Origin of the sequence: Flavobacterium araucananum (genome assembly GCF_002222055.1) — a bacterium.
Taxonomy (GTDB): domain Bacteria; phylum Bacteroidota; class Bacteroidia; order Flavobacteriales; family Flavobacteriaceae; genus Flavobacterium; species Flavobacterium araucananum.
On record NZ_MUGS01000004.1, the window covers coordinates 1 to 230,686 of the forward strand.

Genomic DNA, 230,686 nt, shown 5'->3' on the forward strand with positions numbered 1-230,686 from the left:
TCTCTACGTAATTGAATTCAAAACCTTAAATCAAGGAGTTGGAGCTAATACCTATAATGTTATTTTTTCTAAAAACAGAAAAAGAATTTTGTTTAAACAATGGAATTCTTCAGGTAATGGAATTTCAAATGCTTTTGGACTTTCAAATAATAATTTATTTGTATTAAATCAGATAAGAGATTCAATAAATTACTATGAATTTAGAAATGAAAAAATCAAATATAAACCTAATTATTCTTCAATGATTAAGATCGATTCCTTAGGGCAACTTTGTGTACGACAAGGTTATAAGTTTTAAAAATAAATTTATACTCTATTGTTTTTCATATTCCACAACAGGGAGTGGATCTATCTATCTGTGTTAAAAAGTAAGTTCAAAAGGAAACTTAATCGATAATAAAATCTTAGAGGAATATGAAGTGTTTTTATATTACACCTACCTCAATGGCGTCTTATCTTTCTGGACAGATAAAAAATTTAGTAGACTTGGGTATTATCAAGACTAAATTTATTAGAGAAGCTGTAAGAAACGGATGGATATTTTTAAGGCAAGGCAAGGGAAGCCATGAAATTTATGAAAAGGAAGGAAAGCAAATTGTAATACCCAATAATGGAGCAAAAGAGATTGGAAAAGGATTAGAACAAAAATTAAGAAAAGAAATGGGACTTTAGTTTCTTTAAAAAGAAGAGAAAATATGAGAACAATCAAAATTATTATCGAAAGAAACGAAGATGGCTTTTGGGGATATGCAGAAAATGAAAAAGCAATTGTTGGCGGAGGTAATACTGTTCAGGAATGTAAACAAGATATATTAGATTGTATTGAAACTCTAAAAGATTTGAATCGAGAAAATAAGCCTGCTTTTCTTGAAAAAGAATTTGAATTGGTTTATAAATTTGATACTGCAAGTCTATTAAATTATTACAAAGGAATATTTACAAATTCTGCGTTAGAACGCATTACAGGTATAAACCAAAAAAAAATACAACATTATGCTTCAGGACATAGAAATCCAAGAGCAGAACAACGTTTAAAAATTGAAAATGCGCTACATACTTTAGGCAAAGAACTTTTATCGGTTGAATTGTAGATTTTTATCTCTGGAATTTGTAACAATTGCTTTGCGAAGTCTCCCGACTTCGTGCCCGCTCCAATAAGCAAAATAAAGGGATATAAACAAAGAGTTTGATAATTGAAATGTTCCCTAGCAATGCGAACGAATTCAGGAGACTTCGCACAGCGCATCACTTTTAAGTATATTTTAGTTTTCTAGAGACTTCGAAGAGCAGGTTTCATAAGGAGTTTTATTTTTTTATAATTTCTTTCATATCCTTTTCGGAATAATCGAAACTATGAATTTTACCATTTCTATGAACTATTTTTATAATGATTTTGTTATAATTAAAAGGTGTATTTATTCTAATTAAAAATTTATAATAAATGCTAACTATTTCTCTTGAATGTATTTTTATATTTTGTAAATCAGTATCTAATAAGTCGCTATTTGTTAATGTATATCGATAGTTGTTCTTTCCAGTTTTGGTTTTAATTTCTTCCTGTTGCATTATTTCAGGTCTATATAAACGACCAATTTCCTGAATTTCATCATCAATTTTTTCAGAACGATGTAAATGCGAGTGATTCGTCTCTTCTATTTTAAAAGAATCAATAATTTTATTCATTCGTTCTGTATATTTCTGTTCTTGCAATGTATTAGTCCAAGACATTATTTGATAATATCTTTTATTACTTTCAATAACTGCGTATCGATAAAAAGCTGGATAACCATCATTAATTCCTGACATAGAAAATACAATTGCATTTGAATGGTTAATTTTCTTCTTTTCGATATTGTATACCTTGAAGTATTTTGATGTTATTTCCTTAAAATGATTTACAACAACCTTGTAATAGCCATCAAGATCTGCAGTTGTATCGTATACTTTGTTATCAACAGCTTTAGTAAAAGCATCTTTTGATTCATCTAATACCATGATATAAAAATCTTGGCTTGTATTTTCGAATTGTATTGATGCAATACTATTTAATTTATTTGTTTGCCCAAGACTTTCGGGAATTAGTAGAGAAAACTTATTTTCAACTGATTTCTTTTCGTATTTTTCATTTTGATTATTTTCATTACAAGAAGAAAGTAATATTAGAAATAGTAAAGAAATTTTTTTTTTCATGAGATGTTTTTTAACATTTTAATGTGGTGTAATATTAGGTTAAAATACAATAAAGACCAATTCTTATTTTGAGTTTTTAGAAAGTAAAATGGTTAATTTCTTAAGGTAGATATTCTAAAATTGTCTAATTCTTTGAAGCTCCGCTTTGCGAACTCTCCTAACTTCGTACCTGTTTCAATAAGTAAATAAAGTAATATAAAGTGAAGCTTTGATAAATTGGAAATGATTATAGCAATGTGTACGAAGTTAGGAGACTTCGCACAGCGCATGATATTTAATAATATTTTCGTTTCGGGATGACATCGAAGAGCGAGGCAGGAAATAGCTCCTAAAAAAATCTAAGAGTTTTCATTTAAGTAAAAGTTTAAAAGAATATAATCACAAAGTTTGTCATTTCGAGCGAAGGGAGAAATCTTCGCAAGTAACTCCGAAACGAGAATCCAATCTTTGTCGAGCTTCTCACGGAGATTTCTCTTTTCGATCGAAATGACATAAAAATGCTTAATCGTTACTAAAAAAACTTTGTGTCTTAGTGTCTTCGTGGCAAAAACAAAAACAAAAAAAGGACGATACTATATCAAGTATCGTCCTTTGAGGTAAATTGTAATTTGCATTCTAAAATTAGATTTCAAAATGCCGCATTAAGCGTACAGCTTTTGGTAATCACTAAAAATGAAGACTAAACACAGGTTATTCGTTTATGATATCGCCTTCTTTAGTTTCTTCGCTGGCAATTTTTACCAGTTTATCTTTCAGGTTTAAGTCACCGAAAATTTCAATTTTGTCATCGATTTCTCTTCCTTTTTTCACGTTTACCCGTGTTGCTTTGTGATTTACAACTTTGATCACAAACATTCCTTCAGCCGAACTTACCAAAGCCGATTTAGGAATTACAAACGTACTGTCTTTTGCATTAAGTGGCAGCAGTACTTCGGCAACCATTCCGGGTAATAAATCACCTTTTGTGTTATGAACGTCCATTTCGACTCTTTCAGAACGAAGTTTTAAATCTAAAGCTCCGGACATTCTTGTAATTGTTGCTTTGAAGGTTTCTGGTAATGATTTTACATTAAAACTCATTTCGTCGCCATTGTGCAAATATCCGGTGTATAATTCCGGAACAGAAACTGCCAAACGCAATTTATCTTGTTGCTGAATCGTCAATAAAGGCAAGTCTGAACCTTTTCCTGCCGGACCAACAAATGTTCCTAAATTTACATTTCTTGCTGCTACAACACCATCAAAAGGAGCACGGATTTCAAGGTAACCTCTCATAATCGACACTTCTTTATGGGCTGCAACTGCTGCCTGATATTGAGCGTAATCTGAGTTTTTCTTTCCGTTTGCCATTTCTAAGTCATTTTTAGAAATCGTTCCTTCGACTTTGCTTGTTTCATACAAGCGGTTGTAGGTGCTTTTGGTAGTCGCATAAATAGCTTCCATAGATTTTAGTCTTGATTCGGCAGCAGCTAGCTGAGAACTGATTTCCGGTGCTTCAAGAACGATCAAAAGTTGACCTTTTTTTACTTTTGTACCAATATCTACTTTTAGCAATTTTACAAAACTACTTACTTTAGCATATAAATCTACTTGTTGAAAACCAGTTAATTCAGCTGGTAAACGCAGTTCTGTACTTAGTTTTTCTTTCTCTAAAGAGATAGTTTCTGTTTTAGGTTCAATTTCTACAGCAGGCGTTTCTTCTTTTTTAGAATTACAGCTGGTTAGAAAAAATACGGCTACAAAAAATAATGCGGTCGATTGTATAATTTTATTTTTCATAAATGTGAAAGTTATTTTATAAAGGTCATTTATGGTATCACCTTTTAATTTATTGGTATTTGTTTTCAACAAATTAGTTTTTAGTGGTGATTTCATTTTTAGGATTTAATGATGAGATATAATGGATGCTTTCTTCGTCTTCAGGATCTAAAGAAACAGATTGTGTTGTTGTTTTTTCTTGTGCCCATGCAAAGATAAGTGGCAGGATTAGCAATACCGCAAATGTCGAAAATAATAATCCACCAATTACAGCTCTTCCTAACGGAGAAACCTGATCACCACCTTCGCCATGACCAATTGCCATTGGCAACATTCCCGCAATCATCGCAACAGAGGTCATGATAATAGGACGAAGACGCAACGCAGCAGCTTCACGGGCAGATTCTAAGGCATTACCATTTCGTTTTCTTAATTGTTCAGCATTTGTGACCAGTAAAACGGCATTTGCAATCGAAACCCCAACCGACATAATAATACCCATATACGATTGTAAGTTAAGCGTCGAACCTGTAATTGTAAGCATCAATAAGGCACCTAAAACTACCGCAGGAACTGTTGTTAAAATCACCAGTGAAACTTTGAACGACTGGAAATTAGCGGCCAACATTAAGAAGATCACAAATATGGCAACCAATAATCCTACTTGCAAACTGCTTAATGTTTCTACCAATACTTTACTCATACCAATTGGGGTAATAAACAAACCACGTGGTAATTCTCCCAATGAATTAATGGTTGCATCTACATCTTTTACTGCCGTTCCTAAATCGGTTTGGCTAATGTTTGCTGTAACGGTAATGTATGGCATTGCCCCTAAATTGTCATTTTCACCACTTACAAATCCCGGTGTAATTTTGGCAACGTCACTTAAAACAGGACGAAGCGAATTTTTTAATACCGGAATTTCTCCAATATCTGTTTTGCTTTTCATTTGGTTTAGCGGTACCTGAACCTGAACCGCGTATGATAATCCGGCTCTTTCATCGACCCAGGTATTTTTCTCGGTATATCTTGACGATGAGGTCGAAGCCACAAGCGAGCGTGATATATCATTCATATCAACACCCAATTCGGCAGCACGAGTTCTGTCAATATCGATATTCATTGCTGGATAATGAATAGGCTGACCAATTTGTACGTCTCTGAAATACGCAATCTTTTTCAGTTTTTCTACAATTTGATTCGCATATAGCTCATTTCGTTTTTTGTCTTTTCCGGCAATACGAACTTCGATTGGGGTAGGAGATCCCTGGCTCAATACTTTATCGGTAAGTTCGATAGGCTCAAAAGATATTTTTACGTCCGGCAATACTTTTTTAAGACGTGCTCTAAAATCGTCTTTAAAGTCATCCATATCTACGTGATACTCTTTTAAACTCACCTGAAATACGGCTTCATGAGAACCTGCCATGAACAAATAAATAGGGTTAATCGAGAATAACGACGGGTGTTGTCCCACATAAACAGAAGAGATTCCGATATGCTCTTTGCCCACCATTTTTTGTAATTCTTTCAGAACTATTATCGCTTTTTCTTCGGTACGTTCTAAACGTGTTCCGTCCGGAGCGCGCATTCTTAACTGGAACTGACTTGAATTTACTTTTGGGAAAACATCTTTTCCAATGAAATTAAGGAACGTGACAGCCAGAAGTGTAATTACAATCAAATAGAGTATAGCAGCTGCTTTTTTATAAGGGAATAAACGATCTAACGTTCTCATAAAACGGACTCTGAAACGCTCAAAAGCGCCAATTTTTCCGTTGTTATTAGTATCTGTTTTCTCTACATACCCTTTTTTCTGCGTGATCAGATCTCTTTCAGATTCCGGAGTGATTCCGCTATCATTAAATTCTGCTTCATCATCACTAATGCCAGGTGCATGATCGTGTTTTTCATGTCCTTTCATCAACCAGTTTGCCATTACAGGCACAAAAGTCTGAGAAAGTAAAAATGAAATAACCATCGAGAATCCAATTGCTAAAGCCAATGGCAAGAACAAAGCTCCCGGAATACCAACCATGGTAAATGCCGGTGCAAAAACCGCCAAAATACAAAGTAAGATCAATAATTTAGGCAAAGCAATTTCCTGACAGGCATCCCAAATCGCGAGCGCCTTGGGTTTTCCCATGTCAAGATGCTGGTGTATATTTTCGATTGTTACGGTACTTTCATCCACCAGGATTCCAATCGCCAATGCCAGTCCGCTTAAAGACATTAAGTTGATCGTTTGTCCAAATAATTTTAGGAATAGAACACCTGAGATAATCGAAATAGGAATCGTTAAAATTACGATCAGAGCCGCACGTTTGTCGCCAAGGAAAAGTAAAACCATTAATCCGGTTAGTACAGCTCCGATAATCCCTTCGGTAATCAAACTTTTTACGGAGTTGATAACATAAACGGACTGGTCAAACTCATACGATAATTTTACGTCTTCGGGTAAAGTACTTTGAATTTTAGGCAATTCGGCTTTTAATTTCTGAACCACATCCCAGGTCGAAGCATCTCCCGCTTTTGCAATACTGATATAAACCGAACGTTTACCGTTTACTAAAGCATAACCAGCCGTAATATCGGCACCATCTTTTACAGTGGCAACGTCTCCAAGAGTTAAGTTTTGAACGCTTCCTTTGAATAACGGAATCTTCTCAAAATCTTTTACTTCTTTAATCGTATTATTGGTTGGTGTAATATAATTTTTATCACCCATTCTCACGTTTCCGGATGGAGCCGTTTGATTGTTTACACGAATCGCTTCAACAATTTGATCCGGTGTCATATTGTGCGAACGCAATAAATCAGGATCTACGTTTACCTCGATAGTTCTTGGGCTTCCGCCAAAAGGTGCCGGAGATAATAAACCCGGAATCGATGTAAACGAGGCACGAACATACACGTTGGCTAAATCCTGCAATTCATTATTAGATCTGATTTTACTACTCAAAACCAATTGACCAATGGGCAGGGAAGAAGCATCAAAACGAATGATAAACGGCGGTTGTGTTCCCGGAGGAAAAGCAGCCTGAATCCTGTTCGAAAGGGAACTTAATTCGGCAGCAGCCTGAGCCATATTCGTGTTTTCGTAATAGGTTAATTTCATGATCATTAACCCCTGAATATTCTTGGTCTCAACTGATTTTACACCATTTGCAAAAGGTAAAATGTTGACATAATTTTTAGCAAAATAAGCTTCCATCTGGTCTGGAGTATAACCTCCAAAAGGATGTGCAATATAGATAACCGGCAGGTTCATTTTAGGCAGGATATCTACCTTAATGTCCTGTATGGCACCAATTCCGAAGAAAAATAGACCCGCAACCAATACTAATATGGAGATGGGTTTGCGGAGTGCAAAACGTATTAAATTCATGATCTATAATTAAAATTCATTTATAAATAAGTCAAAATTGCCGGTAGCAGCTACTTTTAGCAAAAACGATTGCCACACATTATTGTTGACGATATCACGATCGATTTCGGCACGATTTAAAGTGTATAAAGTTTGAGTAATATCTGTCAAATCGGTTAAGCCGTTTTTGTATAAAGTCGATTTTTGCAAATACGCTTTTTTTGCTGCATCGACCTGAATTGGCGCTTCGGCAAAGTTGTCCAGTGTGATTTGTATTTTATCGTCGGCTAGTTTTAATTGCGATTTTAGCTCTCTGTCGGCTTGGTTGTATTCTTCTTGTAAACCTTGCGAAACAAATTTTTGAGCACTTACTTGTTTACTTGTTCTAAACGGAGTAGTCAGGTTCCAGCTTATTCCAATTCCGACCAAATAGTTGGTACGATCCGGATTTACACCATCCCAATAATTTCGGCTAAATGAATTTTGATTCGTAACATAATCGCTATTAAATCCTGAAGCACGCGTTTGCAAAACACCAAAGGCACTCATGGTTGGATAATAAAAACGTTTGTATAATTTTACCTGTTGATTGCTGTAGTCAATCTTCGTTTTATAATATTGAAGTAAAGGATGCAAACTGTCTGAAGCAGCAGTTCCTCTAAGGACTTCTTTCGGGATATCGTTTACAAACAAAGTATCTGTAACAAAATCCTGAGGTGCAACGCCCATCAAATCAACTAGTTTGTTGTTTTGTTCCTTGACGAAGTTTTTGGCGAGATTCAAAGAGATTTTAGCTTTCGAAACTTCGGCTGTTGCCAATGTAGAATCGACTCCGGCCAATAATCCGTTTTTAACTCGTGCAACGGCAGTTTTCTTGAAAACTTCGGCACGGCTTAAATTCTTTTGTTGCGAAATCAATAATCTTTGGCTTGCCAATAAATTTAGATAAGCAGCAGAAATCTTGATTTCCTGTTGAAATTCTTCCTGCTTTAAATCCTTTTCTTTTGCCTGAACATCTACTTTAGCCAAATTGATTTTTTCCTGCGTTTTTCCAAAAGTGAAAAAATCCCAGTTCATATTGACTAAATACAAGGCTCCAAAAGCAGAGTTCCAGTTTTGATCCGGTAATGTTGGTCCGGAAGAAGCAGTTCCTAAACCATTAAAACCATACAAAGCACCGTTTTGCCCGTTGATGGTTCCGTAATCCTGTTGTGCCGATACATTAAGATTTGGCAAATAATCGCGCTTTGATTGTTTAAGACTCTCGCGTGAGGCATTGGTGTAATTGCTTTTTGCTTTGATGGAACCGTAGTTTTCTAAACCTGTTTTTATGGCTTCTTTTAAAGTCAGGTTTTGAGAATAACTACCACAAGCAAAAATCAAGAAAACTAACAAAGTAATTTTTCTGAAGTACATAAAATTAGTGGTATGAAATTATCTAACAAAATTATTTGTCTTTGACTGATATTTGTCATGATAAATGATGTACTGCGATAATAAATGACCAATTGAATTTGTCATTTATTGGAAATAAAAGATAAAAATTTGTGGTTAATTTGTAAACTATTTAAATTTTAAAAATGAATAAAAAATTTGATAACATATTGGATAACAAATGGTGGCAGGAAATTGCCGTTGTTGCCTTTTCATTTACAATCTATACGTTAAAAAATGACTGGATGTTATTTAGTTCTTTCGCTTCTATAGTAATGGGAGTATTTTTCTATTTTATTCTCTACATGCATGCCCAGTTTAACCGTTTCTTTCTTTTACCTATATTATTCAAAACAGAACGTCCTTTAACCTATATATTTTTAACCCTTTTTGGAGTTTTTGTCTTTTCGGTCATTTTATATGAAATTACTAAGTTGGATATGTTTAGCAATTGTCGTTTGTATCAAAACTCGCATCAACGAAGTTATACGTACCAAATGGCAAGTGTTTTAGGAACTTTGGTTTGTATTTTGAGCCCAATTATTGTATTTAAATTTTATAGGATTCACAGAAAAAAAACAGATGAAACGTTGTTGTTTAATGAAATGCAACTGAATTCTTTGAAAGGACAATTGAATCCGCATTTTTTGTTTAATACTTTTAATACGCTTTACGGAATTAGTTTAGAATTTCCGGACAGAACACCTGATCTGATCATGAAAGTGTCGCAATTAATGCGGTATCAGTTAGAGAGTAACAGCAAAAAATGTGTCTCTCTCGAGGACGAGCTGGAGTTTATAAACAGTTATGTACAACTCGAAAAAGAAAGGGTAGGATACCGTTGCGAAATAACATACGATTCGAAAATTGATAACGAAAACGCTTATAAAGTTTCCCCAATGTTGTTGATTGCTTTTATAGAAAATGCTTTTAAACACGGAACCTGTGCAATCGAAAAATGTTTTGTTCGAATTATTATTACGGTCGAAAACGGTTTGTTGCATTTGCATGCAGTAAATTCAATTCCAACGAAAAAAACCGATGTTGTTTCGACCAAAATAGGTCTAAAAAATACAATAGAGCGCTTGAATTTAATTTACGGAAAAGACTACAAATTAAACATTCAGGAGGATAAAAATACTTATATTGTAGATTTAAAATTACAATTGAAAAAGTTTTTAGAATGAGAGAACCCAAAAAATGTATAATTGTAGATGATGAGCCGGCAGCACATTATGTTCTGGCAAACTACATCAAGCAAAATCCGCAATTAGAGTTGGTTTTTCAAGGTTACAATGGTATTGAGGCAATGGATTATCTGCGAGAGAATCCTGTCGATTTGATGTTTTTGGATATTAATATGCCAGAGATTTCAGGAATGGAATTGCTAAAGATTATACCCACACATCCTAAAACAATCCTGACAACGGCTTATTCTGAATATGCGCTGGAAAGTTATGATTATGGAGTAATAGATTATCTTTTAAAGCCAATCTATTTTCCGAGATTCTTAAAAGCAGTCGATCGTTTTTTTGCGACCGAAAGCATAAAGGCAAAAACAGAAGAACCGGTTGTAAATTCTATTAGCATAAAAGTCGATGGTTATTTTATGGATATCGAATTAGACCAACTTTTATTTGCCCAGAGTTTTGGCAATTACGTCAAGTTGCATACAGTAAAAAGAACATATCTGGCGTCGATTACAACGAGTGAATTAGAGAAATGTTTGCCTGAGAAAAATTTTATGCGCATTCATAAATCATACATCGTAGCGCTGGATAAAATAGATACAACAGACAAGGATTTTGTTGTCATAAAAAATGAAAAACTACCGGTAGGAATTACTTATAAAAGAGAATTGTCTGACCGATTAAAAAAATAAATACCCGAAATAAGATTGCTTACTAATTCAATTATTTCAAACGAAAAGCCTGCAAAGATTAATTTCTCGCAGGCTTTTTTAATTACAGTAAGCAAATTTTTTTAACACATAGAAACATAGCTTTTGTTTACTCAAAAAAAGACGTTTCACTTGTTTAAAATACACATAGCTATGTATTAAATATTTTTCACGCATTACAGGAGATAGGCTTTGGTTGTAATTATGCCGGAATTTTTTGTTTCCAGACCGGAAGGTTTACGCCCTTAAAAACAAGCCATAAACTAAGTGATAATTCGGCAATTAAACACGGCATTAACAACGCAATACTCGAAAGTTGCGGGACAAGGATCAAGGCAAAACTATTCGACAAATAACAAATTCCTGCAATTGCCATTAATACGCCAATTGTCTTTGGGAAATAACCTGATTTAAAGATTAGATAACCTTCAAGAAGACACACAAAACCAAAGAAAATTAATCCAATCCCAAAACCAAAATCGTGTAGTTTGATAGACAAATACGATAGAGTATGCAATTGATCCGGAGTAAAAGATTTTAAATATTCAGCATCTCCCAGAAAGAATAATGCAGCCAGAAGATTTAGTTTGTTCGCCACCAGAACGGCAGTCTGTATCAAATTAAACGATAAATTAAGTAGAGCCAATTTCTTGTTTACCGGTTTTAAAAGGTAATAAAGAACGATCATTACGGGCAAATCACAAATTTGCATAATAAGATCAGCTGTGATTCCTATTTTCCATAAAAATGGTGAGTGGGTAATATTGTTTGCTGTGGCAGTTGCATCTCCGGAAACAAATAGTTTATTTCGAACAAAAGTCTCCGCAAAGAATCCGGCAATGATAATAACGAGGTATAATATTCCGGCTATTCGCGCATAAAGTTGTGGTGAATTTTCAAAATTATTGAATTTAAATTTCATCTTTTTGGTTTTTGGTTAAAGGTAAGACGCTCGCTGTGGGGTATTGTTACGCTATTTTTTAACTTTTTTTTAAGATGTGAATAATTTTTTTAAAATTCATCTTTTCTTCATTTTAAAGTAGTAATTTTAATACGTTATTTTAAGAGGATTAATTTAAAAATCAGGATTATGAAAAATGTTCTTTTTGTTATTGCCTTTTTATACAGTGGTTTTTTAATAGGACAAAATGGAGTTTCTCCGGATAAAGTAGTAACACCTCCGGAAAAAGTATTATTTACTTTTCAAAAAGAATATCCCGGCAAAGTGCCTGTCTGGACAGCGAAATATGTTGGTGATGACGATGATGAAATTCGTTATGAAGCCAAATATATCACCGATAAAAAAGCAAAAGCCTTGGCTGTTTATGACAATTTGGGTGTGCTTAAAGCCTACGAATTGCAGATTCCGTTAAGCCAGTTACCACAAAAGGCACAAGCATACCTGAAAAAAAATTATCCTGCAAACGCTGTTAAAGAAATTGCTATTGTGGTAGACGATGCAAACAAAACAACCTATGAAGTGGGAATACAAAAAGATACAAAATTTTATGATGTTGTATTTGATAAAAACGGAGGTTTTGATGTGATCGTCGAAAAAGATTAAAAAATAGAATACTTACTAAATTTAATATATTAAAAATGACAAACCCGACAGATGAAAATCTGCCGGGTTTTGTTTTATATCAATAACCAAACCTAACAGGTTTTAAAAATCGGTTAGGTTTAATTTTTAATGCAGGTTACAACATCATTCCGCCGGAAACCTCAATACGTTGAGCATTTATCCATCTTGCTTCTTCGGTACATAAAAAAGCAACCACACCACCAATATCATCCGGTAAACCAACTCTTCCTAAAGCAGTTGCCGATGCTATTTGTTGATTCATTTGCTCATTATCACGAACAACTCCACCACCAAAATCAGTTTCGATAGCTCCCGGAGCCACAACATTTACTTTGATTTTTCTTTGTCCTAATTCTTTTGCCTGATATTTTGTAAGCGTTTCAATTGCTCCTTTCATAGCGGCATAAGCAGCATAACCCGGAAATGAAAAACGTGCCAAACCAGTTGAAATATTTACGATTCCGCCACCGTCATTGATATTATTCAAAGCTTTCTGAGTTAAGAAAAACGGTCCTTTAAACTGAATATTTGTCAATTGATCAAATTCAGCTTCCGTTGTTCCGGCAAATGAATTGTGAATTCCGATTCCGGCATTATTGACCAAAAAATCGAATTTATCTGTTTGAAAAGTGTTTTTTAAAGCTGCGGTAACAGTAGCAAAAAAAGCATCAAAAGTGCCTGAATCAGCCACATTCAATTGTAATGCAGTTGCATTTTGTCCTAAACTTTCGATTTCTTTTACAACAGCATCAGCTTCGTCTTTTTTGCTGTTGTAAGTAATGATAACGTCAATTCCTTTTTTTGCAATCGCAATTGCCATATTTTTTCCTAAACCTCTGCTACCACCTGTAACAAGAGCTATTTTTGTATTTACTGCCATTTTTTTTAATTGTTAATTGTTGATTGTGAATTGTTGTAACTCCTAATTATTATGTATATAAAAGGATTAAACAGATTAAAAAAATCTGTTCGATCTGCTCCATCTGCGAGAAAAATTAAACACATAGAAACATAGATTTTATAGTTTTAAAAAGAAAACAAAAAAGAAATACGTTTCTTTCGCAAAGTCACTATGTGTATTTTGAATAAATCAAATGCCTTTTTTAGCGTTTACAAAAGCTATGTTTCTATGTGTTAAAATTTTTATATGCTTTACTATAATTATAAATTAGAATGTAATGCGTTAAAAGAAGCTTTTAATTCCGGTACACTTGCATCTATTCTTGTTGCACTGGTTCCAAAAGTAAGTTCGTCTTTTCCGTCTTTTAATTGTTCAAAAATAGATTCGATAAAATCGCTTACGCTTGGATGTGCATCATGCAAACCAACACCGCCAAGATCTGTGTTTAAGGCTGGTGGAATAATTTCGATTACTTCAATATTTTTTGCTTTCAGGATATGACGAAGAGAAATGGTAAATGAGCGAAAAAATGCTTTAGTAGCAGAGTAAACCGGAACTTTTGCAAAAGGCGAAAATGCCAATCCAGACGTTACATTCAGTACAGTTGTAAGCGATTTTAACCCAATAAAAAGGGAAGTTAAATGTAGAGGAGCTTCGATATTTGTAGCAAGTTCTGTTTTGGCACTTTCGAAGAAATTAGCATCTGTAACCGAAACCCAATTTTGAATTCCTGCATTGTTTATCAATACATTTAAATCACTATGATTTTCTGCGACCCATTCGTAAAGTGCTGCACGATCAGCTTCGATAGCCAGGTCACATACTTTTGTAATTACGGCTGGGAACTTTGCTTTAACTTCATTTAAAACAGATTCACGTCTTCCGCAAATAATTACGGTATTGTTTTCCTGAATAAATCTTTCTGTTAGTCCAAGCCCAATACCGCTTGCACCACCTGTTATTAGAATTTTGTTGTTTGATAAGTTCATCTTTTTCGATCTTTTAAATTGATGAGACAAAGGTAGGAGCGAAGTAAGGTTGGGAAATTGTAAATATCAAACCGATGTTTGCAAAATTCAAATCAGAGAGGAAATTAAATTCCAAATTACAATTCTCATTTTATGTCTTCCTGAGCGAAGTCGAAGGATAAGTACTGTAAAACGTTCTATACAGATTTAACATGAGATCCTTCGACTTCGCTCAGGAGGACAAGCCTTGAGGTTACTGTTCTGCAACAATCTACAATCAAAAATCTACAATCAACAATCTAAAATCTACAATCTAAAATCTACAATCTAAAAGCCAAAGGAGTAAAAGAAGTTTGTTTTTTAAAGAAATTAGAAAAATGCGCCAGTTCTTCAAAACCTAGAGAAAAAGCAATTTCAGAGATATTCCAATCGGTTTGTTTAAGCAAAATCTTAGCTTCGTTTGTCAATCTGCTGCTGATTAATTCAGTAGTTGTTTTTCCGGTATTCTCTTTTAAAACTTTATTGAGATGATTGACGTGAATAGATAATCTCTCGGCAAAATCTTTGGCAGTTCTTAATTCTAAGCGTTGATTTGGTGATTCGATTGGGAATTGTCTTTCCAGCAATTCGGCAAATAAAGAAGAAACTCTTGTAGCAGAATTATGCTTGGAATATAAAGCCGTTATAGGTTGTAATTTTTGGCCAAAATGAATTAATTCTGCGACATAATTACGGATTAAATCATATTTGTAAGTGTAGTCAGAGTTTATCTCTTTTTGTATTTTATTGAAAATCAATTCAACTTCTGCAACTTCTTCATCAGTAAGTTGAAAAATGGGATATCCATCCGAAGCAAAAATAGGAAGTTCGTCTAAATCAATTCCACTTTTATTTTTCGATAAAAACTCACTCGTGAAAACGCAAAATTGTCCGGACTGATTGGTGTCTTGCGGCAGGTAATTATAAGGTATTTTTGGGGTAGCAAATAGAAGTCCCTGTTTTTCGATTTCGATAATTTTATCAGCGTACTCAGCTCGGTTGTTACCCTTTATCAGGCTAATTTTATAGTAAGCACGGCGATCATAAGGCATACTGGGTTTTTCTTTTAGCCTTTCGTAAAGCTCTTTAATATCAAAAACATTAAAGTGCCCAATCTCTTTTTTGATATCGTTGGGTAATAAAGAATTTGGTTCAACTGTTGTACCTTCGGTAATATCCTGATAAAATGAATCCAGTGATTTCATACTTGCTTTGAATTGTAAAATTCAAATATACGAAAATTAATAAAATGTTATTTTATTTTACAGTTTCAGATATTTAGTTTTTTCCTTTTAGATACAATCGATGCTCAATTTCTGATTTCAATAATCCGCTGCCGCCACCAAAATGTTCAATTACTTCGACTTCCGGTTGGTGTTTTAGGCAAAAAGAGGTAAAATCTTTCTCGATATGATCTTCGATTCCGGAACTCAAAAGCACGATATCGATCTTGTTGTTTAAAAAATATTCCTGAGCTAATTTTTCGTCGTTAAAACTTATGGCGTTCCAATTTTCATAGGCATTTACCAATCGAAGTAAAATGGCAAGAATTGGTTCGTTTTTCCCGAGTAATAAGAATTCGTATGTTTTCATAATCTGTATTTTTTTGAAAAAAAACGATCTAAATGTTTAGTGGCTAAGATACTAATTTGCATCGTTTTATTAAGGTATGGACAACCAGTGTACTTTACGCAACAAAGATATTCGTTATTACAGTACTACAACTTAATCTAGGTTAAGAATAAAGAAGTACCTTACTCAGAAGTTAAGTCTGGTAGAATCCTGGATACGTAGTGTCTTATTAATTTTATAAAAAGATACAAACTAAAAAAATATCAGAACCTCAGATACTAAGCATCTTAGTACCTTAAAAAAAACCTTTCGAAAAAATATCTTGATTGAATGAGGAAAGACGTAATGTTTTCTCTAAAGTAGCACGTAGCTTTGTGCTATAGAAATCGATGTAGATGCTGTTTTTGCCTTTTTAAACAGCATTTTGATTTCATTGGTTAACTGTTTTTGGAGAAACATTTTTTAAAATGAAAATTTGACCTGTTCACTTAATAGTGAATATCTTTGTATAAATTTGCAAGCATACAAAAAGTCTCATTTTTATCGGGTTTTTAGATTCGTTTACTTCGGTAATAAAATCTAAAAACCCTTTTTTATTTAGCTGAAAAATAAAATTCCAGTAATCCAGAAGTGGATAAAATCCCAATTGATTTTGAATTTTTGAGGAGAGAATCCGTAGAAATTTTTAAAAGCAGCCGAAAAATGGGATACATCTTTATACCCGCATTTGTAGGCTACATCGCTCACAGTCGAAGCTTTGCTCTGGAAAAGTTCTTTTGCATGTTCCATTCTAAGCTTAATGATATAACTTTTTACAGTCGTTCCAAAACAAGCCTTAAAACCTTTTTTTAGTTTAAATTCATTTAAAGATACCAGCCTTGAAAGCTCTGCTAATGTTGGTGCATGAACATAATCTTTGTCTAGTATATCCTTTGCTTGCTGCAATTTATTATAATCATCTTCGTCAATTTGGTCTTTTTGTATGGGTATCGTAATGATGGTTTCGAGTTGATGAATGAGTAGTTCTTTAATTTTGGTTTCGACATACATTTTCTTTAAAGCGCCTTGTCGATTGCAATTTTTAATTTCGTGAATTACCCATTGTATTGCTGGCGTAAAAGGAAGATATTTGGACGTTATGTAACTCGACTTTTTATGCAAAATATTGTTTGAGAACTTTTTATGAAGCTCCCAGTCTTCATTTATAATTTGATAATAAAAGTCTGGCGATAAAATAATAGACAAATAATTTACGGGCTCGAAAGCCGGTATTTTATAAGTTGCTTTGTATTTTGTAGCATAAAATATGTTGTGCGTGTTTTTTTTCGAATAGGTATCAGATTCTAACTGATCAATATGGGTTTCGACATTATTACAACAAATAAAATTCATAACCACACATTCTTCATCAATCTCAAATACAAGAGTTTGCGGACTCGAAAAACACATTTGAGTATCTAATAAAACCATTCCTTCGGTAATTAAATGATGACTTTTAATTTCTTCTGAATCATTATTTTTTATGTTGACATTTTCTTCTGTCAAATGGTTTTTAGGACAACATGTATCGCCAATTTCAATTTGTACAATTGAAGTTTCGTTCGTTAAAATTTTAGATCTGATTTTCAAAATATAATCCGTTTTTACAAAATAATAATCCGTTTTTCCCTATCTTTTTTGAAGTTGTTGATGGTACTTTTGCGGCAAAGTTATTTATAATTAGTCTAATTAAAGATATGACAACTCACAAATTTTTATTTTTTAGTATATTTTTTCTCTTTTCATTGGTCTCATTTTCCCAGCAAAATCAAGGGGTTTCTGTTATTGGACAGGTTATCGAAAATTCAGGACAAACAATTCCTTATGCATCAATTGTAATAGAAAAAACTGACTTAAGCAGTATTGCAGATGAAAACGGCAAGTTTATTTTTAAAAATATTACACCGGGAAAACATGTTCTGAAAATTACTGCAATTGGGTTTTCAACTCAAAAAAAACACATCGAAGTTTCCGGTGATAAAGACATCAATTTTTCGATTCAGCTAGAAAGCGAATTGAATGAATTAGAATCTGTAACAGTTTTGGGACGTTCTCAAACTGATAAAGTCAATAAGCAATCTTACAGCGTAACGGCTATTGATGCCAAAAAGCTGCACAATTCGACTCTTGATTTATCGCATGCGCTGGACAGGGTTTCTGGTGTTCGTGTTCGGGAAGCGGGCGGAGTAGGTTCAAGATCAGAACTTTCGATCAATGGTTTTCAGGGAAATCAGGTAAAAGTTTTTATTGATGGTGTACCTATGGATAATTTTGGGTCATCGTTTCAAATGAATAATATTCCAATTAATCTGGCTGATCGTGTAGAGGTTTACAAAGGTGTTGTGCCCATTTGGCTGGGTGGTGATGCCTTGGGAGGTGCAGTAAATATTGTAACAAACAGTAAACCCAGAACATATCTTGATGCATCGTACTCTTTTGGCTCTTTTAATACACATCGAAGCAGTTTAAATGCAGGTTATACCTCTAAAAGTGGTTTTACAGCAGAAATTAATGCTTTTCAGAATTATTCAGATAATAATTATTGGGTAAATGTAGATGTAGCCGATTTAAATACGGGAGCCTATTTTCCTGATCAGCGCGTTCGACGATTTCATGATAAATACCGTAACGAAACAGTGATTTTGAACGTAGGTCTAACGGGAAAAAAATATGCCGATAAGTTATTATTTGGCTTTACTGCCGGAGAAAATAAGGCAGATATTCAAACCGGGGCCAGAATGGTAAGCGTATTTGGACAGGTATATCGAAAAGGAAATATTTTAATGCCTACTCTAAAATATCAGGTAAAAGATTTATTTACCAAAGGACTGAATTTTAATCTAACCGGAAATTACAACTTTGGAGAAGAACAAAATGTAGATACCGTTTTTAGACGATACAACTGGTTTGGTGATTATAAAGAATATGCCGGTTTAGGCGGAGAAAGAAGCAGGACCCTGCGTAAGTTCAGGAATAATAATGGTGTTGCAACTGCAAATGCTACGTATGCTTTGGGCGAGAGACATTCGTTTATGCTTAATACTACTTTTACAACTTTTGATCGTAAAGAAAGTGACGAATTAGTTCCCGAATCTTTAGTTTATCAACAACCCAAAAAAACGCAAAAGAACGTTTTAGGATTGGGCTATAAGTTTGATTTTAATCAAAAATGGAGTACTTCAATATTCTTAAAAGACTATTCCCTGAAAACAACTTACTCCAGAAGTTATAATCCGTCCGGAAACACAGGAGATGTTGCCTATCAACAATATGTCGATCATACTGCTGTAACAGGTTATGGCGCGGCGACGAGTTACTATTTAAGACATAATTTGCAACTAAAAGCATCTTTCGAAAAAAGTTACAGATTGCCTACTCCCGAAGAAATTTTTGGAAATGTAAACGATAATCTGGAAGGAAACCTTGGCTTAAAGCCGGAAACAAGTAACAATTTTAATATTGGTGCGAGTTATCAAACCAACTTTAATAAAGTAAATGCTTTATCGTTTGATGTGAATCTTTTGCATAGAAACGCCACAGACTTTATTCGTCCAACACTCAATAACAACCAAACCATGACTACAAATGTCAATCAGGGCAAGGTTACTAATTATGGTATCGATGGAGAGATTCGATATTCGTATCGTAGTCGCTTTACGGCAGGAGTAAATACAACGTATCAAAATATTCGAAACAAGACCGAATATGAACCGAATCAAAATTATGTATCTCCTTTTTATAAAGACAGAATTCCTAACATGCCTTTTCTTTTTGGAAATGCTGATGCGACTGTATTTTTTAATGATCTTATCAAAAAAGGGAATAATCTATCTGTGGGGTACAACCTGCTTTATGTACAGACCTATTATTTATCATGGCCAAGTATGGGAAGCAAGGATAGCAAATTAGAAATTCCGCAACAATATAGTCATGATCTAAATGCTGTTTATACAATTGCAAACGGAAAATACAATATCGCTTTAGAATGCAAAAATCTATTGGACAATAAACTTTATGATAATTTTTCGTTGCAAAAACCAAGTAGGGCTTTTTATATAAAATTCAGGTATTTTTTTACCAAATCAAGCAAATAATTAATAATTCAAACCATAATAAAAAATGAAAAAGAGTAACACATTGGCTTTATTAGCTGTTTTAGCTTTTACTACATTCTCATGTAGCAGTGATTCTGATAAGTCAGGAAGCGAAACCGGAGGAGGCGATACCGGAAAAACTAAATATATTATTACTGCTACAACGGGAGCAGCAGGAATTGCAGATTATTTATTAACTGCTGATGATATTTCGACAGGATCAATTACTACAACGGGCAACGGACTGGAACAGGACGGAACGTATCGTTACTATATTACAGCTCAAAACAACTTTTTTAGTTTATTGTACGGACAAGGAAATCCGGGTGCTGTAACGACTTATAATTTGAATACAGAAGGGAAATTGGTTAAAAAATCTAATTTTCAGGCAGAAACAGTACACGTTTTTGCAGCAGTAAACAAAGATATTCTAACGATAAAAGTTCCCAGAAGTGGTGCCTCTATTGCTTCTATGTATAAAATTGATGCCGAAAAATCGCTTATTACCGGCGAAGCACAACAAGATACTAAAAAATTAGCAGGAAACGGAGAAAGAGCATTTTACAGCTGGGCAACTCAGGTGGGCGATAAAGTTTATATGCCGTATATGAGCATCAAAGGTGACGGGGTTGACAATTTTGGGACAGTAAACCCGGACAGTACCTGGGTTGCGGTTTATAACTACCCTGAGCTTAAACTGGAAAGAGTAATCAAAGACAACCGCACGAGTTATTTAGGAGCTTATTTTACAAACGGATTATTTCAGGACGAAAATGGCGATGCTTATGGTTTCTCTGGTGCCATTGCAACCAGCAATTCGGTTATGACCTCTACAAAACCATCAGCAATTGTAAAAATCAAAAAAGGAACTACAGAGTTTGATAAAACGTATTTTTTTAATGTACAGGAAAAATCAGGAGGTTACAAAATCTCTGCAACGAGCTATATCTCAAAAGGTAAATTTTTATTGTTGATGTACGGAAATGTTGGTAAAAATACCGGAGCTGCTAAGTTGGCTATTGCCGATGTTTATGCGCAAACTTTTACCTGGGTTACAAATGTTCCTGCAACCTTAACTTCGGCTACAAGCCGCTATAATATTACTACAGAAGACGGAAATTCGGCTGTTATTGGTATTAATACACCTGAAGGAAACTGGATTTATACCATTAACGGTACAACTGCTGTTGCGACCAGAGGGATGAAGGTCGAAGGTGGACAAATTACTGCAATTGCAAAATTAAAATATTAAAATTGGTTTCTTTTGAGCCGTAAGCCTTTCGGGGCTTGCGGTTTTTTTATTTATCTTTTATACGCTACTAAATATGTTCTCTTTTTCAAAATCAAATCCAAACAAGAAAAAAAGTAAAAAATCGCTGTTTAAGCGCGTTATGGCCTGGCTGCATTTATGGCTTGGTTTAGCATCCGGAATTATTGTTGTCATTGTAAGTCTTACGGGCTGTATTTATGTTTTTGAAAATGAAATTAAAGATTTTATCGAAGACTGGCGTTTTGTACAACCTCAGGAAAAAGCGTTTATGTTGCCCTCGCAATTGGTTACAATTGCAGATAAAACCATGAAAGGCAAACACGGTACAAGCGTAACTTTTGGAGAAAAAAATGAAGCTGCTATTGTGGGGTATTTTACCAAAAAAAAGGACGATAAGGATCAACAGGAAAAAAGAAATAATAAAAGAGCAGAAAGTAAAGGGAAACAAAAAAACGAAAAATCTAAAAAAAGAAGATCAGGTGTTTTTACCAGCGTTTATATGAATCCTTATACAGGTGAGATTCTAAATGTTAAATCATTTTCGAGAGGCGACTCTCCGGATTTTTTCCGGTTTATACTCAACGGTCACCGTGCATTATGGTTGCCTTATGATATTGGCAGACCAATTGTTGGGGTTGCCGTTTTAATTTTTGTATTTCTCTTACTGTCCGGTTTAGTTTTATGGTGGCCAACAAAATGGATTAAATCAATTCGCGATAAAAGTTTTAAGATCAAATGGTCGGCAACCTTTAAACGCGTCAATTATGACATGCATAATGTATTGGGTTTTTATAGCATGATTTTTCTTTTATTCATTTCGATTACAGGTTTGGTCTGGAGTTTTGATTGGTGGAGTAAGTCTTTGTATTGGGTTACATCCGGAGGAAAACCATTGACAGAAAGTCGCGAATCTCCAAAATCTGATACTACTCACGTCAAAACTTTTGAGCTGGCTACTGTTGACAAAGTTTTACTGAATATGGCAAAACAAAATCCTCAGGCAGCCGGAATTATGATAAGTATACCAGAGAAACCTGCAGATGCTATTGGCGCCTTTGTTTACAAACAAAAAAACACGTACTATAATATGGACCGTTATAGTTTTGATCAGCAAACGCTTAAAGAAATCTCTATAAAAACACCTTTTTCGGGAAAATACATCGAAGCCAATTTGCCGGATAAAATTCGCAGAATGAACTATGATATTCACGTAGGAAGCGTTTTGGGATTAACCGGAAAGTTTATTGCCTTTTTTGCCAGTTTGATTTCTGCAAGTTTGCCAATTACAGGGTTTTTAATCTGGTGGGGCAAACAAAAATTTGGTAAAAAACCTGCTGCAAAACCAAAAATTGCCACAAAAGCAGTTCCAATTGCTAAAGCAAAACAAATACCGGAAAAAGAACTTTCTGCTTAAAACATAAAATAGAATATTTTTGAATTTTTGTTAGTAGTTAAAAAGGCGAAACTTATCTAAGTTTCGCCTTTTTTATGGATTTAATTTTAGTTACTGTATCCGTTTACTTTAAGCCATTCCTGGCAATCTCTTGTCCAGAATTTACTTGTATCCTGTACACCAAGACCAAAACCGTGTCCGCCTTTTTCATAAATATGTAACTCGGCAGAAACACCATTATTTTTTAATGCTAAGTAGTAATTGATACTGTTTTCAGGCAAAACAACCGTATCGTCTGTGGCATGTACCAAAAAAGCAGGAGGCGTTTGCGGGGTTACTCTTTTTTCGTTCGAAAAGTAATCCAAAAGCTCCTGAGACGCATGGTCGCCTAATAAACTCGTTTGAGAACCTTTGTGTGTAACATTTTCAACCATTGTTATTACAGGATAAATCAAAAGCGAAAAATCCGGTCGGGCGCTTATTTTAGAACTTGTTTCATATACTTTATCGTCATAATGAGTTGCCAGGGTCGAAGCCAGATGTCCTCCCGCAGAAAATCCCATGATTCCTATTTTGGCAGGATCAACATTAAATTTTGCAGCATTTAGGCGCACATAACGCACCGCTTCCTGAGCATCCTGCAAAGGTCCCAGGGTTTTATTTTTCATTATTTTATGACTTGGCAATCGGTACTTTACCACAAAAGCAGCGATTCCTAAACTATTAAGCCATTCGGCAACTTTAGTTCCTTCTTTATCAATCGCTAAATGCTGATAACCTCCTCCCGGAAAAATTAAAACCGCAGTCTGATTAGGCGTATTTCCCTTTGGCAAAAAAACACTTAATGTAGGAATCGAGACCAAACTTGTGCTTTGTACTTTTCCGTCTTTAATACTTTCATTTTCGATATAATCCGGTGCTTTAATTTCGTCCGGAATTTTATTCCATAAAGGGATTATTTGATTTTGAGCCTGTATTTGGCTGGTAGTTCCTGTTACAAAAACAAAAAATATAAAGGCTTTTGTCCAGTTTTGTTTTTTTAAAGTTTTCAAAGTTATCATGTATTAGTTGAATTTTTATGAATTGGAGAGCTCTTCAAAAATAAGGATTTTTTCCAGAATTGGTGGTTTCATGCCAGCATAAAATAGATTCCGGGAATTAAATAATGAAGATTATTGCAAACGGATTTGAAACTGCTGATTTTAGTACAATTTTGACACATAAAAAGGACAAATTTACCATATTGCTATTTAACAAATATATTATTTAATATGTAATTTTGAGTTAGTTTTTTTACTCTATATGTTTATTTGTAAGGATAAAATAATTTTTTATACAATTTATTTGGAATATAAAGATTTAAAACTATATTTGTGCAATCGATTACATTATTTCATTTTGTTGGATTTAACAGGTTTATTTTAATGTTTTTGTATTGCCTTTAATTGCTGAATTAAGTTACCCCAAAAAAAATATCAATTTTTTAACAGACTATTACTATGAATCAACCATCAGATGCAGTTATTATGAGTGAAACCAAAAAAGTTACAGGAACTTATCGCTGGAGTATTTGTGCCTTATTATTTTTTGCAACAACAATTAATTACCTTGACAGGCAAGTACTTTCATTGACATGGAGCGATTTTATTGCGCCAGAGTTTCACTGGACCAACAATGACTACGGGAATATTACAGCATTGTTTTCTATTTTTTATGCCGTTTCATTATTATTTGCAGGACGATTTGTAGATTGGTTAGATACTAAAAAAGGATTTCTTTGGGCAATTGGTATCTGGTCAGTTGGAGCTTGTTTGCATGCGTTCTGTGGTATTGCAACAGCCGGAATTATTACCGGAAACTGGTTCGTAGGTTTTGAAGGTGCCAAAGAAGCCATTCATCTCGTAAAAGATACCGGATTGGTAATTAATGTAAGTGTTACATTGTTCATTTTTGCCCGTTTTGTACTGGCAGTAGGAGAAGCAGGAAATTTTCCGGCGGCGATTAAAACAACTGCCGAATATTTTCCTAAAAAAGACAGGGCATTTTCGACCAGTATTTTTAATGCAGGTGCAACAGTTGGTGCATTGGCAGCCCCAATATCAATTCCGTTTATTGCAAAATCCTTTGGTTGGGAAATGGCATTTATCATCATTGGAGCTTTAGGTTTTGTCTGGATGGGATTTTGGGTTTTTATGTACGATAAACCCGAAAGACACAAAAGAGTAAGTGCTCAGGAATTAGAATATATTCGTCAGGATGATATTGCTGATAGTAAATTGGTAGGTTATATTCCTGAAACAACTACAAAAGTATCTTTTGTAGACTGTTTCAAATACAAACAAACCTGGGCTTTTGCCTTTGGTAAATTCATGACAGATGGTGTTTGGTGGTTCTTTTTGTTCTGGACACCTGCTTATTTAAGTTCCGTTTACGGAATGGACTCTACGCAAGCTGCTTTGCCATTGTTTGTTTTGTACATGATTACCTTACTTTCTATCATTGGGGGTTGGTTGCCCACTTATTTTGTAGAGAAAAAAGGAATGAACCCATACGAAGGAAGAATGAGAGCCATGCTAATCTTTGCATTCTTTCCCTTACTAGCCTTAATCGCACAACCATTAGGATATATAAGTTATTGGATACCGGTCATTATTATTGGTATCGCAGGTGCAGCGCACCAATCATGGTCGGCCAATATTTTTACTACAGTAGGAGATATGTTTCCTAAAAAAGCAATTGCAACCATTACCGGAATTGGTGGTTTGGCAGGAGGAGTGGGCTCTACAATAATCAACAAAGGATCCGGATTGTTGTTTGATCATGCCAAAGAAACCAATATGTCATTTATGGGTTTTCACGGTATTGAAGCCGGTTATTTTATCATTTTCTCTATCTGTGCCGTTTGTTACTTAACCGGTTGGATAGTTATGAAAACATTAGTTCCTAAATACCGACCGATAACAGGATTATAATATTTAGAAAATTTTAATAGACCAAAAAATGTATTTCTTAAAATAAAAATCTAATTTTGTGCAATCGATTACATTAAAATAAAAATTATGACAAAATATAGCTCAAGATACGCGTCAAGCCCAGAAGCAGTAAAAAAATACGATACTCAGGAACTCAGAAATGAATTTTTAATCGATGATTTAATGCAACCAGATGAGATCATTTTAACCTACTCTCATTATGATCGATATATTGCCGGTTCTGCAGTTCCGGTAAAAGGAGCTTTAACCTTAGAAAGTATTGATCCGCTTAAAGCAGCTTATTTTCTTGAAAGAAGAGAAATAGGAATTATTAATGTAGGAGGAAGTGGATCTGTTCTGGTCGAAGGAAAATCGTATGAACTGGGATTCAAAGATGCTCTGTATATCGGTAGTGGGAACAAAGAAGTAATTTTTAAGAGTGACGACAGCAGCAATCCGGCTAAATATTATATCAACTCTGCACCGGCTCACGTAAATTACCCAACGGTAAAAGTAAGTCTTGCCGAAGCAAACAAATTAGAATTAGGAACGGTAGAAACGGCAAATCACCGTACCGTAAATCAAATGATTATTGGTAGTGTTGTTACCACTTGCCAATTGCAAATGGGAATGACAGAACTAAAACAGGGAAGTGTCTGGAATACCATGCCGGCACACGTTCACGATCGCAGAATGGAGGTTTATTTTTATCTGGATATTCCGGAAAATCAGGCTGTATGCCATTTTATGGGACAACCTCAGGAAACAAGACACATCTGGATGAACAATCATCAGGCAGTTATTTCTCCGCCGTGGTCTATTCACTCTGGTTCAGGAACCAGCAATTATACTTTTATCTGGGGTATGGCGGGCGAGAATTTAGATTATGGAGATATGGATGTTTGCAAAATAACTGAATTAAGATAAGAACCATGACAAACTTATTTGATATAAAAGGAAAAATTGCCTTAATCACAGGAAGTACACACGGATTGGGATTGGCAATGGCAAAAGGATTAGGCGAGGCGGGAGCCACAATTGTAGTAAACGGAAACTCCTCGCAACAAAAAATTGACGACGCGGTGGCAGCGCTTCAAAGCGAAGGAATAAATGCAGTTGGTTATAAATTTAATGTAACCGATGAAAAGGAAGTTATTGCGGCTATCAAAAAAATTGAAACCGAAGTGGGACCAATCGCCATCCTGATTAATAATGCGGGAATCATCAAACGAATTCCGTTAATCGAAATGGAAGTTGCTGATTTTAAAGAAGTAATAGATATTGATTTGGTAAGTCCTTTTATTGTTTCTAAGCACGTGGCAAGAGGAATGATCGAAAGACGACAAGGCAAGATTATCAACATTTGTTCAATGATGAGCGAGTTGGGTCGTAATACGGTTGGTGCTTATGCTGCTGCAAAAGGCGGATTGAAAATGCTGACCAAAAATATGGCGACAGAATGGGCCAAATACAACGTACAAATCAACGGAATTGGTCCGGGGTATTTTGCAACAGAACAAACTAAACCTATCCGGGTTGACGGACATCCTTTTAACGATTTTATTATCAGCCGTACGCCGGCAGCAAAATGGGGAGATCCGGGCGATTTAGCCGGAGCTGCGATATTTTTATCATCAAAAGCAAGTGATTTTGTCAACGGGCATATTTTGTATGTAGATGGCGGGATTCTGGCGACTATTGGTAAACCATCAAACGAAGATTAATTCTCAATTACATTAAAAAACATGAGTACAAATCAGACCTTTATAAACGATAATTTTTTACTTGAAAATAAATTTGCTGAAGAGTTGTATCACAATTACTCTAAACATCAGCCAATAATAGATTACCACAATCATTTGAATCCGCAGTTTATTGCCGAAGATAAAATTTTCGACAACATTACCCAGGTTTGGATCAACGGCGATCACTACAAATGGCGTGCAATGCGTACGTTAGGAATCAACGAACAGTTTGTAACCGGAAATGGTTCAGACAAAGATAAGTTCATCAACTGGGCAAAAACGGTTCCGTATACCATGCGTAATCCTTTGTACCATTGGACACATTTAGAATTAGCCCGTTATTTTGATATTTATGATTTGCTGAATGAAAAATCTGCAGAGAAAATCTATATCGAAACTACAGAAAAAATTAATTCTCAGGCATACAGTACACAAAACCTGCTTAAAAAAGTAAATGCCCAATTGGTTTGTACGACCGAAGATCCTATTGACAGCCTGGAGTTTCACCAGAAATTGTCAAAAAATCCTATTGGGACAAAAATGAGTACGGCTTTCAGACCTGACAAAGCGATCTTAATTTCGAATGACGGTTATAATGCGTATCTGGACACCTTAGGCGATGTTTCCGGAATTGCAATTAATACATATACTGATTTATGCAGTGCATTGAAAAACCGAATTGAGTTTTTTAATCAAAACGGTTGTCAATTAAGTGATCACGGTTTAGATCAGATTTATTTTGAAGAATTTACTGAAAATGAAGTAAATACAATCTTCAAAAAGAAAAGAGAAAACAGCATTATTACTCCTGAGGAAGCTTTAAAGTTTCAAAGTGCCATATTGTTGTTCTTATCAGAAACGTACCATCAGTTTGGTTGGGTGCAACAATTTCACTTAGGGGCCTTGCGCAATAATAATGCGCGTATGCACAGGATTTTAGGTCCGGATACGGGTTGGGATTCTATAGGCGACTATCCGCAGGCTCAAAAACTATCAGGCTTTTTGAACGCTTTGGACAGTAAAGATAAATTGACAAAAACGATTATCTATAACCTGAATCCTGCTGATAATGAGGTAATGGCAACCATGATTGGAAACTTTAATGACGGTAGTGTTCGTGGTAAAGTTCAGTTTGGTTCCGGATGGTGGTTTTTAGACCAGAAAGACGGAATGACCAAACAATTGAACGCCTTGTCGAACATGGGATTAATTAGTTGTTTCGTAGGGATGCTAACAGATTCAAGAAGCTTTTTGTCTTTCCCGAGACACGAATATTTCAGACGCATTTTATGTAATCTTTTAGGAGACGAAATCAAACGCGGAGAATTGCCAAACGATATGGAATGGATTGGTAAACTGGTTTCGGATATTTCTTATAACAATGCGAAAGAATATTTCAAGTTTTAGAGGAGAGGAAAGAATAAAGAGGAAAGAGAATAGAATAAAGAGGATAGAGTAAAGAGGATAGAGTAAAGAGGAAAGAGTTTTAGGTTTGAGATTTACAATCTTTTTAATCATTAAAATCTGTGGCCAATAAAACCATCAGGCTTAATTTTTTTAATTTCTTAAGGGTAAATAATAAACCTTTTTACTGGTAAAACAATATAACAATATGAGTAAAGTAGTTGCATTCGGAGAAATTATGTTGCGTCTTTCGACCGAGAGGCATTTACGTTTTTCGCAGGCGAAAGAGTTTGGCGCTTCTTACGGAGGTGGCGAGTTTAATGTTTGTGTGTCTTTGGCAAATTATGGCGTAAATGCAGAATTTGTAACAAGATTACCGGAGAACGAAATTGGTTTTTCGGCATTAAAAGAAATGCGAAAAATGAACGTAGAGTCCCATAACATTGTTTACGGAGGTGAACGTTTAGGGATTTATTTTCTTGAAACAGGTGCAGGAACACGTGGCAGCAATGTTGTTTATGATCGTGCGCACAGTTCGATGGCAACAATCGAAAAAGGAATCATTGACTGGGAGAAAGTCCTCGAAGGTGCAACCTGGTTTCATTGGAGCGGTATTACACCTGCAATTTCGCAAAGCGCTGCCCAAGCCTGTTTAGAAGCCATTAAAGTAGCATATAAACTGGGAATCACTATTTCATGCGATTTAAATTACAGGTCAAAATTATGGCAATATGGCAAAACACCAAGTGAGGTAATGCCTGAGTTATTACAGTATAGCAATGTTATTCTAGGAGATATTGATACGGCTTATTTTATGCTGGGAATCCCAAAAGTGAATCCTAATTATCAGGATGAGAAATCGCTTCCGGTTTTGTATAGCAAGTTGTTTGATTTGATTCCGAATTTAAAAACCGTAGCCACAACATTACGGTATTCTGTAAGTGCTTCGCATCAAAGAATTGGCGGTGTTTTGTTCGACGGTAAAGCAATTTATCAGGCTGCCGTAAAAGAGGTAACCCCAGTGGTAGATCGAGTAGGTAGTGGCGATGCTTTTATGGGCGGATTAATTTACGGATTGCAACATTATCAAAATAATAACCAGAGAGCTCTTGATTTTGCTGTGGCGGCTTGTTGTTTAAAACATACCATTGCGGGAGATTATAATCTGGTTACACTAAAAGAAGTTGAAAATATGATAGATGGTGATTCAGCCGGATTAGTATCTAGATAATTAAAAAAATATGGCAAAATATTCAAGAATCGAAGTGGCTTTACAAATGAAAGAAAACGGAATGGTTCCGTTATTTTTTCATTCAGATATAGAAATCAGTAAAAAAGTATTAAAAGCCTGTTATGATGGTGGTGCAAGATTGATGGAGTTTACGAGCAGAGGCGATTTTGCTCCTGAAGTTTTTGGAGCTTTAAACAAATATGCATTGGCAGAATTACCCGGAATGATACTGGGTGTGGGTTCTGTTACAGATGCTGCTGCTGCTTCATTATACATGAGTTTAGGAGCAAATTTTATTGTAACTCCGGTTTTTCGAGAAGATATAGCCATAGCCTGTAACCGCCGTAAAGTATTGTGGTCGCCAGGATGCGGGACACTTACAGAGATTGCCAGAGCCGAAGAATTAGGCTGCGAAATCGTAAAATTATTCCCGGGAGATATCTACGGACCGGAATTTATAAAAGCTATAAAAGGACCTTGTCCCTGGACCAGTATTATGCCAACAGGTGGTGTTTTGCCAACCATAGAAAGTCTGACTTCGTGGTTTAGCGCAGGTGCAACTTGTGTAGGTATCGGATCGCAATTAATAGCTAAAGATATAATAGACAATAAAGATTTCGACGGATTAAAAACGAAAGTTAGTGACGTTCTCGACATCATAAAAAAGATAAGAAAATAAATAAGGAGTAATCATGCCAATCCCTTATTTACATGCGTTTTTTTTAGATTTTAGAAATTGTAATTGAACATTACGCTTGATAAAATAAATCTTGTCATTCCTCACAGCAAGATTTGTTTACCTCACACAAGTGTAATGTTTCTTTTACAGTGTGTGAGAGGATTTTTAAAAAGAAAATAAGGTATTTAATGTGATTATTTATAACACTTTAAAGAAAAAAACAGAATGGAAAAAATAAACAGATCAAACTCAGGGTTGTCAGAGAAACTTCCTGTAAAAATAGTGCAATTTGGCGAAGGTAATTTTTTAAGAGCCTTTATAGAATATGCATTTCAAAAGTTAAATCAGGAAGCTGATTTTAATGCCGGAATTGCTGTTGTACAGCCTATCGATAAAGGTTTGGTAAACATGATCAATGCACAGGACGGGTTGTATACCTTGTTTATGAAAGGGGTGAAAAAAGGAGAAGAAATTCAGGAAAAAGAACTCATTACCAATATTGTAAAAGCTATTGATCCTTATGCTTCTTTTCAGGATTATATAGCCTTGGCGACAGAAGAAGAATTGGCTTTTATCATTTCGAATACAACAGAAGCCGGTATCGAATATATCGAATCTGACCGGTTAACAATGCAACCGCCTGTTTCTTTTCCGGCAAAATTAACGGTACTTTTATACGAGAGATTCAGATTTTTTAAAGGTGCTGCTGAAAAAGGATTAACAATTATTCCGTGTGAATTAATTAATTACAATTCAGATACCTTAAAAGAAATCGTTCTAAAATATTGTGCAGACTGGAAATTAGAACAGGAATTTGTTTCCTGGCTTTTAGAGAGTTGTACCTTTCACAATACACTTGTAGACAGAATTGTACCGGGATATCCAAGAGATCAGATCGAAGAGTACAACAGTCAGTTAGCCTATAAAGACGATTTGATTGTAAGTGCCGAAAGTTTCTTTTTGTGGGTTATTGAAGGAGATGATCGACTAAAAGCAAAACTTCCGTTTGAAAAAACAGGATTAGATGTAAAAATCGTAGCCGATATGCAGCCTTACCGCACCCGAAAAGTAAGAATCTTAAATGGTGCACATACGGCAATGGTTCCGTTTTCATTGCTTTACGGCAACGAAACAGTAAAGGAAACAGTCGATAATGCTTTTACGGGAGATTTTGTAAACAAAGCTGTTTTTGAGGAAATCAACGAAACGTTGAACATGGATAAAGCAGAACTGGCAAGTTTCTCTGAAGAGATTCTGGACCGTTTTAGAAATCCGTTTATCAAGCATTTATTGTCTTCAATAGCCTTGAATTCAATTTCAAAATTCAAAGTACGTGTATTGCCAAGTTTAACCGGATATGTAGATATTCATCATAAACTTCCGGTTCATTTGACCTTTGCATTTGCAGCTTTGATTCGTTTTTATAAAGGAACCTGGAAAGGCGAAAGTTTGCCAATCAATGATAGCGAAGATATTGTTTCTTTTTTTGATGGACTTTGGAAATCCGATGATTACGAGAAAATAGCAAGGCTTACTTTGCAAAATAAAAACTTCTGGGACGAAGATTTAACGCTGATTCCGGGTTTGACAAAAGCAATTGCAACAGCATTAGAACAAATTGACGCAAACGGAGTAGAAACTGGTTTTGCTAATTTTCAAAAACAATTACATACTACAACTCAGAACGCTTAATCATGGCAACTCAAAAAAAATTAATAAAAGTCAACCCGGCAGATAACGTAATTGTCGCTTTAACCGATTTGGTACAAAACGAACAAATTATGTTTGAAGGAACTACCGTCTCACCAACAACTGATGTTAAAGCAAAACATAAAATCGCAGAGAAAGATTTTACAATTGGTAATGATATTATAATGTATGGTGTTTTGGTTGGAAAAGCTGCTAAACCTATAAAAAAAGGAGAAGTAATTACCACTGAAAATGTAAAACATCAAAGTGAAAAAGTTTTTGGTAAAAACGGAAATTTAGGTTGGACTCCACCAAATGTAGATCGTTGGAAAGACAAAACTTTCAACGGATACCACCGTACTGATGGACAAGTTGGAACCAAAAACGTTTGGTTGTTTTTTCCATTGGTTTTTTGCGAAAACAAAAATATCGAAAAACTGAAGGATATTTTTGAAAACGAATTAATGCCCAAAAAAGAAGTTTCTTATAAAAATTTGTTGCGCTCTTTAATTGAAGAAAAAAGCGTAGAAGAAGTTTCGGATAAAAACTTAAATGAAAATCTTTTAGATAATGTTGAAGTAAAATTTATCAATCATCAAGGTGGTTGTGGAGGGATTCGACAAGATTCAGAATTGTTGGCAAAACTGCTTGCGGGATATGTGAACAACCCAAATGTTGCAGGTGCAACTGTTTTAAGTTTAGGTTGCCAAAATTTGCAAGTTGATATTTTTAAAAAGGCATTGAAAGAAATGAGTCCGAATAGTGATAAAGAAATTTTGATCTATGAGCAACAACAAATTGGAACTACTGATCAAATGTTTCAAATGGTGATTAAAGATTCTTATGAAGCCATTAAAAGAGCCAACAAAATTGAACGTAAACCTGCTCCTCTTTCAAAACTAAGTATTGGTTTAGAATGTGGAGGGTCTGACGGATTTTCAGGAATTTCTGCTAATCCGGCATTAGGAATTGTTTCAGATATTTTTGCAGCTTTGGGAGGGAAAACAATTTTGGCAGAGTTTCCGGAATTATGTGGCGTTGAGCAAGAATTGATGAACCGATGTGTGGACGAAGAAAAAGCAGATAAGTTTTTAACTTTAATGAAAGCTTTTGAAAAATCAGTTGTAGATGCAGGTTCAGGGTTTGATATGAATCCATCTCCGGGAAACATCAAAGACGGATTAATTACAGATGCAATGAAATCTGCTGGCGCAGCTAAAAAAGGTGGAACTTCGCCTGTTGTAGATGTTTTAGATTACGGAGAATATATTTCAAAACCAGGATTAAATCTTTTAAATACGCCAGGAAATGACGCAGAATGTACCACAGGATTGGTTGGATCGGGCGCAACAGTTGTTTTATTTACTACAGGTTTAGGAAATCCGATGGGAAATCCAATTGCACCCGTTGTAAAGATTTCTTCGAACACGGCATTAATTAATAGAATGTCTGATATTATCGATGTAAATGCCGGAACGGTGATTACTGGTGAAAAAACCATTACAGAGGTTGGAGCAGAAATAGTAGATTACATTATAGAATTGGCGAGCGGAAACGTGGAAACAAAAGCAGACCAGTTGAAACAAGATGTATTTATTCCTTGGAAAAGAGGAGTATCTTTGTAAAAAAAGTTTCACTATATAAGGTACAGACGCACAGCAGTGCGTCTTTTTTTATGTTTTTTTTTGCCAAGAATTACACTAATTTTCGCTAATTATTGAATCGAAAATTAATCTTAACCCGTTGGGTATAACTACTTCGTCTGTTTGCTTCGCTTGGGTCAAAAAAAAAATATTTAACACATAGAAACATAGATTTTTTTTGCTAAAAAAAGAATACAAAAAGAAATACATTTCTTTCACATAGCCAGACTATGTGCATTTTAAATAAGTGAAACGCCTTTTTTAAAGGTCCAAAAGCTATGTTTCTATGTGGTAAAATTAATTACACCCAACGGGTTACTCTTAATAAGGATTCGTGTAAAAAACAGGAATAATAAAATTCGTGAAAATTTGCGGCTAACTTTTTTAAATAATGCATGAAGTAGCGATGGCTAATACGACCTTATCATTAGGGTATATCGTATGTTTACTTATATCACTTACAGGGTTCAAAAAAAACTAAGAGCTAGTTCTTGATGATGATTTACGAATGTGTAATTCAGGAGCGAGAACTACCTTTTTTTCGATTTTAATCGTGTCGGTTTTATCTACTTGTTCCAGGAAAACACGCGCAGACATTTTGCCCATTTCAAGTGGCGACTGATCTACAGATGTAATCGATAACTCCATGAATTTAGTAAAAGGTTCGTTACTGAAACCTGCTACACAAAAATCTTTAGGAATACTGATGTTTCGGGCTCTTAATTCCTGAATAGCACCTAAAGCTGCAAAATCACTCGACGAAAATATAGCATCCGGCGGTGTTTCGAGCTGTAACAAAATATCGATTGCCTCTTTTCCGGCATCAACGAAACTCTTTACCGGGATAACATATTCTTCCTTAAACAACATTCCGTTATCGAGCAACGCCTGTTTATATCCCAAAAACCTGTTTTTGAAAATCTCAAGGGACTGGTCTCCGGATAAATGAGCAATATATTTGCAACCTTCGTCTATTAAGTGTTGTGTAGTAAGATATCCGCCCTTAAAATCATTGATCGTTACAGAGCTCACACCATCAATATGTTTGCTTCGGTCAAAAAAGATAAGCGGAACATTTTTTTGCAATACATTATGAAAAGCACCATCGTTTTCGCCGGTAACATCGGTAACCGACATTAAAATACCGTCGACTTGTGCATCTATTAAAGTATATAGGTTTTCATTTTCTCTTTTTGGATTTTCGTGCGTCTGGCATATAATTACCTGATAACCATGTGGGTGTAACTCTTCTTCGATACCTCTGATTACAGATGCAAAAAAGTTACTGTCGATACGAGGCACAATTACACCAATATTATTACTGCGCCCGCTTTTTAAGGCAAGCGCCAGTTTGTTTTGCTTATAGTTCATAGAAGCAGCGGTCTTAATAACCAACTCGCGCGTGCTTTCTTTTATCTTCGGATTATTGTTTAAAGCCCTTGAAACAGTAGCGGCAGTGATATTCAGTTTTTCAGCAATATCGTAAATGGTTATTTTTTCGCTCATTAAAAAAGGTTTTTCAAATTAATTTATAGACAAAAATACATATTTTTTCATAACGTTACACAAATTGTTATCGATTACCAGTATTTATAATTAAAACGTTTTCGATTCTACAATGATAATAAATTGTGTCTTTTTTTACATTAAGTGTAATTATAATTCCTAATAAAAATTAAATATATAATTTATTTCTAAATAAATTTGGTGCATTCGAACTTATTTTATATTTTCGTGTAATCGATTACATAATTACATTGTTTTGAATATCAAACAATAAATACTACACTAATGATTGCAAATAAGTTTATAGCATTTAAAACAAGTTTAATAAGCAGCCTGGTTGTTGTACTAGGTTTGTCGTGTGGAGCGCAAACTTTGAAAGTTTCAGATTCTGATCCTTGGAAAAAAATGGAACTTATTATAAAGAGCATTCCTGAAACGCATTTTCCGGATAAAACTTTTAATATTAATGACTTTGGTGCTGTAGCTGACGGAAAAACGTCGAACACGGCAGCTTTTGAAAAAGCAATTAAAGCCTGTGTGCAAAATGGCGGAGGAAAAGTACTGGTTCCGGACGGAAAATACCTCACAGGACCCATACATTTAGAGAGCAATGTCAATTTGCATTTGGATGATAACGCAGAGATTCTTTTTAGCATTAATCCAAAAGAGTATCCTATCGTTCATACCTCATTTGAAGGAACAGAATTAATGAACTATTCTCCTCTTATTTATGCTAAAAATAAAACCAATGTTGCCATAACCGGAAAAGGAACGCTAAACGGTCAGGCTAACAGTACCAATTGGTGGATTTGGTCCGGAGGAAAAGATTATGGTTGGAAAAAAGGAATGGCTTCGCAAAATGATCCTCAAAATAGAGAAGTTTTAGTCGATATGGCAGAGAAAAATGTTCCGGTTGCTAATAGAATTTTTGGAGAAGGACGTTACCTGAGACCTAATTTTATTGAGTTTTTTGAATGTAATACAGTTTTGGTAAAAGACATAACGGTTATTAATGCCCCTTTTTGGATTTTGCATCCCATAAAAACAAACAACATTATTATTGATGGAGTTACCGTAAACAGTCACGGACCAAATAACGATGGCTGTGATCCTGAATATTCGCAAAATGTACTCATAAAAAACTGCACATTTAATACCGGCGACGATTGTATTGCTATCAAATCAGGACGTGATGCAGATGGCAGAAGAGTTGCTATACCCAGTAAAAACATAATTGTTCAGAATTGTAAAATGATCGATGGTCATGGCGGAGTAGTAATGGGAAGCGAAATATCTGCCGGAGTAAACAATGTTTTTGTTGAGAATTGCATTATGGACAGTCCTAATCTTGATCGTGCCATCAGGATCAAAACAAACTCAAAACGAGGAGGAGTTGTAGAGGATATTTTTGTTCGAAATCTTGAAGTAGGAACCGTAAAAGAATGTGTTTTGCTCGTAACCATGTTTTATAATGTATACGGTTCGCAAACCGGAAATTATATACCAACAATAAGAAATATCAATCTTGAAAATATCACCGTAAAAAATGGAGGTAAATACGGTGTTTGGGCAGAAGGATATGAACAGTCTCCCATAGAAAATATTACCCTGAAAAACGTAGTAATAAAAAAGGTAGCCGAAACCTATTCTTTAAAAAATGTAAAGAATATCAATTTTATAAATACGTATGTGAATGATAAAAAAGTAGCAACGACTAAAAATTAAAAAAGATCAATTAACCAAACTATTTAACCACACTATGAACTTTAAACAATTACCAAAGAAAAAAATAAAATACAATCTTGTATTTTTATTTTTCCTTAATTTCCTGTTGAGCAGCACAATTTATGCGCAATCTACAGCTATAGAAGGAAAAATTACAGATGCGGCGGGATTATCACTACCAGGTGTAAATGTCCAGGAAAAAGGAACTAAAAATGGTACCTCTACAGATTTTGAGGGAAGTTTTAAAATTAATGTAACCAGCAATAAAGCAGTCTTAATAATTAGCTATTTAGGTTTTCAGACACAGGAAGTGAGTGTTGCCGGAAAAGCAAAAGTAAATGTGAGCCTTGCAGAACAATCGAACTCACTTAATGAAGTTGTGGTTGTAGGGTACGGATCTGTAAAAAAAACAGATCTTACCGGATCAATAAGTACAATTAGTGCTGCAACAATTACAGAAAGAAACACAATAAGTCCGCTTGAAGCCATTCAGGGTAGTACTCCCGGAGTTCAGATTACCTCAAGTACAGGACGTGCCAGCGATGGTTTTAATGTGGTCATAAGAGGAAACAATTCGCTAATTGCAGGTTCGACCCCATTGTACGTTGTAGATGGTGTACCAACTGACGGAATCGACTTTTTGAACCCGCAGGATATCGCCAGAATGGATGTCTTAAAAGATGCTTCTTCTGCCGCTATTTATGGTTCAAGAGGAGCCTCTGGGGTTATTATTGTAACGACCAAAAGTGGTTTAAGCGCCAAGTCTGGGATCAGCGTTACTTTTGATAGTTCTTACGGTACAAAAACGGCTGCCAGATTGCCACAAATGATGACAGGCGCAGAGTGGTGGAAATTTCACCAAACAGCCTATATGAGTGCCACTCCTGCAACACAAACACCGGCACAACTTGCTGCATTGGCAGGAAATCAAAGCCCATTGTTGGTATCAAGAGCCAATAGCGGTTATAATTTTGACTGGTACGATGCAGTACTAAAATCAGGAATGACAGAAAACAATTATGTAAACATTTCAGGACGATCAGATTCCGGATTAAGCTATAATTTAGGTTTTGGTTTACAGGGAGACAGAGGACTTATCGACAATGATTCAATGGATAAATACTCTTTTAAATTAGGATTGAATCATAAAATTAATGACAAATTTTCTACAGGAGCTAATATTACAATTGCCAATGTAGACTCACAATTAGGGAGTGATCTTGCCATGCAGGAAGCGTTTCGATTAAGCCCGCTTATGTCGCCTTGGGCTATTGATGCTGCCGGAAACGAAAAAGTAGGCGAGTTGTTTTTCCTGCCTGGAAAATTAACATATCCTGATGGTTCCTGGGCAATTAATAAAACAAGTTCTGTAAACCCGTTGGTAGAAATTGCCAATTCTTCGCAAACAGAAAAAACATGGCAAACCGTTGGTAACCTTTATTTTCAATACCAGCCTATAAAATGGCTTTCGTTCAAGACCACATTTTCTGCCGGAATTGTAAACAGCAAAAACGGTAAATCGTATGGAGCTCAATCAAATGCAGGTGTAATGTTAAACAACAAAAATTCATCATCTCTCGAAAATTTAAACAACTTCAATTATACCTGGGACAACCAGATCGATTTGAAACATACTTTTAATGAGGTTCATGATTTTAGTGTTTTATTATTACAAAGTTTGTACTCAAACAAAGACGAGAGTTCTTACCTGTATTCTAATACACAACCATTTGATACGGGAGTAGACAATATAGGTTCAGGAGTTCAGTCAAGTTATGTGGTAAAATCATCTTACGCAAAAAACACTTTAAATTCGTATGCCGTACGTCTTAATTATACTTTTAGAGACAAATATCTATTAACAGCTTCAAACAGATGGGATGGTTCATCTGTGCTGGCAGAAGGAGTAAAATGGGAAAGTTTCCCATCATTAGCTTTAGGATGGAAAATTAGTAAAGAAGCGTTTTTAGCAAACAACGAGACACTTTCAGATTTAAAATTAAGAGCTAGTGTTGGATATACCGGAAATGATAATGTGGCTCCCTATACCTCACAAGCATTATTAAACCAGCAAACCTTTTATGCAAACGGTTCTGTAGTAGTTCCGGGATGGCAAACAGAAAATCTGGCAAACCAAAAATTAACCTGGGAAAAAACAAGAGAATTTAACTTAGGAGTAGATTTTGGTTTCTTAAAAAACAGAATTACAGGTAGTGTAGATGTGTATGACAGATTATCAGATGATTTGATCTACAAACAACAATTACCACCGGAATCAGGTTATAGCAATACTTTTTCTAATGTGGGATCAGTAAGTAACAAAGGTATTGAGGTTTTATTAACGACCAAAAATATCAAATCAAAAAGTGTTACCTGGGAAACGACATTTACATTTACCAAAAACGTAAACAAATTAGAATCCATTTACAATCAGGATAAAGTAAGTGATATAGGTAATAAACTGATCCTTGGATCACCACTTCCTAATCCTGCTTTCAACTCCTACAACTATGTTTATGATGGGGTTTGGCAAGAAAGCGAAGCAGCACTTGCAGCTTCTTACGGGCAGGCTCCGGGACAAGCCAGACCAAAAGATTTAAACGGAGATGGTAAATTTAATCAGGATGACAGAACGGTTATTGGCAACCCAAACCCGGAATGGCAAGGAAGTTTGTATTCTAAATTAACGGTAGGGCAGTTCGATTTTAACTTTTCGGTTATTACAAGCCAGGGACAAACCGTGTTGAGTAGTTTTCATCAAAATTTTGCTGATGTAAGCGACAGAGGACGTCAAAAAATTGCAATGGATTATTTTATTCCAACAAATGGTACCGGTATTCCGGCAAATGCAAATAACGATAATCCAAGACCGGGACCTGTAGCTACAGGAGCTGGTGCCTATTGGTCATCAGGTTTTGCTTACTACAGAGATGCTTCTTATACCAAAATAAAAAATATCTCTTTGGGATATACATTCGAACCTGATTTGCTTAAAAAATTGAAAATGAGCAATTTTAGAATTTATGTAAATGTTTTAGATCCATTTGTTTTTACAAAGTTCGACGGATACGATCCGGAATGGGCAGGCTCAGCTTTTGGAGTAAACCGTCCGGCATCTGTGACAACGCAATTGGGTTTAAGTGTTAAATTTTAATAAGATATAAAATGAAAAAGATAATATTAGTTTTAGGAATAATCGCAACTACTTTTGCTTCATGCAGTAGTTATATCGAAGAGGAGGCACTCTCGAATGTATCAGCAGATGAGACTTATAAAACAGCATCCGGATTTCAGTTATTAGTAAATTCAGATTATGCCAGACTTAAAGGAATTTATGGAGGCGATCCATGGTTGTTTGAAGCAGGAACTGATATGTATGCCGAAGGAAGAACAGCAGAGCCTGCTGGTTTAAGTCAGTATACCTTGTTGATTCCTTCTTCGACCGGAGTAGAGCAATTGTATAACTCCTGTTATCTGGCGATACAATCGGTTAATAAAACCGTGTATTATTCGACTTTAACAGAACAAAATGCAAATGTAAGTGTTCTCGTAGGCGAGGCAAAATTTATTAGAGCTCAAGCCTATTTTTTATTGGTTCAAACCTATGGAGGAGTAGCAATTGTAGACGAAAATATTACGTCTCCTGTGTTGTCCTTTTCAAGAAACACTGCCGAAGAAGTATACACCCATATTATAGCAGATCTGGATAGTGCTCTTGCAACAGTAGGCACAGGTGCTTATGCGGCTTCAGGAAAAGTAAACAAAAGAGCCGTAAATGATTTATTGGCAAAAGTATACCTAACAAGAGGTTACGAGACTTATGGTAAACCGGATGATTTTGCAAAAGCAGCTGCTTATGCGGATGCAGCCATTGCAGGACAAGCGTTAAATGTACCCTTTGCAGATTTATTTAAACCTGCAAATGATCTAAACGTAGAAACTATTTTCTCTGTACAATACGATAAAAATTCCACCAGTACAGATCCTACAAAATTAGGAAACAACCAGTTTTATTATTTTAGTTCTTATCTGGGCGGAAGCGAAACAAAAGGGGGTGCACCATTAAGAAGCTATAATTTGCTTCCAACAGGATATGCTTTAAGTTTGTATACGAAAGAGGATAAACGATGGGCAGCTACATTCATGAATGAAGTATATGAAAATTATTATGACTTTTTTAGAGTGGCAGATAAAACTACCTTAAAAGTAAAACATTTCTACGCACCACAATGGTTTACTCCTGCAGATAAAGCAGCTTATTTAGCAACAGCCAAACTCGCAACAGGATTCGTTTACCATCCCTGGGGCGAATATGCTGCAGAATATACTTTGACAAAAAATATCGATTACCAAACTATTCCGGTAAAGAAATTTGATGATCCGGAGTTAACAACACCTGCAAGCACAGGTCCGGTAAGTACAAGGGATATTATCGTAGCACGACTTGGCGAAACGTATTTGGTAGCAGCCGAAGCGTATTTTAAAGCAGGTAATCCTGCAACAGGTTTAGACCGTTTGAACGAAGTAAGAAGAAGAGCCGGTGTTGCAAATGCCACTGCTGCCGAATTTAATATCGAGTATATTCTGGATGAAAGAGGTAGAGAATTAGTAGGCGAATACAAACGTTGGTTCGATCTAAAACGTACCGGAACTCTTGTAGCCAGAGCTTCTGCACATAATTACAGAATCAAAGCAGCGAATTTTGTTGGTGTAGGAGGTCAGCTTAAAATTTTAAGACCAATACCACAAACCGCATTAGATTTAAACCAAAATAAGGATTTTCCTCAGAATCCTGGATATTAATAATTTTAAATTTTTTTGAGGTTAAGTTTTTTTGAAGAAGTTAAAAAGGAGTTCGGTTCTCAATCGGACTCCTTTCTTAACTAAAAATTAGTTCGCTTAAAATGAAAAGAATCTTGTTTGTCTTATTGCTTCTTTCGAAAGTGGGGACCGCACAAAACCACTACAGTATCGACACGTCATATACCGTAAGAAGTACGTATGCCAAGCTTATTAAACAATATCCGTTTATAAAAATAGCTCTGGCAGATAAAAATACAAGCACCACCAAAATTGAGAATGTAGTCTATTATCAGAATAAAAACAGAGCATTACATTTGGATGCTTTTATAAATAAAAAAGAGAAAAAGAATCCGGGTATCATCATGATTCATGGCGGCGGCTGGAGATCAGGGAATAAAGAACAAATGCAGGTTTTGGCACAGCAAATTGCAACAAGAGGATATGCTTGTTTTGCAATTGAATACAGATTATCGCTCGAAGCAAAATATCCGCAGGCGATTTATGATGTCAAAAATGCTATTAAATTTATAAAAGATAATGCGAAAAAATTTCAGGTAGATCCAGATAAAATTGCCGTTTTAGGATGCTCTTCAGGAGGTCAAATGGCAGCTTTAATTGGCACAACAAACGAAGATTTAGCTTTTGAAGATGCTAAGAATACCAGTAAAGCATCTTCAATAGTGCAGGCAATTATAGATATAGATGGAATATTGGCTTTTAAACATCCTGAATCAAAAGAAGGAGAAATGGCAGCTTTCTGGTTAAACGGAACCTATGACGAAAGTCCTGAAACCTGGCAAAAAGCATCGGCTTTAAATCACGCCAGTAAAAATACACCGCCCATACTGTTTATAAACAGTAGTTTTGACAGATTTCACGCGGGACGAGACGATATGATCACAATTTTAGATCAGAATAAGATTTACAGCGAAGTACAAACCATTCAGGATTCACCACATTCCTTTTGGTTTTTTCAGCCCTGGCTGGACGAAACAACAGGATACACAATAAAATTTTTAGACAGAATATTTAAATAATTTACCATAAAAAATGAAAACAAAAATCACATTAGCGACCTTATTTTTACTTGGTGTTACAGCAGTAAATGCTCAGAAATATGATATAAAAACAGCCAAAACCTATGCTGAAATCTCTGCAAAAACAGACGGAAAATGGGAAGGACGTAAATACATTGGCGGAACGGTTTTTAAAAACACAGACAAGCTAAAATTAGCGCCCGAGCATACAGACCATTCCTTTGATATTCGTTATGAGGGTCCGGGCTGGGAGAGTAATAGAATTGGATATCGTTTGTACCTGGACTGGAGAAATGCGATTGACATTTTTGGAAAAAAAACGGCAGACATTATTTTGCCAAAAGTAGGACAGGACAATTTTGACTCGTATCACGAAATGAGCGATTGGGGCGCAGATATCCTTAAAGCCGGAAAAGGAATTGGTATTGGGTCGATTGATCGTTATTTGAACAATGAAAAATTACACTTTCGTGAAGTCGATTCTACGATTGCAACTGTCGTAAACAAAACCAATGAATCAGGGGTAAAAGTCAATTATTACGGATGGAAAACAGCCTCTGATAAAATCAATTTTACATCAGAGTTAACCATCAAACCAAACGAGCTTTATACACAACATACCATTCAGGCATCAAAAGAAATAAAAGGAATTTGTACCGGAATTGTAAAACAAAAAAAGGCAGAATTGCTTAAAAAAGAAAGCAAGAATAAAAAATGGGCTTATCTGGCAACTTATGGCGAACAATCCTTGGTTCCGGACAAATTAGGAATGGCAATTTTTTATCAAACCAACACAATCGAAAATGTAGCCGATACAGATTTAGATTATCTTTTGGTCTTTAAACCAACCACAAAAGCAACTTCTTTTTACTTTTTAGGCGCCTGGGAACAAGAACCAAATGGCATTAAATCAAAAGAAGAATTTGTAAAATATTTAGACCAGAAATTAGAAGTACTGAATAAAAAAGGGAAGATATAAGAGATTGAAAAGAGTAGAGAGTAAAGAGTAGAGAGTAAAGAAAATAGAGTAAAGATTGAAAAAATCTGCTCGATCTGCTTAATCTGCGAGAGAAAAAATAGCCACAGATTAAAAGAATTAAAAAGATTATACTAAAGATGTCACGCGCCGCAACGTGTTCTTGAAATATGAATATTAAAATTTCTATAAACATAACATTCCGTTGGAACTTATTTATAGTAACTTAAAAAAGAGTTAGATAGAATTAAAGAATTAAAAAGATTGAAAAAATCTGCTCGATCTGCAAAATCTGCGAGAGAAAAAAACTTTTTAATCTGTGGCAAAAAATAAAATGTATGCTTAAATCGACTTTTATAAAGATCAATCTTGTTGTTTTTTTATTGATTATCAGTAGTAAAACAATAGCGCAAAAGGATAATAATGCCGTTCTCGCTGACAACTTAAAATGGTCAGAAAGAACAGCGCTAACCATTTTAAATACCTATCCTAAAGCTTCGCAGATTGACGGTACCAAAGAACCAAAATGGGATTATAAAATGGGATTGGTTTTGGCTGCTTTCGAAAAATTATATCAAAAAACAAACGACAAAAAATACTTCAATTACATCAAAGAATATGCAGATGAACTGATCGACGCAGATGCGAAAATCAAAAAATACGATATAAAAGAGTACAATATCGATTGTGCAAATCCCGGAAAATTGCTTTTTAATTTATACAATGAAACCAAAGACAATCGCTATCTAAAAGTGTTACAGATGCTAAGAAACCAGCTGGAGACCCAACCCAGAACGGCAAGCGGAGGATTCTGGCACAAACAAATTTATCCCAACCAAATGTGGGTTGATGGTTTGTACATGGCAGAACCATTTTATACCCAATACACCGTTAAGTACGAAAACGGTAAAGCGCTGGATGATATCGCCAGGCAATTTGAGCTGGTACAAAATCATCTTGTCGACAAAAAAACAGGTCTGGTTTATCAGGCGTGGGATGAGAGCAAAGAGATTGCATGGGCAAATCCGGATACAGGAACTTCTCCAACCATTTGGGGGCGAGGTATTGGATGGTATATGATGTCTTTGGTCGAAGTGCTGGATTATTACCCAAAAACAAATCCAAAATACAAAACGTTGACAGGCTATTTAAACCAGATTGCCAAAAGCACAGTCGAACATAAAAGTGCCTCAGGTTTATGGTATCAGATTGCCGATAAGCCAAATTTAAAAGACAATTTTTTAGAATCTTCAGCATCGGCAATGATCATTTATAGTTTGGCAAAAGGTGCAGACAAAGGCTATCTGGCTTCAAAGTATAAAAAAGTGGCACAAAATTCATTCGACGCATTTGTAAAAGAGTTCGTCAAAAAAGACCAAAAAGGGGAGGTGATTATTTCGAATGTTTCTTCGAATGTAGGCTTGGGAGGAAAACCTTTTCGGGATGGTACAAACGATTATTACCTTAATAGTAAAGCAAAAGAAAATAGTTCGCCAGCTTTAGCAGCATTTTTGTTAAGTGCAATCGAATTAAACAAATAAGTATTTTGGATATGATAACAAATAGAACAAAAGTTTATTCCGTTACGATGATGTTAGTGGGCTTAATATTTTTTTTGGTTGGCAAAATAAATGCTCAGGAAGTTACAACCAAAGAAATTGTAATTTCGAAAGAGCTAAAATGGTCCGAACGAATGGCACTTTCTATCGTTAAACGTGCTCCAAAAGCCTGGCAAGTAGATGGTAACGAAAAACCAAAATGGGATTACAAATTAGGTTTGGTAACGTTGGCTTTTCAGGAACTTTACAAAAAGACCAATAATCCGGTTTATGGCAATTATGTAAAAGAGTACGCCGAAACAGTTATCAATGGTTCAGGAGAAATTATGAACTATAAACTCGAAGATTACAATATTGATTATATCAACGCCGGAAAAATACTTTTTGATCTTTATAAAACCACAAATGACAAGCGATACTTAACTGCATTGCAAACATTAAGAAAACAATTGGCAACACATCCAAGAACAAATTCAGGAGGTTTTTGGCATAAAAAAATCTATCCGTACCAGATGTGGCTTGACGGTTTGTATATGGGAGCACCTTTTTATGCCCAATATACAGCTCAATTTGATCAAGGAAAAGATTTAGATGATGTAGCCAAACAATTTGAGTAAATACATTTGCATACAATCGACAAAAAAACAGGTTTGCTTTTTCATGCCTGGGACGAAAGCAAGCAAATGCCCTGGGCAGATAAAGAAACCGGAACTTCGCCCAATTTCTGGTCCCGATCTATAGGATGGTACATGATGGCTTTGGTCGATGTGTTAGATTATATGCCAAAAGAACATCCAAAACATAAAGAGTTAATTCAATATTTAAACGAAATCTCAGCAGCAGTTGCAAAATATCAGGATCCTTCCGGATTATGGTATCAGGTAACAGATTCCGGAAATAAAGAAGGAAATTATCTCGAAGCATCCGGATCTGAAATGTTTATTTATGCTTTTGCAAAAGGAGTAAAAAAAGGATATTTACCATCAGATTACAAAAAACGGGCAGAAAAAGGTTTTGACGGACTAATAAATAAATTGGTTACCGTTGATCCGGATGGAGAAATTCATATCACGCAGGTCTGTGCCAGCGCAGGATTAGGAGGAAAACCGTATCGTGATGGTTCCTATGAATATTATATAAAAGAAAAAATAAAAACAGACAACTCACATGGTTTAGGACCGTTTATTCTGGCGGCACTTGAGTTAGAAAAATAGAAAAATTTAAATATATTTTAAAATGAAAAATAATAAAAGACAAGGTTACTTTACTTCCGTTGCTTTGGTTTGCCTGTTGGCTTTTGTAAGTTGCAAAGTGATCTCGCAAGAACCGGCAAAAAAGGAGATCGTGATTACCAAAGATTTAAAATGGTCGGATAAAATGGCATTGACCCTAATGAAACGTCATCCTGAAGCCTATATGATCGACGATTCTAAGACTCCAAAATGGGATTATGTACACGGATTAGTTTTGCATGCTATCGAAGAATTGTACAAGAAAAATCCGGATTCCAGATATCCCGAGTATATAAAAGGGTATATCGATGCACTGGTTCAAAATGACGGAACGATCAAAACCTACGAATTAGACAAATACAACATCGATATGATAGTATCCGGTCGTTTATTGTTTAATATTTACAAAACCACCAAAGAAGAGAAATACTTAAAAGCAATGCAATTGTTGCGCAAACAATTGGCAGAGCAGCCAAGAACCACAAGCGGCGGCTTTTGGCACAAAACGATCTACCCAAACCAGATGTGGTTGGACGGTTTGTATATGGGAGAACCATTTTATGCCCAATACACCGTGACGTTCGAAGAAGGAAAAAGTCTTGATGACGTAGCAAAACAATTCGAACAAATTCAGTTGCATGCAACAGATCCCAAAACCGGATTGTTATACCACGCCTGGGACGAAAGCAAAAAAATGCCATGGGCAAATAAAGAAACCGGAAATTCGCCTAATTTTTGGTCAAGAGCTTTAGGTTGGTACACTATGGCACTTGTAGATGCTTTAGATTATTTCCCGAAAGAACATCCAAAACAAAAAGAATTAGTAAAATATCTCAACAATGTTTCCGCAGCTTTGGCCAAAGTTCAGGACAAATCAGGATTATGGTACCAGGTAACAGACAAAGGGGGCAAAGAAGGAAACTATCTTGAAGCCTCAGGATCATCTATGTTTGCGTATGCCTTTGCAAAAGGAGCAAACAAAGGATATCTCCCTGCAAAATATAAAAAACTGGCAGAGAAAGCCTTCGATGGTCTAACAAAACAATTGATAAAAGTAGATGCAGATGGTACGATTACACTAACGCAAGCATGTCAGGTTGCCGGTTTAGGCGGTACACCTTATCGAGACGGTACCTACGAGTATTATGTAAACGAAAAAAAAAAAGACAATGATCCTAAAGCCACAGGACCTTTTATTTTAGCCGCCTTAGAACTAAACAGATAAGCTTAAAAACAAAGTTTGTTATCCTGAGCGAAAGCAAAGGATCACACAAGAAGCTCCGCAAACAAAAGCCGTTTGCTATAAATCATATACAGAGAAACCTAACAAGTTTTAAGAACCTGTTAAGTTTCATTAAAAAATCTCACTATGTTAGAGAAATATATTTCTTTTCTGTATTCTTTTTTAAGAACAAAAAACTATGTTTCTATGTGTTAAACAATTTTTCAAATAATTCTCAATACAAACCTAACAGGTTTTCAAAACCTGTTAGGTTTAATTAGAAAGTAAGTATCACCAAAAATGAAAAATATAAAAATCCTCTTTCTCTTAGTATCACTATTCCCGATACAAAATAATTTTGCTCAGGTTTGGGTTCCTGATAATGGAGACGGAACCTACACAAATCCTATAATTCATGCCGATTATTCAGATCCGGATGTAGTTCGGGTAGGAGATGATTTTTATATGACCGCATCGTCCTTTAATTGCATTCCGGGATTACCCATTTTGCATTCTAAAGACCTTGTAAACTGGAAAATTATTGGATATGCACTTGCAAAGCAGCCACCATTTGAAACCTTTAATAAAGTACAACACGGTAATGGTGTTTGGGCACCAAGCATTAATTATCATAACAATGAATTTTATATTTATTATCCCGATCCTGATTTTGGAATCTATCTCATAAAAGCCAAAAAAGCCGAAGGACCATGGTCAGAACCATTGTTGATAAAAGAAGGAAAAGGACTTATAGATCCCAGTCCGTTATGGGATGATGATGGCAAAGTATATCTCGTTCATGCTTTTGCCGGAAGTCGCGCCCAAATAAAAAGTTTACTAGTCGTTTGCAGCATGAATGCCGAAGGAACAGTTGCGAATCCGGATGAGGTTATGGTAATTGACGGACATGAAAGCGAAGGAACTATCGAAGGACCAAAATTCTATAAGCGAAACAATTACTATTACATTTTTGCTCCTGCCGGCGGAGTTGCTACTGGCTGGCAAACCGTTTTAAGATCTAAAAATGTATACGGTCCGTATGAAAAGAAAAAAGTTCTCGAACAAGGAAAAACTACTATAAATGGCCCGCATCAAGGTGCCTGGGTACAAACGCAAACCGGAGAAGACTGGTTTATCCATTTTCAGGACAAAGGCGCTTATGGCAGAATCGTTCATCTCCAGCCAATGAAATGGGAAAATGATTGGCCGGTGATGGGACAGGATTTCGATAAAAACGGAATAGGAGAGCCCGTTACCACTTTCAAAAAACCAAATACAGGCAAGAAATATCCAATAGAAACTCCCGCAGAATCAGACGAGTTTAACGAACCAAAACTAGGTCTGCAATGGCAATGGCAGGCAAATTCGCAAATCAACTGGGGATTCCCGACTAGTTTAGGATATCTTAATTTATTTTGTCAAACCACTATAAAAGACGATCAGAAAATTTTTGACGCACCCAATTTATTATTACAAAAATTCCCTGCCGAAGAGTTTACAGCCACAACCAAACTCACGTTTAATACAAGACTCAATGGCGAATCGACAGGACTTTTGATAATGGGATTAGACTATAGCTATCTGAACCTTAAAAATGAGAACGGTAAATTATATCTGAATCAGAAAACAGGAACTTTTGATAAAAAAGTGTCAGAAACAGAAACAACACCGGTTTTAATTGCAAACAATACAATTTATCTGAGAGTAAAAGTTAAAAAAGGAGGTATTTGCAGTTTCTTTTATAGTTTAGAGGATAAAAAATACCAGCCAATAGGAGCTGATTTTGTTTCGAAAGAAGGAAAATGGATTGGCGCCAAAATAGGTCTTTTTGCCTTAAGCCAAAAAGGAACTAATGATTCCGGAAACGTTGCTGTAGATTGGTTTAGAATAACGAAGTAGCTAGGGGGACTAAGGTTCAAAGGTTGAAAGGAACAAAGGTTCAAAGGAACAAAGTAAGAAAGAGCAAGGTTAGAAAAAGTGCAGATAAAAAAATCTGCTTTATTTGCTTAATCTGCAAGAAAAAATATTTAGCACATAGAAACATAGCTTAACAAATGGAATAAGGTGTTTCACTTCAAATAAAACACATGACAATGTGTTTTTAAAAAAAGTTCAACGAAAAAAATAGAAGTAATGCAACTTAAAAAATATATAATATTCGTTTTATTCGGTATTTGTTTTACCGTTAATGCTCAAAACACGTATAAAAACTGGTCAGACATCATTCGTAAAAATGATGCCGGTTGGTTTGGTACAGATGAAGCTAAAAAGATAGCCGAAAATGTTTTACTTTACCAAAGAGACATTGGCGGCTGGCCTAAGAATATCCAGATGCAGGATGAATTATCAGCTGCACAAAAAAAGGATTTATTGGTTCTTAAAAAAACAGCCGTAGAAACCACTACAGACAATGGCGCAACGAGTCAGGAAATGCTTTTTATGTCTAAGATGTATGCACAGGTAAAAGACGAGCGATACAAAGAATCGTTTTTAAAAGGGCTTAATTATTTGCTCGAAGCACAATACAATAATGGAGGCTGGCCACAGTTTTTTCCGTTAAAAAAAGGATATTATACCCATATTACTTACAATGATGATTCGATGGTCAATATCCTGAACATCATGAAACAAATGAGCGAAGAAACAGACTTTTATAGTATAAAAGCCTCCAAAGAAATTGTCGAAAAAACAAAAAAAGCATTCGATAAAGGAATTGATTGTATTTTGAAAACCCAATACAAACAAAACGGAATTCTAACGGCTTGGTGCGCGCAACATGACGAAATTACTTTGGCCCCCGCAAATGCAAGAGCTTTTGAACTGGCATCGCTTAGTGGTTATGAATCGGCTAAGATTGTCTTGCTTTTAATGTCGATCGAAAAACCGTCACCGGAAATAATAACAGCCATTAAAAGTGCTCAGGCTTGGTTCGAGAAAACAAAAATAACCAATCTTGAAGAAAAACGTGTTTTAAACGATGCCGGAAAAATCGTAGACAAAAAAATGATTGTTACCCAGAATGCAGCCCCAATTTGGGCAAGATTTATGGATTTAAATACAAATGAACCATTCTTTTGTGATCGCGACGGTATCAGGAAAAAAGCGCTCGATGAAATTGGCTCAGAAAGACGAAACGGCTACTCGTGGTATTCTGATGCGCCAAAAGAAGTACTCAAAAAATACCCCGTCTGGGCAATCAAAAACGGTATAAAAATTTCGGCAGCAGAAGCTTCAGACAAAAAAAAAGCTAACTTTTTTACCGTAGCACCAGATGGTTCAGGAGATTTTACAAAAATTCAGGATGCTATAAATGCCAGTCCGTCTTTTCCGTATGAAAAAGTAACCATATTTGTAAAAAATGGAATCTACAATGAGAAAGTTCGAATTCCGGAATGGAACACCCGTTTGGCTTTAATAGGAGAAAGTAAAGAAAATACCATTATTACCTTTGATGATAATTTTTCGAAAATCAATTCAGGCCGAAACAGCACTTTTTATACCTATACCGTTTTGGTAGAAGGAGATGATTTTTCGGCATCAAATTTAACCATTAAAAACGCTTCCGGCGATAACGGTCAGGCAATCGCATTATCAGTAGTGTCAAATCGGGTGCTGGTTTCAAACTGTAATATCCTGGGTAATCAGGACACCTTGTACCTGTCAGGAAAAGAAGCAAAACAATATTTTAAAGACTGTTATATTGAGGGCACAACAGATTTTATTTTTGGAAGCGCCACCACTTTATTTGAAAATTGCGAAATTCACAGTATCAAAAATTCCTACATCACAGCCGCTTCAACCCCTCAGGATACAGCTTTTGGTTTTGTTTTTAAAAATTGTAAACTTACCGCAGAACCTACTGCAACAGCAGTTTATTTAGGAAGACCCTGGCGTATTTATGCAAAAACAGTTTACATCAATTGCGATATGGGAAAACATATCAAACCCGAAGGTTGGGAAAACTGGTCGAAACCCGAAGCCGAAAAAAATGCTTTTTATGGTGAGTATAATGGTAAAGGCGAAGGATTTCAGCCCGCAAAAAGAGTTGTATGGTCACATCAGCTTCAAAAGAAAGAAGCCGAAAAATATACCATAGAAAATATCTTAAAAGACTCAATCCCAAATTGGTATTCTAAGTAAATAATTTGCCCACGGATGACACAGATTAAACGGATTTGCACTGATTTTTTTACTTCAAACATTTAAAATGAACCTGCGTAAATCCGTCTAATCCGTTAAAATCCGCGGGCTAAAAATTCGCGAACAGATTAGATAAAATAAAAATAAAAAATTATGAATTTTAAGTGTTTCCTTTTTCTATTTATTTCATGGACATCTTTTGCTCAGCATAACGAGTTTCCAGCAGCCAAAGCAGACTCAATTGTCAGGAGAATTCAGCTTCCGGTCATTCCTTCGTATCAAATCAATGTTTTAAAATTAGGAGCCAAAGGAGATTCAGTTACCAATAACAAAGCCGCATTTGACAAAGCCATGGCATTGTGCAAAAAGAACAATGGCGGAACTATCCTAGTCCCAAAAGGTATTTATAAAATCAACGGACCAATTCATTTTGTAAGCAACGTAAACCTTAAAATAGAAAAAGGAGCAAAAATTAAGTTCAGCGATAACCCGAAGGATTATTTACCCATGGTTTTAACCAGTTGGGAAGGCACTATGTTGTACAATTACAGCCCCTTAATTTATGCCTACCAATGCACTAACATTGCCATAACCGGCGAAGGAACAATCGATGGAGAAGGAGGTAAGACCTGGAAAAGCTTTAAGGCAAAAGAAGCAAAAGGCAAAGAATTGAGTCGCGACATGAACCATAATAGTATCCCGCTACAAGACAGAAAGTTTGGCGAGGACTATTTTTTACGCCCGCAAATGATCCAGTTTTTTAATTGTGTGAATATTTTGGTCGAAAATATCCGAATCGAAAATTCACCATTTTGGTGTTTACATTTACTAAAATCACAAAGTATTACCATTCGTGGAATCAGTTACAAATCGTTAAATTACAATAATGACGGCATCGATCCTGAATATGCAAAAGATGTATTGATCGAAAATGTAACATTTGATAATGGTGATGATAATATCGCGATCAAAGCAGGAAGGGACCATGAGGGAAGGGCAAATTGGGCAACCCCAAGTGAAAATATTGTCATTAGAAATTGCAATTTCAAAGGACTTCATGGCGTTGTAATAGGCAGCGAAATGTCTGCAGGAGTTCAGAATGTATATGTAGAGAATTGCAAAACCGTTGGCTACTTAAAAAGAGGCATATATTTAAAAACCAATGCTGGCAGAGGAGGTTTTATCAGGAATATTTTTGTTCGAAATATCAAATTTGACGAAGTAGAAGATTGTTTGTATATCACGGCAAATTACCACGGAGAAGGAAGCGGTTTTCAGTCTGAAATAGCAAATATTTCCTTTTCTGATATCAGCTGTAACAAAGCCACCGCATCTGGAATTGTAATTCAGGGATTTCCGGATAAAAAAATTCGCAATATCTCTTTAAATAACATCGATATCAAATGGGCAAAAAATGCAATTTCGACAACAAATGCCCAGAATGTAATAGTAAATGAAGTCTCTATAGGAGAAAAAGCCACAGTTCCAACAGCTGTTTTTTAAGTTTCTAACGAGAAAAGGTACAGAGGTTTATCAAAGGAACAAAGGTACAGAGGTTCAAAGGCACAAAGGTTTTCTGTAGCGGCGCACAGCAGTGCGTCTTTTAAGCCAAAAATAATCCTTAATTTTAAAAAAAATGAAACACTATATATTGATTATTCTATTTATTTCAACCTCTTGTTTTGCACAAAAAACAACAATTTATGCCATTGGCGATTCTACCATGGCCAACAAAAAAGATTCCGATCGCAATCCGGAACACGGTTGGGCACAAGTACTGCAACCCTTTTTTACAGCTAATATTATTGTCGAAAATAAAGCTGTAAACGGCAGAAGCACCAAAAGTTTTATCAATGAAAACCGTTGGGATTCTATTTATAAAAAGCTAAAAAAAGGCGATTATGTTTTGATTGAATTTGGTCATAACGATGAAAAAGTAGAAGATTCGACCCGATATACAAATCCACACACCAGTTATAGATATAATTTAATCCGTTTTGTAAAAGAAACCAGAGACAAAGGAGCAACGCCCATATTGCTTACTTCTATTGCAAGACGCAATTTTAATGAAAAAGGAGTACTAGTACCAACCCACGGCGATTATCCGCTAGAAACCCGTTTGGTAGCACAAGAATATAAAGTTCCTTTTATTGATTTAGAATATTACACAGAACTACTAGAACAAGCATACGGACCTGAAAAATCAAAACAATTGCATTTGCATTTCAAAGCAGGAGAAAATGCCTATTACGATAAAGATAAAAACGATGATACACATTTGTCCTTAAAAGGAGCAACAGAAATTGCGCAAATTGTAATCAACCAAATCAAAAGCTTACAAGATCCGTCAATAGAAAAACTCAAAAAAGGAATTAAGTAAAGGTCAAAGCTATAAAGGAACTCCAAAGCATAACCCCAACCTTTACCATTCTGAGAAACGAATGAATGCAAATCTTTACCCTAACTTATTACACTAAAAACTTCTACCAGCAAAATCAATTCCAAATTAAGCTAACCTTTGCGCCATACGTTTGTATGAGTTATTTGTTTTTGGACTTCTGAATATTCTGAAAAGATATTTTGAAAAAATTTAAGAGAGAGGACGAAAGTTCTCTCTCTTTTCTATTATATCGTATTCCTGCAAAAGACATTCATAAAATAATACTCTGCTACATTAAAGAACTTGAACTCTACTTTTTAAATTCAATTTTTATTACTTCATAAGTTGTAAGATAATCAGGTACTCCCACAATTTTATTAAAATAAACCTTTTACCGGATAATAATAAATTCGTAGGAATATTTTATCCTTTTTTGTGAATTGATTTCTCAGATTTCCTCGTAAAACACCTCTTATTTAATACACTGTTATTTTATAGGTTAATTGTATGTTGTTGTTTTTTAGTGACTTATTGTATTTTTTGAATTTAAAAATCAGGAAAGAGGTGCTTTTGTAGTCAAAAGCACATTATGTCTTAATCTGTAAGTATAAAAACTTTTACAGGCAAAAGGCGATTGGCTTTCGATAGACCTTTGCACTTTCAAACGATACTGTTTGAATCTCAATTGCGAAAAAATATAATATTAATAATCAATTTAAAGATTAAATCTTATGAAGAATAGATTACTCCCTTTAGTTTTTGTTTTAGGTTTGGGTTCTTATTCGGCTTATTCTCAGGTAGGTATTGGAACAAATAATCCGTATGCTGGTGCTCAGTTAGAAATTAAGTCTGATACAAAAGGTGTTTTAATACCAAGAGTAGCTTTAAGAGGTCTAACTAATAGTTATCCAATAAGTGCAGCAAATTTAACAGCTGAGGCTAACAGTATGTTAGTTTTCAATACTGCTATTGCTCCTGATCTTACTCCTGGATACTACTCCTGGACTACAGCTACAAACAGCTGGAACAGAATTGCAAGTGCTGCTGATATAGCTGCGGCAAGCGGTGTTATTGGTGCAGATGGATTGGCTGGTGTAGCCGGAGCTCCGGGTACTAGATGATAAAGGGATTTTTTTGAAAATGTTTAAAAGAAATTTTAAAAATCAATTTGATTTTTTTGAAAACTCATTTTTGTATAAAAATGATGATGAAGCTACAGAGTTTGATCGTTCCGTATTTGTTATTTACGATAAGTCTGAATTGATAGAATTTCTAAAATTAGATAAAAAAGGAATGAATGTTTTAGTTTGTTTATTCAACAAACAACTCTACGATAGTTTATCATTTTTAGAAGAAATAAAAAGTTTAATTCTCTTTGATAATTCCAAAACAAGAGTTGAAATTATCAAAGAATTAAAACAACATTTTAAAAATAAGCAAAGTTTTGTTTCACAAATTTCAGAAACCAAATTTCAAGGTTCCAATCTTATTTCGACACAGTTTAATAATTTTTACAAAGGGTTATTTTTGTTGATGTAAAATTTATTCAGGGTTTTTATAATTCAATTTCATAATTTTAAAAGATTTTTTAGGAAAAAAAGACTATACAGTTGCTCGTATAGTCTTTTTTGTTTTTAAGAGACATGAATAGTGCGAGTAAATCTATTTTTTTAGAGAACAGCCCAACGTTCTTTTACTTAATCTTACTTTTCAAAATTTAAACATAGAATCTGTTAAAACCAATATTGATAAAAGCTTCATAAATGGAGTCAATTTCAAGAATGTCTGCGTCGATAAGCGATTAGTTGAGTAGTTTTTCCTCTAATTCTCAGATTACATTTTGCATTTTTAGGGCTAAAAGTTAAAATTATACACTGTTTCTGATGTTTTTTAAAATAAAATTTAAATTTTTAAAACAGTTTCCAACTTGATATAGATGCAGCTTGTTTTTTTTTGGCATAAATAAGTAACTGATTAGTAGTTGATTGATGGCTCTGGGTTGAGAGAAAAAAAGTGAGGTAAATTTAATGTTAATTATAAGCCCAATAAACAGTGATAATTTTAACGAGAAATATGTTGGAACTATCAATCAAACTTTTATTTTTGCGGCTTAATTTAATAATTATAAGCATGAAAGATCTATTAGTAAAAATCAACTCCGAAATTGACACATTTAAAGCAGAAGCTGAATCTTTAACAGAAAAAGGTGTTAAAGCTGCTGGAGCAAGAGCTCGTAAAGCTACTTTAGAAATTGAAAAACTTTTAAAAGAGTTTAGAAAAGTTTCTATTGAAGAATCAAAAAAATAATATTTCTATTTGAATAGTCCTAAAAAAGCTTGACTGGATTAGGAAATAAAAATAGTTAACCGAAATAGAATTCGTTCTGTTTCGGTTTTTTTTTGCCTTTTAGTTAGATTCTGTAAACCTATTCAATCAGGATCGTAATAGGAAGTAATGCGTATTAGTATCTTGTTTTTTATAATTTTTTTTAGTTTTAGAAATACAGGCGAACCAGAGGACAAATTGCTTTAGTATAGATTAAGCAGCCCATTTTTTATAGGTCAGCAGCAAATAAAAGTTTAATTTTATAGTTAGAACTTATAGCGAATATTAAATAAGCTTAGAATGAATAACAAAAAAAAACTAAAAGCTGTAGCCTACGGAGAAGTACTTTGGGATGTTTTTGATCATGAGAAAAAGATTGGTGGTGCGCCCTTAAATGTCGCTTTGCGCATGAAAACACTAGGCTGCGATGTAGCAATGATTAGTTGCGTAGGAAATGACAACGATGGTGATGCTATTATCGATCATATCAAAAAGGTTGGACTTGAAACAACTACCATCATAAAATCTGAAGATTTTGCAACAGGACTAGTCGATGTAACATTAAACGAAACCGGATCTGCCAGTTATATCATTCATTATCCCTCGGCTTGGGACAAAATTGTATTAAATGATGTAGCCCGAAATACAGTTGACAATGCAGATGTTTTAATATATGGGAGCTTGGTTTGCAGAGACGAAGTATCCAGAAAATCTCTCCAAGAATTATTAGAAACTGATGTATATAAAGTTTTTGATGTCAATTTAAGAAAACCTCATTATACCTATGAAATCCTTGACGAATTGATGCAGTCGGCTGATTTTATAAAATTTAATGACGAAGAACTACTGGAGATTTCTACTGCTCTACAATCGCCTTTTACAACTTTAGAAGATAATATTAATTTTATAGTGCAACATACAAAAGCAAGCGGAATTTGTGTAACCAAAGGCAAAGACGGAGCGTTGTTATTGTGGGAAGGAAAACTTTATGAAAATGCCGGATATCCTATAATAGTAGCAGATACAGTAGGAGCAGGAGACTCTTTTCTGGCAGCATTAACAACCTCGTTACTTACCGGAAAAGCACCTCAGGACTCTATTGACTTTGCTTGTGCAGTTGGCGCATTAGTTGCAGAAGCCCAGGGAGCAAATCCTGTGATTTCAGAATCTAAAATCGAAGCATTAATTTCAAACACTAAATAGCGTTATAATACTATAATTGTGATTTTATTTTTACAAATAAATACGGTTATATTGCTCCGCTGAAACTTTATTTCACAAACTTGTGCCAATAGCTATACATATATTGCTCTTTTGGAGTTTAAAAACACAGGTATTATTTGAAACTCAGGTTTGCTTGTCAAATTTATTTATTAAGGGTTGTTTCTTTTAAGAGAGACACCCCTTATTTTTTATATTATTCCTGAAAACAACAGTATTGAATAAAAAGGGGGCATCAGTAAAATCTTCTTGAAAATGTACTGTATGATAGGTAAAAATTGACATTTTAGAATTAATTATAACTTTTAGTTATATTGTATAAGAGGGTTTGTAAGAAAAAAAATAGGATAATGCGTAATATTGCGGGGCACGCATTGTTTTATATTAACCCCCTAATTATTATGTTCTTTACCCTTACTCAAGACCAAGTCCAGTTTCAGTATGGATCAAAACGATGGCAATACAGTTTTAATGAGATTGTAGAACTTGGTTTACTCAAAAAAAAGAAGACCTACCTTCTTGAAAATAGCGCATTTGTTCTGGTTACAGCATTGTCCTATTACTGTATGGTTTTTTCAAATTTAATGGAGTTGTATTATATAGCACCAACCTTACTGGTGTATACAATTCTTATAATTTTGAGATTTTACAATGATATCGAATTCGAATATTATGTCATTGTAAGAGACATTTATAAAAAAGAAACCAAAGTAAAAATCAGAATCATGGACCGACCCGCAATAGGAAAACAAATTGATCTTTTTCTAAACCTCAATTTTGACCGACTTTTGCAGAAAACAAAAAAGAACCTATAAAATTAAGTAATGTTATTATTCGGAATTTCCCTTTATGATTTAGTTTTAATGGCAATTGCTATTTTGTATGGTTTTATTATAACTACTAAAAAAAAATGAACAAGTACTACCTCATTAACCTACCATTGAAGTAGTATGATATTACACACTAAAAAAGTATAGCTGTAATACTAAAAGTTTACTACCGGTCAGTTTTAGCTATACAAAATCCCCCAATAAAATTATGACCACTTCAATCAAAAATAAAATAAAAAGCATCAGAGAATTGAAAAATTATACTCAGGAATATATGGCAGATCAACTAGGAGTTACGCAGGCAGGTTATAGCAAAATCGAAAAAGGAAATACAATTCTTTCTTATGTAAAATTGGTCGAAATTGCCCGAATTTTAGAAGTTAGCGTAGAAGATGTTATTAGTTTTGACAGCCAGAGATACTTTAATAGTTTTAATAAAGTAAGAGGAAATAATAACGGGAGCATCCAAATAAACTCAGACAACAGCGCAACGCTCAAAGTTCTTTATGAAGATAAAATAAGGCTCTTAGAAAAACTTTTGATTAAAACCGAAGAAGAGTTGTGTCGTTACAAAGAAAAATATGGGCAAATTTGAGCAACATTCGGCAACTTAAAAACAAAAAATGGGGCTTTAATGCGCCCCATTTTCTATCTTCTAAAAATATATTTATACCGTTTGGTCATCTGTAGTTGCTTCAGGAGCATTTTTTTTAACAGATTCAATTCCGTTTTCTCTCGCAGAAACACTTTCATACATTTCGCTTGAGCCAATAATCTGACCGTTGCTGGCTTTTAAGTTAAAATACGGTTTTCCGTTACTGGATTCCTTTCTGTCAAAACGACCGTCATCCTGTGAGTTCGTTTTTACAGATTCAATTCCGTTTGTACAAGCCGCTTTTGTAGTGTAGCCTTCACTCGTCAAAATAGTCTGACCATTTCCTGCTTTCAAATTAAATTGGAATTCACCATTGGTTCTTTTAGTAATTACAAATTTTCCCATGTAGTTTTATTTAAGTTAATTATAATTTATTTTGCTACAGATAAAAATACAAAACTTCATCATATAAAATCTAATTCATAAGAAAATCCTGTGATTTTTTTTTAACCCTAAATTATATATAAATCAGAGATTTAAAAAATATTTAAAATTCAAAATATATAAGAATATTCTGTATATTAGCCTCAAAAAAATGAAGAAATTAATACTAGTACTAGCAATTGCTTTTTTATCCTGTAATTCAAAAAACAGTGAAAAATTGGCACAATCAGATTTAGAAAAAGAGGATGCAGACATTGAAACTAATGTAGAAAAAGCAACTATTTATGAGGGTTTGTTACCCTGTGCTGATTGTGAAGGGATCGAAACCACCTTAAAAATTTATCAGGGCGATGGCACAACAGAAAGCCATGTATTTGAATTAACCACCGTTTACAAAGGAAAAAAAGCTGTAAAACCCTTTATAGAAGATGGAAATTTTAATACCGAAAGAGGACTTGAAGATGATCAGGACGGAACAGTTTATGTATTGAATTGGGACAAACCACAATCTGAACAAATACTGTACGGATGCAACAGCGATAATCCCGAAAAGATGTATTTGCTAAATACCAAACGCGAAAAAATAAAATCGCAATTAGATTATTTCTTGCAATTAAAAAAATAAGAAAAACCAAAGCATTTACATACCCTTGTAACATGCAAATCATAAAAAAGCTGTCCATCAAGACAGCTTTTTCTATAGCATCAACAGTCCAACAATCGAATAATCCAAAATCTCATTTTCTATTAAAAGCCGGCAAAATATATTTCTGGATCAATTCGTCACTAGGTGATTGCGAATTAAAGTTCCCGCCCGTAATAACAGTAATCATATTTTGATTTTCCCAGATGTAAATTTTCTGACCACCATTTCCCTGAGCTGCCTTTCCGTTATAGCGAGTACCATTAACTTCAAGGTATTTAAGCCACCACAAATAGCCATAATTTACGCCCTGAACTACAGAATGTTTTGTTAGCGATTCCTGAACCCACTCTTTAGAAACCACCTGTATACCGTTCCAGAGTCCTTTATTAAGATATAATAAACCAAATTTTGCCATATCCCGGGAAGTCAAGTACACCTGACAAAAAGTTTCGGCACTCGAAGCATCAGGTTTAAAATTCCATTTAAAATTTTTGATACCAATATCTTTAAAAAGTGTTTGCCTGGCAAAGTCAGGCAAAGGCATTTTTGTTGCTTTTTCGACAATTCGCCCTAAAGTAATCGGGTTTCCGGAGCAATACATTCCGTTTCCTCCCGGAACATCAATCATTGGTAAATCCAGCGTAAATTGAATCCAGTCGTTAGAATAATTCATCGTTGACTCATTTCCTTCGGATTTTGGGTTACTTACATCACAATCAAGCCCACTTTGATTGGTAAGCAAGTTCTCGATCGTAATTTGTTTTTTATCCTCCGTAAGATTCTTAAAAGTGTATTCCGGAAAATAAGACAATACGGTTTCACTTTTACCTTTAATGTATCCTTTATCAATCGCAATTCCGGTAAGTGCCGAAACAATACTCTTAGTAGCAGATCGCATTTCGTGCAGCTTGGTTTTGTTGTACTCATAAAAGTACTCTTCAAAAACTAACTTTCCGTCCTTAATAATCAATACACTGTGAACATTAGGATACGTTCCGGCAACAATTTTTTGTACCATTTCGCTCAATAAAGCCCTATCCAATCCGGTATTGTCAAGAGTTCCAGTTACTAAACCATCCGTATCTTTTTTGGGTTGTTGATATACATATTGGTAATCTTTGGTCGCACCCAGTCTGGGATACCACATTTCTTTTGGAAAACTTACCTTTTTATTGATCAGATTATACGTCTTTCCATCAGCAGCATAACCCGTAATAGCAGCAGTATTGTTTCTTAAAAAAGCCACTTTTTCCTGAGACATGTTTAGAAATATATCTTTTTCAGAAGGCTTTAAAACATATTTGCTTTCGTTGATAATCGCATACAGAAGAGTATCTTTTGGCGAAGCAGCGATTTGCAGCGTGCTATTATTTTCGTATTCATAAAGACCTTCGTACTCTTTTAATTGTTCGTAGGTAACTTTAAACTTTTGTTGTGCATATCCGGAATAAATGGGTAATAAAAAAAGCAGTAGTAAATATGGTTTTTTCATTGTTTTGGTTTTAGGTTAGTTATAGTATAATTGACCATTGTAACAAAACAAAAAAGAGACACTAACTGTAGTAAGTGTCTCTTTTATATTTTGTTTTACCGGTATCCAAATTATTTTATTGTAATGGGTACTTCAACAGTAGTTTTGTCCCAGCCAATTACCAGATTTGCTACAGATCCCTGAGTTGTAAAAGCAATTGATAAAGCTTCAACCACATTTGATATTGGTTTAACAGGAACACTTACTCTGGCAACATCTTTAGTCTCATCATAAGCATAAGCTCCCCACATATCAACCTCTTTGTTGATAATGATTGTCCATTTGTCTTTTTCAGGAATAGCAAACAAGCTATACGTACCAGCCGGAATATTTTTGCCATCAATTGTTACCGGTTTATAGAATTTGATCTCTGTATTTTCGTTTGCACCAACTCTCCAAACCTCTCCAAACTTAATTAAATCTCCAAAAATAGTACGTCCTTTTACTGCAGGTCTTGAATAAATAACCTTAATTGCCGGCGAAGGATTATCAGTTTTTTTGAATTTAACCGATTTGCTTGGGAAATACGAAATGTCGACCGGACTTGCGTCTAACGGAGCAAATTTTACCGCATCTTGTGCTTGAACTGTAAAGGCAGCAAACAAAGTAACTGCCATTAAACTTAATTTTTTCATAGGATTACAATTTTTAGAATAACTACAAAGTAAGTTAATAATGAAGAAAAATCATATAATTACAGTTTGTTTTTTGTTAATGAATTGATAACAGTTTTTAGATTTTATTTAGAATGCCATAGAAAGCGTATATTTTTTTTTCTAATTTGTCATTTTATAGAGCAATAATCTTTAGTATTCTTTTTTCTTCTTTGCGTACCAATCCTGCATAATATAAAAAGCTTTCTTTTTATTGCCATCGTTCGAGATCAGTCCTTTACGGTTGTATTCGTCCTGAATTCCCGGCAAAAGGCGTCTTGGAGATCTAAAATCTACCAGAATCCAGGGGCTTAAGCCACTTAGATGAGGTATTTTTTCGATCATCTTTAAATTCTGAATGTATAAATATTCCTGAAATTCCTCTGTCCAGCGTTCGTTTTTTTCTCCGTGTAAACCTTGTTTTGCATCTCCGCCAAACTCAGATACAATAACAGGTTTGTTGTATTTGGTTTTCCAGAAGATTTTTTCGGCATCTTCCAGCTTTCCGCCGTACCACCCTAAATATTGGTTGAACGAAATAATATCCAGATATTGACCAATTTCGTCGTTGATCGTACCAAAACCATCTGCTCCGCTTTGGGTTAACAAAGCTGCGCTAATTAATCTTGTATTGTCCAGAGATTTCGTGTGATCGACCAGATTTTTGATAAAAGCATTTCTGGAATCAGATATTGGCGTTTCGTTTGCCATCGACCAGATAATAATACAAGCCCTGTTTTTGTCTCTTGTAACAGCAGCAGTCAATTGATCCTGGGCATTTTGATACGTAGCTTTGTTTGTAAACTCAACTGTCCAGTAAACCGGAATCTCTTCCCAAACCATCAAACCTAATTTATCTGCCGTCCTGACAATATTTTCGTTATGCGGATAATGTGCCAGACGAACATAATTGCAACCCAGTTCTTTGGCCCAGTTTAGCAATCGCAAAGCATCTTCTTCAGAATTTGCACGTCCTCCTTTTGCATTTTCTTCATGAATAGAAATTCCGCGTAAAAAGATTGGTTTGCCGTTCAGTAAAATTTTATCTTCTTGTGTTTCTATTGTTCTAAAACCAATATTATCTTTCAGTTTCACTCCGTTAAAATCGATAGTTACCTCATATAATTTTGGATTTTCAGGAGACCAGTATGAGATTTTTTTTGCAGGAATTTCGAAGTTTACCAATCCATCGGCACCAATTTTTCCTTTGTAATTAATTTTCAATTCCGGAATTGAGATCGTTACATCATTTTGTGCCGGATTAAAAGTATTGATTTTTACAAAACCCGAAATCAGGGCAGCATTTCCTTTTTTAAGCTGAATGTTATAATCTTCAACAAACGATTCATTTTCTTCGATTAAAGTCACATCGCGCGTAATTCCGCCATAATTCCACCAATCCGTATTAATGGTCGGTACATCTTCCTTATGTCTTGTATTGTCTACTTTAATCACCAAATAATTGTCTTTTGGTTTTACAATCGAAGTTACTTCATAATTAAAAGGAGTAAAACCACCTTCGTGCCTCCCTAGTTTTTTACCGTTCAAATAAACATCTGCCTTATAATTGATCGCTCCCAAATAAAGAAAAAGACGTTTTGTGGCTGCCAGATTATAATCAAAAGATTTCTTGAACCAAACATTTCCTTCATAATATTTAAGTTCCGGCACCTGCGAAGTCCAATCGCCCGGGATATTGATTTTTGGCGATTTATCAAAATCATATTCTACCAGTTCCTGTTTGTTTACCGCATGATAGTTATTAAAATAAGCAGCATTCGAAGGTTTTTCCTGTTTATCGTATTCATCATGATGAAAGCTGTAATAACCCGTTTCGTAGGGATCAACAATATAATTCCAGACACCGTTTAAAGAAGTCGTATTGCGATTGGGAACATTTGAAATTAAGCTTTGTGCCTGCCCAATACATACAGCCATCAATAGTAATAATGTGATTCGTTTTTTCATGGATAAAATTTATTTTTTAATCATTTTAATGCCTTTCGATAAAGTATTTCCTTTTTTGAATTTTACAATATAAAGACCCGGTTTTAAAGACGATACAGTAATATTCTCAGAAATAGAATCATTAGAAAGAACCTCTTTGCCATTGTTGTCGTAAATAATGATACCATTGTATTGGTTTGTAATAACTTCTGAAAGTTGAAGTTTATCTGCAACAGGATTTGGAAATTGTATCGTAGCATCAGCATCTTTCGACTGCTCTTTTGCAGATAAGGTCGTGGTTAATTCTTTAATACTAAAATCAGAAAATCGCATTGCTTCATCTCTCATATTTGCGATATCAGTCAAACTGCGGTAAATTCCCCATTTAGGACGAATAAAAGAGTTTGCAGCATAAACAACACCGGTTGACGAAGTATAAGCCGGACGAATCGTTTGAATATTAGGATTGCTGTAATCCATTAAAACCGTTCCGTCACTAACTTTTTTTATCATTATGGTATACGTTCCCTGCAAACCAACTTTAATAGTTTCTGTCGCTTCGACCCAAATACCTTCAAACAAAGACATATTTGGCGTTTGATATTTTATGGTTGCCGCCGCTGCATCCTTGTCATAAATTAATTCTAATCGGGTTGCTCCGTTAGATAATTTTCTTAAAGTCAACGTAAAAAGAGGATCATCATCGTCGCCATCTACCGCTTTTACCTGATGAATGTGAGTAAAACTGGTAGTAGGTTTAAAACCAACAGGCACTTTAAAACGCCATTTGTATTCTACCGTTTCGCCAATAGTTCCTTTTAAGTTATCAGGAGACGGGGCAAATGATTTTATTTCGACACGTTGCCTGTCTGTTTTTCCGGCGACAGGCTCATTGTCAGGAGGAGTATTGCTGACATGGGCATAAAACTCAAAAACATTTTTATTGAGTTCCGCATCAAAAACCTCCGCAATATGTCGCCCAAAAGTAGGATGAATAGCATCTGGTGCTTCAATCGCACCGTTTGCCGTTCCGGGTGCCAATGCGTTTGTAATTAATTCATAAGTTCCAACTCCGCCTGGACCATCGGCGTTTAAGGTGACTTGGGCATGGCTTGCAAAATTTGTTATTATTAAAGCAATTCCGTAAAATTTTATATTTTTCATAATTTGCTATTTTTATTATTTTTCATAATGCGACGAAGTTTTTTCTCGCAGATTATTAGGATTAAAAGGCTTTTGTTTCACGCAGATTTGAAAAAGATTTAAGCAGATGCACACAGATTTTTTTTTTAATTAAATCTCCAAAATCAGCTCCAATCTGCGGAACCTGCGTGAAACAAAAATTTTGCTCCTTAGCGTCTTTACGCGATTAATTTCATCCAGCATGAAACAAAAAAGCTTTGTGTCATTGTGATATTAGTTTATCAATTCTCAATCTTCAAATATTCGCCTTTAAAACTCTGGTTTAATGCCGTCATTTCTATTGGGGCATTAGAACCATCGGGAACGACTTCGATCGAGGCTTTTCCATTTGCCATTTTTATAGATTCACTTCCGGTTGGCGTTCCCTGGCTTTTCATCGTTTTTCCGCCTTTCAAACATTGAAAATAAACACTTTCTTCATAATCCAGACAACGCAAATTGTTATTGTCAATTGCAATTGCCGTTACCAGATAATTGCCATTTTTTAATTTTTGAGACGACAATTGCAAAGATGTTGCCGTATCATTTTTATTAAAACGGTACGTTACTTTTAGAGTATCCGAAACCTTTTTCCCGTTTTTGGTTTCCCCAACAGCAATTAAAATATTTTCGCCTTTCAAAAAATTCACATCCCAAGTTAAGCCATTTGCAGGATATAGCGAAAGATTTCGTTGTTTTTCTCCAAGTGATTTTCCCTGATGGTATAGAGTAACTTTGTCACAATTACTAAAAACACTCAGCGTTCTGGGCATATTTTCAGGTCCCTGACGTTCTGTCCAGGTATGCGATTCGATGTACGTAAAAGGTTCATCGCTCCAATAACTCTTAAAAACATAATACGCATCCTTTGGATTTCCGCTGCGATCTACAAGCCCTTTTTGATTCATGTAAGGAATGTCATCTTCCGGACGTAAAGGCGTTGCAAAATCCTTAAATGCCCACTGAATATTACCCACAAACGTTGGGTCATTCTCGGATATATGCAAATGCCAGTCAAATAAATCGACGATATAATTCTCGCTCCAATCGCCAATTTGTGCAATATTCGCCACTTTGGTTTGTACAATGGCCTCTTCCCAACCTTCGGCTTTTATAATGTTTTCGCCCGTAACCGGGTTTTCGCTATGACGTCCCACATGACTGTCTCCACCATATTCAGCATGGATAAAATGTTTGTATTCTTTTTTATAAACGTCAATCGCTTTTTGATAGCTTTTATAACTTCCGGAGTACCAGCCCGACCAGATAGAAGGGGAGAAGACATCGACAATTTGCGAGCCTTCATAATATTTTCTAATTGCCGTTTTTCTGGTTGGATCAAGTTTGTGGGCGATATCATTGAGTTCTGTCAGAAATACGTTCGTTCTTTGTGTATTATCTCCATCAGGAAAATCAGGCAACCAATTCATTTCATTCCCCAAAGACCAGATGATAATGCTGGGGTGATTGTAATTTTGGCTGATGATTTCTACCAGCATATTTTTAGTGTTCGTTTGCCAGACTTCATCACCAATTCCGCCACGACACCAGGGCAATTCATCCCAAACCAGTAAACCCAGTTCATCGCAGGCTTTATAAATTTCAGGATCTTGGGGATAATGTGCCAGGCGAACAAAATTTGCTCCCATTTTTTTTATCGATTCCATATCTGCACGATGTTGTGCATTGCTCATGGCAGCGCCAACGCCGGCTTGTTCTTCATGACGGTGTGTACCCCTGATAAGCAATCGTTTTCCGTTTAGATAAAACGGACCGTGATCTTTAAACTCAAACCATCTAAAACCTACTTTTTCGTTTACGCTGTCTCTTATTTGGTTTTTCTCCGATAAAAAAGCCGTAACGCTATATAAATTTGGTTTTTGAGTATCCCATAATTCAGGATTTTTCAGATTCTCGAATTTAATATTGGTTGTATGATTAGAAACTGAAATCGTTTTGCTGGCAATCTTTTTCCCTTTTGGGTTTTTAAGGATCACAGTTAGCGATAAATCTTTTGTATTTTGAGGATTTACGGTAGAAGCCACAATATTTAAAGAAGCTTTCTTAGCCGAAACTTCAGGAGTTGTAATTTTCAAATTCTCGATATGATTTTTGTATTTAGACAATAACCAAACATCACGGGTTATTCCGCCATAAATAAAGAAATCACTTTTTTGAGACGGAATAACTTCGATGTCATAACTGTTATCAACCCGAACAAAAATTTCGTTGTTTCCTTCTTTAATAAAAGTAGTAATATCGATCGTAAATCCAATGTATCCCCCAATATGTCCTCCGGCTTCTTTACCGTTTACATATACTTTTGTGGTTACATTCGATCCTTCAAAATAGAGATAGTAGCGTTTGTTTGGATCAATTTGGGCAATGTTTAGCTTTTTTTGATACCAGCTGGCATCGCGTCTGTAACCCGGATTTAGATCCGTTGCATCTTCGGCATTCCAGGTGTGTGGTAAATTTAAGGAAGTCCAGTTTGTTGCTTTTTGTGCTTCGCTAAGACTAGAAGTATGATTTTCTAAATACAGCCAATTTTCATTGATATTAGTTTTAGTCTGGGCAAAAACAGGATTCAGACAAAAAATAAAAAAAGCAAAGAAAGCTTTGGTAGAAAATGATGTATAATGATAAAGTAGTTTTTTCATAAAATATAAAGCTTTTTTTAGGTTCAAAGGCTTAGAGGTCTGGAGGTTCAGAGGTTCAAAGGTTCAGAGGCTAAAAACCTTTGTCACTTTGTACCTCTGAACCTTTCTTACCTTTCTTACTTTTTTCTTAACAATGCTTCCAGAAAATAATAATCGGCATAGACAATAGGCTCGTCGATTTCGTCGTGTTTTGGCCAGTTTCCGGTGCTGTGATCGAATATAAAAGGTGCGTTTATTTTTGAATCTAAAATGTATCGATCAGATTCTAAGGTCGCTATTACTTTATCGGCATAAGCCAAATAACTCTTATTTTTAGTATAACCATATAATTCGTATAAGGCAGAAGCCATAACGGTTGCGGCAGAAACATCTCGTGCTGAATTTGGAATCCCCGGATCTTTAAAATCCCAATACGGAATCCCGTCTTCGGGCAGGTTTTTATTGTTGATAAAAAATTGTGCTGTAGCTTCGGCTTGTTTCAGGTAGGCGGGATCTTTGGTATATCTGTACGACATGGTAAACCCGTAAACTGCCCATCCTTGTCCGCGCGCCCAGACCGAATCGTCATTGTATCCCTGAAGCGTAGTTTTTTTTCTAACGGCTCCTGTTGCAGGATTATAATCGATTACGTGATAACAGCTATGATCGTCACGAAACTGATTTTTAAGGGTTGTATTGGCGTGTTTGATCGCGATTTCCTGATATTTTTTGTTTCCTGATACTCTGGTTGCTTCAAACAACAATTCGAGGTTCATCATATTGTCGATAATGACCGGATAATCCCAGATTTCCTTATTGAAATCCCAGGATCTGATAGCACCCACTTTTGCATCAAAACGAGTGCATAAAGTTTCGGCTCCTTTGATAATTACGTCCTTGTATTCTTGTTTATTTTCGACTTTTAATGCTTCGCCATAACTGCAATAAACTTTAAAACCCACATCGTGAGAACCTCTGTTTACGCTTTCTTTTTTACTAAAAGGAGTCCATTTTTCGGCTTGTTTTTTATAAGCGTCATTACCTGTAAGACGGTACAATTGCCAAAGATTTCCGGCAAAGAATCCGCTTGTCCAGTCTCTTGACGGTACTTTTTTGATAAGATTTGTTTTGATGGTCATACTTCTGGGCATTGACATCGAATCAACCGGATAATCCAATAACATTTTGTATCGGGTTTTCAGAAGATTTGCTGCTGTTGCGGGAGTATTTTTTTTGGGAGAATTAATCCCGGATTTGCACGCTGTCGCCAGCAATGCAAACCCAAGGATTAAAGTAAAAAAACTAACTCTATTCATAATTTACTAATTTTTTTAGTTTCTAAACTAAATTTTAGACTCGGATTGGACGGATTCGCTAGCACGAAAACGCTGATTTTCGCAGATTTATTTTAATCTATAATTTTAGAAAATAATCTATGTGTTGAATATTTTTTCTCGCAGATTTTTGAGTCTAATAATCCAACAATCTAATAATCTAATAATCTATTTTAATACCCCGGATTATTCGGTTTTAAATTAGGATTGATCGCTAACTCAGTTCCCGGTAGCGGAAACAAATAATCTTTGTTTGGATCAAAATTGGCATGAGGTTCAAAACCATTAGGGCCAAAAACTTCAGGGCCATTTTTCAGCCTTTTGATATCGTACCATCTTATGTATTCAAAAGCCAGTTCTAATCTTCGTTCCTCAATAACCATTTTTTTAAAATCGGCTTTTGATAATCCCGGCGTTACATTGGCAGGAAAAGAAACCTGTTTTCCGGCTTTGTTTCGGGCCCTGGCACGCACTCGGTTTACATAACCATCAGCCTCTGTAGTTCCCGGAGTAATTTCGTTCAGGGCTTCGGCAGCTGTTAGCAATACTTCGGCATAACGCATCGTGATATAGTTGTGTTGAGAAGTTCTTCCGTTGGCACCTGCTTTTCCCGGAAAACGGAAATATTTTGCAATATGCGGACGTGGTGCTTTTTCGTTATCACTGGATGGAAAAATTTGCAAAGCCCCACCCGGACCCGTTTTTTTTCTAATAATCGTATCAAAACTCACCGCTCTTCTATAATCTCTTTTGTCCCAATCGTTAAACACTTTTAAGGAAGGAACAGCAACAGAGAATCCTTGTCCGTAACTGTAACTATCATCTTTTAGAGAGCCTGTAAAAAAGGCGGTATAATCCTGACCGTAATTTCCTGAAACCAGATTGTTAAAGTCAATTGTAAACAATGGTTCTTTTAGCGCAGCTGTTTTTGTAGCATTAAATAAATCCTGAAAATCAGCATCCAGACCTAAACCAAATTTGGCTTCGTTTGTAATGACATATTTAGATTCGTCATACGCTTTTTGATAATTTCCTAAAGTTAGATAAACAGAGGCTAAATAACCTGCCGCTGTACCTTTTCCCGGAACGGCTTTTACTTTTGGTTTATCTTCCAGCCATTGTTTTGCAAATTCAAGATCAGAAATTATTTTTAGATAAATATCTGCTTCTTTGGTTCGGGTTAATTTATCGACCTGAGAAACCTCGTTTACGCCAAAATCAATATACGGAACGTCTCCAAAAGTACGAACCAGATGATAATAGGTAAAAGCTCTTGCAAAATAAGCCTGCGCTACGATTGCATTTATTTTTGCAGGATCTCCCGGCGTTTTTTTAGCGCCTTCGATTGCTTGATTGGCAGCACCAATTATAATATACGACTGTGGCCAGAAGTTGGCTACAAGTGCGTTGGTATCGTTCATGCTCATATCGTTTACATCGATACGGGCTGCCTGAGTAGTTCGGTCGCCAATATCTGCCATATCATCACGCAACATCAGGGCGATTGTAAATTCTCGTCCCCAATAATTATTGTGGGCAATATTGGCAAAAGCGCCATTTACGGCAGCTTGCAAATCATCTGTATTGTTAAAAAAGTTTTCAGGACGAATAGTTCCCACCGGATGTTCCTCTAAATCCGAACATCCAAAAGCGAATATTCCTAAGAAAAGAAAAGCTATATATTTTTTCATAATATTATTTTTTTAGGTATTTGGTGTAATAATTTAAACACATAGAACATAGCTTTTTGGAACGCTAAAAAACGCGTTTCACTTGCATTAATTATCATAGCATTTTGCGTATGGCTATGTGTGAAAACCAGTTTTTTTTAAATTTCTTTTTTTTGACAAAGAAAAATCTATGTTTCTATGTGTTTAAGATCATTTTTAGACTAAAATTTTAAATTAAAACCCATTGTAAACGTTCTCACATTCGGGTAACTTCCATAATCCAAACCTAAATTGGTGTTACTTCTTGAATTCGTATCATTTAAGTAATTTACCTCAGGATCAGAACCCGGATAATTGGTAATAGTCCATAAGTTTTGTGCACTGATATAGAAACGAACTTTGCTCAATCCCATTTTCGAAACCACTTTATCGTCTAAACTATAACCAATAGAAACGTTTTTTAAACGGATATAACTTGCATCATAAACAAATCGTGACGTAACCCTTTTGGTTCTTGCCGCATTTATAGGCACATTTGTATCTGTATGAGTTGGTGTCCAGGCATCCAACACTTCGGTTGTAGCATTGTTGTTTCCGGAAGCCAGTTCCATCAAAGTATAATTTAAAATTTGATTGCCTTCTGAACCCTGAAAGAAGATATTCAGGTCAATATTTTTATAGGTAAAATCATTATTAAGTCCAAAAATAAAATCAGGATTTGGGTTTCCTATAATCGTTTTGTCATTAGAATCCAGTTTTCCGTCGCCATTGACATCTTTAAATTTTTCTCCTCCGGCTATCGTTTCAAAATTTCCGGGAAGAACCGTTTCACCTTGCTGAATTACACCATCATATACAAAACCAAAGAAAGAACCAACCGGTTGACCCACTCTCAAAATCTGAGAATCTGTAGCCAGAAAATGTCCTGGTGTAGAGTTTATTAACAGATCTTTGTTATCTGCCAGTTTCAATATTTTGTTCTTATTCGAAGAAATATTAAAACTTGTAGACCAGGTAAAATCTGCACCAATAAAGTTTTTAGAATTAATACCCAATTCCCAACCTTTGTTTTCCAGTTCTCCCACATTTTGGAGCTGAGAAGCAATTCCGGAAACTCCCGGCAATGGTCTGTTAAACAATAAATCTTTGGTAATTGTTTTATAATAATCGGCTGTAATGCTGATTCTGTTATCGAATAAACCCAGATCAATCCCGTAATCCTGTTGGTAAGATGTTTCCCATTTTAAGTTAGGATTATTTATTGCCGTAAGCTGTACCGCATTTACAATCACGTCACCGCTTACATCATAAACTTCAGAAAATTTCGAAAGAGTAGAGTAGGCATCAATAGACGGATTTCCGGTTGCACCATAACTCGCTCTTAATTTAAGATTAGAAACCGTTTTGTTGTCTTTTAAGAAATTTTCCTTGCTAATATTCCAGCCAACTGCGCCAGAAGGAAAAGTTCCGTATTTGTAGTTTTCACTAAAGCTCGAAGAACCATCACGACGTGCTGTAAACGTAAATAAATATTTATCGTCATAATCAAAATTCAATCGCCCGAAAGCCGATATCAATTCTGTTTCAGACAAGCTTGATTCCGGTTTTAGGTAAACCGTTCCGGCGCCTAAATTATGGTACGAATTGGTATTGGTCAAAAATCCTCTTGAAGCAGCAAAAACACGTTCGTTTTTGTTTTTTTGATACGAATATCCTCCAAGAACTGTCAGGATTCCTTTTTCGATAATCTCACGTTTGTAGGTTAAATAATTTTCTGAAAGGAAAGACGAAAATCTCGTATTAGTTACAGAAGCTTCTCCTTTAATATTTTTTCCTGCAATTAAAGTTGATGGAATATACCTACCGGTTTGCGAATTATTATCGGTTAAACCTAAAGTCGTTTTAAAATTTAAATCTTTAGTCAATTGGTAAGAAGCAAAAAAATTGCTTCTGTTTACAGTTGAAACGGTCTCCAGAATATTTTCCATTGCTGTTGCATACGGATTATCAATATCGTCTCCAATTGGAGCCGTTGACGTAAAAGAGCCATCAGCATTATAAATACCTTTGTCCGGCATAAATCTGTAAGCCGCAGCAATTACACCCGCAGCACCTGTTCCTCCGGCACCCGTCTGGCTAATAATTCCGTCTTTGTTTTGCTTGCTTTGAAATACGTTCAAACCTACTTTAAACTTGTCTGTTAAATCAGCTTCGAGATTGCTTACAATCGTATATTTATCAATTCCTGAATTAATCACCACTCCGTTTTGATTGAAGTAGTTTCCGGAAACGTAATACCTGATTTTATCAGAACCACCTGAAAATGATAATTGCGAATTCGAAATCATTCCTTCGCGATAAATAACATCCTGCCAATCAGTGTTAGCACCACCGGAAGTATGCGTTGTAAAACTTTTTCTATACGCTACAAACTGATCTGCATCCAGTAAATCTAATTTATTGTTTACAGCTTGTATTGATGTTGAATTACTGAATTCGATCACCGGTTTTCCAGGTTTTCCTTTTTTGGTCGTAACCATAATAACCCCGTTTGAACCTCTTGATCCGTAGATGGCTGTAGCCGATGCATCTTTTAAGACCTCAATAGAAGCAATATCCTGAGGAGCGGGCATCGAAACACCTGCAAAACCATCGACAACGATAAGGGCATCGCCACTTGCATTGATCGATGTTCCGCCACGAACCCTGATTTTTACAGGAGCACCCGGTTCACCACCATTGTTCGATTGTACAGAAACCCCTGCTGCACGACCTTGCAAAGCCTGTTCAGCATTAAGTGTTGGGTAAGCCGTTAGCTCTTTTGCCGTAACAGAAGATACTGACCCTGTAATATCACTCTTTTTACGAGTTCCGTAACCTACCACAATTACCTCGTCAAGATTTTTAGTATCCGGTTTCAGGCTTACATTGACTACCGTTTTATTTCCTAACGGAATTTCGATAGTTTGATAACCTACATAATTAAAAACTAAGACAGCATTTTTTTCTGAAACGATGACGCTATAGTTTCCATCCATATCTGCAGATCCTCCAACAGATGATCCTTTGATATAAACATTCGCACCAGGAAGTCCCATTAAGTCCTCGCTCGAAGTAACTTTTCCGGTGACTTTTCTGTCCTGTGCATTCATAACAATATTTACCAGTAAAAAAGTTACCAGCAAACACCATTTAAGCGATTTTAAATTTTGGTTTGTAAACATTCATTTTGGTTTTAGGTTAATGTTAGATAAAATAAAAAAGCAATAAACTCATTCCTATTATTAGCAATACAAATAGAATTTGAAGCAATAAGAATTTTGTTTTTTTGAGTTTCATAAGGGCAAATGTAGCAGGCGCAAACGATATAGAAATACAAAAAAGGGTATCTAAAAATACAGATACCCTTTTTTTAACCGTTTAAAGATGCAGATTTAGGAATTATAACCTAATTCTAAATTAATAAAAGTTCTACTCTTGCAAGGTTTTCAAAACCTTGCAGGAATTTATCAGGAGATTTTTTCGCAAAATTTGTCAGCAAATTGTGTAGGTGTTTCACCATATTTTTTTTGGAAGCATTTACTAAAGTATTTCGGATTGTTGAATCCTACTTTATAACTAATTTCCGAGACGTTTAATTTGTTTTGTTCTAGTAACTGAGCGGCACGTTTTAATCTTATTTCGTGAATAAACTCGTTTGGCGTAAAATTCGTCCAGGCCTTTATTTTTAAAAATAACATGGTACGGCTTACACCCAATTCTGTGCAGAAAAGCGGAATATCAAATTGTTCGTTCGAAATATTTTCTTCTACTATTTTGAATGCTTTTTTCAATAAATCTTCGTCTAAAGAGGAAACGGTTATTTCTGACGGAATAAAATTGTCATCGCTCGAGAATTTGTTTTTTAAACGTTCTGTTGAATTCAGCAGGTTTTTAACACGAAGTTTAAATTCGATCAAATTAAATGGTTTACTAATATAATCATCAGCACCACTTTCCAGACCCTCAAATTTATAGACTAATGATGTTCGCGAAGTCAGTAAAATAACCGGGATATGACTGGTTTTTAAATTTGCCTTGATTTTAGAACAAAGTTCTGTTCCTACCATTTCCGGCATAATGACATCGCTTATAATCAAATTAGGAATGTGTTGCAATGCTTTTTCAAAGGCGATTTTTCCGTTTTCGGCTTCAATAATATTGTAATCTTCCTTGAGTAAATTTTTCATGAACGATCGCAAAACTTTATGATCTTCGACAATCAGGATGGTTTGTTTTTCGTCGTTTACTATAAAATCACCAATATCTTCCGGTTCCGTAATTTCTGCTTTTTCTAATTGTGCCGTATATTGATCGATATCATCACTGATTTTAAAATCGGTAATAATTTCAGCATCCAAAAGATGTGTCCTGCCCAGCGGGAGCGTTACTTTAAAAACAACCCCTTCCGTCTGTTTATTAATTACATCAATAGTTCCTTTATGCAGTTTAACAATGTTTTTTACGATCGAAAGCCCAATTCCGGTTCCTTTATTGTAGTTTTTCTGAACATTATTGTGCATAGGAACTTCAAAAAACAAATCAAAAATTTTATCAATATGTTCCGGGGCAATCCCAACGCCGGAATCTTCTATGGCGATAAAAAGATTCTTGTTGTCGTGCGAAATTTTAAGATGAATGTTGCCGCCTTTTGGGGTATATCTAAAAGCATTCGAAATCAAATTATAAAAAACACGTTCCAGTTTATAGCGATCAAAATACACTAAAATTTCCTCTTCGACCGATTCGAAAGTATAGGTATAACCGCCATCTTTGGCATATTCTATAAAAGATAAAAAGATTTCTTTGGTAAATTTTACAATATTTCCTTCGGCAGATTCCAGCGTAACCTGATGATTTTCGAGTTTTCTAAAATCCATTAAACGATTGATCAATCCCAAAAGATGATTGGCACTTCCTTCAATCACCAATAACTTTTTGTACATTTCGTTCGTCCCGTTATAGTTGGCGAGAATTTGTTGCAAAGGTCCTAAAATCAAGGTTAGCGGTGTTCTGAACTCGTGTGAGATATTAGTAAAAAAATCCAGTTTGGCGAGATTGTTTTCTTCAATACGTTTAGTTTCCAGATACTCTAATTCTAGTTTTTGTTTGAGTCTGGCTTTTGATTTCATGATCCAGATCAAACCGTATAACCCTAAACCTATTACCATCGCATACAATAAAAAAGCCCAGATACTGCGCCACGGAGCAGGTTTTACAATCACAGTTAATGTTGTTGGAGCCTTGTTCCAAACCCCGTCATTATTAGCACCACGAACTTCAAATATGTACGTGCCCGGATTTTGAATGGCAAAAATAGCCTCGGTACTTTTGGTTGTTGTCCAGTTGTTTTCTAACCCAACCAAACGGTAACTGTATTGATTGTTTTTGGATCGAATGTAGTTTGGAATCGCAAAATCTATCGAGAAATTGGCTTTGTCATAATCAAGCGTAATGGTTTTGGTATAACCAATGCTTTTTTCTAAAATGCCAATAGCGTCATTAGGATTAATGGTTTCGTTCTTAATTTTAAGATTGGTAATCAATACTTGTGGCGCATACGGATTTAGGGATATTTTCTTGGCATCAAAATAAGTCGCTCCGGATGGACTGCCAAAATAAAACTGATTCGAATCCAGTTTTAAAGCCGCATTATCATTAAACTCATTACTGGTCAAGCCATCTTTTTGATCGTAAATAACAACTGTTTTTAGTATTGTACTATATTTTATAATCCCCTGATTGGTACTAATCCATAAATTTTTGTCAGCATCTTCTAAGATCGAATGTATCGAAGTAATGACAGTATTGCCAACTCTCAGATTGATTTTATTGAATTTTTTTCCATCAAAATAATGCAATCCTTTTGCTTTTGTTCCCACCCAAATTTTATTTTGACTGTCCTGAAACAAGGTCAGAATATCATCTCCGGATAAAGAAGCCGAATCGAAAAAGTAATGTTTAATGGTATATTTATCCGGAGCAAAATTGAGCGGGATATAATTCAGCCCGTTTTGCGTACCTACCCAAACGCCTTTTTTGGAATCGACTAATATTGCCCGTACAATATTATTGGTAAGATAATTGGGTTGATCGATATCATTTCCTATCACTTCAGAAGTTTTCGAAATGGTATTGTAGCGAATCAGGCCTTTGCCAAAAGTACCAATCCAGAGAATGTCATTTCCTTCGGTTTTAATCGAATACACACCCGATTCCTTTAATAAAGTATTGAGATCGGCAGCAATTCGATTGTCTTCCATCTTTTTGGAAACAATATTATAAGCCGATAATCCTTTTGAATAGGTACCAATCCATAAAATATCTCCCGAAAGACACATCGATTTAATATCGTTTTTAATGTTTTGCCCGCTTTTGCTGTTGATGTAACTTGTGGCTTCACTATTTTTATTATAAATCGTGATTCCGCCACCTTCAGTTCCAAAATAAATATTGTGATTTTTATCCGCAATAATAGAACTCACAACATCAAAACTCATCGGAATCTTTTTAGAATTCTGATTGTAATTAGAGAAATTAACATTCGAAATATCCCAAATATTCACGCCTTTATAGTAACAACCAATCCAGACGGAACCTTTTTTGTCGATATAAACTGATTTTACTTTATCAATTCCGTTGCTGTTGTTGCTGTTATTTATTTTCTGAATGTTTTTGTCTTTTCCTAAAATGTAGATTCCATCATACGCTCCAATCCATAAAGATCCCTGGTTGTCAATAGCCAGAGAACGAATATCAGTATTGATTTCGCGGTACTTTTCATCCGCTAAAAAGGAGGTAAAGGCATTCGATGTTTTATCAAATTTTAATAGCCCTTTATTTTTTGTCCCCACCCATAAATTGCCCGATTCATCTTCTGTAATTGCCTGAACATTTAGTTGATCTGCCGTATTGAGAGGATAATTTTTAAAGAATAATTTTCCGTTTTTTCTGCCTGTAAGTTCGCACAAACCTTTTGTAGTACCAATCCAGATTTCTCCTTTTGTAGTTCTTAAAATCGTTATAATATTATTGCTCGGAACCGTTGTATTGTCAGTGTCTGAGTGAAAAACAGACATGAATTGTTTCGATTTTTTGTTGTAAATCGTCAATCCTTTCGAAGTTCCAAACCACATTTCCTGACCAATTTCTTTGATCGACCAGATTGCATTTCCGCTTATTGTATGATTGGTTTTGGTATGTAGATAACGTTTAAAAGTATTGGTAACAGGATTATAACGGTTTAATCCGTTGTAGGTGCCCACCCATAAATTGCCTTTTTTGTCTTCTTCGACAGATAAAATATCATTGTTGCTGATAGAATTTTTGTTGGTAACATCATTCCTGAAAATCGTAAATTTGCTTCCGTCGTATTTGTTAAGACCATCACGTGTACCAAACCACATTTGCCCAAATTTATCCTGATGAATAGCAATGACAGAACTCTGCGAAAGTCCGTCTGTAGTCGAGATATTTTTAAGGCGGTATTTATTTTGGGAAAATATATTTCCCGAGACAAAAAGTAAAACCAAAAGAGTTATTTTATACTTCATGGCGGTTTTTTTTAGTTTCAAAGTAGCAAAGGTTCAGAGATGCAAAGTGAGAGAGTAAAATTTTAAAAAACCTTTGTTCCTTTGAAACTTTGCATCTTTGTCACTTTAAAAAAATTATTTCTTTAATCGTTTTTGCAATTGATAATCATACAACGAAGGAACTTTATCCAGCGATGTATTTAAGAATTCAATATAAGCATCAGGTTCATATTTTACTTCGAATTTAGTGTTTCCGTTCACACCAATAATTCTGGCGAGAGGTCCATCTTTCATACCGTATAATAAAACAGGTTTAACATCCGGATTTGAAACCTGGACATTAAGATTCCAAAACGTACTGAACGGTCCGTGCGAAGGTTTCCAGTAATCAGCACCACCACCGCCAAATAACAAATAACTATTGTTTTTATCCGCTGTAATATGAACCGTAATATGATCGAATAAGTTTTGATGATTGGCGCCGGAATGCTGATCTAAAAGCGGATCTGCATAAATCTCACAATCCTCATACACGTTTTTGGTCGCAAAGGTGTTAAAGCTTAAAGGATGAACTGTTTTGTTATAGATTTTAAGGTTTTTGACCAATACATTGTGCACGCCGCCCAATGTTACCGTATAATGCGAGATATGAGTTCCATCTGTCACAATATCCTGAACCGTAACATTAGCAATTTCTTCGGCTAGAATTCCGCTGTCGGCATTGGTAATTTTGATATCTTTTACCCAACTATTAAAAAGTCTTGTTAGAAAAATTCCGTTATTTCCCGGTTCAACATGATGTGCCACTCTGGGGATATCAGGAAAAGTAAAACGTAAATGTTCGATTCCTACTTCGTCAAGATGTTTCCATTCGACCAATTGTGCCTGATAACTTGGTTTTATAGCAATCGTTAAAGGTGTTTTTAGTGTAATTTTTGAGTTTGATATTTTGGTTATTTCCACTTGTTGCCTCACAATTGGAAGTTTAGGAAATTTCCAGTGATGAGAACCCGGTTTTACATTCGCACCTTTGTATAAATCTGTAATGATCCCGCCATTTTCACCGTCTTTATTAAAGAGTTGCAATTCGACAATATCGCCAACTTTCAAACCTTTTATATCCGAAACTGAAATCGTGTGTTCGCCCATATTTCCTGAACTTACTTTGGCCAAAGGATTTGGAGTGGGTTCATATTTGTCTAAATAAGATTTTACACGTTCATTTGGGATTTGTGTCCAGATAAATCCGCCGGACCAGGCATATTGCGAGAAAGGCAAATCGATATTATTTTCAGGTTCGCGTTGTCTTTTATCCAGCGTGGTCAGGTATTCCCGAAGTTCCGTCAATGATTCCGGATCTTTGAGATACATCATAGGTCTGGGACAATAAATTTCGGTTCCGTTATCATCAGAACCCGCACCACGAAGTACAAAATGGCTTCTTTCGATATACACAATTTCACTCAGGATAATACGTCCGGCAGGCAATTGCAAAATCACATTTCCTTCGACTGCATTTGCTGCTTTTACCGCTTTTAATAAAGCTTTCGAATCATCAAGACCATCATTTGCTTTTACGCCATAATCTGTTGCATTGATGATTTTTCCCTCGGCTTCCGGCAGTTTTTTTTCGCCAAAATGATACCCTGCATAACTAAAATCCGGCAGGTAATTTGTTTTTGAATCAGTTAGTATTTTAGGTATTTGTTGCGCAACCAGAATACTATTTATAAAAAAGCTGCAACAAACAAGGAGGGTTTTGGTATTCATGATTGTGGTTATTTGGTTAGTTAGTTTTTTGTGCCACGAAGGCACTAAGGCGCAAAGATTTTTTTGCTTCACGCAGATTTTAAAAGATTTTAGCAAATCGCACAGATTTAATTAATAAAAACTGTAAACAATCTCTGCGTAAATCCTTTTAAATCTGCGTGAAAGATTCTCTTAATCTTTTTATAACGATGACTTTAAATAAAAAAGCTTCGTGTCTTAGTGCCTTCGTGGCTAAAAAGTACTTTTGCGGTAAAACTCTTTTAAAGCGACTTCTTAATTCCCATTTCAAGACCTCTCAATTCAGCCAGACCTCTCAAACGCCCAATCGCAGAATATCCCGGATTGGTCTTTTTATTGAGGTCGTCCAGCATTTGGTGTCCGTGATCCGGACGCATTGGCAATTGGCTGTTATTTCTTTTTTCGACTTCGATAATTGCTTTTACAACCTCGTACATATCCACATCGCCCTCCAGATGATTCGCTTCATAAAAGCTTCCTTCGGCATCTCTTTCGGTACTTCTTAAGTGAATAAAATTCATTTTATCGCCGTGTCGTCTTACGATTCCCGGCAAATCATTATCTGCTCTAACACCATAAGAACCCGTGCACATCGTAAATCCGTTCGATTTTGATTCGGCAGCCGCCATCAATTCAATCAAATCTTCCTCCGTACTTACCACTCTTGGCAATCCTAAAATCGGGTAGGGAGGGTCATCAGGATGAATCGCCATTAAAACCCCTTTGCTTTCGGCAACCGGAATAATTTCTTTTAGAAAAAAGAACAGATTCTTCTTTAAAGCCGCCCTGTCAATATGATTGTAACCGCTTAATGTAATCAGAAAATCTTCGACAGAATAGGCCTCTTCCGCTCCCGGAAGACCTGCCAGAATATTTTGCTGTAATTTTACTTTTTCAGCAGCTGTCATAGCCTCAAAATAACTTTTTGCCTTCTCGATTTGAGTAGCCGAATACTCCTTTTCTGCTCCCGGTCTCTTTAGAATATACAATTCAAAAGCAGTAAAAGCAGTAATATCAAAGCGTAAAGCCTTAGATCCATCGGCAGTTTCATATGCCAGATCAGTTCTCGACCAATCTAAAACGGGCATGAAATTGTAGCAAATGTATTTGATCCCACATAACGCCAGATTTCTAATACTTTCTTTATAATTCTCAATGTATTGAAGATAATTTCCGGTTTGTTTTTTAATGTCTTCATGAACCGGAATACTCTCTACGACTGACCATGTTAATCCCGAAGCTCCTTTTTTTGGATCTCCGTTTTCATGTTCGATTTCGACTTTTCGTTTGATAATTTCTTCAATATCCCAAACCTGTCCATTCGGGATATGGTGCAATGCGGTTACAATTCCGGTAGCTCCGGTTTGTTTAATATCTTGCAGAGAAACGGGGTCGTTGGGCCCGAACCATCTTAAAGTTTGTTCCATTTTTGGTTTGTTTTTTGCCTCCAAAGCCTTAAACTTTGAGGATATTATTTTTATAATTTTTAGGAGCTAATCCCGCTATACATTCCAATCTTTTATCCGCCGCGGCGGATAAAAGGATTTCCACTTCTATCGGGGCTAGTACACTTATTTTCATAAGAAGCATTTCGCATTTTTATATCATACTGAGATCTAATTTTCATTATCGTATGTCACCCTGAGCGGAGTCGAAGGGCGCTCCAATTGGAACTTAGGCTTTGACTACGCTCAGCCTGACAATAGAGATGTAATCGTAAAATAAAATCTTTAAATACTTGTTGCAGCAAAACCTCCGTCTACTTTTAAGACCGTTCCCGTAACAAATTTTGACATGTCGCTGCATAAAAATAAGAGCGCACCATCAATATCTTCGGGAGTTCCAAATCTAGCCATTGGCGTATGTTCGATAATTTTTTCGCCTCTTGGTGTCAGTTTTCCTTCCGGAGTCAATAGTAAAGCGCGGTTTTGCTCGCCAATAAAAAATCCAGGTGAAATCGCGTTTACACGAATTCCTTCGCCATATTTTGAAGCCAGTTCGACCGCCATCCATTGGGTAAAATTGTCAATTGCCGCTTTTGAAGCCGAATATCCTACAACTCTCGTCAAAGGTCTTTGTGCAGATGCTGATGATATATTGATGATAATTCCTTGTTTTTGTAGGGCAAAAAGTTCCGAAAATACTTGCGATGGCAACATCGTACCAATAATATTAAGATCGACTACTTTTTGTAACTCATCTACTTTCAAATCAAATATTGCCTGATCCGGGCTAATGGTTGCACCGGGCATATTCCCGCCCGCAGCATTGATTAGAATGTCGAGACGACCATATTTTTCTACAATAAAATCTTTGGCTTTTTCCAATTCTTCTTTGTTTAAAACGTTTGCCTGAACAGCAAAAGCTTTTCCACCATTGCTTTCTATTGTTTCTACCGTTTTATTGGCCTTTTCAATCGATTGAGAAACGATTCCTGTAATAACGCCTTGTTTAGCCAAAACGTTTGCAAAATTACTTCCCAACACGCCTGCACCGCCCGTGATTAATGCAATTTTTCCTTTTAAATTAAATATTGAATCCATATTATATTTTATAATTTGTTGTAATTTTTTGCCACAGATCAAAAGATTAAAAAAGACTTCTTTAAAAAACAATCTATTTTAATCTATAAAATCTGTGGCAAAATTTTTGGTGTGCTAAAAAATAATTTTTACCTAAAAGTTATTATTTTCTTATCGTCTGTATTATTTCGAGCATCTTTCTGGTTTCACTTTCAATTACATCGTAATCTTGTTCTTCCATGCGTTTTTTACTGATTAGTTTACTCCCTAATCCCACGGCAGAAGCTCCGGCATCAAACCAGCCCTGAATACTTGCATGAGTGGTTTCAACACCGCCCGTTGTCATGAAAACCAAATCCGGAAAAATATCTTTTATACTTGTCAAAAAATCAGGACCTAAAATATTTCCGGGAAAAAGTTTTACGAATTTTATTCCGGTATTTTCAGCTGCAATGATTTCTGTTGGGGTCATGCAACCCGGAGTGTACAAAATTGCTTTGCTTTTTAAGAAATCAGCCACTTCAGGAATAAAACCCGGGCTAATAATAAAGTCGGCTCCGGCATTTTGAAAATCTTTTGCCTGTTCTAAGTTTTTAATAGTACCAATGCCCAGTAACATTCCGGGCAGTGTTGCATTTCGAACGGCCACCATTTTTTTAAAGTTTGATAACGCTTCAATTCCTCTGTTGGTATATTCTACCGCTCTGATTCCAGCTTTGTAAAGCGTTTTTAAAATTTCGACACTAATCGTTTCGTCTGTAATAAAATACAGCGGTAGAATGCCTTGTGCCGCAATAACATCAATGTTGTTTTGAATTGTGCTCATAAGTTTTAGATTTTAACCTTAATTACAATTTTTTTAAGTGCTCCGTCGCCAATCATGGCAGCGTGAACATCTGTGGGAAACAAAATCGCAAATTGTTGTTCCTGCAATTCAAAAAACAGATCAGGTTTGTCGTGAAAAAAACGAACATCTCTTTCGAAACTGTAATCCCCATTTGGACTGACACATTTTTCTCTGGGTTTCCAGGCAAAAGTCTCAGGTCCTTTTATCGAAATTTGAATGTCGATGTTTTGGTCGTGACATTCAAAACCTTTTATACTTTCTTCTCTCGTGGCGCCTTTGCCAACAATTACGATTACTTTTAATCCTTCGGCAATTTCAAATGTCCCTTCTTCAAGTTTGCTAATGTCATTTTGATGTACATACTCAAATGCTTCTTTGAACTTAGGATGAAGGCTGAAATATTTTGCAGCGTTTTGTAATGAATCTACAATCATTTTATCGGGTTTTATATTTTGTTTTTCAGGCTAATAATTATTTAAAGCATTACTTTATATACATAATTTTAAAATATTGGTATTTAATTTAGATTAACTACCCTGTCAGTATTTATAAAAAATAATATTTTTAAGGAATCATTATGTTTTTTTCAATCACATGTGTATATTTGCGTGTACGCACACGGGTTTTACAAATGTATATAAAAAGTTAGGTAAAACAATCTGTATTTAATAAAAAAAATAATAATTTAAAGTGTTTTTATAAAATCATTTAACTTAAAACTTGTCAATATCATAACAATAAAAAAAATTGCCGAATTAGCCAATGTTTCCCCCGGAACCGTTGATAGAATTATCCATAAGCGTGGGCAGGTTGCTCAGGAAAATGTAGATAAAGTCAATGCTATTATCGAAGAATATGGCTATAAACGCAATATTCTGGCGAGTAACCTGGCTTTGAATAAAAAGTTTCATTTTGCAGTTTTTTTACCACAATATGAAAATCTGGAATATTGGAAGAGCCAAATAGCAGGAATCGAAAAAGCGGCTATAGAATTTAGTAAGTTCGGAGTTGTACTGGATTATTTCTTCTATGATTTTAATATGGTTTCGTTTAAAGAAGCAATCAAAAAAGTAGTAGAATTTGATTGTGACGGACTATTGTTTGCACCTATTTTTTATGAAGAATCGGTTCGTTTCTTAAAAGAGTACAAAAAGAATAATATTCCGGTAGTTATGATCGATTCAAATATTTCTAGTGATAATCAAGATGCTTATGTTGGTCAGGATGCTTTTCAGAGCGGATATCTTGCCGGAAGACTGATTAGTTTTGCAGTAAAAAATGAAAGACAGGTATTAATTTTTAAAATTACCCGGGAAATAGAAAGTACATCGGTTTATTTGCAACGTATCGATGGCTTTTATTCTTTTTTTAAAGATCATGAGGAACTGACCAACTTTAAGTTTTCTGAAATCACCATTAAAGATTCTGGAATCGATCAATTGAATTTAGAAATGTTCTCTGGAATCAACAGCGTTTTTGTACCCAACTCAAGAGCGTATATTGTAGCCAGATTTTTAGAACAAAACCATATAAAAGGCGTACGGATTATTGGTTACGATTTATTAAAAGAGAATATTGAATATATGAATAAAGGTGTAATTGATTTTTTAATCAACCAAAGACCCGAGGAGCAAGGGTATATGGGCATTAATCATTTATACAGAAAGTTGGTGTTGCAGGAAACAGTTGCCAACACACATTATATTCCGTTAGAAATTATTTTAAAAGAGAACTATTTCCCTGTGAAGAAAGGGTAGAAGTTTGCCCACGGATTTGGCAGATTTATACTGGTTTTCGCGGATTTTTTATTCTCATTTTGAGCAAACCAGACAGGTTTTTGAAATCTGTCTGGTTTGTTTTTCAGGATGAAAAGATTGCGAATAATAAAAAATTAAAACCAGCGTCAATCCGTTTAAATCCGCCAAATCTGTGGGCAAAAAGCTTTATTTCTTTACCTTAACAATCAAAGGAGTATTTACTTTTTTAGCAAACGAACTCAAATAGCTTTCCCAATCTTGTTTGGTTTGAAACGGACTTCCTTTTTTCCATCCAAAACCCACATAATAAATGGCTTTGTTGTTTTTTACTTCGATATTTCCGTATAGATTACTTAAGTCTTTGTCGTTTGTAATATGATTATCAAAACTGGTTAAAGTGTTTTTTGGAGCTACAATTCCGGTTCCAATTTCAGAATCGTCTATAGGTTCCCAATGGCTTAACCAGCCTTCTTTTAGGTTTGTTCCAATAGTTCCTTTTTTATCATGAAGCGTTAATCCGGCTGCTATAGATTTTGCTCCGGTAATATTGATTTCAAAACGAGAAAGGTAACTTCCGTAATCCAGACTTATTAATTTCGATTCGGTTATTTTATTGCCTTTAGCATCCCAATTGGCATAGTTCAGGATAAAACTCGTTCTGATAGGTCCGGTTGTTATGGTTTTCCAGCTTATAAAATTCTTAGAGAAAAAGTATTTATCATCGACTTTAACCGCAATTCCGCCCACGCCACGGCTGTCGCCTACATGAAAATTATCTAAACCTTCGCCCGTATCTTTATGATAAGTTCCCGTTCCGTTAGTCGCTTTTTCGTACCATTTGTTGATAATAGGGTAATCGACTCTTTTGAGCCACGCATCGATTCCGCTGGTCAAAGTTCCTCCCTCAATTTTGTCTTCGACCATTTTTTGTGCCACAGGTCCATACGTTCTAAAGGCGACTTTATTGTTTTCCCAAGCATAATCGTCCGTTCGTTCCGGAACAAATCTCGAATAACAACTAATCGTTTTTGATGAAGACGGATTTTGGGCAACCAAAACCTCAAAATCCTGATGCGATGAAGCACTTATTTTAGGCTGAAACAATAATACATCTACAGTTCCGTCGCCATCATTGTCTACGGCTTGACTTTCTAAAAAGGTATTGGTAGCAACTTCTTTTACGGCATAATTTTCCAGTTTAGCAGAAGTGGGTAATCCAAGAGATTTTTTGGTCAGTTCAATCGTTTCAAACTCCCGATCTACAGGCAAAGAGTTGGTTACCGTAATAATTTTGTTTTGAGAATGACTGGCAAAACTACTTACCAGAATCGCGAGCAATAAAAGAGGCTTTTTCAAGGTGGTTATTTTTTAATTTTTGTAAAGTGAAAGTAACGAGTTATAAATTTACGAATCGATTTTGGATTAAAAATACAGAATTGGGGTAAAAATGTACAGAATCCGCATAATGGGAATAATGTAAAATAGGTAAAATAATTAAACACTATCTTTAGAATTAAATTCAAGATCCCCATGAAACAAAGCGCCGGCATATTACTTTATAAATTCGTCGATAAAACCATATTCTTTTTATTGGTTCATCCTGGTGGTCTATTCTGGAAAAATAAGGATTTGGAAAGCTGGTCGATTCCCAAAGGCGAGTTCACAACTGACGAAGATCCGCTTGATGCCGCAAAAAGGGAGTTTCAGGAAGAAACAGGGTTTCAGGTCGAAGGTGATTTTATAGCCTTAGAATCTGTACTACTAAAATCGGGTAAAACAGTTTTTGCCTGGGCTGTAGAATTTGATCTTGATGTTACGCTGGTAAAAAGTAACGATTTCGAAATGGAATGGCCTCCAAAATCCGGAAAACGACAATCGTTTCCTGAAGTTGACAGAGCCGAATGGTTTCAAACTGAACACGCTCTCAAAAAAATAAATCCTGCACAAGCTGATTTTATCATTCAGATAATTTCGAAAATTTCTTCTTCACTCTAAAATGAGCACGACTTTCAGGAATAATTTCGTAATTTACATTTCCTGTAAAAAGGATTATTAAAAATGTAAATAAAGAATATGGAAGTTAAATGTATTATTTTCGATTGTGATGGAGTTCTGGTAGATACTGAAAAAATTGGTAACGGAATCTTGCTTTCAATGGCGGCAGAGTATGGTTTTGAGATGAAACTGGAAGAGGCGTATCGCGATTTTAACGGCCGTAATCTAAAAGAATGTTTCCTGCATATTGAGCATGCTATTGGAAAAAAGCTTCCTGATACTTTTGAATCGGATTATCGCGAGAAAAGTTTCGAAGCCTTCAAGACACAGGTAAAACCCATGGATGGTGTGGTGTCTTTTATCGAAAAACTAAAAATTCCTTATTGTGTAGCTTCCAGTGGTCCTGTTGATAAAATCAGACTGAATCTTGAAGTAGCCGGTTTACTGGATAAATTCGAAAATAAAATATACAGTTCGTACCAAATAAACAGCTGGAAACCCGATCCCGGAATTTTTTTGCATGCCGCAAAACAAATGGGATTCGAGGTTAAAGATTGTATCGTTATCGAAGACAGCAAAGCCGGAGTAATCTCGGGAATCCAGGGAGGTTTTAGAGTCTACGGTTTTGCAAATGGTTATAATAATGAAGATCTGCAAAAAGAAGGTGCGGAGCTTTTTCACTCTTATGAAGAGTTGAATTTGATACTCTAATTAAATTTGCTGTATCAAAGTTTTCGCATTACCAAATTCCCTCATTATCTAATTGTCAAATTATCTAATTTTCTCATTATCAAATCCTCTAATTTTAATGTAATTTGTTACATTAAAATAAATTTTTATATATTTGGTTGTAGAGATTCATTTTTTTTAGTGCCTGAAATTATCAAATTATAATTTTAGTAGTAGTTATTAGAATGTCTTTTTTGCCTAAAAACGGCTTCTCCCCCCAGTTGTTGTTTTTAGGATTGTAGTGCTCAAATGCTACGAACTAACCTACAGACCGAAACAAAATGACGAAATTTACAACTAGAATTTTAGTTCTATTACTATCCTTTTTGTGTCCAATTGTTAACGCCCAAATAAAAAAAATTGGAGTTCCGTTTATCACCAATTACAATCCGAAAACGTATAAAGCTGCTTCAGAAAATTGGGATGTTTTGCAAGATTCAAAAGGCATGATGTTTTTTGCGAATCATTTTGGCATTATGCAATTTGATGGCGTGCGATGGAATATCGTCGCACAACCCGAGAACAGGAGTATGGTTCGCTCTCTGGCAATCGATAAAAAGGACAAAATGTATGTGGGTGCTCAGGGCGAGTTTGGTTATACGGTTCAATTGCCTAACGGACAATACAAATATACTTCTCTGGTACAATTAATTCCTGCCCCATCCAGAAATTTTGGAGATGTTGTCCAGACTGTTATTCGCCCGGACGAAGTGATTTTTTTCTCGAACGAAGAAATTTTTATTTATAAGAATAACAAAATCAATGTAATACGATCTGAAGCCAAATTTGATGATTTTTTTGAAGTCAACGAAGAAATATATGTTTCCGATAATATAAAAGGATTATTGAAACTTAAAGACAATGCGTTAGTCGAAATCCCTGACAGCAAACAGTTTATAGGAATGAAGATTAGAAAAATCTTTAAAACTGCAGCAGGTTTGATTTTACTTACTCAAAAAAGCGGACTTTTTAGTTATAATAACAATCAGCTAAAACCTTTTGTGACCAAAGTCGATTATTTGCTAAAGCAAAGTCAGATCTCAACGGGTATTTTACTTTCTGATGGATATTTGGGGATTGGAACGCGACAATCCGGGTTGATAGTTATTGATAGTGCAGGAAATTTGATTCAGCATATCAATAAACAAATGGGTTTGCAGAACGAATATGTCACACATCTTAAAGTAGATACCGAAGGCAATTTGTGGGTAACATTAAAAGAAGGTGTTTCGCTCATTCAGATTTCATCACCCTTGTCCAAAATATTGGATGTATCCAATGCCGAAACCAAAATATATTGCAGTCAGATTTACCAAAATAAGCTTTATATCGCAACAGATAATGGTGTTTTCTGGCTCGATTGGGAAGCTTACAAAAAGGGTGAGCACCAAAATGTCAATTTTCAGCATATCTCAGGAATGTCTGAGAATGTATGGAATATTGGTGTTTTTGGAAATTCGCTTTTGGCTTTCGAAAAAAACGGAGTTTTTGAGATAAAAGGAAATTCGGCTCAACTACTAGCCAAAACCGATGGAGCGTGGCAAGGAGTTATTATTCCGGATCATCCGGATGTATTACTCGTGGGCGGTTATAACGGATTGTATGTTCTTAGAAAAATAAATAATTCCTGGACGTATCAGCATAAGATAAAAGGTTTTGATGAAAGTAGCCGGATAATCGAAACAGATAAAGCCGGAAACATCTGGATTGCGCACGGTTACAAGGGAATCTTTAAAATTAGATTTAAGGCAACATTCGATACAATTTCAAGTCTCGAGTTTTACAATCAAAAGAATGGTTTTCCGTCGAGTTTGTTTTTGAATACCTTCAAAATAGACGATCAGATTCTTTTTGGTACCACAAAAGGGGTTTACAAACAAGATGTTACTTCAAAGAAAATGATTCCGGATGTTAGGTTCAAAAAATACCTCAAAACAGACAGTCACATTAGGTTGCTTAAAGAAGATCATCAAAATAATATCTGGTACATTTCTGGCGAAAATACCGGAAAAATGACTCAGAAACCCGGAGGGAGTTTTACGATAGAAGAATTACCTTTTCGAAAACTAAGGTATTTGTATATTCCGGGTTTCGAGAATATCCAAACCACCCTGAACGGTGATGTGTTTTTTGGAACGCAAGATGGTTTGATTCATTACAATACAACCAAAAGCAAAAAATATAAGTCGAAATATAAAGCGGTTATTTCTGAGGTAAAATCTATTTTTCCTAAAGATAGTTTGTTGTTTTCGAGTAGATATGATGTGCTTTCTACAAATACAGAATCTGGAAACCATAAATTTTCAGTTGTTTTATCGTATGCAAATAACGCTTTGCATTTTTCGTTTGCCTCGCTTTGTTACGATGAGGCAGATGCTACAAAATACGAATATTGGCTGGAAGGTTTTGAACCCAAATGGTCTGATTGGAATCTACAGACAGAAAAAGAATATACGAACTTGCCCGAAAATGAATATATTTTTCATGTAAGAGCAAAAAATATTTATGATGTTGTTAGTGAAGAAGCCATTTTTAAATTTGAAGTTTTACCGCCATGGTACAGAACAAGCTGGGCTTATATTTTGTATCTGCTACTTTTTGGCGTTTTGATTTACACGATTATCAAATACCAAAAAAATCTTGCAGAGCGGGATCGCGAACAATTAATACTGAATCAGGAAAAGGAACTGTTGCGAAATCGAGCCGAATTAAACGAGCAAAAACTGGCATTAGAGCAGGAGAATATGACCATTATGCGCGAAAATCTCGAAGCAACCATTAATCTCAAAAATGCCAAAGTAGCCTCGAATACGGTAAATCTTATTCATTTAAATGAAATTTTACTTTCTATAAAAGACCTTATTAGCCAGATTGATAAAAAGAATGATTTTAATACCAACTTTGGTTTATTGACTAAAATTAATCGCATCATCGATCACGAATTGCAGGGAGATCAGCATTGGAACGAGTTCGAAGAAATCTTTAATCAGCTTCATGATAATTTTATGCAAAGGCTAAAAAACAGTTTTCCGGAACTGACTCCGCGAGATATGCGATTGTGCGCTTACCTGCGAATGAATTTTAATACTAAAGAGATTGCGCCACTTTTAGGAATTTCTGTTCGTGGTGTCGAAGATACCAGATATCGCATTCGTAAAAAGTTACAGCTTTCGTCTGAAGCAAATATTACCGAATACATTCTGAATTTTTGATTTTTGTTTCACGCAGATTTTAAAAAGATATACACAGATGTTTTATCTAACGTTTCAACGGATTAAAATCCGTTGCTACAAAATGGATCGTTCCTTCGGAACTTTTGGAAAGAGCCTTCAGCTCGATTTATATTGTAGGGATGGGGATTTTAATCCGTCCTTCGCAATCATGATCGTCAATCTTTGTAGAGCTACTAGCGGAGATTTCTCCTTCGTCGAAATGACAAGATTGTGGTTATCATTGTGAAAAATTGATTAATCAATTATAAAAAAATAATCCCCTCAATCTGCCTAAATCTTCTAAAAATCTGCGTGAAACAAAAATTTACATCTACAAAATAATCACAAAATTCAAGTTTTTTATTATTAAGTAAAATCTCAGGTAGTTTTACGCATTTTGAACGCTAATTATTACATTTTTTTGCAAACACCGTAGTCAAACCGTATTCAAAAATGTAAGTCTTGCCTGATTTATTTGTTAATATTGTCCCATTATTATCAAAATAACAATCTATTTTTTACAAAGTAGATAATTATTGCACTAATAATCTTTACTAACAAATAACCTAAGAAAATGAATCAAAAAGACTCTTTTTTCGGCCGACCACCGAGAAGTAATTACAATGTATTAAAAAGGTGTTTACTGTTATTAATAATAGTAGTATCTCCTGTTTTAAAAATGCATTCACAATGCAACACTTTAATTTGGTCCGATGAGTTTAACGGTACAACGGTAGACGCGACCAAATGGCAAAGTATTTCCGGAAACGGTTGTCCATCACTTTGCGGCTTCGGCAATGCCGAAGCACAACGCTACGATCCTAATCAGGCAACAATTGTTAAAGAAGGAACGAACAGTTACCTGAACATTCAGGCAAAATACGAACCGAATGCTTCGTTTCCGCAACAGCCGTATTCATCGGCAAAACTAACGACAGAGGGTAAGTATGCTATAAAATACGGAAGAATCGAAACCCGTATGAAATTGTCTAACGGAATGGGTGCCTGGCCGGCATTCTGGATGTTACCCGCAGGCACTTCAAATTGGCCTTTTACAGGAGAAATTGATATCATGGAAGCCAAACACAGAAACCCAAAATCTGTAGACGGAACGATTCACTACGATGGTGGCGGTTATCATTATACAGGCAGAAGTTATAGTTCTCCAACAGATTTGTCTTCAGAATTTCACGTTTATGCGGTAGAATGGGGACCAAATATCATAAAATGGTTTATCGACGGCAATTTATTTCACACCGCTACGCCACAAACCACTGTAAATGGCGGATGGCCTTTTAACGATCAGCAGTTTTACATTATTCTAAATCTGGCTGTTGGTAGTTTAGGAACGCCTTATACAAGTGTAAACGGCGCGGGTGTAGAACCAATCCCAGCAGATTTTCCGGCAAAACTACAAGTAGATTATGTTCGTGTTTACAGCGGTAGCTTTACCTACGGTGTATTGGGCGATGCAAAAGTATACAACAACGAAACCGGCAAAACTTATTCTATCAATGCGATTGCAGGCGCGACTTACAATTGGACAGTTCCTGCGGGAGCCTCGATTACTTCAGGACAAGGCACAAATACAATTACGGTAAATTGGGGAACTACGGGAGGAGATGTTGCTGTTGCAACTACAGTTTCAGGATGTACTTCGAATACTTACAAACTGGCTGTAACTACGGAGGTACCTTTGCCGGTAGAAAAAATTTATGAAGATTTTCAATCGAATAGAAATATTGTTTACGGCAACAAAACCGGAGTTTTGACAGAAGCCGTGGCAAATCCGTCGGCTAGCGGGATCAATACCTCGGCTTTGGTGGGTAAATATGTTCGTAATGCATCTGAATTGTATGATGTGCTTAATATCAAAAATGTAACCATCAGCAATGCGAATGATTACGTTTATGGTCGAAAAAAACTATCTTTCGATATCTATACTTCGGCACCTGTAGGGACAAAAATTTCGATGCAACTCGAAAATAGTCTGGTAACCACAGCAACAAACTTTCCGTCAGGAAGACACAGCGGTTACAAAGCCACAACAACGGTCCAGAACAAATGGGAAACGATTGAATTTGAATTCGAAAAAGTAATCGATCCTAACACAAGTGCTTTAACGATCAATAATGTAGTTTTTCTTTTTGAATCAAATTCGAATACAGGAACTACGTATTATTTTGATAATCTACTTACAAAAGCAGCACCCGAGAAACCAATTATTGCGACAGATGTTCTGCAAAATTACGACGGCATTAATAAAATTATCAAAGGAACGACAACCGGAGTATATACTGTTGTAGCAAATCCGGGAGCAAATTCTGTTAATTCATCTGCCAATGTGGCCAAATATGTTCGTAATGTAACAGAGCAATACGATGTACTTTTCTTTAATACACAAAACAATATCGAAGATGCAGGTTTACTCAAAAATCAGACTAAAAAAATCCTGATTGATGTTTATACTACGGCACCAATTGGTACGGTTGTAAGTCTGAATTTAGAAAATAGTGCAACATCGCTTCCGGCAAATTTTCCAACGGGACGAAACAGTAATTATGTAGCAATCACGACCAAACAAAACCAATGGGAAACCCTGACATTCTATTACAATTCAAGTCCTGATGAAGGAACTTCGAATCTGGCGGTAAACCAAATGGTTATTTTGGCCAATTCAGGTTCTTATACAAGCGATACGTATTATTTTGATAATATCAGAATTGGCTCTACCAAATTGCCGGATACTTTTACACCCGGAGTAGTTTATGAAGATTACCAAACCGTTCATAATATCACATTCAGAGATGCGATTGGTACTTATACGCCAAACACGGCAAATCCTGGTGCAAGCGGAATTAACACGTCTTCGAATGTTGCAAAATATGTTAGAAAATCGACAGAGTTGTATGATAACTTTTCGTTTAATACTACTTTGACCAATATTGGAGATTTTAAAAGCGGAACTAAAAAATTTGCTATGGATGTTTATACAGCTGCTCCTGTAGGTTCTGTAATTTCATGGCAGGCAGAAAGCAGTGCTTCGGTTCCGTCAAATTATCCTGTAGGCAGACATAGTATTTATCAAGCTGTTGTAAAACAAACCAACACCTGGCACACCCTTGTCTTTACATACGCAAGTGCACCGGATGCATCAACCTTAGACAGCGAAGTAAATCGTTTTGTTTTCTTGCTGGAACCGGGAACAAGTTCAGGAAACACGTACTATTTTGATAATATCAGAGCTGTAAATTTGGTTGGGACAGAAAATCCGCCAGCGACTTTACCAGCTCCTTGGGCCAGCACAGATTTAGGTGCGGTAACTCCGGCAGGAGAAGCTACTCATGCCAGCGGAACTTTTACGATCAAAGGATCAGGAGTAGATATTTGGGAATCAAGCGATCAGTTTCAATTTGTAAACCAATCGATTACCGGTGATGCCGAAATTATAGCTAAAGTCAATTCGTTGACCAACACCAATACCTATGCAAAAGCCGGAGTAATGTTTCGTGAAACACTTACACCAACTTCTAAGCATGCCATGACAGATATTACTGCGGAAGCGGGAATAGAGTTTCTAACCAGAGAAGCTATATCAGGAATCACAACGGCTCAGGCAGCAGCGGGAACAGCTCCAAAATGGCTTCGTATCACAAGAACAGGAAACGTGTTTACCTCTTATTCATCTGATAATGGTACAACCTGGACGCCATTGGGGACTCCAAAAACAATCGTGATGGCAAATACTATTTATGTGGGAATGGCAGTAACTTCTCATGCAAACGGAACTTTGGCAACAGGGGTTTTTAGCGATGTTATTGTTCGAAATATTACTTCGAATAACAATATCAATCTGGCTTTGGCAAAAACAACAGTAGCTTCTACAGAAGAAAATACTACTTATTCTTCGGCGAAAGCCACAGACGGAGATGCCGGAACAAGATGGGCGAGTAGTTTTGCCAATACCAGCGAATGGATTTATGTTGATTTAGGAAGTAATTACAATATCAACCGTGTGGTACTAAAATGGGAAGCCGCTTTTGCAACACAATACAAAGTACAAATTTCTACTGATGCTGTTTTTACCGAAAACGAAACTGTAAATACCCAAACAGCCAGTGATGGCGGAACAGATGACTTAACAGTAAGCGGAACCGGAAGATACATCAGGATTTTATGTACGACCAAAGCATTGGCGCCATACGGATATTCATTGTTCGAAATCGAAGCTTACGGATCTGCTTCGACAGCCAAAAAAGCGGCGGCTGTTATAGAAGAAACTGAAGCTGTAACGACTGTATTTACCCTGTATCCTAACCCGGCAAATAATTATGTTCAGCTGGCAATACCTGAAAAGTTAGACCACAAGATTGTAACCATTTATGATGAATCAGGCACTTTGCTACTAGAGCAAAAAATTGATTCTGAAGCTACAGATGGTCTTATAGACATTGGTAAACTTAAACGAGGAATCTATATTCTGAACTTTAAATCCGATCAAAAGAGCTGGACAAAAAAATTGATTAAGCAATAAATAAAATAGTTGGGTGTAATGAACCTCAATAGTTACACCCCAACTTTTTTAGAGTACAAATTCTATGATTCTATGTGATTTAAATCAAAGCCACAGATTAAAGGATTATAAAGATTAAAAAATAAAATCTGCTCAATCTGCTTAATCTGCGTGAAAAAATAGCTAACACATAGATTTAATTTGGAAATCAACACAGAATCTATGTGTTAAAATTATACCCAACGGGTTAACCGTATTTTCTCATTCTTACTACTTAATTAAAAACAATTTTATGAACCCAAACAATTTAAACAATGAGAAATTTTAGATTACAAAAAAACATTTTTACCGTATTGCTGCTGGCATTACTGGGCAATTTTATGTATGGGCAAGGACCTGTACCGTTTACGATTAGCAATACTTCGACATTTAATGACAATGAGTTGTATGTTGCCATTGTAGGGATAGATTACAATACCGGAAACCACGTTTGGGTAAATGCCAAAACGAGTCAGGTTTTGCCTATGAGTTCGTCTTATAACACCATTACAGGGCCTACAATTGGTGGTAATACGGGTCCGGGACAAAACTCGAAATATGCCAATTGTTTTACCAAACTAAGCGAGATTCCAAACAAGACCTTTACGTTACCGCAAATTGCAGGTTGCAGGGTTTTTATTGCCAAAGGGCAACAATTGTATTTCTACTTTTTTGGCGCAAGCGGAGCTCCTTCCGGTTACACATCGCCAAACCCGTTGAATGCGACAGACCCAAATCAGGGAATTTTATATGAAATTATCGAATTGACCAACAACCAATATGGTTTTTTTGGAAATCCTTCGCGAGTAGATTCTTATAAATATCCAATGGGATTGGAGTTGTTTGGTGCTAATGGCTATCAGAAAAAAGTGGGCGAATTAAAAAAACACGCTGATATTGTGGCAGCTTTCAAAGCCAATGTACCCTCAGAATTTCAGGGTTGTGTCAATGATGCAACAGGCGAGATTACTGCACCATCAAAAACTCCTGCTTTTGCAGACGGAACCGGAGGAACAAGTGTTGGTGCGCAGGCCAATTATCTAAAATCTTATATTGATGCCATCTGGAATAAATATAAAAATGAAGATTTGATATTTTATGCCGGAGATGCCGGCGTTTTTAAAGGAAGAGTTATAGGTGAACAACTAGAAGTAGTAGGACAATCAGGTGGTTTTGTGGGTAGAACAGGAAGGGTTCAAAACAGGCCTTCGACACAAGAAGCTCTTGAAGGAAAAGGCGTTCTGGACAGACGATTGGTCGACGGAGATTTGGATCTTGTGGTTCAGGCACAATTAACAGCAGCGATAAACCGTCATGTGGTAAACGTGACTACTGCAAATCCGGGACAACAAAACTGGTACGATGCCTCGAAATTTTATCAGGTAAACCCAACCAATCATTATTCTAAATTCTGGCATTTACCGGGAATAAGTGTAGACAATCTGGCTTACGGATTTGCTTATGATGATGTGGCAGATCAGTCGCCATCGCTACATACACCACAACCAACAAAAGTAATTGCAAGTTTTGGAGGATATGCCGGAACTGTACCTTCGGTTCCTGCTACGACAGATGTTATTACGGTTTATAAAGATTGTAATTATACCGGATTTTCCGGCGGACTAACAATTGGAGATTACAACCTGGCACGTTTAAAAACATTAGGAATTGAAGATGATGCCATATCGTCCCTAAAAATTACACAAGGTTTTCAGGCGATTTTATATCAGGATGATAACTTTGGTGGAGCTTCGACGGTAATTAATTCAGATAATACATGCTTGAATACAACCTGGAATGATAAGGTAACTTCGATCAGGATTCTGGCAAACGGAGTAACAACTTTAGGCAATCAAACTTTCTTTTTGCAAAACCGAAACAGTAATTTATACATGGATGTTTGGGGTGCAAGTTTGTCTAATGGCGCAGCGATTAATCAGGGAGCTTTAAATTCCGGAAACAATCAAAAATTTACATTGACACATTTAGGCGATGGTTTGTATAAAATCATAGCCAATCATAGCGGTCAATCTTTGGATGTAAATAATTTCAATAAGGCAAATGGTACTCCTGTACAACAATATCCATACAATGCTACGACCAATCAGCAATTTGTATTGGTTGCTACAGGCGACGGATTTTATAAAATTGTAGCCAGACACAGTGGTAGAATCGTTGAGGTTGCAGGAGCAAGTACAGCCAATGGTGCAATTGTACAACAATGGGACAACAACAACCAGACTTGCGGACAATGGAAATTGATTCCCGCTACAACATCTCAAACAGCTGTATTAATTCAGGCAGAAGATTATTCGTCAATGAGCGGTATTCAGGTCGAAGCAACAACAGATACAGGAGGAGGATCGAATGTAGGATATACAGAAACCGGAGATTGGTTGGCTTACAACAGCATTAATTTTCCAACTACAGGTTCTTACCTAATCGAATACAGAGTAGCAAGTGGCGTAACCGGTGGTAGATTATCATCTGATTTAAACGGGGGAACCATTGTTTTGGGCAATGTCGATATCCCTAACACAGGCGGATGGCAAAACTGGCAAACCGTTTCTCAAACGGTAAATGTAAATGCCGGAACGTACAATTTTGGAATCTACATTCAGAATACCGGAATGAACATCAACTGGATTAAAATTACAAAAGTTGGAGCCGGTTTAACAGCAAAAACGGCCGCTCCGGAAGCAGAAACAGAACAGGTAGCTGCCACAGTTTTAAACCTATATCCTAGTCCGGTCGAAAATACACTTTATATCACCACAGACGTAACCGGTGGTAATGTGAGTATTGTAGATTCTCAGACAGGAGCGGTGGTTTCTGGACAAAAGGTCAATAATAACAGTTTAGATGTTTCGCATTTGCGAAGAGGTGTTTACTTGTTGGTTTTTGAAAAAGACGGTACTAAAACGGTAAAACGTTTTATAAAAAAATAGTTTAAAAAACAATTGTAGATTTTTGATTTTAGAATTCATAAACTATGATTTCTAAGAGGAAGAGTTCGGAATTTGGTATCCCTAATTATCGGCATCAACTTTTAATCTAAAATCAGAAATCTACAATTAAAAATCTCCCCCCAATTATTTACAAATTTATTAATCTATTAAACAATTATTATGAAAAACAATTACAAAACAATGCCACTAAAATGGATGGTCATTTTGGTGTTTGGTGTCTTCAATTTGTCAATGGCCCAGAAAAAAGTAATCGCTTATGTACCAAATTGGGTCGATCTGAATTCATTTTCCACAACGATTCAGTACAGTAAATTAACGCACATTAATATTGCGTTCGAAAATCCTGATGCGAACGGATATCTGTCTTTTAACTCGGGAAATAATGCCATTATTCAGGCAGCACACAATCAAAACGTAAAAGTTTTTGTTTCCCTTGGCGGAGGTTCCATTTCTGAAGGAGGCGCGATTCGTGACAATTACTTTAACCTTATTACAAGTGGCAACAGAACTGCTTTTATCCAGAAGATTTACGATTATGTTGTCGCCCATAATTTTGATGGTGTCGATGTAGATCTTGAAGGTCCGGCTATCAATGGTGACTACGGAGGATTTGTAATTGCGCTTGCGGCAAAATTGCATGCAAACGGTAAGCAAATTACAGCAGCATTATCAGAAGGATATGGCGGGGCCAATGTACCGGCTTCTACATTTGCAGCTTACGACTGGATCAATATCATGGCCTATGACGCAACAGGACCTTGGGCTCCGGGAACTCCGGGACAACATTCTCCTTATAGTATGGCTGTAAATCAGTTTAATTACTGGACCGGAAGAGGATTACCGGCAAGTAAAGCCATTATTGGTCTTCCGTTTTACGGATATGGTTTTGGTGCATCTGCCAATCAGGGAATTTCTTATGCGAATATCGTAGCGCAATATCCGGGAGCAGAAAACCTGGATCAGGTAGGAAACACCATTTATTATAACGGAATTCCAACCATTAAAGCAAAAACAACTTTTGCGGTTCAAAACGCAGGCGGAGTTATGATTTGGGAATTATCTCAGGATGCTACAGGTGCTAAATCATTATTAACAGCCGTAAACCAGGTTATATCAGGAAGTCAGCCACCAGCAGGCGGTACTTTGATACAAGCCGAAAACTATACCTCGATGAGTGGTGTACAAACCGAAGCTACAACAGATACTGGCGGTGGCCTTAACGTAGGTTATGCAGATACTGCTGATTGGATGGCATATTCTAACATTAATTTTCCAACTTCTGGGACTTATGTAATCGAATATAGAGTAGCAAGTGCTGTAAATGGTGCCAGAATATCATCTGATTTAAATGCAGGAACAATCCAGTTAGGTGCGGTAAACATACCTAATACAGGAGGATGGCAAAATTGGCAAACGGTATCGCAAACGGTAAACGTAAATGCGGGAACGTATAATTTTGGAATCTATATTCAGAGTTCCGGTGTGAATATCAACTGGTTCAGAATCACAAAATCTGGAGCAGCATTAGCCGCAAAAACCGCTTCGCCGGAACCAACAGCTGAAGGTATTGCAAGTCTGAACGTGTACCCTAACCCAACAACAGATTTATTGTTGTTTAGTACAGAAGTTTCTGGAGCAAATGTGAGCATTATTAATTCTGAAGGTGGTGCAACTGTTTCTACACAAAAAGTTAATGCTAACAGTGTTGATGTTTCAGGTTTAAAAAACGGAATCTACTTAATATTAGTAGAAAAAGACGGAATCAAAACCGTAAGACGTTTTATTAAAAAATAATCTTTTCTAAAAACACTATTTCTTCTTTTTACCAAAAGAATGAATAGTGTTTTTTATTAATCAGAAATTAAATAATTTTAAAAAAAAAATTCTCACGCAGATTGAGCAGATTTTTTTCTGTTTGCTTGTAGTTTGTCATTTCGACGGAGGAGAAATCTTCGCAAGTAGCTCTACAAAGTTTGGCGATTTTCTAGTGTGCTCCTCCCTTAGTCAGGATGACAGAAATGAGAATATAAATCGAGCCAAAGGCTCTTTACAAAAGTTCCGGAGGAACGATCCATTTTGTTGCAACGGATTTTAATCGCACGAAATAGCTTTATGCATTAAAAATAATAACCACAACATTAAAATCATAACCCCAAATCCCAAATAAAGTATGAAAAATAATTACAGCTTTCGGCTAAGTTTGCTTGCCTTTCTTGCCTGTAGCAGCTTTGCAATTGCACAGACATCATTAGGTTCGAGTAAAACATTTATGAATCATCTCAAGAAAGAATTAGTTGCAGCAACCTCAAAAAGCATAGAAAAAACAGTCTTATTACAGACAGACAATTCAAAAAACTTTAACGGAAAAATTAATTATAAAGAATCAAATACATCAAGCGAGTTTTTGATAGGAGAAATCAAAGACATTCCGGAATCTTCCTTTTATATCAAAGTAAAAGATAAATCGCTGGAAGGACATATTATCTTAAAGAAGACCAGAGAAGCTTACAAATATTATTCGGATGCACAGGGAAATGCCTTTGTTTCGAAGGTTGATATCAACACATTGGTTTGTATCGATTATAGAAATGTTCCTGAAAACACCAATAAAACCACCAGTAAAGCAGCTGCGGCAGCAATTGCTCCGGCATTATTAAACTTACAAAGTTTACCGGGTGCGGCAGGTTGTGTTTTATTGGATTTTGACGGTTATAATATGCCGGCAGGAAATCTCTGGAATAACGGGAATGCTATAAATGCAGCTCCATCCGGAATGAGCGATGCCGATGTACAGCAACATTGGGAAGTAGTCTCTGAGGATTACCGACCTTTTAATCTGAATGTTACAACAAGCGAAGCCGTTTTTAACTCTTATCCAAGAAACAGAAGAATGCGTGTGGTGGTAACTCCAACCAATACTGCAGCCCCGGGGGCGGGAGGTGTAGCATATATTGGTTCCTTCAATTGGGACAATGATGTACCGTGCTGGGTATTTATTACTTCGGGTAAATCTGGTGGAGATGCCTCTGCGCATGAAGTAGGGCATACTTTTGATCTTGGCCATGACGGACGCACCAATCCGGCAGAAGACTATTTTGTGGGTATAAACAATACTTCGTGGGCACCAATTATGGGAGCAGGGTATTACAGACCCGTTGTACAGTGGAGTAAAGGTGAGTACGATTTTGCCAATAACAAGCAAGATGATGTAGCTTCGATTGCCGGCAGTAAATTTGGTGTAGGATATCGTGGCGATGATTATGGCGATAATACAGCTTCGGCAGCCAATTTAGAGTATAATGCCAGCGGAGCGATTAATCAAAAAAACGGGATCATTTCGAGTGAAGCCGATTATGATTTCTTTACGTTTACAACAGGCGGAGGAAATGTTTCGATCAATGCCAATACCGTGGGAAGAGACGGAAATCTACACCTTTTAATCCGTTTGTATAATGCAGCCGGAGCCGAAATGGGAACTTATTGGAACTCTGATCCTTTTGCCTTAAACGCTTCGATGAATGTAAACTTGCCTGCCGGTAAATATTTTATAGGTGTCGATGGTACGGGAGCAGGAAACGCTGGTTATGGCGGATATTCGGCTTATGGTTCTATCGGAAGTTATTCTGTTACAGGAACGATTCCGCCCGGAGGAAATGTTAGTGCTACTACAGATGTAATTACCGTTTATAAAGATTGCAACTATACCGGATTTTCAGGAGGTTTAACCATTGGAGATTATAATATGGCACGTTTAAATTCATTGGGAGTTTTAAACGATGATATTTCGTCTCTTAAAATCACGCAGGGATTTCAGGCAATTTTATATCAGGATGATAACTTTACCGGAGCTTCGACCGTAATTAATTCTGATAATTCTTGTTTGAATACAACCTGGAATGATAAAGTAACTTCTATTAGAATTCTGGCAAACGGAGTGACAACACTGGGAAATCAAACTTTCTTTTTGCAAAACCGAAACAGCGGATTAAACATGGATGTCTGGAACGCCAGTTTAACCAATGGGGCCAGTATTGCACAAGGAACTCCAAATTCAGGAAACAATCAAAAATACACCTTGACACATTTGGGCGATGGATTGTATAAAATCATTGCCAATCATAGCGGGCAATCTCTAGATGTAAACGGTTTTAACAAAGCAAATGGTGTTAGTGTAGAGCAATATCCGTATAACGGAACTACCAATCAGCAGTTTGTATTGGTTGCTACTGGCGACGGATTTTATAAAATTATTGCCAGACACAGCGGTAGAGTTGTTGAGGTTGCCGGAGCAAGTACAGCCAATGGCGCCAATGTACAGCAATGGGACAATAACAACCAGACTTGCGGACAATGGAAATTGATTGCGACAACTACTGCGCAAACATCAACTTTGATCCAGGCAGAAGATTATACTGCTATGAACGGAATCCAAACCGAAACGACAACAGATACTGGCGGAGGTTTGAATGTAGCTTATACAGATACCGGCGATTGGCTGGCGTATAACAATATCAATTTTCCAACAACAGGTTCTTATCTGATCGAATACAGAATAGCAAGTGCTGTTGCCGGAGCCAGAATATCATCTGATTTAAACGGTGGAACTATTATTCTGGGAAATGTAGACATCCCTAATACCGGAGGATGGCAAAATTGGCAAACTGTTACACAAACGGTAAACGTAAATGCCGGAACTTATAGTTTTGGAATTTATATACAAACCAGTGCCGTAAATATTAACTGGATTAGAATTACCAGAATTGGTGCTGCGGCAACACTTCCTGCAACATCAGCAATTGTAGCAGATGAAACTAAGGATAATGTTGTATTAAACGTATATCCAAATCCGGTAGCCGAAACACTTTTTACGACAATAGATTTGGCAGGAGGAAATGTAAGTATTGTCGATTCTCAAACCGGAACGGTCGTTTTAGGACAAAAAATAAATGCTAATAGTGTAGATGTTTCTCAATTAAAAAGAGGTGTTTACCTGATTGTTTTTGACAAAGACGGCAAACAAACCGTGAAACGTTTTATAAAAAAATAACAATTTTAAAATAGCGCTGCAAAAAGTGTCATCTCCTGTTTTACAAGCAGGGATGACACTTTTTTCGTAATAAAAGATTTCTCTATCAGGATTATAAATTAATTTAATTATCAATTATATGAAATAAAAGATATTTCTTTCAAAAAAAATAGAAGTATAATGTCTTTTATAAGTAAAAACTTACTTTGGTATAATAAAAAACCTACATTTGTATGCAGTTATCTTAACGGATTAGATAATAATCCTCTAAAAATTAATAGATATGAAAAAAAATTACAAATTTAGGCTGAGTTTATTCTTAATTATTTGTTTTAGCAGTTTTGCAATCGCACAAACTTCTTTAGGCTCAAATAAAACATTTATGAATCATCTCAAGAAAGAATTAGTTGCGACAACTTCAAAAAGCACAGAAAAAACAATTTTACTTGAGACTGAGAATTCGAAAAGCTTTCATGCAAAAGTAAACTACAAAGAATCAAATACATCAAGCGAATTTTTGATAGGAGAAATCAAGGACATTCCGGAATCTTCTTTTTATATCAAAGTAAAAGATAACGTTCTGGAAGGACATATTATTTTGAAGAAAACAAAAGAAGCTTACAAGTATTATTCAGACACACAGGGAAATGCCTTTGTATCCAAAGTTGATATTAATACTTTGATTTGTATCGATTACAAAAACGTTTCTGAAAACACCAATAAAACGACCAGTAAAGCAACTGCGACAGCAATCGCTCCGGCATTATTAAACCTACAAAGTTTACCAGGCGCAGCAGGCTGTGTTTTATTAGATTATGATGGTTATTATATGCCGGCAGGAAATATATGGAATAACGGTAACCCCATAAATGCAGCACCATCCGGAATGAGCGATGCTGATATACAGCACAATTGGGAAATAGTATCTGAAGATTACCGACCTTTTAATCTGAATGTTACAACAAGCGAAGCCGTTTTTAACACCTATCCAAAAAACAAAAGGATGCGTGCGGTAATAACTCCAACCAATACTGCAGGTCCGGGGGCGGGAGGTGTAGCCTATAATGGTTCCTTTAGCTGGAACGATGATGTACCTTGCTGGATATTTGTGATCTCGGGTAAAATGTGTGCAAATGCCACTGCACATGAAGTAGGGCATACTTTTGACCTTGCTCATGATGGTCGTACCAATCCGGCCGAAGATTATTTTTATGGTCTGCCCAATACGTCATGGGCACCCATTATGGGAGTAGGCTATTATAATCCTGTTGTACAATGGAGTAAAGGAGAATATAATTATGCTAATAATAAGCAGGATGATTTGGCAATTATTTCAAGTTCTAAATTTGGCGTAGGATATCGTGCAGATGATTATGGAAATAATATTGCTACTGCAGAATCTTTAGATTATAGTACCAACGGAGCAATTAACCAAAAAAATGGTGTCATTTCTAGTGAAACTGATTCTGATTTTTTTAGTTTTAAAACTGGTGGAGGAAATGTTTCGATAAATGCTACAACAATGCCAAAGGATGGAATATTGCATCTTATGATTAAATTATATAATTCATCAGGTGTAGAAATGGGAACGTACTGGAATCCTGATCCTTTTGCCTTAAACGCTTCTATGAATGTAAATTTGCCTGAAGGCAACTATTTTATTAGTGTCAGGGGTACAGGAGCAGGAAATGCAACATCTGGAGGATATTCGGCTTATGGTTCTCTCGGAAGTTATTCTATTACAGGAACGATTCCTCCCGGAGGTACAATTTCCCCCTCTACAGATGTAGTGACAGTTTATAAAGATCTTAATTATGGTGGGTTTTCCGGAGGATTAACCATAGGAGACTATACTATTAAACGTTTAAAATCTTTAGGGGTTTTAAACAATGATATTTCGTCGCTTAAAGTTGCTCAGGGATTTCAGGCTATTTTGTATCAGGAAGACAATTTTACAGGCGCTTCGATAGTTATTAATTCTGATACTGCAAATTTAAATGCAACCTGGAATAATCAAGTAAGTTCTATTCGAATTCTTGCCAACGGAGTTACGACTTTAGACAATAAGACCTTCTTTTTGCAAAACAGAAACAGCATACTTAATATGGTCGTACGGAATGCAAGTTTAGAAAGCGGTGCCAATATTGTTCAGGCAAATAGTAATGAAGGAAACAATCAAAAATACACGTTTACACATTTGGGTAATGGATTGTATAAAATTATTGTCAATCATAGCGGACAATCTCTGGATGTAGCCGATTATTCTAAAGACAATGGTACCAATGTAAGACAATATCCTTACAGCGAAGAAGCCAATCAGCAATTTATTGTGGTGGCTACAGGCGATGGATTTTATAAAATTATTGCCAGACACAGCGGAAAAGTTATAGATGTTGCCGGAGCAAGTACAGCCAGTGGTGCCAATGTAGAGCAATGGGAGAATCTCAACCAGACAAACGGACAATGGAAATTAATTCCTACAGCGGTAACACAAACTTCGACTTTAATTCAGGCAGAAGATTACACTGCTATGAGTGGAGGAATTACAACCGAAGTAACAACAGATGTTGGCGGAGGTTTAAACATAACTAATATGGATGTTCGCGACACATTGTCGTATGACAATATTAATTTTCCAACTACTGGTACTTATCTAATAGAATACAGAGTATCGAGTCCTTACGATCTGGCTGTAATCTCTGGTTATTTAAACGATCGTACTGTTTTTTTAGGAAGTGTTTATGCACCTAATAGCGGAGGATGGCAAAATTGGCAAACTGTTAAACAAACTGTAACTGTAAATGCCGGAACCTATAAATTTGAAATCCTCAATCGAAATCAAAGTATGAACATTAACTGGATCAGGATTTCTAAAATCGAACCCAATACTACAGCTTTAATTCAGGCAGAAGATTACTCGGCTATGAGAGGAATTACAACTGAGACAACAACAGATTTTGGTGGAGGATTAAATGTCACAAATAGTAGTTCCTACAATTGGTTGGGCTATAATAAGGTCAATTTTCCAACAACTGGATCTTATCTAATAGAATACAGAGTAGCGAGTGCTGTAGATAGGGCTCAGGTATATGCAGATTTAAACTTTGGAGATTTTTTTGAAGGAGTTGATATACCCAATACCGGAGGATGGCAAAACTGGCAAACGGTATCTCAAACTGTAACTGTAAATGCCGGAACCTATAATCTTACAGTCGACATTCATAATGCAAGGGCAAATATCAACTGGATCAAAATTTCTAAAATTGACGATTCGGCAATTATTCCAGTAGCTTCGGCAATTATTGCACCGCAGGAGAGTAACAATGTTGTATTGACCCTATATCCAAATCCAGTTTCAGAAACACTTTTCTATACAACAGATTTAATTGGAGGAACGGTAAAAATATTTGATTCTCAAACAGGAAGATTGATTAAAAATCAAGCTATTACAAATAATAATGTTAACGTTTCAGATTTAAGTACCGGCGTTTATGTAATTGTTTTTGAGAAAAACGGCATTCAGACAATGAGACGTTTTTTAAAGAAATAAAATTGTTAGTCGATTACGATTAACCCGTTGGGTGTAATTAATTTTAACACATAGAAACATAGCTTTTGGATCTTTAAAAAAGGCGTTTCACTTGTTTAAAATGCACATAGCCTGGCTATGTGAAACAAATGATTAATAATTTATTGCATTGGTTCCTGCTTTAGCCGGAGATCAGATAAAGTTAATATTTCTGGGGCTTTAGTCAAAAATAAGAGTTTGACTAAAGCCTTTTTTTTATACCTTAAAAATATCCTCCGGATAAAGCTGGAGGCAATTCAAATAAACCTTACGTTTAATATTCTGTTTTACAATAAACATTATCATTCCGTAACAATACGATAAAGGTCCTTAAAGTTATAATTCCTAAAATTGCAAATCGTTTTAGAACGTTTCATAAAATCCCCATTTGCAAAAGTTTACCCTATGACTTTAAAAATTACCTCTCCCTATAAATATTCTTTAGCAGTTTTATTTTTTATTTTTTTAAGTAGTACTATCTCAGCACAAAAACAGAATAATCTGGAAGGAACCCAAATTGCTTTTTTATCAGATGTTCATTTGCAGGATTTATTCGGAGCATTTTCAGACAATAGTTATAAAGGAATTTTAAATCCCAAAACCGGAAAATATACCTTGATGAGAACAATGGCTTCTCAGTTGCATTCGACCCGAATCTTCAATGAAAATTACTTTGCTTTTATAGCCGCTCTGGAAGATATCGCCAGACGAAAAATAAAATACGTCGCTCTTCCCGGAGATTATACAGATGATGGACAGCCGATACATGTAAAAGGTTTAGAGAAAATTTTAGATCAATACGGTAAAAAATATAACATCGAATTTTTTATAACCACAGGAAATCATGATCCCGTTGGACCATTTGCACAAGAATCCGGCAAAGAAGATTTTCTGGGAAAAGATGGAAAAAGTCAGCCCATTTATAGCAAAGAAGGCCTGTATAAGCCCAATTTAACGATTGAACAGCCTGTAGTTGTTACTGCCGATATTGCTAAAATGGGTTATTTAGGAATTACAGACGATCTGAAAAACTTTGGATTCTATCCCAATAAAAAATACAAATTCTGGGCAACTCCGTTTTCAACCTATACAAGTCAGGATTATAGTTTCGAAAAAGCTTCGCAAGCTGCTTTATTGTCCAATCGTGTTTATAATGTTACGCCGGGTTACGAAGTTCCGGATGTGAGTTATGTTGTTGAACCTGTTGCCGGACTTTGGCTTATGGCGATCGATGGCAATGTTTATATCCCCAAAAATGGGGCAACAACAGATGTCAAAGATTCTAAAAATTACTCAGAAGCCAGTACAGGTTACAACAATGTGCTTTCGAACAAAAAACATTTGATAAAATGGGTCGAAGAAATTTCGGCGCAGGCCAAACAACAAGGCAAAACCCTGATTGCTTTTAGTCATTTCCCAATGATTGATTTTAATGATGACGCTTCGGCAGAAATAAAAGAATTACTGGGCCCCAATAAATGGCAATTGAACCGCGTTCCGGTCGAAGAAGTAGCGCAGGTTTTTGCAGATGCCGGATTAAAGATTCATTTTGGCGGACACATGCATATTAATGATACCGGAACAAGGACCACGGCAAAAGGAAATACGCTGGTCAACATTCAGACGCCATCATTGGCAGCATATATTCCGGCGTATAAATTATTGACAATCAAAAAAGATAATCTTGTCGATATTCAAACCATTACAATCGATGCCGTTCCGGGATACAATGAACTTTTTGATTTGTATAAAATGGAATATCAATTTTTAGAAAGCCAAAACACAAAGGACATCTGGAATATTGATATTCTGAAAACTAAAAATTATCATGATTTTACCGATTTTCATCTAAAAGAATTAGTTCGTTTGCGTTTTCTGAAAGACGATTGGCCAGAATCTTTCAAAAATTTTATTTTGAATGTTTCCGGAGAAGATTTATTGGTTTTAGCCCATATACAATCTGATAAAGATTTTGATGTGATGCTTAAAAACAAAGAAAACTTCAGGAAAGAATGGTCAGAGGCAGAAGCTAAAGCAACAAAATTTCTAACAGAAAACAAGCTCAAAATACAAGATTTTAATTGGACAGGTTATGATCTTCTGGTTGATTTCTACCGTTTTAGAAGTGCCGATGAATTGGCTTTAGTCGATGTTGGAACAGCAAGGGCGAAACAATATAAAATTTTATCTCAGTTGTTTTTCGAAAATCATAAAGAGGATGCATCAAACGTAAAACCATTGCAAAATCAAATGCGATTGTTCTTGATTATCTTTAACAAATTCATGCACGAAGTTCCGGCAGATCATTTTAGTGTTGATTTGAAAACAGGAGCGATTAAAAGTCTGAATTGAGAAATGGCACACGGATGACGCAGATTCGCTATCGCGAAAACGCGGATTGTCGCGGATTTTTTATTCTCATTTTTTGTCATTTCGAGGAACGAAGCAACCACATTTACTAGATCAAACTTTGCGGATTATTAGTGAGGTTACTTCGTTCCCCGCAATGACAATAGGTGCGTACAAAAACAAAAAAATCTGTGACAATCTATTCAAATCCGTGTCATCCGCGTGCCATAAAAACGCAATAAAAAAGGTTTCAAGTTTCACACAAAGCAAAACTTGAAACCTTTAAATCTGAAAACTGAGACTGAAAACTTATTCCCCTCCATTCACCGGATCAACTCTCACATAAGTACCATCATCATATTTTATCTGATAAGGAGAATTGAATAAAGTACTTGGCAAATAATAATCGGTTGTAATAACTTGAGCGCCTGATTTTTTGGCAGCTTCAAAATGCCTATAATCGTTGGCTCTGGCTTCTTTAGTGTCAGAGTCGGCTCTGGTTCTTATCAGGTATCCTTTTTTTACCAGATTGGCAATTTCAGGATCTTCGGAGTTGTTTCTGAATAATGTTGCGGCTTCCGGCTTGCCAGGTTCTGCGTTGATAAAAACGGCACGTCCTTTTAGGGATGGATGATTCAGGGCATACAAATCTCTTTTGGCTCCGTTATTATCCAAAATAAATAAAAACTTGCCTTTTGCCTTTTTCAGCGTTGGCCAATTGTTGTGTAGAACGGCTTCTTCGAGTGTTTTATATTTTCCTCGCACCATGTCCGGCGTGATCAATTTGTTTCCTAAACCTTTGCGAAGTTCAGCGTCTAATGCGTCGAATAATTCGGGAGTGAATTTCTCCGCTTTTGTACCTAAGAAGCTATCATCATCTTTTGGTTCCAAGGTGATAAAAACCGGAACGTGATCCGGATTGGCATCCGACCATTTTTTTAATTCGGCAAGGCAATTTTGAAGTGTGTAGCAGGATGTTCGGAAATCAATATCGATCATATGGAAAACTTTAAACCCTGGTTTTTGCATTTCTCCTTTTGGGTCATAAGCTTGTTGAGATTTTACGATGTCTAAACCTTTTGGGTGTGCATATTTTCCGCCTTTAGGATCACCCTGAACATCAATTTCCAGATTTCGCAAACCTTTATTCAATTGTTCTGTAAGCGGAATATGCGTGTATTGTAATCCTTTTAAAGAGCGCGAAGTATCTTTTGCCTGAAGCACATTGTATAAATCCGGTTCGATATTCTGGCGGTAGCTGTTATGTGACCCGATAACCTGAATTTGATTGATTTTTAGATTGTCATTTTGTATCTGACTATGGCATTGTATGGTGCCTGCAATAAATAATGTAAACAGAATTTGTTTCATGATTTGAAATTGTAATTTGTATTAATAGATAGGGGATGAGGTAACTGAGTATTACCTTTTTTTGAGTGTACTAAATTAAAATTGGTATTTGAATTTTATGTTAGATAAAGAAAAAGAAATCGCAATGCGAGTATCATCTTTAGTCGAAAAAAGTAGTATTAATAAAACAAACAGATTCATTCCTTAATTTAAAGATAACCTTCAGGAAAAAAACATTGGTATAACATTTTATTATTTTACATCACCAAACCGTCCCCATATTGTTATGAAAAACCCTGAAATTTTTGAAAAAACGTATACCGATTACTGGAAAAAGCTCAATGCGTTTTCGTATACGATGACTCAGGATAAAGACTTGGCACAGAACATCGTTCAGGATGTTTTTATTGATTTGTGGGAACGAAAAGAAGAGCTTACTATAAATGCCATTGAACCTTATTTGTTCCGGGCGGTAAAAAATCAGGTTTTCAAGCATTACCAAAATAACCGGTTTGATAAGACGATTCTCGAAGATAAATTCGAAGATTATATTATTGATAATTTCAGCTCGATCGATCCTGAAGTAATGGACTTACTTTATTCCTTAATAGATAAACTTCCCGAGAAACGAAAAGAGGTTTTATTGATGTACAAATTTCAGGATATGTCAATTGATCAAATTGCAGATGAACTTGGAATCTCTAAACAAACCGTTAAAAATCAAATTTCATCGGCTTTAAAACAATTGCGCGAAGGCTTGAAAGACCTTGCCTGGCTTGCTCCATTTATTATTTTGAACCAAAATTTTTAAGATAACTTTCTGTTAATGGTTTCATAATATTTCTCGATAGTACGATTTTACAATTCTGGTACTTACTTGTAATAATAAGTAGTATGATAAAAAGAATCAAGCATAGTTTAGAACATCTTATCGATAAAAGTTCCCGAAATAAAACCTCTAAGGCCGAAGAAAATTTATTGAATGATTTTGCCTTAAATGAATATCAAAACTCCAATTGGGATGAAACCGCAATGGGAAATTCTGAAGAAGTTTCTCAGGATATATACGACAATATACAGTTAAGAATAGGAAAGAAGAAAACTTTCAATCCTTATTTAAAATATATGGCAGCTGCCAGCATTCTTTTTCTTGCAGGTTTAGGATTTTTCTATAAACCAAACATTACGCCCGAAAAGCAAGTATCATTTAAGACGTCAGATACCCCCAAATCTATCCAATTAAGTGACGGCACGAAAATTTATCTGGCAGCAAATTCATTATTTCAGTATCCTGAAAAATTTATGGGCGACGAGAGAAAGGTTTCTTTATTAAAAGGAAATGCTTTTTTTGAAGTTGCCAAAGACAAAACGCATCCTTTTATCATTACGTCAGGCGCAATTAAAACAAGAGTTGTGGGAACTTCATTTCACATTCAGTTATCAAAATTAAAATGCGAAGTAATTGTCGTAACCGGAAAAGTAAATGTTTCGACAAAAGGGCAAAGCGTAGATTTGGTTCCTAATGACGAAGCGTTGTTTACAGCACAAAAATTAACCAAACAACTGGCAGATAAATCATTTCTGGTCAATTGGTACACTACAGATGTTACACTGGATCAAACTACTTTAAAACAAGTAATTACCATTTTACAATATAAATATGGGGTTTCATTTCAATACAATGACGAGCGTGTATTGGCAACTCCGCTAACGGTATTCATTAAAAAGGATGCTTCGTTAGAAAGTGTTTTGCAACAAATAAATTATATCACAAACCTAAAATTTAAAGTTTATGGCGAAATAGTAAAAGTCAATTAAAAACAAAAAAGCAGTTGCTGAGAACAACTGCGATTAATAATTAAGTATCGTAAAAAAACCAATAACTTAAATCATGTATTTTAAACTTACCTATTTAAATCTAAAGAGAATTGTCTTTTTAGTGCTAGCGTTACTGGCCATTGAGAATGGTTATAGTAAAACTAATTTTTCCGGAGAATCAAAAGTAAAAAATAAAATAGAAAAAGCGACTCTTGTCTCTATTTTTTCAAAATTAACAGCGCAAACAGATTATAAGTTTAGCTACGGTCAGGCTATTATTGCAGATAATACGGTTTATACCGTAAATTATACAAACGAATCTATTGCACTTATATTAAGTGATTTATCAAAAAGAGCAAGTTTTAATTACAGCATCAATGGCAAATTAGTTTTAATTCAGAAAACAATTGAGCCTAAAACAGTTAATAGTAAAGTAGCTGATAAAGTAAAAGTAAAAGGAAAAATTCTGGACGAAAACAAATTACCAATTCCGGGTGCAACAATTATGGAAACGAGTTCGTCAAACTCGGCGGTTTCAAATTTCGATGGAGAATTTGAAATTACTGTTGGCGAAGGCAAAACAATACAGGTTTCGTACATGGGTTATAAAACCAAAACGGTAGCGGTACAAAGTGGTTTTATGACGATTGAATTAGAGCCAAATACGGCAGAGCTAAACGAAGTTTTGGTAGTGGGTTATGGTAAACAATCTAAAAAAGATGTTACAGGATCTGTTACACAACTCGAAGCAGCAAATTTTAAACAGGGTATTACGATTTCGCCTGACAATTTATTGCAGGGAAAAGTTGCCGGTGTTCGTGTTGTAAGTACAAGTGGTGAGCCGGGAGCTGGAGTAAATGTTACCATTCGTGGTGTTGGATCTATCAGGAGCGGTAGTACACCTTTGTTTGTAGTTGATGGTATCCCGTTGGCAAACGATGATGTAAGCCCTTCAGGAAGCAATGTTGGTTTTGGATCTTCATCTGCAAAAAATCCATTAAACTTTTTGAACAGTAGTGATATCGAATCGATTACAGTTCTTAAAGATGCCTCTGCAGCAGCGATTTATGGAGCGAGAGGATCTAACGGGGTTGTTTTGGTTACGACCAAAAAAGGATCTAAAGGCGAAGGAACTTTAACTTTTGATACGTATACAGGACTTTCGACGGTTGCCAATAAACTGGATGTTTTAAGTGCATCTCAATACAGAGGCGCTATCAAGGAACCGGCTTTTGATCATGGGGGAAACACAGATTGGCAGGATGTAATTTACAGAACGGCAGTTACAAAAAATAATTCATTGGCATTTTCTAAACAAACTGAATCCGGAAATTACTATGCCTCTATAGCGCAAATGGACCAGGAGGGTATCATTCGCAATAGTAATTTTAAACGTATGTCGGGTAGAATTAATGCTGCAGAATCGTTTCTGGATAAAAAACGTTTAAAGGTAAAAGTGAATCTTACTGCTAGTGAGACCAAAGATGATGGGGTTCCTACCAGTGATGACGGAGGTTCTAACGGTCAGTTGATTGTACATACTTTGATGGCAAACCCAACAAGATCCGTTTATGATGCAAACGGAAATTACACCAACTTTAACATGAATGCGCACTATAATCCTGCTTATTTATTGAGTATCTATGAGGATCAAACACGTACGTTAAGAGTTTTAGGAAATCTTGAAGCTTCATTACGAATTTTTGACGGATTAGAATATAAACTAAACATTGGTATTGATCGTTCTACTGCCGAAAGAAACACGACAATTTATCCTAACGTTACCGATTTAAATCCAAAAGGAAAATACGTTCAAAACAACTTAGATTCTAAAAACTCTTTGGTAGAGCATTATTTGACTTATAATTTATTGCTGGATAAACATAAACTAGAGGTCTTAGGAGGTTTCTCGTATCAAAAATTTGAAAGATCAGGAACAAGTTTCAGTATTGACGGGATCGCTGCACAGGGAGTTGGTATCAAACCATCGATTAATCCTGGTTTTGCAGGAACACAATCCGGAACTACCGGATATGCTCAGGAAAACGAATTGCAATCTTATTTTGGAAGGGTAAACTATACTTTCAATAACAAATATCTCCTTACAGCTTCGATGAGAGCAGATGGTTCTACTCGTTTTGGAGACAATAACAAATACGGTTATTTTCCCTCATTTGCTTTAGGATGGAATATTTCTAAAGAAAGTTTCTTAGAAAATGTAACGGCTATCAACAACTTAAAATTAAGAACGAGTTGGGGACAAACAGGAAATCAGGAAGTACAAAACAAACTGACTAAGGCAAGTTATTCATTATCCGGCCCTGATGGATATTATTTATACGATGATTTGAATCTGGTAAACGGTGTTTCTGTAACCAGAACAGCAAATCCTGATTTAAAATGGGAAGTTGTTACACAATATAATTTAGGTTTAGATTTTAGTTTATGGAATGATAAATTGTATGGAACTGTTGATTATTTTAACAAAACAACTACAGATGCAATCTTAAATGTTCCTTCAAGTCCGTTAAAACCAACCACTACTGTCTGGACAAATATTGACGGAAAAATCGTTAACAAAGGTTTTGAGTTTATGTTAGGGTCAAAAATAGTAGACACTAAAAACTTTAGCTGGAACATCGATATGAACGGTGCGACATTAAAAAATAAAATCGAAGACTTGCCAGTTTCAGAAATCCTGACAGGTACAATTTCAGGACCTGGACAGTCTGGTGTAAATGCAAACATCTACAAAAGTGGTTATGCAGCAGGTTCGTTTTATTTGTTGGAACATATTGGTTTTGACAGTAAAGGCGGAAATATTTTTAAGGATCAAAACGGAGACGGTAAAATTGATAACAGCGACAGAATTATTATCGAAGGTGCGTTACCTACTTTTTACTATGGTTTTAATAGTGATATGAGATACAAAAACTTTACGTTTTCATTCTCTATCATTGGTCAGACCGGAGGTTATTTGTTGAATAATACAGGATTGAATGCCTTAAATATAAACAACTTGGCATCTGACCGAAATGTAGCTACAGGATATTATGAGTCTGGGGCAAATGCTACAAATGCACCAATTTTATCTACATTATTCTTAGAGAAATCTGATTTTATTAGATTAAATACAGCTCGTATTGGTTACAATTTTGATCTAAAAGGAGTGAATTGGTTAAACGGGTTGACGCTTTATATTACAGGTCAGAACTTAATTACAATTACAAATTATACAGGTTACGATCCATTAATCAACAGCCCGAAATCTAACGGCGGAAACCAATCTATTGGTATAGATTACGCCAGTTACCCAACTTCGAGAACGTTCAGTTTTGGAGCAACTTTAAAATTATAAATCATGAAGACAAAGACATTTTTCAGCCTAAAAATTATAACAATATTCTCTTTTATTTTTCTCTTAAACAGCTGTACAGATCTTAATGAAGTTGTACTGGACGAAAAATTAGGAACAGATGCTACAGATCCTGCGGGTGCACTTGCGGCAGCTTATGACAGACTTGGAGACGGAACTTTTGTTGATCACGGAGCAGTTTTTGCCATGCAGGAATACACTACAGACGAAGCTATTTTACCAACCCGCGGAAGTGACTGGGGAGATGGTGGAAAATGGAGGGACATGCATGAATTTACCTGGAGTTCCAGCAATGCTATTATAGTAGGTAACTGGGATTTACTGACCAACGGTATTACACGTTCTCTAACTTCTATTAAGTCTGCTCAGGAAAGTACTTTTCCGGAAAAAGCATTATTTCTGGCAGAATCAAAAGCACTTTTAGACTATTATACCTATACGACATTAGATCTTTACGGACAAGCTCCATCAAGAGATCCATTGAATGTAGATGCACCTTTGCAGATTTTAAAAGCGGAAACTGAGATTGATAAATTAATCACGGATGTCGAAGCTCTGCTACCAAATTTAGCCGACATTGGTACACAAAGAACACACCACGGAAGATTTACCAAACAAGCTGCTTATGCTTTTTTAAGTACCATGTATTTAAACCGTGCAGTATTCAAAGACCGCTACAATGCTACCTCTGCTTTTAATTTTAATGAGCCGGCAGTTGCAGGAAGCACAGGAACAGATATGGACCGTGTTATTTATTATACATCATTACTAATCGATTCAGGAAAATTTAGTTTGGAAAGTGATTTTTTCAAAAACTTTGCAAGAGATAACGATAATGGTAAAGAACTTATTTTTGCAATTTCTCAAAAGATAGATTACATCCGTAATGGTTCTAATAGTTTTGCTTATGTATGTATGGAGCGTAACCAGAGAACATCTGCGGCAAACAGAGGGACAAATGCTGCTTGTACAACTCCGGAATTCTATGCCTCATGGGCTGGTAATCATGACGATCCAAGATTTGAGCAACATTACCAATATGCAGATGGTACCTGGTTTATGAACGATGGTACAGATGTAAGTGTTCCTGCAACAGACATCGTACCTAAAAGTAGTCCGGCATTGCCTTGGTTTCACTTTAATAGAGGAATCCAGGCCGGGCTTCAATATGGTCCAATATTATTAGCATCAGGATCTCTTGAAATGGTAGGGAACCGCATAAAAGTGTCTCCACTGGTTATGGAAAAAAGTACGACTACCAGAATGAATTTTACGCCATCACTGACATTTGCAGATCCTACCAAATCTGTTTTTGCTCAAAACGAAATCAATCAGGGAGCTCGTGTTTTTAAATATGAATTTGATCCCGAAGGAGGAAACGGTAACAGTAATGTAGATATTCCGTTATTCCGTTTAGGAGGAATCTATGCCATGAGGGCCGAAGCTTATTTTAGAAAAGGAAGCACAGGTCTGGCCCTGATCGATCTTAATAAATTACGCACCAGCAGAAAACGAGAATCGTTGTTTGCAAGTGCTACCGGAAAAGTTCTTACAGCATTAGACTCAGAGCAATTGTACAAAGAATTAGGTTTTGAGTTGTACTGGGAATTACAAAGAAGACCACAAAGTATACGTTTTGGAAAATTTGATTTAGCCGGAACTGCAAAAGCTGCTTCTCAACCTTTTAGAAGAGCATTTCCAATTCCACAAACCGTAATTGACCAAAAGGTATTTCAACAAAATCAAGGATATAATTAAGTTTTTGTGTTAGTTTATTTTTTTTACAAAAAGCCTGTTTCGAAAGAAACGGGCTTTTGTTATTTTTAGATAATTTTTGCACAAAACTTCAATCATTGTCTGCAAAGCAATACATTTCTATGTCCGGAAAGAAACCTTTGTGCCTTTGTACTTCTGTAACTTTGTACCTAAAAAAAACTTAATTTTTTTAACAGCAACCAGTTACGAAGTTAATAAATCTATAAAGTGATTCTATATTTATGTAAGATATTTATTATTTAAGTAAATTTACTACTATAATTTTATAAATAAATTCTTATGAAAGCAGTACGATTTTTTGGGAACAAAGAGGTTAGAGTTGTAAATGATTTAGAAAAACCATCTCCAAAAGGAGATGAAGTATTATTAAAAATTGGAGGTGCCGGCGTATGTCATTCTGATTTGCATGTAATAGACGAAGGATTAGTATCCGGAGTGACTTTTACGCTTGGACACGAAAATGCAGGATGGGTAGAAGAAGTAGGAGAAGATGTAAAAGGGTATAAAAAAGGGGATGCTGTTTTAGTCTACGGACCCTGGGGATGCGGACATTGCAAGCCTTGCCAGAATTCTAATGAAAACTATTGCGATCATCACTCTGAGCTGGCTTTTGGCGGCGGATTAGGACTTAATGGTGGTATGGCAGATTATATGTTAGTACCTTCATCACGTTTATTGGTGCCCATTCATGATCTCGATCCTGTTATTGCAGCACCATTGACAGATGCAGCTTTAACCCCATATTCTGCGATTAAGCGTTCCCTGCACAAATTAATGCCGGACGAATATGTTGTTGTCATAGGTGTTGGAGGATTAGGGCATGTGGCTCTTCAGATTTTATCAGAAATATGCGGATCAACTATCATTGCCTGCGATATCACGGTCGAAAGACTTGAATTTGCGAAGCAGCTTGGTGCAAAATATACCGTAAACTCGACAGATAAAGATGCAGCAGAGCAAATAAAAAAAATTACCGGAATTAAGAAAGCCAAAGTAGTGCTGGATTTTGTTGGTGCTTCGTCTACAATTGCTTTAGGCAGTAAGATAATTGGTTTAGATGGTGATTTAACTATTGTAGGTTTGGGAGGCGGAAAGTATGACTACAAGGTAGGAGAATTACCGGTTGGTGTAAGCATAACAAACCCGTATTGGGGTTCAAGAACTGAATTGATGGAGGTAATTGGGCTCGCACTGCAGAAAAAAATCCATATAGAAATAGAAAAGTACAGTCTGGATCAGGCGCTGGAAGTATATGATAAATTAAGACAAGGAAAAATAAAAGGAAGAGCGGTACTAGTTCCGTAATCCATAACCAGAAGAATAAAAAAAGCCTGCAAAATTTATTTTGCAGGCTTTTTTTGTATAAGATGAATTAAAAAAAATAGCCAGGAATTCATGAATTTTTTCTAGCTGATGATGGAGCATAATTCGTGAATTCGTGGCTAACCAATATTCCTTTTATCTGTTCAGTATAAAACTGAAACAAAAAGACCTGAAACAATTATTTAGTGATTGTATTCTATACCGCTACTATCGTTAATTTCTCTTTTTGCTTTAGATGTTTTTGAGATTTGTTTGTAACATGCCGAAGCCAATAACGGTACAGCAAGGCTGCCTACTATTGCACCTGCTTTATTTTGTCCCACTTTTTTTAAGACAGCGCCAACCAAAAGTGAACTTATTCCCGCACAAACTAAGTGTTTTACAGAAAGATTTGGTATTTTATTCCCTGTTGTATCAGGAGTGATTCCGTGCAATAATGGGTCTATGAAATTTAAATTTTCCATGATTTGTTTAATTTATTTAGTTATACTTTATTAGGATGATAGCTTATCACTATCGGTTTCATTCTCTATTTTTTCGATTTCTACTTTTTCTTTTTTTATAGCCTGTCGTAACAAAGCAAAAAGACTCATATAGACATTTGCTATAAAAACAAGCGAAAATCCTGCCAAAATATAGCCGCGCCAATCATTTAGCAAAAGTTTATAATTACAAAGCACTAAAAAAGCAATTGTGACATAATGGCTAAAACAATATTCGCACGTAAAGAGATAAAATGCCTTTCTGACCAAAAGAGTCCGATCATTTTTTGAATGACGCACGCACCATTCACGAGGTTCTTTAAATATTTCTTCATGCGTTACAGTCCAGCTTATGCACGCTATTGGTATAGCAAGAACAAATAACCAGATAAGTTGAATGGTGATATCCATGATACAATGCATTTTCTAAATGTGTTTTAATTTGTTTAAAACACATATTTTAAAATTACTGCAATTCAAGCCATTAAGATTATATAGTTTTGATTTTTTATTACAAAATTTCGTTTCAGACATCAATTTACAAAAAAAACCGTTAAGTTTAAATCCTTAACGGTTATCTCCTTATAATTTGGCATAATCTTTAGAATCTTTCGGGATTTATACTCGGAAAAGGATCGTGTGATACTTCATCCAGGTCTTCTTCTAAATCCTTTTCTACCTGTTCAGCATCTTCATCTTCATGATCCGGCTCGTTATGATTAAAGTCATTCGTTTGATGATTGACATCATCGATAAATTCTTCCTGATTTTGATTGTTCCTGTTTTCCATAGTGTTATACTTTAGAATTAATTATTTCCCTATAACTTCTTTGATGCCGCAGGCTTCTTAGTGTCTTTTTCAGTAGGTTTAGTTTCTCTTTTTGGAGATGTTTCCTTTTTATCTGTTTTTTTGTCCATCGATTTTGGTCCTGAAGTCGAAGTACTGCTGTTTTTTTGATCTGTAGTTTTCATAATATAGTTTTTTATGTTTGTTATCATACAAATCTACTCCCTAATGCCTTGTAACCTCTTATAGAAAAGTAACTTCTAATTGTATAATTAACAGCAATTTATTTTGTAAGTTTTACCCTCAATGATATAACTTTTAATAAAAGCCATCAATCTATTTTTTATTTTATTTAATCATTTATAGTGTCTGATTATCAAATGTTTAAATGATGTAATTTTTGAATTGAATCCTGTAAGCCTTTATTTTTATTGTAAGCTACATTTGTCAGGCTTGTTACAGCTTTCAAATTCTCAAAACGATTTAATGGGAACTACAAACAGAATTTGAAAGCTGTTTTTTAAACTATTTTAAAAACCCAAACAACTATCAAAAAAAATGAAAAATTCAAAAAAACCAAGTCAGGATCATGCAGATGAAAAGCAAAGAGATTTAGAACTGAAGAAATCAAATGCCAACAATCAGTTCCTGACCACAAATCAGGGATTGAAAATTAATGACAACAACAATTCTTTAAAAGCAGGAGAAAGAGGACCTTCGCTATTAGAAGATTTTATTTTAAGAGAAAAAATTACCCATTTTGACCACGAACGCATTCCGGAAAGAATCGTTCACGCAAGGGGTTCAGCAGCTCATGGTTACTTTGAATTGTATGATTCTCTGGAAAAATATACCAAGGCAGGTTTCCTGAACGATAAAAGCATTAAAACGCCTGTTTTTGTACGTTTCTCTACCGTTGCAGGTTCCAGAGGTTCTACAGATTTAGCACGAGATGTGCGTGGATTCTCGGTTAAATTTTACACACAAGAAGGTAATTATGATCTGGTAGGAAACAATATGCCGGTATTTTTTATTCAGGATGCCATGAAATTTCCGGACTTAATACATGCCGTAAAACCCGAACCACATCACGAAATGCCTCAGGCAGCCTCTGCACACGATACTTTTTGGGATTTTATATCGCTAATGCCAGAATCAATGCACATGATTATGTGGGTAATGAGCGACAGAGCCATCCCAAGAAGTTTAAGAATGATGGAAGGTTTTGGTGTTCATACCTTTAGATTTATCAATAAAAATAACGAATCTCATTTTGTAAAATTTCATTGGAAACCCAAATTAGGAACTCATGCTGTGGCTTGGGACGAAGCACAAAAAATTTCCGGTAAAAATTCTGATTTTCACAGACAGGATTTATGGGAAGCTATCGAGGGCGGAAATTTCCCGGAATGGGAACTGGGTGTACAGATTATAGCGGAAGCCGATGAACATAAATTTGAATTTGATCTTTTGGATCCAACCAAATTAATTCCCGAAGAATTAGTTCCCGTACAGATTATTGGTAAAATGGTCCTGAACAAAAATCCGGATAATTTCTTTGCAGAAACAGAGCAGGTTGCGTTTCATCCCGGACATGTTGTTCCCGGAATTGATTTCTCTAATGATCCCTTATTGCAAGGTCGATTATTCTCGTATACAGATACACAATTGTCAAGATTAGGAAGCCCTAATTTTCATGAAATTCCAATAAATCGTACCGTTGCACCCATGCACAACAATCAGAGAGACGGACACATGCGTCAGGAAATTCCGGTTGGGCGTGTAAGTTATCATCCTAATTCGTTAGGTGGTGGTTGCCCGTTTCAGGCAAAAATTGATGAGGGAGGTTTTAGTAGTTTTAACGAACGGATCGATGCTCAAAAAATCCGTGAAAGAAGCGAAAGTTTCTCGGATCATTTTAGTCAGGCAAAACTTTTCTTTAACAGCCAAACCCCAATAGAACAAAACCATATTGCAGATGCTTTGTCATTTGAATTAGGAAAAGTAGAAACAAAAGCGATTAGAGAACGTATGTTGGGATTATTATCTCAGGTCGATAAAAATCTGGCTGCAAAAGTAGCCAAAGCTTTAGGAATGAATGTGCCAACAACGCTCGAAAAACCCATAAATCATGGCGTAGGAGCAGATGATCAAGGCAAACAAGAACCTAAAGAAGTAAAACAATCGATCAAAAATTCAGACGCATTAAGCATGCTGAAGAACCCAACAATTTCGAATACGATTGCCACCAGACAAGTTGCATTTTTATGTGCCGAAGGCGTGAATGCCGATTCTGTAAAAACGATGAAACTGGCCCTGAAAGATGCCGGAGCAAAAGCCGTGATTATTGCGCCGCATTTGGGTACAATTGTTTCAGAAGAAGGACTGGAAATTCCGGTAGATCAAAGTTATCTTATTGCTGCATCTGTACTATTTGATGCCGTATTTATTCCCGCAGGAAAAGGAATTCCGGTACTTAAAAATAAGAAAGAAGTAGGCGAATTTATAAAAGATGCATACCATCACTGTAAGTTTATTGCTGCCGAAGGTCAGGGTGTTCAGGTATTGCCTCTTAAAGACGATTTGCATAAAGATGCCGGAATTTTAACCAGCGAAAAAATAGGCGACAAGGCACTCGCAACATCTTTTATTAAAGCAATGGGAAGACACCGTTTCTGGGAAAGAGAAGAATTATTAAAAAAAGAATAATCTTTTATTGAAATGTAAATTCTAATAAGCAAAAAATGAAAAAAATTCTATATCATAACGGTTTATCAATTGTGTTTCTGTTACTTTTTATTGGGGCTTTTATTGGTCAGCTATTTTTTGGTGTAGAAGAATATAACAAAGAGCTTATAGAAAACGGTGGTCATGCCGTTACGCTCAGTAATTATCTGACCACCGGACATTTCATCGAAGCCACTTTTGAAAATTGGGAAAGCGAGTTTTTGCAAATGGGCTTATTAGTCTGGCTTACTATTTTTTTAAGACAAAAAGGCTCATCAGAATCCAAAGGTTTTGACGGAGAAGAAGAAGTAGATCGCAACCCTTCTCCCCAACGAAAAGGAGCACCATGGCCTGTCAAAAAAGGTGGTATTTGGTTGTGGGTTTATAAAAACTCTTTAACCCTAAGTTTATTTTTGCTGTTTTTTGCTTCCTTTATACTCCATTTTTATGGCAGCTTAAAAGACGAAAACACCGTTAGTATTTTAAAAGGAAATCCGGAACTTTCTATCACGGATTATTTAGGACAATCCCGTTTTTGGTTTGAATCTTTTCAAAACTGGCAAAGCGAGTTTCTTTCGGTTTTTGCCATAATTGTATTGTCTATTTTTTTACGTCAAAAAGGATCATCACAATCCAAACCCGTAGACGCACCTCACAGTCAAACAGGAGAATAAAGAAAAAATACTGATTCTAAATTTTTAGGTCATTTTAAGGACCTGATAGATTCTATTCGCAATAAAATATTATTTTTGTAAGTAAAGATGTGACCAAAATAAGATTGAAAGTCACATACAATCAAACCATAAAAAGTATGAAAAAGCTATTTTTTATTTTGCTGTTGCTACTACAAATCCCAACTATTGCAGGCAATAGCCAAAGTGAAGACCCTTCATCCAAAAAAATTATTGGAACCTGGTATGCAGATACAAACAGAAATACAAGATGGGTTTTTACTCCGGATGGCAAAGTGTATAATTATGACAAGAATCTTTTTAAAGTAATGTATCGATATACCATTTCACATAGCTGTCAGAATAATTCAGATGATACAATCGAATTTTTGACCTTAATGGACAAAGACGGTGATGAATTTTGTTTTAGAATAAATGGGATAAACGAGAATAAAAATGGCATTTTATCCCTTACTAAAATGGATAATATGGAACGTCTTCAATTTGTTAACAACACAAATATCCCGGCAGGAATGTAATACCTCTAATAAATTATTTTGCATTAAACTTTTATTAACAAAAAGTAAGAGGGCATTAATTTATATTTGTAAGGCAAAATTAATTTTAGCACGCAGCAAATATGAAAATCCACACTTTTAAGATATATACTTTTCTGTTCTTCGCTTTTTCAGTAATGGGATACAGTCAAAATGTAAAGTTATTGAATATCGATCAGCTCAATGAGAGAATCAAAAACGGAAAGGACAGTACGTATGTAGTTAATTTTTGGGCAACATGGTGTGCGCCTTGCATAAAAGAATTGCCTCATTTTGAAAAACTAAATGCCGAATATAAATCAGATAAACTGGTTGTGTTATTAATTAGTGTCGATTTTAAATCAAAACTTACTTCGGCAGTTGTTCCGTTTGTCAAAAGAAAAAACATGAAAAGCCAGGTTTTTTTATTGAACGAAAGCAACCCGCAAGAATATATTGACCGAATCGATAAAACGTGGTCAGGAAGTATTCCTGCTACAATATTCATTAAAGAAGATAAACGAAAATTTATCGAATCGGAACTTACCTACGAACAATTATTAACTGAATATAAAAAACTATAAATTATGCAAAAGTTCATTACCACATTCACGATACTACTCTTTAGTATCTTATTTGCTCAGGCACAAACTGCTACGCTTAAGGCAGGAGAAAACGCTCCGGAATTCAAATTAAAAAATGTCGATGGCAAAGAGGTTTCTTTTGCAAGCTTCCCAAAAGCCAAAGGTTTTATTGTTGTTTTTACCTGTAATACCTGTCCTTATGCAGTAGCTTATGAGCAAAGAATAATTGAGCTCGACAAAAAGTTTAAACCACAAGGTTATCCGGTAATTGCAATAAATCCAAATGATCCTGAAGCTTCAAAAGCTGATGCTTACGACAAAATGCAACAATTGGCAAAAGATAAAAAATACCCTTTTCCGTATTTATTCGATCAGGGACAAGTGGTTACAGATCAATACGGAGCAAAACATACACCGCATCTTTTTATTGTTTCTAAAACTGCAAAAGGTAATGTTGTAGAATATGTAGGAGCAATTGATAATGATCCGGAAGGCACTAAAACAGAGAAAACAAAATATGCCGAAGACGTGATTGCAGCTTTAAAAAGCAATCAAAAACCGGCAATAACAGAAACTAAAGAAATTGGTTGTACTGTAAAAAGAAAAGCAAAAGCATAGTTACAAAATACTTTTAAAGCATAAAAAAAACGCCTCATTGAGGCGTTTTCGTTTTACAAACTTTTTAGCTTTTTCATGAAGATCGGAAACACTTCATTCAATTCTTCAAAAAGTGGATTTTTACGGTTTTTTAGTTTTACCTCACTAAATAATTTCAGTCCAAGTGCAAATTGAGCCGCTTCAGAAGGATCTTTGAAAATGTTTTTTTCCTGAATTTTTTCTATAATACTAAATATTTCATCGTGATTGTCAAATTGTATTCCAAGTTCCTTTGCAGGTTCTGTTGCACCATCTGCATATTTTTTCAGACTTAATGTCAGATAATATTGGTTTGATCTTTTTTCCATGATATTACTTTTTTAATTTTATTTCAACCATTTTTCTACAATGGTCTTGAAGGTTTCTTTATACTGTTCTCCAACAGTTATTTCAGTTTTATTAATGAATATCGAATTTTTGCTTATCGAATTTATTTTTTCAAGCGAAACAATAAAGGAACGATTGATTCGCATAAATTTTGATGCAGGTAATTTTTCTTCCAGTGCTTTAAGCGAGATTAAAGACATTACTGATTTCTGTGTATCTTCGAGATGCACCTTTACATAATCCTTTAAACTTTCTATATACAAAATATCTTTCAGGGAAATTCTAACCCATTGGTATTCTACCTTTAGAAAAATAAATTCATCATCTGCCGTTATCGAATGATATTGATTGGCAGCTTCTTCAGACATTTGAAGAACCTTATTTGCAGCACGCAAAAACTCTTCGTAGCTAAAAGGTTTTAAAAGATAGTCGACCGCATTTACTCTGTAGCCTTCTATTGCATAATGATTATAGGCTGTCGTAAAAATAATTTTGGGTAATGGTCCGGGTTGCTCCTGCAAAAGTCTGGCGAGTTCCATACCCGTTAAGTTGGGCATATTGATGTCCAGAAAAACAATATCCGGTTGCTGTTCCCGAATCAAACTCATTGCCTCAACAGCATTATCGCAACTGCACGCCAATTGCAGGAATGGGGTTTGTTCTATAAAAGTTTCCACTAGTTTTAGGGCCAGTGGTTCATCATCTACTGCTATACATTTTAATACAATCATTGTTCTAAAGTTATTTGCAGATTTACTTTGTATTTCCCATTTTGGTCAATACCGCAGGTCAAAACATGTTTATGCGGATAGATTAAGTGCAATCTGCGTTTTGTATTCGTTAATCCTATGCCGCCCTGATCTGATGGGTTTGTTTTCTCGAAAAAAGTGTTCTCTACCTCAAATTCCAGATTTGCTTCCTTTTGTCTTAGTTTAATATGAATTTCACTTTTATCTGTAGCATGAACACCATGTTTAAAAGCATTTTCGACTAATGGCAATAACAACATGGGAACAATAGGGTAATCTATTATTTTTTCCGGAATATCTGTTGTAATCGTTAGTTTGCTATTGGCACGAAGCTTCATCAAAGCTATAAAATCTTTCATAAATTCTGCTTCTTTCAGTAAAGTAGTTCTTTCGCCCTCCGTACTGTAAAGCAAATAGCGCATCATACGGCTCAAAGTATGAAGTGCATTACGAGAATCTTCGATATTGGTATAGGTAAGCGAATAAATACTATTTAAGGAATTAAAGAAAAAATGCGGATTGATCTGTGCTTTCAGCATTGCCAGTTCTGCCATTGTTTTATCCTGTTCCAGTTTTTGCTTGTGTTGTGCCGCTTTTTGCCAATGATGCAACATCGCCCAACTTGTACTAATTCCTAAAACCAATAAACTTATCGTAAAAACATAATTGTCAAAATAATCATTTCGGTATTTTTTAAAACCTAATATGATGGCCAGTTTATTGTGCAGGTCTGTATTATAATTGTACACATAAGCAATAAGCTGCATGATAAAAATAATGATAAGGGCCCACAATAAAAAAGGACTTATTTTATCCCTGATAATGGTTCTCGGGACTATTATCTGAGCATTAAAGTAAAAAATAACAATCATAAAAAACAACACGATAGATTGCCACAACCAAAAAATTGCCGGCAGAACAATATTCCATGTCAGGGGTATATAAAATAATAAGGTAAATCCCAATAATAACCAGGCAAGAATATGTAATCCTGTGGAAATGTATGGTTTAAAAAAGTTTGGTGACATTATAAGTTTTGATTTTCTGACAATATTACACTATATTTATAAAAGATATAAAACCAATCGCCCAAAATAGAACCAGAATCTTTAAAAACCATTTTAGAGCCGACGAGTCTGTTTTTAAAGCAGCAGATAATACCAAATAATTTTCTATCGGTTCTCATGTTATATCTATCGATTGTTTTTTGCCCTACGTCTATTGAAAATTTTTTGTTTGTAATATTTTAGTTCTTTTGTTTCGATATAAATTGATAATTACACATTTTTCACAATGAATAAGCAATCCTTTTTAAGCGTTATCGCAGCATCTGTTATCATCGCTTCGTGTGGTAATAAAAACGACAAATCGGCTCAGGCCGGAGGTGCACCACAAGTTAAAGAGTATAAAACGCTGACTTTGCAGCCAAAATCAGCAACCTTATATACAGACTTTCCCGCCAGTATTCAGGGACAGCAAAACATAGAAATCCGACCGAGAGTGGAAGGTTATATCGACAAGATTTTTGTCGATGAAGGGGCTGTTGTAAAAGCAGGACAACCTTTGTTTAAAATCAATGCGCCGGAATATGAGCAACAAGTTCGTACCGCAACCGCAAGTATAAAAAGTGCTCAGGCAAGTTTAAGTACAGCAAAACTGGCTGTGAATAAAGTAAAACCTCTGGTCGAAAAAGGAATCATTAGTAAATATGACCTTGAATCTGCACAGTATACTTATGAGTCAGCTTTGGCAACATTGGCACAGGCAAATGCCGCTTTGGTAAATGCTAAAACCAATTTAGGATATACTACAGTAACAAGTCCGGTTAACGGAGTTGTAGGTTCAATCCCGTTTCGTTTAGGAAGTTTGGTGAGTTCTAATACCGCAGACCCGCTAACGACTGTTTCCAGTATTGGCAATGTTTATGCTTATTTTGCTATGAACGAAAAAGCATTACTGACGTTTACCCAAAGTGGTTCAGGAACTTCACTGGCGCAAAAAATTCAACAATTACCTCAGGTTTCTTTAGTACTTTCAGATGGTTCTACTTATGATGAAAAAGGACGTATCGAAACCGTAAACGGATTGATCAATACAGAGACAGGTTCTGTAAACATCAGAGCCCGTTTTTCTAATCCAAAAGGAATTATCAGAAGCGGAAGCAGCACAACAGTAAGAATCCCAAATGAAGTTAAGGATGTCATATTGATTCCTCAAAGTGCCACATTCGAACTTCAGGATAAAATGTTTGCCGTTACAGTAGGAAAAGATAACAAAACTAAAAATGTCAATATTACGAAACTTGAAAACACAGCAGGTAATTATTATGTAGTAACAAGTGGCTTAAAAGCAGGAGATCAAATTGTGTTAGAAGGAGTAGCTGCATTAAAAGACGGAAGTGAGATTAAAGCTCATAATGAAAGTGCGGAAACGGTTTATGCAGACTTAAAATAAGAAAAAAATGTTTAAAATATTCATACAAAGACCTGTACTTTCGACAGTAATATCTGTTATTATTGTCATTCTAGGTGTTTTAGGCCTTATCGAGTTGCCTATTTCCCAATATCCGGATATTGCTCCGCCAACGGTAAATGTTTCGGCAAGTTATACCGGTGCCAATGCCGATGTGGTACTTAAAAGTATTGTAATTCCGCTGGAAGAGCAAATTAATGGTGTAGAGAACATGACCTATATGACCTCTACAGCAACAAATGATGGTAATGCATCTATAAAAATCTTTTTTAAAGTAGGAACAAATCCTGATTTAGCAGCAGTAAACGTTCAGAACAGAGTTTCCAGAGCCACCAGTTTATTACCGGTAGAGGTAACTCAGGCAGGGGTTACAGTAACAAAGAGTCAGAGTAGTAACTTACTGATTTTCTCTTTGTACAGTGATGACAAAGCATACGACCAGACTTTTCTTCAAAATTATGCCAAGATCAACCTGGTTCCACAAATACAACGTGTGGTTGGAGTAGGAGATGTAACTGTTTTTGGTGCAAAAGATTACTCGATGAGAATCTGGCTAAAACCGGACATCATGCAACAATACAAACTGATTCCAAGTGATATTTCGGCTGCATTGGCAGAACAAAATATCGAAGCTGCACCGGGTAAATTTGGTGAGAACGGAAATCAGGCTTTTCAATACGTAATTAAGTACAAAGGACGTTTGACAAGTTCTCAGGAATTTGGTGATATCATCATAAAATCTGTTGGAAACGGACAAATGTTGCGACTAAAAGACGTTGCCAAAGTAGAATTAGGATCTTTAAGTTATTCAGCAACAATTAAAACAAATGGTGTAGAATCTGCTGCGATGGCAATTAGCCAGACTCCGGGATCAAACGCCCGTGATGTAATCAACAATTCTAAAGCACTGATTGAAGAAGCGGCAAAAAACTTCCCAAAAGGAGTAAAATATACGATTCTTGTTGACGTTAACGAAAACCTGGATGCTTCTATAGAAAAAGTAATTCACACGCTGGTCGAAGCCTTTATATTGGTTTTTATTGTAGTATTTATTTTCCTTCAGGATTTCAGGTCAACCTTAATTCCGGCAATTGCAGTTCCGGTTGCGATTATAGGAACGTTTTTCTTCCTGAATTTGTTTGGGTTTACCATCAACTTATTAACCCTTTTTGCAATGGTTCTTGCCATTGGTATTGTGGTCGATGATGCCATTGTCGTCGTCGAGGCGGTGCATGCCAAACTCGATCATGGATATAAATCGTCTAAGAAAGCGACAATTGATGCGATGAACGAAATTTCGGGAGCGATTATTTCGATCACACTTGTTATGGCAGCCGTATTTATTCCGGTTACCTTTATTACAGGATCTACCGGGGTTTTCTACAAACAATTTGGTATTACATTGGCCGTCGCAATTATCCTTTCGGCAATTAATGCCTTGACTTTGAGTCCGGCATTGTGTGCTTTACTTTTAAAACCACACGAAGACGATCACAAACATAAGAGTTTTATTCAGAGATTTTATACCGCATTCAACGTTGCATTCGATAATGTAACCGGCAAATACAAACGTTCTGTAAGTTTTCTTTCTGTCAAAAAATGGATTGTATTGGCGGCGATTCTTATTGCCGGAGCAGCATTATTTTATATGATGAAAACCACACCATCGGCTTTCGTTCCGGCGGAAGATCAGGGAGTTGTTTTTGCTAATATTAGTTTGCCTCCATCATCTTCTATGGAACGTTCTGATGTAATTGCAAAAAAAGTGGACAGTATTGCCCACACGATTCCGGGAGTTAAAAATACACTGCGTATCATTGGACAAAACTTTACAGCAGGAGCAGGAAGTGCTTACAGTATGGTTATTGTAAGACTGGATACATGGGAAAAACGTGATTTAAGCGTTAATGATGTAATTGGTCAGCTTTTTGCCAAAACAAGCGGAATTCGTGAAGCAAATATTTTCTTCATTTCGCCACCTACAATTTCAGGATTTGGACAAAGTGGTGGATTCGAATTTCAATTGCAGGACAAAGGAGGTCATACAACGGCAGAATTTTTTAAAGTAAATACAGAATTTTTAGAAAAATTATCTAAACGTCCGGAAATACAATATGCAACAACACCATTTAATCCGGGTTTCCCTCAGTATATGATGGATATTAATCTGGCAAAGGCTAAGGATGCAGGTGTTCCGGTAAATACAATCCTGTCAACAATGCAGGGTTATTATGGAGGTTTGTATGCTTCGAATTTCAATAAATTTGGAAAACAATATCGTGTAATGATTCAGGCTTCTCCTGAGTTTAGAACCAATACAGAAGGATTAAACAAAATATTTGTTAGAAATACTGCCGGAACAATGGCGCCAATCACGGAGTTTGTAAAAATGACCAGAGTTTTTGGTCCGGAATCTATTTCAAGATTTAACCTTTTCTCTTCTATCGCTATTACAGGAGCTCCAAATCCGGGCTTTAGTTCCGGAGATGCCATTAAAGCAATTCAGGAAGTTGCAGCAGAAGAACTACCAGCAGGTTATGGGTATGAATTCTCAGGATTAACACGTGAAGAGTTAGCATCTGGAAGTGAAACTATTTTCATTTTTATATTATGTCTTGTGTTTGTTTACTTCTTGTTAAGTGCACAATATGAGAGTTATATATTGCCATTTGCAGTATTATTATCCATTCCGTTTGGATTGGCAGGAGCCTATTTATTCTCGATCATATTCAAATTAAACAGTAATATCTACTTGCAGATATCCTTAATTATGTTGATAGGATTGCTGGCCAAGAACGGTATTTTGATTGTCGAATTTGCTTTGGAAAGAAGGCGTAAAGGAATGCCAATCGTCCAAGCTGCTGTCGAAGGATCCGTAGCGCGTTTAAGACCAATTCTAATGACCTCTTTTGCCTTTATTTTAGGACTTGTTCCTTTAATGTTTGCATCAGGAGCAGGAGCTGTAGGAAATAAATCGATTGGTACAGGAGCCGTTGGAGGTATGTTGATAGGTACCATTTTAGGAGTATTTGTTATTCCGGTATTGTTTATCATTTTCCAGGGATTACAGGAAAGAATCAGTGGTCCTGCAAAAGCAAGTTATGATGAAGAGGATGATGAGCAAGTACAAGCGATAGAAGCTCATAAAGAGTAATAATTAAATTAAGACAGAGATGACTCATAGTTCAAATAAATATATTCTACTGGTAATCGCAGCCACACTTTTAAGTGCCTGCGTTACCAAAAAGTACGAACGCCCCACAACTGTTTCTACAGAGAATTTGTATCGCGATCAGGCTTCTGCCGATTCGACTACGATTGCAACCATGCCCTGGCAAACGGTTTTTAAAGATCAGAAATTGAATGCTTTAATTCAAAAAGGATTAGATCAGAACCTGAACTTAAAAAATGCAATCGAAAACATTGTTCAGTCACGTGCGACTTTACGCCAAACCAAATTAGCCTATTATCCAACTTTGGAACTTGATGCTAATGCAACGCGTAATAAGCAATCGAAAGCAGCATTAAATTTTCCGGCAGGAATCAATATCAATACCCTGACAACGACCTATAAATTAGGTTTGAGTACTTCGTGGGAAGCTGATATCTGGGGAAAATTAAGCAGTTCCAAAAGAGCCGCTTTAGCCACTTATCTTTCTACAGATGCGGCAAAACAAGCCGTTCAGACACAATTGATTTCAGACATTGCCAACAATTATTTTTTATTGTTAGCCTATGACAAACAATTGGAGATTACAAAATCGACCCTGGAAAGTCGTATTAAAAATGTCGAAGTTATAAAAGCTCTAAAAGAAGGTGCAATAGTTACCGGTGCATCTGTGGTACAAAGTGAAGCCAACCAGCACGCTGCCGAAGTTTTGATTCCGGATTTGAAAAGAAGCATTAGAGAGACTGAAAATGCCCTTAATATTTTATTAGGACAAGCTTCAGGACCAATAGAAAGAGGAACATTAGGAGATCAGGTAATTCCTGAAAAAATTGCAATAGGTTTACCCGCTCAGCTGTTAGAAAATCGTCCTGATGTTCGTCAGGCAGAGTTTAATTTCAGAACGGCTTTTGAAACAACAAATATGGCTAAAACCTATTTTTATCCTAGTTTGACCCTTACAGCAAGTGGCGGATTCTCGAATTTGCAACTGACGGATTTCTTTACTAATTCGGTTTTTTACTCCTTAATTGGCGGCCTTACACAGCCACTTTTTAATCAGGGACTTAATAAAACGAGACTAACAAATGCGCAATCACGACAAGTTCAGGCTTTAAATAATTTCCAACAAAGTCTTTTGGTGGCAGGTCAGGAAGTTTCGAATGCTTTGTATGCGTATGAAATGGCGGTTGAAAAAGAAGATTCGAGAGAAAAACAAATCGAAGCTCTGGAAAAAGCAGTAGATTTTACCCAACAACTTTTAGAATATAGCTCTGCAACCAATTATACGGATGTACTAACATCAGAACAAAATCTTTTGGCAGCCCAGTTGAGTGGTGTCAATGATAATTTACAGAAATTACAAGCTGTAGTCGATTTGTATCGCGCGCTAGGTGGCGGATGGAGATAAAAAAATGATATAACGGAAACGCCCCAAATTATGGGGCGTTTTTTATTAGAAAAAGAATGTCGATTGAAAAGCAGGATTCGTCGATTGGTAAGGTGTTTCTGTATAATAAATGCGGGAAACTAATATTGTGGCACTACTTTCGCTTTGTTACAAATCAAATACTTAACACTAGAAAAAATGAAAAAATTAGGAATTGCACTAATGCTCTTGATGAGTGTTTTTGCTCAGGGACAAGTTTCAATCAACGTCAATATTGGTACACCTCCAAGTTGGGGACCACAAGGCAATGACGACAGCAGATACTATTATTTACCGGATATTGATGTTTATTATGATGTAAATCAAAGTCAGTTTATTTATGACAATAATGGCAAATGGGTGCACGAAAACAGATTACCTGCACAATACAGACAATATGATCTTTATTCAGGTTACAAAGTAGTTCTAAACAAGAATTATAAAGGAGATGCTCCTTATAATTACCATAAAGAACACAGAACCAATTATCCAAAAGGATATCAGGGACCTCCGCAACAAAACAGAGGCAACAAACAAGACAATAATAACAGACAGAACAATAACAACCAGAACAACAATAATCAGAATAACAACAGACCGAATAACCCACAAAATAATAACCAAAAAAATCAAAACGGAAATTCGAAAAGAGACAATTCAAATAATTCAAAAGGAAATTCTAATAAAGGCCAGAATCAGGGACATGATGATCGCCACTAAGTATAAAACAGAACTAAATTTGGAAAACGCCTCAGGAATGGGGCGTTTTTTTTGTAGGTTATAAAACCAAAAAAGGCTGTCTGTTACGACAACCTTTAATGACTAATAAAATAAAAAAGTATTCTAAAGCATTTACTTACCTGGTTGGCTTTCCGGACTCATAATTACTTCAACACTACTGGCACTATCCAAAACATGCTTGCTTAACTGCTGGATAGTTTTTTGATTAATTTTTGAAATTAAATTTTTATACTCCTCATCCTGCAAAAACGGAATCTGATTTAAGGTGCTGTTATAAAGGGTACTGTTCCAGAAAGAGTTTGTTTTGGTCGATTCTTCTCTGGTTTTTAACAACGCTTTCTTAATGTCTTCAAGATCATTTGCATGAACCGGATTTGTTTTTAAATCATTCAATTCTTTCCAGACAATCTGCATTAATTTTTCTTCTTTTTCAGGATTACAGTCAAAAGTTAGCGACAGATCAAAAGATGGTGACGGAATCACTTCCAGATTTCCAGCCACATTTACGCCATAACTTCCGCCTTCTTCTTCCCGAATCGTTTGCAGGAATCGTTTCGACAACAATTCGCCAATAATATACAGGCCTGTTGCGTTCTCTTTACTGTAAGCTATTTTTCCGGTTAAGCTTAGATAAACAGTTGTTTTTGCCACTTCCATCGGACGTTTAAAATGAACGACAGTTTTTCCTTTTGCAGGTTCGATATTATGATCGACAAAAGTCTCTTTTAATACCGGATTCGATTTAATGTTTCCAATATACTTCTGAATTAAACCTAAAGCCGATTCCGGAATGTTCCCAACGAATATAAAGGTAAAATCAGCCGCATTTTTAATGCGGTCACGGTAGATATTTTCTGCTTTTTTAAGATCAATAGTCGAAAGAAATTTATCATTGAAGATAAAAGTACGCGGGTTGTGATTAGAATTTGCTAGATCAACAGTGTCTTTAAAAGCATTTCCGTTGTCTTTTTTAATATTCTCTAAACGGTTTTTATACTGCTCCTTTAAAATATTAAAAATGTTTGCATCAAAACGGGGCGCCTCAAAAGAAAGGTAAAGCAATTGCAGCATGGTCTCAAGATCTGCCTGATTGGAACTTCCCTGAAACCCCTGTGTATTCTCGCCAATAAAAGGAGAAGATTGTGCTAGTTTTCCAGTCAGTTTTTCTTTTAAACCCATGTTATCAAAATTGCCTAAACCTGAAGATCTTGCAATTGTTGTGGCAATTTCTGCAGAACCTAAATCTGCTGTTTTTACCAAAGATTTTCCTCCTTTAGAAAAAGCCGAGAATATAATCTGATCCTGAGAATAGGTGGTGGGCAGGATAATAATTTTAGCATCATTTTCTAAAATATATCCTTTAGCATCCTTTACTCCGGCTACTTCAAATGTTTTTTTGATCGCAGCGGGTTTTAACTCCTTTTCGATCAATGGGGCGTTATTTTCTTTTTTCGTGTAAGGTTCCAAAGTTGCATTTTCGATCTTTTTCATCAAGTCGACAACAGCTTCTTTTTTAGGAAACTCATTTTGATCTTTATCAGAACCAGTTACCAAAAGCACCTGATTGTTAGGTTTCTGAATGGTTTTAACATAAGCATTGAGCTCTTCGAGAGAAATACTTTTTAGGATACCAACAGTAAGTTTATAATCATCTTGTGGGGCAAGAAAGGGTTTTGCTTTCAAAAAATAATTGGTCAGTTTTCCTGCCCAGCTATCATTGTCGACTTTGTCTTTATTCTTTATAAAATCATCATACGAACTGATAAAATCTTTTTTGGTTCGGTCTAATTCTGATTGAATTGCGCCATAACGTTTTATGCGTTCGGCCTCTGTATAAACGTCCTGAAAGGCTTCTGATACCTGTCCTTTTTTGGCTAAAGCCGAAATATTAAAAGAGGTACTTAATCTTGAAACAGGCTCAAAATAAGCTTTTAAACTTAAGGCCGAGCTTTTGTTTTTTAAGATTAATTCTTTAAAACGATTGTTCAGGATACTGGTATAAAAAGAGTTCATAACATTCCTGCGTGTTACGACAGAATCTTTTACCAATGGTTCGTCTACTACATATTGTAACGTGATCGAAGTCGAATTGGCTTCTTTATCTGTTGCCACACCAAAATACAACTCGTCATGTTTTGGAATATCAAAATACTCGCGAGTTGCTGCTTTTTTTGCCAACGGAATCCCCGAAAAGATTGATTTTACCTTTTGTTCCATGGTTTTTACATCGATATCTCCCACAACAATTACAGCTTGAAGATCCGGACGGTACCATTTTTTGTAATAGTTTCTAAGTTCCGGATATTTAAAATTGTTGATGATGTTCAAATCACCAATTACATCGCGTTTACTGTACTTAGAACCCTTGTATAAAACGGCATCGGTTTGGCTTTTAAGACGGAAACCACTTGTTCTGCGCGTTCTCCATTCTTCTCTTATAACCCCTCTTTCGGCATCAATTTCAGCATCGGTCAAAGAAAGAGAACCCGACCAATCGTGCAAAACCCAAAGAGTAGAATCGATTAGTTTTTGATTGGCAACAGGAACACCGCTAATATTGTAAACAGTTTCATCCTGAGCGGTATAAGCGTTGATGTCTTTACCAAAACTCACTCCGTTTTTTTCTAACATTTTAATAATTCCTTTTCCCTTAAAATGTTGTGTACCATTGAACGCCATGTGCTCCAGAAAATGCGCTAATCCGTTTTGATTGTCTTCTTCGAGGATGGCACCTACATTTTGAACGAAATAAAAACTCGCACGATCTTTAGGTTCTTCGTTGTGCAAAATGTAATAGGTTAAACCGTTTTTAAGTTTGCCCGTTGTTACATTTTTATCCAGCGGAATCGTTGTTTTGAATTGGGAAAATGCCATCTGAAACGATAACATTATAATCCCAATTATGATATTTTTTTGATGTGTATGCATTTGGCTGTTTTTTATCTTCTGTTTCTTCTAATCAATATAAAAGCACCACTTAGTATGATCAATAAAGGAAAGATCCCGATATAGAGAATTTTACTGATAAAAACCTGATTGGAGTTTACAGTTACTTTATTATCTGTATTTACCGGGCGAGTAGTGTCAATTGGAAATTGATAATTGCTAAACCAGGTAAAAAGATCGGTTACAAACTGAAATGTTCCAGAACCACCGCGGCTTAACTCGGCATTGCCCATAAAATCTGCATCTCCGGCAACGATTATTTTTTGATTTTTGCCATTGATATTTCGCGTTAAAGCCACAACAAGCGGAACAGCAGATAAAGAAGGCTGTTTTTTTAAATCTGTCGAAACAGAGCTAATTCCGGTTGGAGATTCCCAGGCAGGCTGATTGTTGGTTTGTAATAAGGGTGTAACTTTAAAACCTGTATTTGAAGTAGTTTTGATTCCGCTGCTTCCTAAAAGCGGAATTGGAAAAGCTCCTTTTTTCAACTTAATTACCGTACTGTCTATTCCTTTCGAAAATTCAGTAACCAGATAATCCGGTGCGTTGATTTCGCTTTCCTGAACCAATGTTTGTTTGGTAAAACTAACACCTAATTTGTTGGTAATTGCTGCCAATGCCGAATTGGTTTCCGGTTCTGCCAAAAGCATCAGGTTTTTTCCCTGTTCGATATATTGATTGATCCTGTCAATTGCACCCTGACTTAGTTCCGTTTTTGGATCGGCAATAATAAAAATATCAGCGTCTTGTGGGATATTCTGTGCGTTGATATCTACAGAAGCCACATTAAACCCCTGATTGACTAAAGAGTTTCTAAAAGTAATTTCGTTAAAACCGGTTTTGTAATTCTTATCACCATTTTTTTCAATGCTGCGTTCCATGTTTCCGGTTGCAAATACAATTTTGGCAGGCGTTGTAACCAAACGTTTTAAAGAAGCCGAAATTTCTTTTTCGAAAGGAACTTTAAACAAATCATCAAACATTCTCAGGAACGTTTTTTTGCCGTTGTATTCTATAGTTCTTACCACTCGGTTTTGTTCTGATTTCAGGTCGATTATTTTGCTGATTTCGGCTGGAGAATATAATTTCTTCAGTTTTAAACTCTGCGTTTCGATCATTTTTTGCGCAAGCTGTTTGTCGTTCAATCCCGGATTTTGTGCATACAAAGCAGCATTTGTCGAAGTATCATAATAATAAACATAATCCATTTTTAGTTGGGGCAAAAAACGGGAGTATTTGTCGAAACTGGCAATATCCTGATTTTGAGAATAAGGCATCGCCATATAATAGTTAATGTCCAGTAAGTTGACATAGGTTGTAATGGTAATTGGGCCATCGATTTTTTTTACGATTTCCTGACTGGCTTTCGTAAGCGTTTGATCTTGGGTACGCGTCATATCTTTGTAGAAAGTGAGCGGTGCTGTCGATGTAATATAACCAAGCCCTAAAACAATAGCAACCAAACCAGTATATTTTAAAACTCTTTTTGAAGTAGTCTGAGCATCTCTTCCAGTCTGTAATTTAAAAATACTTAAACCAATAAAAAGTGCACTAACCAGGATAAAATAAAGCACATCTTTGCTTACAATAAGTCCTTCGATCATAGAGTTGGCACGACCGGAAATCGATAGAAAATAAGTAATATCTTTTACATAATCGACACCCTGCCATAATTTGCCAATAAAATTTAAACCAGCCAGAACAACCAGCGTACTAATTGCAGCAACGACCTGATAGGAGGTAAGACAAGACATAAAAAGTCCGATCGCAGCATACGTGCATACTAGTAAATACAAACCAATTAGTCCTGATAAAATAAAGCTTAGATCTACATTATCGATAGAAAAATAAGCCGCAACACCCAGTAAACCTAGTATTGCGATAAACAATAAACAATAACTGGCAATGGCAAGAAACTTACCCAAAACAATGTCTTTGATGTTTATTGGCGAAGAAAGCAACAGTTTTATAGAGCCGCTGTTGATCTCACGGCTAATAAGTCCCATTGTTAAAAGCGGAACATACAGGTATAAATAATTTTGCATTTCAGTATACAATCCGCTAAAACCGGAAAATACAATTTGAGACAAATTATTCATGCTTTGTCCAATTTTTTGTGCTTTTTCGAAACGTTCAATGGTATCAAAGAATTTCCAGCTTGACTGAATCGAAAATATTACTAAAACAACCCACGCAACAGGCGAGTAAAACATCGTGTTGAGTTCTGTTTTAGCGATTCTATAGATAGTTTTCATTTGTTTATTTTTTTAAGAAGTAGGAGAGTTTTTAGAAGGTGCTTTTTTAGATAATTGTGCAAATATCTCGTCCAGAGATACTTTTTCGAATTGAATTTCGCGCAATTTCCAATGGTTCTGCACGCTTAGTGCTACAATTTTTTCGGCAATTTCCTGTGTACCGGTAAAAGTGACCTGTACTTTTTTTGGTGAAATAAATACAGCATTTGTTACCTCCGGAATAGCGGTTAAGGCATTAAGTTGCATTGGGTTTTCGAAACTCGCTGTCAGCGTATTGGCTTCGATATAATTGTTGAAAGCTTCCAGAGAATCTGCAAAAACCATGTGTCCGTTTTCGATCATTCTTATTTCCTGACAAGTAGCCTGAACCTCAGATAAAATATGAGACGAAAATATTACCGCTTTATCTTTAGAGATTTTCTTAATCAGGTTTCGAACCTCTAGTATCTGGTTGGGATCTAATCCGTTGGTTGGTTCATCAAGTACAACCAGTTTTGGTTCGTGAATAATGGCTTGTGCGATTCCCACACGCTGACGATATCCGCCAGAAAGATTGCGAATTAATCGGTTACTAAAGTGGGAGATCCCGCATTGTTCCTTGGCTCTTTCAACCGCATTTTTAAGATCTCCTTTTTTTACCAATCTAAGTTCGGCACAATGCGTCAAATATTCATTTACGGTCAGATCAAGGTGCAAAGGTGGTGTTTGAGGCAAAAATCCAATTAGTTTTTTAGCCTCAACCGGATTTTCCTTCAGGTTAATACCATCAATATAAATGTTTCCTTTCGTCTGGTTCAAAACGCCGCAAAGAATATTCATTGTGGTCGATTTTCCTGCTCCGTTGGATCCTAATAAGCCTAATATTTTGTTTTCTTTAATTTCAAAACTTATATTTTGTATTGCCCAATCCTTGCTGTATTGATGTGACAAATCCTCAACTCTTACAATTGTTGTTGTTTCCATAGTGTTTTTTAAAATCGCAAGAATGTATTTTTACTTCAAACACATTCTTGCGGTACTTTTAGTATTTAGTATCCTGAATTTTGGGTTAAAAAGGGATTAGAGCGTCTGGCAGTTTCCGGTATTGGATAAAGGCTATCCGTAGAACTCCATATTTTGCCGGCTGTAGTGCCAAGCACCTGATCGATAGTTCCGCTTCTTTTAAGATCAAACCATCTGTGACCAAACTCGGCAAAAAGTTCACGCTCTCTTTCTAATGAAATTAAGGCTAAAAGCTGAGTAGGATCTGTAAGCGTAGTTGCGGGTAGTAAAGCCCTGTTTCTAATGATATTAATGTCTTGTTGGGCTCCCGGAATATCATTTGATTTTACTCTGGCTTCGGCTCTGATCAAATAAAGTTCTGCCAGCCTCAATACTGTCGAACGTTCTACAGGAGTAGCTACATACGAATTTTTGTATTTTCTGGGAGCTAAATAAGTTAGCCCGTCGCTTGCTACAACGCTAATGGTCCAGTTTGTTTTTCTGGCATCACCGGCCTCAAACATCGTATTTCCTTTTCTAAGCATATAGGTTCCGGCAGTCGTAAACAATGCAGCACCTTCGTAAGTATAGGCTGTATTGTAGTAAGGAATTTGCCAGATTGCTTCGGTATTATCTGCAACAAACGGACTGTTTGTAGCGGATAATCCTGCAATCATTTTATAAGTTCCGGATTGGGTAATTACAGCGCTGGCATAGGTTGCAGCATCACTATTATTTCCTAAATAAAGATTTACCCTTGCCAATAAAGCCTCAGCAGCCCATTTTGTAGCTCTGATTCTTAGCGAACTGTAACCGCTATAATTAATGGGAAGATCAGCTTCGGCATCTTTTAAATCCAGAATAATCTGATCATACACCTTAGTCTGGCTCGTTCTTGGTGCCAGGGCAGATACATCAACATTTGTGGTTAAAACCAACGGAACATCTCCCCAAATATTAGTGAGATAAAAATAAGTGTAAGCCCTTAAAAATTTGGCTTCGGCAATCCATTGTTTGCTTTTAGTAACACTTAAGGTTGTGCTTCCGCTTATACCTTCAATAACAGCATTGGCATTGTAGACTGCTTTATAATATTCTGTCCACATGGTGCCATTAGTACCATCCGTTTCCGGAATTTCGTTAGAAGTATACACATTGACAAGTTGTGTTTTTGGGATAAGTTCATCAGCTGTTTCTCCAAGAACATAATGAACAGATCCATAATTAGTAAGGCTTACCAAACTTTGGTAAATCCCGTTTACAGCAGCTTCGGCAGTAGGATCAGAAGCATAAATAGTAGTAGATGATAACTCATTGCTGGGCAAATCTACTTCGACCAGACTATCGCAACTGGCCAGTCCTATTAAAAGTGAAAACGAAACTATATAGCGGTATGTTATAAAATTATTTTTCATGTTTTTTAGATTTAAAATGTAAACTGAGTTCCAAGAGTTATCGTACGCAACGGAGGCAGTGACAAACCTTGCGTTTCAGGATCAAATCCTTTGTAGCTTGTGATCGTCAATAAGTTTTGCCCCTGAAGAGAAAGACGAATATTCTGAATGAATTTTTGTGTTTTTTGATCTAAAGGAATATTATAAGTAGCGCTAACATTTTTTAATTTGATATAAGAAGCATCTACAATTGTAGCCGTAGAACCTGCATAATTAAAGAAACTAGCCTGATAAGCAGCACTTAAAACATTGCCCTGAGCCAGATAAGTATTGTAATCATCTACCTGATAATTTGCCAAACCGTATGGATATCCGGGTTGTACAGCAATCGACGATAACATGCTTCTGCCTTCTTGTTTTACAAATTGGAATAAAAAGTCAAGCGAAAAGGCTTTATAACTGATCGAGTTCGAGATTCCGCCATAATATTTAGGGTAAGACGGTCCATAATATTTTCTGTCACCGGTTCCGGTCTGAGCAAATCCTGTAGAGATTTTTCCATCTCCGTTTACATCTTCAAACTGAGCGATACCACTTGCATTTACACCGGTAAAATTGTATAAATATCGACCGCTTAATGCGTTTCCAACGACATAAGTAGTATAATAAGCAGAGGTTTCTATACCCGGAAAGGATAATAATTTATTAGAGTTCTGAGAGATATTAAACGAAGTTGTCCAGTTTAAATTTTTAGTATGAACGTTGGTTGTTGTTAGCGTAAACTCCCAACCTTTGTTTTCTACTTCGGCACCTAAGTTTGCCTGATAGCTCGTAAATCCGGCTTGTGGGCTTAAAGTAGCATTAACCAGTTGATTTCCGGTAATGTTTCTGTAATATGCAATACTGGTAGAAACACGATCGTTAAAGAATCCCAGATCGATTGCTGCTTCAAACTTTTTGGTTACTTCCCATTGATAATTTGGGTTTGCAATTCTGGATTCTGACATAGCAGCGTTTCCGGTTCCGTAAGTAGCCGTAGAGTAGGTGTTTGCATAGCCATAATCGCCAATAGCGTCGCTACCCACTTCTCCATAACTCGAACGAAGTTTACCAAAACTTAGCCAGGAAACATTTTTCAGGAAATTTTCTTCTGTAAAAATCCATGCTCCACCAACAGATCCAAAATTTCCGTAACGGTTGTTGGCTCCAAAACGAGATGAACCATCTCGTCTAAAATTGATGTTTAGCACATATTTGTTCGCAATATTATAATTTAATCTACTAAACAAAGAAGCATATTTATACTCTGATGAACCATTGTAAGACGTTACGGTTGCAGCCGTTCCTGTAATACCAATCAAGTTATCAGCACTATATCCTGAACTGTTTACATACGATGGCATTTCTGATTTTCGGTTTTGCCACGAACCACCTACCAAGGCAGTAAAATTACCTTTCCATAAAGGAGTAGAATAATTTAATTGCGGATCAATGCTAAAATTGTTCGTATTGTTGATCGAAACAATATAAGATCTTGAAGTATTAAGCGAGATATTATTGGCAGTATAATATACATTATTCATACCGGATGACGGCAAAAATTGTTTCGATGTCATTTCTGCTTTTCCGTAGCCCAGGTCCGTTTTAAAAGAGAAACCTTTTGCAATTTCATATTGAACACTAAAACTTGTAATCAGGTTGTTTCCTTTGTCTTCGGTTCTTCTGTTTAAAGCCGCAATTGGGTTTACATCGCTAAAATATGTCGGTGACCAATAATAAGTTCCATCCGGATTATAGATAGGATGGTTGGGTGCCGTAACAACCGCATAATTGGTAATATCGTAGAACGGTAATTTGTTTTTGTCAGTAGCATAAATTACCGAAGCTCCAATTTTAAGCTTTTTGTCTAATGTACTGTGACTCACGCTAAAGTTTGTAGAGAATTTGTTGTAACCAAAATCTCCCGGCAAAACAGTCGTTTCTTTATGATATGTACTGCTTAATAAAAAATTGGTGTTTTCATTTCCGCCTTTTAAACTTGCCGAGAAATTATTGAAATTAGCAGTTCCTCCAATTAATTTTTTCTGCCAGTTTGTTTGATCCGTCTGGCTAAAATCTGTCAAAGCAATTCCGTTACTAAAAGCACTTGGTGTGGCTTTAGAATTTGTTAGTGCCGTGCGAAGCATATTTAGATAAGTAGGAGTATCCAGAGTATTGACCATATTTGCCACTTCAGAGATTCCTGAATTTGTATTTACAGTAAAAGTAGTTTTGCCTGATTCGCCTTTTTTAGTCGTAATCAATACCACACCATTTGCACCTCTTGAACCGTAGATCGCCGTTGCATCAGCATCTTTAAGGATTTCGATACTTTCGATATCATTTGGGTTTATAATATTTAATGGGCTTGTCGATTTTTGCGCCCCTCTGATTACACGATCAGATTGAACCTGTTCTTTGATATCATCACCAATATACGGCACACCATCAATAACATAAAGAGGTAAGTTATCGCCCGTGATAGAGTTTGTACCACGAATCGCGATATTCATATTACTACCGGCATAACCGGAAGTTTGTGTTACAAAAACACCCGGGGTTCGCCCTTGCAAACTTTGCAGGATGTTGGTTATAGGTTGTTTCTCGATATCACTCGAAGTAATTTTAACGACAGATCCCGTCGAAGTTCTTTTGGTTGTTGTACCATAACCAATAATTACAACTTCGTCCAGTTTGGCTAAATCGGGTTGCATTTTTATAGTTACCGAGGTTTGATTTTCGACCGTAATTTCCTGTGTTTTATAGCCTATATAAGATATTTTAAGCACGTGTTTTCCTTTTGGCAATTCGATAAAAAATTGTCCGTCAAAATCAGAGATTCCTTGTTTGTTGCCGCCCACTAACGAAATAGATACACCGGGTAAAGGCTGACTATTTTCGTCCAGAATTTTCCCCGATAAGTTGTAGGTAATATCTGCAACAACAAATAGTGTTATACTGGCAACTGTTTGTGTTTTTTCTTTTTTAAAAATTACCACATTTTGATCTACTTGTTTGTAGACCAAATTACTGCCCTGAAACACACTATTCAAAATATCGCTTACACTTCTGCGTCCTTTTGGAGTGCTTACTTTTGGAAAATCTTTGATCGCTTGTGGCTGGTAAGCAAATAATAATCCGGTTTTATTCTCGATCGTTTTAAATAAAGTTTTTATATCCTGGTTGTGTAGTTCAATATCTACAGATATAGATTCTAAATTTTGACCGCTCATTTCATTTGCAAAAACCATGTGGGTTCCGCAGGTCAATAAGAAAATGTGGAATAAACTGATTCGCATGATCGTAATAGTTTTTTTTGACAGGCGGAATAAAGACGTAGATTTCTTTTCCCTGTCAAACATGGTTGTTTTACAGCGTAATTTCATAAATTTGCATGTTTTTTAATGGTTACTGGAATTAATTATTAAGAATCGTGGCCATCTGGTGTCGGAGCCGGATGGCTTTTTTTATTTCATTTTTGGTTAGTTTATATACGTTTTTAAAGGTTAATACTCCATTTTGGTGCTATTCGCAACCTTTTCCTTCCAGGACAATTGCGTTGTTTTGATTGTAGTGATAGCTCGTTTCAATAACACTACAGACTACTTTTAAGACATGATCCAAATCTTCTTCATTTAAGAAACTGGCCGTAATCCTGCATTTTTTAATATTCTCATTCGATAATAAAATTTTGACTTTATACTTTTGAGAAATTAGCGCCACAGCTTCTTCCATATTAAGATCATCCAGAATCAGGTAATTGCTTTTCCAGGCAATCGCAGTTTCGATTTTAGTATTGTTTTGTTCGAAGTCAAAAGTGTTTTTATTCACTTTTATTTGCTGGTTAGGCGTAATCACACCATATATTTTTTTAACATCTCCAACTTGTACTTTACCGCGTTCTACCGTAACTTCGATAGTATTAGAGGTATCGTAAGCGTTTATATTAAAGGCAGTTCCTAAAACTCTGGTACTTACTTTTCCGGTATGAACAATAAAAGGTTTTTTGTTATTGTGTTTAATATCAAAATAAGCCTCTCCGGACAAAGTAACTTCTCTTGTTTTGGTATTAAAATCGTTTTGATTGTACGTTATGCTACTTTTTTGGTTTAGGATAATGGTACTTCCATCCGGTAAACGAATAAGTTGCTTGCCGTTGAAAGCTAAAATTGGACTTACTTTTTCTAATTTTTCCTCTTTTATTTTTACAGGATTTGGTGTGTTTTCAGAAACAAAAGCAGTTCTTAAAGCAAACAAAATCACAATTGCTGCGGCTATCGCAACAAGAGACCTCTTTATGTTTACAGATGATTTCTTGTGTTCAGTAATCGAAATAACTTTTGGGGCACTGGATTGAGAAAGGATATAGCTCAGGATATCATCACTTTTTTGCTTTTCTAATGTTTCGATATTCTGATTTTGGTCCATAAGCAACTGAATCTTTTCTTTAATAAAAGCGTCATGTTTGCCCAACTGGATCATCTCCATCAGCTTTTGTTGCTCTACCTCATTTAAATTATTTTGCAGGTAGTTTTCGAATAATTCTTCAAATACTTTTTGTTGCATTTGTGTTTTGATTGTGAGTTAATAATCGTTTTATACTGGTAAACTTGGGGGTTTCTTGTTTTTGTTTTAAATTCAAGGATCTTGTTAAAATAGGTAGTAAACCTGCATTAAGTAATGACCTTTATTATAAAGACGATTAAAAAACAGGGAAGGAGTAGTCGAAAGTTAAAAAAATGTAAAAAAAATGTAAAAAAAAACAAAAAGCCTGATTTTACAGTAAATCAGAAGGGTTTACAATTTAAAAAACAAAAACAAAGTCAGGAACATATTCATGTAAGGAGAAATTTTTACACGTACAAATTTTAATGCCTGCGACATGTGTTTTTTGACCGTTTCTGTCGAGATGCCTAAATCTTCGCCAATTTTTTGGTGACTTAAACCGTCCCATTTGGCCATTTTATAGATTTTTTGCTGTTGCGGAGGAAGTTGCTCCACAATTTGGTTTAAAATAACATTATACTGAGCGTCTTTTATAGCTTCATCAGTATCATTTGCCGATGTATTTTTGTATTTGATATCTGCCACCAAAGAACTATCGCGGGCAATTTTTTTTATCATATCAAAAATATGATTGCGCGAAATGATAAACAGATAATTTTCGATATTGGCAATTTCGGCTAGATTCTCGTGATTTTGCCAGATTTTCAAAAAGACATCCTGAACCACTTCTTCTGCTAAAATTCTCGATTTTGTAATTTTTAAAGCTGTAGAAAAAACAACATTTTTGTATTGATTATACAGTTGCGTAAAAGCCAGTTCGCTCCCTTGCGATAACTCATAAAGGAGTTTGCTTTGGTCTGAATTGGAATTTAAAGACATCTGTATAATAATTAGTTGACGTAGACAATATTATTACTTTTTTGAATATATGATGTATTCCAATGAAAAATATTTAGTCGAAATACGGTTTTAATAATTATTTGATATAGATATTATGTAATTGTTAAAAAAGGATTAAAGATTTTGTAAATATTTGAAACGTACTATTTTGTGTACGAAAACGTGCTAAAGCTAGCATTTACTTGCATTGAGCCGCTTTTTTTATTAAATATACGAAAATAGGGAGTTTATGGTTTTTTGAGATAAAGCCAATGATTATTGCTTAAAAAAGAAGCATTTAAAAAAAAGAAGTGCCCATTTTGGAGTTTATAAAAGCTATGTTTTGACGTGCTAAAGATAAGCAGGACAACATTCAGAATAATAAAAATTACCAGCTTCCTTTTAAGCCTTCTTTTAGTGCACTATTGTATTTTTCTAAATCAAAACTATATAAATCCGGAGCTTTATGTGCACCGCCTTTTCTGGATTCATCCAGTTTGGTAAGGATATCATAACGCAGGATTTTTCGATAAAAATTACCACGATTTAGTTTTTTGCCTAAAATGGCTTCATATAACTTCTGTAATTCCGGCATCGTAAACTTCTCCGTCAAAAGATTATAGCCAATTGGATGGTTGTTTAATTGCTCGCGAAGTGTAAGGAGTGCTTTATCTAAGATCGATCTGTGATCCATCATAAACGAAGGCAGTTTCTCGATCGCCTGCCATTCGACAGTAGTCGAATATTGATCGATAACCAGTTTTACCTGCGAGTGTTCTGCCAGTGCATAATAACCAATCGAAACAAAACGCTGTTTGTTCCAGATACTATCATCATGATCTTCAAATGCACCTTCGGAACGTTTTAGATTTCCAAAAGTATAAAATTGCTGCAAGTAGATATTTTCGGTTCCCGTTCTGTCTTTTAAGATCCGAACCGCCGCATCATCAACGTTTTCTTCCTTTTTTACGTAACCTCCCGGAAGTCCCCACGAGTCCTGATCCTTCATTTTTACAGTCAAAACATACAACGAGTTTTCGTGAAAGCTAAAAATAGCACAATCGATAGAAAGCGTCGGAATATATTTTTTAAACGACTCTTCAGATTGTTTCTCCAGTATATTTTTTAATTCCATAAGGGTGTAATAAGTTTCAAATTTAATCTTTTGAGTAGTATATGTCAAATCCTTTCAATTTTTTCTGACATTTTTTTTCTCAGTAAAGAAAATATTGATTTTAAAAATTCAGCAAATTTCAATCCTCTTTTTGGTTCGTATGCAATTAAGGTCATGCTGACTTTAACCAATGATTTCAATACTTTACGCAAACGTGGTAGCTGTTTTTTTTAGTTTTTAGAACTATGCAATGATCTCTCTTCTTTATTGTTTTTATGAGATTTAAAGGTTGATTATAATGCGATTATGAAAATTATTACTGCATTTATTTGTTGATATGGGAAATTGTAATTAATATTGCTTCATAATGAAGCAATGAAATTTTACACTTACTAAACTAACTTACCACTTATGAAAAAAATGCTAATCTCAGCAATCTGTATGGCAGTCTTTCCCACTTTAGACGCTTACTCCCAAGAGGATAAAAAACAACAAAAAGCAACCGATTCGATAAAAACGGTTACCAAGATTGTAGAAACAGACACCAAAGAAGAAAAAAATAGAAACGTAATGCTTAATGCGGCAAACAACTCAGGGCCGCGTGATGTAAATATTGGCTTACCATCGACTGTGGGCGGCATCACGATTCAGGAAAACGATTTACCCGTTGTATATTATTTCTGGCCGGAACTACCCAACAGAACCTGGAGACAGAGTAAAAGTTTGGGACGCACAGGATTATTAAAAATTGGAGAAGCCGCGATTACAACCGGAGATTTAGGTTTTGCCGTAAACTCCTATACCAAACTAGGAACAGATAAACTGGAAATCAACGGTAATTTCTCCGGATCAAGTTTTGGCTGGATGAAAGGCGACCTTAATGTTTCAGGCCCGTTAAGCAAAGGATGGTCCTATACGATGGGTGCTTATGCGAATTTTGATCCCAATTCTTTCGATTTAAAATTTGCCAAATATTCTGACCGAACGCAAATATACAGAGCCGGACTAACTAAGAAATTTAACAACGGAAAAGGACAAATTAGCTTTTTGTATAAATATGCAAACTCGGCTTCCTTGACCAATTATGCTGTTTTTAAATATAAAGAAGGCGGAAAAGTCGAAGAATACAATGATTTTAAAATTGGTCGTGATTCGTATATCGTCAACGACGGAACGATGAAATTTAAAGATATCCTGACCGGCGAAACCAAATTTGCCGATATGGGCGGGAGCGATGCAGCAACAACCTCGCACACCTTTGATATTTTAGGAAATTATGATTTGGCAAACGATTGGAAATTCAATTTCTCGACACGTTTCAGAACCTCAAAAGCTTCTCAATTGATCGCTATCCCGTTAAGTATTTTTCAGGGAACAGCAGCAGATAATTTTACCTACGAAGCTACAGGTCAGCCGTATGTAGGAAATGTAAATTCGATGTTAGGGTTATATACAGACGGAACGCCAACCACAACTGTTTTATCCCGATTTGAAATTAAAAAGAATCTCGAGAAACACAAATGGAGAATTGGATTGTTAGAGTATTATTATAATGTAGATCAATTTACGTCAAGCCGTTCTTTCTTTAATCAGACTGTAAGTGCAAATCCGGATAAATTGGTTCGTAATACTCCCGGAGGAACTTCGAATACAGATGCTGACGGATTTTACAATTATAATGTTGGTGGAGAATACCACAATGGTTTCGAAAATAAATTATCCGGATATTTCTCTGATAACTGGACTGTTTCTGATCGTTTGACTTTGGCTTATGGTGTAAATTTAAGATACCACAAACTAAAAGGCGATTATTACCAAACGCCAAGAACACCAAATTTAGTTTTTGATCCCAGCCAAAAAAGCTATTTCGATAACAATTGGTTTCATTTAGGAGGTTCTGTCAACGCCGTTTACAAAGTAACTAAAAGTGCGGGAATCCTTGCCGATTTTACTTATACAGAAAAAAACGGACAATTAGAAAGTTATTCAGGATCTGTGGCGCCAAATCTGGCTAAGACCAAAAGTCCTTTAGCTGCTTTTGGATTGTATTACAATCAGGAAAAATTTAGCCTTGTTTCGCAGGCAACTTACCTGACCAGAAATAATTATCAGGCAAGATTAAACCTGGTAAATCCTGCAAATGCAAGTCAGTCAGAGGTTGCAACCGTTTTTTATGACATTCAGACTTTAGGCTGGACGACTGATATTGTGGCAACTCCGTTTAAGGGATTTAGCCTGCATTATCTGATTACTTTTCAGGATCCGGTTTATAAAAATTATGATTTCTCGGCTTTTGGAAACAACTACTCTTATAACGATAAAAACGTGTTAGAAATTTCGAAAGTATTAATGGAAATTGATCCAAGTTATACCTACAAAGACTTTAAGGTTTGGGCAAGTTTCCGTTATTTCAGCAAGCAATATGCCAACCTTACCAATGCCTTATTTTTTGCGCCAAGATGGGAAACTTTTGGAGGTGTAAACTATAAGATCAACGATCATTTTGATATTGGCATCACAGCAGTAAACTTCCTGAACCAAACCGGAGCAAAAGGAACAATCAATGGAGCCGAATTAATTACAGATGCTTCGGCATATTATGACAAGCTTTTGGTAGGATCTTACATTCGTCCGTTTACTTTGGAAGCTTCACTCAATTTCAGATTCTAAATTATGTATTATGAAAAAAATAATTATTACAGCGGGTTTAGCATTTTTGATTAGCGCAACAGGACAAGCGCAACAGGAAAATTTTAAGATTGTAAAAAACAATAAAGGTGCCGATTTGGGATATTCTCCCGAATCCGGCATCAAAATTTTGACGGTAAACGGCAAACAATTTAAAGATTTAAACAAAAACGGAAAGCTGGACAAATACGAAGATTGGCGTCTTCCGGCAGAAGAAAGAGCTAAGGATCTGGCTTCAAAAATGACTGTAGAACAAATTGCAGGTTTGATGTTGTACAGTCGCCATCAGGCTTTGCCGGCGGGAGTTTCAGGTTATAATGCCGGAACCTACAACGGAAAAGTGTTTCCGGAAAGTAATGCCAACCCGTATGATCTGACAGATCAACAAAAAGCGTTTTTAAAAGAGGATAATCTTCGTCATGTATTGATAACAAAAGTACAAAGTCCTGAAGTAGCCGCTTTATGGAACAATAAGATGCAGGCTTTTGTAGAAGGAATTGGTTTGGGAATCCCGAGTAATACCAGTACAGATCCTCGTCATACAGCAAATGTTACGTCTGAGTTTAACGGTGGAGCAGGAGGAGAAATCTCGATGTGGCCGGACGGTTTAGGAATGGCATCGACTTTTGATCCTAAAATTGTAGAACAGTTTGGACAAATTGCAGCCAAAGAATATCGCGCTTTAGGGATTGCAACGGCATTATCGCCACAAATCGATTTAGGCTCTGAGCCCAGATGGTACAGGATTTCAATGACTTTTGGCGAAAGCCCGGCGCTTACCAGAGATATGGCACGTGCTTATATCGATGGTTTTCAAACTTCTTACGGTAAGGACGAAATCAAAGATGGTTGGGGATATAAAAGTGTAAATGCGATGGTAAAGCACTGGCCAAGCGGTGGTGCCGAAGAAGGTGGTCGTGACGGGCATTGGGCATACGGAAAGTTTGCCGTTTATCCCGGAAATAATTTACAGCAACACATTGATCCCTTCGTGAATGGCGCTTTCAAATTAAAAGGAAAAACAAGCAAAGCATCGGCGGTTATGCCTTATTATACGATCACTTTTGATCAGGATAAAAAATACAACGAAAATGTAGCCAACGGTTACAGCAAATATATTATTACCGATTTATTAAGAGATAAATACGGTTACGACGGCGTAGTTTGTACAGATTGGCTGGTGACGGGAGAAGAAGGAAAAACACCTAATGTTTTTGCCGGAAAACCCTGGGGTGTAGAGAATCTTTCGATTGTAGAAAGACATTATAAAGCGATTGTTGCCGGAGTAGATCAATTTGGTGGTAACAATGACAAAAAGCCGGTTCTGGAAGCCTATCAAATGGGTATTAAAGAATTTGGAGAACCCTTTATGAGAGCGCGTTTTGAAAGATCTGCCGTTCGCTTATTGAAGAATATTTTCAGAGTAGGACTTTTTGAAAATCCCTATCTCAATATAGCCGAAACAAAAGCAATTGTTGGAAATCCTGAGTTTATGAAAGCCGGTTACGAAGCACAACTAAAATCTGTAGTATTGCTGAAAAACAAAGCATCGGTTTTACCCTTAAAAGAAAAGAAAACAGTTTTTATTCCGAAGATTTATACCGCTTCAACCAAAGATTGGTGGGGTGTTGCAAGTCAGCCCAAGTTAGAATATCCTGTAAACTTAGAATTGGTTAAGAAATATTATAAGGTAACCGAAGATCCGTCTAAAGCTGATTTTGCGATTGTTTTTGTAACAAGTCCACAAAGTCTGGAAGGCGGTTATGATCTAAACGACAGAACGGGCGGAAGCAATGGTTATGTGTCAATCTCGTTACAATACGGGACGTATACAGCAACTAATGCCAGAACAAAAAGTATTGCCGCAGGAGATCAGGTTATTGACCCAACCATTACAGACAGGACCTATAAAAATAAAACAGTTACCGTTGCCAACACTATGGACTTGAGAACGATTCTGGATACCAAAGACATGATGAACGGAAAACCCGTTATTGTATCGGTTACAGCTTCTAAACCAATGATTTTTAATGAATTTGAGAGAAAAGTTGACGGAATTGTCTTAAATTTCGGAGTCTCTACGCAAGCGGTATTAGATATCATTTCCGGAAAGGCAGAACCATCAGGCTTATTGCCGGTACAGATGCCCGCGAATATGGAAACCGTAGAAAAACAATTTGAAGATGTTCCGTTTGATATGGATTCGCACAAAGACAGCGAAGGAAATGTTTACGATTTTGCTTTTGGGTTAAACTGGAATGGTGTTATAAAAGATGCCAGAACAGAAGCTTATAAGAAGTAATTTTTAGCCATTGAGACACAAAGTTTTATTTAATGTCAAGGATTAAAAAAAGGAAAAAATGTTTCATGCAGAGTTTTTTTGTTTCACGCAGATTTAAAAAAGATTTAAGCTGATAAACGCAGATTATTTATTTTCAAATTAAAATCTGCTCAATCTGCAAAATCTGTGTTAAACAAAAAAACTTTGCGACTTTGCAAGATTAAATTAAACAGTTAATTAAATTAAGTACCACAAATCACATGAAAAACAAAATAATACTCTTAGTCACTTTCTGTATGCTTTTAAGCACGACCGTAAAAGCACAGGAAAGCATAAAACTATACGCCGGTAAAGCACCGGGATCTGAAAACTGGACACAAAAAGAAGCCCAAATGTATTCAGATCTGTTTAAGACAGAAGTTGTTTACAATGTAACCGATCCGTCTTTGTTGGTTTATCAGGTTCCAAAAGGAGTTAAAAATACCGGAACAGCAATTGTAATCGCTCCGGGCGGAGGTTTCCAGAGTTTGTCGATAAACAGAGAAGGAAAAGAATTGGCCGAAATTTTGAGCAAAAAAGGAATCACAGCTTTCGTTTTAAAATACCGTTTGAACAAAACCGAAACCAATGATCCTGCAAGAGAAATGATGGACAAATTGAAAGACAGGGCTGCTTTTGAAAAAAACTCCTTAGCGACTATAAAGTTAGCAGCACAGGACGGAAAAACGGCCTTGAAATATGTTCGTGATAATGCCTCAAAATACGGAATTGATACTAAAAAAACAGGAATCATTGGATTTTCGGCAGGAAGTACAGTCGCGATGGAAACGGTTTTGGAAAATACACCGGATCAATTGCCGGACTTTGTAGCCAATATTTACGGAGGTCCAAGACCGGAACTTCTGACTGTTGCCACGCCTGAAAAAAAGATCCCAATGTTTGTTTGTGCCGCCAGCGATGACCAGTTAAAACTAGCTCCAAGAAGTATTCAGATGTATACCAAATGGCTGGAATCCGGACAAAGTGTCGAATTGCACGTGTACGCAAAAGGCGGACATGGTTTTGGGACCGGAAAACAAAATTTGCCGGTAGATTCATGGGAAACCCGTTTTGAAGAATGGCTCACACAGCAAGGATTTCTAAACTAATAAAGAGACTATTTAAACTATCTATATATGAAAAACAAAATTATAAAAACAGCAAGAGTATCGCTTTTGACCGCATTGGTACTCTCTAATTTATCATGGAATACAGTTCCTGCTGATGAAACAAATCCACCGGTTCTTACCGTAAAAGGATTTAAATTTTTTGATTTAAACAAAAACGGGAAATTAGATCCCTGGGAAGATACCCGTCTTTCTGTCGATCAGAGGATTGATGCCATCATCAAACAAATGACCAATACCGAAAAGGCCGAATTGCTGATTGGTACGGGAATGCCCGGAATTGAAGTTCTTACAGGTCCTGTAGGAGATTCTAAGCAAGGTTTGGTTCCCGGAGCAGCAGGAGGAACCGCTGCTTTTGAGCGATTTGGAATCCCCGCAACTGTTGTTGCAGATGGTCCAGCGGGCTTAAGAATTGCCCCAACGAGAGAAAATGATTCGAAAACTTATTATGCAACCGCTTTTCCGGTAGGAACAGCCTTGGCTTCGACCTGGAATAAAGCACTTTTAGAAGAGGTGGGAAAAGCAATGGGTAATGAAGTAAAAGAATATGGTGTAGACGTTTTGTTGGCTCCCGCTTTAAATATTCATAGAAATCCGCTCAATGGAAGAAACTTCGAATACTACTCTGAAGATCCATTGATTTCAGGAAAAACAGCAGCAGCGATTGTCAACGGAATTCAGTCGCAGGGCGTAGGAACTTCGATCAAACACTTTGCAGTTAATAATGAAGAAACCAACCGTTTGACCATTAATGCACACGTTTCTGAAAGAGCGATCAGAGAAATATATCTGAAAGGTTTCGAAATCACGGTAAAAGAAGCACAACCATGGACGATAATGTCTTCGTACAACAAACTAAATGGCGAATATACTTCTGCCAGAAAAGATTTGCTGACGGAGGTTTTAAGAAATGAATGGGGTTTTAAAGGGATCGTAATGACGGACTGGTTTGGAGGTTTTCCGGGTTTTGAATCGATAAGAGACGGTTCAAACTCTGACGTTGTAAAACAAATGATTGCCGGAAACGATCTTTTGATGCCGGGAATTCCGGTTCAGAAAAAAGCATTGATTGAGGCTTTAGACTCGGGTAAATTATCTCAGGAAGTAGCGAATAAAAATGCGAAAAGAATTTTAGAATATATTTTTCGTACACCAACTTTTACAAAATATAAATACAGCAATAAACCGGACTTAACCAAAAATGCCGAAGTAACAAGAAATGCTGCTGCCGAAGGAATGGTTTTGCTTAAAAATGATAAAAATACCTTGCCTTTTGACAACAAACAAAAAGAGGTTTCCTTATTTGGTGTTACTTCGTATGCCTGGATTACAGGTGGTACAGGGAGCGGAAGTGTAAACAACAAACACACCGTTTCTCTTTTAGAAGGATTAACTGCGGCAGGTTATAAATTAGACAAAGAACTGGTCGATTTGTATAAACCCCACGCCGAAAAAGAAGTTGTAGCCGAAAAAGAAAGAAGAAGAGCAAGAGGAATTTTGGCTTTGCCGGAAAGACTTCCTGAAATGAAAATGGATGATGCTTTTATTGCTAAAAAAGCAGCAAGTTCTGAAATTGCTTTCGTGACCTTAGGAAGAAATTCCGGAGAAGGCGGAGACAGAGTGGTTGATAATGATTTTAATGTAGCAACAGAAGAGATTGAAATGCTGGATAAAATCTCGAAAGCTTTTCATGAAAAAGGAAAAAAGGTAGTTGTAATTTTAAATATTGGCGGTGTTATCGAAACAGCTTCATGGAAAGACAAAGTAGATGCTATTTTACTGGCATGGCAGCCAGGTCAAGAAGGCGGTCATTCTGTGGCGGATGTGGTTTCAGGAAAAATAAATCCATCAGGAAAATTGACGATGACGTTCCCTGTGAAATATTCTGATACACCATCGGCAAAAAACTTTCCCGGAATTCCTGCGGATAATCCAAAAGAGGTAACGTATCAGGAAGGTGTTTATGTTGGATACCGTTATTACAATACTTTTAATGTAAAACCATCTTACGAATTTGGTTTTGGAAGTTCGTATACGACTTTTGATTTTACGGATGTAAAACTAAGCGCACCCACTTTTAATACCACATTGACAGTTTCTGTGACAGTAAAAAATACCGGCAAAGTTGCCGGAAAAGAAGTCGTGCAGGTCTATCTGTCGGCTCCATCAAAATCTATCGATAAGCCTAAAGAAGAATTGAAAGCTTTTGGAAAAACAAAAGAACTTAAACCCGGCGAAAGTGAAACTCTAAAACTGACTTTATCGCCTAAAGATCTGGCTTCGTTTTTAGAAAGTAAAAGCGCTTGGATTGCCGAGGCCGGAACGTATCAGGTTTTGGTTGGAGCTTCTTCATCAGATATTAAAAAAACAGCTGATTTTAAAGTAACAAAAGAAATTACAGTAGAAAAAGTGAAGAAATCTTTCGAATTAGATTCAAAGTTTACAGAGCTTAAACCGTAGCATGTTAGTTAATTATTGTTAGTAAAAAAGCCTTTGAAACATTTGTTTTTAAAGGCTTTTTTTGTCTTATCCTGATTTTGCTAACCGGCTACCCTTTTTTAAATCTTCTACTTTAATATATAGAAAACGAAAAACGAAAAAACCAATTGTTACTAGAAAAAATAATATGATTTTCTTCATTTTTACGATATCAAGTTTTATTTAATTATTCTGATTTATTCATACTTTTAAATTATGTATCAATTTTTCAAGAAACCTTCTCCTTCTGTAAATTCAACACCATCAATTTTATATATTCTTATAAAAGGTGTTCCTACAGTTGTTTCGACACAAACTTCTTCTGTTCCAGTTATGTAATGTGATGCATTTTTCAAATTTAAATATATAGTATCCGTTTTATAGATTGTATCTACTTTAAAAAATTTAAATTTAACTAATGTTCTATTTTTAGAAAGTTTTTGAATGACTTCTAAATGACCTTTATTAATTATACTATCATTGCGTTTTACAAAAAATTGCAGATTTTTAATTTCATTTTCATTTATTCTTTCTATTTGAAGCGAAGTATAGTTATACGATAAAACATACTCTTTACAAGTATATTCTCTCTTGCATCCCATTAAAATAAGAATAAAAAGAAATATAATTTTATTTTTTAAATTTGATGTATACATGATAATTGCTTTAAAATGATTCAATAGAAATACATCTTTTACTTTATAACTTTTCCTAATTTTGTTGGAATTTCAATGCTTAATGGCGCATTTTTATTATCTAATTGATGACCGTTAACAACAAATGATTTTATGTTATTCATTATTATCCATTTTTTTCTACCTCTATCGGCAATTGTATCTATCTCGTCTTGAATGTCTGTTATTTTATATTCAAGACTGTCATTAATGGTTAACTTTATATCATAATTTATTTGTCCTATATAAGAAATATATGGAGTTAATGTCATTTGGTCATTGTAAGGTGAAGTTGGTATTTTTTTATTCAATTTATCATATTTTGGCAAACAGTTAATATTTGTGTCAAAATCAGAATTACTATTAATCAATTTTTTAAAATTGGAGTTTTTTTCATATTTTTCGTAGACAATCTTTTTAGGACATACTACTGAATTCCATTCTCGAAGATTAATTGAAAAAAAGGAATCTTCGTATTTTTTATATTCGTCTCCATAACAACTTGTAAAAAAGCAAATAATTCCAATTAAACTAATATACCTCAATGTACCCATAATAATTACTTTTAAATGATTCAATAGAAATACATCTTTTACTTTTTCTTTATAACTTTTCCTAATTTTGTTGGGATATCTATATTAAGCGCAGCTTTTTTATTATCCAATTTATGTCCATTAATAACAAGTGATTTTATATTATTCATTATAATCCATTTGCGTGGTCCTGAATGTCCTAAAACTGTATCTATCCCATCTTTTATGTCAGTTATTTTATAGACAAGACTATCATCGATTATCAATTTTATATCATAATTTATTTGTCCGGTATAAGAAACATTTGGCTTTAGTATTCTTTGATTAAATTTAGATTCGGTTCTTTCGCAACCTTTAATATCAAAATTAGAATCACTTTCGATCATTTTTTTAAAATTGGAGTTTTTTATATACTTCTCAAATACTATTTTTTTAGGACATATTAATGAATTCCATTCTCTAAGATAAATTCCCTGAAATGATTTATCGCTTTTTTTATATTTATTTTCATGACAACTCGTGAGTATAAAAACAAAAAAACATATGCTAGTAAATTTCAATATATCCATAATAATTGCTTTTAAATGATTCGCAGTTATTTGTATCTATTTAATTCTTTTTCCTAGTGATGCATCTAATGATATATAGGAGGATTGACGTTCTGATTTCAAAGTATCTTTATAATTAATTTCTTTTTCATTTACTGTTGCTTTTAAGTTATATCTAACAATAATTTTGCGTCCAAGAAAACCAGTCGGGTTCGCAAGTTTAAGAGTATCTCGTAGAAAAGATACCTTGGTAAATCGATATTCAAGACTGTCATTTAATAAAAGTATCATGTCATCATTAATCGGCTTATCATTTAAAAATTCCGGAATTATTGTTAAATAATGATATTTTGAATCATTAGTAACCTCAAAAAGAGAATCTACAGCAATTATTTTTTTAAAATTAGTATCTTTTTCATAATGATATAGTTTAACTTTAACACTTCCTTTTGCTTTCCAATTTTCTATATTAATTAATTGGTAAATTTGTTCGTCTTCTATATATGTATTACAAGAAGATGCTAAAAAAAGAAAAAACATAAAGTACTTATTGGATTTCAATGTAGCCATAATAATTTGATTTAAATGATTTTACGTCTATGTTACATGGTTTATATAGAAATTTAAATTTAAGATTAACTTCTTTTTTATTTCCAGATTCAGGTTTATAATCATTAGTAAAATCAAGTCCCCATGTATAAATATAAAAATGAACAAATTTACTTTCTCCGACATCAATAAAACTCAAACCTCCTTCGTAAACAACCCAATGTACGTTTGTTGTCAGATCCTTTGGGTTATAACTTTCTTTATCCTCAATCATACTGCTGTCGATCATCATTAAAATCGTATGTCCTTGTTTGTATTTTCGATCAATGATTTTTAGGTTTAAAATATCTGTATCTCCAACAGCATCCTGAAATTTTCCGGACACTCCCTTTTTATTTGCAATTTGAAGTAAACCTAAATCAAAAGATTCAGCAAAAGTAAATCCGGCAACTTCTTTGCACATTCTGGTAAGCATTGCTGGCCAGTTTACAGTTTTTAGCATGTCCAGATCATCATTTTCGAAGCCATTATAGACAAATTTACTGTTCAGGCTTTCTTTACTTCGGGTTGTTGCAAGTACGATCCAGTCAATTTCTGCCATTTTTAATGCAATATAGTTATCATAACTTGTCTTAACATCATACATACTCAAAGCTTTTTCATGGGGTTTAAGTATATAACTGCCTATTGCATATTCTCCGGTTCTAAACAATTCTTTTGCCAGTTTTTCATACGCCATTGCATCTCGTTTTATCATCGCATAGTATAACGCCGCCATACCACAAAGTGAAGTATTTCCTTGATTTATTTTCCAGGGATCATTGACACGATTGTTTATTTGTTCATTAACTTTCATCCTGTCAAACCATCTAAACCTGTTGTGTTTCCAAACTTTTAGTTCCCCTTCATTTTCGGGATCTTTTATATAAGCACGAATATAGATAAAACGTCCGCACATGTCTTTTTCGTTCAGGGTAAACTTGAGCGTATCACCTGTTACAGATAGATGTCTTTCGATCCATTTATTCTCAGACAAACTATGGTATTTGTAGCTCCATTTTATTACCGTTTTATCGGTTGGAGTTTCCTGGGTAAAAGCTACGACTTTAAATTCGTATGTTTTGCCATACAACATTCCTTGCTGAGTTTCTCCTGTATTATCATTGGCAGAACCTAAATCTAAAGCGGTTTTAAGTTCGATTGTTTTTACCCGGGTCGCTTTTTTCTCCGGCTCAGGAGTATAATAAACCGGTTGGGCCTCGACTCTGGATACCTGCCAATATTTTATGAAATCATCGCCATTGCCATAATTTTGAATCGCTGGCGAAAGTGTTATGGCAGTTTGCATATTATGTGGTCCGTAAGCTTCGAATGTTACACAAATATGTATGATGTAAGCATCGCTAAACTTGTATTTGCGAATTGGGAGATCTTTGTCTCCGTTGCTATAAAAATGAATTTCTCCTTTTTCCATTCGGTCGGTTTCATGTTGAATGGCTTTGGTGGTATTGTGCAGGAAAACCTCGTCTCTTTCCTGCGTTACAAAACCAAAATTAAGCAAACCACCCATAATTTCGCTCGTGGGAGAGCCATCCCAGGCTATATGCCTGAAATAATTGGTATTGATCCATAATAAATCCCATTGTTCTCCAAACATAAATAATGTAGCAGACGTCATAATTCTATTTTTTAGAAAATCACAATCCAATAAATGTAGACCGAAGAATATCTGGAAAAAGGAACTATAAGACATTAAACTATCAGAATAAGACAGGTTTAAAGAGTAAAAATAAAGACATATTTTAGTGCTGAAAGGATAAAAATGAAACCGCAACAGGGTTTGATAAAAGGCAAAAAATAGTGAAGAGGGAAATAGAAGTAATTCTAAAGCATACTTAAAACAAAAAGGCCTGAATCAATAAAACAATTGATTCAGGCCTTTTTTATAGTATTTAATTTCTGTTTAAAATTGCACTGCACCTTTATGAACTGTTTCTCCTATAGTAGCTTTAGTTGCAAAATTTGAATTGGCAGATGAAGTAAATTCGATATTCCGGCAAGCTTCTCCGTTTATAGTAATAGCCTTAGAAGAGGTCGAATTGAACTCTATATTTTTAAGTGACATATTTTTAGAATTGTAAATCTCGAATACTGTAGCTTCGTCGATGTCAAGTTTGGCATTGCTAATTTTGACTCCGTTTGCATCAATGATCGAGAAACCTTTTTTGGCAGTTGCAGTCAGATTAGAAATTTCGATGTTTTCGAGATTCATTTCTGGTAAACCTTGTAGAAATACGGCTTGTTGAGCGCCTCTAATCGTAATGTTTTTTATAGAAATATTTTTAAACTGAGGGGTTTCTTCATTTACAGGAACTATTTTGGTGCTGACTTTATTTCCGCCATCAGCCAATGTTTCGGCAATCGATTTTCCTCCATAATACAAATCAAAAGAGATTGCCTGCGACGGAATATCGGTCATAAAAATGTCTGTAATGTAGATGTTCTCAACAATTCCTCCGCGTCCTCGTGTACTCTTGAAACGCAATCCCACATCGGTGCCCATAAATGTACAATTTGATACGTGCAGGTTTTTTACGCCTCCTGACATTTCACTTCCTACCGTTACACCGCCGTGTCCGTGGTATACAATGTTATTTTTTACAATGATATTTTCGCAGGCAACACCACGATCACGACCGTCTTTATCTTTTCCTGATTTAATGCAAATGGCATCATCGCCTACATCAAAACTGGAGTTTTCTACAATCACGTTTTTGCAGGATTCTACATCAAGTCCGTCTCCGTTTTGAGAATACCAAGGGTTGCGAACGGTAACATTGCGCACAATTAAATCTTCGACCATTAAGGGATGAATATTCCAGGCTGGTGAATTTTGAAATACGGGCCCGTCAAATAATACCCTTTTACTGTTTTGAATGCTGACCATAACGGGGCGTAAAAAATCATGGATTGCTTCAAAGTCTTCTTTGGTTTTTAGATCCAGACGTACATTTTGATCTGCACCTTTGGACGCATTCATAAAATTTTCAGATGGATACCAGGTCGTTTTCTTGTCGTTTAAGACACCGCCGGAAGCTACAATTGTTTTCCATTGGCTGTCTGTAAGTTTGTCTTTTTTGACCTGTCTCCAGCTGTCTCCTGATCCATCCCAAACACCATTTCCGGTAAAAGCAATGTTTTCAAGGTTTTTACCATAAACAGGAGAGAGGCAACGCCAGGTATTTAATCCCTCAAAACTGGTTTCGATAATAGGATACAAACTTTTATCAGGCGAAAATTTGATCAATGCTCCCGTTTCTGCATGCAGTTCAAGATTGCTTTTTAAGATAATTGGACCCGTTAACCAGATTCCGGGTGGGATAATAACTTTTCCACCGCCTTTTTTAGAAACAGCCTCTATTGCATTGGCAAATGCTTTTGTATTGAGAACATAACCGCCATTTACCGCTCCAAAATCTTTTATGTTTACGCTGTTTTTAGGAATCACAGGTTCTTTGACTTTTGCCATTTTAAACTCAATGTCTTTATAAGTATCGTACGACTTCGAATTTTGGGCAATGCTGCTTTGTGTACCACTTAGAATCATGATCGTCAAAGCAATACGTAAAAGGTTAATTGGGTTAGTTTTCATTGGTATTGAATTATGGTTAAATTTTAAGCCTTAACAGAGCGGCTTTATTTGCTTAATCAATTTATTAATGGTTGATTTTTATCAATTCAGAAAAAAATAACCTGGATAAATAAACAAACTTAAATGTAATCGATTACACAAATCTATGCAAAAATTTTTAAAAACTAGTATGAAGTTTAGCCTTTACTACAAAATAAACGTGATTCGTTAAAAAAGTCTCTTTCGGAATTTTGATTGAAGAATGGCAGGAATCTAAAGGATGGCTTATTGTAACACTTTACGATTTATTCTAAACGAAATTTTAAAGTAATACAAAATGTTTTGGTGAAAGCTATTTGTGACAGCGCTGGATTTGGTTAGATTTTAAAAAAAATAATGCTCCAAAAAGAATATCAATTATAATGAATTATCTTACAATAAAAGATATTAAAATCTACATAATTTGTATAAAATATTGTTTTATTGTCACTATTTTAATAAAATTATGAGCAGTGAAATTTGGAATTTGTAGTAAAATAAATATATATTAGCAAAACAAACAGACCTTATAAGCCTTAAATATTTAACGACAAACAGAAATAATAAAAATGATTTGTACTATTTATTCACATCAATCTGGTTTTGATGATATTAAAGAAATAATCACTTCCAATTTCGAGAATGATACTATTTCAGTAAGTAATGCGGACGGATTTGATATCCTTGATTTAGAAATTAAAGGAAGCCTTTTGAGTCCTTCTAAAAGAATACAAATTTCGTATCGCGAACGATTTGAACCGTCTTATCAAATTCCGGAAATTGATGATTCGCCGCTGACCGCAAATCTAAAAGGACTTTATGGCTTTGTAAGTAAATTACCGACTGTAAATGAGAATGTAAAAGATTTGTTTTTGCATAAGATACAAACCTTAAATTCTGAGTTTACCATTGTTCAGGAAAAAGGAGAGGTAAAAGAGTTGAAAACGATAGTAAAAAATATAGCGACAGAGCTTGATGCGATTTTATTTGTTCAGCCTAATACTGTGATTAGCAAATCGAAAGGGCAACACTTTTTAGATCATAATTTAGATCTTATTATTGACACTGAGGGCAATTGTGAAATTGATACGCTGGATGTCAAAATCAACTCGATTTATTTTGATGGGGATCAGAACGAATTAGAAGAAGATCAAATGCAGAGAAAAGAAAACAGCGAAAAAATTCTTGAGGTTCAAAACATCAAAATCAACAGAAACCTGCCTTGCGTAGAGTCTGAAAGCGAAACGACTTTAAGAACACCAAAAGAGATTGCACAAAGAGTAAGTGTTTTGGCAGTCGTAAATTTAGTGGCTTTTAATACTATTTCTCCAGAGGAAGCAACGGAGTATTTGCAGGAGTATGGTCTTTGGGATTTTACGACAGAAAATGAAAAAGAATTTCTGGCTAACCCAACAGATGATAAAAAAGCCAATGAAAGTTGGAAATGCGAAGGAATTTGGGTTTTGATGTGGGCTTTGAATAAAATTGATACACTGGATTTTCCGGATGAGTTTTGCGATTTAGAAAACATCGATCCTGATGATTATCCGGTAGGTCAGGATAAAGATCCGAATATTTTTATTGATGCTGTAGATTCGATACGATCTAAAACAGAAATTTTGGATGCCAATGATTTGTACTACAGGTACAATTGGGCTTGTGTAGATGAACGAATTAATGGCAGACAAATCAAAGAAATTAATCCTGGAATTGTATACGAAAGACAATATGCCCTAAACTGGCTTGTAAATTATATGGAGCAGGATTGGGATTATGTAACTTGCGATACCTAGGAGCCTGAAAGCAAACATTCCGCTCCTTAAAAAGGAAGCGGAATGTTCTAATTAAAAAAAAATCCAAGTAATAGCAATTGTTACCAACAACATTTGTGTTGTTGTCTATTTTTAGAATACCCCAATGTAGTGGTTTCCTGGTTTGTTAAGCAATTTTGCTCCTTTGGTTACAGCTCCGGTTGGGATGTCGATGATGTAAATATTTCCATCTTTACCCACTGGTGTTACGGCGATGTACAATTCGTTTCCGTCAACAACAAAACCCTGGTACTGACCAAAATCTAGTGCAGCGTCGTAAGCAATACCTTCTACTTTTTTAGCCGTTTTTGCGTTAAGATCAATTCTGGCAACAAAACCTTGTCCGCTCGCCCCATCGTGTGTATAAACCGCATAAGCAATTCCGTTTCCGGCATATCTCCAGGCATCGATATAAGATCCCTTTACCCCAAGAGCAGTATCTAAACTAAAAGAATAAGTATTGTCATATTGATTGCTTTGGTTGATTTTTAAGATATACGAACCATTTTTAGTATCTCTTTGTGTGGCTTGGTAAATATTGCCATCTGTAGCAACAAAACTGTTAAAACTTCGGTATCCGCTGGTATCACCAAAACCAACTGTCGAAGTAATCACTTGCGGGTTTTGCATAGACGGATAATCTACCACTATAGATTTAGAACCTAAACGATCAAATGTAGCTTCGTTTTTTCCGGTAAGGGGATCCGTTTTACGCATCCAGGTACCAATTATTAATTTGTTTCCTGCTTTGTTTAAGGTTGGAGCATCCAAACGGAAGATATGATGCCCTTTAATTTCTTCTTCGGCACTTAACGGAATTTCATATTGTTTGAAACCGGAAATAAGAATGTTTTGCAAATCTACTGCCAATACAGTTGCGCTGCCTCTGGTATATTTGTATGCCTTGTTCTCGTCCTGTACAATTACCGGAGTGGTAACATTTACAGCTACACCTGTTTTATCACCATCAAAAAGTTTAACCCATCTTGGCGAAACTCCTGCATAATTTGCAATGCTTACAGTCGTTCCTGATTGTACAAAATTTGCTGCTCCGTTTACTTTATACGTCATAAATTCGCCACCATTGGCTCCTGTATAAGTAATGTTAAAAAGAGTATTTCCGTCTACAGATGATTGCAAACGTGCTGTTCTGCTGGATTGTACCGGTGCACCTTTTTCATAAACATCTATAGAAAATTCAGGGTTTTTAGCATCTGCTTTGCTTACAGCATACACTTTTGTACCTCCGTTTCCGTCTCCGGGATCTGTTTGCATTAAAGCGCCTGCTACTGTAATCCACCGTCCTTCAGTAACCGGATTAACAGGATCTGTATTTTTATCGTCGTTACTGCTGCAACCTGTTGTGATTGCCAATGTGGTTAAAACCAATCCGCAGGCAAGTAATTTAAATGTACTTTTTTTCATATCTATTGCATTAAAAAATTATTAATAAGTCCTAAAATTTGTTGAGTATATAATTGAGCTTCACATAAAATGCTCTTCCGGGTTTTTGAACTGCAAAGTTGTCGTAAACCTGCTCGTCGGTTATATTTTTGGCATCAAAGCTTACAATGAACTTCTTGTTTGGAAACGTATAACTCAATCCTAAATCATGCGGAAACTGAGAGGTTGTTTTATCGATTTCAAGCCATGTAGTATAAAATTCGCCTACATAACCAAAGTTGTAATACAGGTTTAATTCTGAATTTTGCTGCACTACATTTTTAAAATTATACTGCACGTTTCCGTTTATAGTAAAGTAAGGTTCGTTGGGCAATTGCTGGTTGTAATACGTTAGAACATTACCGTTTATATCATATTTGTCTTTGAACAGGGAATTAAACTTCGACATGTTCATCCCAACAAATAACCGGTTGTTATACGAATATTCTAATGAAGCTTCGAACCCTATAGATTGGGCTTTTCCTAAATTTACCGCAGGAGAGGTTTGCAATGCTTCATTTAAGCGCGTGCTGAACTGGCGAACGATTTTGTTTTGGGAATTGCGCCAGAATCCCGAACCGCCAATGGTAACTTTGTGCTCGTTTATTTTATAAGGACCAAAGCGCAATCCTACATTCAGGTTATCACTTTGCTCCGGTTTTAAGGAAGTATTGCTGGTAAGGTTTTCTCCGGGATTACCAAAAATTTCATTTTCAGACGGTAGCCTGATCGCTTTTTCTGCAGATAGGGAAACCATTACTTTTGGAACTACAAAATAAGAAGTTGCAAATCCGTAGCCAAAAAAAGAAGTGGTGTTTTTAGATACTACCTCTACATATTTATTTTGTCCGTTTTCAGTAACAATATTTGGATCTCGCTGTTCTGTTCGTTGTTCATAACGCTTAACAAAAATATTTGTTCTTAAACGAGAATCAAACGCCTGAAGTTCGTATGCCAGTGATAATACATTTTTATACAGGTTTCGGGTAGGCAAAAAGCTGCTTTCGAGTGGAGATAATTCATCAAATTGGTTTCGGCCAAAAGTGTATAACATACTTCCAAAAACAAATTTGTGGTTTTCGTTTAGGGTATAGTTTAAACCTCCTCTGGTACTAAAAATTTTGCTGTCAAGATGCAGGATCGTTCTGGCTCCTTGCTGTGCTCCGGTTGGCGATAAAATAGGATCTCCGTAAAGACCTAAAGCTTTTTTGCCAAACCAGTTATAGTTCCATCGAACGGTGTCGTTTACGATTTCGCTTCTTTGACTAAAAACAGAATTTACCGTAAACTCAAGTCCTTTTACTATAAAATCTTTTTTGGCATAGTTTACACTAATAACCTGTGCATCAGCTTCTGTAAATCTGCCTTTATAGGGTTTTGTCATGGACTGACCGTGCTGGATTTCGTTAAAATCATCAGAGACATTAAAACCTATTAAAAAAGTATCTGCCCAGCTTACCTCTGTAAATCCCGCTTCGACACGCCCGCCATACGATCTGTAAGCATCATTAAATCGTTTTGCACGTACATAATCATAACGTCCGTTAGGTAAAATGTTATAGACAAACTTTCCCCAAACTTCATAATCATTGTCAGAGTAGTTGTAGAAACCGGAGCCTTTTAAGGTAAAACCTGATTTATCGCGATAAGTGGTATTAAAATTAGACTGAACAGTATTAAACGAACCATAAGAAACAGAAGCAGTAAGCGTATTTTTGGCCCCTTTTTTCAAAATTACATTAATCGCTCCGCCCAAAGCATCATCTGCCAAATGTGCGGGAATTACACCTTTGTAAACTTCGATTCGCTCTATTAATGCGGGCGGAATACTGTTTAGATTAAAGGATGAACCATAAGTCGAGATAGGGATTCCGTCAATAAATATCCGGATCGCATTACCCGACATGCCGTTCAGATTGTAATTTACGCTGGAACCTAATCCTCCGTTTTGCCTGATTCGAACCCCCGCAGATTGTCCCAGTAAATCATTTGTCTGAATATTGCGCTTTGCCGCTTCCTGAGTTTCTATGACATTTACAGAGAAACCCTTCTCCATTATCTCTTTTTTTACAGTTGTTTTTCTAACAACAACTTCTTTTAAAATTTTAGGATCATTTGCTTTTTCTACTGCAATATGTATGTCATGTGCAGGACGATTGATATGAATGTTGATCGTTTTTGTTTTGGCTTCTATCGAAGAAATTTCTAAAGTATATTTTCCGTAGGGCAATCCTTTAATTTCAAATTTGCCATCATTGCTGACTACGGCAAACTTTTGCGTTCCTAAAACCAATACAGTTGCTCCAAAAGCAGATTCAGAACTTTCAAAGGTTACTTTTCCAGTAAGGTTTCCGTTTTGGGACCACGCTGGGAAAGCAGCAAACAAAAGAACAAATAATAAAAACCTCATAATTAATTTACTTATCAATAGGAGCGCAAACTTATGTTATAGTTTATATTTAATCTAAATAAAGAGATTAAAAGATCATTAGAATTGCATTACAAATTCTAATGTCGAAAAAGACAGAAAAATAATGTGACCTAAAATGTTTGCTGCGTTTTTATTATAAATTAACCGTTGGGTATAATTACTTCGCCTGTTCGCTTCGCTTGAGTCAAAAAATATATATTTAACACATAGAAACATAGATTTTTTTAGCTAAAAGGAATGCAAAAAGAAATACATTTCTTTTACATAGCCAGGCTATGTGCATTTTAAACAAGTGAAAAGCCTTTTTTAAATGATCCAAAAGCTATGTTTTAGTTAATTACATCCAACGGGTTAAATTATTCTTAAATTGTTTTTAGCTGAAAAATTATTCGGTTAACTTTACGCTATGAGACCACTAGATCCAATAAAAGAAAATGCAATTATTCAGGCTGTGTTTACAATAGCCGGAACCTACGGATTAGCCGGAATTACGACTGCCAGAATTAGTAAGGAAGCCGGTATAGGACTAGGAAGTTTGTATACTTACTTTAAAACGAAAGAGGAACTCATTCAGGAAGCTTATTTTAGGGTAGAACATGTTCTCACACAAAAAATGTATGAAGGTTTTGATAGTACAACACCCATCAAAATATCACTTCGCAGCATTTACTTTAATACTCTTAAATACAGGCTAAAACATTATAATGAGACCATCTTTATCGATCAGTACATTCAGTCAAATTACGTACAACTTAATCTTGAAAAACAATTGCGTGATTTTGAATTTCAGCATAAACCCTTATATAATTTAATTGAGAAAGGACAAAAAGAAGGAATTTTGGTTGGTTTGCCTTCTTTTACCCTCATTAACTTTATTAATGGAGCAATTCAATCAACTACCCATGGCATGGTTCAAAAACTGATTCCCCTAAAGAGAGAAGCCATCGAGGGAGGTTTCAGGATGATGTGGAAGGGAATCAGTTCTTAATAAAAAAAAATATTTTTTAACCGAATAAATATTCAATTAATACTTTAAAATTTTATATCATGAAAATAGAAGCTGCCGTTTTATCACATACCAAAGGACCATTTAGTTTGCAGACCATCGAACTAAATACAGAATTGCATCCGGAAGAAATTTTGGTAAAAATTGTTGCCACGGGATTATGCCATACAGATCTGGCGATTAGAGATGAGCAGATTCCGTTTAACATCCCTGCCATTTTAGGGCATGAAGGCGCCGGAACCGTAGAAAAAATAGGTAGTAGTGTGACTAAAGTCAAAATAGGCGATCATGTTATTCTGGCTCCTGCAAGTTGCGGAAAATGCAGTTATTGCAAGTCAGGACATCCCTCTTATTGTATCGATTTTTTTCCGTTGAATTTAGGAAGCGGAAAACGAGCAGATGGTTCTTGTCCTTATCACGATCATAGCGGGCAGGAGGTAAGTGGTTTCTTTTTTGGACAATCTTCTTTTGCCACTTATTCTCTTGTTGCCGAAAACAATGTAGTCAAAGTTCAAAACGATGTTCCTCTGGAGATATTAGGACCACTAGGTTGTGGTTTGCAAACCGGAGCAGGAAGTGTACTAAATGTATTAAATCCCCAGGCTGGAGAAAGTATTGTGATTTCTGGTGTTGGTCCTGTAGGTTTAGCTGGAATTATGGCAGCAAAAGCGGCAGGTTGTACTACTATTATTGCTGTAGATGTACATGATAACCGATTGGAATTGGCAAAAGAATTAGGCGCAACTCATGCCATTAATAGTAAAAATGTAGTAGTCTCTGAAGAAATAAATACTAAAATTCATCCCGGCGGAGTACATTATGCCTTAGATACCACCGGAAGAAGTGAGGTTATTAATCAGGTTGTAGGATCGTTACGATTTATGGGAAAATGTGTTGTTGTTGCCGTACCACCTACACCAACGATGGAGGTTGATAATGCCATTTTTACAATGGGGCGTTCTATTCAGTATGTGGTTGAGGGCGATAGTGTCCCCGATATTTTTATTCCGCAATTAATCAATCTTTACAAAAAAGGACTGTTTCCTTTTGATAAATTAATCAGGTTTTATGAGTTTGATCAGATCAATCAGGCAATCGAAGATTCTGAAAAAGGAATTACCCTTAAAGCCGTTTTAAGAATGCCTAAATAAGGAGTTTTTAAAGAGAAATGACTTTCAGTTTTCTTAATTATCTGATTCAAAAAATAATTCCTTAATTTTGAATCAGATAATTTACTTACGGTTCCTTGAATACTTTTATCTCTAACTATGCTTTCTTTCAAAACACACCATCAGGAATTTGACTCACCCGAAGCATTACAGGATGCCATTAAATGCTTTTGGTATGATAGAATAGAATACGGAGTTCAACAATCGAGTTTTGAGGTTGTACCAGATGGTTATGCCGAAATTATTTTTTATTTTGGCAGTAATCTCAGCATTTCTCACAACGGAAATTTACAGCATTTGCCTTCACCTTTTATAATGGGATTATTGAATCAGCCTGTTGTTTTGCACGCAGAAAAAGCGATAGAAATTATTGCTGTAAGATGTTTTCCCTGGACTGTTTTTGACTTGTTAGGATTGCCTTCCGGTAAAGATGGGGTGCAGATTTTTGAGCATCCTGTAGCACAACTGCATCCTAAATTGAAGGAGTTGATCCTGGCTAAAAAAACAGAAGAAGCAATTGATACGGTAAAAGAGTATTTTGCAAACGCCAGATCAAAAATCGCTCCCAATAGTTTGTTGTTCAAAGCAGGAGTTGCAATGCGACAAGCCAATGGTGCAATGCCGGTAAGTCAGGTAGCAGCAGCGGCTCATGCTACAGTTCGTACATTAGAAAGAAACTTTAAGCAATCGTCCGGTTATAGTGTAAAAGATGTTTCAGGATTGATACGATTTGAGCAGGTACGCAACCAATTGTGGCACAATCCGGATTGTAATATTGCCGCTTTGGCACAGGAATTAGGTTATACAGATCAATCTCATCTTAGTAGAGAATTTAAACGATATACCGGAACTACTCCGGCCGCATTTGCGCGTAAAGCCAGAAAAGATGCTGTAAAAACTGATTTTGTCGCATTTATACAATCCTAACCTAACGGTATTTTAGAATTTTGTCTTTCAATTTAAAAGACAAAAAATCATGTTATTAAAAAATAAAAAAATAGCCATTATTGGTGCAGGGCCTGTTGGTCTTACTATGGCAAAATTACTGCAACAAAACGGAATCGATGTTACGGTTTACGAAAGAGACAAGGACTCGAAGACAAGAATTTCTGGTGGTACACTTGACTTGCATAAAGGTTCTGGACAGGACGCCCTGAAAAAAGCGGGATTGCTGGAAACGTATTTCGCAAAGGCAAAACCTATGGGAAGAACAATTGCCAATGAACAGGGCGAGGTTTTATTCTCTAAAAAACCTACAGCTCAAAATCAATATGACAACCCTGAGATTAACCGTAACGATTTAAGACAATTATTACTTGATAGCCTGAAAAGCGACACTGTAGTCTGGGATCGAAAATTTACGAACCTTAAAGCCTACAACGGAAAGTGGCTTTTAGAATTTGAAAATGAGCCAAGTGCAACGGCAGATTTTGTCATTGCGGCCAATGGCGGGATGTCTAAGGCCAGAGCTTTTGTTACGGATGCAACTATCGAATACACGGGAACCCTTATCATACAAGGCGAGGTTCCTGACCCAAAAGTGATGTGTCCGGAGTTTTATAAATTGTGTAGCGATAACATCATAATGATTGCCAAAGACGGGAATTTGTTGGTAGCAAACCCTAAAAATGGTAATGTATTGAGTTATAGTGTGATTTTTAAGATGCCTGAAACATTTACCCCAATGCAACGAGATGTTCCCGATACTACGAAAATTGCTGCATACCTTAGCGACAAATTGCAGGATTGGCATGAAAATTACAAGCAATTATTTTGCGCTACAGGATCTTTTGTATTATGGCCTACAAGAAAAATAGCCTTAGATAAGCCTTGGAAAAACACTCGTCCTTTGCCCATAACCCTTATTGGCGATGCAGCGCACATTATGCCGCCTTTTGCAGGTCAGGGCGCCAATAGTGGCTTACTGGATGCCTTAATTTTATCTGATAATCTAACAAATGAAAAATTTGAAACTATAGAAGCTGCTGTCTCAGATTATGAACAAAAAATGATGGTTTATGCAAAAAAAGCACAGCTCGAAACTGCAAAGAATGAATTGGAAATGCAGCATCCTAATTTCTCCTTTCAAAAAATATATCAATAAGAAAGACACTCAGCATCCTTATTTTAAGACAATCTTAGCGGGTTGTCTTTTTTATGGAACGCGTTTCTAAAAAAGAAATTAAAGCCTGGGCTTAAATTTTTTGATTTTAAAGTTTTTAGATTTTACCAGTTTTCCGTTGTCCGTAATCATTACACAACTGTACTCCGGATATTTTTTTAGAAGAAGTAGACCTTGTGTTTGTCCTAAAACCATAAGCGAAGTACTTAAGCCATTTGCCGTTTCTGCGTTTGGACCAAAAACAGATACGCTGCACAATCCTGTAGCGGGATAACCTGTAGCGGGGTTTATAATATGCGAATAGCGTTTGCCATTAAAGATTACAAACTTTTCATAACTGCCAGAGGTTGTTACGGCACCATTGTTTAGCGGCACTACTGCAAACAATGTATCCGGATGAAAAGGATTTGTCATCCCAATGTTCCAGTCTTTGCCATTGGGTTGTTTTCCCCAGGCTGTCATATCGCCGGATCCGTTTACGATTCCGGCTTTTATACCTTTTGCCAGCATCATATTTCGGCATTTATCTGTTGCATATCCTTCGCCCAAAGCACCAAAACCTATTTTCATTCCTTTTAGTTTTAGGAATATGGTTGATTGTACAGTATCTAAAACGATATTTTTATAGCCCACTTTCTCCACTGATTTTTTTATGGCTTCTGCCGAAGGCATCTCTGTCATCGATCCGTCAAATTTCCAGATCCTGTCCATAGCAGCAAAACTTACATCAAAACCACCTTTTGTAGCCTCAGAAAATTGTATCGCCCGTTGCGTTAATTCAAGAACCTCACGATCAACTTTTATGGGTTTAATCCCTGCATTCTGGTTGACTTGAGATACTTGTGAATCCGGTTTCCAGTCTGATATTAGATTTTCGATTCGGGTAATTTCGGCAATTACTTCATCGATGTTTTGCTCTGCGAGTAGAGAATCTTTTGCAACAATAGTAATATCAAAACGACCTCCCATAAGCAACGTCGTTCTTTTGCGCAAAACCTGTGCATTGCCGGAGAAGCTGCACATTATTACAGAAAGAAACAGAAATTTATACAGGATTGATTTATGCATGATATTAAAAAAAAAAATTATAAAAGCTCCAGCGGAGCAAAATATTTATAGACAAATGATGCATTCGTTTTAAAGCTCCAGCGGAGCGATATTTTCATTTTGATAGTAAAGATATGTCACCCCGATGGGACTTGTTGAATCAAAAATCAAAAATCAAAAATCAAAAATCTACAATCAAAAATCTACAATCTACAATTAATAACAATCGGTTAAAACCTGACCATTTTCTTTATATTCTAAAATTGTTTTCATTTTCTTTTCGAGACTTAATTTATCCAGAATTGCTTCTACATCTTTTTGCATTGCAAGTGAGCCGCAAATCAGGATTACGCCGCCTTGTTGCAGCAAATCGATAAAAAAGTTGGCATCGCGTTTTATTAAATCCATTACATAAAAATGTTCTGCTTCGCGCGATAAAGCCAGATGAAAACTATGCAGCTTTTGTTTTGCGATCATTTCTGATGTAAACTTTTTATAGCCCAAAACAGTTTCCGTTTCGATTCTGAATCCGGCATACAAATGCGTTTCCGTTTTTGTTTTGTTTTGTTCGATCATTCCAAGAAAAGGTGCAATACCGGTTCCGTTTGAGATCAGGGCAACTTTAGCAGCTTTTTTAGGAAAATGAAAAGCTTTATTATCAAGGATCCTTGCTTTGATCGTATTTCCCGGTATGAGGCTGTTCAAAAATTCTGAACCCAGACCGTGTGGATGTAATTTGACAACCAATTGTATGTTTCCGGAATGGTTACCAATAGAGTAGAGGCGTTCTCTTGTATCGTTTGCCGGATAGATCGCCAGTAAATCTCCTGAACTGAATCTGGCTCTTAAATTTGCTCTTAGAGTTAGTATAAAAGTTTGTTCGTTTGCAGAAACAAGGGTTTTGTCTAAAACCATTAATTTTTGTAAACCTTTAGGAGCGTGGTTGTATAAGGATGGTGTTGTCGATAATGGAATTCCGGTTTTGGTGCTCCATAATTTTATTGCTTCAACAAATTCTTCTGCAGATTTGTCGTTTACGGTTTGTACGTCTAAGATGCGTTCTGCCCAATTTTGCACTTCTAATTGTTTGTCAATTTCAAAGGCAAAATCGCAAAAATCAGGATATGCCTTCGAACCAAAACCAACTATACTGTACTTGATTTTTTGTTCCTGAGGGTATTTCTTTAAAAGCGATGCAAATTTATTTCCGTTAGAAGGTGCATCTCCCAATCCGTGAGTCGAAGAAAACACGATAATATGTTCTGCTTTTGGGAAAAAAGTAAAACTATTCAGTTCAGCAATAAAAGCTTTTTCTCCGTGCGCAATTAATTGTTTCAGGATTGCGTTGGCAAATCGCAACGTGCTTCCGTTTTCAGAACCCACTAATAAGATAAAAGTACTTTCGTTGGCTTTAAATTTATTTTTTATACGGCTTGATCTTCGTTTTAAGGTTATAGCAAAACCGGAGTAGATAAAAAAGAGAATATTAATACTGGCAAGTGCCAATACAAAAGCCCAGATGGCATTGGTTTTTCCGGTATGAAGATCAAGGCTTAAATCTGATAATTGAACCGTTATTGGTGAATGTTTTTCTGTAACAACAGCTCCCGTGATCTGATTGACTTCGATTTCACGATCGTTTAATTCAATGCTATAATATTCCTCTGGATCATCTGTAAACGGAAATTCTATTTTTTTTACATCGGCCAAAAAGGTAGTTTCAAATATAGAAACTGTTTTGCCTGGTGTCGCTTTTACGATTTCTGTTTTTTCTTTTTGATTTTTCTCTTTACCCATAAAAAAGTTAAACTTTTCTACTGATAAATAGGTTCCGGTAAGGGCGATAATCAAAATTGGGATCAAAGCAAGTCTGCCTAAAACAACATGATAATATTGGGCAAAATATTCTTTGACCACTTTCGAGAAAAAGTTACGAATCCCTCTTTGTCTGTTCAGCACCAGAGCAAAACCTGAAAGGGCAATAAGCAGTAATAAAAAAGAAATAACGCCAACAAAAAAACGTCCTGTTTCATGAAGAAACAACGAACGATGAAAACCTGTAACCCATTGAATAAATTCACTTTTTTTAACCGGTTTGCCTAATTGTTTCCCTGTTTTAGGATTAATATAAGCATGGATGTCGTTGCCATCAGGATCGATAGCCTGCAGGGTTACAAATTGATTGTGGTCGACACTAATTTCTGTAATTTCTGAGTATTGTTTTTTTAATACCGGTAAAATTTCTCCCAGTGTAATTGTATCAAAGTTTTCTACCCGGTACGGAAGTGTTTTTTCCTGCATGGCGTCTACTGCCAGAATGATTCCTGTTGTTGCTGCCAGTATTAAAAACAAAGAAGAAAACAAGGCCAGAGCCAGGTGTGTGTAACGCCAAAAAGAAAGAGTCATGGAGTAATCTATTGAAATGTAATCAAATGTAAAAGTTTTTTTGCGACAGATTAAAAAGATTCGAACTGATTTTTTTCGTACTACAAAAAAAATCTCTTCTTATTTTTTAATTCTAACTAACACTTTGCCAAAGTAACGCAGATTACGCGGATTCGCTAAAGCGAAAACACGGATTAAACGGATTTTATTTTTGATTATTTTTAAATCCGTTTTTTATCCGCGACTTTACTTTTGTAAATCTGTATCATCCGCATCTCTTTATGGACAATTCAAGTTAGCTACTCTTTGTCAAAGTCTCAAAAGAATTTCTTGAAATCTGTGGCAACTTTGTCAAAGTTTGTGTAAAACGATAGTATTAAATCTTGTTTAATCTAACGTATCTGATATAACCTTTTCCTTCTGTTTTATCAGCCAGTCCTTCGGTTGTAAGAGGAATTTCAAGATCGTTTACGTAGTATTTTTGATCTTCAACAGCCGATTCAAATCTTAATTTATATCCTTTATTAATTTTAGAATCATCGATTTCTATGGTTGTTATGCTACGATCGCCACCCGTTACAGATGCTCCTGTTTTTGCACTGATATCAGCCGGTTTAGCGGTTTGAAATTTATTCCATTCCTTCAATGATTTGTACCATTTTTTATCGTCGCCCATTACATAAAGTGTTTTTTCGTACTCGCCGTTAGCGTTAATAAGCGAAACTACGATATAAGCACCTTCTCCCATATAATTTGCCATTTGAAGCATGCATTTGTATTTGCTTGCCTGAGCATTTGCCTGAAAAGAAATAAGACAGATTAGTACCCCTGTTAGCGCTATTTTAAAGATTGATTTCATGTTATAAATTGTGAGTTATGAGTTATGAATTGTAAATTATGAATTATGAAAAAATAGGAATTAAGAGCTTGATTTTAAATGTTTAACTAAGAATTAACCCGTTGTGTGTAATTAATTTTAACACATAGAAACATAGCTTTTGAACCTTTAAAAAAAGCGTTTCACTTATTTAAAATGCACACAGCCTGACTATGTGAATGAAATATATTTCTTTTTGCATTCTTTTTGGCTAAAAAAAATCTATGTTTCTATGTGTTAAATATATTTTTTTTGACCCAAGCAAAGCAAAGAGACGAAGTAATTACACCCAACGGGTAATAACTCCTAATTTATAATTTCTTCAAACTATTTCAGGAATTCGATCGAAACGTTGTTTTTGGTCAGGGATTCATTTTCTTTTGCCAGAGCATAAGCGCTTTCGTCAAACTCTGTGTTGATGTCTTTTTTAGCACCAATTGATACTAAATATTTTAGAATAGAATCGTCCTTGGCAACCATTGCTGCTTTGTGCAACGCGGTCATACCATCTTTGTTTTTTGCATTAATATCGATATTTAAAGCGGTTAATTTTTTTAGCAAAGCCAAATCATTTTTCGCAATTGCAAAATGGTATAAGGTACTTCCGTCTTTTTGAGCAGCAGCGAGATTTAATCCTTTATCCTGAAGTAATTTTGCTTTGGCTTCAAAAGGATTTTGTGTTGCACTGGCTTCACCACGACCTGCTGGTCTGTAAGATTGTACTAAATAAACGCCTAAATTATTACCGTCTTTGTCTTTTACATTAACATCTGCACCTTTGCTCAAAAGGAGCGTTACTGCTTCAGGACTTCCTGATCTTACAGCAAATGTCAAAGCCGATTCTCCTTTTAAATTCTGTAAATTGATGTTTTTAGTTACTGGGATTAATTTTTCTAATGTGGTAATTTCTCTTCCTGCAGCAATAATTAAAGGTGTATTGCCATCAGTATTGACTTTGTTTGCATCAACACCTTTTGATAAGAAATATGTAATTATTTCTGTCTGATTGGGTTTACCTGCCAAAAGATGCAACACATTATCACCGGATTTATTTACAGCAGTTGCTTTTATTTTTACGTCGTCTACTAAATATTTGTAGGTTTCAAGCGGAGTTGTTTCTCTGCGCATTCCTTGCGTAGCAATCAAAAGGGCATTGTCTGTATGTTTTATACCTTTTTCAGTCAGTTTTTTCAGGAGTTCTATATTTCCTGTTCTTGCAGCATAATCAAAAGCAGTATTTCCGTTTTTGTCTGTATCTTTCAGGGACAATCCTTTTGTGATTAAATAATCTGAAAGGGCTAAATTTTTATCAAATGGTACAGCCATAAGCAATAAGTTGGCATCATCAGCATATTTTTTCTTCGGATTTATTCCTGCCTTAAAAAAGGCTTCATATAGTTTAGGATCAACCTGACCGTTTACTGCTGCAAATGCAATAGGAGTCGTACCGTGGCTGTCTTCAAAATTAATATCAGAACCTTTAGAAATTAGGTATTCTACCAGTTCAGTGTTTCCTCTGTACGCTGCCCAGTGCAAATAAATACGATTGTCATGGGTTGATTTGTTTACAGGATTTCCGGGTTGGTCCAGTATGTATTTTATACTTGCCAGAGGAGCATCATTATTAATAGCAATTACGGCAACATCAAAGGCATTTGCATTGGCTTCTGATGGGCTGTTTCCTTTTGCTATTTCTGCTTTAACAGTGGTAACATCCGGAGCTGTTTTCCAAAAAGACTGTTCTAATAAGCTGTTTTTTTGTTGAGCATTAACAAATAAAGTAGCGACTAATGCAAAAGAGATAAAAATATTCTTTTTCATGTTTAGGTATTTATTGTTTTTAAAATTCGTTTAAGGTTGTTTTTAATGTATTAAAAGAGCTTATTGTATCAAAGCTATTTAGAATAATTAAAAATAACGCAAATGTAAAAATTAATATCAGTAAACCAACTTTATTTAGGGAAGAAACTCCAATTTTAATCCATTTTTAAGTTTTAAAATGATTGAATCGAAAATTAGACTATTTTTATTTTATGAAGTAATACCGGGAATTCTGTTTTAAAACTTACCAAACTATTCGATCCTTATTTATCAATCGTTTCAATGATTTTTTTACGATGGTTTAAACCCCAGTTTACCAATGTTTCTGTAACCGGAAGTACAGACTTACCGTATTCTGTAATGGCATAAATTACCGTTGCAGGCTTTGTTTGTTGTGCGGTTCGGGAAACAAGTAAATTAATTTCTAATTCCTTTAATTCTTTACTTAACATCTTGGCAGAAATACCATCGATTTCGCGTTGCATTTTCTTAAAATGAATTACCTGATGCGTTCTGTTGGTCAGGAAACGTAAAATCATTAATTTCCATTTTCCTCCCAAAATATCCAGACTATCACGCATTGCCATCAGTTCTTCTGAACAATTGGCTTCGCGAAGTGTTCCTTTATCATTAATTTTTGCCATAGTAGTTTCTATTCGGTAACCGGTTACCTCGAGTTAACCCATAGCAAAAATAAAGTATTTGCACTATAATTTCGTAGGATAAAAGAAGAAAAATGAAAGCAATCGTTTTACATCAGGATGGCAATTTTAACCTCGAAGAAGTTAGTATACCAAAACCAATAGCACATCAGGTTCAGGTAAAAATTACGGCAGCAGGTTTTAACCCCATAGATTATCAAATGACTCAAAACGCTATGGAGCGCAAATTGTTGCATTCGCCCATATTAGGCAGGGAGTTTTGCGGTGTTGTATCGGCAGTTGGGGAGAAAGTTATTGATTTTAAAATAGGAGATACTGTTTTTTGCGGTTCCGGAAGTATGGGATCGAATGGTACTTATGCTGAATATATTTGTGTTCCCGAAGAAATTCTGGTGCATGCCCCGGACACTATTTCTCCTGAACAGGCAGCTGCCATACCTTCTGTTGGATTAACAGCACTTCAATCTGTTAGCAGGATGAAAGCCAATGCAAAGAATACTATTTTTATAACCGGTGCTGCTGGCGGAGTAGGGAGTATGCTGCTTAAATTGCTGCTGGCAAATGGCAATCATAATCTTATTGTTACAGCCGGAAACGAAACCAGTATTGCTTCATTGCTTGAATTGGGGATAAAACAAGGTCAGATCATCAATTACAAAAAGGAACCCGTTTATGAAACCGCTTTATCCTTAAATAATGAAGAACGTTTTGATTTTGTTGTTGATTTGGTTGGAAATGAAATTGCCGTTACAGCAGCAAAACTTTTAAAAACCAACGGAACTTTTGTTGATGTTACCAATTTTTTGACAGCAGATTCTCGTGAAGTCCTTTTTAGTAATGGAGCAACAATTCTTAATATCTCTAACTATGCCTATGGACTTGAACAGAGATATGATTATTATAAACACGGATTAACACAATTATCGAAACTAGTGCAGGAAAAGTTGATTACACCACCCACTATCGAAATAATAGGTGACTTAGAAGTCGCAACAGTCCTCAAAGCCCACGCTATGCTCCGGGAGAATAAAACCAACGGAAAGAAATTAATCATGCAAATAAACCCACTATGAAAACAGTTTCACGAAGGATAGTTAGAGGTATCATTGGATGCGGGGAAATTAAGTTTTTGAATTTGTAGACAGCTTGGTCAATATTGAAAACTTAAAGCTATCGAAACAGAGTAAAAGATCCGTGTAAATCTGTAAAGCCTGTGTGCCATAAAAAACAATGCTTGTTATAAAAACAAGTGCCCTAGCCCTGATGGGAGCGGTATCCTTTTTGTCTGCCGCGGCGGACAAAAAGATATAGCGTACAGCAGGAAATAGCTCCAAATTATTAAAAAACAGTCTACTATATTGATAGGATAAAAAAAGTTTCGGATTTTTGCATTGAAATTCAAAATTATCTCTTTAAATTTGCCGCAGCAATGAAAAACGATAACCAGAATACCAACTATTATAACAGCAACATGATGTGTTGTGCGACTATGCGATGGTATGAACTGGCTTATATATAAAAATAAAATAATTTATTTCTGAAGCCTTTCATAATCAATTGAAAGGCTTTTTGATTTTAAATTTTACAATTTTAGAAAAGCTAAGTATTTATGTCTGTGGATGTAACAGATTTAACCTGAATTAAAAAAATGATTGAATTAAAAAATGTCACCAAGAATTTTCATCAGAAAAACCGAATTGTTTCGGCCTTATCAGATGTTTCGCTTAAAGTTCCTCCAGGAAAAATATTTGGTGTAATTGGAACTTCGGGAGCTGGAAAAAGTACTTTAATTCGTTGTGTAAACTTGTTAGAAAGACCAACTTCGGGAGAAATTATTGTAGATGGAAAATCACTAATACAATTATCGAATGCGCAGCTGGCGATTGAGAGAAGACAAATAGGAATGATTTTTCAGCATTTTAACCTGCTTTCATCCCGTACTGTTTTCGAGAATGTAGCTTTTCCATTAGAATTAGCAGGAGTTTCAAAAGGAGCGATTCAAACCCGTGTTTTAGAATTGTTGCAATTAGTAGGTTTGGCAGAAAAAGCAAACGACTATCCTGCAAGTCTTTCCGGTGGTCAAAAACAACGTGTTGCTATTGCAAGAACACTTGCCAATAACCCGAAAGTACTTTTGTGCGACGAAGCAACAAGTGCGCTTGATCCGGCAACGACAAGATCGATTTTGAATTTGTTGAAAGATATTAATCGACGCCTAAACATTACGATTTTGTTGATTACGCACCAAATGGAAGTCGTGAAATCGATTTGTGATGAGGTGGCAGTAATCAGCCACGGAAAACTGATCGAGCAGGGAAGCGTAGGAGAAATTTTTGCTGACCCAAAGCATGAATTAACTAAAGAATTTATTGCATCGTCCTTGCATCTTGATATTCCGAGAGTATATCAGGAAAGATTGCAAAAGGAAGATGGCGAAGGTTTAAATCCGTTATTAAGACTTGAAATGACCGGAAAATCAGTAAATGAACCTGTTATTTCTGAAGTTTCGCGCTTGTTTGACACCAATTTCAAAATCGTGAGTGCACAAATGGATCAGGCAGGAGAGGTAAATTTTGGAGTTATGCTGATCGAATTGTCAGGGAAACGCGAAAATTATGAAGCTGCGATCCAATATTTTATTTCTAAACATATTAAAACAGAAGTTATAGGTTATGTCTGATGCTATTATTGACTTATTATTAAAAGGTACCTGGGAAACCATCGTAATGACATTTGTGTCTGGATTTTTTGGTTTTGTATTAGGACTTCCAACCGGTATTTTGCTTTTTCTTACCCGAAAAAATCAAATCCTCGAGCAACCATTTTTAAACAGGACCTTATCGGTTTTGGTAAACGTTTTCCGTTCCATTCCATTCATTATATTAATTGTCTGGATGATTCCGTTTACGCGAGCCTTAGTAGGTACCTCTATCGGGGTAAGTGCAGCGCTGGTTCCTTTAAGTATTGGTGCAGCACCGTTTATTGCCAGACTGGTAGAGAATAGTCTTTTAGGTTTGCCTTCAGGATTAATCGAAGCTGCAAGAGCACTGGGCGCAACACCTTTTCAAATTGTATACAAAGTATTGCTTCCTGAGGCTTTGCCTTCGTTAATAAATGCCGCTTCGATAACACTAATCACACTTGTAGGATATTCTGCAATGGGTGGAGCAGTAGGAGCCGGTGGTTTAGGACAAGTAGGGTATCAATACGGATACATTGGTTATGATGCCGTAACGATGAACTCCGTTTTAGCACTATTGGTGCTTTTGGTATTCATTATTCAGTTTGCCGGTGATGCCTTATCAAAACGATTTGACCACAGATAACGATCCAATTATAAATTATAAATAAAAATACAAGAATGAATACGAAACTAAATTTTTTAAAAACAGTTGGAATTTTAGCCCTGACACTTTCATTGGCGAATTGCGGAAAAAGTAAAAACAACGATCCGCACTACATAAAAGTTGGAGTTGCAACAGGACCGGAATATAAAGTTGCCGAAGCTGCCAAAAAAGTAGCCAAAGACAAATATGGTCTTGAAGTAGAATTAATTTCTTTTAATGATTATGTAATTCCTAACGAAGCTTTAAGTCAGGGAGATATCGATGCAAATGCTTTTCAGCACAAACCATATCTTGACGAACAATCCAAACAACGCGGATATAAATTAGCCATCATTGGGAAAACGTTTATTTACCCAATTGCAGCCTATTCTAAAAAAATCAAAAGCCTTTCTGAATTAAAAAACGAAAGCACGATTATTATCCCAAATGATCCAACAAATGGTGGACGCTCGTTATTGCTTTTAGAAAAAAACGGACTGTTGAAACTTCGTCCAAATGTAGGTTTATTGCCTAAAGTTACTGATATTGTTAGTAATCCTAAAAACCTGAAAATTTTAGAATTAGAAGCTCCTCAATTGCCCAGGGCCCTTGATGATGAAAACGTAACAATTGCCATTATCAATAATACATTTGCTTCTCAGGCAGGACTAATTCCGTCACGTGATGCTTTGTTTGTCGAGGATAAAGATTCTCCTTATGTAAACTTGGTGGTAAGCCGTGAGGACAATAAAAACGAAGAAAAAGTAAAACAGTTTTTACAAGCTTTTCAGTCGGCAGAAGTAGAACAAGCAGCTGTTCGCGAATTTAAAGGCGGAGCAGTAAAAGGCTGGTAATAAAATAATGCAGCATTTCGTTGCAAACAAAAAGCGCTGGATCGGGAGATTTAGCGCTTTTTTTTATTTAAAATCTAAGAGAAATTAATATATTGCCAGTCCATTAGCCCTTACAATGAAACTTGTTCAAAAGATATTGGTACACCTCGTCATCATTTTTGTTGTGGTGCTTCTTCCTGTTCTGGTGTTTACTTTTATGTCAAATCACGGTTATGATGATTTTGCATTTATTGGCGGGATAACCTATTTTATTTATGCTTTTTATCTCGTTTTTAAAATCAAAAACCAAAGAGCAAAAATTATTCTTCTCGGAGTATTGTCTTCTGTAACTATGCTGTCAATTGGGATTTTGCTAATTGATTTTAATGAATTTATCTTTTTGATAGTAGTAGCAATCAACCTTATTTTTCACGCTTTCCTGCTGATTAAAAATCCCAAAACTACCAATGAGGCAGTTTGGAAATCCTATTTAATTAGTTTTGTACTTATTTTAATTCTCTCGCTTTTTAGTCTTTGTTTTTGGTTTCTAATGATGGCGGCAAGCGGAATGCCTTCTAATCATTATTAGTATATTTTCTAAAAAAAGCACTAATTTCTATGTTATTTCTACTTGCAGGATCCGTGTTATTTCTGTTTAGCTTTTATAAAGGCACTTTTTTATAGCTACCCTGTATTTTTGATTAGTAAGAAACATTTTACGAATTGTAAGTTAATTTATTTACAAATCTGACTTTACTCGTTTCCATTTTGAATTTAGCTTTTTTTTAGAGAATAAAAACAGGAATAGTGCCGTTGTAAAACAAAACTATATTATGGGCTTATTTGATTTTATGATAGTGGAAATAGCTATGGATCTGGGAACGGCGAATACTTTAATAATTTATGACGGAAAAATTGTAGTCGATAGTCCGTCGATTGTAGCAAGGGACATTAGAAACGGAAAAATTATCGCCGTAGGTAAAGAGGCGAGTTTAATGCAAGGTAAAACACACGAGAATATCAAGACAATCAGACCGCTTAAAGACGGTGTTATTGCAGATTTTGATGCATCAGAAAAAATGATCAGCTGGTTTATAAATAATATACCGGAAATAAAGAAAAATTTATTCAAACCCGCATTGCGCATGGTTGTATGTATACCCAGTGGTATTACCGAAGTAGAAATGAGAGCCGTAAAAGAATCCTGCGAACGCGTAAACGGGAAAGAAGTATTCCTGATTCATGAACCTATGGCTGCCGCCATTGGGATAGGGTTGGATGTGATGCTGCCCAAAGGAAATATCATAGTAGATATTGGGGGCGGAACTACAGAAATTGCTGTTATCGCCCTTGGAGGGATTATTTGCGATAAATCGATAAAAATTGCCGGAGATGTTTTTACCAGTGATATTTTATTTTATATGCGAACACATCATAATTTATACATTGGTGAAGCCTCCGGAGAGCGCATAAAAATTGAGGTTGGCGCTGCACTCGAAGAACTCGAATATGCGCCTGATGATATCACCGTTCAGGGAAGAGATTTACTTACCGGAAAACCAAAAGAGATCAAGGTCAACTTTAGAGAAATTGCAAGGGCATTAGATAAATCGATACAAAGAATCGAAGATGCTATTATGGTAACCCTGGCATCGACACCTCCGGAACTCGCAGCAGATATTTACAATACAGGATTGTATCTCGCAGGAGGTGGCGCAATGCTACGGGGTCTTGATAAAAGAATTTCACAAAAGACAGATCTGCCGGTCTATATTGCAGATGATCCTTTGAGAGCTGTAGTAAGAGGTACGGGAATCGTCCTGAAAGATATCGCCAGATACAAAAGAGTAGTCATAAAATAACGGTTGTTGTTGTGCTAAAAGCAAAAAGCGCTGAATTGATAAATTCAGCGCTTTTTTAGGTATAATAAGAATTAGTAAGAGACCTTTATTTGTCTTAAAATAAATTATTTTTGAGTAGTTTTCCTGCTTTCAATATTTGGAAGAAAAGAGGTAAAAATACCTATTAAGGGCAAGAAAGCACAAACCTTAAAAACATATTCGATACTGGTTGTATCGGCTAATTTTCCCAGTATGGCAGAACCCAGTCCGCCCATACCAAAGGCCAAACCAAAGAAAAGCCCTGCTATCAAACCTACTTTTCCCGGAACAAGTTCAGTAGCATAAACCAAAATGGCTGAGAAAGCAGACGAGATAATCAAACCAATTAGTACAGATAAAATTCCGGTCCAGAAAAGAGAAGCATAAGGCAATAATAATGTAAAAGGAGCTACACCTAATATAGAAATCCAGATAATATATTTTCTGCCAAAACGATCTCCTAAGACTCCGCCAAATAAAGTTCCCGCCGCTACAGCAGCCAGAAAAACAAAAAGATAAATCTGAGATTCCTGCACAGACAAGTGAAATTTATCAATTAGAAAAAAAGTATAATAATACGTCATACTCGCCATATAAAAGTATTTCGAAAATATAAGTACTAATAAAATACCCAACGAAAAAATGACTTTTTGTTTCGAAAGCGAATGCTGTTTTACTTCAACAATTGCAGTTTTATTTTTAGCTTTAAGATTTAAATGTTCCTGATACCATTTGGAAACAAACGAAAGAATTACGATGCCAATAACAGCAGCAATACAAAACCAGATAATATTTAATTGTCCGTAAGGCACTACAATTATTGCCGCAAGCAAAGGTCCGATAGCACTGCCTGCGTTTCCGCCTAATTGAAAAATAGATTGTGCCAAACCTCTTTTTCCGCCGGATGCCAGGTGTGCAACCCTTGAAGATTCAGGATGAAATATCGAAGATCCGATACCTATTAAACTAACAGCCAGTAAAAGATTTACAAAACTTGAGGCCACTGCTACTGCTGCCAGACCAACCATAGTAAAAACCATTGAAATTGCCAGGGAATATGGGCGGGGCTTTTTATCTGTATAAAAACCAATAAAAGGCTGTAAAATTGAAGCTGTAAGTTGATATGACAAAGTAATTAACCCAATTTGAGTATACGACAAATGAAATTTGTCTTTGATAATAGGATATACAGCAGGAACAACAGCCTGCAACATATCGTTGATAAAGTGTGTAAAGCTAATGGTAAACAAAATAGAAAAAACAGTTTGCTGGACCAATTGCTTCGAGTCAGAACCCGTGCTTGTAAATGTGGTATTTGTTTTCATAGTGTAATAATTAATCAGATCATCTGATGAATTTTGATAAAAAATTAGTAATTAATATGTCCAATAATTTTTGCAACAGTATTCCATGCTTTTTTAGGATCCTGTGCAATAATGTTATCTAAAAGTTGTTCGTGTATGGCATAAGTTTCCTGAAAGATTTTAGTATCAGCATAAAGATGCAAAAAACCGGCTTTTAGATGTATCGAAGCAGATTTGTATAAATCGGCAAGAATTTCATTTTTTGACGCTTCTGCAATAGCGATATGAAATTGTATATCAGCCTCAATGCATTCTTCGATTAAACCTTTGTTTGCCGCTTTTATTCTCTCTGCGAGATGTTGTTTCATTGCAATTATATCTTCTTCGGTTCTGTGAATAGCGGCTTTTTCGGCAATCTTAAGTTCTAATAATTGTCTTACTTCATCTAAATCCTGAACCTTGGCACGCATTAATCTATGATCCATAGGTTCACGCGTACTTCTTACTTCCTGAACAAATGTGCCAACGCCTTGCTGGATTCGTAGTAAGCCTAAATTAGCAAGCAATTTTGTGGCTTCCCTGATAGAAGATCTGCCAACACCAAAACTTTTCATCAGCTCTGCTTCAATTGGCAATTTGTCATTAATCTTATAATGGCCTAAAGAGATTTGCTCCTGTAACTTGGAGGCAACTTCTTCTGCGAGAGATTTTTTATTGATTAATGTCATAATTCTATTATCATATCATCTGATGATTGCAAAAGTATCAAAATATTTTAGGTAATCCCATTTTTTGCCATAAAGTTTTTTAATTACATGGAATCAAAAGATGCAAAATTTACAAAGCTTTATGAGAATTGTAAGTAGTGCTAATTCGTGCAATTTGTGGCTATAAAAACTATCGCAAAGCAAATAAAGTTATCTGTTTTGCGAATCCTGATAAATCTCGGGGTTTTACTCTTTGCGGTTAAAAACAAGTTTTAAAGTAAATTATATAACTTTTCTTATAAATTATATAACTACTTTTATTTTAAATTTAACATTTTTGTTTAGTTCTAAACTTAGAATATTCACAAATTGTAATGAATGTTTAATACATAAAACCCCAAAACTATGAGAAATATTAACCAAATTGCTATTGTTTCGAGTATGCTGATAACCTTATTAAGCTGCTCTAATGATAAAGATGTTGTTACAAATCCCGGTACAGCTACCAATCCGGTAGAGACCAATGCAGCCAATACAGCATATAAACCAGCCTTTGCAGGACAAACCAGAGCTAGTGGCGTACAAACCAATACACCATACGAAGGTGTTGTTCTTGCCACAACCTTAACAAGTCCTTGGGGAATAAAAACTCTTCCGGATGGTAGATTATTGATTACCGAAAAAACAGGAACAATGCGTATTGCCACTACCGCAGGAGTTTTAAGTGCTGCTATAACAGGTATTCCTGCCGTAAATTCTGGCGGGCAAGGAGGTTTATTAGGTTTAACTATTGATCCTGAATTTGCAACTAATCGTATGATTTACTGGGTTTTTGCTGAAGCTTCGACCGGAGGAAACAACACCGCAGTTGCAAAAGGAAAACTAGCCGCTGATGAGAAAACGATCGAAGGTGCAACCGTAATTTACAGAGCAAAACCAGCCAATGCAAGTACGCTTCATTATGGAGGACGTATTCTTTTTGATAAATCTGGTTTTCTGGTAGTAAGTACCGGAGAACGTTCTGTATTAGAGACAAGACCATTGGCACAATCTGTTGCAACAGGTTTGGGAAAAGTCGTTCGAATCACCAAAGACGGGCAACCGGCAACCGGAAATCCAACTTTTACACAAACCGGAGCTTTGCCGGAATTGTATACTATTGGCCACAGAAATCCACAGGGTTTAGCGCTTAATCCTACTACAGGCGAAATATGGCTGGCAGAACATGGACCACGCGGAGGTGACGAAATTAACCGTCTAAAAGCCGGATCTAATTACGGATGGCCTACCATTACGTACGGAATCGAATATAGCGGAGAAAAAATTGGAGCAGGAATCCAGCAACAAGATGGCTTAGAACAACCTGTTTATTATTGGGATCCTGTAGTTTCGCCAAGCGGGATGACGTTCTATACCGGTAATCGTGTTCCGGAATGGCAAAATAATCTTTTTATAGGGGCTTTAAGCGGAATGCATATTGTACGTCTTGCCATAAAAGACAATAAAGTAATTGGAGAAGAAAGACTACTTGCGTCAGAAAATCAACGTTTTAGGGATGTTACCCAAGGAAACGACGGAGCTTTGTACGCTGTTACTGATGGCGGAAGACTTTACAAAATTGACAAAAAATAAAAATCAATTCCTATATATATTCTTTAGATGCTAAAGAATACAAAAAATGGCGCTATACAGTGCCATTTTTTTGTTATCCAAAAAAGTGTTAACTATATTTGATAGCGCTTAAAAAAAACGACAATTGAAAAATAAAATTACAACATACTCGCTCGCACACCACAAGAGTTTGTTTAATGACGTTGATAATAAAAACGATTATTTTTATATTCAGGCGCAAGATCATCCCTATATCAGCGAACCTTACCGGGCAGAAAGTTATGCGATAGAATTTTTAAGAAAAGGCAGTATTGTCATGCAAACCAAACTTAAAAAAGTGGTCATTCATGCTCCGGCAATTCTCACGCTTGGGCCTTCGGTAATTAGAAGTTTTACAAAATACAGCGACGAAATTTTAATTGATATTATCTTTTTCAAACCACAATTTTTTCTACACAATCAAGCCAATGTTTTTTTTCTGTCTCAATATGAATTTTTCGAGAATAGCGAAAAGCATGTATTTAATCTCGAGAAGAAAAATAAAACGAAGTTTGAGCAAATTTTTTCTTTGCTCATACAATCACTCGAGAATAATTCGAACCATCAGCCCGCTATTTTCAGGGCTTATCTCTATATTTTGATATATGAACTTGATTTTATAAAACAAACAATTCCCGACAGTACAACTCAAAATCCATTGTTCGAAAAATTTAAAGAAATTCTTTTTAGAGATTTTTCAAAACAAAGATCCGTGCAATATTATGCAGACAATCTAAATGTTACACGCAAATACCTGTCTGAAGTTATTAAAAATAACAGCGGAAAAACGGCAAGCAACTGGATAGAAGATATCGTAATTCTTGAAGCCAAAGTATTGCTTCAAAATCAAGAACTAACCATCAATCAGATAAGCGATATGCTAAACTTTCAGAATCAATCCGGATTTGGAAGATTCTTTAAAAAATGCGAAGGAATTTCTCCCTTAGAATATCGAAGAAAGAAGGTTTAGTATATTTAAAAGTATACGTAATTATACTTTGGGCGAGTCACCATCCCGATACGAGGGCAAATCTACTATGCGCTTATACGCCCTCTTATCGGAATGCTGTCGGGCTCTCCGCGCTACTTCGGTAGCTTGCTTCTATCCCTCTCGCGAGTGACAATACAATACTATTATGTTTAAACGAATAAAATTGTTAGTATATATATATGCATTTGTAAAGTTGCTACTATTGCGTTTTATTCAAAGTGAAACGCCTTTTTTAAGCGATAAAAAAACTATGTTTCTATGTGTGAAAAAAATCCCCAATCCAACTCCCGACTTTTCGAACAAACTACAAGACATTTAGCTCTTTTCTGATCAATTAAATCCGCTCAACTTTGCATGAAATAAAAAAATAGAAAATATGTCTAAAGTCGCAAAATTCGTAGTAATCATAAATGATAATGTTGTCTGGATGGAAGAGAAAGCCCTGAAATTCTATTCGGATTTATTTGGATCAGAGAAAGAAATAGGAGAGAAGTATGCTCAGGAAAACCTTTCGAGTCAAAAGTTATTCAAAATCCAGAATGATTTTTCGGTCGAGATGTTAATGGCTTACGAAGGCGAAAACCCGTTGTCTTTTATGAAACTGAATTCCTCCCGGTTAGTCAATCAAAATCTTGGCGCAAATAAACCAATCAGTGTAAATCATATTGTTTATTTCGATCCCGAAGATTTAGTGGTACTTTTTAAGCGTGCCGAAGAAGTAGCAATGCAAAGAAAACACGACCTGATTTGGGTAAAAGTTTTTGAAATAGATAGTATTTTAATCCAAACTTTAAACTCTCTCGGATATCAAAAATTCGATTATGAAAATGAATCTGAACAAGAAATTCAGAAACAACTTTATTTTAAAAAATCAGTTTAGTTTTACCATAACAACATCCTGATTGGCAATTGCATACACCACATCATTTTGTTTGGGTTTTATAATATGCTTTCCGGTAAATTCGCCAAAAGCAGCCAGAATCATCTGATCTTCCTTTTGATAAAAACAAGGTAGTTTTAAGGATTGAGCACCAAAACCGCGCAGGATTATTCCGGGATGGATGTGACCTGAAAAATTAAAAAAACCTTTTTTTACAGTAGGATGATGGGTTAGCAAAAAGGAATCTATTTCTATTGATTCTACAACATCGATATTAATTTTAGTGTAATGTTGGGGATTGATAATATCATGATTTCCTGCAACAAGGATAATTTTATTGGTACAACAAGCGACCCATTTTTCGAATAACTCCCACTCAGAATTCATTGAACTATGAAATAAATCACCAAGAAAAATAATTTTTTCAGGATTAAAATGTTCTGTAACAGCAGTCAAACGATTAAAATTTTCCGAAACCACATTGTTGGGAATCGCTACGCCGTGTTTTCTAAAATGCGATACTTTACCTAAATGTACATCAGAAATGAGAAGCAATTTTCTGGTTTCCCAAAACAAAGCCCCGCTTGAATGCAAAACAAACGTTTGATCTTGTATTTTAATTTTCATAAATTTTACTTCATATACGAAGCCGTCATTTTTTTAATTCGTTCTGCCAAGGTCTCGCTCGATAACTTTTCTCTCAATCGGTCTGTAATCAGCGGGAAACTAAAAGGAGTTGGTTTAAGACATTGTTTCCAGATAATTTCCTGATTGTTTATTCGTTCCAGAGCCATAATCAAACGGCCTTCTTCCAATTGATGTTCAAAGGTTTCACGATACGCTTGCAGAAACAATAGATTGTCAGGTTCATAATCCCTAAAAACTTCAAACAACAATTGCGAACCACTTTGCAAATGTTTTGTCTTCACCATTTTTCCGGGAAAACCGGTAAAAACCAAACCTGCAATTACGGCAATATCCCTGAATTTTCGTCGTGCCATTTCTGTAGCATTCAGACTTTTTTGCAAATCGTGATGTACATATTCAGTCGAAAATAGATTATTATCTAAAACATTCTGCATATCAATTTCCTGATCAGAGAGCAATTCGAATCCGTAATCATTATAAGCCAGAGAAAAACTAATAGGCAAAAGTAAACTAATTCTGTACGCCAGTAAACTTGCCAGCGCTTCATGCACAAACCGGCCTTCAAAAGGATAAAAAATAGCATGATAACCTTCTCTAGTTTTAAAAGTTTCAATCAAAAACTGATCGTCTCCGGGAACAATAGATTCTTTTCTTTGTCTGACAAACAAAGGTTGTAATGCTTTTAGTTCCGGCGATAAATCATCTGTATTGGCGCGATACAATTCCTGGCGCAGCAATTCGCTCATTTGTGCAGATAACGCCATTCGACCGCCCATCCAGCTTACTACCTTAGATTTCTTTTTAGCATCAGCCTTTCGTACCAAAACCTGCATATTTCTAATCCTGAACAACTCGAGTTGTTTACCCGCAAAAATAAAAGTATCTCCGGGTTTTAATTTCGATACAAACCATTCCTCAATAGTGCCAATATAGCCGCCGCTCATAAATTTTACATTCAAAACAGCATCACCAACAATAGTTCCAATTTGCATTCTATGATGCATCGCAATCAATCTACTGTTAATTTTATAACGCCCGTCCTCGTCAATTTCAACCTTTTTATATTCATCATACGCCTGTAAACTTTGGCTGCCGTTTGAAATAAAATTCAAAACCCAGTTCCAGTTTTCCTCCGTCATAGCCTGATAACAAAATGTAGTTTTAACCTCTTTAAAAATTTCATCCGGAAGAAATCCGTCCGAAACCGCCAGAGTATTTAAGTATTGCACCAAAACATCCCAACTGTTTAAATACGGAACGCGATCCTCGATTACACTATTTTCGACCGCTTTTTTAAGTGCCGATGCTTCGATTAATTCGATCGCATGTGTTGCCAGAAAATAGATTACACTCTCTTTCCCTGGTTGATGTCCGCTTCGTCCCGCTCTTTGCAAAAAACGTGCAACACCTTTAGGACCACCAACCTGAATAATAGTTTCTACAGGCGCAAAATCGACTCCAAGATCCAGACTCGAAGTACAAACAACCACTTTTAGCTCTTCGTTGCGAATAGCATTTTCGACCCAAAGTCTCGTTTCGCGATCAATACTGCCGTGATGCATCGCCATTTCTCCCGCAAACTCAGGATATTTTTCCAGCAATCGCTGAAACCAGATTTCACAAGCCGAACGAACATTCGTAAAAATCAAAGTCGTTTTGCTCGCTTTTACAATTTTGGCCACTTCATCAATAAGATGCAAACCCATGTGTCCGCGCCACGGATACGTTTCCATTTTATCCGGAATAATCGAAATAACCTTTATTTTTTTATGAATCTGAGCCTTTATCAAAACCGAGTTATGATACGCTTCTGAATCTATCCCCAGTAAAACTTCCTGTGCTTGTTGCAAATTGCCAATTGTTGCCGATATTCCCCAAATTCGCATCTTGGGCGCAATGGTTTTTAATCTCGACAAAGCCAGTTCTGTTTGAACGCCTCGTTTTGTACCCAATAATTCATGCCATTCGTCAATAACAATTGCCGTACAATTGCCAAATATTTTGTCGTAACCTTTGGTTGCCAAAAGCAGTTGCAAACTCTCCGGAGTTGTAATTAATAAATCGGGCATTTTTCCTTTTTGCTTTGCTCTTTCGCTGGCTGATGTATCTCCGGACCTAATTCCAACCGTCATTTTAGTACCTAAATCATTAACTACTCTTTCTGCTGCTTGTTTTATTTCGACCGAAAGAGAACGTAAGGGTGTAATCCAGATTGCTTTAAGTCCGGGATTGTGTTTTGTTTTATAATTTGGATTATTTTTTATGTAGTTTAAAACAATAGGCAACCAGAGCGCATAGGTTTTCCCGCTTCCGGTGGGAGCGTTTAGTAAACCATTTTTTCCTTGCAAAAAAGCAGTCCACGTTTGGGTCTGAAACGGAAATGGTTTCCAGCCCTGATCCTGAAACCAGTTATTTGCTACCGCAAAAAGTTGCTCTTTATTCATTGTTTTTTTTTTATGCCATTACTATATCGCTCCTCTGGAGCTTTTTTTCGGATTTTTTCTTGATTTCTATAAATATTTTGCTCCGCTGGAGCCTTAGATAAAAAAACAAAAATCCGCGCCTATCCGCGTTTTCGCTTGCGAATCCGTGTCATCCGCGTGTCCTTTCTCCGCTATCAAAACCCCAGCGAGATACCTATTTTGCGGATCAATTAGAAATTAATATATCACTCCTCTGGAGCTTTTTTCCGGATTTTTTCTTGATTTCTATAAATATTTTGCTCCGCTGGAGCCTTAGATAAAAAAACAAAAATCCGCGCCCATCCGTGTTTTCGCTTTAGCGAATCCGTGTCATCCGTGTGCCATTTCTCCGCTATCAAAACCCCAGCGAGGCACCTATTTTGCGTATCAATTAGAAATTACTATATCGCTTCTCTGGAGCTTTTTTCCGGATTTCTTCTTGATTTCTATAAATATTTTGCTCCGCTGGAGCCTTAGATAAAAAAATAAAAATCCGCGTCCATCCGTGTTTTCGCTTGCGAATCCGTGTCATCCGCGTGCCATTTCTCTGCTATCAAAACCCCACGCAATGACAAAAAACCCGCATCCATCCGTGTTTTCGCTTGCGAATCCGTTTCATCCGCGTGCCATTTCCCCAACATCATAAAATCATACTTTTCAAATCGTCAATAGAATTGGCTTCCTCTATTTTTTTATCATGACGCCATCTTAAAATCCTCGGAAACCGGGTAGCGATTCCGCTTTTATGTCGTTTGGAAAGTGCAATACCTTCAAAACCAATTTCAAAAACCAATTGAGGCGTTACGCTTCGAACGGGACCAAATCTTTCTAAGGTATTTTTCTTGATCCAATTGTCCACCATCCTGAATTCGGCATCTGTTAAACCTGAATAGGCTTTTGCAAATGTCACCAGTTCACGTTCGTTACTTTCGTTATTCTGCCATAAGGCAAAAGTATAATCCGTAAAAAGATTCGAGCGTCGTCCGTGTCCGCGCATCGCATACGTGAGAACAGCATCGATCACCAAAGGTTCAATTTTCCATTTCCACCAATCGCCTTTTTTTCTTCCTACCAGATAGGGCGAATCTTTTCGTTTGATCATTAAACCTTCGCTTTTCATTTCGCGGGAGCGCAATCTTTCTGTCGTTAATTCTTCCCAGGTCGAAAATTTTATCCTTTCAGAAAGTTGCAGCGGAATGTCGTGATGTTTTATGTTTTCAAATAATTGTTCTAATAAGATACGTCTTTCTTCAAAACGAAGATTTCGAATATCCTGACCTTTCCATTCTAATAAATCGTAGGCTTTTATAATGACAGGCGCTTTTTTGAGGATCGCTGCCGAGACCGTTTTTCGTCCAATTCGGGTTTGGAGATCATTAAAAGTTCCAATTTCGTTTTCGATATAAGGAAGAATTTCTCCATCGATGACGGTTCCATCCGGAATAACACCAATAAAAGAAGCAAATTCAGGATATTTATCGGTAACCAATTCTTCGCCGCGACTCCAGATAAAAATCTCATTATCGCGTATAATGGTTTGCGACCGGATTCCGTCCCATTTGTGTTCTGCGCTCCAATCTTCAGGATTGCCCAAATTCGATGGTTCGCCTTCGATGGGATAAGCGAGATAAAACGGAAAGGGTTTAGATAAATAATCGCTATTTTTTTCGTCCAAAATTAATTCCTGAAACGTGATCGTATTTGGATTCCAATCGCCCATTAATTTGTGTGCCAGAGCATCTTCGTCAATATTTTCGGTTTTAGAAAGTGCTCGTGTCATTAATTTTTGACTTACACCAATCCTAAAACTTCCGGTAATTAGTTTGGTAAAGACAAAACGTTCGTAGTAATTGAGAGCGAGCCAGTTTTCGTGCAGATATTCCTTTTTCTCGATGTCGGTTTTCTTTTTCAGGGCAATAATTTCCTGAAGATATTCCGTTAAACTTTTATCAGAATGTTCTTTAGTAGTAGGGATTATCAGCGCAATTGTTTCGGCAAGATCGCCTACAATATGATAGCTTTCTTCAAACAACCAAAGCGGAATATTAGCGAGTTCATTTGCCCACAGACGCAATAAAGTTGTATTTACAGGTCGGGGAGGACGGCGATGCGAGAGAATAGCAATGGTCCAGACTTTATCTTCGTTACTGGCATTGATAAAATAATGGGTCAAAGCATCTACTTTTACCGAAGTTTTATTAGAACTGTCAAGTGCTTTTATAAGTTCGGCAAAGTTTTTCATCTTCGTGACGTTAAAAGTTATTTATTAGATGTTAAAAGTTTATTCTCATTGAATTTAATATTTAAACACATAGAAACATAGCTTTTGGACTGAAAACTAGGCGTTTCACTTATTCTGAATTCACATAGTTGTTTGTGTATCCGCTATGTGTTTCTTTTAAAGAGAAGCTAGAAAATAGAGTATAAAGAAAACACTATAGAGAATAGAGTATAGATAAAAGAAAAAAAGACAGAACATAAAATCTAAATTCTATTCTCTTTATTCTATTTTCTTGCATCTTTCTCTTTCTTCTAGCTTCTTTCATCTATTCTCTATATTCTATTCTCTATATTCTATTCTCTATATTCTATTCTCTATTTTCTATTCTCTATTTTCTATTCTCTATTTTCTTTCTTCTCTTTCCTCTATTTCTCCTTCATATTGTGTGTTTGCCGTTCTTGCATCGTAACCAATTTCCTGAAGGTATTTTGAGAATATATCCGAGTATCCGTGTGTGCAAATTATCTTTTCGGCTCCGGTTGCTTTTATGCTTTCAAGTAAACCAGTCCAATCGCAATGATCGCTTAAAACAAAACCACGATCTACGGCACGACGGCGTCTGGCACCCCGAAAAGTCATCCAACCGCTGGCAGAACCCGTAACAAAAGGTGTCATTTTGCGGATCCAGGTGCTTCCGTGCGCACTGGGTGGTGCGAGCACAATGCTGCCTGATAAATCTTCTTTTTTAGTTTCAGCAGTTACTCTTGTCGTAGGCGGAAAATCAACCATTGGACGCAAAACTTCGGTCATGTTTTCGATTGCTCCGTGGGTGTAAATTTTTCCGATATCCGTATTAAGGTATTTCAATAAACGTTGGGCTTTTCCTAACGAATACCCAAAGAGAACAGATGTTTTTCCTTCGGCACGATTTTCTGCCCACCAATTATTAATATCAGTCATAACTTCGGCTTGTGGCGTCCATTTAAAAGCGGGTAATCCAAACGTACATTCGGTTATAAAAGCATTACATTTTACGACTTCATAAGGAGTAGAAATTCCATCATCTTCCGTTTTATAATCACCCGTAAAAACCCAGACTTCCCCTTTGTATTCGACTCGTATTTGTGCAGAACCAATGACGTGACCGGCAGGATGTAGCGAAAATTTTACACCGTTTACAGTAAACGTTTCGTTCCAGTTTTTTCCGGTAACATTTATATCGCCAAGACGGTGTTTTATGATAGGTACATTGTCATGGTGTGTTATATAATTTTGGTGTCCCCAACGGGCATGATCAGAGTGTCCGTGAGTGATAATAGCGTTTGTAACCGGACGCCACGGATCAAGATATACATCTGCCTGCTGGCAATATATTCCTTTATCATTAAAGGCTAAGAGGGGCGTAGTCATAACTTTATATTAAGCTATTTGAGCGATTCGGGCACTTTTATACAACGGATAGGTATGCATAAAATCTGATACATGATCTTTCATTTTGTCAAAAGACTGCCCGTAAAAATACAAACCTGTTGTTGTATTTCCTTTCCAGTATCTCTCTGTATATTGTGAAGTATTGGTTCTTTTTGAAATTTCGGACTGAATAAAATCGATATTATACTCGTCTTCGTTTTTTCTGTCTGGATTTTCTTCGTCAAGATAAATAGCAATTCCTTCGTTTTTACCAAACGGAATTTCCTGATGTGTTTTTTCTATGATTATTTTAGAACCTTTGGGCGCACCACAATCTTCTAGATAAGTTATGATATTTTCTAAAACAGCGATAGTGATTTCTTCCTTAAAAAGTTTAATATGAATATCGCAAAAAATAATTTCACCGGGCTCTTCCTTAAGTATTCCGCCACCGGAAATCTCGCCATAATTGTTTTGGGATAAAAAATCGTTTAAGGGCAACAGATAAAGATTTCGCTTATCTGCAGGTGCAACTTTATCATTAATCTGAACCACAATATCGTACTGATTCTGATCCGGTTCATCGCTTTCAAATAATTTCGAGATAAATTGTAGTAGCATAGCAATTAAGGTTTTAGTGGTAAAAAACTTTACTCAAAGTTAGGTATTGAATAAAGTTTATGATTTATACTTTTTTCCTTAAATGTTACATGATTTCTAATTATAATGCCTTAAAGTATGCCATCGAGCGTGCTCACCAATTCCTGAAAATTGTTGGGTTTCGTAAATATTTTTACAGCACTAAATTCGTTGGTTAATTTTTTTAACGTGTCGTGCGAATGCGATGAATAAACCACAACCTGAATAGAACTAAGCTCAGGAATTTGTCGCAATTGCTGTATAAATTCGGCCCCGCTTAAGTAGGGCATCTGCATATCTAGAAATATAAAGTCAGGCAATGCAGTAGCAACTTTCAAATTATTTAAAGCTTCTAATGAATTATTCGAGATTGTAGTGAGAATATTTTTGTTTAAAGAAGCGATTGCTGCGATAAATAATTCGCAGTCATCTTCGTCGTCATCTACCAATAAAATTACTGTATTTTTCATTCCATGAAATTATTTTAAAATTGGGAGTTTTTGGTTATATAATTTTACGGGTATGTTATATAATATAAATGTTTAACTGTCAACGAGGCAAATTTCAAAAGTAGTTTTGCCCTCTTCGTTTTTGTGCGTAATATAACCACCGTGTGCTTCAATAATATTTTTGGATAATGTTAAGCCAATTCCTGCGCCTTCTGGTCTTGTGGTAAAAAAAGGAAGGAATATTTTGTGCTCTATTTCTTTTTCGATTCCGTTTCCAGTATCTGTTATTTTAAGGAAGATTCGGTTTTCTTTGGCTTCCGCCGAAATATAAATTTGTTTTTGCACGGTATCTTTTAGCGCATAAAAACTATTGGTTAAGAGATTAAGGAGCACCTGTTCTATCTGTTGCGAATCGATATTTATGATACGTTTAAAAGTTATTGTATTGACCACTTCAATATTTTTTTCTTTAAACAAAGAATGCATAACCCTGAGACAATTATCGATTAAATGGTGGAGTTCTGTTTTTTCTTTTTTAGGCGAAGGCAACATGGCGAGTTTGCGATATCCTTCGACAAATTTTTGCAAATGATCACTGCGCCTTAACATGGTTTCGACACTATTTTTTACATCTTCTAAATCTTCATCTGATAGAGAATCCTGTTCGACCAAATCCTGCAAATTCTGGCAAATAGAACGAATAGGTGTAATCGAATTCAAAAGTTCATGCGAGATTACCTTCATGAGATTTACCCATGCTTCTTTTTCTTTTTTCTCTACTACGTTCTGAATCGAATCTAAAAGAACTATAAAATAATCCGACTCAAAAATCTCTGCTCTTGAAGCCTGCAATACAAATGTCTGCCTTTGCTGTTCTTTAATACTAATTTCCAGGGCTGTTTTTATTTCCTGAAAATCATCTTGTTCGATAATCTCGCATAATGCCGGTAATTGGTTTTTAAGGTATTTCCATTTAGATACTTTTGGGACATTAAAATGTGTCGAAAAATAATCATTCATTAAAAAGATATTCCAATCATGATCTTGCTTTTGCAGTATTATAATTCCGGTTTCGATGTTGTTCAAGATAGAGCGATAGATGATATCTCTTGAAATCTGTTCGTTTTGTTTGCTCTTTAAACTGTCATATAAATTAAAAAGGTCATTGTAATTTTTGTTTAATTTATGCTTCGAAAAATCAGAACTAAAATCATTTTGCAATATCGAAGCGATTGTTTTATTGTAGATCAAAACAAAATTACGAACGTAAAAATAGAGTTCGCGCAAGAGCAGAAAAACAATAAAAAGCCCAAATATCGCGGTAAACAATAAATCTTTTTTAAAAAAGAAAACAGAAACTTCGATTGCTGCGACAATTATTATTAATCTCAGAAATATAAGTTTGTATGTTTTATAGGATTGAAACATATTTTAAGAATTTAAAATTGAGAATTAGAAATTAAAATTTTTCGAAACCATAATTTTTCTCCTAACGATGTGATTTATTTTAAGTGAAACGCCTTTTCAAACGATGCAAAACGAAGTCTCTATGTGTTACAATAAATTACAAACTATCACTTTTAATATTATATTTTTCCAGACGACGATATAAAGCGCCTCTGGATAAACCCAGTTCTTCGGCTGTTTTGCTAATATTATTATTGTTTTTGAGTAATGCTCTTTCAACTGCTGCTTTCTCTACCGTTGAAAGCTGACTATCATCCGGATTTTCTTCGTATGTTGTTAGGGTTTCCAGATCTAAATCTGCAACTGTAATTTTATTGTTTTCGCAAAGAATAACAGCGCGTTCGATCTTATTTTCCATCTCGCGAATGTTTCCGTTCCAGGCGTGTTTCCCGATTTGTTCCCCTACTTTTTTATCAAAAGTAATAGGACCACGTTCGTATTTTTCGATCATTTTATCCAGTAGATATTCTGCCAGCGGAATTTTATCTTCATTGCGTTCTCTTAAAGCGGGCAAAATAATCTCCATTGTATTAATACGGTAATACAAATCTTCTCTAAAATTTTTGTCTGCAACTTCCCGTTTCAGGTTTAAGTTGGTTGCCGTAATAATCCTAACGTTTAGAGGTCTTGCTTTTGTTTCGCCCAATCTGGTTACCGTTTTGGTCTGGATAACCTGCAACAATTTCGATTGCAAATGCAGCGGAACATTACCAATTTCGTCCAAAAATATCGTTCCGTTCTGCGCCATTTCAAAACGTCCCGGAGTATCTGTTTTAGCATCTGTAAAAGCTCCTTTGACATAACCAAACAATTCGCTTTCGAAAATATTCGAGTTTAAAGAACCTAAATCAACGGTAATGAAAGGATTGTTTTTTCTCTCGGATTGTTTAAAAATATGATGTGCCAGAACAAATTTTCCCGTTCCGTTTTCGCCCAATATCAAAACATTAGCATCGGTTTTAGCGACTTTGTCAGCGAGGGAATAGGCTTTTTTTATAATCTCAGAGGTACCAATAAAAAAGTTGTTTTCAATTTCGACATTTTTTTCCTTCTTCTGTTCTTTACGCGATTTTTCGACAGCCTGTTTTACAGATTCCAGTAGTTTTTTATTTTCCCACGGTTTTAAGATATAATCAAAAGCACCCGATTTTAAACCTTCAACAGCAGTTTCGACTTTACCAAAAGCGGTCATTAAAATCACAACAGTTTTTGGCGAAAGTATTTTTATTTCTTTCAATAGATACAAACCTTCTTTTCCGTCTTCAAAACCTATCCTGTAATTCATGTCGAGCAAAACAACATCAATGCTTTTTTTTGATAATAGTTCGACAATATTTTTTGGATTATTGAGCGTATAAATGTCTTCAAAATACTTTTTCAGGTACACTTTCGACGCAAAAAGGATGTCTTCCTGATCGTCTATGATTAAAATTGAGGCATTTGTCTTTTTCATTTTTGTTCGGTTTTGGACGAAAGCTGTCCATTATTGGACACTTTATAATTCTCTTAGATAATAAAAAATTTAAAATAAGACAGTTACAGATTTTAAATTTTTGGCATAAAAATCACATTACTGTTAGTAAATCATCAAGTATGAGAATCATTATTGCTGGTAAATGTAACAAAAATAGATATTTATAGATTATGTTATCAATTATCTTAATTTAGGAGCTGTTTTTTACTTCGGCAATATGATTCTTAGCAAGAAAAACAAACATCAAAAAGAAATTATTATGATTAAAATTAAAAAGCTTTCTAAAATTTTTAGAACCGAAGAAGTAGAAACAAAAGCTTTAAGCGAAATTTCGTTAACCGTAAACGAAGGTGACTTTATATCGATCATGGGACCATCCGGCAGCGGAAAATCAACTTTATTAAACATCATCGGATTATTAGACAGTGCTTCGGGCGGTAGCTATGAATTGTTGGGACAGGAAATGATTGGGCTTAAAGAGCAACTAAAATCAAAAGCCAGAAAAGAAAACATTGGATTTATTTTTCAGAATTTTAATTTAATCGATGAATTATCGGTTTATGATAATATCGAATTGCCGCTCATTTACAATAATGTTCCGGCATCAGACCGAAAGAAAAAGGTACAGGAAATTGCAACTATATTAGGGATTTCGCATCGTTTGAAACATTATCCGCAGCAACTTTCAGGCGGACAACAACAGCGTGTAGCCGTTGCTAGAGCTTTAATCAACGATCCTAAAATTATTCTTGCCGATGAACCTACGGGAAATCTGGACAGTAAAAATGGCAATGAAGTTATGGAGTTATTGACAGATCTTCATGCTGGTGGCGCCACAATTTTGATGGTTACACACTCTGATTATGATGCTTCGTTTTCGCAAAAAACGATTTTAATGAAAGACGGCATTATCCTTTCAGAGAAAATGAACAATAGAAATGTAGATGTTTTAGTTACTAATTCTAATAACTAAAATTATGCTAAAGAACTGGATCAACATATTTATTTATCACATCAAAAACAATAAGCTTTTTACGGCTTTGAATGTTTTGGGGTTGAGTATTGGAATTGCAGGATTAATTTTTGCCACGTTGTATTGGAACGATGAACATTCGTATGATCAGTGGAACCCAAATAAAGACAAGATTTTTTTGGTAGCCAATAAAATGAATCCCACGACTTACTGGTCTGCAGGTTCAGCAGCAGTAGGATCTGCAATACAAGCTATAAGCCCTGAAGTCGAATCTTTTTGTTATTTAAGCGGAAATTATGATGATGAAATACTTTATTCTAATACTAAAAAAGTGCAATCTGACAGGATTGTTGCAGCACAAAAAAACTTTTTTGATTATTTTCCGTATGAGTTTACAGAGGGAAATCGAAATGGGGCATTACCGGATGTAAGCAGTATTTGCTTGTCGCAAGATCTGGCTTTTAAGCTTTTTGGAAATGAAGCTGCTCTGGGTAAAAAAATAGTGTTGCAAAAACAAGTTTTGATTGTTAGAGGGGTTTATAAACTGGACAAAAAATCAGCCTATAATCCTTCTTGTGTAGTCAATTTTATGGATCAGCAAATAAAGGCTAATATAGAGTATTGGGGAAATTTTAATTTTGTCTTATTGCTGAAATTAAAACATGTCGAAGATCAAAAACGAGTAATTAATAATTTAGAGAAGTTATACCTGGAAAACCTGACACTTCGCCGTGCAAAAGAGCAAGGTGTTAGTCCTCAGGAATTTATTAAAAAATTTGGCTTGGTACATCCTGTTTTAGAATCGTTATCATCACTTCGCTTACATACCAAAACCGGTGGTTTGATAGAGGGAAAAGGTAATCTTCAATTTTTACTTATTATGGTTGGATTATCCGTTTTAATCTTGCTGTTATCCATTGTTAATTATGTCAATTCTGCTACGGCAAATGCTATAAAAAGAGCCAAAGAAGTTGGAGTTCGAAAAATCATAGGAGCCTCAAAATTCTCCATCATTCAACAGTTTATTTTTGAAACCGCTATAATTTCGATGTTTTCAATTTTAATAGCACTTGTTATTGTCGAGATTTCCTTGCCTTATTATAATTCTTTTTTAGAAAAATCGCTTGTTTTACAAAGTAGCCAGTTTTACCTGCAGCTTGTTGTTATATTTTTTATAACAGTAGTATTGGCAGGAATATTTCCGGCTGTATATGTAGCTAATTTTGAGCCGCTAAAAGTTTTAAAAGGAAACTTTGGACGCAGTAAAAGCGGCATTTGGCTTCGAAACGGAATGTTGATATTTCAATTTGGCGTAGCTGCTTTCTTTATCATTGGTTCTTATATTGTTTATCAGCAAATTGAGTACATGAACTCAAGAGATTTAGGTTTTAATGGCAAACAAGTTTTAAACATCTCCTACAAGAATATCTACGGCGAAAAAATTACGGATAAAGACCGATTTGAGAGATATAGTATTATCAAAAATCAATTGCTGCACATAAAAGGGGTTAAAGAAGTTTCCGGTGGTGGTTTTATTTTAGGAAACGGTTCAAAATCTGTTATAAAATATGAATATAAAGATAAAAGCGTTGACGGAAACAATATTCCAATAGACTTTGGACTGCTGGAAATGCTGAAAATAAAAATGGTAAAAGGACGTTATCTGAGCCCAAAATTTGCTCAGGATACCATCAATTCCATTTTGATTAACGAAGCAGCTTTAAAGTTATTAAACGAAAAAGATCCAATAGGTAAAAAAGTAAACTGGAACGGTAAAGAGGCAATTATTGTAGGGATTGTAAAAGATTTTAATCTTCGAAATCCCGGCGAAGAGATTCCGCCAATGTCTTTTCTCCATTTTAAAACTGTGCCGTGGTTTACAGAACTTTTAAATAATATTTACATAACTGCTGATCCCAAAACGATGCCGCAAACGTTGACAGATATCGAAAATCTCTGGACCAAAAAAGTAGATACAGAATATCCGTTTTCGTATGATTTTGTAGATAAAGGATATAAAAGATCGTATAGTAATTATGTGAAGCAAAAAAATCTGTTCTCTTTGTTGAATGTTATTGTTATCATTATTGCTCTCTTCGGGTTATTCGCTCTCGCTTCGTATTCGATTGAACGACGCATGAAAGAAATTGCGATTCGAAAAACATTGGGTGCTGAGACAAATGTTTTATTAAAAGAACTTTGTAAACAATATGTCATCTTTAGTATCGTAGGTTTTCTAATGGCGCTATTTCCGGTGTATTATTTACTGGACAAATGGTTAGAGAATTTTGCTTACAGAATTAGTATTTCTGTTTATCCTTTTATAATCGGGTTTACTGCTTTGTTGGTATTAACGCTATTAGTAGTGCTTACGAGAGCATATCAGGCTACCAAAATCGATGTTTTGAAATACTTAAAATACGAATAGATTATAAAATTTAAAACCTCCAAAACAGAACTTTTGGAGGTTTTAGTTTTAATAAAAGATTTTTTAAATTAACCGTGAGCTGCTACAGAAACATCTGCCCATTCTTCCCAGGTTGCCAGTTTTTGTTCGTAAGTTTGTTTTGCAAATGGTAATGCTACTTTTCCTAAAAATAGACGTAAAGGAGGATTTTCTGCTTCAACCAGTTTGATAATTGCAGGTACAGTAGCGCTTGTTTTTCCAAAAGTGTCAGGATCATGACCTTCTTCAATAGCTTTTTTAAGTCCGTCATAAGCAGCAATACTTTGGCTGTTAAATCCGTTACCCCAGATATCAGTAACATAACCGTTTGGTTCAACCAAAGTAACATTGATTCCAAATTGTTTTACTTCTTGCGCCAGTGTTTCCGTAAGACCTTCTACAGCAAATTTAGAAGCATTGTAAAGCCCTAAATTAGGCAAAGTTGTTATTCCTAAAATAGAAGAAACCTGAATAATATGACCACTTTTTTGATTTCTCATAATTGGTAAAATGGCTTGAGTTAACCAAAGAGTTCCAAAAAAATTAGTTTCAAATTGTGCTCTTGCTTCTTTTTCGCTCGCTTCTTCAACAGCACCGTTCAATGCATAACCTGCATTATTAATCAGGATATCGATTGTACCAAAGTGTTGTTTTACTTTTTCGACTACAGCAAGAGATTCTTCGCGATTGTTTACATCTAGTTTCAAAGGCAAAATAGCGTCTCCGTATTCTGCTTTTAGGTCGGCTAGGGTATCGATATTTCTGGCTGTTGCAGCTACCTTGTATCCTTTGGCTAAAAATGCTTCTGTCCAGGCTCTTCCAAATCCTTTTGATGCTCCTGAAATTAAAATTGTTTTTGACATGATTTTTTAATTTTTAATTGTTAATGGTTGATTGTTGATGGTTAATGGTTGATTGTTAATGGTTGATTGTTAATGGTTGATTGATATTTTTATAATAAAATGACTGATCGGTCATTTTTTTAATAAAAAAAATTAGAGTGTGTTTCCCTCTATAATTTTTTTTAAAGTTTTAATGATGACTTTCATCTTATTATTATTACCGGACATTCTCGAAATTAAGTGACCGCCTTCCATCATGGCAAACATAACGATTGCAAACTCATCCGCATTCCACTCCGGTTTAAACTCTCCGTTGGCAATTCCTTTATTGACACTACCAGCCAACAATTGCTGATTGGCGTTACAACCTTTATTTATTTTTTCTTTTACAACAGGGTTTGTGTCATCAGCCTCTGTACCAAAATTCAATAAAGGGCAACCTCCCTTAAGAGGCGGGTTTACAGCATTACTAAAGAAGTCGATATAAGTAAAAAGTTCTTCTTTTGCTGTTTTGCTTTTACTGATTTCCAACAAAAGTTTATCACCCAATACTTTCATATTGTGATCAACTGCGGCACAGGCAAGAACGTCTTTGTTTTCAAAATGAACATACATACTGCCTTTAGACAACTTGGTAGCCTCCATAATATCACTCATAGCAGTTGCAGCAATGCCTTTTGTATTAAAAATAGGGGCTGCTTTTTCTATAATGAACTGTCTGGTTTCTTCTCCCTTTGTCATGGTAGTTTTCATTTAACGAGTACAAATATATGACCGATTGGTCATAAAAACAAACAAATTAATTTTTTTGTGAAAAGTTTCACATTTGAAGTGTGTTTAGTAGTTGCCACAAAGGCGCTAAGTTTTTGTTTCACGCAGATTTAGCAGATTCTAGCTGATTTCAAAAAGATTTTTAAATTATTAATTAAGGCTAAAAGAAAATTAAAAATAATCTGCAACATCAGCTTAAATTTTTTTTAAATCTGCGTGAAACATAAATCTGCAACTTTGCATGAATATTTTGAACAGTCACATAAAACAAACATTTTTTCATCAAATATTTTTATTTATGTATTTAACTACGTAGTTTTGTATAATAAAATTCCGAAGACATGATACCACAAATTATTCCAATCGAAAATAAATATGCTGATGCTATTGTAGCGCTGATTTTAAACATTCAGCAAAAAGAATTTAATGTTGCCATTACGATAGAAGACCAACCGGATTTACTAAATATAACTAACTTTTATTACGGTGGAGGAGGTCATTTTTGGGGTGCTTTTGTCAATGACGAATTAGTAGGCACAATTGCTTTAGTGAAATTTGATACTACCCAGGCTGCGATTAGAAAAATGTTTGTAAAGAAGGAATATCGTGGAAAAGAGTTTTCGATCGCCCAGAAATTATTGGATACTTTACTGGATTATTGCAGCAAAAATGGAATTGATGATTTATATTTGGGAACAATAACAGTATTAGAAGCTGCTTTGCGTTTTTATGAAAGAAATCATTTTGTACGAATCGAAAAAGAAACGCTTCCGGATACATTTCCTGTTATGAGTGCCGACAATGTATTTTGTCATTTAAAACTAAAAAAGTAACGATGAATATAATTGATGAATCCGGAATTCTGGCCATTTCGACACGATTGCAACGACTAAGCGAGCAATTGCGCAAAGATGGTGCTTTATTTTATAAATCATACGGTATTGACTTTGAACCCAAATGGTTTCCGGTAATTTATACCTTGCACTACAAAGAGGTTTTGAGTGTTGTCGAAATTGCAAACGAAATAGGGTATACGCATCCATCAACCATTAGTTTATTGAAAGAACTTGAAAAACAAAAACTAATTCGTTCAAAAAAAGACAAAGTCGACGAGCGAAAAAGACTGATCTCGCTTACGCCAAAAGGACAGGAATTAATAGTAAAAATGAAACCTGTTTGGGATGTAATGTCAAGCGTTCTTACGGATATAGCCAATAACCAAAACAATTTATTACAGGCGATTAATGAAGCCGAAAACAAACTGAGACATCAGAGTTTTTTGCAAAGAGCTTTGCAGTTAAAAAGCTTAGAATAGCTGCAAAGGTTCAGAGCAAGAAAGGTTCAAAGTTTTTTACTGAAATAACTTATAGACTTTCCCAATTAGAATCTGGAATTTATTTTTTAGAATTTAAAATTACCATTAGAAATACCCTTTTACTTATTTTTTTGGTTTCATATTACAATTTGAAACAAAGGAAACGCCTGATTACTAGATTTATAATTCCCGTAAACTTAATTTTATACACAACAATTTTTACGGGATATCGATAAAAATGATTTTTTCAATAAATAGTAATCTAATTTTTTAATTTATGAAAAAGGCTTTTCTAATAATTGTACTCTGTGTTAGTTCAATTTTTTTCTCATGCAAGAAAGATAAAAATCAGAATCAATTTGCTTCAGATGGAGTTCAGTCTGCTTCTTCTGATTCACTCACCGATGATGGCTGGCCACGTGAAACGACAAATAAGGGCACAAAATTGGTTTATTATCAACCTCAGGTCGACGATTGGAAAGACCATAAAGAAATTACAGTAAGACTGGCCTTTTCGTTGACTCCACAAGGCGGCAAAGAAGTTTTGGGCGTAGCGTCTCTAACAGCCGAGACATTGGTAGATAAAGACAACCGGAACGTGTTTTTTAAAAATGTTCAGGTAACCGATGTAAGATTTCCGGCCCTCGATGAAAAAAAAGTTCCTGAAATGGAAAAGCTTTTTAAAGAAACATTGCCTAAAGACGGTGATCCGGTTTCGGTAGACCGTATTCTGGCAGATTTAAATCAAACCAAAAGTCCGCCGAAAGGAATTGCCGCCAAGAACGATCCCCCTGCTATTTTTTACAGTACAAATCCGGCAGTTTTACTTATTGTGCAGGGAGAGCCTGTTTTAGTGCCCGTAGAAAAAACAGATATTCAGTATGTGGTCAATACCAACTGGGATTTGTTTTTTGATAAAACAACAAAAGACTACTATTTACTGGCAGATAATAGCTGGGTTACCTCAAAACAACTAGACGGAAAATGGGAAAAAACTACCAAACTGCCTTCTGGTTTGAATAATCTTCCATCAGGTCAAAATTTTGATGATGTAAAAAAAATGATTCCGGCGCCATCAGTAAGTACAACTCCTCAGGTTTTCTACAGCAATAAACCTGCTGAATTAATTGCAATAAACGGAAACCCAAAATTTATAAAAATAGAAGGAACCAAACTGTTATACATCGATAATACCGAAAATGATATTTTTGCCAACGAAGGCGATGGACAATATTATGTCTTATTATCCGGAAGATGGTTTAAATCTGTAGCATTGGCGGGACCATGGACATACGCAGGAAATAACCTCCCGGCTGATTTTGCTAAAATTCCTAAAAATTCTCCAAGAGCAAACGTATTAGCAGCAGTACCGGGAACTCAGGAAGCCCAAGATGCCATAATGTTAGCTCAGGTTCCTACAACAGCAATTATTAAGAAAGCCAATGCCGAAGCCAAAGCCAAGGTTACGTATGACGGAACACCTCAGTTTAAACCTATCGAGGGCACAAAAATGCAATACGCAAGCAATACTCAGGATAAGGTAATAAAAGTAGGCGATTTGTATTATTTGTGTTTTCAGGCCGTTTGGTTCATGTCGACAAGCCCTAACGGACCCTGGAAAACAGCAGATTCAGTTCCTAAAGAAATTTATACAATTCCGCCAAGTTCTCCAGTATATAATGTAACCTATGTTACACAAACCACAACTGATACAACAGTACAAAGCAGTACAACAGCCGGTTATTTTGGAGCTTTTATTATTGGTGCCACTGTAGGCGCTATCTTAACTTACGGAACAGGATACTATTATCCGCCATATGTGTATTATGGAGGTTTATACCCAATCTATCGCCCTTGGCCTTATACGTACGGAGGCGGGGCAGTCTACAACCCATGGACAGGCGGATGGGCTGCCGGAAGACGTGTTTACGGGCCTTACGGTGCTGCAGGAACATCAGCCTGGTATAACCCGGCAACAGGAAGATACGGTCGTTCTGCAAGTGTACAAGGATGGTACGGAGGTCGCACGGCAGCAAGTTCCTATAATCCATGGACAGGAAATTATGCCAGAACCAATCAGGGGCATAATGCGTATGCACAATGGGGACATTCTGCTGCTACAAATGGTCATCAATGGGCACAAACCGGACATATTACTACCAGACTTGGTACGGCAATTGGTTATGAAACTTCCGGAGGTAACAAAGGTGTAATTACGCATCATCGCGGCGGAGGAACAACCATTCATACCAACAATAATTTATATGCCGGACATGATGGACACGTATACAAAAGAGATGCTAACGGAAACTGGAGCCATTATAACAACGGCAACGGAGGCTGGACACAAGCAGATAAACTTGGCTCAGCAAAAGGTTCCGGAACAGCTCTACAGCGCGATCGCCCCAATCAGGGATTGGGAGCAAATGGGGCAGGAGAGAGAATCCAGCGTGATAATCTAACCAAACCAAATCAAAATCCAGGCGGAGAAAATCGTTTAGGCGACGCAATCCAGCATGATAACTTACCTAAAGCAGATCAAACTCTCGGACAACGCGATAAACCACTCGGAGAAGCAGGTCATCCTGATATAACAAACGATTTAGATCGTTCAGCATTCTCAAGAGATCGCGGCGAATCTCAAACACGGGATTTCCAAAATTTCCAAAGAGAAGGAAACCGTATGGGCGGTGGCAATTTTAGAGGTGGCGGAGGATTTAGAGGCCGAAGATAAAGTTTAAAACTAATTATAATAAAGAATCAGGGACAATATTTAATAATATTCGTTCCTGATTTTTTTTGATACAAACCTATAACCATCATCAATTTAAAGACTTCCCAATTGAAAATTATTTTCCGGAATTTAAGTTTTAATAAGGAGCTATTTCCTGCTTTCCGCTCCAATCTTTTTATTTTTTAAAGAAAAAAATAAAAAGGATTTCCACTTCAATCAGGGCTAGACATTCGTTTTCATGAAATATAGACCATCCAGGTCTTTTGTCCCTTTGAACCCCTGCCTCTTTGTTCCTTTGTTCCTCTGAACCTATGTACCTCAAAAGAAAACCTCAGAACCTTAGCACCTCAGAACCTTAGTGTCTTTAAAAAAAACCTTTGTACCTTTGTTACTCTCAACCTTTGAAACTCAAAAAGAAAAAAATGTCGCCCAAAGAATCCCTCCAGCAACACATTGCCAAAACGGCTGCATTGACAGACGGGCAATTCGATTATTTCTTTTCGCATTTTAAACCACAGTCATTCAGGAAAGGGCAAACCGTTATTAGTGCCGGAGATAAAGTCGATTGCGAGTATTTTGTAATTTCGGGTTGTTTAAAGGCTTTTTACATAAACGATGAAATCAAAATGTACATTTTGCAATTTGCAATGCCAACGTGGTGGACATCTGATTACGATGCTTTATACAATCAGACTACGGCAACGATAAATATCGATTGCATTACAGATGTCGAAGTGCTTAGTCTTTCTAACAGTGATCGCGAAAAATTGTGCAGTGAATTTCATCAGATAGAACATTTTTTTAGATGGAGAACCAACAAAGGATATATTGCTTCTCAAAAACGACTTTTATCTTTAATGAATAATAATACCAAAAAGCGTTACGAAGAACTTTTGGCATTATATCCGCAGCTTTACAATTTAGTTCCTAAACATTTAATTGCTGCTTATTTAGGGGTTTCAAGAGAAACTTTAAGTAGATTATATAATTCATAACCCGAATGTGATCTACATCACGTAACCAATTTTTAGAGTCGCCGTTCCTTTGTATTGTACTTTTAAATACAATAAAAATGGAAACAATAAATTTTAATATCGTAAGCTCAGGAAGCAATATCGATTGGACCGGTAGAAAAGTTACTGGTGCACATAATGGTACAATAGGTATCAAAGAAGGTCATTTTATTTTGAATGACGGAAAAATAAACGGTGGAAATATTGTCATCAATACATCGTCAATAAAAATTATGGACGTTACAGATCCCGCTACAAAGGCACAATTTGCTGGACATCTGGCTTCGGATGATTTTTTCTCTATCGAAAAATTCCCAACGGCAAACTTTGAAATTCTTTCTGTAAAAGAAATTTCAAACGGTAAATATTATCTTGAAGGAAATCTTACTATAAAAGATATTACACATCTTACAGGTTTTGAAACTGAAGTAGAAAATACTAATACTACACTTTCGCTTTCAGGGAAATTGGTTATTGATCGTACCAAATACGATATCAAATTCCGTTCAGGAAACTTCTTTAAAGATTTGGGAGATACATTGATCTACAACGATTTTGAATTGGATTTTAGGATCACTGCCCAAGCTATATTTTCTGCACAGTCTAAAAACTAAAGCCATGCCTTACGTAAAAATCGAATTGACCCGCGAAGGTGTTACCCGCGAGCAAAAACAGGAATTAATAAGCGGAATTACCAATTTAATTACTGATGTACTGAACAAAGATCCGCATTTGACTCACGTTGTCATTCAGGAAATCGAACTCGAAGATTGGGGTTATGCAGGAGTTCAGGTATCTGTATTAAGAGAAAAAGGTATCACAGCCGATAAAAAATAAAGAGCATGAAAAAACAAACAATAATCGTTACCGGAGCAGCTTCAGGTATCGGAAAAGGAATCGCCAAATACTTCTTAGACAGAGGTGATAATGTGGTGATAAACTCAGTAACACCAACTGCATTAGAAAGCACTTACAACGAGTTTGGGGCAGGCGATAATCTGGCAATGTTTGCCGGAGATGTAAGCAGGAAACAAACGGGAGAAGAATTGGTGAAAATTGCTTTAGAAAAATTTGGTTCTGTAGATGTATTGGTCAACAATGCGGGAATCTTCGACAGTAAACCATTTTTAGAAGTAGATGAAACGTATCTGGATAAATTTCTGACCACAAACCTAAAAGGGACTTATTTTACCACACAATCGGTTATGCCACAAATGCTCAAACAACAAGACGGTGTTGTAATAAACATTGGAACACCGTTGGTAAATCACGGTTTAGGCGGTTGGCCAGCTTCGGCCCCCGTAGCAAGCAAAGGCGCTATTCATGCATTAACGATTCAGCTGGCAGCCGAATTTGGGAAACAGAACATTCGCATCAATACCGTTGCACCGGGCGTTATTCGTACGCCAATGCATGGCGATAAAGCAGATCAAAGTGCCGGATTGCATTTGCTAAACAGGGTAGGAGAGATCGATGATGTTGCCCAGATGGTTTAAACTGTTGCCAAAAGCAACTTTATTACAGGTTCTATTATTAATGTTGATGGTGGTAAAGGTGCGGGACATAATTTAAACTAAGTTGAAAACTATTTTATTAATTGCTTTTATGCTCTGTATTTTGCAGGGCATAAAAGCTCAAAATAACACTAAAATGGAAAATCAGGCCAACGTATCAGCAATTACTGATGCGATAGAAAACTATTATTTTAAGGGCATTTATGAAGGTGATGAAATACGCTTGGGAAGCATTTTTTATCCCGGGACTTTAGTTTTTGGCGATGTACAGGGACAGCCTTATTTTAAAACAGTAGATCTTTATCTTGATGGCGTAAAAAATAGACAAAGTCCTAAGGATTCGGGAAAACGCTTTAAAGGAGAAATTCTCAAGATAAATGTAGTAAATTCAATAGCTACAGCCGAAATTAATGTTAAAATGTACGACTTTAATTATCGGGATTTTTTATCTTTCCATAAGATTAACGGAAAATGGCTAATCGTCAATAAATTGTTGACAGATATAAGCCAATAAACTTAAAATGGAGAAAGAATGTGGTACACTACAAAAGCTACAGCATTATTAGGTATTGATTATCCTATAATGCAGGGACCATTTGGTGGTAATTTATCAACGGTAGAATTAACTGCCGCGGTATCAAACGCTGGCGGACTTGGTGGATACGGTGCTTATACAATGTCGGCTCAGGAGATTTTTGAGGCAGACAAACAATTAAAAGCAGCAACCAATAAACCGTATAATATCAATCTTTGGGTTTCAGATCATGATATTTCGCCCTCTGGTTTATCAGATGAAGAATACAACAAAACCGCAGCACTATTTAAACCCTATTTTGATGAAGTTGGGATTCCGTTACCGGAAAAACCAGCGCCATTTCAGTCAAGATTTAAAAATCAATTAGAGGTAATTTTAGATATAAAACCAAAAGTTTTCAGTTTTATGTTTGGCGTTCCTCCTCAGGATGTTTTAGAACAATGTCGCAGATCAGGAATTGTAACGGTCGGGGCAGCGACAACTTTAGACGAAGCTATTTTTCTGGAAGCAGCGGGTGTAGATATGATTATTGCCTCTGGTTTTGAAGCAGGCGGACACAGACCATCGTTTTTGGCTCCAGCCGAATCATCTTTAACCGGAACTTTTGTATTACTACAACTCATTCGCGAAAAGGTAAAAACGCCAATTATCGCTGCGGGCGGAATCGCCAACGGAAAAGGGGTCGCAGCAGCATTAGCTCTAGGCTCAAGTGCCGCTCAGGTAGGAACAGCGTTTTTAGCCTGCGATGAATCGAATGCATTACCCATTCATAGAGAAATGTTATTTTCTGATGCGGCAAAATACACCACTTTATCCCGTGCGTACACAGGACGTTTAGGACGCGGATTAACGAGCAGAATTGCCACGAAAATCTCAGGTGCAGCACAAGATATTCTGCCGTTTCCTTTGCAGACTACACTTATATCGCCGTTGCGAAAAGCAGCTCTTGACCAGCAAAAATGGGATATGATCTTATTTTGGGGCGGACAAATTGCTCCAATTTTAAAACATACCAAAGCCAAAGAATTGATGCATTCTCTTATAGAAGAAACGAATGCTTATTTTGATGATTTGAAGGGATAAGATAATTTAATATATTGACGAAAGCCTGATTGTGTAGATTGGGCTTTTTTTATGCGTTAATTTTTTATAAATATATAAGTGCAGAACGAAATTTTATTAAACACATAGAAACGTAGAATTTTGAAACTTCACAATGTCCGTTTCGCCATTTACTTTGCCCGTTTCGCCTATTTACTGATTTTATAGCAGCTGTTATCGCAATACTTTTGACGAAGAAATTAACTGATATTCAAATAATTTAAAAATCAAAAACAATGAAAATACTTCAAAAAAACAAACGCACTTTTTTGAATGCAATCGCAACAGGAACATTTATGCTGATAGCAGCAATTGGATCCGCACAGAAAAATGAGGCAAAAACCAAAACTGATGCCCAAACAATTCGTCCGTATCACATTAGTATTTCGCAAGAAGCCTTAACAGATCTTCGCAATCGTATCAATGCGACAAGATGGCCGGATAAAGAAACCGTTACAGATCAGTCACAAGGCGTTAAATTGCAACAAATTCAAAACCTTGTACAATATTGGGGAACTACTTATGACTGGCGTAAAACCGAAGCCAAACTAAATGCTTTGCCTCAATTTGTAACCAATATAGATGGTTTAGACATTCAGTTCATTCACATCAAATCAAAACATAAAAATGCATTGCCCCTTATAATTACTCACGGTTGGCCGGGATCTTTTTTTGAACTGCTAAAAGTAATAGGACCACTTACAGATCCTACCGCTTATGGAGGAAAAGCCGAAGATGCTTTTGATCTTGTAATTCCGTCAATGCCAGGTTATGGTTTCTCAGAAAAACCAACAGGAACGGGTTGGGGACCGGAAAAAATAGGTAATGCCTGGGATGTTTTAATGAAACGTTTAGGATACAAAAACTATGTATCGCAAGGAGGCGATTGGGGTTCTGTAATTGCAGATGCTATGGCGCGCCAGGCTCCGCAAGGATTGTTAGGGATTCATGTAAACATGCCGGCAACAGTTCCTGCTGATATTGCCAAAGCCCTAAAAGACGGAAATCCTGCGCCAAACGGATTATCGATTAAAGAAAAAGCAGCTTTTGTTTCTCTTAATAAATTATATACCAAAGGCGGTGGTTATGCTGGAATGATGGTAACACGTCCTCAGACTTTAGGCTACGGACTTACAGATTCTCCAGTTGGATTGGCTTCTTTTTTCTTAGATAAATTCAACGAATGGACCTATAGCGGCGGAAATGCAGAAAAATCGCTTACCAAAGACGAAATGTTGGATGATATCTCTTTGTATTGGTTAACAAACACAGCAAATACATCGGCACAATTGTATTGGGAGAATAATACGAACAACTTTAATGTAGTAGAACAAAAAACAAACGACATAAAAATTCCGGTTGCAGTAACTGTTTTTCCCGGAGAAATTTATCAGGCACCAAAAAGCTGGACAGAGAAAAGTTATAAAAACCTCATTTATTTTAATGAAGTATCAAAAGGAGGTCATTTTGCCTCTTGGGAAGAACCACAACTTTTTGCAGAAGAACTTCGTGCAGCTTTTAAGTCCTTAAGAAAATAACTATAAAATATTATGTGTTTAAATTAAATTAAAGTCAAAAATTAAAAGGACTAAAAAGATTAAAAAATAAAATCTGCTCAATCTGCCAAATCTGCGAGAAAAATTATTTAACACATAATCTAAAAAACAAACAATAATGAAAACAAATAAAATATACGCAATTATGGTCTTAGGACTTATGGCATTATTAGCTCCATCGAATGCTCAGGCACAACAAAACGGTATAAAACGAACCAATTTGCAAAAACACGATCTAAGTATTCCGGGCAAAGAAATGGTTCAGGCACGAATCGATTTTGACGCTCATGCAGCTTTTGGAAAACATGCACATCCGGGAGAAGAAATTATTTATGTCCTTGAGGGTTCCTTGGAATATCAAATTGAGGATGAAACTCCTATAACCTTAAAAGCAGGAGAAGTACTTTTTATACCTGCCGGAAAGTTTCACTCCGCAAAAAATAATACCAATACAAAAGCTTCTGAGTTAGCCACTTATATTGTAGAGAAAGGGAAACCTGTTCTGGTAATGAAAAAATAAAAAATTCAGGTTTACGTTTGTCCGTTTCAGGATTTACTTCGTCCGTTTCGACTATTTTCTAATGGTACAACGATCGTTATCGCCATACTTTTGACGAAGAAATAAACTAATAATCAAACTATTAAAAATAATAATCATGAAAAGAACAGAAAAAAATAAAAGTAGTTTTACAAATAAAACAGCTTCAATAATGGTTTTAGTTGCAGCATTATTTTTTGGATTGACCGCCATAAATGCACAATCAAACAAACAAACAGCAGCAGCAGGTTCTCTGGGAACCTTAAAACAAATTAATGCAGGATTATTGAATGTTGGGTATACAGAAGCAGGACCTTCAACAGGAACACCGGTAATTTTACTTCATGGCTGGCCTTATGATATTCACAGTTATAATGAAGTAGTGCCAATTCTGGTTTCAAAAGGATACAGAGTTCTTACTCCTTATTTAAGAGGATCAGGAACGACAACTTTCCTCTCAAAAGATACTTTTAGAAACGGACAGCAAGCAGCATTGGCAAGCGATATTATTGCTTTTATGGATGCACTAAAAATTGATAAAGCTATTATTGGAGGATTCGATTGGGGAGCAAGAACAGCAGTGGTTATGGCGGCGCTATGGCCAAAACGTTTAGACGGATTAGTCTCTGTAAGTGGTTACCTTGTAGTAAATCTGGAAGCAAACCTAAAACCGTTGGCTCCTCAAGCCGAATTAGGATGGTGGTATCAGTATTATTTTGCTACCGAAAGAGGAAAATTGGGTTACAGCCAAAATACCTATGAGTTTAATAAACTGATCTGGAAAACAGCTTCTCCGTTATGGAATTTCGACAAAGCAACTTACGATCAAACCGCACAGTCTTTTGATAATCCGGATCACGTAGCAATTGTTATTCATAATTACAGATGGCGTCAATCTCTGGAAGCAGGTGAATCTAAATATGATAGTTTAGAAAAAAAACTTGCCGAAAGACCAGCAATTAAAGTTCCGACCATCACGATAGCAAGTGATTTTGATGGTGCTAATATAGACGGAAAAGTATACGCCAGTAAGTTCGCCGGTAAATACCAACACAGAATCCTAAAAGGCATTGGACACAACGTTCCTCAGGAAGATCCAAAAGCATTTGCTCAGGCAATTATCGATGTGGATAAGCTTAAATAAAATACCCAGGAAAAACACACACTACATCCGTACTCTAAAGCGACAAAAGAAAATATTAACGTAACAATTAATATCCTTTACTATTTTAAACTATAAAACCTCTTCTGCTCAAGAGGTTTTTTAGTACTAAAACTTATTTAAGTTTTTATTGAGATAAGGCTATATATTTAGCAAGTAACCAATTTTTTGCAAGATATAAATATTTTAATAAAAACTTGTTAAATAGAGATGATTGAAAACCTTTATCAAGGACAAAACTATGAAAAAGACAAAACTAACACATCAAAGAAAAGATTTGACCTTAAACTTGAATAAACAGGGTTTAAGGACTTGTAAAATAAAGCCTTATAATAGTTTTAAGTTTCCTGGATAAAAATAAAATGAATTTTTGATGTATTCCTAAAAAGGGAATCTTTTTAGGTTAAGGATAAAAAACACAGATTATCATCTTGTTGAGATTAAAATAGATAATAATTTCATGTTATTATAATTAAATCAATTAATAGAGAACTATCATATAAAGTATTTATTTAATAAAAAATATCTTTAAAGCTACCATGTAGACACAAGTAAAAAAAGTAACACGAATTGCACTAATTGTCACTAATTCGTTTGTGAAATTAATTTCACAAACAAGGTTAGCTTATTAAAATTTGTGCAATTCGGGTTCAAAATTGATTTATAATATTTATATCCAGACGATAGGTCTTTAAAGCTTTTTTTTATTTGAGAATCAGCTTTATTTTCAAAAGAAAAATACTTCTAAAATATTCTATCTTTGACAAAGCAGGATTAAAATAAACACAAAAAATGGAAAAAGTAAAACGCTTTCAGGTTTCCCGTAAAGTAATATGGGGAAGTTCTATAGCATTGGCAATTCTCGCTTCGATACCCAAATTATTTGATGCAGATTCTACTCCCGGCGACATCATTATCAACTCTTCGATCACGTTATTGTTTTCTGTTTTTATATGGTATTACAACATTTATAGTTTGCCTAAATTCTCATCGCAACGAACCCATACAAGTTTATTTAATTGGAAACTTTTACTTAGTGTTTTAATGGGGATCCTTGTAATGGTTATTTTGGTAATAGGACATCAGGAACTTTTTCAGATTTCAAAAATGGATGCTCCCATCATGTTTGAGTTAAGAGGGATTTTGATTAATTTGATTGTTTATATGTTCTTGCATTTGCTGTTTCAAAATTATCAGACCCAACAAATGGGAGTAGAGCTCGAACGTACCAAAGCAGTAAACTTAGGCGCACAATACGAACTTCTGAAACAACAGGTAAATCCGCATTTTTTGTTTAATAGCCTCAATACTTTAAAATCGATGGTGGATATTCAGGACCCGCAGAGTTCTGATTTTATATTAAAATTATCAGATTTTTATCGATTTACACTCGAAAGCCGAAAGCTGGATTTAATACCGTTACGAGAAGAACTTCAAATTCTTGATTCGTATGTTTATTTGCTAAAAGCCCGTTTTGAGGATGGATTTGTTTTAGAAAATCAAGTCGATCAAAAACAATACGATTCGGCCGTTCCGCCTTTTACCCTGCAATTGCTCATCGAAAATTGTATCAAACACAATGTGGTGTCGCTTGATAAGCCTTTGTACATTAAATTATATACCGATGGCGATTTTTTAGTAATCGAAAATAAAATACAACTTAAAAGAGGCGTATTATCTACAGGAGTTGGTCTGGACAATATCAACCAACGCTTTATGCATTTGATTCACAAAGAAATTGAAATTGAGAAAAACGAAACTATTTTTAAAGTAAAAATACCAATGACCTATGAATATCGTAATAATTGAAGACGAAGTAAAAACGGCCAAAGCACTTGGTCAGCTTATTTTGAGTATCAGACCTGATGCTCAAATTTTATCGTATATACAAAGTATCGATGGTGCAGTGGGGTATTTGTTAGAAAACGACCAGCCCGACCTGATCTTTATGGACATTCAGCTGGCAGATGGATTGTGTTTTGAAATTTTTAAAAATGTTGCCGTCGTATCTCCCGTAATATTTTGTACCGCTTTTGATGATTATGCGATCGAAGCTTTTAAGTCAAACGGAATCGATTATGTGCTAAAACCGTTTTCTAGAGAAAGTATTGCCCAGGCGATTAAAAAAGCAGGAGAGCTAAAAAATTTCTTCCAAAGGAATAAAAAAGTGATGCCGGATTTTGATTATCTATTGACCAGAACAGGCGAAAATACAGGTAAAAGCAGCTTTTTAGTTTTCAAAAACAATAAGTACCAAACCGTTCTTACCGAGAATATTGCATTTTTTTTTATTAAAAATGAAACCCCAACAATTATGACATTCGATAAGATCGAATATCAAATCACACAATCTCTGGATGAGGTGCATAAGCTATTATCGCCAATCCAGTTTTTTAGAACCAACAGACAATATTTGGTTAATTTTTCGGCCATTAGAGAAGCAGAACATTATTTCTCCCGTAAGCTAATTATCAAATTGACAATCCCAACCGAAGAAAAATTATTGGTTGGCAAAGACAAAGCAACCGCATTTTTGAGCTGGTTAGAGAATAGGTAGATTAAAATTTATAATGCCACAGATTAAACGGATTCTTTTTTTGAATCAGTTTCATTTTAAATTAAAAAAAATCTTTAAAATCATTTTAATCTGGGGCATAAAAAAATCACTGATCATAGAAATAATAATCAGTGAATATCGGTTTTAATCCGTGTAATCTGTGGGCAATTCTACATCAAATCAGCTTTGGCTGTAGCAGAAACTTTCCCAGTCGAAGTATTTTGTATAAATCCAATTACTTCCCAATTTTTAGAATCAAAATCAGATGGTTTCGCAATCGTCAGATTATCTTCTTTTTCGAGAACAGGAAAACCTTTAAGCTTTCTTACAATCTGAACATGATGTAGCGTGTATCCTTTATTTTCGCCACGTGCCACTTTCGAAATGGCTTCTTTTTGGACTACAGCAATAAACAAATCTGTGTTTTTTTGAATCTGATTTGTTTTAAAATGTATGTTTAATGAATTTTTATCACCACTTTTCACTGTAAGTTCCAGACTGGAATTTTGTTTTATCGCTAAAACATCAGAAATCTTTTTAGAAAGACCTACTTCATTATAACCTGCAAATTCTGTAGTTCCGTTTATAATAAACTGCGGCGTATACATGACATACAAATTCAGCCAGTTTTGATATTGTTGTTGGCGATTTGTAAATTCGTGTGAACTAAACTGATCTTTCCATCCCAAACGATCCCAATAATCGACATGATAAGCCAGAAAATAAATGTTTTGATCTTTGGTTTCGCTCTGTAATTTTGCCATCAATCCATCGGCAGGAGGACAGCTGGAACATCCTTCAGAAGTAAAAAGTTCTACAACAGCAAATCCGTTTGAGTTCGCAGTTTGTATGGTGTTTTTTTGTGTTTTAGATTTTGCGGTAATTTCAGTGGCATTTTCTGGAAACATGAAACAACTCAGGAAAAAGAGTGACGAAAGTGCAATAGCGACCGTTATTAAAAATGTATTTTTCATATTGTTTTATTTTAAATAACCCGTTGGTTGTAATTAATTTTAACACATAGAAACATAGCTTTTGGACCTTTAAAAAAGGCGTTTCACTTGTTTAAAATGAACATAGCCTAGCGATGTGAAAGAAATGTATTTCTTTTTGCATTCTTTTTAGCTGGAAAAATCTATGTTTCTATGTGTTAAATATATATTTTTGACTCTAGCGAAACGCACAGACGAAGTAATTACACCCAACGGTTTTTAGATAGTATTGTAGTATCCAATAATGCCTAAGAAAGTTTCTTAAGCATTTTTGTTTGTGTTTATTTTAGAAGATAAGAACTTAATTTATTGCACTATAACTTGCTGTGTACAATTTTCTAAACATACTATAGGTTATGCTCACCATTATAAAAGCGATAATTGCATCGATGGTTGCAGGACAACCCAGTACTGTAAATTTAGAAAAGAAAGCAAAGATGATGTCGAAAAATATACCTGCAAATACCCATTCTTTCAATCGTAATAGTTTATTGGGGAGCAAAAGTGTAATGACACCGCTGACTTTCATTACGCCAAGCAAATAAATAAAATGTTCCGGATAACCTAATTGTTGGGTAATTTGCCAAACGATTGGATTTTTTGTTAGTTCAAAAAAACCGCTGGCACCAAACCATAAAGAGGTTAATACGATTCCTGTCCAGTAAATAATTTTTGTTGTTTTTACATTCATGATTTCTAATTTTTTTAGTTGATTTATAGGGCAAATTTGCGCTATAAGTCTTTAATCCTAAATTGAAATTATGCCGAAACGGACAATTTAAACTCTAAAAGAGACAATCTGTAAGTTGATGTAATTGCTCTGATTTTTTCTGAAGGCTGATGGAGTAGTGCCACGATGTTTTTTGAATATTTTATTGAGTTGACTTTCATCATTAAAAGAAATGTTAAAATAGTTGTATTTTAAGACCGAACGGTCTAAATTTGTTCGCTCAAATAAAAAGCGATGAGAAAAGCAGAGAGAACCAGACAATTTATTATTGAAGCATCGGCACCTATAATCAACAAAAAGGGAATGGCAGGAACTTCAATGAGTGATATTATGGAAGCTACAAAATTGGCAAAAGGCGGTATTTATGGGAATTTCGAGAGCAAAGAAGAAATTTGTACAGAATCGTTTCTTTATCTGAGATCTCAATTGTCTACAAAATTAAATACTGCTGTAGCAATAGGAAAATCGGCCAAAGAAAAATTATCTAATTTATTGAATGTTTATGCCAACGACATAAATACAGAAGACGGTTGCCCTATTTTGAACTTTGGAGCAGAGGCTGATGATACCAATCCGGTTATAAAAGAATTGGTAAAGAAAGCAATTCGCTCTGCTCAAAATAGATTTTTTACTCTGGCAGAAGAAGGAATTGCCGCAAAAGAATTATCGCCGGCTTTAAATCCCGAACATTTTAGTATTAAAGTTTTTGCCCTGATTGAAGGAGCAATTTTATGTAGAAAAATTTTAGGTACAGAGGATCAAATGAAAATTATTCTGGACAGTATCAAAACCGAATTTGAAAGCTATTTGATATAGTTTTTTTTTGAACTTTTTTAGACCGTTCGGTCTATTTTGTTAATTGTTAATTTAAAAAAATGAGAAATTTAAAAGAAAATCATAAGGGCTTTAGTACCTTATTGGCCTTGTCCCTTATCCCGTTATCCGGATTTGCAACAGATATTTATTTGCCTTCGCTTCCTGCTATGGCAAAAGATCTTCACGTTTCTGCAGGAGCTATTCAGCTTTCGCTTGTGTTCTTTATGTTTAGTCTGGGGGTTAGCCAGATTTTTATAGGCAGTATATTGGATAGTTTCGGGCGTTTTAAAATTAGTATTGCCTCGCTTGCGGTATTTTCTGCAACAAGTTTTGTTATTGCTTTAGTACCTGATCTTTATGTTATTTATGCCATGCGTATCATTCAGGGCATCGCGATTGCGTTTATTGTAATTGCAAAACGAGCCTATTTTGTAGATCTCTACACAGGCGAAAAACTCAAGAGCTATATTAGTTTATTTTCTATAATCTGGTCTTGTGCACCCATTATGGCGCCATTTCTGGGAGGTTATTTAGAGCATAGTTTTGGGTGGCGATCTAATTTTTATTTCCTTGGCGGATTATCCTTGCTTTTTCTGGTTTTAGAATTATTGTATAGCGGAGAATCGCTCAAATATTTTCATCCTTTTAAACTAAAAACCATTGCACAAACGTATTCAGGAATGCTCAAATCTGGAGATTTTACCTTAGGCGTATTAATTTTGGCAATCTGTTTTGGGCTTGTCGTAGTTTATAGTTTAGCCAGTCCTTTTATTGTAGAACGTGTATTGGGATATACCGCAATTACCACAGGTTACAGTTCTTTATTGTCCGGTTTAGCGGTTATGACCGGAGGTATAATTGCAAAATCTCTTATTGATAAACCTTTGGCAAAAAAAGTTACCATAGCCGTTACCGTACAATTGATCCTGGTATTGTTGATGATTTCGACATCTTCTATAACAAGTAATATCTATACGCTAATAGGTTTTACGATGGGAATTAATATCTGTGGAGGTTTTATTTTTAATAATATTTACGGGTATTGTCTGAGTCGTTTTTCTAAAAATGCCGGAGTTGCCAGTGGTCTTACCGGCGGAGGAACCTATATGTTAAGTTCCATACTGAGCTATGGATTTGTTAATTTGTATGCTGTAAAAAGTCAGTTATTATTAGGGTTTGCAAATATTTCATTAGTCTTTATCGCTGTTATTGTTTTTATGATTTTCAACAGATACAGTGTACTGAGCCTGCGAACAGTTCCTGTCAAATAATAAAGCTTAGAACCTAAATAAAAGAAATTCCGGATTCCAGTTAAATACTGGAATTCGGAATTTTTTATTTGAAATTTTATGGGGTTCAATTGACCCGATTTTTTAGAAAGTATGGTGCTTTTGGTTTAAATTTGTATGTCAAAATTATAAAAACTACAGCCCGGATGTTGCCATACAAATCTTTAATTCAAATTGATAGAAACGCTTCGATAAACCTTTACATTCAGGTATGTACTAATTTTATTTCCCTGATTACCAACGGTACACTTCAGCCTTCGGATGTATTGCCAAGTTCTCGTGTTCTTGCAGAACTAATAGGTATCAATAGAAATACGGTAAAACTGGCTTATGAGGAATTAATTAGTCAGGGTTGGGCAGAATCTGTAGAACGAAAAGGCGTTTTTGTATTGTCGAAATTGCCGGTAATTTCCAAAAGTAAAATTCCTGTACGGGATAAAAATAATACCGAAGAGGAATCTTTTATCTGGACTAATAATTTTAAACACAAAGTTTCCGGAAGAAATTTTCAGGAATCAGTTCTCACCATCGATCCGGGTTTTCCGGATGTTCGCCTGGCTCCCGTAGATCAGTTAATGCGGGAATACCGAAGCCTTTCTAGAAAATTTTACGGAAAAAATTTCCTCAAATACGGCAGCTCAAAAGGTTCAGAGCATCTTAGGGTTTCAATTTCAAATTATCTCGCCAATACCAGAGGTTTAGTAGTTTCGTCTGATAATATTGTAATTACAAAAGGCAGCCAGATGGGAATTTATCTCGCATCGCAATTGCTTCTAAATACAGGTGATCTTGTGGCAGTTGGAACTTCAAATTATAGTTTTTCTGAAGATACGTTCAAACATGCAGGAGCAAAATTATTGCGTATTCCTGTAGACGACAATGGTATGGATATCGATTATCTGGAAAATATTTTGCTGCAACAAACCATAAAAGTAGTCTATATTATACCGCATCATCACTTTCCTACAACGGTAACGTTGAGTATGGAACGCAGATTAAAATTATTAAATCTGGCAAGACAATATCGGTTTGCGATTATTGAAGACGATTATGATTTTGATTTTCATTACGATAACAAACCCTATTTGCCATTGGCGAGTATTGATCATCATCATAATGTGATCTACATAGGTTCTATTTCAAAGACCTTTGCTCCGGCACTTAGAATTGGATTTATGTCGGGACCTCCTGCATTTATTGATGCCGCAGCATCGTTAAGACAATTGATAGACAAACAGGGAGATACGCTTCTTGAAGATGCATTTTCGGTATTATTTGATAATGGCGACATGGAAAGACATTTTCGAAAATCCTTAAAAATTTACAAACAACGCCGGAATTTATTTTGCGAAGTGCTTCAGTCTGATTTTAAGGAGGTAATACAATTCGAAATACCGGATGGTGGCTTAGCCGTCTGGACTGTTTTTGACAAAAGCATTGATTTAATCAGATTGTCCCAAAACACACTAAAAAATGGGTTGTATATTGATGATACCAATTTTTATAAAAATGAATCTTTTGATACCAATTCGATGCGAATGGGTTTTGCTTCGCTGGATGAAAATGAAATAGAGAAAGCATTTTTGATCCTTAAAAAAAGTATGGATTAGATTTTCTGGGCTAGTGTTTATTTTAAAATTGGTATATTTTTCATCCAGTATGTTGCGCTAATTTTGTATTGAAGAAATTTAGACAAGCGGTTTTCTTAAACCTCATGTTAATAGAAAACAATAATAATTTAAAAAAATATAAAAGATGAAAACGAGAATTAAGATTGACCAAATAGAGCCAGCAGGATACAATGCCGTTCTTGGACTTGAAAAATTTATTGAAAACTCCTCTCTGACAAGAACACACAAAGAGTTAATAAAAATAAGGGCTTCACAAATAAACGGTTGTGCTTTTTGTATTAATATGCATACCAAAGATGCTCGCAAAGCCGGCGAAACAGAGCAGCGTATCTATGCTTTGAATGCCTGGCGTGATACCCCATATTTTACAGAAGAAGAAAGAGCAATATTAGCGTTGACAGAAGAAATTACCTTAATAAGCAATCATGTAAAAGAGGAAACCTATGAGCAGGCTGCCAAAGTTCTCGATGAAAAATATCTTGCTCAGGTAATTTTAGCCATTATAACAATCAATGTCTGGAACAGAATTGGTATTTCGACAAATCTTATACCGTCATAAAATAAAATTGATCCGGATGAATCAATTAGAATAGTGTGATAATGAAATCCCTCAATATTTGTATTGAGGGATTTTGTTTTTTTGCTTTAGAACCAGCAATTATTTGAAGATAAAGGGGGTAAAATTATTTCGTTACTTTTTTAAATCGCATCATTGGAACATCGTTAAGCAATAAATTAAGTTTACCGTCTTTATCGATCGAATAAGCATTGATTTTTTTAATGATTTGCAAGAAAGTTTGTTCTCCGCCACCTTCACAGTACATTAAAGTAGCCGGACCCTGTTCGCCAAAAGTTAACGATTTTCCTTTCAAGGTATAGGGTGCACTATATCCGTTACATCCTGCATTTCCAAATACCTGGCCAGTTGCCTGATCAAATTTAATATATGGTTTTTTATCCGGATACAATCCCTCAAAAGCAATACGCGGACCAGAAATATAGTCTAATTCCCAAGAGGTATTATAAAGATCAGCAGTTTTGGATGTGTCTTTCATTGGTGTACAAGAAGTAAAAGATAATGCTAAAACAGAAACAATTAGTACGATGTAATTTTTCATAAAATAAGATTTTAGAACATAAATTTAAAGATTTTTACTAGAATTTAGTCCATAAATCTGACTTTTTTTAAGTAGGAAGATTTTAAAATATATTGTAACATCAACCTTCTTAAGTTTTAATATATAAAGAAATAATATTTTAATATCTCAACACATGTAAAGGGTAATGTTTATTTTTAAGATGAATTTTGCGTCATCATTAAAAATAATAAAGATGAAAACATTACTTCACACAGCTGCAAAAAACCTGTTTCTTTAGAGGGACAGGTTTTTTAATTTTAAGATAATCAGTAGAGTTTGATGAGCGTAAAATATAAAATTAGGTTTGGTTGCATCTCAAATAATCTTTATTAAATTTGATCCGTTATTATCTTCAAATGATAGTATAAATGGCTATAATAACAGAGAAAAATATTTGAATCAATCAAAAAGTAACTATTGAAAAAGAAATCGAATATAGAACTTCACACAGGAGAATTGGATGGCTTTGGTATTGAGGTCATAAAAATTGAAGACAATAATGTAGACTTTAGTTCTCATTTGAACAAAGCGCACAGAGACGACCATTATGTTTTTTATATTCAGGAAAAAGGATTAATAGCACTCATGATTGATTTTAAGGATTATGTCGTAAAAGATAATGCCTTGTTTTTTATTGCTCCCGGTCAGGTACATTATTATACCAAACAATTGGATTCTAAAGGTTATTTTATCTTCTTGGAATCTCATAATTTGCAAAATATACATCGAAATATTTTTGATAGTTATCAAAACATTTCTCAGGTTACAGCTATTGAAAACACCTTTTTATTTGATACCGTTTTATTGGTTTTTAACCAAATTACAGAAGATATTGGAGAAATTCAAAAAAGTATTGTTCGATCTCTCATTGATGGTTTAATGGGAATGATGATTTTGGAGCTTCTAAAAAAAGAGCAATCTCCTGAAATTGGAACCGATAGAAAAACAGAAATTACTTCCAGGTTTAGACAATTGGTACAAAAACATTTTTTAGAATTAAAAAGACCCAAAGACTATGCTGCCTTATTGCATATTTCTGTACCTTATTTAAACGAAATTGTCAAGGAACAAACCGGATATGCCTCGAGCTACTGGATACAACATGAAATTTTGCTGGAAGCCAAGCGATTGCTTTTTCATACACAATTGAACACAAAAGAGATTGCTTTTTCGTTGCGATATGAAGATTATACTTATTTCTCCAGATTTTTCAAAAAAAATGAAGGCATTACCCCTTTAGAATTTAGAAAAAACTACTGCGATTTGTCCAATCAAAACTCTTAGTTCTCCATTTTAAGTACTTTATGAAGCCTGTTACTTTGTACTCGTAATTTTTAAACAAAAAAATATGAGTAGAATATTAGAAAAAGGACAAACAATTGATTTTTACAAAGCAACCGTACCCATTATTTTATCGGTGTTTGCTATTTACCTTACGATAGGGCTAACTTTAGGTATCGTACCACAGTTTGTACAAAATGATTTAAAATTTAGTAGTTTGATTGTTGGTCTGGTAATAGGTTTACAACCCTTAACAACACTTTTGACCCGCGCTTATTTTGGCAAACTCACCGATACACGGGGTGCTAAGAAATCTAAGCTCGCAGGAATACTTTTTGTAATGGTTGCAGGGATAATCTATGTACTTGCAGCGTTATTTTCTGCCTATCCTTTAGCAGCTTTGCTACTGCTTCTATTGGCAAGAATCGTTCATGGTATCGCAGAGAGTTTGTTAGTAATTGGTGCTTTGACCTGGGGGATTGGTTTAGTAGGACCTGAAAAATCCGGTAAAGTAATGACCTGGAACGGTATTGCAATGTATGGCGGAATCGCTGTTGGAGCACCTTTGAGTATCTGGATGACCCAAGAGTACGGTATTGTATATGC

The 230,686-nt window shown here is 35.7% G+C and carries 172 protein-coding genes and 1 pseudogene (1 of these 173 cut by a window edge); 100 read left to right on the top strand and 73 right to left on the bottom strand.

Features of this window, described 5'->3' with window-relative positions; translation table 11 throughout:
- The 3 genes from B0A64_RS25065 to B0A64_RS02685 form a co-directional block, all read left to right on the top strand.
- On the top strand, positions 1 to 298 hold a 298-nt coding region (locus B0A64_RS25065), incomplete at its 5' end, for a hypothetical protein (protein WP_165769746.1).
- Between the two features lie 146 nt (positions 299 to 444).
- Complete coding sequence (locus tag B0A64_RS02680; RefSeq protein ID WP_165769747.1) at positions 445 to 672, top strand: type II toxin-antitoxin system HicA family toxin; 228 nt, start codon at positions 445 to 447, stop codon at positions 670 to 672.
- Positions 673 to 695: 23 nt separating this feature from the next.
- Positions 696 to 1,091, top strand: coding sequence for a HicB family protein (locus B0A64_RS02685; protein WP_089478005.1), 396 nt, complete (start codon positions 696 to 698; stop codon positions 1,089 to 1,091).
- A 214-nt stretch (positions 1,092 to 1,305) separates the two neighbouring features.
- Here B0A64_RS02685 and B0A64_RS02690 read toward each other — a convergent pair whose 3' ends face one another.
- From B0A64_RS02690 to B0A64_RS02705, 4 genes are all read right to left on the bottom strand, one after another.
- Positions 1,306 to 2,190 (bottom strand): hypothetical protein, encoded by an 885-nt coding sequence (locus B0A64_RS02690; protein ID WP_089478006.1) that lies wholly within the window; start codon positions 2,188 to 2,190, stop codon positions 1,306 to 1,308.
- A gap of 690 nt (positions 2,191 to 2,880) precedes the next feature.
- The gene (locus tag B0A64_RS02695) at positions 2,881 to 4,065 is read right to left on the bottom strand and encodes an efflux RND transporter periplasmic adaptor subunit (RefSeq protein ID WP_244285333.1); all 1,185 of its coding nucleotides are present in this window, start codon (positions 4,063 to 4,065) and stop codon (positions 2,881 to 2,883) included.
- Complete coding sequence (locus B0A64_RS02700; protein WP_089478007.1) at positions 4,043 to 7,339, bottom strand: efflux RND transporter permease subunit; 3,297 nt, start codon at positions 7,337 to 7,339, stop codon at positions 4,043 to 4,045. Before B0A64_RS02700 ends, B0A64_RS02695 begins: the two co-directional genes overlap by 23 nt.
- 9 nt (positions 7,340 to 7,348) lie before the next feature.
- Positions 7,349 to 8,734: a TolC family protein gene (locus B0A64_RS02705; protein ID WP_089478008.1), complete on the bottom strand. Its 1,386-nt coding sequence runs from the start codon at positions 8,732 to 8,734 to the stop codon at positions 7,349 to 7,351.
- Between the two features lie 164 nt (positions 8,735 to 8,898).
- Here B0A64_RS02705 and B0A64_RS02710 point away from each other — a divergent pair, with 164 nt between their 5' ends.
- Both B0A64_RS02710 and B0A64_RS02715 read left to right on the top strand, forming a co-directional pair.
- Positions 8,899 to 9,939, top strand: a complete 1,041-nt coding sequence (locus B0A64_RS02710; protein ID WP_089478009.1) for a sensor histidine kinase — start codon at positions 8,899 to 8,901, stop codon at positions 9,937 to 9,939.
- On the top strand, positions 9,936 to 10,634 hold the full coding sequence (locus B0A64_RS02715) for a LytR/AlgR family response regulator transcription factor (protein WP_089478010.1): 699 nt from the start codon (positions 9,936 to 9,938) through the stop codon (positions 10,632 to 10,634). Before B0A64_RS02710 ends, B0A64_RS02715 begins: the two co-directional genes overlap by 4 nt.
- A gap of 220 nt (positions 10,635 to 10,854) precedes the next feature.
- Here B0A64_RS02715 and B0A64_RS02720 read toward each other — a convergent pair whose 3' ends face one another.
- Positions 10,855 to 11,574 (bottom strand): DUF4386 domain-containing protein, encoded by a 720-nt coding sequence (locus B0A64_RS02720; protein WP_089478011.1) that lies wholly within the window; start codon positions 11,572 to 11,574, stop codon positions 10,855 to 10,857.
- A 168-nt stretch (positions 11,575 to 11,742) separates the two neighbouring features.
- Between B0A64_RS02720 and B0A64_RS02725 the strand changes: the two genes are divergently transcribed.
- Complete coding sequence (locus tag B0A64_RS02725) at positions 11,743 to 12,216, top strand: hypothetical protein (RefSeq protein ID WP_089478012.1); 474 nt, start codon at positions 11,743 to 11,745, stop codon at positions 12,214 to 12,216.
- A gap of 136 nt (positions 12,217 to 12,352) precedes the next feature.
- Here B0A64_RS02725 and B0A64_RS02730 read toward each other — a convergent pair whose 3' ends face one another.
- The 5 genes from B0A64_RS02730 to B0A64_RS02750 form a co-directional block, all read right to left on the bottom strand.
- On the bottom strand, positions 12,353 to 13,117 hold the full coding sequence (locus B0A64_RS02730) for an SDR family NAD(P)-dependent oxidoreductase (RefSeq protein ID WP_089478013.1): 765 nt from the start codon (positions 13,115 to 13,117) through the stop codon (positions 12,353 to 12,355).
- A gap of 281 nt (positions 13,118 to 13,398) precedes the next feature.
- Positions 13,399 to 14,127 (bottom strand): SDR family oxidoreductase, encoded by a 729-nt coding sequence (locus B0A64_RS02735; protein ID WP_089478014.1) that lies wholly within the window; start codon positions 14,125 to 14,127, stop codon positions 13,399 to 13,401.
- Between the two features lie 299 nt (positions 14,128 to 14,426).
- Positions 14,427 to 15,350, bottom strand: coding sequence for a helix-turn-helix domain-containing protein (locus B0A64_RS02740; RefSeq protein WP_089478015.1), 924 nt, complete (start codon positions 15,348 to 15,350; stop codon positions 14,427 to 14,429).
- A 73-nt stretch (positions 15,351 to 15,423) separates the two neighbouring features.
- Positions 15,424 to 15,738 (bottom strand): hypothetical protein, encoded by a 315-nt coding sequence (locus B0A64_RS02745; RefSeq protein ID WP_089478016.1) that lies wholly within the window; start codon positions 15,736 to 15,738, stop codon positions 15,424 to 15,426.
- A gap of 576 nt (positions 15,739 to 16,314) precedes the next feature.
- Entirely contained in the window at positions 16,315 to 17,346 is a 1,032-nt protein-coding gene (locus B0A64_RS02750; protein ID WP_089478017.1) for a helix-turn-helix domain-containing protein, read from the bottom strand.
- A gap of 107 nt (positions 17,347 to 17,453) precedes the next feature.
- Here B0A64_RS02750 and B0A64_RS02755 point away from each other — a divergent pair, with 107 nt between their 5' ends.
- From B0A64_RS02755 to B0A64_RS02765, 3 genes are all read left to right on the top strand, one after another.
- Positions 17,454 to 19,850: a TonB-dependent receptor gene (locus B0A64_RS02755; protein ID WP_089478018.1), complete on the top strand. Its 2,397-nt coding sequence runs from the start codon at positions 17,454 to 17,456 to the stop codon at positions 19,848 to 19,850.
- A gap of 25 nt (positions 19,851 to 19,875) precedes the next feature.
- The gene (locus B0A64_RS02760; RefSeq protein ID WP_089478019.1) at positions 19,876 to 21,102 is read left to right on the top strand and encodes a DUF4374 domain-containing protein; all 1,227 of its coding nucleotides are present in this window, start codon (positions 19,876 to 19,878) and stop codon (positions 21,100 to 21,102) included.
- A 73-nt stretch (positions 21,103 to 21,175) separates the two neighbouring features.
- Positions 21,176 to 22,534 carry a PepSY-associated TM helix domain-containing protein gene (locus tag B0A64_RS02765; RefSeq protein WP_089478020.1) on the top strand — a complete coding sequence of 453 codons (1,359 nt, stop codon included), beginning with the start codon at positions 21,176 to 21,178 and terminating at the stop codon, positions 22,532 to 22,534.
- 86 nt (positions 22,535 to 22,620) lie between these two features.
- Here B0A64_RS02765 and B0A64_RS02770 read toward each other — a convergent pair whose 3' ends face one another.
- Positions 22,621 to 23,574 (bottom strand): alpha/beta hydrolase, encoded by a 954-nt coding sequence (locus B0A64_RS02770; protein WP_089478021.1) that lies wholly within the window; start codon positions 23,572 to 23,574, stop codon positions 22,621 to 22,623.
- 438 nt (positions 23,575 to 24,012) lie between these two features.
- Here B0A64_RS02770 and B0A64_RS02775 point away from each other — a divergent pair, with 438 nt between their 5' ends.
- From B0A64_RS02775 to B0A64_RS02810, 8 genes are all read left to right on the top strand, one after another.
- A complete protein-coding gene (locus B0A64_RS02775) occupies positions 24,013 to 25,485 on the top strand; it encodes an MFS transporter (protein ID WP_089478022.1) in 1,473 nt (490 codons plus the stop codon).
- An 87-nt stretch (positions 25,486 to 25,572) separates the two neighbouring features.
- Complete coding sequence (gene kduI / locus B0A64_RS02780; RefSeq protein ID WP_089478023.1) at positions 25,573 to 26,412, top strand: 5-dehydro-4-deoxy-D-glucuronate isomerase; 840 nt, start codon at positions 25,573 to 25,575, stop codon at positions 26,410 to 26,412.
- 5 nt (positions 26,413 to 26,417) lie between these two features.
- Positions 26,418 to 27,209, top strand: coding sequence for a gluconate 5-dehydrogenase (locus B0A64_RS02785; RefSeq protein ID WP_089478024.1), 792 nt, complete (start codon positions 26,418 to 26,420; stop codon positions 27,207 to 27,209).
- A gap of 21 nt (positions 27,210 to 27,230) precedes the next feature.
- The gene (gene uxaC / locus B0A64_RS02790; protein ID WP_089478025.1) at positions 27,231 to 28,637 is read left to right on the top strand and encodes a glucuronate isomerase; all 1,407 of its coding nucleotides are present in this window, start codon (positions 27,231 to 27,233) and stop codon (positions 28,635 to 28,637) included.
- A gap of 205 nt (positions 28,638 to 28,842) precedes the next feature.
- Positions 28,843 to 29,865, top strand: coding sequence for a sugar kinase (locus tag B0A64_RS02795; protein ID WP_089478026.1), 1,023 nt, complete (start codon positions 28,843 to 28,845; stop codon positions 29,863 to 29,865).
- Between the two features lie 10 nt (positions 29,866 to 29,875).
- Entirely contained in the window at positions 29,876 to 30,544 is a 669-nt protein-coding gene (locus B0A64_RS02800) for a bifunctional 4-hydroxy-2-oxoglutarate aldolase/2-dehydro-3-deoxy-phosphogluconate aldolase (protein ID WP_089478027.1), read from the top strand.
- A 225-nt stretch (positions 30,545 to 30,769) separates the two neighbouring features.
- Positions 30,770 to 32,236, top strand: coding sequence for a tagaturonate reductase (locus B0A64_RS02805; protein WP_089478028.1), 1,467 nt, complete (start codon positions 30,770 to 30,772; stop codon positions 32,234 to 32,236).
- Positions 32,237 to 32,238: 2 nt separating this feature from the next.
- Complete coding sequence (locus tag B0A64_RS02810) at positions 32,239 to 33,858, top strand: UxaA family hydrolase (protein ID WP_089478029.1); 1,620 nt, start codon at positions 32,239 to 32,241, stop codon at positions 33,856 to 33,858.
- Positions 33,859 to 34,353: 495 nt separating this feature from the next.
- Here B0A64_RS02810 and B0A64_RS02815 read toward each other — a convergent pair whose 3' ends face one another.
- Positions 34,354 to 35,382, bottom strand: a complete 1,029-nt coding sequence (locus B0A64_RS02815) for a LacI family DNA-binding transcriptional regulator (protein ID WP_089478030.1) — start codon at positions 35,380 to 35,382, stop codon at positions 34,354 to 34,356.
- A 285-nt stretch (positions 35,383 to 35,667) separates the two neighbouring features.
- On the opposite strand from B0A64_RS02815, the gene B0A64_RS02820 reads away from it, so the two are divergent.
- The 18 genes and pseudogenes from B0A64_RS02820 (at position 35,668) to B0A64_RS02905 (ending at position 59,427) form a co-directional block, all read left to right on the top strand.
- Positions 35,668 to 37,107, top strand: coding sequence for a glycoside hydrolase family 28 protein (locus B0A64_RS02820; protein ID WP_089478031.1), 1,440 nt, complete (start codon positions 35,668 to 35,670; stop codon positions 37,105 to 37,107).
- A 34-nt stretch (positions 37,108 to 37,141) separates the two neighbouring features.
- A complete protein-coding gene (locus B0A64_RS02825) occupies positions 37,142 to 40,261 on the top strand; it encodes a SusC/RagA family TonB-linked outer membrane protein (protein ID WP_089478032.1) in 3,120 nt (1,039 codons plus the stop codon).
- Between the two features lie 11 nt (positions 40,262 to 40,272).
- Positions 40,273 to 41,910 (top strand): RagB/SusD family nutrient uptake outer membrane protein, encoded by a 1,638-nt coding sequence (locus tag B0A64_RS02830; RefSeq protein ID WP_089478033.1) that lies wholly within the window; start codon positions 40,273 to 40,275, stop codon positions 41,908 to 41,910.
- Positions 41,911 to 42,011: 101 nt separating this feature from the next.
- Complete coding sequence (locus tag B0A64_RS02835; protein ID WP_089478034.1) at positions 42,012 to 42,947, top strand: alpha/beta hydrolase; 936 nt, start codon at positions 42,012 to 42,014, stop codon at positions 42,945 to 42,947.
- A 13-nt stretch (positions 42,948 to 42,960) separates the two neighbouring features.
- Positions 42,961 to 43,926: a DUF4861 family protein gene (locus B0A64_RS02840; RefSeq protein WP_089478035.1), complete on the top strand. Its 966-nt coding sequence runs from the start codon at positions 42,961 to 42,963 to the stop codon at positions 43,924 to 43,926.
- 335 nt (positions 43,927 to 44,261) lie between these two features.
- Positions 44,262 to 45,464, top strand: coding sequence for a glycoside hydrolase family 88/105 protein (locus tag B0A64_RS02845; protein ID WP_089478036.1), 1,203 nt, complete (start codon positions 44,262 to 44,264; stop codon positions 45,462 to 45,464).
- An 11-nt stretch (positions 45,465 to 45,475) separates the two neighbouring features.
- A pseudogene (locus tag B0A64_RS02850) lies at positions 45,476 to 46,696 on the top strand (glycoside hydrolase family 88/105 protein).
- 22 nt (positions 46,697 to 46,718) lie between these two features.
- Positions 46,719 to 47,939, top strand: a complete 1,221-nt coding sequence (locus B0A64_RS02855; protein WP_089478037.1) for a glycoside hydrolase family 88/105 protein — start codon at positions 46,719 to 46,721, stop codon at positions 47,937 to 47,939.
- Between the two features lie 297 nt (positions 47,940 to 48,236).
- Positions 48,237 to 49,835: a glycoside hydrolase family 43 protein gene (locus tag B0A64_RS02860; RefSeq protein ID WP_089478038.1), complete on the top strand. Its 1,599-nt coding sequence runs from the start codon at positions 48,237 to 48,239 to the stop codon at positions 49,833 to 49,835.
- Between the two features lie 234 nt (positions 49,836 to 50,069).
- Positions 50,070 to 52,076, top strand: coding sequence for a pectate lyase (pelA, locus tag B0A64_RS02865; protein WP_089478039.1), 2,007 nt, complete (start codon positions 50,070 to 50,072; stop codon positions 52,074 to 52,076).
- A 153-nt stretch (positions 52,077 to 52,229) separates the two neighbouring features.
- On the top strand, positions 52,230 to 53,579 hold the full coding sequence (locus B0A64_RS02870; protein ID WP_089478040.1) for a glycoside hydrolase family 28 protein: 1,350 nt from the start codon (positions 52,230 to 52,232) through the stop codon (positions 53,577 to 53,579).
- Positions 53,580 to 53,712: 133 nt separating this feature from the next.
- A complete protein-coding gene (locus B0A64_RS02875) occupies positions 53,713 to 54,456 on the top strand; it encodes a rhamnogalacturonan acetylesterase (RefSeq protein ID WP_089478041.1) in 744 nt (247 codons plus the stop codon).
- Between the two features lie 731 nt (positions 54,457 to 55,187).
- Positions 55,188 to 55,577, top strand: a complete 390-nt coding sequence (locus B0A64_RS02880; protein WP_089478042.1) for a hypothetical protein — start codon at positions 55,188 to 55,190, stop codon at positions 55,575 to 55,577.
- Between the two features lie 70 nt (positions 55,578 to 55,647).
- A complete protein-coding gene (locus B0A64_RS02885; protein ID WP_123875869.1) occupies positions 55,648 to 55,995 on the top strand; it encodes a hypothetical protein in 348 nt (115 codons plus the stop codon).
- A 591-nt stretch (positions 55,996 to 56,586) separates the two neighbouring features.
- Positions 56,587 to 56,763 carry a histone H1 gene (locus B0A64_RS02890; protein WP_089478044.1) on the top strand — a complete coding sequence of 59 codons (177 nt, stop codon included), beginning with the start codon at positions 56,587 to 56,589 and terminating at the stop codon, positions 56,761 to 56,763.
- A 318-nt stretch (positions 56,764 to 57,081) separates the two neighbouring features.
- Positions 57,082 to 57,984: a carbohydrate kinase family protein gene (locus tag B0A64_RS02895; protein WP_089478045.1), complete on the top strand. Its 903-nt coding sequence runs from the start codon at positions 57,082 to 57,084 to the stop codon at positions 57,982 to 57,984.
- A gap of 368 nt (positions 57,985 to 58,352) precedes the next feature.
- Positions 58,353 to 58,817, top strand: coding sequence for a hypothetical protein (locus B0A64_RS02900; RefSeq protein WP_244285334.1), 465 nt, complete (start codon positions 58,353 to 58,355; stop codon positions 58,815 to 58,817).
- A gap of 223 nt (positions 58,818 to 59,040) precedes the next feature.
- Complete coding sequence (locus tag B0A64_RS02905; RefSeq protein WP_089478046.1) at positions 59,041 to 59,427, top strand: helix-turn-helix transcriptional regulator; 387 nt, start codon at positions 59,041 to 59,043, stop codon at positions 59,425 to 59,427.
- 72 nt (positions 59,428 to 59,499) lie between these two features.
- On the opposite strand, the gene B0A64_RS02910 is transcribed toward B0A64_RS02905, so the two are convergent.
- Positions 59,500 to 59,832, bottom strand: a complete 333-nt coding sequence (locus tag B0A64_RS02910) for a YegP family protein (RefSeq protein WP_089478047.1) — start codon at positions 59,830 to 59,832, stop codon at positions 59,500 to 59,502.
- 190 nt (positions 59,833 to 60,022) lie between these two features.
- On the opposite strand from B0A64_RS02910, the gene B0A64_RS02915 reads away from it, so the two are divergent.
- Positions 60,023 to 60,496, top strand: coding sequence for a copper resistance protein NlpE N-terminal domain-containing protein (locus tag B0A64_RS02915; RefSeq protein ID WP_089478048.1), 474 nt, complete (start codon positions 60,023 to 60,025; stop codon positions 60,494 to 60,496).
- A 112-nt stretch (positions 60,497 to 60,608) separates the two neighbouring features.
- Here the strand turns inward: B0A64_RS02915 and B0A64_RS02920 are convergent, their stop codons facing one another.
- From B0A64_RS02920 to B0A64_RS02985, 14 genes are all read right to left on the bottom strand, one after another.
- The gene (locus B0A64_RS02920; RefSeq protein WP_089478049.1) at positions 60,609 to 62,009 is read right to left on the bottom strand and encodes a serine hydrolase domain-containing protein; all 1,401 of its coding nucleotides are present in this window, start codon (positions 62,007 to 62,009) and stop codon (positions 60,609 to 60,611) included.
- A 110-nt stretch (positions 62,010 to 62,119) separates the two neighbouring features.
- Positions 62,120 to 62,683, bottom strand: coding sequence for a DUF2911 domain-containing protein (locus tag B0A64_RS02925; protein ID WP_089478050.1), 564 nt, complete (start codon positions 62,681 to 62,683; stop codon positions 62,120 to 62,122).
- Between the two features lie 171 nt (positions 62,684 to 62,854).
- Positions 62,855 to 64,669, bottom strand: coding sequence for a glycoside hydrolase family 2 protein (locus B0A64_RS02930; RefSeq protein ID WP_089478051.1), 1,815 nt, complete (start codon positions 64,667 to 64,669; stop codon positions 62,855 to 62,857).
- Between the two features lie 9 nt (positions 64,670 to 64,678).
- Entirely contained in the window at positions 64,679 to 65,812 is a 1,134-nt protein-coding gene (locus B0A64_RS02935; RefSeq protein WP_089478052.1) for a T9SS type A sorting domain-containing protein, read from the bottom strand.
- Between the two features lie 260 nt (positions 65,813 to 66,072).
- Positions 66,073 to 68,490, bottom strand: a complete 2,418-nt coding sequence (locus tag B0A64_RS02940; protein WP_089478053.1) for a glycoside hydrolase family 2 protein — start codon at positions 68,488 to 68,490, stop codon at positions 66,073 to 66,075.
- A gap of 116 nt (positions 68,491 to 68,606) precedes the next feature.
- Positions 68,607 to 69,785, bottom strand: coding sequence for a glycoside hydrolase family 88 protein (locus B0A64_RS02945; protein ID WP_089478054.1), 1,179 nt, complete (start codon positions 69,783 to 69,785; stop codon positions 68,607 to 68,609).
- A 191-nt stretch (positions 69,786 to 69,976) separates the two neighbouring features.
- Positions 69,977 to 71,494, bottom strand: coding sequence for a RagB/SusD family nutrient uptake outer membrane protein (locus B0A64_RS02950; RefSeq protein ID WP_089478055.1), 1,518 nt, complete (start codon positions 71,492 to 71,494; stop codon positions 69,977 to 69,979).
- Between the two features lie 200 nt (positions 71,495 to 71,694).
- Positions 71,695 to 74,697: a SusC/RagA family TonB-linked outer membrane protein gene (locus B0A64_RS02955; protein ID WP_089478056.1), complete on the bottom strand. Its 3,003-nt coding sequence runs from the start codon at positions 74,695 to 74,697 to the stop codon at positions 71,695 to 71,697.
- Between the two features lie 285 nt (positions 74,698 to 74,982).
- Entirely contained in the window at positions 74,983 to 79,065 is a 4,083-nt protein-coding gene (locus tag B0A64_RS02960; protein ID WP_089478057.1) for a two-component regulator propeller domain-containing protein, read from the bottom strand.
- 114 nt (positions 79,066 to 79,179) lie between these two features.
- Entirely contained in the window at positions 79,180 to 80,814 is a 1,635-nt protein-coding gene (locus B0A64_RS02965; protein WP_089478058.1) for a pectate lyase family protein, read from the bottom strand.
- Between the two features lie 260 nt (positions 80,815 to 81,074).
- Positions 81,075 to 82,259, bottom strand: a complete 1,185-nt coding sequence (gene uxuA, locus B0A64_RS02970; protein ID WP_089478267.1) for a mannonate dehydratase — start codon at positions 82,257 to 82,259, stop codon at positions 81,075 to 81,077.
- A gap of 303 nt (positions 82,260 to 82,562) precedes the next feature.
- A complete protein-coding gene (locus tag B0A64_RS02975) occupies positions 82,563 to 83,375 on the bottom strand; it encodes an SDR family oxidoreductase (protein WP_089478268.1) in 813 nt (270 codons plus the stop codon).
- Between the two features lie 142 nt (positions 83,376 to 83,517).
- Positions 83,518 to 84,180, bottom strand: coding sequence for a bifunctional 4-hydroxy-2-oxoglutarate aldolase/2-dehydro-3-deoxy-phosphogluconate aldolase (locus tag B0A64_RS02980; protein ID WP_089478059.1), 663 nt, complete (start codon positions 84,178 to 84,180; stop codon positions 83,518 to 83,520).
- Positions 84,181 to 84,185: 5 nt separating this feature from the next.
- Positions 84,186 to 84,635 carry a YhcH/YjgK/YiaL family protein gene (locus tag B0A64_RS02985; RefSeq protein WP_089478060.1) on the bottom strand — a complete coding sequence of 150 codons (450 nt, stop codon included), beginning with the start codon at positions 84,633 to 84,635 and terminating at the stop codon, positions 84,186 to 84,188.
- A 312-nt stretch (positions 84,636 to 84,947) separates the two neighbouring features.
- Here B0A64_RS02985 and B0A64_RS02990 point away from each other — a divergent pair, with 312 nt between their 5' ends.
- Positions 84,948 to 85,958: a LacI family DNA-binding transcriptional regulator gene (locus B0A64_RS02990; protein WP_089478061.1), complete on the top strand. Its 1,011-nt coding sequence runs from the start codon at positions 84,948 to 84,950 to the stop codon at positions 85,956 to 85,958.
- A gap of 186 nt (positions 85,959 to 86,144) precedes the next feature.
- Here B0A64_RS02990 and B0A64_RS02995 read toward each other — a convergent pair whose 3' ends face one another.
- The gene (locus B0A64_RS02995) at positions 86,145 to 87,314 is read right to left on the bottom strand and encodes a DUF4861 family protein (RefSeq protein WP_089478062.1); all 1,170 of its coding nucleotides are present in this window, start codon (positions 87,312 to 87,314) and stop codon (positions 86,145 to 86,147) included.
- Positions 87,315 to 87,488: 174 nt separating this feature from the next.
- On the opposite strand from B0A64_RS02995, the gene B0A64_RS03000 reads away from it, so the two are divergent.
- The 9 genes from B0A64_RS03000 to B0A64_RS03040 all read left to right on the top strand — a co-directional run bounded on the left by B0A64_RS03000 (position 87,489) and on the right by B0A64_RS03040 (position 110,361).
- Positions 87,489 to 87,953, top strand: coding sequence for an NUDIX domain-containing protein (locus tag B0A64_RS03000; RefSeq protein ID WP_089478063.1), 465 nt, complete (start codon positions 87,489 to 87,491; stop codon positions 87,951 to 87,953).
- 78 nt (positions 87,954 to 88,031) lie between these two features.
- Positions 88,032 to 88,664 (top strand): HAD family hydrolase, encoded by a 633-nt coding sequence (locus B0A64_RS03005; protein WP_089478064.1) that lies wholly within the window; start codon positions 88,032 to 88,034, stop codon positions 88,662 to 88,664.
- A 299-nt stretch (positions 88,665 to 88,963) separates the two neighbouring features.
- Positions 88,964 to 91,894: a triple tyrosine motif-containing protein gene (locus B0A64_RS03010; protein WP_089478065.1), complete on the top strand. Its 2,931-nt coding sequence runs from the start codon at positions 88,964 to 88,966 to the stop codon at positions 91,892 to 91,894.
- Between the two features lie 679 nt (positions 91,895 to 92,573).
- Positions 92,574 to 96,428: a family 16 glycosylhydrolase gene (locus B0A64_RS03015; RefSeq protein ID WP_244285335.1), complete on the top strand. Its 3,855-nt coding sequence runs from the start codon at positions 92,574 to 92,576 to the stop codon at positions 96,426 to 96,428.
- A 293-nt stretch (positions 96,429 to 96,721) separates the two neighbouring features.
- On the top strand, positions 96,722 to 99,394 hold the full coding sequence (locus B0A64_RS03020) for a beta-1,3-glucanase family protein (protein ID WP_089478067.1): 2,673 nt from the start codon (positions 96,722 to 96,724) through the stop codon (positions 99,392 to 99,394).
- A gap of 180 nt (positions 99,395 to 99,574) precedes the next feature.
- A complete protein-coding gene (locus tag B0A64_RS03025) occupies positions 99,575 to 101,209 on the top strand; it encodes a glycosyl hydrolase family 18 protein (RefSeq protein ID WP_089478068.1) in 1,635 nt (544 codons plus the stop codon).
- A gap of 376 nt (positions 101,210 to 101,585) precedes the next feature.
- Positions 101,586 to 104,462 (top strand): RICIN domain-containing protein, encoded by a 2,877-nt coding sequence (locus B0A64_RS03030; protein ID WP_244285336.1) that lies wholly within the window; start codon positions 101,586 to 101,588, stop codon positions 104,460 to 104,462.
- A 262-nt stretch (positions 104,463 to 104,724) separates the two neighbouring features.
- The gene (locus B0A64_RS03035) at positions 104,725 to 107,991 is read left to right on the top strand and encodes a carbohydrate-binding protein (RefSeq protein WP_089478069.1); all 3,267 of its coding nucleotides are present in this window, start codon (positions 104,725 to 104,727) and stop codon (positions 107,989 to 107,991) included.
- 423 nt (positions 107,992 to 108,414) lie between these two features.
- Positions 108,415 to 110,361: a metallophosphoesterase family protein gene (locus tag B0A64_RS03040; RefSeq protein ID WP_089478070.1), complete on the top strand. Its 1,947-nt coding sequence runs from the start codon at positions 108,415 to 108,417 to the stop codon at positions 110,359 to 110,361.
- A 306-nt stretch (positions 110,362 to 110,667) separates the two neighbouring features.
- Here B0A64_RS03040 and B0A64_RS03045 read toward each other — a convergent pair whose 3' ends face one another.
- Positions 110,668 to 111,729 (bottom strand): phosphatidylinositol-specific phospholipase C1-like protein, encoded by a 1,062-nt coding sequence (locus B0A64_RS03045; protein WP_089478071.1) that lies wholly within the window; start codon positions 111,727 to 111,729, stop codon positions 110,668 to 110,670.
- Between the two features lie 265 nt (positions 111,730 to 111,994).
- On the opposite strand from B0A64_RS03045, the gene B0A64_RS03050 reads away from it, so the two are divergent.
- From B0A64_RS03050 to B0A64_RS03070, 5 genes are all read left to right on the top strand, one after another.
- The gene (locus tag B0A64_RS03050; RefSeq protein WP_089478072.1) at positions 111,995 to 112,519 is read left to right on the top strand and encodes an RNA polymerase sigma-70 factor; all 525 of its coding nucleotides are present in this window, start codon (positions 111,995 to 111,997) and stop codon (positions 112,517 to 112,519) included.
- A gap of 83 nt (positions 112,520 to 112,602) precedes the next feature.
- Complete coding sequence (locus tag B0A64_RS03055) at positions 112,603 to 113,526, top strand: FecR family protein (protein WP_089478073.1); 924 nt, start codon at positions 112,603 to 112,605, stop codon at positions 113,524 to 113,526.
- 73 nt (positions 113,527 to 113,599) lie between these two features.
- The gene (locus B0A64_RS03060) at positions 113,600 to 116,884 is read left to right on the top strand and encodes a SusC/RagA family TonB-linked outer membrane protein (protein WP_089478074.1); all 3,285 of its coding nucleotides are present in this window, start codon (positions 113,600 to 113,602) and stop codon (positions 116,882 to 116,884) included.
- 3 nt (positions 116,885 to 116,887) lie between these two features.
- Entirely contained in the window at positions 116,888 to 118,660 is a 1,773-nt protein-coding gene (locus B0A64_RS03065) for a RagB/SusD family nutrient uptake outer membrane protein (RefSeq protein WP_089478075.1), read from the top strand.
- Positions 118,661 to 118,957: 297 nt separating this feature from the next.
- Positions 118,958 to 119,983 (top strand): NAD(P)-dependent alcohol dehydrogenase, encoded by a 1,026-nt coding sequence (locus B0A64_RS03070; protein ID WP_208863510.1) that lies wholly within the window; start codon positions 118,958 to 118,960, stop codon positions 119,981 to 119,983.
- 200 nt (positions 119,984 to 120,183) lie between these two features.
- Here B0A64_RS03070 and B0A64_RS03075 read toward each other — a convergent pair whose 3' ends face one another.
- From B0A64_RS03075 to B0A64_RS25070, 4 genes are all read right to left on the bottom strand, one after another.
- A complete protein-coding gene (locus tag B0A64_RS03075; RefSeq protein WP_089478077.1) occupies positions 120,184 to 120,465 on the bottom strand; it encodes a hypothetical protein in 282 nt (93 codons plus the stop codon).
- Between the two features lie 30 nt (positions 120,466 to 120,495).
- A complete protein-coding gene (locus B0A64_RS03080; RefSeq protein WP_089478270.1) occupies positions 120,496 to 120,894 on the bottom strand; it encodes a hypothetical protein in 399 nt (132 codons plus the stop codon).
- 190 nt (positions 120,895 to 121,084) lie between these two features.
- Entirely contained in the window at positions 121,085 to 121,273 is a 189-nt protein-coding gene (locus B0A64_RS03085) for a hypothetical protein (RefSeq protein WP_089478078.1), read from the bottom strand.
- 29 nt (positions 121,274 to 121,302) lie between these two features.
- On the bottom strand, positions 121,303 to 121,455 hold the full coding sequence (locus tag B0A64_RS25070; RefSeq protein ID WP_165769748.1) for a hypothetical protein: 153 nt from the start codon (positions 121,453 to 121,455) through the stop codon (positions 121,303 to 121,305).
- 373 nt (positions 121,456 to 121,828) lie between these two features.
- Here B0A64_RS25070 and B0A64_RS03090 point away from each other — a divergent pair, with 373 nt between their 5' ends.
- From B0A64_RS03090 to B0A64_RS03110, 5 genes are all read left to right on the top strand, one after another.
- Entirely contained in the window at positions 121,829 to 123,979 is a 2,151-nt protein-coding gene (locus B0A64_RS03090) for a catalase (protein WP_089478079.1), read from the top strand.
- A gap of 35 nt (positions 123,980 to 124,014) precedes the next feature.
- Complete coding sequence (locus B0A64_RS03095) at positions 124,015 to 124,671, top strand: DUF6766 family protein (protein ID WP_089478080.1); 657 nt, start codon at positions 124,015 to 124,017, stop codon at positions 124,669 to 124,671.
- A 137-nt stretch (positions 124,672 to 124,808) separates the two neighbouring features.
- The gene (locus B0A64_RS03100; RefSeq protein ID WP_089478081.1) at positions 124,809 to 125,207 is read left to right on the top strand and encodes a hypothetical protein; all 399 of its coding nucleotides are present in this window, start codon (positions 124,809 to 124,811) and stop codon (positions 125,205 to 125,207) included.
- A 101-nt stretch (positions 125,208 to 125,308) separates the two neighbouring features.
- On the top strand, positions 125,309 to 125,788 hold the full coding sequence (locus B0A64_RS03105; protein ID WP_089478082.1) for a TlpA disulfide reductase family protein: 480 nt from the start codon (positions 125,309 to 125,311) through the stop codon (positions 125,786 to 125,788).
- Between the two features lie 3 nt (positions 125,789 to 125,791).
- Positions 125,792 to 126,406: a thioredoxin family protein gene (locus B0A64_RS03110; protein WP_089478083.1), complete on the top strand. Its 615-nt coding sequence runs from the start codon at positions 125,792 to 125,794 to the stop codon at positions 126,404 to 126,406.
- Positions 126,407 to 126,459: 53 nt separating this feature from the next.
- Here B0A64_RS03110 and B0A64_RS03115 read toward each other — a convergent pair whose 3' ends face one another.
- Genes B0A64_RS03115 through B0A64_RS03125 form a run of 3 tightly spaced genes read right to left on the bottom strand, consistent with a single transcriptional unit; the run spans position 126,460 to position 128,549 of the window.
- On the bottom strand, positions 126,460 to 126,753 hold the full coding sequence (locus B0A64_RS03115) for a DUF3861 domain-containing protein (protein ID WP_089478084.1): 294 nt from the start codon (positions 126,751 to 126,753) through the stop codon (positions 126,460 to 126,462).
- A gap of 18 nt (positions 126,754 to 126,771) precedes the next feature.
- Entirely contained in the window at positions 126,772 to 127,503 is a 732-nt protein-coding gene (locus B0A64_RS03120) for a LytR/AlgR family response regulator transcription factor (protein ID WP_089478085.1), read from the bottom strand.
- Entirely contained in the window at positions 127,500 to 128,549 is a 1,050-nt protein-coding gene (locus tag B0A64_RS03125; RefSeq protein WP_089478086.1) for a sensor histidine kinase, read from the bottom strand. The genes B0A64_RS03120 and B0A64_RS03125 overlap by 4 nt, the downstream gene beginning before the upstream one ends.
- A 265-nt stretch (positions 128,550 to 128,814) precedes the next feature.
- Between B0A64_RS03125 and B0A64_RS03130 the strand changes: the two genes are divergently transcribed.
- From B0A64_RS03130 to B0A64_RS03145, 4 genes are all read left to right on the top strand, one after another.
- Positions 128,815 to 129,975, top strand: a complete 1,161-nt coding sequence (locus tag B0A64_RS03130) for an efflux RND transporter periplasmic adaptor subunit (protein ID WP_089478087.1) — start codon at positions 128,815 to 128,817, stop codon at positions 129,973 to 129,975.
- A 7-nt stretch (positions 129,976 to 129,982) separates the two neighbouring features.
- Complete coding sequence (locus B0A64_RS03135) at positions 129,983 to 133,147, top strand: efflux RND transporter permease subunit (RefSeq protein ID WP_089478088.1); 3,165 nt, start codon at positions 129,983 to 129,985, stop codon at positions 133,145 to 133,147.
- Between the two features lie 19 nt (positions 133,148 to 133,166).
- Positions 133,167 to 134,570, top strand: a complete 1,404-nt coding sequence (locus B0A64_RS03140; RefSeq protein ID WP_089478089.1) for an efflux transporter outer membrane subunit — start codon at positions 133,167 to 133,169, stop codon at positions 134,568 to 134,570.
- A gap of 177 nt (positions 134,571 to 134,747) precedes the next feature.
- Positions 134,748 to 135,308 carry a hypothetical protein gene (locus B0A64_RS03145; RefSeq protein WP_089478090.1) on the top strand — a complete coding sequence of 187 codons (561 nt, stop codon included), beginning with the start codon at positions 134,748 to 134,750 and terminating at the stop codon, positions 135,306 to 135,308.
- Between the two features lie 132 nt (positions 135,309 to 135,440).
- Here the strand turns inward: B0A64_RS03145 and B0A64_RS03150 are convergent, their stop codons facing one another.
- The 8 genes from B0A64_RS03150 to B0A64_RS03185 form a co-directional block, all read right to left on the bottom strand.
- Complete coding sequence (locus tag B0A64_RS03150) at positions 135,441 to 138,257, bottom strand: M16 family metallopeptidase (RefSeq protein WP_089478091.1); 2,817 nt, start codon at positions 138,255 to 138,257, stop codon at positions 135,441 to 135,443.
- A gap of 11 nt (positions 138,258 to 138,268) precedes the next feature.
- Positions 138,269 to 140,530, bottom strand: a complete 2,262-nt coding sequence (locus tag B0A64_RS03155; RefSeq protein WP_089478092.1) for a Gldg family protein — start codon at positions 140,528 to 140,530, stop codon at positions 138,269 to 138,271.
- Positions 140,531 to 140,542: 12 nt separating this feature from the next.
- On the bottom strand, positions 140,543 to 141,493 hold the full coding sequence (locus B0A64_RS03160; protein ID WP_089478093.1) for an ABC transporter ATP-binding protein: 951 nt from the start codon (positions 141,491 to 141,493) through the stop codon (positions 140,543 to 140,545).
- A 65-nt stretch (positions 141,494 to 141,558) separates the two neighbouring features.
- A complete protein-coding gene (locus B0A64_RS03165; RefSeq protein ID WP_089478094.1) occupies positions 141,559 to 142,926 on the bottom strand; it encodes a RagB/SusD family nutrient uptake outer membrane protein in 1,368 nt (455 codons plus the stop codon).
- An 11-nt stretch (positions 142,927 to 142,937) separates the two neighbouring features.
- Complete coding sequence (locus B0A64_RS03170; RefSeq protein WP_089478095.1) at positions 142,938 to 146,330, bottom strand: TonB-dependent receptor; 3,393 nt, start codon at positions 146,328 to 146,330, stop codon at positions 142,938 to 142,940.
- Positions 146,331 to 146,469: 139 nt separating this feature from the next.
- The gene (locus B0A64_RS03175) at positions 146,470 to 147,510 is read right to left on the bottom strand and encodes a FecR family protein (RefSeq protein ID WP_089478096.1); all 1,041 of its coding nucleotides are present in this window, start codon (positions 147,508 to 147,510) and stop codon (positions 146,470 to 146,472) included.
- 231 nt (positions 147,511 to 147,741) lie between these two features.
- Positions 147,742 to 148,329 carry an RNA polymerase sigma factor gene (locus B0A64_RS03180; protein ID WP_089478097.1) on the bottom strand — a complete coding sequence of 196 codons (588 nt, stop codon included), beginning with the start codon at positions 148,327 to 148,329 and terminating at the stop codon, positions 147,742 to 147,744.
- 388 nt (positions 148,330 to 148,717) lie between these two features.
- The gene (locus B0A64_RS03185; protein WP_089478098.1) at positions 148,718 to 149,464 is read right to left on the bottom strand and encodes an NUDIX hydrolase; all 747 of its coding nucleotides are present in this window, start codon (positions 149,462 to 149,464) and stop codon (positions 148,718 to 148,720) included.
- Between the two features lie 390 nt (positions 149,465 to 149,854).
- Between B0A64_RS03185 and B0A64_RS03190 the strand changes: the two genes are divergently transcribed.
- The 4 genes from B0A64_RS03190 (at position 149,855) to B0A64_RS03205 (ending at position 158,038) form a co-directional block, all read left to right on the top strand.
- Positions 149,855 to 152,113, top strand: a complete 2,259-nt coding sequence (locus B0A64_RS03190) for a TonB-dependent receptor (RefSeq protein ID WP_089478099.1) — start codon at positions 149,855 to 149,857, stop codon at positions 152,111 to 152,113.
- 10 nt (positions 152,114 to 152,123) lie between these two features.
- Positions 152,124 to 154,433: a glycoside hydrolase family 3 protein gene (locus tag B0A64_RS03195; protein ID WP_089478100.1), complete on the top strand. Its 2,310-nt coding sequence runs from the start codon at positions 152,124 to 152,126 to the stop codon at positions 154,431 to 154,433.
- A 239-nt stretch (positions 154,434 to 154,672) separates the two neighbouring features.
- On the top strand, positions 154,673 to 155,560 hold the full coding sequence (locus B0A64_RS03200; protein WP_089478101.1) for an alpha/beta hydrolase: 888 nt from the start codon (positions 154,673 to 154,675) through the stop codon (positions 155,558 to 155,560).
- Between the two features lie 27 nt (positions 155,561 to 155,587).
- Complete coding sequence (locus B0A64_RS03205) at positions 155,588 to 158,038, top strand: glycoside hydrolase family 3 N-terminal domain-containing protein (RefSeq protein WP_089478102.1); 2,451 nt, start codon at positions 155,588 to 155,590, stop codon at positions 158,036 to 158,038.
- A gap of 239 nt (positions 158,039 to 158,277) precedes the next feature.
- Here B0A64_RS03205 and B0A64_RS03210 read toward each other — a convergent pair whose 3' ends face one another.
- The 6 genes from B0A64_RS03210 to B0A64_RS03235 all read right to left on the bottom strand — a co-directional run bounded on the left by B0A64_RS03210 (position 158,278) and on the right by B0A64_RS03235 (position 164,012).
- Positions 158,278 to 158,712 (bottom strand): hypothetical protein, encoded by a 435-nt coding sequence (locus B0A64_RS03210; RefSeq protein ID WP_089478103.1) that lies wholly within the window; start codon positions 158,710 to 158,712, stop codon positions 158,278 to 158,280.
- 38 nt (positions 158,713 to 158,750) lie between these two features.
- Complete coding sequence (locus tag B0A64_RS03215) at positions 158,751 to 159,284, bottom strand: hypothetical protein (protein WP_089478104.1); 534 nt, start codon at positions 159,282 to 159,284, stop codon at positions 158,751 to 158,753.
- Between the two features lie 38 nt (positions 159,285 to 159,322).
- Entirely contained in the window at positions 159,323 to 159,832 is a 510-nt protein-coding gene (locus tag B0A64_RS03220; RefSeq protein ID WP_089478105.1) for a hypothetical protein, read from the bottom strand.
- Between the two features lie 36 nt (positions 159,833 to 159,868).
- Positions 159,869 to 160,381, bottom strand: coding sequence for a hypothetical protein (locus tag B0A64_RS03225; protein ID WP_089478106.1), 513 nt, complete (start codon positions 160,379 to 160,381; stop codon positions 159,869 to 159,871).
- Positions 160,359 to 162,038, bottom strand: a complete 1,680-nt coding sequence (gene tssD, locus B0A64_RS03230) for a type VI secretion system tube protein TssD (RefSeq protein ID WP_123875870.1) — start codon at positions 162,036 to 162,038, stop codon at positions 160,359 to 160,361. Before tssD ends, B0A64_RS03225 begins: the two co-directional genes overlap by 23 nt.
- A gap of 285 nt (positions 162,039 to 162,323) precedes the next feature.
- Positions 162,324 to 164,012 carry a glycoside hydrolase family 28 protein gene (locus tag B0A64_RS03235; protein WP_089478108.1) on the bottom strand — a complete coding sequence of 563 codons (1,689 nt, stop codon included), beginning with the start codon at positions 164,010 to 164,012 and terminating at the stop codon, positions 162,324 to 162,326.
- Between the two features lie 587 nt (positions 164,013 to 164,599).
- Between B0A64_RS03235 and B0A64_RS03240 the strand changes: the two genes are divergently transcribed.
- Positions 164,600 to 165,823, top strand: coding sequence for a DUF4272 domain-containing protein (locus B0A64_RS03240; RefSeq protein WP_089478109.1), 1,224 nt, complete (start codon positions 164,600 to 164,602; stop codon positions 165,821 to 165,823).
- Positions 165,824 to 165,934: 111 nt separating this feature from the next.
- Here the strand turns inward: B0A64_RS03240 and B0A64_RS03245 are convergent, their stop codons facing one another.
- Positions 165,935 to 167,266 (bottom strand): hypothetical protein, encoded by a 1,332-nt coding sequence (locus B0A64_RS03245; RefSeq protein WP_089478110.1) that lies wholly within the window; start codon positions 167,264 to 167,266, stop codon positions 165,935 to 165,937.
- Between the two features lie 31 nt (positions 167,267 to 167,297).
- On the bottom strand, positions 167,298 to 169,694 hold the full coding sequence (locus tag B0A64_RS03250; RefSeq protein WP_089478111.1) for a TonB-dependent receptor: 2,397 nt from the start codon (positions 169,692 to 169,694) through the stop codon (positions 167,298 to 167,300).
- Between the two features lie 427 nt (positions 169,695 to 170,121).
- Between B0A64_RS03250 and B0A64_RS03255 the strand changes: the two genes are divergently transcribed.
- From B0A64_RS03255 to B0A64_RS03270, 4 genes are all read left to right on the top strand, one after another.
- Positions 170,122 to 170,703 carry a TetR/AcrR family transcriptional regulator gene (locus tag B0A64_RS03255; RefSeq protein WP_089478112.1) on the top strand — a complete coding sequence of 194 codons (582 nt, stop codon included), beginning with the start codon at positions 170,122 to 170,124 and terminating at the stop codon, positions 170,701 to 170,703.
- A gap of 59 nt (positions 170,704 to 170,762) precedes the next feature.
- The gene (locus tag B0A64_RS03260; protein ID WP_089478113.1) at positions 170,763 to 171,872 is read left to right on the top strand and encodes an NAD(P)-dependent alcohol dehydrogenase; all 1,110 of its coding nucleotides are present in this window, start codon (positions 170,763 to 170,765) and stop codon (positions 171,870 to 171,872) included.
- A 117-nt stretch (positions 171,873 to 171,989) separates the two neighbouring features.
- A complete protein-coding gene (locus B0A64_RS03265) occupies positions 171,990 to 172,817 on the top strand; it encodes an AraC family transcriptional regulator (protein ID WP_089478114.1) in 828 nt (275 codons plus the stop codon).
- Between the two features lie 49 nt (positions 172,818 to 172,866).
- Positions 172,867 to 173,994, top strand: coding sequence for an FAD-dependent oxidoreductase (locus B0A64_RS03270; protein WP_089478115.1), 1,128 nt, complete (start codon positions 172,867 to 172,869; stop codon positions 173,992 to 173,994).
- Between the two features lie 78 nt (positions 173,995 to 174,072).
- Here the strand turns inward: B0A64_RS03270 and B0A64_RS03275 are convergent, their stop codons facing one another.
- From B0A64_RS03275 to B0A64_RS03295, 5 genes are all read right to left on the bottom strand, one after another.
- On the bottom strand, positions 174,073 to 175,080 hold the full coding sequence (locus tag B0A64_RS03275; RefSeq protein ID WP_089478116.1) for an FAD:protein FMN transferase: 1,008 nt from the start codon (positions 175,078 to 175,080) through the stop codon (positions 174,073 to 174,075).
- Positions 175,081 to 175,275: 195 nt separating this feature from the next.
- Positions 175,276 to 177,465, bottom strand: coding sequence for a PepSY domain-containing protein (locus B0A64_RS03280; protein WP_089478117.1), 2,190 nt, complete (start codon positions 177,463 to 177,465; stop codon positions 175,276 to 175,278).
- A 355-nt stretch (positions 177,466 to 177,820) separates the two neighbouring features.
- The gene (locus B0A64_RS03285) at positions 177,821 to 178,303 is read right to left on the bottom strand and encodes a DUF2271 domain-containing protein (RefSeq protein ID WP_089478118.1); all 483 of its coding nucleotides are present in this window, start codon (positions 178,301 to 178,303) and stop codon (positions 177,821 to 177,823) included.
- A gap of 345 nt (positions 178,304 to 178,648) precedes the next feature.
- A complete protein-coding gene (locus B0A64_RS03290) occupies positions 178,649 to 180,142 on the bottom strand; it encodes an ankyrin repeat domain-containing protein (RefSeq protein ID WP_089478119.1) in 1,494 nt (497 codons plus the stop codon).
- A 263-nt stretch (positions 180,143 to 180,405) separates the two neighbouring features.
- A complete protein-coding gene (locus B0A64_RS03295; RefSeq protein WP_089478120.1) occupies positions 180,406 to 180,786 on the bottom strand; it encodes a winged helix-turn-helix transcriptional regulator in 381 nt (126 codons plus the stop codon).
- A 92-nt stretch (positions 180,787 to 180,878) separates the two neighbouring features.
- On the opposite strand from B0A64_RS03295, the gene B0A64_RS03300 reads away from it, so the two are divergent.
- From B0A64_RS03300 to B0A64_RS03325, 6 genes are all read left to right on the top strand, one after another.
- Positions 180,879 to 181,877: a quinone oxidoreductase family protein gene (locus B0A64_RS03300; protein ID WP_089478121.1), complete on the top strand. Its 999-nt coding sequence runs from the start codon at positions 180,879 to 180,881 to the stop codon at positions 181,875 to 181,877.
- Between the two features lie 575 nt (positions 181,878 to 182,452).
- Positions 182,453 to 183,484 (top strand): methionine ABC transporter ATP-binding protein MetN, encoded by a 1,032-nt coding sequence (gene metN / locus B0A64_RS03305; RefSeq protein WP_089478122.1) that lies wholly within the window; start codon positions 182,453 to 182,455, stop codon positions 183,482 to 183,484.
- The gene (locus B0A64_RS03310; RefSeq protein WP_089478123.1) at positions 183,477 to 184,130 is read left to right on the top strand and encodes a methionine ABC transporter permease MetI; all 654 of its coding nucleotides are present in this window, start codon (positions 183,477 to 183,479) and stop codon (positions 184,128 to 184,130) included. The genes metN and B0A64_RS03310 overlap by 8 nt, the downstream gene beginning before the upstream one ends.
- 35 nt (positions 184,131 to 184,165) lie before the next feature.
- Positions 184,166 to 184,984, top strand: coding sequence for a methionine ABC transporter substrate-binding lipoprotein MetQ (gene metQ / locus B0A64_RS03315; protein WP_089478124.1), 819 nt, complete (start codon positions 184,166 to 184,168; stop codon positions 184,982 to 184,984).
- Between the two features lie 115 nt (positions 184,985 to 185,099).
- The gene (locus B0A64_RS03320; protein WP_123875871.1) at positions 185,100 to 185,552 is read left to right on the top strand and encodes a hypothetical protein; all 453 of its coding nucleotides are present in this window, start codon (positions 185,100 to 185,102) and stop codon (positions 185,550 to 185,552) included.
- A gap of 244 nt (positions 185,553 to 185,796) precedes the next feature.
- The gene (locus B0A64_RS03325; protein WP_089478126.1) at positions 185,797 to 186,825 is read left to right on the top strand and encodes a rod shape-determining protein; all 1,029 of its coding nucleotides are present in this window, start codon (positions 185,797 to 185,799) and stop codon (positions 186,823 to 186,825) included.
- A gap of 104 nt (positions 186,826 to 186,929) precedes the next feature.
- On the opposite strand, the gene B0A64_RS03330 is transcribed toward B0A64_RS03325, so the two are convergent.
- Both B0A64_RS03330 and B0A64_RS03335 read right to left on the bottom strand, forming a co-directional pair.
- The gene (locus B0A64_RS03330; RefSeq protein WP_089478127.1) at positions 186,930 to 188,168 is read right to left on the bottom strand and encodes an MFS transporter; all 1,239 of its coding nucleotides are present in this window, start codon (positions 188,166 to 188,168) and stop codon (positions 186,930 to 186,932) included.
- A gap of 44 nt (positions 188,169 to 188,212) precedes the next feature.
- Positions 188,213 to 188,875: a FadR/GntR family transcriptional regulator gene (locus B0A64_RS03335; RefSeq protein ID WP_165769749.1), complete on the bottom strand. Its 663-nt coding sequence runs from the start codon at positions 188,873 to 188,875 to the stop codon at positions 188,213 to 188,215.
- A 384-nt stretch (positions 188,876 to 189,259) separates the two neighbouring features.
- Here B0A64_RS03335 and B0A64_RS03340 point away from each other — a divergent pair, with 384 nt between their 5' ends.
- From B0A64_RS03340 to B0A64_RS03350, 3 genes are all read left to right on the top strand, one after another.
- Entirely contained in the window at positions 189,260 to 190,486 is a 1,227-nt protein-coding gene (locus B0A64_RS03340) for a PQQ-dependent sugar dehydrogenase (protein WP_089478129.1), read from the top strand.
- 124 nt (positions 190,487 to 190,610) lie between these two features.
- Positions 190,611 to 191,474, top strand: coding sequence for an AraC family transcriptional regulator (locus tag B0A64_RS03345; RefSeq protein ID WP_089478130.1), 864 nt, complete (start codon positions 190,611 to 190,613; stop codon positions 191,472 to 191,474).
- A gap of 397 nt (positions 191,475 to 191,871) precedes the next feature.
- Positions 191,872 to 192,375, top strand: coding sequence for a hypothetical protein (locus B0A64_RS03350; protein WP_089478131.1), 504 nt, complete (start codon positions 191,872 to 191,874; stop codon positions 192,373 to 192,375).
- Here B0A64_RS03350 and pdeM read toward each other — a convergent pair.
- The 8 genes from pdeM to B0A64_RS03390 form a co-directional block, all read right to left on the bottom strand.
- Positions 192,367 to 193,002 (bottom strand): ligase-associated DNA damage response endonuclease PdeM, encoded by a 636-nt coding sequence (gene pdeM, locus B0A64_RS03355; RefSeq protein WP_089478132.1) that lies wholly within the window; start codon positions 193,000 to 193,002, stop codon positions 192,367 to 192,369. The genes B0A64_RS03350 and pdeM overlap by 9 nt on opposite strands.
- 5 nt (positions 193,003 to 193,007) lie before the next feature.
- Positions 193,008 to 195,467 (bottom strand): ligase-associated DNA damage response DEXH box helicase, encoded by a 2,460-nt coding sequence (locus B0A64_RS03360; RefSeq protein WP_089478133.1) that lies wholly within the window; start codon positions 195,465 to 195,467, stop codon positions 193,008 to 193,010.
- 658 nt (positions 195,468 to 196,125) lie between these two features.
- Entirely contained in the window at positions 196,126 to 197,727 is a 1,602-nt protein-coding gene (locus B0A64_RS03365) for an ATP-dependent DNA ligase (protein ID WP_089478134.1), read from the bottom strand.
- Positions 197,728 to 198,108: 381 nt separating this feature from the next.
- On the bottom strand, positions 198,109 to 199,116 hold the full coding sequence (locus tag B0A64_RS03370; protein WP_089478135.1) for a ligase-associated DNA damage response exonuclease: 1,008 nt from the start codon (positions 199,114 to 199,116) through the stop codon (positions 198,109 to 198,111).
- Between the two features lie 9 nt (positions 199,117 to 199,125).
- Entirely contained in the window at positions 199,126 to 199,737 is a 612-nt protein-coding gene (locus B0A64_RS03375) for a hypothetical protein (RefSeq protein ID WP_089478136.1), read from the bottom strand.
- 110 nt (positions 199,738 to 199,847) lie between these two features.
- Complete coding sequence (locus B0A64_RS03380) at positions 199,848 to 200,225, bottom strand: response regulator (protein ID WP_089478137.1); 378 nt, start codon at positions 200,223 to 200,225, stop codon at positions 199,848 to 199,850.
- A gap of 72 nt (positions 200,226 to 200,297) precedes the next feature.
- A complete protein-coding gene (locus B0A64_RS03385; protein WP_089478138.1) occupies positions 200,298 to 201,632 on the bottom strand; it encodes a sensor histidine kinase in 1,335 nt (444 codons plus the stop codon).
- 136 nt (positions 201,633 to 201,768) lie between these two features.
- A complete protein-coding gene (locus tag B0A64_RS03390) occupies positions 201,769 to 203,124 on the bottom strand; it encodes a sigma-54-dependent transcriptional regulator (RefSeq protein WP_089478139.1) in 1,356 nt (451 codons plus the stop codon).
- 280 nt (positions 203,125 to 203,404) lie between these two features.
- Here B0A64_RS03390 and B0A64_RS03395 point away from each other — a divergent pair, with 280 nt between their 5' ends.
- Complete coding sequence (locus B0A64_RS03395; RefSeq protein WP_089478271.1) at positions 203,405 to 204,118, top strand: ABC transporter ATP-binding protein; 714 nt, start codon at positions 203,405 to 203,407, stop codon at positions 204,116 to 204,118.
- Positions 204,119 to 204,122: 4 nt separating this feature from the next.
- Positions 204,123 to 206,546, top strand: coding sequence for an ABC transporter permease (locus B0A64_RS03400; protein WP_089478140.1), 2,424 nt, complete (start codon positions 204,123 to 204,125; stop codon positions 206,544 to 206,546).
- 68 nt (positions 206,547 to 206,614) lie between these two features.
- On the opposite strand, the gene B0A64_RS03405 is transcribed toward B0A64_RS03400, so the two are convergent.
- Together B0A64_RS03405 and B0A64_RS03410 are read right to left on the bottom strand one after the other, a co-directional pair.
- The gene (locus B0A64_RS03405) at positions 206,615 to 207,427 is read right to left on the bottom strand and encodes an SDR family NAD(P)-dependent oxidoreductase (RefSeq protein ID WP_089478141.1); all 813 of its coding nucleotides are present in this window, start codon (positions 207,425 to 207,427) and stop codon (positions 206,615 to 206,617) included.
- A gap of 132 nt (positions 207,428 to 207,559) precedes the next feature.
- Positions 207,560 to 208,147 carry a TetR/AcrR family transcriptional regulator gene (locus B0A64_RS03410; RefSeq protein ID WP_089478142.1) on the bottom strand — a complete coding sequence of 196 codons (588 nt, stop codon included), beginning with the start codon at positions 208,145 to 208,147 and terminating at the stop codon, positions 207,560 to 207,562.
- A gap of 371 nt (positions 208,148 to 208,518) precedes the next feature.
- Between B0A64_RS03410 and B0A64_RS03415 the strand changes: the two genes are divergently transcribed.
- The 14 genes from B0A64_RS03415 to B0A64_RS03480 all read left to right on the top strand — a co-directional run bounded on the left by B0A64_RS03415 (position 208,519) and on the right by B0A64_RS03480 (position 222,202).
- Positions 208,519 to 209,010: a GNAT family N-acetyltransferase gene (locus B0A64_RS03415; RefSeq protein ID WP_089478143.1), complete on the top strand. Its 492-nt coding sequence runs from the start codon at positions 208,519 to 208,521 to the stop codon at positions 209,008 to 209,010.
- A gap of 2 nt (positions 209,011 to 209,012) precedes the next feature.
- Positions 209,013 to 209,492, top strand: coding sequence for a MarR family winged helix-turn-helix transcriptional regulator (locus tag B0A64_RS03420; protein ID WP_089478144.1), 480 nt, complete (start codon positions 209,013 to 209,015; stop codon positions 209,490 to 209,492).
- A 277-nt stretch (positions 209,493 to 209,769) separates the two neighbouring features.
- The gene (locus B0A64_RS03425) at positions 209,770 to 212,226 is read left to right on the top strand and encodes an LGFP repeat-containing protein (RefSeq protein ID WP_244285337.1); all 2,457 of its coding nucleotides are present in this window, start codon (positions 209,770 to 209,772) and stop codon (positions 212,224 to 212,226) included.
- A 422-nt stretch (positions 212,227 to 212,648) separates the two neighbouring features.
- Positions 212,649 to 213,221, top strand: coding sequence for a Crp/Fnr family transcriptional regulator (locus B0A64_RS03430; RefSeq protein ID WP_089478145.1), 573 nt, complete (start codon positions 212,649 to 212,651; stop codon positions 213,219 to 213,221).
- 77 nt (positions 213,222 to 213,298) lie between these two features.
- The gene (locus B0A64_RS03435; protein WP_089478146.1) at positions 213,299 to 213,853 is read left to right on the top strand and encodes a YceI family protein; all 555 of its coding nucleotides are present in this window, start codon (positions 213,299 to 213,301) and stop codon (positions 213,851 to 213,853) included.
- A 4-nt stretch (positions 213,854 to 213,857) separates the two neighbouring features.
- A complete protein-coding gene (locus B0A64_RS03440; protein WP_089478147.1) occupies positions 213,858 to 214,076 on the top strand; it encodes a tautomerase family protein in 219 nt (72 codons plus the stop codon).
- Positions 214,077 to 214,081: 5 nt separating this feature from the next.
- Positions 214,082 to 214,735, top strand: a complete 654-nt coding sequence (locus B0A64_RS03445; protein ID WP_244285338.1) for an SDR family NAD(P)-dependent oxidoreductase — start codon at positions 214,082 to 214,084, stop codon at positions 214,733 to 214,735.
- 154 nt (positions 214,736 to 214,889) lie between these two features.
- Positions 214,890 to 215,267: a nuclear transport factor 2 family protein gene (locus B0A64_RS03450; RefSeq protein ID WP_244285339.1), complete on the top strand. Its 378-nt coding sequence runs from the start codon at positions 214,890 to 214,892 to the stop codon at positions 215,265 to 215,267.
- A gap of 18 nt (positions 215,268 to 215,285) precedes the next feature.
- Positions 215,286 to 216,371 carry an NAD(P)H-dependent flavin oxidoreductase gene (locus tag B0A64_RS03455; protein WP_089478149.1) on the top strand — a complete coding sequence of 362 codons (1,086 nt, stop codon included), beginning with the start codon at positions 215,286 to 215,288 and terminating at the stop codon, positions 216,369 to 216,371.
- 254 nt (positions 216,372 to 216,625) lie between these two features.
- A complete protein-coding gene (locus tag B0A64_RS03460) occupies positions 216,626 to 217,927 on the top strand; it encodes an epoxide hydrolase family protein (RefSeq protein ID WP_089478150.1) in 1,302 nt (433 codons plus the stop codon).
- A 136-nt stretch (positions 217,928 to 218,063) separates the two neighbouring features.
- On the top strand, positions 218,064 to 218,465 hold the full coding sequence (locus tag B0A64_RS03465) for a cupin domain-containing protein (protein ID WP_089478151.1): 402 nt from the start codon (positions 218,064 to 218,066) through the stop codon (positions 218,463 to 218,465).
- 136 nt (positions 218,466 to 218,601) lie between these two features.
- Positions 218,602 to 219,627, top strand: a complete 1,026-nt coding sequence (locus B0A64_RS03470; protein ID WP_089478152.1) for an alpha/beta fold hydrolase — start codon at positions 218,602 to 218,604, stop codon at positions 219,625 to 219,627.
- An 810-nt stretch (positions 219,628 to 220,437) separates the two neighbouring features.
- Positions 220,438 to 221,454 carry a sensor histidine kinase gene (locus B0A64_RS03475; RefSeq protein ID WP_089478153.1) on the top strand — a complete coding sequence of 339 codons (1,017 nt, stop codon included), beginning with the start codon at positions 220,438 to 220,440 and terminating at the stop codon, positions 221,452 to 221,454.
- Positions 221,435 to 222,202, top strand: coding sequence for a LytR/AlgR family response regulator transcription factor (locus tag B0A64_RS03480; RefSeq protein WP_089478154.1), 768 nt, complete (start codon positions 221,435 to 221,437; stop codon positions 222,200 to 222,202). Before B0A64_RS03475 ends, B0A64_RS03480 begins: the two co-directional genes overlap by 20 nt.
- A gap of 170 nt (positions 222,203 to 222,372) precedes the next feature.
- Here the strand turns inward: B0A64_RS03480 and B0A64_RS03485 are convergent, their stop codons facing one another.
- The 3 genes from B0A64_RS03485 to B0A64_RS25705 form a co-directional block, all read right to left on the bottom strand.
- The gene (locus tag B0A64_RS03485; protein WP_089478155.1) at positions 222,373 to 223,176 is read right to left on the bottom strand and encodes a DUF1223 domain-containing protein; all 804 of its coding nucleotides are present in this window, start codon (positions 223,174 to 223,176) and stop codon (positions 222,373 to 222,375) included.
- A gap of 319 nt (positions 223,177 to 223,495) precedes the next feature.
- On the bottom strand, positions 223,496 to 223,885 hold the full coding sequence (locus B0A64_RS03490) for a DoxX family protein (RefSeq protein WP_089478156.1): 390 nt from the start codon (positions 223,883 to 223,885) through the stop codon (positions 223,496 to 223,498).
- Between the two features lie 68 nt (positions 223,886 to 223,953).
- Complete coding sequence (locus B0A64_RS25705; protein WP_262495524.1) at positions 223,954 to 224,088, bottom strand: hypothetical protein; 135 nt, start codon at positions 224,086 to 224,088, stop codon at positions 223,954 to 223,956.
- 70 nt (positions 224,089 to 224,158) lie between these two features.
- Between B0A64_RS25705 and B0A64_RS03495 the strand changes: the two genes are divergently transcribed.
- From B0A64_RS03495 to B0A64_RS03510, 4 genes are all read left to right on the top strand, one after another.
- Positions 224,159 to 224,740, top strand: a complete 582-nt coding sequence (locus B0A64_RS03495; RefSeq protein ID WP_089478157.1) for a TetR/AcrR family transcriptional regulator — start codon at positions 224,159 to 224,161, stop codon at positions 224,738 to 224,740.
- 59 nt (positions 224,741 to 224,799) lie between these two features.
- Complete coding sequence (locus tag B0A64_RS03500; protein WP_089478158.1) at positions 224,800 to 226,011, top strand: MFS transporter; 1,212 nt, start codon at positions 224,800 to 224,802, stop codon at positions 226,009 to 226,011.
- A gap of 164 nt (positions 226,012 to 226,175) precedes the next feature.
- Positions 226,176 to 227,639 (top strand): MocR-like pyridoxine biosynthesis transcription factor PdxR, encoded by a 1,464-nt coding sequence (gene pdxR, locus B0A64_RS03505; protein ID WP_109746185.1) that lies wholly within the window; start codon positions 226,176 to 226,178, stop codon positions 227,637 to 227,639.
- Positions 227,640 to 227,784: 145 nt separating this feature from the next.
- The gene (locus B0A64_RS03510; protein WP_089478160.1) at positions 227,785 to 228,219 is read left to right on the top strand and encodes a carboxymuconolactone decarboxylase family protein; all 435 of its coding nucleotides are present in this window, start codon (positions 227,785 to 227,787) and stop codon (positions 228,217 to 228,219) included.
- A 124-nt stretch (positions 228,220 to 228,343) separates the two neighbouring features.
- Here the strand turns inward: B0A64_RS03510 and B0A64_RS03515 are convergent, their stop codons facing one another.
- Positions 228,344 to 228,778, bottom strand: coding sequence for an META domain-containing protein (locus tag B0A64_RS03515; RefSeq protein ID WP_089478161.1), 435 nt, complete (start codon positions 228,776 to 228,778; stop codon positions 228,344 to 228,346).
- 438 nt (positions 228,779 to 229,216) lie between these two features.
- On the opposite strand from B0A64_RS03515, the gene B0A64_RS03520 reads away from it, so the two are divergent.
- Together B0A64_RS03520 and B0A64_RS03525 are read left to right on the top strand one after the other, a co-directional pair.
- Positions 229,217 to 230,083 (top strand): helix-turn-helix domain-containing protein, encoded by an 867-nt coding sequence (locus B0A64_RS03520; RefSeq protein WP_089478162.1) that lies wholly within the window; start codon positions 229,217 to 229,219, stop codon positions 230,081 to 230,083.
- 64 nt (positions 230,084 to 230,147) lie between these two features.
- On the top strand, positions 230,148 to 230,686 hold the start of the coding sequence (locus tag B0A64_RS03525; protein WP_089478163.1) for an MFS transporter. Its footprint extends 637 nt past the window's final position; the window shows 539 of its 1,176 coding nt (coding positions 1-539); its start codon is at positions 230,148 to 230,150; its stop codon lies beyond the right edge, outside the window.

Excerpts from the sequence above, each read along its gene's own strand:
- B0A64_RS02680 (WP_165769747.1), top strand. The coding sequence starts at position 445 with ATGGCGTCTTATCTTTCTGGACAGATAAAAAATTTAGTAGACTTGGGT.
- B0A64_RS02685 (WP_089478005.1), top strand. The coding sequence starts at position 696 with ATGAGAACAATCAAAATTATTATCGAAAGAAACGAAGATGGCTTTTGG.
- B0A64_RS02690 (WP_089478006.1), bottom strand. The coding sequence starts at position 2,190 with ATGAAAAAAAAAATTTCTTTACTATTTCTAATATTACTTTCTTCTTGT.
- B0A64_RS02695 (WP_244285333.1), bottom strand. The coding sequence starts at position 4,065 with ATGAAATCACCACTAAAAACTAATTTGTTGAAAACAAATACCAATAAA.
- B0A64_RS02700 (WP_089478007.1), bottom strand. The coding sequence starts at position 7,339 with ATGAATTTAATACGTTTTGCACTCCGCAAACCCATCTCCATATTAGTA.
- B0A64_RS02705 (WP_089478008.1), bottom strand. The coding sequence starts at position 8,734 with ATGTACTTCAGAAAAATTACTTTGTTAGTTTTCTTGATTTTTGCTTGT.
- B0A64_RS02710 (WP_089478009.1), top strand. The coding sequence starts at position 8,899 with ATGAATAAAAAATTTGATAACATATTGGATAACAAATGGTGGCAGGAA.
- B0A64_RS02715 (WP_089478010.1), top strand. The coding sequence starts at position 9,936 with ATGAGAGAACCCAAAAAATGTATAATTGTAGATGATGAGCCGGCAGCA.
- B0A64_RS02720 (WP_089478011.1), bottom strand. The coding sequence starts at position 11,574 with ATGAAATTTAAATTCAATAATTTTGAAAATTCACCACAACTTTATGCG.
- B0A64_RS02725 (WP_089478012.1), top strand. The coding sequence starts at position 11,743 with ATGAAAAATGTTCTTTTTGTTATTGCCTTTTTATACAGTGGTTTTTTA.
- B0A64_RS02730 (WP_089478013.1), bottom strand. The coding sequence starts at position 13,117 with ATGGCAGTAAATACAAAAATAGCTCTTGTTACAGGTGGTAGCAGAGGT.
- B0A64_RS02735 (WP_089478014.1), bottom strand. The coding sequence starts at position 14,127 with ATGAACTTATCAAACAACAAAATTCTAATAACAGGTGGTGCAAGCGGT.
- B0A64_RS02740 (WP_089478015.1), bottom strand. The coding sequence starts at position 15,350 with ATGAAATCACTGGATTCATTTTATCAGGATATTACCGAAGGTACAACA.
- B0A64_RS02745 (WP_089478016.1), bottom strand. The coding sequence starts at position 15,738 with ATGAAAACATACGAATTCTTATTACTCGGGAAAAACGAACCAATTCTT.
- B0A64_RS02755 (WP_089478018.1), top strand. The coding sequence starts at position 17,454 with ATGACAACTCACAAATTTTTATTTTTTAGTATATTTTTTCTCTTTTCA.
- B0A64_RS02760 (WP_089478019.1), top strand. The coding sequence starts at position 19,876 with ATGAAAAAGAGTAACACATTGGCTTTATTAGCTGTTTTAGCTTTTACT.
- B0A64_RS02765 (WP_089478020.1), top strand. The coding sequence starts at position 21,176 with ATGTTCTCTTTTTCAAAATCAAATCCAAACAAGAAAAAAAGTAAAAAA.
- B0A64_RS02770 (WP_089478021.1), bottom strand. The coding sequence starts at position 23,574 with ATGATAACTTTGAAAACTTTAAAAAAACAAAACTGGACAAAAGCCTTT.
- B0A64_RS02775 (WP_089478022.1), top strand. The coding sequence starts at position 24,013 with ATGAATCAACCATCAGATGCAGTTATTATGAGTGAAACCAAAAAAGTT.
- kduI (WP_089478023.1), top strand. The coding sequence starts at position 25,573 with ATGACAAAATATAGCTCAAGATACGCGTCAAGCCCAGAAGCAGTAAAA.
- B0A64_RS02785 (WP_089478024.1), top strand. The coding sequence starts at position 26,418 with ATGACAAACTTATTTGATATAAAAGGAAAAATTGCCTTAATCACAGGA.
- uxaC (WP_089478025.1), top strand. The coding sequence starts at position 27,231 with ATGAGTACAAATCAGACCTTTATAAACGATAATTTTTTACTTGAAAAT.
- B0A64_RS02795 (WP_089478026.1), top strand. The coding sequence starts at position 28,843 with ATGAGTAAAGTAGTTGCATTCGGAGAAATTATGTTGCGTCTTTCGACC.
- B0A64_RS02800 (WP_089478027.1), top strand. The coding sequence starts at position 29,876 with ATGGCAAAATATTCAAGAATCGAAGTGGCTTTACAAATGAAAGAAAAC.
- B0A64_RS02805 (WP_089478028.1), top strand. The coding sequence starts at position 30,770 with ATGGAAAAAATAAACAGATCAAACTCAGGGTTGTCAGAGAAACTTCCT.
- B0A64_RS02810 (WP_089478029.1), top strand. The coding sequence starts at position 32,239 with ATGGCAACTCAAAAAAAATTAATAAAAGTCAACCCGGCAGATAACGTA.
- B0A64_RS02815 (WP_089478030.1), bottom strand. The coding sequence starts at position 35,382 with ATGAGCGAAAAAATAACCATTTACGATATTGCTGAAAAACTGAATATC.
- B0A64_RS02820 (WP_089478031.1), top strand. The coding sequence starts at position 35,668 with ATGATTGCAAATAAGTTTATAGCATTTAAAACAAGTTTAATAAGCAGC.
- B0A64_RS02825 (WP_089478032.1), top strand. The coding sequence starts at position 37,142 with ATGAACTTTAAACAATTACCAAAGAAAAAAATAAAATACAATCTTGTA.
- B0A64_RS02830 (WP_089478033.1), top strand. The coding sequence starts at position 40,273 with ATGAAAAAGATAATATTAGTTTTAGGAATAATCGCAACTACTTTTGCT.
- B0A64_RS02835 (WP_089478034.1), top strand. The coding sequence starts at position 42,012 with ATGAAAAGAATCTTGTTTGTCTTATTGCTTCTTTCGAAAGTGGGGACC.
- B0A64_RS02840 (WP_089478035.1), top strand. The coding sequence starts at position 42,961 with ATGAAAACAAAAATCACATTAGCGACCTTATTTTTACTTGGTGTTACA.
- B0A64_RS02845 (WP_089478036.1), top strand. The coding sequence starts at position 44,262 with ATGCTTAAATCGACTTTTATAAAGATCAATCTTGTTGTTTTTTTATTG.
- B0A64_RS02855 (WP_089478037.1), top strand. The coding sequence starts at position 46,719 with ATGAAAAATAATAAAAGACAAGGTTACTTTACTTCCGTTGCTTTGGTT.
- B0A64_RS02860 (WP_089478038.1), top strand. The coding sequence starts at position 48,237 with ATGAAAAATATAAAAATCCTCTTTCTCTTAGTATCACTATTCCCGATA.
- pelA (WP_089478039.1), top strand. The coding sequence starts at position 50,070 with ATGCAACTTAAAAAATATATAATATTCGTTTTATTCGGTATTTGTTTT.
- B0A64_RS02870 (WP_089478040.1), top strand. The coding sequence starts at position 52,230 with ATGAATTTTAAGTGTTTCCTTTTTCTATTTATTTCATGGACATCTTTT.
- B0A64_RS02875 (WP_089478041.1), top strand. The coding sequence starts at position 53,713 with ATGAAACACTATATATTGATTATTCTATTTATTTCAACCTCTTGTTTT.
- B0A64_RS02880 (WP_089478042.1), top strand. The coding sequence starts at position 55,188 with ATGAAGAATAGATTACTCCCTTTAGTTTTTGTTTTAGGTTTGGGTTCT.
- B0A64_RS02890 (WP_089478044.1), top strand. The coding sequence starts at position 56,587 with ATGAAAGATCTATTAGTAAAAATCAACTCCGAAATTGACACATTTAAA.
- B0A64_RS02895 (WP_089478045.1), top strand. The coding sequence starts at position 57,082 with ATGAATAACAAAAAAAAACTAAAAGCTGTAGCCTACGGAGAAGTACTT.
- B0A64_RS02900 (WP_244285334.1), top strand. The coding sequence starts at position 58,353 with ATGCGTAATATTGCGGGGCACGCATTGTTTTATATTAACCCCCTAATT.
- B0A64_RS02905 (WP_089478046.1), top strand. The coding sequence starts at position 59,041 with ATGACCACTTCAATCAAAAATAAAATAAAAAGCATCAGAGAATTGAAA.
- B0A64_RS02910 (WP_089478047.1), bottom strand. The coding sequence starts at position 59,832 with ATGGGAAAATTTGTAATTACTAAAAGAACCAATGGTGAATTCCAATTT.
- B0A64_RS02915 (WP_089478048.1), top strand. The coding sequence starts at position 60,023 with ATGAAGAAATTAATACTAGTACTAGCAATTGCTTTTTTATCCTGTAAT.
- B0A64_RS02920 (WP_089478049.1), bottom strand. The coding sequence starts at position 62,009 with ATGAAAAAACCATATTTACTACTGCTTTTTTTATTACCCATTTATTCC.
- B0A64_RS02925 (WP_089478050.1), bottom strand. The coding sequence starts at position 62,683 with ATGAAAAAATTAAGTTTAATGGCAGTTACTTTGTTTGCTGCCTTTACA.
- B0A64_RS02930 (WP_089478051.1), bottom strand. The coding sequence starts at position 64,669 with ATGAAAAAACGAATCACATTATTACTATTGATGGCTGTATGTATTGGG.
- B0A64_RS02935 (WP_089478052.1), bottom strand. The coding sequence starts at position 65,812 with ATGAAAAATATAAAATTTTACGGAATTGCTTTAATAATAACAAATTTT.
- B0A64_RS02940 (WP_089478053.1), bottom strand. The coding sequence starts at position 68,490 with ATGAAAAAACTACTTTATCATTATACATCATTTTCTACCAAAGCTTTC.
- B0A64_RS02945 (WP_089478054.1), bottom strand. The coding sequence starts at position 69,785 with ATGAATAGAGTTAGTTTTTTTACTTTAATCCTTGGGTTTGCATTGCTG.
- B0A64_RS02950 (WP_089478055.1), bottom strand. The coding sequence starts at position 71,494 with ATGAAAAAATATATAGCTTTTCTTTTCTTAGGAATATTCGCTTTTGGA.
- B0A64_RS02955 (WP_089478056.1), bottom strand. The coding sequence starts at position 74,697 with ATGTTTACAAACCAAAATTTAAAATCGCTTAAATGGTGTTTGCTGGTA.
- B0A64_RS02960 (WP_089478057.1), bottom strand. The coding sequence starts at position 79,065 with ATGAAGTATAAAATAACTCTTTTGGTTTTACTTTTTGTCTCGGGAAAT.
- B0A64_RS02965 (WP_089478058.1), bottom strand. The coding sequence starts at position 80,814 with ATGAATACCAAAACCCTCCTTGTTTGTTGCAGCTTTTTTATAAATAGT.
- uxuA (WP_089478267.1), bottom strand. The coding sequence starts at position 82,259 with ATGGAACAAACTTTAAGATGGTTCGGGCCCAACGACCCCGTTTCTCTG.
- B0A64_RS02975 (WP_089478268.1), bottom strand. The coding sequence starts at position 83,375 with ATGGATTCAATATTTAATTTAAAAGGAAAAATTGCATTAATCACGGGC.
- B0A64_RS02980 (WP_089478059.1), bottom strand. The coding sequence starts at position 84,180 with ATGAGCACAATTCAAAACAACATTGATGTTATTGCGGCACAAGGCATT.
- B0A64_RS02985 (WP_089478060.1), bottom strand. The coding sequence starts at position 84,635 with ATGATTGTAGATTCATTACAAAACGCTGCAAAATATTTCAGCCTTCAT.
- B0A64_RS03000 (WP_089478063.1), top strand. The coding sequence starts at position 87,489 with ATGAAACAAAGCGCCGGCATATTACTTTATAAATTCGTCGATAAAACC.
- B0A64_RS03005 (WP_089478064.1), top strand. The coding sequence starts at position 88,032 with ATGGAAGTTAAATGTATTATTTTCGATTGTGATGGAGTTCTGGTAGAT.
- B0A64_RS03010 (WP_089478065.1), top strand. The coding sequence starts at position 88,964 with ATGACGAAATTTACAACTAGAATTTTAGTTCTATTACTATCCTTTTTG.
- B0A64_RS03015 (WP_244285335.1), top strand. The coding sequence starts at position 92,574 with ATGCATTCACAATGCAACACTTTAATTTGGTCCGATGAGTTTAACGGT.
- B0A64_RS03020 (WP_089478067.1), top strand. The coding sequence starts at position 96,722 with ATGAGAAATTTTAGATTACAAAAAAACATTTTTACCGTATTGCTGCTG.
- B0A64_RS03025 (WP_089478068.1), top strand. The coding sequence starts at position 99,575 with ATGAAAAACAATTACAAAACAATGCCACTAAAATGGATGGTCATTTTG.
- B0A64_RS03030 (WP_244285336.1), top strand. The coding sequence starts at position 101,586 with ATGAAAAATAATTACAGCTTTCGGCTAAGTTTGCTTGCCTTTCTTGCC.
- B0A64_RS03035 (WP_089478069.1), top strand. The coding sequence starts at position 104,725 with ATGAAAAAAAATTACAAATTTAGGCTGAGTTTATTCTTAATTATTTGT.
- B0A64_RS03040 (WP_089478070.1), top strand. The coding sequence starts at position 108,415 with ATGACTTTAAAAATTACCTCTCCCTATAAATATTCTTTAGCAGTTTTA.
- B0A64_RS03045 (WP_089478071.1), bottom strand. The coding sequence starts at position 111,729 with ATGAAACAAATTCTGTTTACATTATTTATTGCAGGCACCATACAATGC.
- B0A64_RS03050 (WP_089478072.1), top strand. The coding sequence starts at position 111,995 with ATGAAAAACCCTGAAATTTTTGAAAAAACGTATACCGATTACTGGAAA.
- B0A64_RS03055 (WP_089478073.1), top strand. The coding sequence starts at position 112,603 with ATGATAAAAAGAATCAAGCATAGTTTAGAACATCTTATCGATAAAAGT.
- B0A64_RS03060 (WP_089478074.1), top strand. The coding sequence starts at position 113,600 with ATGTATTTTAAACTTACCTATTTAAATCTAAAGAGAATTGTCTTTTTA.
- B0A64_RS03065 (WP_089478075.1), top strand. The coding sequence starts at position 116,888 with ATGAAGACAAAGACATTTTTCAGCCTAAAAATTATAACAATATTCTCT.
- B0A64_RS03070 (WP_208863510.1), top strand. The coding sequence starts at position 118,958 with ATGAAAGCAGTACGATTTTTTGGGAACAAAGAGGTTAGAGTTGTAAAT.
- B0A64_RS03075 (WP_089478077.1), bottom strand. The coding sequence starts at position 120,465 with ATGGAAAATTTAAATTTCATAGACCCATTATTGCACGGAATCACTCCT.
- B0A64_RS03080 (WP_089478270.1), bottom strand. The coding sequence starts at position 120,894 with ATGGATATCACCATTCAACTTATCTGGTTATTTGTTCTTGCTATACCA.
- B0A64_RS03085 (WP_089478078.1), bottom strand. The coding sequence starts at position 121,273 with ATGGAAAACAGGAACAATCAAAATCAGGAAGAATTTATCGATGATGTC.
- B0A64_RS25070 (WP_165769748.1), bottom strand. The coding sequence starts at position 121,455 with ATGAAAACTACAGATCAAAAAAACAGCAGTACTTCGACTTCAGGACCA.
- B0A64_RS03090 (WP_089478079.1), top strand. The coding sequence starts at position 121,829 with ATGAAAAATTCAAAAAAACCAAGTCAGGATCATGCAGATGAAAAGCAA.
- B0A64_RS03095 (WP_089478080.1), top strand. The coding sequence starts at position 124,015 with ATGAAAAAAATTCTATATCATAACGGTTTATCAATTGTGTTTCTGTTA.
- B0A64_RS03100 (WP_089478081.1), top strand. The coding sequence starts at position 124,809 with ATGAAAAAGCTATTTTTTATTTTGCTGTTGCTACTACAAATCCCAACT.
- B0A64_RS03105 (WP_089478082.1), top strand. The coding sequence starts at position 125,309 with ATGAAAATCCACACTTTTAAGATATATACTTTTCTGTTCTTCGCTTTT.
- B0A64_RS03110 (WP_089478083.1), top strand. The coding sequence starts at position 125,792 with ATGCAAAAGTTCATTACCACATTCACGATACTACTCTTTAGTATCTTA.
- B0A64_RS03115 (WP_089478084.1), bottom strand. The coding sequence starts at position 126,753 with ATGGAAAAAAGATCAAACCAATATTATCTGACATTAAGTCTGAAAAAA.
- B0A64_RS03120 (WP_089478085.1), bottom strand. The coding sequence starts at position 127,503 with ATGATTGTATTAAAATGTATAGCAGTAGATGATGAACCACTGGCCCTA.
- B0A64_RS03125 (WP_089478086.1), bottom strand. The coding sequence starts at position 128,549 with ATGTCACCAAACTTTTTTAAACCATACATTTCCACAGGATTACATATT.
- B0A64_RS03130 (WP_089478087.1), top strand. The coding sequence starts at position 128,815 with ATGAATAAGCAATCCTTTTTAAGCGTTATCGCAGCATCTGTTATCATC.
- B0A64_RS03135 (WP_089478088.1), top strand. The coding sequence starts at position 129,983 with ATGTTTAAAATATTCATACAAAGACCTGTACTTTCGACAGTAATATCT.
- B0A64_RS03140 (WP_089478089.1), top strand. The coding sequence starts at position 133,167 with ATGACTCATAGTTCAAATAAATATATTCTACTGGTAATCGCAGCCACA.
- B0A64_RS03145 (WP_089478090.1), top strand. The coding sequence starts at position 134,748 with ATGAAAAAATTAGGAATTGCACTAATGCTCTTGATGAGTGTTTTTGCT.
- B0A64_RS03150 (WP_089478091.1), bottom strand. The coding sequence starts at position 138,257 with ATGCATACACATCAAAAAAATATCATAATTGGGATTATAATGTTATCG.
- B0A64_RS03155 (WP_089478092.1), bottom strand. The coding sequence starts at position 140,530 with ATGAAAACTATCTATAGAATCGCTAAAACAGAACTCAACACGATGTTT.
- B0A64_RS03160 (WP_089478093.1), bottom strand. The coding sequence starts at position 141,493 with ATGGAAACAACAACAATTGTAAGAGTTGAGGATTTGTCACATCAATAC.
- B0A64_RS03165 (WP_089478094.1), bottom strand. The coding sequence starts at position 142,926 with ATGAAAAATAATTTTATAACATACCGCTATATAGTTTCGTTTTCACTT.
- B0A64_RS03170 (WP_089478095.1), bottom strand. The coding sequence starts at position 146,330 with ATGAAATTACGCTGTAAAACAACCATGTTTGACAGGGAAAAGAAATCT.
- B0A64_RS03175 (WP_089478096.1), bottom strand. The coding sequence starts at position 147,510 with ATGCAACAAAAAGTATTTGAAGAATTATTCGAAAACTACCTGCAAAAT.
- B0A64_RS03180 (WP_089478097.1), bottom strand. The coding sequence starts at position 148,329 with ATGTCTTTAAATTCCAATTCAGACCAAAGCAAACTCCTTTATGAGTTA.
- B0A64_RS03185 (WP_089478098.1), bottom strand. The coding sequence starts at position 149,464 with ATGGAATTAAAAAATATACTGGAGAAACAATCTGAAGAGTCGTTTAAA.
- B0A64_RS03190 (WP_089478099.1), top strand. The coding sequence starts at position 149,855 with ATGAAAAAAATGCTAATCTCAGCAATCTGTATGGCAGTCTTTCCCACT.
- B0A64_RS03195 (WP_089478100.1), top strand. The coding sequence starts at position 152,124 with ATGAAAAAAATAATTATTACAGCGGGTTTAGCATTTTTGATTAGCGCA.
- B0A64_RS03200 (WP_089478101.1), top strand. The coding sequence starts at position 154,673 with ATGAAAAACAAAATAATACTCTTAGTCACTTTCTGTATGCTTTTAAGC.
- B0A64_RS03205 (WP_089478102.1), top strand. The coding sequence starts at position 155,588 with ATGAAAAACAAAATTATAAAAACAGCAAGAGTATCGCTTTTGACCGCA.
- B0A64_RS03210 (WP_089478103.1), bottom strand. The coding sequence starts at position 158,712 with ATGTATACATCAAATTTAAAAAATAAAATTATATTTCTTTTTATTCTT.
- B0A64_RS03215 (WP_089478104.1), bottom strand. The coding sequence starts at position 159,284 with ATGGGTACATTGAGGTATATTAGTTTAATTGGAATTATTTGCTTTTTT.
- B0A64_RS03220 (WP_089478105.1), bottom strand. The coding sequence starts at position 159,832 with ATGGATATATTGAAATTTACTAGCATATGTTTTTTTGTTTTTATACTC.
- B0A64_RS03225 (WP_089478106.1), bottom strand. The coding sequence starts at position 160,381 with ATGGCTACATTGAAATCCAATAAGTACTTTATGTTTTTTCTTTTTTTA.
- tssD (WP_123875870.1), bottom strand. The coding sequence starts at position 162,038 with ATGACGTCTGCTACATTATTTATGTTTGGAGAACAATGGGATTTATTA.
- B0A64_RS03235 (WP_089478108.1), bottom strand. The coding sequence starts at position 164,012 with ATGAAAACTAACCCAATTAACCTTTTACGTATTGCTTTGACGATCATG.
- B0A64_RS03240 (WP_089478109.1), top strand. The coding sequence starts at position 164,600 with ATGATTTGTACTATTTATTCACATCAATCTGGTTTTGATGATATTAAA.
- B0A64_RS03245 (WP_089478110.1), bottom strand. The coding sequence starts at position 167,266 with ATGAAAAAAAGTACATTTAAATTACTTGCCTGCGGATTGGTTTTAACC.
- B0A64_RS03250 (WP_089478111.1), bottom strand. The coding sequence starts at position 169,694 with ATGAGGTTTTTATTATTTGTTCTTTTGTTTGCTGCTTTCCCAGCGTGG.
- B0A64_RS03255 (WP_089478112.1), top strand. The coding sequence starts at position 170,122 with ATGAGACCACTAGATCCAATAAAAGAAAATGCAATTATTCAGGCTGTG.
- B0A64_RS03260 (WP_089478113.1), top strand. The coding sequence starts at position 170,763 with ATGAAAATAGAAGCTGCCGTTTTATCACATACCAAAGGACCATTTAGT.
- B0A64_RS03265 (WP_089478114.1), top strand. The coding sequence starts at position 171,990 with ATGCTTTCTTTCAAAACACACCATCAGGAATTTGACTCACCCGAAGCA.
- B0A64_RS03270 (WP_089478115.1), top strand. The coding sequence starts at position 172,867 with ATGTTATTAAAAAATAAAAAAATAGCCATTATTGGTGCAGGGCCTGTT.
- B0A64_RS03275 (WP_089478116.1), bottom strand. The coding sequence starts at position 175,080 with ATGCATAAATCAATCCTGTATAAATTTCTGTTTCTTTCTGTAATAATG.
- B0A64_RS03280 (WP_089478117.1), bottom strand. The coding sequence starts at position 177,465 with ATGACTCTTTCTTTTTGGCGTTACACACACCTGGCTCTGGCCTTGTTT.
- B0A64_RS03285 (WP_089478118.1), bottom strand. The coding sequence starts at position 178,303 with ATGAAATCAATCTTTAAAATAGCGCTAACAGGGGTACTAATCTGTCTT.
- B0A64_RS03290 (WP_089478119.1), bottom strand. The coding sequence starts at position 180,142 with ATGAAAAAGAATATTTTTATCTCTTTTGCATTAGTCGCTACTTTATTT.
- B0A64_RS03295 (WP_089478120.1), bottom strand. The coding sequence starts at position 180,786 with ATGGCAAAAATTAATGATAAAGGAACACTTCGCGAAGCCAATTGTTCA.
- B0A64_RS03300 (WP_089478121.1), top strand. The coding sequence starts at position 180,879 with ATGAAAGCAATCGTTTTACATCAGGATGGCAATTTTAACCTCGAAGAA.
- metN (WP_089478122.1), top strand. The coding sequence starts at position 182,453 with ATGATTGAATTAAAAAATGTCACCAAGAATTTTCATCAGAAAAACCGA.
- B0A64_RS03310 (WP_089478123.1), top strand. The coding sequence starts at position 183,477 with ATGTCTGATGCTATTATTGACTTATTATTAAAAGGTACCTGGGAAACC.
- metQ (WP_089478124.1), top strand. The coding sequence starts at position 184,166 with ATGAATACGAAACTAAATTTTTTAAAAACAGTTGGAATTTTAGCCCTG.
- B0A64_RS03320 (WP_123875871.1), top strand. The coding sequence starts at position 185,100 with ATGAAACTTGTTCAAAAGATATTGGTACACCTCGTCATCATTTTTGTT.
- B0A64_RS03325 (WP_089478126.1), top strand. The coding sequence starts at position 185,797 with ATGGGCTTATTTGATTTTATGATAGTGGAAATAGCTATGGATCTGGGA.
- B0A64_RS03330 (WP_089478127.1), bottom strand. The coding sequence starts at position 188,168 with ATGAAAACAAATACCACATTTACAAGCACGGGTTCTGACTCGAAGCAA.
- B0A64_RS03335 (WP_165769749.1), bottom strand. The coding sequence starts at position 188,875 with ATGACATTAATCAATAAAAAATCTCTCGCAGAAGAAGTTGCCTCCAAG.
- B0A64_RS03340 (WP_089478129.1), top strand. The coding sequence starts at position 189,260 with ATGAGAAATATTAACCAAATTGCTATTGTTTCGAGTATGCTGATAACC.
- B0A64_RS03350 (WP_089478131.1), top strand. The coding sequence starts at position 191,872 with ATGTCTAAAGTCGCAAAATTCGTAGTAATCATAAATGATAATGTTGTC.
- pdeM (WP_089478132.1), bottom strand. The coding sequence starts at position 193,002 with ATGAAAATTAAAATACAAGATCAAACGTTTGTTTTGCATTCAAGCGGG.
- B0A64_RS03360 (WP_089478133.1), bottom strand. The coding sequence starts at position 195,467 with ATGAATAAAGAGCAACTTTTTGCGGTAGCAAATAACTGGTTTCAGGAT.
- B0A64_RS03365 (WP_089478134.1), bottom strand. The coding sequence starts at position 197,727 with ATGAAAAACTTTGCCGAACTTATAAAAGCACTTGACAGTTCTAATAAA.
- B0A64_RS03370 (WP_089478135.1), bottom strand. The coding sequence starts at position 199,116 with ATGACTACGCCCCTCTTAGCCTTTAATGATAAAGGAATATATTGCCAG.
- B0A64_RS03375 (WP_089478136.1), bottom strand. The coding sequence starts at position 199,737 with ATGCTACTACAATTTATCTCGAAATTATTTGAAAGCGATGAACCGGAT.
- B0A64_RS03380 (WP_089478137.1), bottom strand. The coding sequence starts at position 200,225 with ATGAAAAATACAGTAATTTTATTGGTAGATGACGACGAAGATGACTGC.
- B0A64_RS03385 (WP_089478138.1), bottom strand. The coding sequence starts at position 201,632 with ATGTTTCAATCCTATAAAACATACAAACTTATATTTCTGAGATTAATA.
- B0A64_RS03390 (WP_089478139.1), bottom strand. The coding sequence starts at position 203,124 with ATGAAAAAGACAAATGCCTCAATTTTAATCATAGACGATCAGGAAGAC.
- B0A64_RS03395 (WP_089478271.1), top strand. The coding sequence starts at position 203,405 with ATGATTAAAATTAAAAAGCTTTCTAAAATTTTTAGAACCGAAGAAGTA.
- B0A64_RS03400 (WP_089478140.1), top strand. The coding sequence starts at position 204,123 with ATGCTAAAGAACTGGATCAACATATTTATTTATCACATCAAAAACAAT.
- B0A64_RS03405 (WP_089478141.1), bottom strand. The coding sequence starts at position 207,427 with ATGTCAAAAACAATTTTAATTTCAGGAGCATCAAAAGGATTTGGAAGA.
- B0A64_RS03410 (WP_089478142.1), bottom strand. The coding sequence starts at position 208,147 with ATGACAAAGGGAGAAGAAACCAGACAGTTCATTATAGAAAAAGCAGCC.
- B0A64_RS03415 (WP_089478143.1), top strand. The coding sequence starts at position 208,519 with ATGATACCACAAATTATTCCAATCGAAAATAAATATGCTGATGCTATT.
- B0A64_RS03420 (WP_089478144.1), top strand. The coding sequence starts at position 209,013 with ATGAATATAATTGATGAATCCGGAATTCTGGCCATTTCGACACGATTG.
- B0A64_RS03425 (WP_244285337.1), top strand. The coding sequence starts at position 209,770 with ATGAAAAAGGCTTTTCTAATAATTGTACTCTGTGTTAGTTCAATTTTT.
- B0A64_RS03430 (WP_089478145.1), top strand. The coding sequence starts at position 212,649 with ATGTCGCCCAAAGAATCCCTCCAGCAACACATTGCCAAAACGGCTGCA.
- B0A64_RS03435 (WP_089478146.1), top strand. The coding sequence starts at position 213,299 with ATGGAAACAATAAATTTTAATATCGTAAGCTCAGGAAGCAATATCGAT.
- B0A64_RS03440 (WP_089478147.1), top strand. The coding sequence starts at position 213,858 with ATGCCTTACGTAAAAATCGAATTGACCCGCGAAGGTGTTACCCGCGAG.
- B0A64_RS03445 (WP_244285338.1), top strand. The coding sequence starts at position 214,082 with ATGAAAAAACAAACAATAATCGTTACCGGAGCAGCTTCAGGTATCGGA.
- B0A64_RS03450 (WP_244285339.1), top strand. The coding sequence starts at position 214,890 with ATGGAAAATCAGGCCAACGTATCAGCAATTACTGATGCGATAGAAAAC.
- B0A64_RS03455 (WP_089478149.1), top strand. The coding sequence starts at position 215,286 with ATGTGGTACACTACAAAAGCTACAGCATTATTAGGTATTGATTATCCT.
- B0A64_RS03460 (WP_089478150.1), top strand. The coding sequence starts at position 216,626 with ATGAAAATACTTCAAAAAAACAAACGCACTTTTTTGAATGCAATCGCA.
- B0A64_RS03465 (WP_089478151.1), top strand. The coding sequence starts at position 218,064 with ATGAAAACAAATAAAATATACGCAATTATGGTCTTAGGACTTATGGCA.
- B0A64_RS03470 (WP_089478152.1), top strand. The coding sequence starts at position 218,602 with ATGAAAAGAACAGAAAAAAATAAAAGTAGTTTTACAAATAAAACAGCT.
- B0A64_RS03475 (WP_089478153.1), top strand. The coding sequence starts at position 220,438 with ATGGAAAAAGTAAAACGCTTTCAGGTTTCCCGTAAAGTAATATGGGGA.
- B0A64_RS03480 (WP_089478154.1), top strand. The coding sequence starts at position 221,435 with ATGAATATCGTAATAATTGAAGACGAAGTAAAAACGGCCAAAGCACTT.
- B0A64_RS03485 (WP_089478155.1), bottom strand. The coding sequence starts at position 223,176 with ATGAAAAATACATTTTTAATAACGGTCGCTATTGCACTTTCGTCACTC.
- B0A64_RS03490 (WP_089478156.1), bottom strand. The coding sequence starts at position 223,885 with ATGAATGTAAAAACAACAAAAATTATTTACTGGACAGGAATCGTATTA.
- B0A64_RS25705 (WP_262495524.1), bottom strand. The coding sequence starts at position 224,088 with ATGATGAAAGTCAACTCAATAAAATATTCAAAAAACATCGTGGCACTA.
- B0A64_RS03495 (WP_089478157.1), top strand. The coding sequence starts at position 224,159 with ATGAGAAAAGCAGAGAGAACCAGACAATTTATTATTGAAGCATCGGCA.
- B0A64_RS03500 (WP_089478158.1), top strand. The coding sequence starts at position 224,800 with ATGAGAAATTTAAAAGAAAATCATAAGGGCTTTAGTACCTTATTGGCC.
- pdxR (WP_109746185.1), top strand. The coding sequence starts at position 226,176 with ATGTTGCCATACAAATCTTTAATTCAAATTGATAGAAACGCTTCGATA.
- B0A64_RS03510 (WP_089478160.1), top strand. The coding sequence starts at position 227,785 with ATGAAAACGAGAATTAAGATTGACCAAATAGAGCCAGCAGGATACAAT.
- B0A64_RS03515 (WP_089478161.1), bottom strand. The coding sequence starts at position 228,778 with ATGAAAAATTACATCGTACTAATTGTTTCTGTTTTAGCATTATCTTTT.